General features: G+C 40.7%; 153 protein-coding genes, 11 tRNA genes, 1 rRNA gene and 2 riboswitches. Of the genes, 27 read left to right on the top strand and 138 right to left on the bottom strand.

The window, feature by feature from the left end:
- Positions 1-159 precede the first annotated feature (159 nt).
- Positions 160-282 carry a hypothetical protein gene (locus tag BLP50_RS14555; RefSeq protein WP_278335200.1) on the top strand — a complete coding sequence of 41 codons (123 nt, stop codon included), beginning with the start codon at positions 160-162 and terminating at the stop codon, positions 280-282.
- A 204-nt stretch (positions 283-486) separates the two neighbouring features.
- On the opposite strand, the gene BLP50_RS08530 is transcribed toward BLP50_RS14555, so the two are convergent.
- The 5 genes from BLP50_RS08530 to BLP50_RS08510 all read right to left on the bottom strand — a co-directional run bounded on the left by BLP50_RS08530 (position 487) and on the right by BLP50_RS08510 (position 6,967).
- Entirely contained in the window at positions 487-1,410 is a 924-nt protein-coding gene (locus BLP50_RS08530; RefSeq protein ID WP_090153703.1) for an alpha/beta hydrolase, read from the bottom strand.
- 231 nt (positions 1,411-1,641) lie between these two features.
- Positions 1,642-3,654, bottom strand: coding sequence for a right-handed parallel beta-helix repeat-containing protein (locus BLP50_RS08525; RefSeq protein ID WP_090153701.1), 2,013 nt, complete (start codon positions 3,652-3,654; stop codon positions 1,642-1,644).
- Between the two features lie 17 nt (positions 3,655-3,671).
- Positions 3,672-4,541, bottom strand: coding sequence for a carbohydrate ABC transporter permease (locus BLP50_RS08520; RefSeq protein ID WP_090153699.1), 870 nt, complete (start codon positions 4,539-4,541; stop codon positions 3,672-3,674).
- Positions 4,542-4,543: 2 nt separating this feature from the next.
- On the bottom strand, positions 4,544-5,455 hold the full coding sequence (locus BLP50_RS08515) for a carbohydrate ABC transporter permease (protein ID WP_330386076.1): 912 nt from the start codon (positions 5,453-5,455) through the stop codon (positions 4,544-4,546).
- A gap of 114 nt (positions 5,456-5,569) precedes the next feature.
- Positions 5,570-6,967, bottom strand: a complete 1,398-nt coding sequence (locus tag BLP50_RS08510; protein ID WP_090153697.1) for an extracellular solute-binding protein — start codon at positions 6,965-6,967, stop codon at positions 5,570-5,572.
- Positions 6,968-7,280: 313 nt separating this feature from the next.
- Here BLP50_RS08510 and BLP50_RS08505 point away from each other — a divergent pair, with 313 nt between their 5' ends.
- Positions 7,281-8,264, top strand: coding sequence for a helix-turn-helix domain-containing protein (locus BLP50_RS08505; protein ID WP_090153695.1), 984 nt, complete (start codon positions 7,281-7,283; stop codon positions 8,262-8,264).
- 11 nt (positions 8,265-8,275) lie between these two features.
- Here BLP50_RS08505 and BLP50_RS08500 read toward each other — a convergent pair whose 3' ends face one another.
- The 4 genes from BLP50_RS08500 to BLP50_RS08485 are packed head-to-tail and all read right to left on the bottom strand — an operon-like array spanning position 8,276 to position 13,356.
- Positions 8,276-9,799: a glycoside hydrolase family 32 protein gene (locus BLP50_RS08500; RefSeq protein WP_090153692.1), complete on the bottom strand. Its 1,524-nt coding sequence runs from the start codon at positions 9,797-9,799 to the stop codon at positions 8,276-8,278.
- A gap of 30 nt (positions 9,800-9,829) precedes the next feature.
- On the bottom strand, positions 9,830-11,491 hold the full coding sequence (locus tag BLP50_RS08495; protein WP_090153689.1) for an ABC transporter substrate-binding protein: 1,662 nt from the start codon (positions 11,489-11,491) through the stop codon (positions 9,830-9,832).
- 31 nt (positions 11,492-11,522) lie between these two features.
- Positions 11,523-12,431, bottom strand: coding sequence for a carbohydrate ABC transporter permease (locus BLP50_RS08490; protein ID WP_242869246.1), 909 nt, complete (start codon positions 12,429-12,431; stop codon positions 11,523-11,525).
- Between the two features lie 13 nt (positions 12,432-12,444).
- Entirely contained in the window at positions 12,445-13,356 is a 912-nt protein-coding gene (locus BLP50_RS08485; RefSeq protein ID WP_090153685.1) for an ABC transporter permease, read from the bottom strand.
- A gap of 259 nt (positions 13,357-13,615) precedes the next feature.
- On the opposite strand from BLP50_RS08485, the gene BLP50_RS08480 reads away from it, so the two are divergent.
- The 3 genes from BLP50_RS08480 to BLP50_RS08470 are packed head-to-tail and all read left to right on the top strand — an operon-like array spanning position 13,616 to position 15,935.
- Positions 13,616-14,671, top strand: a complete 1,056-nt coding sequence (locus BLP50_RS08480; RefSeq protein ID WP_090153682.1) for a LacI family DNA-binding transcriptional regulator — start codon at positions 13,616-13,618, stop codon at positions 14,669-14,671.
- Between the two features lie 17 nt (positions 14,672-14,688).
- The gene (locus tag BLP50_RS08475; protein WP_090153680.1) at positions 14,689-15,306 is read left to right on the top strand and encodes a YesL family protein; all 618 of its coding nucleotides are present in this window, start codon (positions 14,689-14,691) and stop codon (positions 15,304-15,306) included.
- A 2-nt stretch (positions 15,307-15,308) separates the two neighbouring features.
- Complete coding sequence (locus BLP50_RS08470) at positions 15,309-15,935, top strand: hypothetical protein (RefSeq protein ID WP_090153678.1); 627 nt, start codon at positions 15,309-15,311, stop codon at positions 15,933-15,935.
- A 35-nt stretch (positions 15,936-15,970) separates the two neighbouring features.
- Here BLP50_RS08470 and BLP50_RS08465 read toward each other — a convergent pair whose 3' ends face one another.
- Entirely contained in the window at positions 15,971-16,849 is an 879-nt protein-coding gene (locus BLP50_RS08465) for an N-acetylmuramoyl-L-alanine amidase family protein (RefSeq protein ID WP_090153676.1), read from the bottom strand.
- A gap of 225 nt (positions 16,850-17,074) precedes the next feature.
- On the opposite strand from BLP50_RS08465, the gene BLP50_RS08460 reads away from it, so the two are divergent.
- On the top strand, positions 17,075-17,977 hold the full coding sequence (locus BLP50_RS08460; RefSeq protein ID WP_090153674.1) for a tRNA modification radical SAM protein MnmL/YtqA: 903 nt from the start codon (positions 17,075-17,077) through the stop codon (positions 17,975-17,977).
- A 47-nt stretch (positions 17,978-18,024) separates the two neighbouring features.
- On the opposite strand, the gene BLP50_RS08455 is transcribed toward BLP50_RS08460, so the two are convergent.
- From BLP50_RS08455 to BLP50_RS08420, 8 genes are all read right to left on the bottom strand, one after another.
- On the bottom strand, positions 18,025-18,882 hold the full coding sequence (locus BLP50_RS08455) for a LysR family transcriptional regulator (protein WP_090153672.1): 858 nt from the start codon (positions 18,880-18,882) through the stop codon (positions 18,025-18,027).
- A gap of 84 nt (positions 18,883-18,966) precedes the next feature.
- Complete coding sequence (locus BLP50_RS08450; RefSeq protein WP_090153671.1) at positions 18,967-20,958, bottom strand: oxidoreductase; 1,992 nt, start codon at positions 20,956-20,958, stop codon at positions 18,967-18,969.
- 158 nt (positions 20,959-21,116) lie between these two features.
- Entirely contained in the window at positions 21,117-21,830 is a 714-nt protein-coding gene (locus tag BLP50_RS08445) for a hypothetical protein (RefSeq protein WP_090153669.1), read from the bottom strand.
- The gene (locus BLP50_RS08440) at positions 21,805-23,304 is read right to left on the bottom strand and encodes an ATP-binding cassette domain-containing protein (RefSeq protein ID WP_090153667.1); all 1,500 of its coding nucleotides are present in this window, start codon (positions 23,302-23,304) and stop codon (positions 21,805-21,807) included. Before BLP50_RS08440 ends, BLP50_RS08445 begins: the two co-directional genes overlap by 26 nt.
- 85 nt (positions 23,305-23,389) lie before the next feature.
- Positions 23,390-24,688, bottom strand: coding sequence for an ABC transporter permease (locus tag BLP50_RS08435; protein WP_090153665.1), 1,299 nt, complete (start codon positions 24,686-24,688; stop codon positions 23,390-23,392).
- Positions 24,688-25,401: an ABC transporter ATP-binding protein gene (locus BLP50_RS08430; protein ID WP_090153721.1), complete on the bottom strand. Its 714-nt coding sequence runs from the start codon at positions 25,399-25,401 to the stop codon at positions 24,688-24,690. The genes BLP50_RS08435 and BLP50_RS08430 overlap by 1 nt, the downstream gene beginning before the upstream one ends.
- A 39-nt stretch (positions 25,402-25,440) precedes the next feature.
- The gene (locus BLP50_RS08425; protein WP_176753729.1) at positions 25,441-26,904 is read right to left on the bottom strand and encodes an efflux RND transporter periplasmic adaptor subunit; all 1,464 of its coding nucleotides are present in this window, start codon (positions 26,902-26,904) and stop codon (positions 25,441-25,443) included.
- The gene (locus tag BLP50_RS08420; protein ID WP_090153661.1) at positions 26,897-27,115 is read right to left on the bottom strand and encodes a helix-turn-helix domain-containing protein; all 219 of its coding nucleotides are present in this window, start codon (positions 27,113-27,115) and stop codon (positions 26,897-26,899) included. The genes BLP50_RS08425 and BLP50_RS08420 overlap by 8 nt, the downstream gene beginning before the upstream one ends.
- Positions 27,116-27,499: 384 nt before the next feature.
- Here BLP50_RS08420 and BLP50_RS08415 point away from each other — a divergent pair, with 384 nt between their 5' ends.
- A complete protein-coding gene (locus BLP50_RS08415; protein WP_090153659.1) occupies positions 27,500-28,462 on the top strand; it encodes a P1 family peptidase in 963 nt (320 codons plus the stop codon).
- A 65-nt stretch (positions 28,463-28,527) separates the two neighbouring features.
- Here the strand turns inward: BLP50_RS08415 and BLP50_RS08410 are convergent, their stop codons facing one another.
- The 13 genes from BLP50_RS08410 to BLP50_RS08350 all read right to left on the bottom strand — a co-directional run bounded on the left by BLP50_RS08410 (position 28,528) and on the right by BLP50_RS08350 (position 41,178).
- Positions 28,528-29,673 (bottom strand): hypothetical protein, encoded by a 1,146-nt coding sequence (locus tag BLP50_RS08410; RefSeq protein ID WP_090153657.1) that lies wholly within the window; start codon positions 29,671-29,673, stop codon positions 28,528-28,530.
- A gap of 163 nt (positions 29,674-29,836) precedes the next feature.
- A tRNA-Leu gene (locus BLP50_RS08405) sits at positions 29,837-29,916 on the bottom strand.
- Positions 29,917-30,118: 202 nt separating this feature from the next.
- A complete protein-coding gene (atpC, locus tag BLP50_RS08400) occupies positions 30,119-30,532 on the bottom strand; it encodes an ATP synthase F1 subunit epsilon (protein ID WP_090153655.1) in 414 nt (137 codons plus the stop codon).
- A gap of 3 nt (positions 30,533-30,535) precedes the next feature.
- Positions 30,536-31,933: a F0F1 ATP synthase subunit beta gene (atpD, locus tag BLP50_RS08395; protein ID WP_090153653.1), complete on the bottom strand. Its 1,398-nt coding sequence runs from the start codon at positions 31,931-31,933 to the stop codon at positions 30,536-30,538.
- An 18-nt stretch (positions 31,934-31,951) separates the two neighbouring features.
- Positions 31,952-32,959, bottom strand: coding sequence for an ATP synthase F1 subunit gamma (gene atpG / locus BLP50_RS08390; RefSeq protein ID WP_090153650.1), 1,008 nt, complete (start codon positions 32,957-32,959; stop codon positions 31,952-31,954).
- 3 nt (positions 32,960-32,962) lie between these two features.
- Positions 32,963-34,978, bottom strand: coding sequence for a F0F1 ATP synthase subunit alpha (gene atpA, locus BLP50_RS08385; RefSeq protein WP_090153648.1), 2,016 nt, complete (start codon positions 34,976-34,978; stop codon positions 32,963-32,965).
- 1 nt (position 34,979) lies between these two features.
- Positions 34,980-35,462 (bottom strand): ATP synthase F0 subunit B, encoded by a 483-nt coding sequence (locus BLP50_RS08380; protein ID WP_090153645.1) that lies wholly within the window; start codon positions 35,460-35,462, stop codon positions 34,980-34,982.
- Between the two features lie 119 nt (positions 35,463-35,581).
- Positions 35,582-35,806 carry an ATP synthase F0 subunit C gene (gene atpE / locus BLP50_RS08375; RefSeq protein WP_090153643.1) on the bottom strand — a complete coding sequence of 75 codons (225 nt, stop codon included), beginning with the start codon at positions 35,804-35,806 and terminating at the stop codon, positions 35,582-35,584.
- A gap of 242 nt (positions 35,807-36,048) precedes the next feature.
- Complete coding sequence (locus tag BLP50_RS08370) at positions 36,049-36,735, bottom strand: F0F1 ATP synthase subunit A (protein ID WP_090153641.1); 687 nt, start codon at positions 36,733-36,735, stop codon at positions 36,049-36,051.
- A gap of 154 nt (positions 36,736-36,889) precedes the next feature.
- Positions 36,890-38,179 carry an amidohydrolase family protein gene (locus BLP50_RS08365; RefSeq protein ID WP_090153639.1) on the bottom strand — a complete coding sequence of 430 codons (1,290 nt, stop codon included), beginning with the start codon at positions 38,177-38,179 and terminating at the stop codon, positions 36,890-36,892.
- Positions 38,180-38,200: 21 nt separating this feature from the next.
- Positions 38,201-38,467 carry a kinase to dihydroxyacetone kinase gene (locus tag BLP50_RS08360; RefSeq protein WP_090153637.1) on the bottom strand — a complete coding sequence of 89 codons (267 nt, stop codon included), beginning with the start codon at positions 38,465-38,467 and terminating at the stop codon, positions 38,201-38,203.
- A 362-nt stretch (positions 38,468-38,829) separates the two neighbouring features.
- Positions 38,830-40,245 carry a pyruvate kinase gene (gene pyk, locus BLP50_RS08355; RefSeq protein WP_090153635.1) on the bottom strand — a complete coding sequence of 472 codons (1,416 nt, stop codon included), beginning with the start codon at positions 40,243-40,245 and terminating at the stop codon, positions 38,830-38,832.
- A 213-nt stretch (positions 40,246-40,458) separates the two neighbouring features.
- Positions 40,459-41,178 carry a PilZ domain-containing protein gene (locus tag BLP50_RS08350; protein WP_090153633.1) on the bottom strand — a complete coding sequence of 240 codons (720 nt, stop codon included), beginning with the start codon at positions 41,176-41,178 and terminating at the stop codon, positions 40,459-40,461.
- A gap of 96 nt (positions 41,179-41,274) precedes the next feature.
- Here BLP50_RS08350 and BLP50_RS08345 point away from each other — a divergent pair, with 96 nt between their 5' ends.
- Positions 41,275-42,282: a hypothetical protein gene (locus tag BLP50_RS08345; RefSeq protein ID WP_090153630.1), complete on the top strand. Its 1,008-nt coding sequence runs from the start codon at positions 41,275-41,277 to the stop codon at positions 42,280-42,282.
- 50 nt (positions 42,283-42,332) lie between these two features.
- On the opposite strand, the gene eno is transcribed toward BLP50_RS08345, so the two are convergent.
- The 12 genes from eno to nagB form a co-directional block, all read right to left on the bottom strand.
- On the bottom strand, positions 42,333-43,631 hold the full coding sequence (gene eno / locus BLP50_RS08340) for a phosphopyruvate hydratase (RefSeq protein WP_090153627.1): 1,299 nt from the start codon (positions 43,629-43,631) through the stop codon (positions 42,333-42,335).
- A 286-nt stretch (positions 43,632-43,917) separates the two neighbouring features.
- Positions 43,918-44,538, bottom strand: a complete 621-nt coding sequence (locus tag BLP50_RS08335; protein WP_090153625.1) for an ECF transporter S component — start codon at positions 44,536-44,538, stop codon at positions 43,918-43,920.
- 102 nt (positions 44,539-44,640) lie between these two features.
- A riboswitch (FMN riboswitch) is annotated at positions 44,641-44,772 on the bottom strand.
- Positions 44,773-44,821: 49 nt separating this feature from the next.
- Positions 44,822-47,365 (bottom strand): heavy metal translocating P-type ATPase, encoded by a 2,544-nt coding sequence (locus BLP50_RS08330; RefSeq protein WP_090153622.1) that lies wholly within the window; start codon positions 47,363-47,365, stop codon positions 44,822-44,824.
- A 26-nt stretch (positions 47,366-47,391) separates the two neighbouring features.
- Positions 47,392-47,718 (bottom strand): metal-sensing transcriptional repressor, encoded by a 327-nt coding sequence (locus BLP50_RS08325; RefSeq protein ID WP_090153621.1) that lies wholly within the window; start codon positions 47,716-47,718, stop codon positions 47,392-47,394.
- 165 nt (positions 47,719-47,883) lie between these two features.
- Complete coding sequence (locus tag BLP50_RS08320) at positions 47,884-50,250, bottom strand: methyl-accepting chemotaxis protein (protein WP_090153619.1); 2,367 nt, start codon at positions 50,248-50,250, stop codon at positions 47,884-47,886.
- 142 nt (positions 50,251-50,392) lie between these two features.
- Entirely contained in the window at positions 50,393-51,088 is a 696-nt protein-coding gene (locus tag BLP50_RS08315) for an L-ribulose-5-phosphate 4-epimerase (protein ID WP_090153616.1), read from the bottom strand.
- 20 nt (positions 51,089-51,108) lie between these two features.
- Positions 51,109-52,704, bottom strand: a complete 1,596-nt coding sequence (locus tag BLP50_RS08310) for a xylulokinase (protein WP_090153614.1) — start codon at positions 52,702-52,704, stop codon at positions 51,109-51,111.
- A gap of 348 nt (positions 52,705-53,052) precedes the next feature.
- Positions 53,053-53,709 (bottom strand): fructose-6-phosphate aldolase, encoded by a 657-nt coding sequence (fsa, locus tag BLP50_RS08300; RefSeq protein ID WP_090153609.1) that lies wholly within the window; start codon positions 53,707-53,709, stop codon positions 53,053-53,055.
- Between the two features lie 182 nt (positions 53,710-53,891).
- Complete coding sequence (gene araA / locus BLP50_RS08295) at positions 53,892-55,391, bottom strand: L-arabinose isomerase (protein ID WP_090153719.1); 1,500 nt, start codon at positions 55,389-55,391, stop codon at positions 53,892-53,894.
- 250 nt (positions 55,392-55,641) lie between these two features.
- Positions 55,642-56,709 carry a GntR family transcriptional regulator gene (locus BLP50_RS08290; RefSeq protein ID WP_242869245.1) on the bottom strand — a complete coding sequence of 356 codons (1,068 nt, stop codon included), beginning with the start codon at positions 56,707-56,709 and terminating at the stop codon, positions 55,642-55,644.
- 131 nt (positions 56,710-56,840) lie between these two features.
- A complete protein-coding gene (locus tag BLP50_RS08285; RefSeq protein ID WP_090153605.1) occupies positions 56,841-57,644 on the bottom strand; it encodes an enoyl-CoA hydratase-related protein in 804 nt (267 codons plus the stop codon).
- 178 nt (positions 57,645-57,822) lie between these two features.
- Positions 57,823-58,548, bottom strand: coding sequence for a glucosamine-6-phosphate deaminase (gene nagB, locus BLP50_RS08280; RefSeq protein ID WP_090153603.1), 726 nt, complete (start codon positions 58,546-58,548; stop codon positions 57,823-57,825).
- Between the two features lie 268 nt (positions 58,549-58,816).
- On the opposite strand from nagB, the gene BLP50_RS08275 reads away from it, so the two are divergent.
- From BLP50_RS08275 to BLP50_RS08265, 3 genes are read left to right on the top strand one after another with little or no spacing between them, the layout of a single operon-like run.
- Complete coding sequence (locus BLP50_RS08275) at positions 58,817-59,509, top strand: N-acetylmannosamine-6-phosphate 2-epimerase (protein WP_090153601.1); 693 nt, start codon at positions 58,817-58,819, stop codon at positions 59,507-59,509.
- A 1-nt stretch (position 59,510) separates the two neighbouring features.
- Positions 59,511-60,680 (top strand): N-acetylglucosamine-6-phosphate deacetylase, encoded by a 1,170-nt coding sequence (nagA, locus tag BLP50_RS08270; protein WP_090153599.1) that lies wholly within the window; start codon positions 59,511-59,513, stop codon positions 60,678-60,680.
- Positions 60,667-61,500, top strand: coding sequence for a MurR/RpiR family transcriptional regulator (locus BLP50_RS08265; RefSeq protein WP_090153596.1), 834 nt, complete (start codon positions 60,667-60,669; stop codon positions 61,498-61,500). The genes nagA and BLP50_RS08265 overlap by 14 nt, the downstream gene beginning before the upstream one ends.
- Before the next feature lie 122 nt (positions 61,501-61,622).
- Here the strand turns inward: BLP50_RS08265 and BLP50_RS08260 are convergent, their stop codons facing one another.
- From BLP50_RS08260 to BLP50_RS08240, 5 genes are all read right to left on the bottom strand, one after another.
- Complete coding sequence (locus BLP50_RS08260) at positions 61,623-63,098, bottom strand: PTS transporter subunit EIIC (RefSeq protein ID WP_090153594.1); 1,476 nt, start codon at positions 63,096-63,098, stop codon at positions 61,623-61,625.
- 156 nt (positions 63,099-63,254) lie between these two features.
- Complete coding sequence (locus BLP50_RS08255) at positions 63,255-65,822, bottom strand: bifunctional diguanylate cyclase/phosphodiesterase (protein ID WP_090153592.1); 2,568 nt, start codon at positions 65,820-65,822, stop codon at positions 63,255-63,257.
- A 44-nt stretch (positions 65,823-65,866) separates the two neighbouring features.
- Entirely contained in the window at positions 65,867-66,547 is a 681-nt protein-coding gene (locus BLP50_RS08250) for a DUF6320 domain-containing protein (RefSeq protein ID WP_090153589.1), read from the bottom strand.
- Positions 66,547-67,794, bottom strand: coding sequence for a hypothetical protein (locus BLP50_RS08245; protein WP_090153587.1), 1,248 nt, complete (start codon positions 67,792-67,794; stop codon positions 66,547-66,549). Before BLP50_RS08245 ends, BLP50_RS08250 begins: the two co-directional genes overlap by 1 nt.
- Before the next feature lie 9 nt (positions 67,795-67,803).
- Complete coding sequence (locus tag BLP50_RS08240) at positions 67,804-68,688, bottom strand: alpha/beta hydrolase (RefSeq protein WP_242869244.1); 885 nt, start codon at positions 68,686-68,688, stop codon at positions 67,804-67,806.
- A gap of 237 nt (positions 68,689-68,925) precedes the next feature.
- On the opposite strand from BLP50_RS08240, the gene BLP50_RS14650 reads away from it, so the two are divergent.
- Positions 68,926-69,123: a YjfB family protein gene (locus tag BLP50_RS14650; protein WP_090153585.1), complete on the top strand. Its 198-nt coding sequence runs from the start codon at positions 68,926-68,928 to the stop codon at positions 69,121-69,123.
- 281 nt (positions 69,124-69,404) lie between these two features.
- On the opposite strand, the gene BLP50_RS08230 is transcribed toward BLP50_RS14650, so the two are convergent.
- The 12 genes from BLP50_RS08230 to BLP50_RS08175 all read right to left on the bottom strand — a co-directional run bounded on the left by BLP50_RS08230 (position 69,405) and on the right by BLP50_RS08175 (position 82,195).
- Positions 69,405-70,904 carry an ASKHA domain-containing protein gene (locus tag BLP50_RS08230; protein ID WP_090153583.1) on the bottom strand — a complete coding sequence of 500 codons (1,500 nt, stop codon included), beginning with the start codon at positions 70,902-70,904 and terminating at the stop codon, positions 69,405-69,407.
- A complete protein-coding gene (locus tag BLP50_RS08225) occupies positions 70,894-71,397 on the bottom strand; it encodes a metallophosphoesterase family protein (RefSeq protein WP_090153580.1) in 504 nt (167 codons plus the stop codon). Before BLP50_RS08225 ends, BLP50_RS08230 begins: the two co-directional genes overlap by 11 nt.
- A complete protein-coding gene (locus BLP50_RS08220) occupies positions 71,378-71,989 on the bottom strand; it encodes an XTP/dITP diphosphatase (protein ID WP_090153577.1) in 612 nt (203 codons plus the stop codon). Before BLP50_RS08220 ends, BLP50_RS08225 begins: the two co-directional genes overlap by 20 nt.
- Positions 71,990-72,030: 41 nt before the next feature.
- Positions 72,031-73,095, bottom strand: a complete 1,065-nt coding sequence (locus BLP50_RS08215) for an N-acetylmuramoyl-L-alanine amidase family protein (protein ID WP_090153575.1) — start codon at positions 73,093-73,095, stop codon at positions 72,031-72,033.
- Positions 73,096-73,099: 4 nt separating this feature from the next.
- Positions 73,100-74,824: a lectin like domain-containing protein gene (locus BLP50_RS08210; protein WP_090153573.1), complete on the bottom strand. Its 1,725-nt coding sequence runs from the start codon at positions 74,822-74,824 to the stop codon at positions 73,100-73,102.
- Between the two features lie 4 nt (positions 74,825-74,828).
- On the bottom strand, positions 74,829-75,977 hold the full coding sequence (locus BLP50_RS08205) for a THUMP domain-containing class I SAM-dependent RNA methyltransferase (protein ID WP_330386073.1): 1,149 nt from the start codon (positions 75,975-75,977) through the stop codon (positions 74,829-74,831).
- Positions 75,978-76,284: 307 nt separating this feature from the next.
- Complete coding sequence (locus tag BLP50_RS08200; protein WP_090153571.1) at positions 76,285-76,668, bottom strand: response regulator; 384 nt, start codon at positions 76,666-76,668, stop codon at positions 76,285-76,287.
- A 100-nt stretch (positions 76,669-76,768) separates the two neighbouring features.
- A complete protein-coding gene (locus BLP50_RS08195) occupies positions 76,769-77,767 on the bottom strand; it encodes a substrate-binding domain-containing protein (RefSeq protein ID WP_090153569.1) in 999 nt (332 codons plus the stop codon).
- Positions 77,768-77,781: 14 nt separating this feature from the next.
- Positions 77,782-79,773 (bottom strand): methyl-accepting chemotaxis protein, encoded by a 1,992-nt coding sequence (locus BLP50_RS08190; protein ID WP_090153567.1) that lies wholly within the window; start codon positions 79,771-79,773, stop codon positions 77,782-77,784.
- A gap of 126 nt (positions 79,774-79,899) precedes the next feature.
- The gene (gene hypE, locus BLP50_RS08185; protein WP_090153564.1) at positions 79,900-80,901 is read right to left on the bottom strand and encodes a hydrogenase expression/formation protein HypE; all 1,002 of its coding nucleotides are present in this window, start codon (positions 80,899-80,901) and stop codon (positions 79,900-79,902) included.
- 44 nt (positions 80,902-80,945) lie between these two features.
- Positions 80,946-81,986, bottom strand: a complete 1,041-nt coding sequence (hypD, locus tag BLP50_RS08180) for a hydrogenase formation protein HypD (protein ID WP_090153562.1) — start codon at positions 81,984-81,986, stop codon at positions 80,946-80,948.
- Entirely contained in the window at positions 81,986-82,195 is a 210-nt protein-coding gene (locus BLP50_RS08175; RefSeq protein WP_090153560.1) for a HypC/HybG/HupF family hydrogenase formation chaperone, read from the bottom strand. The genes hypD and BLP50_RS08175 overlap by 1 nt, the downstream gene beginning before the upstream one ends.
- Before the next feature lie 330 nt (positions 82,196-82,525).
- On the opposite strand from BLP50_RS08175, the gene BLP50_RS08170 reads away from it, so the two are divergent.
- From BLP50_RS08170 to BLP50_RS08160, 3 genes are all read left to right on the top strand, one after another.
- Positions 82,526-82,867 (top strand): hydrogenase maturation nickel metallochaperone HypA/HybF, encoded by a 342-nt coding sequence (locus BLP50_RS08170; protein WP_090153558.1) that lies wholly within the window; start codon positions 82,526-82,528, stop codon positions 82,865-82,867.
- A gap of 156 nt (positions 82,868-83,023) precedes the next feature.
- Positions 83,024-84,289, top strand: coding sequence for a hypothetical protein (locus BLP50_RS08165; RefSeq protein ID WP_090153556.1), 1,266 nt, complete (start codon positions 83,024-83,026; stop codon positions 84,287-84,289).
- An 84-nt stretch (positions 84,290-84,373) separates the two neighbouring features.
- Positions 84,374-85,591 carry an iron-containing alcohol dehydrogenase gene (locus tag BLP50_RS08160; RefSeq protein WP_090153553.1) on the top strand — a complete coding sequence of 406 codons (1,218 nt, stop codon included), beginning with the start codon at positions 84,374-84,376 and terminating at the stop codon, positions 85,589-85,591.
- Positions 85,592-85,638: 47 nt separating this feature from the next.
- Here BLP50_RS08160 and BLP50_RS08155 read toward each other — a convergent pair whose 3' ends face one another.
- The 11 genes from BLP50_RS08155 to BLP50_RS08105 all read right to left on the bottom strand — a co-directional run bounded on the left by BLP50_RS08155 (position 85,639) and on the right by BLP50_RS08105 (position 99,605).
- Positions 85,639-86,403, bottom strand: a complete 765-nt coding sequence (locus BLP50_RS08155) for a zinc ribbon domain-containing protein (protein WP_090153551.1) — start codon at positions 86,401-86,403, stop codon at positions 85,639-85,641.
- 74 nt (positions 86,404-86,477) lie between these two features.
- On the bottom strand, positions 86,478-86,840 hold the full coding sequence (locus tag BLP50_RS08150; protein WP_090153549.1) for a VOC family protein: 363 nt from the start codon (positions 86,838-86,840) through the stop codon (positions 86,478-86,480).
- A 62-nt stretch (positions 86,841-86,902) separates the two neighbouring features.
- A complete protein-coding gene (locus BLP50_RS08145) occupies positions 86,903-89,602 on the bottom strand; it encodes a carbamoyltransferase HypF (protein WP_090153545.1) in 2,700 nt (899 codons plus the stop codon).
- Positions 89,603-90,228: 626 nt separating this feature from the next.
- Complete coding sequence (locus BLP50_RS08140) at positions 90,229-90,669, bottom strand: 4Fe-4S dicluster domain-containing protein (protein WP_090153543.1); 441 nt, start codon at positions 90,667-90,669, stop codon at positions 90,229-90,231.
- Positions 90,670-90,854: 185 nt separating this feature from the next.
- Positions 90,855-91,934 (bottom strand): hydrogenase large subunit, encoded by a 1,080-nt coding sequence (locus BLP50_RS08135; protein ID WP_090153541.1) that lies wholly within the window; start codon positions 91,932-91,934, stop codon positions 90,855-90,857.
- A gap of 1 nt (position 91,935) precedes the next feature.
- A complete protein-coding gene (locus tag BLP50_RS08130) occupies positions 91,936-92,298 on the bottom strand; it encodes an NADH-quinone oxidoreductase subunit C (protein ID WP_090153539.1) in 363 nt (120 codons plus the stop codon).
- 13 nt (positions 92,299-92,311) lie between these two features.
- Positions 92,312-92,755 carry an NADH-quinone oxidoreductase subunit B family protein gene (locus tag BLP50_RS08125; protein ID WP_090153537.1) on the bottom strand — a complete coding sequence of 148 codons (444 nt, stop codon included), beginning with the start codon at positions 92,753-92,755 and terminating at the stop codon, positions 92,312-92,314.
- Positions 92,756-92,785: 30 nt separating this feature from the next.
- A complete protein-coding gene (locus tag BLP50_RS08120; protein ID WP_090153534.1) occupies positions 92,786-93,664 on the bottom strand; it encodes an NADH-quinone oxidoreductase subunit H in 879 nt (292 codons plus the stop codon).
- Positions 93,664-95,610 (bottom strand): NADH-quinone oxidoreductase subunit 5 family protein, encoded by a 1,947-nt coding sequence (locus BLP50_RS08115; RefSeq protein ID WP_090153532.1) that lies wholly within the window; start codon positions 95,608-95,610, stop codon positions 93,664-93,666. The genes BLP50_RS08120 and BLP50_RS08115 overlap by 1 nt, the downstream gene beginning before the upstream one ends.
- Positions 95,611-96,315: 705 nt before the next feature.
- Positions 96,316-98,736 carry a hypothetical protein gene (locus BLP50_RS08110; protein ID WP_090153529.1) on the bottom strand — a complete coding sequence of 807 codons (2,421 nt, stop codon included), beginning with the start codon at positions 98,734-98,736 and terminating at the stop codon, positions 96,316-96,318.
- 155 nt (positions 98,737-98,891) lie between these two features.
- Positions 98,892-99,605, bottom strand: a complete 714-nt coding sequence (locus tag BLP50_RS08105; protein WP_090153527.1) for a LytR/AlgR family response regulator transcription factor — start codon at positions 99,603-99,605, stop codon at positions 98,892-98,894.
- Positions 99,606-99,907: 302 nt separating this feature from the next.
- Here BLP50_RS08105 and BLP50_RS08100 point away from each other — a divergent pair, with 302 nt between their 5' ends.
- Together BLP50_RS08100 and BLP50_RS08095 are read left to right on the top strand one after the other, a co-directional pair.
- Positions 99,908-102,403, top strand: coding sequence for an ATP-binding protein (locus BLP50_RS08100; protein ID WP_176753728.1), 2,496 nt, complete (start codon positions 99,908-99,910; stop codon positions 102,401-102,403).
- Between the two features lie 22 nt (positions 102,404-102,425).
- Positions 102,426-102,509, top strand: a tRNA-Leu gene (locus BLP50_RS08095).
- 52 nt (positions 102,510-102,561) lie between these two features.
- Here the strand turns inward: BLP50_RS08095 and BLP50_RS08090 are convergent.
- The 6 genes from BLP50_RS08090 to BLP50_RS08065 form a co-directional block, all read right to left on the bottom strand.
- Positions 102,562-103,677 (bottom strand): CobW family GTP-binding protein, encoded by a 1,116-nt coding sequence (locus tag BLP50_RS08090; protein WP_090153523.1) that lies wholly within the window; start codon positions 103,675-103,677, stop codon positions 102,562-102,564.
- A 60-nt stretch (positions 103,678-103,737) separates the two neighbouring features.
- Positions 103,738-104,154, bottom strand: a complete 417-nt coding sequence (locus tag BLP50_RS08085; protein WP_090153520.1) for a Fur family transcriptional regulator — start codon at positions 104,152-104,154, stop codon at positions 103,738-103,740.
- 71 nt (positions 104,155-104,225) lie between these two features.
- Positions 104,226-104,738 (bottom strand): ECF transporter S component, encoded by a 513-nt coding sequence (locus BLP50_RS08080; protein WP_090153518.1) that lies wholly within the window; start codon positions 104,736-104,738, stop codon positions 104,226-104,228.
- A gap of 11 nt (positions 104,739-104,749) precedes the next feature.
- The gene (locus BLP50_RS08075; protein WP_090153516.1) at positions 104,750-105,505 is read right to left on the bottom strand and encodes an amidohydrolase family protein; all 756 of its coding nucleotides are present in this window, start codon (positions 105,503-105,505) and stop codon (positions 104,750-104,752) included.
- A 91-nt stretch (positions 105,506-105,596) separates the two neighbouring features.
- Entirely contained in the window at positions 105,597-106,865 is a 1,269-nt protein-coding gene (locus tag BLP50_RS08070) for a diaminopimelate decarboxylase (protein WP_090153514.1), read from the bottom strand.
- Positions 106,862-107,542 carry a lytic transglycosylase domain-containing protein gene (locus tag BLP50_RS08065; protein WP_090153512.1) on the bottom strand — a complete coding sequence of 227 codons (681 nt, stop codon included), beginning with the start codon at positions 107,540-107,542 and terminating at the stop codon, positions 106,862-106,864. The genes BLP50_RS08070 and BLP50_RS08065 overlap by 4 nt, the downstream gene beginning before the upstream one ends.
- 106 nt (positions 107,543-107,648) lie before the next feature.
- On the opposite strand from BLP50_RS08065, the gene BLP50_RS08060 reads away from it, so the two are divergent.
- Positions 107,649-107,720 (top strand) — tRNA-Thr (locus BLP50_RS08060).
- A gap of 85 nt (positions 107,721-107,805) precedes the next feature.
- Here BLP50_RS08060 and BLP50_RS08055 read toward each other — a convergent pair.
- Both BLP50_RS08055 and BLP50_RS08050 read right to left on the bottom strand, forming a co-directional pair.
- Positions 107,806-108,420 (bottom strand): ribonuclease H1 domain-containing protein, encoded by a 615-nt coding sequence (locus BLP50_RS08055; protein ID WP_090153510.1) that lies wholly within the window; start codon positions 108,418-108,420, stop codon positions 107,806-107,808.
- A 54-nt stretch (positions 108,421-108,474) separates the two neighbouring features.
- Positions 108,475-108,960, bottom strand: coding sequence for a QueT transporter family protein (locus tag BLP50_RS08050; protein ID WP_090153508.1), 486 nt, complete (start codon positions 108,958-108,960; stop codon positions 108,475-108,477).
- 158 nt (positions 108,961-109,118) lie between these two features.
- Here BLP50_RS08050 and BLP50_RS08045 point away from each other — a divergent pair, with 158 nt between their 5' ends.
- On the top strand, positions 109,119-110,156 hold the full coding sequence (locus tag BLP50_RS08045) for a M42 family metallopeptidase (RefSeq protein ID WP_090153506.1): 1,038 nt from the start codon (positions 109,119-109,121) through the stop codon (positions 110,154-110,156).
- Between the two features lie 39 nt (positions 110,157-110,195).
- On the opposite strand, the gene BLP50_RS08040 is transcribed toward BLP50_RS08045, so the two are convergent.
- From BLP50_RS08040 to BLP50_RS07960, 17 genes are all read right to left on the bottom strand, one after another.
- Positions 110,196-111,029 (bottom strand): YitT family protein, encoded by an 834-nt coding sequence (locus BLP50_RS08040; RefSeq protein WP_090153504.1) that lies wholly within the window; start codon positions 111,027-111,029, stop codon positions 110,196-110,198.
- 26 nt (positions 111,030-111,055) lie between these two features.
- Complete coding sequence (locus BLP50_RS08035; protein WP_090153502.1) at positions 111,056-111,325, bottom strand: hypothetical protein; 270 nt, start codon at positions 111,323-111,325, stop codon at positions 111,056-111,058.
- Between the two features lie 18 nt (positions 111,326-111,343).
- Complete coding sequence (locus BLP50_RS08030) at positions 111,344-111,841, bottom strand: hypothetical protein (RefSeq protein WP_090153499.1); 498 nt, start codon at positions 111,839-111,841, stop codon at positions 111,344-111,346.
- A 770-nt stretch (positions 111,842-112,611) separates the two neighbouring features.
- Positions 112,612-113,589, bottom strand: coding sequence for a diaminopimelate dehydrogenase (locus BLP50_RS08025; protein WP_090153497.1), 978 nt, complete (start codon positions 113,587-113,589; stop codon positions 112,612-112,614).
- A gap of 207 nt (positions 113,590-113,796) precedes the next feature.
- Positions 113,797-114,258 (bottom strand): MarR family winged helix-turn-helix transcriptional regulator, encoded by a 462-nt coding sequence (locus tag BLP50_RS08020; RefSeq protein ID WP_090153713.1) that lies wholly within the window; start codon positions 114,256-114,258, stop codon positions 113,797-113,799.
- 55 nt (positions 114,259-114,313) lie between these two features.
- On the bottom strand, positions 114,314-114,742 hold the full coding sequence (fabZ, locus tag BLP50_RS08015) for a 3-hydroxyacyl-ACP dehydratase FabZ (protein WP_090153495.1): 429 nt from the start codon (positions 114,740-114,742) through the stop codon (positions 114,314-114,316).
- A 211-nt stretch (positions 114,743-114,953) separates the two neighbouring features.
- A complete protein-coding gene (fabF, locus tag BLP50_RS08010; RefSeq protein WP_090153493.1) occupies positions 114,954-116,186 on the bottom strand; it encodes a beta-ketoacyl-ACP synthase II in 1,233 nt (410 codons plus the stop codon).
- On the bottom strand, positions 116,186-116,911 hold the full coding sequence (gene fabG / locus BLP50_RS08005; RefSeq protein WP_090153491.1) for a 3-oxoacyl-[acyl-carrier-protein] reductase: 726 nt from the start codon (positions 116,909-116,911) through the stop codon (positions 116,186-116,188). Before fabG ends, fabF begins: the two co-directional genes overlap by 1 nt.
- Complete coding sequence (fabD, locus tag BLP50_RS08000; protein WP_090153489.1) at positions 116,908-117,864, bottom strand: ACP S-malonyltransferase; 957 nt, start codon at positions 117,862-117,864, stop codon at positions 116,908-116,910. The genes fabG and fabD overlap by 4 nt, the downstream gene beginning before the upstream one ends.
- Before the next feature lie 24 nt (positions 117,865-117,888).
- Positions 117,889-118,824, bottom strand: coding sequence for a nitronate monooxygenase (locus BLP50_RS07995; protein WP_090153487.1), 936 nt, complete (start codon positions 118,822-118,824; stop codon positions 117,889-117,891).
- 166 nt (positions 118,825-118,990) lie between these two features.
- Complete coding sequence (locus tag BLP50_RS07990; RefSeq protein ID WP_090153485.1) at positions 118,991-119,920, bottom strand: beta-ketoacyl-ACP synthase III; 930 nt, start codon at positions 119,918-119,920, stop codon at positions 118,991-118,993.
- Positions 119,921-120,772: an acetyl-CoA carboxylase carboxyl transferase subunit alpha gene (gene accA, locus BLP50_RS07985; RefSeq protein ID WP_090153482.1), complete on the bottom strand. Its 852-nt coding sequence runs from the start codon at positions 120,770-120,772 to the stop codon at positions 119,921-119,923.
- A 9-nt stretch (positions 120,773-120,781) separates the two neighbouring features.
- A complete protein-coding gene (locus BLP50_RS07980) occupies positions 120,782-121,555 on the bottom strand; it encodes an acetyl-CoA carboxylase carboxyltransferase subunit beta (protein ID WP_090153480.1) in 774 nt (257 codons plus the stop codon).
- Complete coding sequence (accC, locus tag BLP50_RS07975; RefSeq protein WP_090153478.1) at positions 121,548-122,930, bottom strand: acetyl-CoA carboxylase biotin carboxylase subunit; 1,383 nt, start codon at positions 122,928-122,930, stop codon at positions 121,548-121,550. Before accC ends, BLP50_RS07980 begins: the two co-directional genes overlap by 8 nt.
- Before the next feature lie 2 nt (positions 122,931-122,932).
- Positions 122,933-123,376 (bottom strand): acetyl-CoA carboxylase biotin carboxyl carrier protein, encoded by a 444-nt coding sequence (gene accB / locus BLP50_RS07970; protein ID WP_090153476.1) that lies wholly within the window; start codon positions 123,374-123,376, stop codon positions 122,933-122,935.
- A 2-nt stretch (positions 123,377-123,378) separates the two neighbouring features.
- Positions 123,379-123,603, bottom strand: a complete 225-nt coding sequence (acpP, locus tag BLP50_RS07965) for an acyl carrier protein (RefSeq protein WP_205467945.1) — start codon at positions 123,601-123,603, stop codon at positions 123,379-123,381.
- A gap of 196 nt (positions 123,604-123,799) precedes the next feature.
- Complete coding sequence (locus BLP50_RS07960) at positions 123,800-125,482, bottom strand: methyl-accepting chemotaxis protein (RefSeq protein ID WP_163927079.1); 1,683 nt, start codon at positions 125,480-125,482, stop codon at positions 123,800-123,802.
- Between the two features lie 218 nt (positions 125,483-125,700).
- Between BLP50_RS07960 and BLP50_RS07955 the strand changes: the two genes are divergently transcribed.
- Both BLP50_RS07955 and BLP50_RS07950 read left to right on the top strand, forming a co-directional pair.
- Positions 125,701-126,855, top strand: coding sequence for an FprA family A-type flavoprotein (locus BLP50_RS07955; RefSeq protein WP_090153469.1), 1,155 nt, complete (start codon positions 125,701-125,703; stop codon positions 126,853-126,855).
- 250 nt (positions 126,856-127,105) lie between these two features.
- Complete coding sequence (locus tag BLP50_RS07950) at positions 127,106-128,062, top strand: L-lactate dehydrogenase (RefSeq protein WP_090153466.1); 957 nt, start codon at positions 127,106-127,108, stop codon at positions 128,060-128,062.
- Between the two features lie 47 nt (positions 128,063-128,109).
- Here the strand turns inward: BLP50_RS07950 and BLP50_RS07945 are convergent, their stop codons facing one another.
- Together BLP50_RS07945 and efp are read right to left on the bottom strand one after the other, a co-directional pair.
- Complete coding sequence (locus BLP50_RS07945; RefSeq protein ID WP_143001132.1) at positions 128,110-128,313, bottom strand: hypothetical protein; 204 nt, start codon at positions 128,311-128,313, stop codon at positions 128,110-128,112.
- Complete coding sequence (gene efp / locus BLP50_RS07940; RefSeq protein ID WP_090153462.1) at positions 128,313-128,870, bottom strand: elongation factor P; 558 nt, start codon at positions 128,868-128,870, stop codon at positions 128,313-128,315. The genes BLP50_RS07945 and efp overlap by 1 nt, the downstream gene beginning before the upstream one ends.
- 358 nt (positions 128,871-129,228) lie before the next feature.
- Here efp and BLP50_RS07935 point away from each other — a divergent pair, with 358 nt between their 5' ends.
- Complete coding sequence (locus tag BLP50_RS07935; protein ID WP_090153710.1) at positions 129,229-129,678, top strand: CYTH domain-containing protein; 450 nt, start codon at positions 129,229-129,231, stop codon at positions 129,676-129,678.
- Positions 129,679-129,780: 102 nt separating this feature from the next.
- Here BLP50_RS07935 and BLP50_RS07930 read toward each other — a convergent pair whose 3' ends face one another.
- The 4 genes from BLP50_RS07930 to BLP50_RS07915 form a co-directional block, all read right to left on the bottom strand.
- The gene (locus BLP50_RS07930) at positions 129,781-130,782 is read right to left on the bottom strand and encodes a sugar ABC transporter substrate-binding protein (RefSeq protein WP_176753727.1); all 1,002 of its coding nucleotides are present in this window, start codon (positions 130,780-130,782) and stop codon (positions 129,781-129,783) included.
- Positions 130,772-132,802 carry a methyl-accepting chemotaxis protein gene (locus BLP50_RS07925; protein WP_090153457.1) on the bottom strand — a complete coding sequence of 677 codons (2,031 nt, stop codon included), beginning with the start codon at positions 132,800-132,802 and terminating at the stop codon, positions 130,772-130,774. Before BLP50_RS07925 ends, BLP50_RS07930 begins: the two co-directional genes overlap by 11 nt.
- Before the next feature lie 115 nt (positions 132,803-132,917).
- Positions 132,918-133,166, bottom strand: a complete 249-nt coding sequence (locus BLP50_RS07920) for a hypothetical protein (RefSeq protein ID WP_090153454.1) — start codon at positions 133,164-133,166, stop codon at positions 132,918-132,920.
- Between the two features lie 27 nt (positions 133,167-133,193).
- Positions 133,194-134,216, bottom strand: a complete 1,023-nt coding sequence (locus BLP50_RS07915; protein WP_090153451.1) for a phosphatidylinositol-specific phospholipase C domain-containing protein — start codon at positions 134,214-134,216, stop codon at positions 133,194-133,196.
- A 217-nt stretch (positions 134,217-134,433) separates the two neighbouring features.
- Between BLP50_RS07915 and BLP50_RS07910 the strand changes: the two genes are divergently transcribed.
- Entirely contained in the window at positions 134,434-134,694 is a 261-nt protein-coding gene (locus BLP50_RS07910; RefSeq protein ID WP_090153448.1) for a hypothetical protein, read from the top strand.
- Positions 134,695-134,698: 4 nt separating this feature from the next.
- Here the strand turns inward: BLP50_RS07910 and BLP50_RS07905 are convergent, their stop codons facing one another.
- The 10 genes from BLP50_RS07905 to BLP50_RS07860 all read right to left on the bottom strand — a co-directional run bounded on the left by BLP50_RS07905 (position 134,699) and on the right by BLP50_RS07860 (position 147,560).
- Positions 134,699-136,306 (bottom strand): GGDEF domain-containing protein, encoded by a 1,608-nt coding sequence (locus BLP50_RS07905; protein ID WP_090153446.1) that lies wholly within the window; start codon positions 136,304-136,306, stop codon positions 134,699-134,701.
- Between the two features lie 143 nt (positions 136,307-136,449).
- Positions 136,450-137,109: an alpha/beta fold hydrolase gene (locus BLP50_RS07900; RefSeq protein WP_090153443.1), complete on the bottom strand. Its 660-nt coding sequence runs from the start codon at positions 137,107-137,109 to the stop codon at positions 136,450-136,452.
- Positions 137,110-137,132: 23 nt separating this feature from the next.
- The gene (gene dapB / locus BLP50_RS07895) at positions 137,133-137,894 is read right to left on the bottom strand and encodes a 4-hydroxy-tetrahydrodipicolinate reductase (protein WP_090153441.1); all 762 of its coding nucleotides are present in this window, start codon (positions 137,892-137,894) and stop codon (positions 137,133-137,135) included.
- 8 nt (positions 137,895-137,902) lie between these two features.
- The gene (locus tag BLP50_RS07890) at positions 137,903-139,051 is read right to left on the bottom strand and encodes a GGDEF domain-containing protein (RefSeq protein WP_090153439.1); all 1,149 of its coding nucleotides are present in this window, start codon (positions 139,049-139,051) and stop codon (positions 137,903-137,905) included.
- Between the two features lie 18 nt (positions 139,052-139,069).
- Complete coding sequence (typA, locus tag BLP50_RS07885) at positions 139,070-140,902, bottom strand: translational GTPase TypA (protein ID WP_090153437.1); 1,833 nt, start codon at positions 140,900-140,902, stop codon at positions 139,070-139,072.
- A 60-nt stretch (positions 140,903-140,962) separates the two neighbouring features.
- A complete protein-coding gene (gene serS, locus BLP50_RS07880) occupies positions 140,963-142,252 on the bottom strand; it encodes a serine--tRNA ligase (protein ID WP_090153435.1) in 1,290 nt (429 codons plus the stop codon).
- A 24-nt stretch (positions 142,253-142,276) separates the two neighbouring features.
- Positions 142,277-144,625, bottom strand: coding sequence for a protein translocase subunit SecD (gene secD / locus BLP50_RS07875; protein WP_090153433.1), 2,349 nt, complete (start codon positions 144,623-144,625; stop codon positions 142,277-142,279).
- A gap of 48 nt (positions 144,626-144,673) precedes the next feature.
- Positions 144,674-146,050 carry a thioether cross-link-forming SCIFF peptide maturase gene (gene scfB, locus BLP50_RS07870; RefSeq protein ID WP_090153431.1) on the bottom strand — a complete coding sequence of 459 codons (1,377 nt, stop codon included), beginning with the start codon at positions 146,048-146,050 and terminating at the stop codon, positions 144,674-144,676.
- Between the two features lie 102 nt (positions 146,051-146,152).
- Positions 146,153-146,296: a six-cysteine ranthipeptide SCIFF gene (gene scfA, locus BLP50_RS07865; protein WP_033151787.1), complete on the bottom strand. Its 144-nt coding sequence runs from the start codon at positions 146,294-146,296 to the stop codon at positions 146,153-146,155.
- A gap of 88 nt (positions 146,297-146,384) precedes the next feature.
- Complete coding sequence (locus BLP50_RS07860; RefSeq protein ID WP_090153428.1) at positions 146,385-147,560, bottom strand: FKBP-type peptidyl-prolyl cis-trans isomerase; 1,176 nt, start codon at positions 147,558-147,560, stop codon at positions 146,385-146,387.
- 184 nt (positions 147,561-147,744) lie between these two features.
- Here BLP50_RS07860 and BLP50_RS07855 point away from each other — a divergent pair, with 184 nt between their 5' ends.
- From BLP50_RS07855 to BLP50_RS07845, 3 genes are all read left to right on the top strand, one after another.
- Positions 147,745-148,749 carry a LacI family DNA-binding transcriptional regulator gene (locus tag BLP50_RS07855; protein WP_090153425.1) on the top strand — a complete coding sequence of 335 codons (1,005 nt, stop codon included), beginning with the start codon at positions 147,745-147,747 and terminating at the stop codon, positions 148,747-148,749.
- A 24-nt stretch (positions 148,750-148,773) separates the two neighbouring features.
- Positions 148,774-150,249 carry a 4-alpha-glucanotransferase gene (gene malQ / locus BLP50_RS07850; protein ID WP_090153708.1) on the top strand — a complete coding sequence of 492 codons (1,476 nt, stop codon included), beginning with the start codon at positions 148,774-148,776 and terminating at the stop codon, positions 150,247-150,249.
- Between the two features lie 120 nt (positions 150,250-150,369).
- Positions 150,370-151,935, top strand: a complete 1,566-nt coding sequence (locus BLP50_RS07845) for a DUF5722 domain-containing protein (RefSeq protein ID WP_090153423.1) — start codon at positions 150,370-150,372, stop codon at positions 151,933-151,935.
- Between the two features lie 38 nt (positions 151,936-151,973).
- On the opposite strand, the gene ade is transcribed toward BLP50_RS07845, so the two are convergent.
- The 16 genes from ade to BLP50_RS07765 all read right to left on the bottom strand — a co-directional run bounded on the left by ade (position 151,974) and on the right by BLP50_RS07765 (position 167,566).
- Positions 151,974-153,689 carry an adenine deaminase gene (gene ade / locus BLP50_RS07840; RefSeq protein WP_242869242.1) on the bottom strand — a complete coding sequence of 572 codons (1,716 nt, stop codon included), beginning with the start codon at positions 153,687-153,689 and terminating at the stop codon, positions 151,974-151,976.
- Positions 153,690-153,775: 86 nt separating this feature from the next.
- A complete protein-coding gene (locus BLP50_RS07835; protein WP_090153421.1) occupies positions 153,776-154,033 on the bottom strand; it encodes a hypothetical protein in 258 nt (85 codons plus the stop codon).
- 16 nt (positions 154,034-154,049) lie between these two features.
- Positions 154,050-154,724 (bottom strand): hydrogenase nickel incorporation protein HypB, encoded by a 675-nt coding sequence (gene hypB, locus BLP50_RS07830; RefSeq protein ID WP_090153419.1) that lies wholly within the window; start codon positions 154,722-154,724, stop codon positions 154,050-154,052.
- A gap of 73 nt (positions 154,725-154,797) precedes the next feature.
- On the bottom strand, positions 154,798-155,193 hold the full coding sequence (locus tag BLP50_RS07825; RefSeq protein WP_176753726.1) for an ATP-binding protein: 396 nt from the start codon (positions 155,191-155,193) through the stop codon (positions 154,798-154,800).
- Between the two features lie 447 nt (positions 155,194-155,640).
- Positions 155,641-156,402 (bottom strand): class I SAM-dependent methyltransferase, encoded by a 762-nt coding sequence (locus BLP50_RS07820; RefSeq protein ID WP_090153415.1) that lies wholly within the window; start codon positions 156,400-156,402, stop codon positions 155,641-155,643.
- Positions 156,403-156,434: 32 nt separating this feature from the next.
- Positions 156,435-157,145 carry a class I SAM-dependent methyltransferase gene (locus tag BLP50_RS07815; protein WP_176753725.1) on the bottom strand — a complete coding sequence of 237 codons (711 nt, stop codon included), beginning with the start codon at positions 157,143-157,145 and terminating at the stop codon, positions 156,435-156,437.
- A 146-nt stretch (positions 157,146-157,291) separates the two neighbouring features.
- Positions 157,292-158,050 (bottom strand): ABC transporter ATP-binding protein, encoded by a 759-nt coding sequence (locus tag BLP50_RS07810; RefSeq protein WP_090153411.1) that lies wholly within the window; start codon positions 158,048-158,050, stop codon positions 157,292-157,294.
- A gap of 5 nt (positions 158,051-158,055) precedes the next feature.
- Positions 158,056-158,841 (bottom strand): ABC transporter ATP-binding protein, encoded by a 786-nt coding sequence (locus BLP50_RS07805; RefSeq protein ID WP_090153409.1) that lies wholly within the window; start codon positions 158,839-158,841, stop codon positions 158,056-158,058.
- Between the two features lie 27 nt (positions 158,842-158,868).
- Positions 158,869-160,434 carry an ABC transporter substrate-binding protein gene (locus tag BLP50_RS07800; RefSeq protein ID WP_090153407.1) on the bottom strand — a complete coding sequence of 522 codons (1,566 nt, stop codon included), beginning with the start codon at positions 160,432-160,434 and terminating at the stop codon, positions 158,869-158,871.
- A 29-nt stretch (positions 160,435-160,463) separates the two neighbouring features.
- A complete protein-coding gene (gene nikC, locus BLP50_RS07795) occupies positions 160,464-161,315 on the bottom strand; it encodes a nickel transporter permease (protein WP_090153405.1) in 852 nt (283 codons plus the stop codon).
- The gene (gene nikB, locus BLP50_RS07790) at positions 161,308-162,273 is read right to left on the bottom strand and encodes a nickel ABC transporter permease (RefSeq protein WP_090153403.1); all 966 of its coding nucleotides are present in this window, start codon (positions 162,271-162,273) and stop codon (positions 161,308-161,310) included. Before nikB ends, nikC begins: the two co-directional genes overlap by 8 nt.
- Before the next feature lie 142 nt (positions 162,274-162,415).
- Positions 162,416-163,780 carry a right-handed parallel beta-helix repeat-containing protein gene (locus BLP50_RS07785; RefSeq protein WP_090153402.1) on the bottom strand — a complete coding sequence of 455 codons (1,365 nt, stop codon included), beginning with the start codon at positions 163,778-163,780 and terminating at the stop codon, positions 162,416-162,418.
- A 172-nt stretch (positions 163,781-163,952) separates the two neighbouring features.
- Entirely contained in the window at positions 163,953-164,456 is a 504-nt protein-coding gene (locus BLP50_RS07780; protein WP_090153400.1) for a hypothetical protein, read from the bottom strand.
- A gap of 16 nt (positions 164,457-164,472) precedes the next feature.
- Positions 164,473-164,892 (bottom strand): 2-thiouracil desulfurase family protein, encoded by a 420-nt coding sequence (locus BLP50_RS07775; protein WP_090153398.1) that lies wholly within the window; start codon positions 164,890-164,892, stop codon positions 164,473-164,475.
- A gap of 31 nt (positions 164,893-164,923) precedes the next feature.
- The gene (locus BLP50_RS07770; protein WP_090153394.1) at positions 164,924-165,331 is read right to left on the bottom strand and encodes an acyl-CoA thioesterase; all 408 of its coding nucleotides are present in this window, start codon (positions 165,329-165,331) and stop codon (positions 164,924-164,926) included.
- A 177-nt stretch (positions 165,332-165,508) separates the two neighbouring features.
- Positions 165,509-167,566, bottom strand: a complete 2,058-nt coding sequence (locus BLP50_RS07765) for a methyl-accepting chemotaxis protein (protein WP_090153392.1) — start codon at positions 167,564-167,566, stop codon at positions 165,509-165,511.
- 234 nt (positions 167,567-167,800) lie between these two features.
- Positions 167,801-167,896, top strand: a riboswitch (THF riboswitch).
- Positions 167,897-167,962: 66 nt separating this feature from the next.
- Here BLP50_RS07765 and BLP50_RS07760 point away from each other — a divergent pair.
- Positions 167,963-168,484, top strand: coding sequence for a folate family ECF transporter S component (locus BLP50_RS07760; RefSeq protein ID WP_090153390.1), 522 nt, complete (start codon positions 167,963-167,965; stop codon positions 168,482-168,484).
- Positions 168,485-168,528: 44 nt separating this feature from the next.
- Here BLP50_RS07760 and BLP50_RS07755 read toward each other — a convergent pair whose 3' ends face one another.
- The 10 genes from BLP50_RS07755 to BLP50_RS07710 all read right to left on the bottom strand — a co-directional run.
- Positions 168,529-170,535: a GGDEF domain-containing protein gene (locus tag BLP50_RS07755; protein ID WP_090153387.1), complete on the bottom strand. Its 2,007-nt coding sequence runs from the start codon at positions 170,533-170,535 to the stop codon at positions 168,529-168,531.
- A gap of 486 nt (positions 170,536-171,021) precedes the next feature.
- Positions 171,022-171,095 (bottom strand) — tRNA-Arg (locus BLP50_RS07750).
- Between the two features lie 29 nt (positions 171,096-171,124).
- Positions 171,125-171,208 (bottom strand) — tRNA-Leu (locus tag BLP50_RS07745).
- Positions 171,209-171,231: 23 nt separating this feature from the next.
- Positions 171,232-171,304: transfer RNA gene (locus tag BLP50_RS07740), tRNA-Val, on the bottom strand.
- 18 nt (positions 171,305-171,322) lie between these two features.
- A tRNA-Asp gene (locus tag BLP50_RS07735) sits at positions 171,323-171,396 on the bottom strand.
- A 19-nt stretch (positions 171,397-171,415) separates the two neighbouring features.
- A tRNA-Ile gene (locus BLP50_RS07730) sits at positions 171,416-171,489 on the bottom strand.
- A 65-nt stretch (positions 171,490-171,554) separates the two neighbouring features.
- Positions 171,555-171,627, bottom strand: a tRNA-Thr gene (locus BLP50_RS07725).
- Between the two features lie 26 nt (positions 171,628-171,653).
- Positions 171,654-171,725, bottom strand: a tRNA-Glu gene (locus tag BLP50_RS07720).
- A gap of 83 nt (positions 171,726-171,808) precedes the next feature.
- Positions 171,809-171,880: transfer RNA gene (locus tag BLP50_RS07715), tRNA-Asn, on the bottom strand.
- 69 nt (positions 171,881-171,949) lie between these two features.
- Positions 171,950-172,267 (bottom strand): 23S ribosomal RNA (locus BLP50_RS07710); the annotation flags it as partial.

Genomic DNA, 172,267 nt, shown 5'->3' with positions numbered 1-172,267 from the left:
AAAATTGTTACTGTTCGATTGTAATTTTCGAACATATGTGCTAAATTATTTATGCGGTTCTTCCGCACTGAAAGTACCCATGACGAGGTGGAAATCTCCCGAACCATTCTATAAGGTGCTCCACAAAGTGGATGTCACTATGGAAGGGAGGTGACGCATATGTCGGACTATGAAATGTTGATGATTATGCTAACAATATTAGCATTACTCCTTACAGCTTGTGGTTTCTTACTTGCGTTGCTTGACTTTCTCGAAAAGAGAAACAACAAGCGAAAAAAATAATGCCTCTCTCGTCTGCAAACGAAAGAGGCGGCTCTCACTGAGAGCTAATTTACTCTATCGGGAGCATCCACTTTGGAGTGGGTGCTTTCTTTATCTATAATATAACATCATCTATAATCCATTTCAATCATTTTGAATCCATTTCCATGAATTTACCCCACAGAAAGCACTTCCGTCCTCTCAAGAGGTAATCCCTACAAATTCTTACATCGCATCAAGGAACCCTCTGATTTCCTCCACTACTCGCTCTGGCTCCTCTACATACACATAGTGTCCACAGTCTAGCTCTACCAACTTTCCATTTGAGGATGCATCTACTATTGCCTGATGACTAGCCAGCCATCCGTCACCAGCTTCAGTAGAAACTAACTGCAATGTAGGTACCTTTGGCAATGGATTGTTATCAATCATATCGCAGGCAGCATCCAGGCTCTTTGCCTCATTGAGAAGTGTTTTATTTAAAAAATTTCTATTTCCGATGGCAATAATCATCTTCTCCTCTTCACTACCTGCTTCATCTGCCATCAATCTTAAAAATCCCATTGCTCTAAGTACCCTAATACCTGTACCTTCAACACCAAAAATTCCATCATGAAATTCTTCATCTCCTTTTATAGATGAATCAGACATATCCATTCCAATAATTGCCTCTACTTCCTCTGGATAATTCTTAGCCCAGATAAGTGACTCAATTCCAGAAATAGAATGTGGGCAGAGCACGTATGGCCCCTTGATGCCCAGCTTATCAAGCGCCTTTCTGTCCTGATCCACAATTGTCTCAAAACTTCTCTCTCCATCAACCACATCACTAAGTCCATAACCGAATCTCTCAATGATTACCACTTTATAATCCTTTGCCAGCTCCTGACACATTGGTAAAAAGTCTACGTACGGGCTAGCTGTTCCAAATCCCGGAAGCAGAATTATGGTATGGTTCCCAGAGCCCTCAGTGTAAACATGCATGTTGTGTCCATCCACCTCTACCATTGTTCCTGGCGGATTTTTCCAGTAGACCTCTTCCTTTTTAAGCATCACCTGATTGTATATGAATACGCCCACTACAAAAAGCAACATCAGTCCGATGATCCCCATGAAAATGTTTCTAGTAATTATTAAGAATTTTCTCATCCAAAATTCCTCCTATCTTTTATTCACACTAATACAAAAGATAAAAACGTAAGCTCTGCCATTGTACTAATCCAATTCTTAAAAAATCCTTAAAATACGCATTTCCATATTATTTTGGTCCTATAACCCCGTCCCCCTGGACCAAAAAAACCAGCACACCTACAAAGAGTGTGCTGGCCTAGAAATCAATTATTTTGGCCCTATAACCCCGTCCCCTAGGGCCAAAATTATCTACTCGATAGCAAGCTTTCCGTAGAGCTTTGACTTAGCAAGCTCTACTGTGGCAAATGGTCCTGGAATCACATCAGTTCCACGGTGATTGCCAAGTACATCACAGTCAAATGTGATAGGTGTGCCATCAGGATTCTCGAATTTCTGCTGTGGCTCAAATGCCTTGCCCAGAGTGTCTGTAGAAATCATGTCTACCTTGAAATCCTTGACGAGCTCAAAGAGATTTGTATCAAGGAAGTACTCGCCATTTTTCTCTACCACATCAACGCGGGCCTTCTTAGACTTGTCCACAAGTTTATTTTTCTCATTCTTCCATGGCTTTGCACCAAGGAAATATGCGTTGCCATCAATCCATACTGGAAGATGAGCGAAATGAGCATCCTCATGCTTTCGCATATCCGGATATACGGTATCCATATCAAACATCTTAATCCACTTGTCGTATGTAGGATACTCGTCAAAACAGTATGTACCTACCTTGCGGTTTTCAACATATTTCTCTGTTGGGTCCGAGTCATTAAGAAGCTCAAGATCCTTTGATGACCACTTCTGGATGAAAATGTTGTTGTAGATTCTGTCGTCACCGTGAAGGAATGTCATGAATCCCATTACCTCTGTTCTATGAGGCATGTGATATGGTGTATATCTCCAACTTGTTCCATCTCCTACGTAGGTAAACGAACCGGCACACAGGTTGTGGACCATTGCCACACCCTGCGTCGCGATTCTCAAAGATACATCGGAGAGAAGAATGTTATTGTCAATAAGTGTTGGGCCGTGACTTACCTCTACGAAAATATCCTGGCATGTCATGCCGCCCTTTAGCTGCTCTGCAAACTCTGGGCGCTGATTGTCGTGAAGCAGGTTCTGGGTAATTCTTGTACCCTGAGCCTCCCAGTCGCACCAGATACCCATTGTGCAGTGGTGGATGTGATTGCGTCTCATAATTACATCGATTGCTGCATGCATTTTGATACCTGCAATCTCAGCTCCGCCAAGCTCCATCATGTTGTTGATATGATGAATATGATTGTCCTCTATAATACTAAATACTCCACCCATTCGGCCGATGATTCCACCCTGCTCGCAGTGGTGGATGTTGTTGCGGCGGATAATGTGTCCACCAATTTTCTCCTTAACCCAGCCATAATACTGGCCTCGGCATACTGAGTCTCTCTCCATCTGAGTAGGACTCTTAACATGCTCTGTTGTATAGAAGTTGCTATTCTCTGGGTCATAGTATCGGCCAACGCAGATACCTGCGCACTTGCTGCCCCAGATTTCATTGTCCTCGATTATCCAGCCCTTGCTCCAGTGAGGAGAAATCATTCCATCCTGGTAAGCTGCTGGTGGCGCCCATGTTGTAGCCGCCTTGTTGATGTTAAATCCGCTGACTGTAATGTAGCTCACGCCCTCTTTGCTTGGCATAAAGCACTCGCGTCTTACAGTGATTTCAACATTTTCCTTGTTTGGGTTTGCCCCGCCAAAGTTACAGTAGAAAACTGTCTCATCATTTTTCTTGTCCTGTTCAGCGTACCATTTTCTAGTTGATTTTTCTGGTACCCATGAGCACTCATATACTTTTGCCTCAATACACTCTTCGATGCTAAGTGCCTCGTAAAGTGCCTCATCATTTAACCAAACGCATCCTGTGTGCTTGTTTGGAGTTGCAAAATACCAGTCGCCGTATACAAGTGTTGTGTATGGATTATATCCACCAAAGACGCTGTTTTTCACCCTGGTTGTCCACACATTTTTCTTGTATTTCTCCCAGCCAGTCAGCTTCTCTGCTCCTGTGATAATTGCCCCAAGTGGCTTGGTGCTCTTGTAAACTATAGGAGCATCTTCAGTACCTGCATTTACAGGGTCAACATACTCTCTGTATGTTCCTGGAGCCACAAGGATTTCATCTCCAGGAAGTGCCACTTTTGCGGCTTCATTTATTCTTCTGTATGGCAACTTTTCTGTTCCGTTGCCATCGTGCTTAGCATTTACATCTACGTATATTGTCATAAAAAATCTCCCTTATGTTATCCCTTAACTGCACCTGCCATCATGCCCTTTACAAGCTTATCCTGGAAAATGATAAACAAAATTATCATAGGAAGAACAGAGAGAGTAAGTACTGCAAGGATAATAGGAATATCAAGTGAGTGCTCACCCTTGAACTGTCCAAGTGCAAGTGGAAGTGTCTTTTTCGCTGGTGTAATAAGAAGAGTATTCGCAAATGCGAATTCATTCCACATAGCAACACCGTTGTAAATAGCAAGTGTAGAAAGTCCTGATTTTGAAAGAGGAAGTATTATCTTGAAGAAATTCTGATAGCGATTGCAGCCATCAATTTCTGCCGACTCCTCAATCTCCTTTGGAATAGTTTTCATAAATGCTGTCAAAATAAACACAGACATTGGCAGCGCAAATGCAACATAAGGACCTATCAGTGCCTTAAGGGAATCATAGAATCCTATAGCTGTGGTCAATTTGAAAATAGGAATAAGTGTAACGTGCATTGGAACTGACATCATGGCAACAATTGTTGCGTAAATCAGTGGGTTCAGCTTAAAGTTCATTCGAGAAAGTGGATAAGCTGCAAATGCTGAGATGATAAGCATCAACACCAGCGAAATGCCAACTACAATTACACTTCGAAGGAAATATCCAAAGAATCCATTTTTCACCACGTTTATATAGTTATCAAAATACCATGGGTGTGGAAGGTGGAATACACCCTGCTGCAACATGTCAAACTGCTTACGGAAGGAGTTCATTATCATAAAGAAAAATGGTGTCAGTGTAAGCACCAACATGATGCATGCAAAGAAAATGGCTATGGCCCATGCTATCTTTGATTTTATTTTCGAGCTACGGTAATCCGCGCTTGTTGTATTATTTCTTGCCATAACTAGTAAACCTCCTTAACCTTGAATACCTTGTTAAAGATAAGGGCAATAGCAGTGATTAGGATAAACATTCCCGCTGCTACCGTAGAACCATAACCCATGCTAAACTGCTGGAATGACAGCTTATACATGTATGTAGCCATCAGCTCGGTTGTGCCTGCAGGTCCACCCTGAGTCATGTTCCAAATCATATCAAAGTACTTAAGCGAACCTATCAAAGACATGATGCATGCAGTCTTGAAAATAGGTCCAAGGAGTGGGATAGCAATATTTTTAATGTACTGCCATCTTGTGGCGCCATCGATGATAGCTGCCTCGTAAATTGTAGTATCGATGTTTCCGTAGCCGGCGATGAAATACACCATGTAAAATGGAGTAAACTGCCAAGCCATAACTCCAATTACTGTATAAAGGGCGTTTGGCGCTGTTCCAAGCAAATCGATAGTCACCTTTTTTCCCTGAATAATCGAAGCAAATGAAGAAACCATACCACCGTTTGTTGCTAACGCATATACGAATAAGAAAGCGATTGCAACTGAACTCATAAGATATGGCAAGAACCATATAATCTTAAAGAAGTTAAATTTCTTACCGCCTGCATCAAGGAATGTAGCAAGAAGCATTCCAAGCGGAATCTGCAGAACGATAGAAAATACCATTACTATTAAATTATGCTTGAATGATTTCCAAAACATTTCGTCATGGAGAAGAGTTTTCCAGTTCTCAAGCCCCACAAATACTTTGTCCGCAGAAATACCATTCCATTTGTATCCGCTTATGACAAATGTATCAATAACTGGATAAACTATAAAAATACCTATAAGTAAAAGGGCCGGAAATAAAAATACTGTCGCCGCTATGGCAGTACTTTTCGCCTTTGCCTGAGCAAGCCCCATGTTATTATTCTTTTTCACACTACTCTCCTTCCTACTGCTTTAATTAAAAACTGCCCCCAGAGCCGAAACCCTGTGGGGCAGCTTGTTTTTTCTACTACTAGCAGCAGCGTATACAATTACTTATGTAGCTTGTCATTGTTCCGCAAGAGCTTTTTGCATTGCCGCGTCGTGTTCCTCACCTATCTCCTTAGGCGTCTTTTCAAGACCGAACAATTCTGTCATACAATTCTTGTGTACTTCTGTTACAGATGCTGGAAGATACTGATCATACCAGAGCTGTACGTTTGAAGCGTTGAAGAATACATCAGCGATAATCTTCATGTTAGGATCGTCGATATTCTCTTCCATACCCTTGATTGAAGGCTGTGTACCTGTTGATAACTGGTCATTGTTGTATGTATCATCGTTGTAGTACTGAGTTGCAAGAACATAGCAAGCATCAAGCATATCCTGATTTACTGTACCGTCATCGTTGTAGCAGTTAAAGCTCATGCCCATACCGATTGCTGTACCGATTTCTACGTCCTGAGGAACGCCCTTAGCCTTAGCTTCTGAATCCTCTGGGAATCTGAATACGCCAATGTTCTCGTTGTACCACTCTTCACTATCATTCTTGATACCAGATACCTGCCATGCACCGTGAAGCATCATAGCAGCAGAGCCATCATAGAGAAGTGCTCTATCCTGATTGTCATCAGCTGAAAGTGAGTTAACACCATCTGGGAAGTATCCCTTCTTTACCCAATCCTGAATCTTCTCGCCAGCATAGATAAATGCTTCGCTTGTAAATGTTCCGCCATTTTCCTGTGTATATGCAGCATCGAATTCAGCATTGCCTGAGTGACGAGCAACTAAGTACATGTAGTACATAGAACCTGTCCACTTAGAAGCGTTTGCAAGTGAGAATGGTGTGATTCCGTTTGCCTTAAGTGTATCGCATACATCTTCAAGCTCGTCGATTGTCTGAGGAACCTCAAGACCTAAATCCTTGAAGATTGTCTTGTTGTAGAAAATGTCACATCCTGAAAGTCCACCAAATGGAATAGCAAGCATCTTGCCATCATATGTTGACTGTGCAACAGCTGCATCGATGAACTCTGGATGATCATATTTTGCATACATATCTGTAATGTCATTAGCATATCCTGAGTTGTAGTATTCAGCCATTGGACCGCCGCCCCAATGTACATAGATGTTAGGTGCCTGACCAGAACTCATAGCAACTACAAGCTGCTGCTTATAGTTATCATTCTGCTGGTGTACCTGAGTAATTTTGATGTTAGGATAGTCTGCCATAAATCTCTGTACGGCACCTTCCTGAGTACTCTTTGCTGGCTCATCTGTAGCGATGTCCCAAAGAATGATTTCCATTGGCTCTGTTGTAAGCTCTGGAAGATTCTTTCCATCTGTCTGCTTTGCGCCTGTGTTTACCGCTGTTTGTCCCCCTGATGATGAATCACCACAACCAACCAACGATGTCACAGCAAGAGCTGCAGCAAGTAAAGTACCAATAACCCGTTTTTTGTTCATACCTTATCCTCCTTCTGTTTAGTAGTCGCTTTTTGAAGCAGTCACTTGCTTCCTTCTTAAGACCGATTTTATATTACGAGAAAATATTTCGCCTGTGCATAATTGCTATGTACCATACTATAATTGCTATTTTATATGTGCATATTTAATAATTTACCTAAAAAGGTCAATTATTTACCATTGCAATATGTCGCTTTTGTCACTCATTTACGGGATTAGGTATGTTATAATGTGACAATAATAATCGTAAATGCGGATACGATAAAAATTGCTATTTCTGTTTTTTCTATTCATCTTTTGGGGGATTGATGGTATGAAAAGATATTATGAAGATGCTAAAGAACACGTTCAGCACAAAGTTAACACCAGTCTGAGGATGTTTATCAACCGTCTCCACGCTGATTTTCCAGCTCACTGGCATACGGACATTGAGATTATCTGGCCAAGAGAGGCTCCTTACAAGGTAATCTGCGGCAATCAGACTTATTATGTAGAGGTAGATGACATTCTTTTGATTTGTCCTACCGTTCTTCACGAGATTTTTTCTCTATCTCCTGGCACTAGAGTCTACATCCAGGCAGATTTTTCCGGCATCGGCGCCATAAAGGAAATTGACAAGGCCTTTCACCTCATGGCTCCTGCCCTTCACATCAAGAAAAAATCTTGCCCACCTGACGTCTACAATTATCTTTGTAGCCAAATGAATAAGATTATGGAACTGTATTTCGGCTCTACGCCGCCTATTTACACCCACGAAAAAGAGGTGGACGAGTCAGTTATTTCCTATACAAAACTTGCGGACTATGACGAGCTTGAAATCTATTCTATTCTCATGCAATTAATCGCTTTTTGTGGAAAGAATATCCATCTATTCAAAGAGTCAAACTCACAGGCTTCTGCAGGGGCATTAAAAAATAGTCTTCCTCTCAACAATGTGTGCAACTATATTGCAGAGCATTTTTCAGAGGACCTGTCACTAGAGTCAGTGGCTTCCTTCGCCGGCTTTAGCAAGTATCATTTTGAGCGCATATTCAGCGACTACACTGGCGTCACATTCTACCAGTATTTACAGCAGATTCGCATAAATTACGCCACCACACTTTTATCCAATCCGGAGCTTTCCGTCACGGACATTTCCTACCAGTCCGGATTTGCCAGCTGCACCGCTTTCACCCGTGCCTTCAAAAAAAGCACCGGCTATCCGCCATCAAAGTTCAGAGTTTTAAACGAGGAGCAGCACCCACTCAGCGCCAATCCTCATTTTGCAGACAGAAAATTGCGTCACACAGTAGTGTGACGCATTACTTTCTATAAATCAAATTTTGTTATATTAAGTGTGACATCTTCGTTGGTGCTAAAGTAGATGCCATCACAGGCTACATCTGTTGGAAGTGATGCCGTCATTACGTATTTACCGCCTTCAAAAAAGACTTCCATGCTGTATCTATCCATTACAATGCGCACCTTGATAGATGAGCTATCCCATGGAATATGGGCACGTCTTTGATGGACAATAGCACGTCTGGAGCCGGAGAATTTCCTGTCGATTTTTGCAATATTTTCCTTTGGACGAAGCACTATATCTGTGTGGTACTTTTCGTCTGCTGCAACGGAAATCACAAATCTATCGAATACTACCTCTGGATTTTTAGAGCTCACTTCAAGCTCTATATCTAGACAACGTCCCCTGATTCCATCCAGGCATACTCCATCTGCTATCGATTCGCTGTCTCTATCTTTTAAATCCTTGTTGGCAGCAATTAACATGTCCTTGTACTCTACCTTGCCTGAGCGCATATCCTCTAGCTCTCTGATAGGCCACTGGCAAAGTCTTCCATCTTTAATAGAGATTTCCCTAGGCAGAGTCATCTGTCCGAACCATGGTTCATTCTTATCGTGGGCACCTGTGGTATCCCAGTTTTGCATCCAGCCAATCATTACTCGTCGACCATCCTTTGTGAGGATTGTCTGCATAGCATAGAAATCAATTCCGTAATCTACCGCCTGAAATTTTTCCTCGGTAAATGTATCTGTTGACGAGTCATAATCTCCGATAATGCATAGATTGCCGTTTCCATTATGGAATTCAAATCCTTCTGGAAGCATGTCCTGTGGACTTGCAAACAGTACGCCCTTTCCATCTAGTTCAAAGAAATCCGGGCATTCCCACATCAAGCCATAGCGGCCTTTGTTCTCTGCGAATACTTTTTCAAACTCCCAGTTTAAGCAGTTATCGCTTTTGTATAGAAGTAACTGGCCGCTTCCATCTGCTGGTCTACTAGCCACCAGGCATCTATATGTGCCGTCGGATTTCTCCCAAATCTTTGGATCTCTGAAATCCGTTTTGCTGGCTCCCTCAGGGATATCATCAGTTTTAATTACTGGGTTATTCTCGTATTTTTCATAATCAAGTCCATCACCGATAGCAACGCACTGTGTCTGAAATTCTTTCATCTGTCCATTTTCCACAGTGCGTTTCATAACTCCTGTGTATATGAGCAAATGTCTTCCATCCTTAAGTGTTATTGCACTGCCTGAAAATACTCCGTCTTTGTCGTAGAATTCATCTGGAGCAAGTGCCACAGGAAGGAACTCCCAGTGGAGCAGGTCAGAGCTTACCGCATGTCCCCAGTGCATTGGTCCCCAGTGTGCATCATATGGATGATACTGGTAAAACAAGTGGTACATGTCATTGTAGATGCAAAATCCATTAGGGTCGTTCATCCAACCAACTCGTGGAGATAAATGGAATTTGGGCCTGTTCTCCATTGGAATTAACTTTTCAAAAGCCTCTTCGTACTTTCTGGCCTCTCTCAAAGTTTGACTGTTCATATATAAAATCTTCCTTACTTCTATTTCTAATTATTTAGCATAAAAATCATCTAAATATTTCTGATAGATTGCTAAGTATTCCTCTAAGCCGTAGCTATTTACCTGGTCTACATAGGCTTTCCATGAAGCATCAGTAATACCATCTCTGATAAACTCGGCCCTTGTTGAATTAATGTATGATACTAAATCTGTCTGGATTGTAGAGAGCTTTTCATTGTCCTCTGCTGACATAAATACTCGTGGATATACGTATTTTCCATGCATATCATCTGTGTAGTAATCCTTAATCCAATCAAGACGATACTGTGCATCATCGGGACATGTTACATATACATCGTAGTACTCATCTAAGATTGCAAGAGGGCCACCTACGCACTCTGCCTCTCTTACCTCTACAGGTGAAGCATCCCCAAGCGCTGCATGCTTAAGCATCTCATCTCCATTTGCATTTGTTCCAAGCTCGAAGATATCAAAATCATCATCCTCTCCATATGTACCCCAGTTGTTCTGTGGTGACTGGAATGGATCATACATCTTATCTAACCATGCGCATACAAATGCTGGATTTGTACAAACGCTAGTTACAACACATCTACCTCTATCAAATCCTGATGTAAATGAACCATTCTGTGGTGTGACATTTACTGTATCTGCCTGAAGTGCTGCAAGTGGTACATAGTCGTTGATGTTGTCGATATTAGCCACATCCCATGTGAAGCATACACCGTATCTGTGTGACTTACCCTTGGCAACATATGTTGACCAATCCTGTGTAAAGCACTCCGGGTCAATAAGTCCCTCATCGTAGAGTTTGTGAAGCCACTGGATACCCTCTTTGAATCCATCAGTTGTTGCTGTACATACAACCTGTTTATCATCTGTAACTGCAATATGCTGTCCCATATCTACGTCGCCGATACCATCACCGAATCCATTAATAAGAAGGTTTGGATCCTGATCATTTACGATACAAGACATTGGAATAATATCTCCCTCGATACCGAATTCCTTCTGAAGCTCTGAAGAATGCTCCTTAAATGCAAGTAATACCTGCTCAAACTCATCTACTGTTGTAGGTGTCTCAAGCCCTAGGAAATCAAGCCATTTCTGGTTGATAAATGGCATGTTGTTGCCTACAGTCTGAATGGCTGTCTTCTCAGAGCCAAGCTGCTCAATCCAAGGCAAAGCCCAGATATGGCCATCCTCATCCTCGCACATTGTACGGTACTCAGGATGGGCATCAAAAACTGCCTTTAGATTTGGCATATATTCATCAATATACTCCTCGACCGGTACAATTACCCCCTGGTCTGCGTATCTGATTAAATCGTTGTCGCTAAATCCTGCTGAAAACACAAAATCTGTAAGTGTGCTGGCGTTTGACATGTTGAGAGTAATCTTGTCTGCCCACTGGTCTGATGAAATGGCAGTCCACTCCACATGTACATTGGTATCCTCCTCAAGTCTCTTGAAAATTGTACGGTTGTTAGGGTCCTCCTCTGTGCCTACAGGATAGCTTGTTGTTCCTGTGATAGTCACTGTCTCAGCAAGTGGAAATGCAAGATTTTCCATATCAACCTTGTCCGCATTACTTGCGCTGTTACCCTTTTTTCCGCAGCCAACACCCATAGACGCCACTATGGTCACCGCAAGAGCTGCTGAAATCACTCTTTTCATACTGTTCTTTCTCATTTTCTTTTCTCTCCTCCTAATATAAAAACCTTTAACCTTTTACAGAACCTACCATAATGCCAGCATCAAAATACTTCTGGAAAAATGGATACATCACAAGCAGTGGCAAGCTGGAAATGATGATTGTGGAATACTTAAGGAGCTCAGCAAGTCTGGCTCTCTCTGCAGTAGACTGCATATCTGCAATCATTCCTGCATCCGGCTGGTTCTGAATCAAAATAGCTCGAAGTACCAGCTGAAGTGGCTGCTTAGATGCTGAATTTAGATAAATCATGGCATCAAAGTAGCTGTTCCACATTCCCACAAACTGCCAGAGACAAAGCACCGCTATAACCGGTGTACAAACCGGCAAAAGGATCTTAAAAAACAGCGTCAATTCATTTGCTCCGTCTACCTCAGCAGCCTCTCTTAATTCTCCAGGAATTCCTTTGTAATAAGTTCGAGCAATAATCATGTTCCATACTGAAAATGCCCCTGGTAAAATCACTGCCCACATGCTATCCAACAATCCCATGTTGCTGATAAGCAAATATGTAGGTATTAAACCACCGCCAAAAAACATAGTGATTATGAAAATGACGTTAAAGATTTTCTTTCCTTTAAAATCCTCTAAAGACATCGGGTAGGCACAAAGCATTGTGATAGCAACTGAGAGGAACGTAAAAACAAGGGAATAAATCACTGCATTTTTAAAGCCCACCCATATCTGTGCATTAGAGATGACTCTTTCATAAGCCGTTAAAGTCCATTTATCTAAGTCAAAAGTAATGCCCTTATTTTGTAATGTTATAGGATCCATAAATGATGCTATAACGATATAAACCATAGGTACGATGATTGCCAGTACAAAAAGCCCTAGAATCACATAACCTGTTATCAAAAATGTCTTATCACCTGCGGAATATTTCGCGAAGGCGCTTTTCTTCTTTTTTGCTTCCATTTCTTCCTCCCGACTATAGTCCCTGACCATCATTCATTTTCTCAACAATCTTGTTTACAGCCACTAAAAGAATCAGATTGATAACTGTGTTAAAAAGGCCAACCGCTGTTGAATAACTATAGTTTCCATCAAGCAAACCTTTTTTATATACATAGGTCGCAATGATTTCAGATGAACCCAGGTTCAAATCTGTCTGGAGGGCGTAGGCCTTTTCAAAGCCTATACTCATAATATTTCCTGCCTGCAAAATAAACTGGATAATAACCATATCCTTAATTGCAGGCCATTCTACCGCCTTAATCTGCTGGAAAATATTTGCTCCGTCTATCTGAGCTGCTTCTTTAAGTTCCTGGCTGGCATTTGCAAGCGATGCAGTGTACATAATGGATGCCCAACCTGCCCCCTGCCAGATACCACTTATGATGTAAATAGGTCTAAATGCCTCAGGCAATGTCAAAAAGTTGATAGTAGTTCCAAAAAGCATATTTACAGGTCCTGTAACTGATAAAAGAATACGAACCATACCACAGAGAACTATTACAGAAATAAAATTTGGCATGTACAAAACCAACTGAATCTTCTGCTTGATTTTGCTACTTCCAATTCTATTAAGAAGAAGTGCCAAAATAATTGGAATTGGGAATCCCCACAACAATCCATAAATACTCAGCTTTAATGTATTTACCAAAAATGTCATAAAATCTGGGGATGATAAGAATTGTTTGAAATACTCAAATCCAACCCATTCACTTCCGAAGAAGCCCTTAAATGGACTATATTTTTCGAATGCAATCAATATACCGCCCATTGGCAGGTACTTAAAAATGATCGTAAGCAAAAGTGCCGGTCCTAAAAAGAACACATACAATCTCCAGTGATGTATCACGTACGTAGCAGTACTGTGAACCCTATCTTTCTTTTCCATTATTCCTCCTAACCCACTTTCAACCGCAGCATAGGTTTGTGCGTTTGCACAAATCGATTATGCCTTTACTATATCAGTTTTTACATTTGTGTCAATGTATATTTGTGTATTTGTAAAAATATAACAAGTTTTTTTGTGTGCTTTTGTAATAATTTTTACAAGAATTTTTACATTTGACAAATAGATTTTTACATTTTATAATCTCTCTAGCGGGGTAAAATAGGGTTTTCATTTTTTTACAATTAATTAGGAGAATATAATGGCTAACAAAGTAACAATTCAAGATATCGCTGATGCACTTGGAGTTTCCAGAAACACAGTATCTAAGGCCATCAACAACACTGGCATCCTAGCCGATTCCACTAGGGAAAAGGTCCTTGCCAAGGCTGTAGAGATGGGCTACAAGCAGTTCTCATATGCTAATTCTGTTTCAGATATAATAGGTACTGCCACTGTTAAGAAGCCACTTGTATCTGGCGATTTTGCTCTTTTTATCGGAGGTTTCTTAGATAACTCTCACTTTGCATCTACCATGCTAGACAAGTTCCAGCACGAGATTACCACTCTCGGTTACAGCATGAGCATGCATCGAGTTACATCTGAAAATATAGAATCCCTTTCTTTACCGGTCAGTTTCAATAAGGATCGTACAGCAGGCATCATCTGTGTGGAGATGTTCAATCAAGAATACTGCGAGATGCTTGGTACTTTAGGCATCCCTCTTCTTTTTGTAGATGGTCCAGTAGCCAGCTACAGCAGGCAGCTTGAGGGAGACTTCCTTATGATGGACAATTCAGCTGGCATCTTTAAGCTGATTACAGATATGAAAAACAGAGGAGTTAAAAAAATAGGATTCGTTGGCGAGTCCCACCACTGTCGCTCCTTCTTTGAGCGCTATATGGCCTTTAGAAATGCCATGTACTTAAATGAACTTCCTATCGATGAGAAATTCTGTCTTACTCATATCCAGCCACATGGCACAGATTATTTTGCCAAGCTTTTCAAGACACTATCATCTCTCAAGGAATTACCTGAATTACTTATCTGCGCCAATGATTTTGTTGCAATCGACATCATCAATTGTCTCAAGCTCATGGAGAAGTCATATCCTGATGACATTATGCTTTGTGGCTTTGACGACTCAGCTGAATCCAAGGTCATGACCCCTTCACTTACCACTTGCCACATACATTCTCAGGCAATGGGATATACAGCTGCCAATCTACTACTCTCTAGAATCGAGCAGCCAGATTTGAATTACAGAACCGTATATACGGAGACAAATCTTATCTACAGAGAGTCCACTAGGGACTAGGCATATAGGAGTTTTTTATGGGAAATTTATTAAACTATGATGGACCAGTCCTTCGTTTTCTCACCAAGATAGTTTACAGTGTGTGGCTCAACATACTTTGGTTCATTTGCTGTATTCCTATCGTCACCATAGGAGCTTCCACTACTGCACTTTGTCATTGCTGTGAAAAGATGGCTCGGGATGAGGAAAGCTACATCACCAGGACATTTTTTACCAGCTTCAAACAGGACTTTTTTAAGAGCACCATAATAGGATTGATTATGATTGGACTTGGAGCAGCTCTTGCAGTTGATGGATATTTAATGTATCACCTTTGTTTTACATCAGTCTTTTGGACACTAGTAAGTGCTGTCTTAATCATTGCTGCTGTGGCATATATTATTGTTTTACTATGGATTTTCCAGCTACAGGCTCACTTCGTAAATACGATAATTAACATGTTCAAGAATTCCATAATGATTGGAATGAGATTTATCTTTTGTACTATCACAATGGCTTTTGTATTCGTAGCTATGGGACTTCTCATATACTATGTATGCACGCCAGCTATTATATTCGGCGTGGGCACATGCACTTATTTTTGTTCCATGCTGGCCAAAAATATACTGATTCAATGCGAATCACAAGAGTTTTAGTTATGAACAAATCAAAAAGCACCTTTAGACAATTAAATACCAAACAAAAACTGCAGTACATATGGGACTACTACAAAATCCACATAATAGCTACTGCAGTTATTATTTGTATCACTTTTTCAATTATAAGCACCGTCAGAAAAAATAATACTGCGGACCTATATATGGGCTACATCAATGTTGCCACCACAGACTCCCTCACAGGCTCCATTGCCTCGGACTGTCATATGGATATATACAACTACAATGACCTGCTCATTACAGCAGATCCCGACAGTGACAACATCCAATATGCCTATGGCTCTTCTATCAAGCTCATGTCAGCCATCAGTGATGACAAGTTAGACATTATAATCGCCGATTCTTACGGCATCGGCCACGCTGATGATTTAGATTATCTTACAAATCCAGCAGATTTCCTATCTGAGATGGCACCTGAGCTATTGAAAAAATATGAGCCTTACTTTGTCTACAACATTGACGGTCGTCCTTACGCAATAGACGTCTCAAGTATCAGCCCCTTCAAGGAAGCAAATTACACTGCCCCCGTATATCTAGGCATCATTGCATCTGATAATAATAGAAATAATGCTATAGTTAAACTGCTTTATACTTTGATAAAAAAATAGAGCCGCCTTGGCTCTATTTTTAATGCGTTGCTTTTCTACTGGGCCTCTGTTTCTGCCCTTTCTGCTATATATGCATCTACTCCATTTGCAATTCCCACAGCAACCTTTTGCTGATAGTCATCTGTTACAAGCTTTGCTTCCTCATCTGGGTTGGATAAGTATCCCACCTCAACTATGGTAACTGGTACCATACTCCAGTTGATTCCACTCATGGAATCATCCTCGAAAATGTTTTGTTTCTTACATCCTGTTTCATCCACAAGATAATCAAGTACACATTCTGACAGCAGACGGCTCTCCTCATAGCGATTGCCATTATATGGATTATTAGGAGTCTGGCACATGGTCATGGCTCCATTGACACTAGAGCTGTCATAGCCATTGCAATGGATTCTGATAAAGGCATCTGCATTTACCTCATTGGCAATGGCTGCTCTCTCGCTATTACTCATATTTACATCATTATCAGTTCTGCACATGATGACAGTGTAGCCTCTGGCCTCAAGCTCTGTCTGCAGCTTAAGTGCTATCTCAAGATTCAGCTGATACTCTGGCGTGCCAGTTTTTACACCAACATTTCCATAGGTTACCTTGGCCTTTTGTTCACTTGCACCTGGCCCTATAGGCTCCTTTGACAAGTCACCCTTTTTCTGATGACCTGCATCAATGACAATTACCTTATCCTGGTTGGTGGCGCCTAGTTCCTCTGTGGCAGTCTCATCGGCGGCTGGCTCTTCTGATTGCACATCCTCTGTTGTAGCTGGCTCCTCTACCACTGCAGCGGGAGTTTCCACCTCAGCTAGATACTGGCTATCTGTCTCTTTTAGACCCGCAGTTTTATAGGATGGATACAGAAAAAATCCAACCAAAATCAACAATATACTAATGATAAAAATTAATACTTTCTTCTTCATAAACATTCCCCATTCTCTAGTTGCTAAATCTCTATTATAAGGGCCTTTTTTGACCTCATATCCGCATAGAAATATTAAAGCATTTTTGTGTATTCAATTATATGATTATACTGTTAAAAAATCAAAGAATTGTATGCTATTTAGGGAATCGTATACTTAATTGAAAGAAGAAATGCAAAATCGATTTTCCGTGAAATAATTCTTTCTATGCTATAAAATAGAAACATGAATTACACAAGCTTATCTGATTATCTAAAAGAAAAATATAATACGAAAGTTTACAAACTTTCCCTCACAAGTGGATGCACCTGCCCCAACAGAGACGGTACCATCAGCTACGGCGGATGCATTTTTTGTTCCGAAGGCGGTTCCGGCGATTTTGCTGCAAAAGGCGACGATATTGATTCACAAATCAACCAAGCCAGAGCCCTTGTAGATAGCAAAATCTCCAGCAAAATTCCACCAGCTGAGCGCAAGTATATCGCCTACTTCCAGTCCTTCACCAACACCTATGGTGATGAGGATTACTTGCAGGATTTATTTGCAAAAGTCCTAAACCGACCAGAAATCGTAGGCCTATCAATCGGAACTCGTCCTGACTGTCTATCTGACTCCATGATCCAGTTCCTCTCTGAACTGAACCAGACTAAGGAAGTGTGGGTGGAGCTTGGTCTTCAGACCATCCATGAGTCCACCGCCACTTTAATCAATAGAGGCTACCCACTATCTGTATTCGACGACGCCTACAAGCGCCTCACTGACGCAGGCCTCAAGGTAGTGGTCCACCTTATCCTCGGTCTCCCTGGGGAGACTGAATCTCAGATGCTTGAATCCGTAAAATACCTTGCTGACCTTTCGCCTACCCTATTTGGAATCAAGCTTCAACTACTCCACATCCTACGTGGCACAAGGCTTGCGGACATGTATGAATCCCAGCCATTCCACGTATTTACCCTAGACGAATACTGCAGTCTCGTAGGCCAGTGCCTCAAGGCTCTGCCACCTGAGACTGTCATCCACCGCCTCACCGGGGACGGCCCAAAGCGCCTCCTCATAGCACCTACCTGGAGCGCCAACAAAAAGCTGGTCCTCAACACCATGACCCGCTTCCTCGCCTCCCAACCGTAGGTGGTGCCCAGAGGGGCCTATGCATATACCTGGTGCCTGGGGCTGGGTCAGCCCTTAATCTCCTGGAGGAAGCGCTTGGCGATTTGGGCGTCGGCTGAGCGCTCCAGGTAGACTCCGTAGACGTCCCAGGTGTAGGCGTCTTTGATGGACACGGCCCTAAGCTCGTCGCTGTCGTCAAAGAAGCGAGGCGCGATTCCAATGCCTACTTTGTTTTTGACAAGGCTGCGGATGGTAACGCCATCGCCAACGTGTGCAATGATTTCAGGGTTGAATCCATTCATGTGGCAGGCATTGATTACATCGTGGTAGATGCGGTAGTTTTTGTTCATGGAGATAAGAGGCTCGTCCTTTATGTCCATTATGCTGACGCTATTTTCGTTCCAAAGGCGGTGTCCATTGTAAACGTATAGTACGATGTCTACAGACTTGATGAGCTGAGCCACTAGGCCTGGCGCCTCTACCTTGCCAACTACTAGGCCGCAGTTGATTTCCTCCGAGAGGACCTTTTTTAGGACTTTTTCATTTTCCTGCTCGTCCCATATACCCACGATTTCCGGGTTGGATTTCATGAAATGATTTACAACAGGGATGTCGATGGCTCGGATGGTACCTGCTGCAAAACCTACTTTAAAACGCTTTTCCTTTGAGCTAGCTGCTTCAATGGCTGAAAACATCTCGTTGATTTCCTTGGAGATGTGCTTGGATTTTTCGTAGAAGACGATGCCGCTCTCTGTAGGCACAAATCCATCCTTGGTACGGGCAAAAAGTGGCGTACCGCACTCTTCCTCCATAGACTTTATCATCTTGCTCAAGCCCTGTGGAGAAAGAAATAACTTGCTGGCTGCCACCTGAAGATTTCTCTCCTCATATACAGTTTGAAAGCATTTAAAATTTCGTGTATTCATAATAAAAATTATAGTTAAAAAAACCCCGCCAGGCAACGGGCCTGACGGGAAATATTAAAAAAGAGAAATGGTTTGAAAAAGTAATTAAATGTTGTTTGCTACCTCGAATGCATCCCAGATACCGTACATGATGTTTGATACCTGTCTTGCATCACCAAGGAGGTAGATTTCATCTACGTCGTTCTTGTACTGGTTGTAGAGAGTGTTCTCGCTAGCGTAACCAACGCAAAGAACTACGCTGTCTGCCTTGATTTCCTTTGTGCCATCAGCAACAGCTGCCTTAAGGACGCCGTCCTTGTACTCTGTAACCTTAGCGCTTGTAACAACGTCGATTCCGTTGAATGGGATAAGCTTCTCAAGCATTTCCTTGTTTGCTGAGCAAATAGGACCGTTAACTGCCATAAGCTTGTCCAGGGCTTCAACGATTGTGCAGTTCTTACCCTTCTGAGCAAGATCAAGTGCAAGCTCGCAACCTACGAGACCGCCACCAACAACTACTACATTGTTGCCTGGGTCCTTCTCGCCGAGAAGTACCTGCTCTGCTGAGTAAACCTTGTCATCATCGCCAAGAGAGAACATCTTTGGACGTGAACCTGTTGCAAGAATAACTGCATCATACTGCTTGTCGAGAATCTCCTTCTCTGTAGCCTTTGTATTAAGGTGAACCTCAACACCAAGACGTGTCATCTCATCCTCATACCACTTAGCAAGTGCGATGTCGTCTTCCTTGAATGCTGGAGCGCCACCTGGGATAAGGTTACCACCAAGTCTGCCTGTAGCCTCAAATAAAACTGGCTCGTGGCCTCTCTCTGCAAGTACACGTGCTGCCTCACAGCCTGCAACACCGCCACCTACAACGAGAACTTTCTTCTTCTTGCAAATTGGGTTAAATGCATTGAGCTTTTCCTTACCACACTGTGGGTTAACTGCACAGTTGATAAGTGAGTATGTCTGGATACGTCCCATACAGCCTTCCTGGCAGCTGATACATGGACGAATCTGGCTAAGCTCGTTGCGACGAATCTTGTTAACGATATCTGGATCTGCAAGTGTAGGACGACCAAGTGAAATCATGTCGCAGATGTCGTTGTTGAGGCAGTCGATAGCTGTATCCGGATTGTCTACACGACCAGCCATGATTACAGGGATGTTTACGTGCTCCTTTGTAATCTTAGCGAATTCCTTGTATGGAGCTTTCTCCATATACATTGGTGGGTGATTCCACCACCAAGCATCGTATGTACCAGCATCAACGTCAAGGGCGTCGTAGCCGTACTTCTCAAGAAGCTTAGCAGCCTCGATACCTTCTTCGATATCACGGCCCTTCTCTTCGAATTCTTCTCCTGGAAGTGCTCCCTCACGGAAGTCCTTAACCATTGACTTAAGTGAGAATCTCATTGCAACTGGGAAGTCCCATCCGCAAGTCTTAGCGATTTCCTCACGAATTTCCTTAGCAAATCTAAGTCTGTTCTCAAGTGATCCACCGTACTCATCTGTACGCTGGTTAAAGAATGAAATAGCGAACTGATCAATAAGGTAACCCTCGTGAACAGCATGAATTTCAACACCATCAAAACCTGCACGCTTAGCGTTGTAAGCACCCTTACCAAAGCTCTCTACGATTCCGCGAATCTCTTCCTTTGTAAGTGGACGGCAAGTCTTGTCAAGCCATCTGTGTGGAATTGGAGATGCTGAAACTGGTGGGAACTCACCAAGGTTTGTAGGGATAGTAACACGACCGAAACCACCTGACATCTGTAAGAAAATCTTTGAACCGTATGCATGTACACGCTCTGTCATCTCACGGCTAGTTCTTACAAACTGTACTGGGTTATAAGTAGAGTTTGGTGTGTTAGGGAATGAAGGCTTCTCAACCTCTGTATCAGAGAAAGTTACACCTGTGATGATAAGGCCGATACCACCCTTTGCACGTCTTGTGTAGTACTCGATACCTCTTTCATTCCATCCGCCTTCGCAATCGCCGAGACCGAGAGGTCCCATAGGTGCCATGGCGTAGCGGTTTTTGATTTCCAGTTTACCAATAGTAATTGGCTCAAAAAGTCCCTGGTATTTCATTAAATATCCTCCTTTTTTTCTTTTTAACAACATCATTTTGCCAGCTTATTGTTAAAAAATTATCATTAAGTAACTTAATTTTACCTTAATCAAAAAAGGAGAGCCATCAACAAAAGGTTATGCATCCGCAACTATTAATTTATAATCCTCATTATCTTTTAATCGAGGTTACATTCTCTGAAAGAAAAAACCGCTCCGGCGCAGACAATGATTAAATCTTCCATGCTCATTTTGCCGCGGCTATATAAGAAAAGTAGAAGAAAAAGAATAATTACCGTAAATACGGATCTAGCTAATGCTAAAAGCTGCTGCTTACTTTTTTCATGGTCAAGCAATTTTTGCTTGGCATCAGCTGCATCCATGGAACGTTTGCCTATATCAACAATAGTATCCTGGCCTCTTCCATACTGAAGGACCTCATCTATTCCGTATGCCACATCTGCAATAAAATCATTGCCCTCTTCTCGCACCTCTTGGTATGATTCCTTTAATTTCTCGATGTTCATAGCATTGGAAACTGGAATCATACCACCGATTGTTACGTATGCGATGGCGCAGATAATCCCTACAACAGGATGCTCTATAGCAAGCAAAGCTGTCATTATGATGGAAAATGCGATACAGATTGCTGCATTGTTTCTTTTTTCTATGTAGCGGCTACAAATAGCCTGAAAAAGGCCGCAGACAACCCTCAACACAACCACAAGCGCAAATAGGCTAAGTCCCAGTGGGAGCTGGCGCAAATTGCCTGGTTCCCTAACTCCATTTACCGCAATATAGATATCCTCCGCCCCTATAAAAGCAGCGAATACCACCGAGAGATGTACAATCACTCCAAGTATTATATCAATTATGTTTAATGTCTTTTCCATATTCGTCTATCATCCCCTCTGAGAGAGTGTACACAGTATCTGCTCCTCTCACATCGTCGTACTCATCTGAAACATAAAATACTGTACGCTTCATATCATTTGCCAGCTTGAAAATAATGCCTCGGATTATTTCCTTTGAAGTGCCATCAATAAAGCTTGTTATGTTGTCAAAAACATATACTCGCGAGTTCTTAAGTAGGGCTCTCGCCAAAAGCAGTCGCCGCTTTTGTCCTAGGGTCAAAACATAGTCATCCTCAATTGACAAATCAAGGCCTCCCATTTCCTTTATCTCTGACCACAGATTAACAACGCTTAGGGCTCCTATCATTTTCTTTTCTGATACTTTTTTGTTGCCTAGCTGCAAATTAGCCCGCACTGTGCTCTTAAAAATATGGGATTCATCTGTGATGTAGGTCAAATCCTTAAGCAAGGCCTCCTCTTTTATCCCACTGAGCTCGCGGCCATTTATTTTTACAGAGCCCTTGTATGCTCTGTTTTCCTTGGTCAATATTTTCACTAGAGTAGACTTGCCTGTGGCTTTTGGCCCTGTCAGTCCTACGATGCTTCCAGCAGGAATCAAAAGTGATGCGGACTTGAGCACTTCCTTGCCATCGTAGCTGTATTTTACGCAGTCCATGACAATTCGTACCGGCTCCTCCGACACCTCTTCCTTGCCTTCCTTAGGCTCTCTCTTTTTAAGAAAATCCAATACATTTTCCACCTTTTTGGAATCCATTATTCCATTTTCCAAAACCTCTCCCAAACTTCTGAGAGGCTTGAAAATCTCCAGTGTCAAAAAGAATGTAATAAGAGCCCACTCCAGTCTAATATTTCCAACAAGAAGCTCGTTGATTGTTGATCTATATCCAAAATATGCTCCGATAAAAGTAAATGCATCAAGGGCAACAATGATATATTTAACAGAAATGATAAGCTCAAATTTCTTTGCCAAAGCAAAAAACAGTATGATTATTAAAATGGCAAATATCAGCACAAACATTACCTTTGCATTTATCATCCCAAGCATAATTGCCATGGTGATAGTTCCTAAAATGGCATAGCCAATTCGTGGCAGAAAATCGCTATAGTATTCCTCCACTGAGACCATGTCATCAGTAAGCATGGTGGCAATATTTTCCCGTGTAATTATTCCAGAATATGAATTTCCAAGTCTAGTGATTTTGCCGTAGATTTCACGGCGAATTTTTTCAGAAACAGCTCTGCTAGCATTTGCTTTTGCATCATAGAATAGTTTTATGAAAATCAATCTAGAAGCAATGCTAAGTGCTGCTATTGTCAGGTATCTGATTATGCGATTTGAATCAGTGATACCGTTGAATGCGTCAGATATTGTGATAGCAATACAGCCCACTAGCACTAACTGTGCTAGCAGGCCAATCCATTGCCATATTATTTCTTGGAGGACCTCAAGTGAGTCCTTACCCATTAACTTCAGAAGTCGCGTCTTTACCATTTATTCATCCTTCTCCGTAGGTTTAGGTGGATGTGATTTCATGACCGCAATCGCCCATGAATATCTTAGGTATTTCGCATATATTTTACTCGTAGCGCAATGCATCAATAGGATTGAGCTTGGCTGCCTTATTTGCTGGGTAGTATCCGAAGAATACACCGATTGCCATTGAGAATCCAACAGCGATTACAATACTTTCTACTGAAACTGCTGCCTCGTATCCCATCATCTTAACTGCAAATGTTCCCAAGCCAACACCAGCTAACATTCCTATAGCTCCACCTATTAAACATATTACCACAGATTCGGTAATAAATTGTAGACGAATGGAACCATTTGTTGCACCAAGTGCTTTTCGAGTACCGATTTCCTTTGTACGCTCTGTGATAGATACAAGCATGATGTTCATAACACCGATACCACCTACTACAAGGGAGATGGCGGCAATAACTGAAAGTGCAAGCTGAATCATGCTAATCATGCTGTTCATGGAATCCATCATTGATGTCATACTAATGCAAGCCACTTCGTATGCATCATTTTTAGCATAATATTTCATATTAAAGAAATCTCTAACTTGTGTTGCGAACTCATCATTATTTGTATCAATTGTAGTAACAAGGTCGCAATACGCGATTCCCTTATTCTGCTTGTGTGTGGCAACTCTAGCTGTCTCATAAGGGATGTAAAGATCTGTTGTAGGATTGTCCGAGGAACCTAAAGAGAAACTCTCCTGAACAAATTCATATACACCTACAACATAATATTTGTAATATGCACCATTTGCTATTACTTCGATTTCTTTTCCGATAACTCCATCGTAGTCACCATTGTACAACCTATCCACAAGCTTATCGGAAACAATGCAGACTCTTTTTGCCGCGCTGTAATCGTGACTAATAAACTGACGGCCTGCTAGCATATCCAAATTCTTGAATTTAATAGCATCTGCATTTTTTCCTATGAGATTTACCTTGGCATCAGTATTGCCCTTGGAAACCTTTCCAGGCTCATAGAATCCTGTCATCTCCTCAGTATACATTACATATTTGATGTTATCTTTGTACTCAGTTAAAAGGTCATCCATCATCTCTTGAGTAATCAAATCAGAATCAGCCATCTCTCTAACATAGCCTTCACCATAGTTCATGCCTGTATCCGTGGATTCTTTTTCCTGAGACTTTTGCATTACACCCATCTGCAAGTTATTTGCACCTAAATCCTGCATTGTCTGGTTGACCATGATAGTGATAGAGTTACCAACTGTCATGATTGCAATAACCGATGCAATACCGATAATAATACCAAGCATAGTAAGCAGGGAACGCATTATGTTTGATTTAAGTCCTGCCAACGCCACGAGGATGTTTTCTGTAAATAACATTATGCATCCTCCTTTGCTTTTAATCCTTGCCAATTGCCTGCTGACTCACCGATGATTGAGCCATCCTTTAAAGTGATGATTCGCTGTGTTTCCTGTGATAGCTCTGGTGAGTGTGTGATTAGAACGATTGTCTTACCCTGCTCCTCGTGAAGCTTATGAAAAATATCCATAATCAATCGACCAGTTGCAGAATCCAGCGCACCTGTAGGCTCATCCGCAAGTATAATTGCAGGATCATTGGCCATAGCTCTGGCAATTGCCACACGCTGCTTTTGTCCACCAGAAAGCTCATCTGGCTTGTGCATCATTCTATCCTTCATCCCTACTTCTTCAAGGAGGAATCTAGCTTTGTCAGCTCTCTCCCCCTTGCTCATGCCTGCATACATCATAGGCAGCTCAACATTTTTAAGCGCTGAGGTACGAGCAATCAAATTGTAGGTCTGAAATACGAAACCAATTTTTTTATTTCTAAGGATTGATAATTCATGATCCTTAGCCTTCTGAATATCCACTCCGTCAAGAGTATATTCGCCATCTGTAGGTCTATCTAGGGCTCCGATAATATTCATCAAAGTAGATTTACCAGAACCTGACTGTCCAACTATTGATACAAATTCTCCCTCTTTAACATTAAAGTTAACCCCATGGAGAACTTCAAATTCATTAGGTGTACCTATAAAAAAGCTTTTATGAATATTCCGAAGGTCAAGCATTGTCTTTTGCTCCAATTTCTTTTTCCTCCGATTTTATTCCTAGTCAAAAGTCACATAATCCATCATATCAGTACTTGGTCCATCACTAACAACAGCCTCTACTGTTGTACCATCCTCGATGCCTTCGCCTGAGATTTCAACATAATAATCACTCTCAAGTCCTCTTGTTACAGGAACATCCTTCTTTGAACCATCCTTGCCAATAACTGTAACGAAGTAGCTACCATCCTCTGCCTCTTGAACGCAATCATAAGGAACCGATAAAACATTTGCAGCCTTATCAAGAATTACACTTGCCTTAGCTGTCATACCAACGCGAAGTCTGTCATCTGTGCCATCAAGTGTAATCTTAACTTTGTACTCTGCCACGCCTGTGCCAGTACTTCCACCTGCTGCAGCCTGTGCTGCCTGGCTAGCACCACCTGATACTGTAGTAGTAGATGCTACAGATACGAAACTAACTGTACCTGAGAACTCCTCATCGCCTGTTGCCTCGAACTTAACTGCAACTGGAAGTCCCTCTTTAATATTTGCAATATCGTACTCATTAACTGTTGCTTCTACGATAAATCCGCTTGTATCCGCAATTGTAAATACGCTGTTACCCTGTGTATAGTTGTTACCTTCCTCTACATCCATAGAAATGATGTATCCTGAAATAGGTGTAGAAACCTGAGTCTTATCCATGCTCTTGTAAACATCAGTAAGCTCATCTACCTGAGAATATGTCTCTGCGTAATTCTGCTGCATGTTTGCAAGCTCAATCTGATTCTGTAATGCAGTAATCTGGAACTGTAAATCAGAAATGCTATCGCGCTTATCCTCGTAGTCCTGAATAAACATAGCAAGTGACATTCCATATTTTTTCATAATGGCAGCATCTTCTGAACTGTATCTGTCACCATATGCCTCTGCTCCGTACTTGTCATAATCATCCTTCAATGCCTTAACATTGTCATAGATATCCTTGTTATCATCCAAGTACTTCTGAGTCTCATCGATTTTCTTCTGAGTGTCGTTAATCTTTTTATTTAAATCATCAAGATTAACTACTGCCTCAGCATCGCTGATAGCATGCTGTGCATTAAGCTCTGCAAGCTTTCTATTGTAGTCATCGCTATCAAACTCAACTACTACTGTGCCTGCCTCTACGTAGTCACCTACCTCATAATTAACCTGAGCTACCTTAACACCAGTAACACCTGAGCTACCAATTGTAGAAGTAATTGTCTTAGTATTGTTAGCTGTAAGAGTACCTGTAACACTAACTGACTGTGTTAAATCCTTAGTCTCTACTGTAGCTGTAACAGGCTGATTAGCCTGCTCTGCAAGCATCTCTGCTGCTTTCTTGGCATTGTATCTAAAATACCCATATACACAAAGTACAATCACCAAGATAATGAAAAGCTTTTTATGTCTCTTTAAAAAGCCTCCGACCCTTTTGAAGAATCCCTTAATCTTTGAATCCTTCTTAGGGGTACTGTTGTCACCAATTTTACTCATCTTTATCCTCCTCATATTTCAATATGTCACCTGGCTCACAATTAAGTGCCTGACATATGCCTGTCAAAGTTGAAAAACGTATTGCGTTTACCTTATTATTCTTTATTTTTGACAGATTCACATTTGTGATCCCGACCGCATCGGCCAGCTCATTTAAAGACATATGACGACGTGCCATCATTACGTCCAGTTCTAGAATAATTCTACCCATGAAATAATCTCCACTCCCTATAAACAACAGCAATTTATCCTTTGCCGATATTACAGTTATACTGTTCTAACCATCGAATGTCAACTATTTTTTAATGTTTTTCGATAATTTTTATTCTATAACAATTAAATTGTCATTAGTGTACCCCTAGCCAACCTAAAATACAATAAAATTGAGCTTACGTATTTCTTACATTTTTGTCACATTTTGGACCTAGGGGACGGGGTTAGTGGACCATTTTCTCACAACTTGAAAATGGTCCACTAACCCCATCCTCTAGGTCCACTTCTCGCCGGCTAGTTTTTTGGTCCACTAACCCCGTCCCCTAGGTCCATTTTTGGTGTATAATGGTTTTACCTTAGTTGCTTTAGATTGGAGGGGATTATGAATTTTACAGAGATTAGTTTTAATCAATTTGATAATGTAAAGATAGGTCAGACCGAGAATGCAGATGCGGGCACTGGAGTTACTGTTATTGTGGCACCTGAGGGACGCCCTTGTGGATTAGATATCAGAGGTGGCGGTCCTGCCAGCAGAGAGTCTGGTCTTATGGACCCTCTTGCAGCTGCAGAGATTATTCACGCAGTTGTCCTAGGTGGAGGCTCAGCCTTTGGACTGGATGCTGCCGGCGGTGTTATGAAGTATTTGTCAGAACATGGAATTGGATTTCCTGTAGGAGATGTGGTAGTTCCACTTGTATGCCAGTCAGATATTTTCGACCTAGGCTACAAGGCATCTGACATTTACCCTGACAAAGCCATGGGCTATGCAGCCTGCGAGGCAGCCTTTACTGGAAAAGGCAATCTGAAAAACGGCTCATTTGGCGCAGGTTGCGGTGCCACCGTAGGCAAGCTCATTGGCATGGACCGCTGCACCAAATCAGGCATCGGTACTTATGCTGTGCAGCTTGGGGAACTAAAGGTAGGTGCCATCGTAGCTACCAACGCTATAGGCGACGTATATGATTTTGAAACAGGCAAGCGCATCGCCGGTGTCACCACCGCCGACGGCTCAGCCCTCAACGATTTATCCTGCGAGGAGCTTATGTATGATATGGCCCTCAACCCTGCCAAATACGCCGCTCCCGCTGAGTCCACTGCGCCTACCAACACAACAATCGGTATCATTCTCACCAACGCAGCCTTCAACAAGACTCAGCTTTGCAAGCTTGCCGGTATGACCCACGACGGCTACGCGCGATGCATTCGCCCAATCCACACATCAATGGACGGCGACAGCATCTACGCCATGTCTCTGGGCGACGTTCCAGCCACCCTCGACCTGGTGGGCACCCTCGCCAACCACGTCATGTGCGAAGCCATTAGACGCAGCGTTGCTTCGGTTTAATTCCAAACTAAAAACTGCTACTGGCCATCAGTCCAGTAGCAGTTTTCTATTTTTCATACTACATTTTATTTTTGCAGTAATTTTATGACGGTATCCTGGTCTATAACATTAACCTTATAAGGATTTCTCTTAATTAATTCTTTTAGATCATCGAATTGTTCAAATAGGATTCTAGAAAATAACATGGTTTCAGCGTCATATTGAGCTTTAACATTTTGAATCTCTCGGTTAGAAGCATAATATAGAGAAGTGCTAGCAAATTTTTCTAATGCATTCGCTTTATCTTTTAAACCATACTCATCACTTTCCAGCATTTGCATTGTAAGGTAATATTCCTTTTCCAGTTTTTTATTATACTCTACACTTGTTGCAGCTTCCTCGTCCTGTTGCTCACTAACATCATTAATGGCATCTCTAGTCTTTTCAATAAATGCTGCAGCTTTCTTTTCGTCTTTCAAAGGATCCTCTTTGACTTTCTCATTAAGGTCTTCACTTTCCTCGGTAAACTCTTCATCTAAAGTATCTTTTTCATCTACTTTTTCTTCAGTGTCCTCCTCATCTTCATCCTTTAAGGATTCTTGCATTACCTTTAACTCATCTTCCATCTCTTTTTGCTGAACATAAGCTTCAACTGCACTTAAATCAATTCCAAATTTTGATTCAGTAGGATTCACGTCTTGCATCATATCATTAAAGATTTTTTGGCGTTTCTCAATATTATCCCTTAATGCATATAGCACCTCTGCGTCTTCTCTAGATAGTTTGAGATTTTTTGCAAAGTTAAACCTTCTTGAAGCAAGGGCTGTAAGTTCTCCGTTTAACCAGTCCTCTTCCCTTGCTGAAAGAGTCTCTCCACTTCTGATTTTTGCAAAAGCACTCTTCATACGATTTTCCAAATCTGTCAATGCATCAGAACCATTTAGTTCAATATTTTCTTTTTCCTGGGATGATGTATTATCACCAGCAGATTCTTTTTCTATTACTTTATTCCATTCATCAAAGCTCATGCCTTCAGACTTAGCTTTTCCCTCTTTTGATAAATCTACTTTATAGGCATCATTTCCTTTGTGGCGAGTTCGTTTGCTCTTCTTTTCCGAGGCATCTACACTGGATTTAATCTCAGTTTTCTTTTCTTCCTGGACAGAATTCCCCAAGATACTTTCTCTATGTTTATGATGGTTTATATTTAGGTCAGCGGATTTAATATTCATTCAATACCCCTCCTTATACTAAACACAGTCCATTATATACCATATATCGGAAAATTTGATGATTAATTCACCTATTCACTTTCATTTTGAATATTATTTGTATAAAAAAAACTAGTAAGCCTTGTGCTTACTAGTTTCATTGATTACGATATTTACTTAAAAATGCGGGTGACAGGACTTGAACCTGCACGGTCTCCCACTAGAACCTAAATCTAGCGCGTCTGCCAATTCCGCCACACCCGCGTATAAAAGGAAAACTGCAATGAATTTCCCACAAAAACATGTAAGAAATTCATTACGTTGTCGGCTCATCGACTGTACTAATATATCACACAGCTACCGCCCTTTGCAACCACTATTTACATAATAATAGCTATAAAAACCTACACTAAATAAAAAGGGCGCCGCAGCAAAGTGGCACCCGAAAATCAGACATATTAAATTCTTATCTCTGTGTTTTTGCACCCTTGAGGCGGGCCATAGCACGAGCAAGATTTGCATTTGAAATCTCATATTCAATACGGCTCTGCTTTTGCTGCAGCTGCTCCTGGGCACGCTCAAGTGCTTCTTGTGCGCGGAAGGTATCGATGTCCTCTGGTCGCTCGCAAGAATAAGAAAGAATCTTTACTGAGCCATCTGGATACACTGTAAACAGTCCATCAGATATGACAGCTTTTCGCCACTCGCCCTCTTCATTCTTAAAGCGAATCTCGCCTACCTCCACTACACCAGTCATCTTTTCATGATGGTTCATGATGGCAAATTCACCATCTGGACTAGGGAGAATGATTATCTCACATGGTCCATCATAAAAGACACCGTCGCAGGCTGTAATTGTCAAATTAAATAATGATGCCATAAGCTACTCCTTTGCTAACTCAGCAGCCTTCTTCTTAACATCTTCGATTGTTCCCACATTGAAGAATGCAGCCTCTGGATACTCATCCATCTCGCCGTCGAGAATGGACTTGAATCCGCGAACTGTCTCTTCAACTGGAACAAACTGTCCCTTTACACCAGTGAAATTCTCAGCAACTGAGAATGGCTGTGAAAGGAAACGCTGTACCTTACGAGCACGGTAAACAGTTACCTTGTCCTCGTCAGAAAGCTCTTCCATACCAAGGATTGCGATGATATCCTGAAGCTCCTTGTACTTCTGAAGAATCTCCTGAACGCCACGAGCCACCGCATAGTGCTCCTCACCAACAACATCTGGCTCAAGAATTCTTGAGGTAGACTCAAGTGGATCTACTGCTGGGTAAATACCCATCTCAACAATCTTTCTTGAAAGAACTGTTGTGGCATCCAAATGTGAGAATGTTGTAGCTGGTGCTGGGTCAGTCAAATCATCTGCAGGTACGTAAACAGCCTGAACAGATGTGATTGAACCATTTTTAGTAGAAGCGATTCTCTCCTGAAGCTCACCTAAATCGTTGGCAAGTGTAGGCTGGTAACCTACGGCTGATGGCATACGACCAAGGAGGGCCGAAACCTCTGAACCTGCCTGAACAAAACGGAAAATGTTATCGATGAAAAGAAGCACATCCTGATTCTTAACATCACGGAAATACTCTGCCATTGTAAGTCCTGTCTCAGCTACTCGCATACGAGCTCCTGGTGGCTCATTCATCTGACCAAAGACTAGGGCTGTCTTATCAAGTACTCCTGACTCGCCCATCTCTGTCCAAAGGTCATTACCCTCACGAGAACGTTCTCCAACACCAGTGAAAATTGAATAGCCGCCACTTTCAGTTGCGATATTGTGAATAAGCTCCTGAATAAGAACTGTCTTACCAACACCGGCACCACCAAAAAGTCCGACCTTACCACCCTTAGCATAAGGAGCAAGCAAATCGATTACCTTGATACCTGTCTCAAGCATCTCAACTACAGGGCTCTGGTCTTCAAATGTAGGAGGCTCTCGGTGGATACACCAATGCTCTCCATCATCAAGCTTTTCTCCATTATCCAATGTGTCGCCAAGTACGTTGAAAAGTCTTCCAAGAGTCTGCTCACCAACAGGAACTGTGATACCGTTTCCTGTGGCAACAACCTCCATATCTCTACACAATCCCTCAGATGGAGCAAGCATAATACATCTGACTACGCCAAGTCCAATATGCTGAGAGACTTCCATTACTCTCTTCTCGTCACCTACCATAACATATAGAGCATCTCTAATGGCAGGTAGGTCACTATCTTTAAATTCTACATCGACAACAGGTCCTGAGACCTGGACGATTTTTCCTTTTAACTCCATTGATTGTCTCCTCTGAAACTATCGCCTTTTTTTCTTCTTAAGCGCCTTTGCTCCGCCGATTACCTCAGTGATTTCCTGGGTAATCTGAGCCTGACGCACTCTGTTGTATTCAATAGATAATTCTCGAAGAATTGCCTCTGCATTGTCTGTCGCAGCCTGCATAGCCATCATTCTGGCATTTTCCTCACTGGCCGAACACTCTACAAGGGCTCCATACATGAAGGCTGTAAAATGATTGTGAACCAACTTCTCCAAAACTGTTTTAAGTGATGGATAAAATGGGAACCATGAATCTCCACCTTTTTGGATGGCTTCAAGCTCATAGCTGTTGATGGAATGAACGTGCTTGACGCCCTCTTTCATCTCCACGGCTGCCTTGCTTTTGCCCTCTGTATCAGCCTCGATTTCCTTAGCCTGCTCTAGGATAAACTTGTGAGTCTTCAATGGAAGAAGTCGCTCTACACAAGTCTCCTCTGTGACAGAATTAAGCATCTTTGTATAAATGATATCGATTCTATCAAGCTCTTCCCTATTGTATAAATCAATAAGGTACTCTGACATAATACGGGCTCTATGCATTGTTGGATTGTTGGATGAAAACTTGAAATTCTCGTCCACGTTGTATCCATTATTTGTAAAAAATACGCGGCCCGTTTCACCTACCACAAAAAGCTTGTACTCGTCTTTTGTCATTCCAGAGATTCGCTCCAAGGCCATTTTAATGGCGTTGTGATTGTAGGCACCTGCCATACCCTTGTCGCCTGTAAATACTACAAATCCACGTCTTTTGATAGTCTCATGATCGTCTTCAATTCGATTATCAAAATAGATGTGTCTGAAATCTGGAAAATGAGCAAGATTTTCAGCTAATCCTTTTTGTGTTCCAATGAAAAATGGCTCTGTCTCTGCAAGCTTTTCTTTTGCCTTTCGAAGCTTCATAGAGGACATCATATACATGGCTCTTGTAATCTTCATTGTATCCTGAATACTGTTTATTCTATTAAGGATTTCCTTTGTACTTGCCATGGCTTACTCCTGATTCTTCTTGAACTCCTCTGCCGCATCAACAATTGCTGCCTTCAGCTCATCAGTCAAATCCTTTGATGACTCAAGCTGGCTGATAATATCGCTGTGGTCTGCTGCAAAATATGTAAGCATGTCAGCCCTAAATTTCTTGATTGCAGAAACCTCAACATCGCTGAAAATGTGAGCGTTTGCAGCCACGAGAATGATAACCTGCTCTGCCATTGAAAATGGTCTGCTAAGAGGCTGCTTTAAAAGTTCCATAAGTGCTCGACCGTGAGCCAACTGCTTTTTAGTTGCATCATCAAGGTCTGATGAGAACTGTGTAAAGACTTCCATCTCACGATACTGAGCCAAATCGATACGGATTGAACCGGCTGCCTTTTTCATCGCCTTTGTCTGGGCAGCACCACCAACACGGGATACAGAAAGACCTACATTTACAGCTGGTCTCTGGCCTGCGTTGAAAAGTTCTGACTCAAGGAAAATCTGACCATCAGTAATAGAAATAACATTTGTTGGAATGTAAGCTGAAAGGTCACCTGCCTGAGTCTCAATAATAGGAAGGGCTGTTATTGAGCCGCCACCTGCCTCTGGTGTGATTCTAGCTGAGCGCTCTAAGAGTCTAGAGTGGAGATAGAATACATCACCTGGGTATGCCTCACGTCCTGGAGAACGCTCAAGCAAAAGGGAAATAGCTCTGTATGCAACGGCATGCTTTGACAAATCATCATAAACGATGAGAACGTCCTTGCCTGAATACATGAAGTACTCAGCAAGAGCTGTACCTGCATAAGGAGCAATATACTGAAGTGGTGCTGGGTCTGCAGCTGTTGCGCTGACAATAATTGTGTAATCCATTGCACCATTTTCTTTTAATGTGTTAACAAGCTTTGCAATAGTAGAAGCCTTCTGACCAATAGCAACATAAACACAGATTACATCCTTGCCCTTTTGGTTGATGATTGTATCTGTTGCAATTGAAGTCTTACCAGTCTGTCTATCACCAATGATAAGCTCACGCTGACCTCTACCAATTGGAAACATTGAATCTATTGAAAGAAGACCTGTCTCCATAGGCTGGCTAACTGATTTTCTATCTACAATACTTGGAGCTGGGCACTCTACTGGTCTAAAACCATCTGCAGAAATCTCGCCCTGTCCATCAAGAGGTGCACCAAGGGCATCCACGATACGACCGAGGAAGCCATCACCTACAGGAAGACCTGCCATCTTGCCAGTACGAACTACCTTTGTACCCTCTTTGATTTCTGTGTCACGGCCGAAAAGAATAACACCGATTTCATCCCGGCGCACATCCTGAACCATGCCCTTAACTCCACAGTCAAAGATAACGATTTCTCCGTAAAATGCGTGGTCGATGCCATCTACATTTGCAATGCCATCACCAACCCAATTTACAACGCCCACTTCCTTTTCCTGGGCCTCAAGTGTAAAGTCCTCCACACTTGTTCTTAAAATTGAAAGGATGCTCTCATCTACAGCAGATACTCCCACTGCGGAATTGATTTTGGTAGCAAGCTGATCAATACGTCCCTGCTCACTCCAGTCATATTCCTTGGTTCCTACTGAGAGAATAAAGCCGCTCTTTAATGAGCTATCCTGAACCAATTCAATTTCGATATCCTTATTGCCAACTTCCTTGGCAATATATCTCTTGATGCCTGCAAGCTGCTCGTCAGTAGGTGCAGTAACATAGCGAAGCTTCGCCTTGTTAATCTTGTCATCTGACACCTGAAGTGACTGAGCGTATGCAGCTCTTATATCATCAAATAATTCAAAATCCCCGTTGTCGCATAACAGCTTTAAGAAATTGCGAATCTCGTGAGGGAAAATCCTATCGATAACCACATGCTTTTTTGCAATGGCTACTGTTGGATCTGCAAGCTCCTCACCAATTGCAGGTACAGCTTCAATGATTGAAGCAGCAGTCTGCAAATGTCCACCTGCATTTTCCAAGCTATGTAGGTCACGGGCGTAATTTATAGATTTCTCTGTCACTCTACTCACCTGCTTTACCTAAAAATTCATCAAACAAACTGCTATCTATATCTGCACCTGTCTTGCTACCAACCACCTTTGTAGTGGCATCAACAACGATGTCTGCAATCTCCTTTTTGGCACCAGCGATAATTTTAGTCTTCTCCTGGTTGGCCTCAGCAACTGCTGCATCTTTAATATTTCTAGCGTCTTCTTTTGCATCTGCAAGAATCTTCTGATACTGGCTATCAGCGCTCTTTCTCGCATCTGAAATAATCTGCTTCTTCTCTTCTTCCACACTGACAAGCTTCTGCTCGTACTCTTTTTTCAACTCATCAGCCTGGTTCTCCTTCTCTGCTGCATTATCGTAAATCTCGTTAGCTTCCTGCTGTCTTTTTGCAATAATATTTGCAATAGGCTTGAAGAAAAAGATTCTAAATGCAATGAAAAGAATAAGAAGATTTATTACCGTAAATACGATATTCCAAAATGAAACGTTAATCATATTTTTATCCTCTAGTATCTATTCTTAACTACTGAAGAACTGCCATTAAAAATTGCTTTCAGCAATGGGCAGTTCTGTATATCAAGGAATCTTCCCTAAAGGGCCCCTCCTTGATACATTTACTGCAACATTACAATAATCATAAGTGCAATTACGAAACCGTAAATAGCTGTTGCCTCTGCAAGTGCACAACCTAAGATAAGGTTCTTCTGAATCTTGCCCTCTGCCTCTGGCTGACGTGCGATACCCTCGCAAGCCTTACCTGTAGCGATACCAATACCGATACCTGCGCCAATACCTGTTACAACTGCAATACCTGCACCAATAGCAATAAGTGTGTTCATTTTTTAATCCTCCTTTAAGTCCGCCAAGTTACGCTATTTTTCTCTCGTTGGTTACGCTCTCAAGCCTAAGATATTTCCTACGTCGACTAACACGTCTCCTTCGGAAACACTTAGAGCTTGATAGCTACCAACTATCTCCAATATCAATCACTTGACTCATCTAATTAATACAATGTCCAAAAAAAATTCTCTACTTTTACGCATTTAGGAAAATGGCCCTATGACCCCGTCCCCCTGGTCCATTACTCTACTGCTTCTTTTATGTAGAGGGATGTCAAGAAGACGAAAACGTAGGCCTGAAGTAATCCATCAAATATATCAAAATATAGGCTGAATACTGCTGGGATTACTGGTGGGCATACTATTTTAAGTAATTCCATGATTACGAATGCACCAAGTACATTTCCGAAAAGTCGCATGCACAATGACAGTGGTCTTGTGAATACGTCTAGAATGTTGAATGGTGTAACGATAGCAACTGGCTCTGTAAAATTATGCAGCCATTTTCTCACGCCATTCTGATAGATACCAGCTGCCTCTACAAGCACGATACTCATAAGAGCAAGAGCAGCTGTTACATTTAAATCTTTTGTTGGTGACTTGAAGCCAAACAGACCGATTACATTGGAAAGTCCAATATAAAGTAGAACCGTTGTGAGATAGCCTGTGTACTGCTTTCCCTCTTCGCCCAACATGCTGCCTACAATACCTGTCAGCTTCTCATAAATAAGCTCCGCAAACGCTTGTCTCTTACTGATGTTTTGCGTTTTTAATCCTCTAGTTAAGAAAAATGCTATGAGGATGAGAACTGCCATTACAATCCAAGTGACAACCACAGATTCCATAACCGGAATCTCAAGGCCTCCAAGGTGGATGGTGAACACCGTCTCGCAATTCAGCTCTTCTATAAGCTCTTCTGCTAAACTCAAGAAAACACCTCCTATCTTTCTTTAATTATGAAATTCATTTTAGACCTTTTAGACAAAAATATAAGATACACTTTATGTAATGTGTATAAAGATAAAGAACTTGCTTAAAGACATGTCTGTCCCTATGAAACAAAAAAAGAGCAGAGTATTACAACTACTCCACTCTTGAATAAACCTTTTTACCCTTAACAAATTTGTCCTTAATTAATGCGTCAGCATCATTGTAGCACATTCTTTCAATGCGCTCTCTAATAGACATATCCCTCATGGAATACATCTTGCTATCATCTACTACTATTGCATCAAACTCGTAGCCCTCTTTGAATGTACCAACATTGCCAAAATACTTGCCGCCACCTAATGTAGCCATGAAGAATACTTCCTCAAATGTAAGTGGCTTAACATTAGTGTCAACCAAGCGGTAATACATCTTTGACGCCTGAAGTGTGATAAGCATAGTCTTAACCAAATTCATAGACGAGCCGGCGGCTACGTCTGTGCCAAGTCCCACATCAATACCTGCATCCAAGAACTTGCGAACAGGCGCAATTCCAGAAGTAAGATTCATATTAGAATCTGCACAGTGGGCAATAAATGCACCATGGTTCTTAAGAATCTCAAGCTCTCTGTCGTCAGAATGAACGCAGTGCGCCATGATTGTAGGACGCTCAGGTGTGCCCATAGTATCAAACATCTCATAAGCGTTGGCATAGCAAGTAGACTCAGGAACAAGCTCCTTAACCCACTCAATCTCAGAATGGTTCTCTGACAAATGAGACTGAATTCTAAGGTCTCTTTCCTTGGCAAGCTTGCCTAAGCCCTTCATCAACTCATCAGAACATGATGGGATGAATCTTGGTGTTAAAATAGGCTTCGTATTTACGTATTTGCCCTCGATGGCATCAAGCCATTCTCTTGTGGCCTGAAGAGATTCCTCTGCGCAATCCTCCTGCAAATTGTCTCCACCATTTCTATCCATATTGACCTTGCCAACATAGGTAACGATGCCAGTATCCTCAAGCTGATTCATAAGCTCGATTGTAGCCTCATTGTGAAGAGTGGCAAATACAACAGCTCTAGTAGAAAAGCATCTGCGCATATCTTCTGTAAAATACTGATATGCCTTTTTAGCATATTCCATATTGCCGTATTTGGCTTCCTCTGGGAATGTGTATGTGCTGAGCCAGTCTAAAAGCTCTGCGTCCATACCGATTCCTCTAAAGGTGTACTGAGGAGCGTGGACATGCAAATCAGTCATGCCAGGAATAATAATTCTCTCGCCATAGTCATAGAGCTGCAAGCCCTTGTACTGGTCTGGCAGATCGTGGAAAGCGCCCTTGCAAATTCCATCTATACATACTACGTAACCTCTATAATATGTAGTTATTCTATTTGCTGATTCAGAGAAGGCAATGCCCCCTCGTAAAACGAAACTATTATCCATAACTGCTCCAAAAAAAATCTCCTATCCCTGAAGTCCTCTTGCCTGTCTATCCATATCCTCTACTACGATATCGTAAATCTCTCCAAGAGTTCTGCAGTACTCCAATACCTTCCAAGGCTCGTTTGTGTGATAGTGAATCTTAATAAGTTCCTCATCACCTACTGCAAGAAGACTATCTCCTACAAAGTTCTCAGTGATGTAATCGTTGATCTCATCCTCGTCGAGATCCTCGCCCTCAATGAGAAGCTGTGTGTCATATCTGAATTCGATTGTCTGCTCTGGTAACATATTAATTCCTCCGTAAAAAATTAAAGTTAGGCAAATAAAACTCGCCTACATCACATACTTTATCACAAGCGCATAAAAAATGCGAGAGGATAAACAATACGAAAGAGACGCCAGCGGAGCGTCTCTTTCAAAAGGGAGAATAATGTTATGAAAAAATTGTATCTCTCTCGAGATGAGTATATATTAACTGATATTTTTGTACAAGTGGTGTAAAAAGTGTGAATTGTCTGTGAATTATCCAATCCGTCTGACAACATTATTTCCCATTCGGTTACAAATTTATATAACGCTTGACTAAATCACGATTTAATCAGAGTCCCACAGCGGCCTACCAACCGCCTGACTCAAACTAAAACCTCAGTCTAGTCAATTGCCTCAACCTTGATTGTGTTAGTGTTTCCACTGTGTCCATCGATTGGGCCACCTGTAAGAACTACGCTATCGCCCTTCTTAAGGTCAAGCATCTGCTTAGCACGACCTAATGCATAGTAGAACATAACATCAAGTGATGTGAACTTGTCAACGAGAACTGGTGTAACACCCCAGCTAAGTGCAAGCTTTCTCCATACCTTTTTGTCAGTTGTCATAGCGATAGTATCAACTGGGCAACGGAAACGGCTTACGCGACGAGCTGTGTAACCAGACATTGTGCAAGCTACGATAGCCTTAGCATTAACGTCGATTGCCATTGAACATGTAGAGTGGCAAACAGCATCTGGAGTAGACTTAATCTCGATCTCCTCCTTGTGGAAACGTCCCTCGTAATTAATATCATTCTCTGTAGTCTCAGCAATCTCAGCCATTGTAGCAACAGCCTGTACTGGGTACTTACCCTGTGCGCTCTCGCCTGAAAGCATGATAGCTGAAGTACCATCATAAACAGCGTTAGCAACGTCGGAAATCTCAGCACGTGTTGGACGTGGGTTAGAAATCATAGACTCAAGCATCTCTGTAGCTGTAACAACTCTCTTACCAAGAGCTCTTGCCTTAGAGATAAGCTCCTTCTGAACAGCTGGAAGCTTAACAAATGGAATCTCAACACCCAAGTCACCACGAGCAACCATGATACCGTTGGCAATCTCAAGAATCTCTTCTACATTGTCAACACCTGGCTGATTCTCAATCTTAGCGATAACCTCTACATCCTCTCCGCCGTTCTCGTCAAGGAATGTTCTAAGCTCAACCATATCCTGCTTTGTTGAAACAAATGAAGCAGCGATGAAATCAATGTCATTCTCGATACCAAAAAGGATATCCTTCTTGTCCTGCTCTGAAAGATAAGGACCTGACATTACCTTGTTAGGGAAGCTCATAGACTTCTTGTTGCTCATAGTTCCGCCAGTAGTACACTTTGTAATAACATCGTGTCCCTTGATATCAGTAACCTCAAAGAATACGATACCGTTACATACTGAAAGTGTGTCGCCTACTGAAAGGTCCTTGTGAAGGTTCTTGTGAGAAACTGAAACACGTGTCTCATCACCTTCAACGTCATCTGTTGTAAATATAAATGTATCTCCCTCTTTAACAGTTACAGAGCCGTCCTTGAATGTGCGGATACGATACTCTGGTCCCTTTGTATCAAGAAGAATAGCGATTGGAAGATTAAGCTTCTTGCGAACCTTTTTAACTAAATCCATCTTCATTCCCTGCTCTTCATGATCACCATGAGAGAAATTCATTCTTGCTACATTCATACCAGCCTTAGCCATTGCTGTGAGGGTCTCCTCATTCATGCTTGCTGGTCCGATTGTACAAATAATCTTTGTCTTTCTCATAAAATACTCCTCTATAAAAACTCAAAAATAGTTTACGCAAAAAAACGAAATCCGTTCTATAATAGCATCATTTTAGGTCAGAGTAAACAAAATATTTAATTAAAAATTGTTACTATTCACAGTTATAAATATTTATAGATTAATTCTTGCCAAGCTTGCTTGTAAAATAATAATATTTATTTTTTATTGGAATCAGTAACTCAGAATAAATATCTAGTGCCACCTCTTTATAGAAGTCTGGCTCCAGCCTGCATCCTCTTTTTCCTTTGGATTCCTCTTCACTCCGATTTCTATAGCCTCCTCAGCTCGAAGTATTTTTGCCATCTCAGGTCTATAAGTAGAAGAAATAGAACATCCAAACAGCTCGCTTCCATCTCCCCTAAATGTACTTCTCACAAGTCTAACAGGCACTGATATTCCATCGCCAAAATCAACTCTTATAGGCTGGGATGGAATTAGATTAATCTGCTTTTTCACAGTGATCCCTACCCCGCCGTAGGAAATATCTACTGTGGTGGCAGGAAATTTATTGTCCCCCTGCAAAATGATAACGTTTCTTGCTATAGGATATCTCTTATGGCGACGTCGCTCTGTCTCGTCACCAAATGCTTTTCGAGAAATGACAAGATGCTCCTTCTTGCCATTGGCACCGGACACAGTAATTACCTTTATATTGTTCCAGCTATATGCCTGATGTCCGCTGGTGCAATACAGTGTCATTCTATTATGATTAAAAGCCCAATTAAGCTTTACAATTTTCCCTTTAAAATTGAATCTAATGCTTTCGCAGCCCACAAAGGCATACTTTCTAAGATTCATCCTTGAAGGAGGCAACAAAACAAGCTTAGGTATAATAGGAATGTCTATTTTTTTCTTTCCTTTTGATACCCTAATGTATGGTTTGTTAAGTGTTGTTACTTCTGATATTTTCATAGGCTCTACGTCCCCCTTCTTATTATAAGGATACTATAAGTGGCATTTAAACATCAAGAGTGGTAAACTGTTGACTTTGCAAGGAGGATTTTGTTTATGAAAAAAACTTTGTACTTAGTTCTTGCAGGAGCTCTTATGCTTTCAACAGTATCATGCGGTCAGCAGGGAACTACAAACAGCAACGAGGGAAATGTTGTTGACACAGAACAGAAAACAGAAGACACAAACACTAATGTAGAAGCGGATAAGTATGACAGCCTTTATGATGCATTCTTAAATGGCGAGGCTACACTTAGCACTGACTATTATCTCAACAACGCTTCTGAAACTGGTTCAGGCTACGAGAATGATTTCTTTTCAATCATCGCTGGCGATGAACTTACACTTCCAGAAATTGTAGAAACTCTTAACGAGGCATTTATGGATGATGAAGGATTTTTTGCACATCAGGAAATCTCTTCAATCAGCTATTCATATTTAGACTGCGGTAATGATGGCGAAAAAGAGTTAGCTGTTAAATTTGTTTGCCCAGTTGTGGAACCTGACTCAAACATTGTCCTTGTAATTAAGGAAATGGACTCAAAGCTTCAGGTTGTATATTCAGTATGCTCATGGTCAAGAAGTGAGACAACAATCAATGAATACGGCTTTATCCAAGGCGGCGGAAGCGGCGGAGCAGTTAATCACTCAAGCGATGCAGCTTTAATTGACGCTGATGGCAAGTATCAGTTCGGATATATTCTCACAGAGAGTGCTGATATAGAGGATTTCGGATATGCTTACGAGCATGAAGATTTCGATGCATCATCACTTGAGGGAACTCTTTGTATATACGAATTACGCTTAACATTTGAGCCAGGAGCTGACAAGCCTTCTGATTACTTCTCATATGCGGTATACGACAGCGATACATACGAGGAAATTGATGTACCTAACCTCTATACAGATAGCCCATACAAGGAAGTGCTTGATAGCTTTACAACAATTAAGTTTGTTCCTTATGATGAGCTTGAAAAGGCAATCTCTGATAAGCTTGATTCAATCGGAGCTACAGAAGATGTTAGAAATGCCAACGAACTTGAATTTACAGAAATTGCATTATAATACTGAAATCAAAAAAGGCTGCCCGCGGGCAGCCTTAATTTTTTATCTAATTATTTAACGTTGAAAGCATCCATTCCTGGATAATCTGCTGCAGCACCAAGCTGCTCTTCGATACGAAGAAGCTGGTTGTACTTTGCAACACGCTCTGTTCTAGATGGAGCACCAGTCTTAATCTGGCATGTGTTAAGTGCTACTGCAAGATCAGCGATTGTTGTATCCTCTGTCTCGCCTGAACGGTGAGAAGAAATAGCTGTGTAACCAGCCTTGTGAGCCATCTTGATAGCCTCAAGAGTCTCTGAAACTGAACCGATCTGGTTGAGCTTGATAAGGATTGAGTTACCGCAACCATTTGCAATACCCTTTGAAAGACGCTCTGTGTTTGTAACGAATAAATCGTCACCAACAAGCTGTACCTTATCACCAATCTTAGCTGTCATCTTCTTCCAGCCTTCCCAATCCTCTTCATCAAGACCATCCTCGATAGAAATGATTGGATACTTGTCAACAAGTGCTGCCCAGTGATCGATAAGCTCATCTGTTGTGAAGTCCTTACCAGACTTTGGCTGATGATAGAAGCCCTTACCCTTTTCTGACTTCCACTCGCTTGATGCAGCATCCATAGCAATCATAAAGTCCTTACCTGGCTCGAAACCTGCAGCCTTGATAGCCTTTAAGATTGTCTCAATAGCTTCATCATCATTCTTAAGTGAGTTAGGTGCGAAACCACCCTCATCACCTACTGCTGTAACGTCTCCCATCTCCTTGAGAATAGCCTTAAGAGCATGGAAAACTTCTGCACACCAACGTAAGCACTCGCTAAATGAAGGAGCGCCAACTGGCATAATCATAAATTCCTGTGTATCAACAGCGCTATCTGCATGAGCACCACCATTTAAAATGTTCATCATTGGTACTGGAAGCTTTGTTCCCTGAATACCACCTAAAAATTTATAAAGAGGAATCTCAAGTGATGTTGCTGCTGCACGACAACATGCGATTGAAGTTGCAAGGATAGCATTTGCGCCAAAGTTTGACTTATCCTTTGTGCCGTCAGCCTTAATCATAGCTGCATCGATAGCATAAATATCTGATGCATCCATTCCGCAAATTACATCAGCAATTGGTCCATTAATATTTGCAACTGCCTTTTTTACACCCTTACCTAAATATCTGCCTTTATCTCCATCGCGAAGCTCCAAAGCCTCAAACTCACCAGTAGAAGCACCTGAAGGAGCCATACCCCGGCCTACAGTACCATCAACAAGTGTAACCTCACATTCAACAGTTGGATTTCCTCTTGAATCAAGAATCTCTCTACCAATTACCTTTTCAATCTCTAAGTAATCCATAAAATCCTTCCTTTCACTATAAAATTATTTTTAGTTATCTATTCAATCTCTTTAAAGAGCGAATAAATCTAGAGAAGAAGAGCTCCTACACATTGCAGGAAGTAGCAATTCCTGCAAGTGCAATCATGTGAGTAGCAATCACACAAATAATTATTATTTGAAAATAATAAAAAGGAGCTCTGCAATGATTTACACATAGTTAGCATATTCTAACTATAAGTAGACTAGCAGAACTCCTTTGAATTCGCAATAACTATAAACCTTCAGTAAATGAGAATTTTTCTCGTTAATTTTTGCCCTTAAGAAGAGGTCTAAGTGGCTGATAAATAAGTACTGTAATAATTGCTGAGATGAGACCCTTTACAAATGTAAATGGTACGTTGAAGAATAATAAGCACTGCTCGATTGATTTAATCTCAGCAAATGGAGCAACTGCCTGATATGCTCCTATAATAACATCTTTTGGCATGAAATTATAGTATACAGGATATACGATAAAGAGATTTGATGGGAAGCTGATTGCAGCCATTAAAAAAGCGCCAACAAATGCACCTAAAATCGCATTCTTCTTTGTCTTCTTTCTGTAATAAATAAGACCAGCTGGCAAAACAAAGGCTACGCCTAAGATAAAGTTTGAAAGCTCGCCTACACCACCTGTTGTTGTCATAAATAAATGAAGAAGATTCTTGATCAAGCAAACTACTACGCCATAAACTGGGCCAAGTGCAAATGATGCCATAAGAGCTGGAAGCTCTGACACATCAAGCTTGATGAAATTTGGAACAAATGGAACTGCTGTATCCAAAAACATCAATACAAAGGCAATAGCCGAAAGCATAGCTGTTACTGTCATACTCCTAACATTTACTTTATTGTTGTTGATCTTAACTGTTTCTGTTGTGTCCATAGCACACCTCCTAAATATATCTCTAGGAATCTCCATTGGATTAACAAATAAAAAAGCCCTGATAAAATCAGGGCCTATACTCAAAAATAAATGTATTACTTTATTTATCCTCTCCCATCCAGACTATACTGTCGGTACTGGAATCACACCAGTTCAGTCCCTAAGGACTCGCGGACTATACCGCCGGTCAGGAATTGAAAGCCTAAGCCTTCGCACCTTGCCCTGAAGATTTCCTATTTAATTCTACAATACTATACTACATTGTGCGCAATTAATCAATCATTTATTTAACTCCGCAGAATTCGTATCCGGCGCCCTCTACGGCTGCCTTAAGGTCTGCCTCTGATACCTCAGCAGATGTCTTAAGTGTTACGAGATTTGCCTCGTGATTAGCAACTGCCTCCTCTACTCCAGAGATTTTCTCAAGTGCTTCCTTTACGTGTGCCTCGCAGTGCTGGCACATCATTCCCTTTACTGTGATTTCCATTTTGTTATTGTCCTCCTTAATTAATAATGGTTCATGACCAAGTGAATTTTTAAGTGGTCTGTCATTTCCTTTATTGAATGGATCAAAAAGATTCAGTCTCAGTGCATTTGTAACTACGCAAAAGCTTGATAAGCTCATGGCAGCTGCTCCAAACATAGGATTCAGCGTCCATCCAAATGCATGGATATAGGCTCCTGCTGCAAGTGGAATTCCTATTATGTTGTAGAAAAATGCCCAGAATAGATTCTCATGAATGTTCCTTAGTGTGGCACGGCTAAGCCTGATGGCTGCCACCACATCTGAAATTCTGCTTTTCATAAGTACCACATCCGCTGCATCTATTGCCACATCAGTACCTGCGCCTATTGCTATTCCCATGTCAGCTCTGGTAAGGGCTGGAGCGTCATTTATTCCATCACCTACCATAGCCACCTTGCCAAACTTCTGAAGCTTCTTGATAACAGCTTCCTTGCCATCTGGCTTCACACCGGCGATGACCTCATCTACGCCCACATCCTCAGCAATTGTCCTTGCTGTCCGCTCATTGTCTCCAGTGAGCATTACCACGTGGATGCCAAGATTTTTAAGCTCCTTGATGGCAACATCCGAATCTTCCTTTATAACATCTGCAACAGAGATGATTCCAAGGAATCCATTTTCCTGTGCAAAGAAAAGTGGTGTCTCACCCTTTTCAGAAAGCTCCTCAGCAAGGCTCTTAGCATAGTCTGGTATCTGAACATTTTCAGAAACAAACTGGTAATTGCCTCCGTATACCATCTGTCCATCAAGCTTTGCCATAAGGCCATTTCCTGAAACAGTCTTAAAATCTGTAACCTCCGCCGGCTCCTCTGAAAGCTCAAGACCGTACTCTACTATTGCCTTTGCAAGTGGGTGCTCTGATTTGTTTTCAATGGCAAAAGCCGCTCTAAGCAAATCGATATCTTCCACACCCTCTGCCTCGAAAAATCCGATAACCTTTGGCTCGCCCTTTGTAATTGTGCCTGTCTTATCCAGGGCAACTATCTGAATCTTGCCAGTCTCCTCAAGGGATACTGCCGTCTTAAACATGATTCCATGGCGGGCTCCCATTCCATTTCCTACCATGATTGCAACGGGAGTTGCCAGTCCTAAGGCACATGGACAACTGATTACAAGTACAGAAATTGCTCTCGCAAGTGCATAGCCAAATGTCTGGCCAACAAGCATCCATATAATAAATGTAACAATCGCAATAGCAATCACTACTGGGACAAAAACTCCTGATACCTTATCTGCTATCTTGGCAATAGGAGCCTTTGTGGCTGCTGCATCGCTGACCATCTGAATAATCTGAGACAATGTAGTGTCTCGTCCTACTCTAGTGGCCTCACATACCATATAGCCGCTTTCATTTGTGGTGGCAGCTGAAATAGTATCTCCTACATTTTTATCAACTGGGATACTCTCGCCTGTGAGAGCTGATTCATTAACAGCACCATTTCCCTCTACCACTATTCCATCAACTGGAATATTCTCTCCAGCTCGTACTGCAAATCTATCTCCAATTTTAACCTGCTCTATAGGAACAAGCTGCTCCTTGCCATCTCGTATTACAGTTGCAGTCTTTGGAGCAAGCTTCATCAAGTCCTTCAGGGCATCTGTGGTGCGCCCCTTGGAAATGGACTCCAAAAGCTTTCCAACTGTGATAAGGGTAAGAATCATAGCTGCTGACTCAAAATAAAAGTCATTCATAAGAGCCATTACCCTATCCCCATCACCAGCCAGCTGGGCAAGTGTCATGGCATACACCGCATAAACACTGTAGATAAATGATGCGGCTGAACCTAGGGCTACAAGGGTATCCATATTAGGAGCTCTGTGAATAAGTCCCCTAAATCCACTGATGAAAAACTTTTGATTGACCACCATGATGGCTGCTGACAAAAGCATCTCGTAAATGCCCATACCAATATGATTGCCATCCATAAATCCTGGCAGTGGCCAATCCCACAACATATGACCCATGCTCACATATAAAAGAGGAATCAGTAAAATCACTGATACTATAAGCCTCTTTTTGATAACTGGAGTCTCCTTGTCTTTTAACTCCTCTTCATAATTAGGAATGGAAGAACTGCCCTGACCATCCCTTGTACCAGCCTCATTCTTTAAGCTGGCGCCGTATCCTGCATCCTCTATCGCCTTAATAATAGCAGCTGAATCTGCACTTCCCTCAACTCCCATTGAGTTAGTAAGCAGGCTGACAGAGCAACTTTCAACACCTGGCACAGCTGAAACTGCCTTTTCCACCCTAGCCTGGCAGGCAGCGCAACTCATACCTGTTACATTATATTTTTCCATATTAATAACCTCTATACACCGGACTATTATTTCATAAGCTTCTGAAGAGTCACTACAAGCTCATCAATAATCTCATCATTGCCCTCACGGATATTATCCGCTACGCATGACTTCATATGATTAGCCAGCAAAACCTTGTTAAAGCTATTTAATGCGGAAGTAATAGCAGAGACCTGAACTAGAATATCTGTACAATACACATCATTCTCCAGCATGTTCTCCACGCCGCGAACCTGTCCCTCAATCCTCTTGAGACGATTCATCAAGTCCTTTTTCTCTTTTGCATCTCTGTCCTTGTGCTTGCCACTGCAGCATTCACAAGTTACTTCCTCTATCTCATTCTTATTTCCCATATTTACTCCTTTGCTATACCCCTACAGGGTATCCTTACATCTGCATAATATACCCTCTAGGGGTATATGTCAAGTTTTCCTTTTCAAAACCCCAGCAATAGGTATTTCCTAGATTGAACAAAAAAATAAGGCAGCCTTAGCCGCCTTATTTTAATAAAGGTAGAATTATTCGTATTTAAACTTGTTAACTTCGCTAGCAAGCTCGTCTGAAATGTTAAGGTTCTCTCCTGCCTCGTCGCTGATCGTTGCAAGGTTTGTTGCAACCTCTGCTGTTGCATTAGATACATTAGAGATACCCTTTACAGTTTCCTCAAGAGCTCTGTTTATGTTGTCAATTGTACTCTTGATTTCAGCCATGCCCTTGTTGATTTCATTACTGTCAACTGCGAACTCTTCCATTGCAGATGCTACAGTCTGGATGTCGTCTTGGTAAGTGCCTGTCATGTGCTCTACACCCTCACGACCTGAAGCATTGGCTTCCATAAATGCATTTGCAAGTGAGTTTGCTTTTTCAGAAAGGTCATCTACGCTGGCAATAACTCCGTTGGAGATTTCCTGGATGCCGCTGGCTGTCTCTTTTGAGTTGTCGGCAAGCTGTCTGATTTCGTCAGCAACAACTGCGAATCCCTTTCCTGCCTCACCGGCACGTGCTGCCTCGATGGAAGCATTAAGTGCAAGCAAGTTGGTCTGAGCTGCAATATTTAAAATCTCATCAGTCAAATCAGCTATCTTTTCAACTTCTTTTGCTGTCTTCATACTTTCTTGAAGCTGTTCGATTACAACATTTGCCTCTGTGTCTGCCTCATCTCTCTGCTTCATAGATTCCTGTCTCAAGCCCTCAACCTTGTGGAGAATCTGCTCTGTAGAATCAGCCTGATCATTTGCCTTTACATGCACATCATTAACCTTGCTTGTGATGTCGTTAATTCTGTCTACTACCTGCTGCAATGATGCTGCAATCTCCTCGGCAGAAGCGGACATTTCTTGCATAGTAGATGAAACATCATTGATTTCATCATTAGTATGATTAATGCTGTTTCCAACATTTTTCGAAATAGAGCTAAGTCGTCCTGAATTGTTGCCAAGCATTCCCATTACATTCTGAAGCACTCCAACAAACTCGTTAATAGAATTTCCAATCTGGGCCGTCTCATCATTACCACGAACTTTTACTCTATTTGTCAAATCTCCGTTGCCGGAATTGATACTGTCAATAATGTCATTGATTGCCTTGTTTGTATCTTTAAGCGGTTTGATAATAGTAAATGTAACGATAAATACTACAATAACGCTTATTACTAGCGCTATAAGCATTATGACAAGTCCAATATTTCCGATGGCAGCCCTTGCTGCATTAAATGCCTCGTCATGCAGTGATACTTCTATAACAAAATTATCTGTAACCACATAACCTGAGTAACTCAAAAGTCCTGTGACAGGGTCAATAAATTCAATAACGCCCTGTTTACTTGCTATCATTCCCTGCCAAGCCTCAGGTCCTGTTTCTGCCACATTAAAGTTGAGAATAATCTCTTGATTGTTTGAAATAACAGTAACACCATCAAGATTGAATCCGATAACCTCATAATTGAAATCATCAAGAATAATCTGAGACATTACTCCAAGATCAATTGAGGCATTGATAACACCTATAGGCTTGCCTGTGTCTGGGTCATTAATAGCATAAGCTATGACATAGCAAGGACGTCCCGATACTGGAGAAACATTTATTCCAAAGTATGAGCCATCTGCGATACATGCCTTGAAGAAATCTTCATCTGCGCATGAATGAAGTGTTGTATTATCAAGACAATCAGCAAATCCCATGGAACCTATGCAAATAAATAAGTTCTCATAAAGGTTGCCTGAATCAGCCTGGTTCTGTGCCAATATGCCAGCCCATCTTTTTGCTGCAGCTGCATATTCGTCATCTACTACAGCTTCTACTGGCTCTTCTGCAGGTTCTTCTACAACTTCCTCTGCAGGCTGTTCCTCTGCAGTTTCCTCTTCTGCTGGTTCTTCATTAGCCAAATCTCTTGTAGGTGCTTCCTGCTCATCAGCTTCTGGTTCTGTTGCCTCAGAATTTTCTTCCTCTACTGCCTCCTCAGCTTCCGGCTCTGTAGCTTCTTCTACTGCAGGCTCTTCCTCAGCAGTTTCTACTTCTGCAGCTTCTTCCTCCTCCGCTACAGCTTCTGGCTCCTGCTCTTCTTCTGCTGGTGCTTCCGCAACTGCTGCACCCCCTATAGGAAATTGTTCGTTATACTTTTGCGCCAATTCTATTAAATCTTGGCTAGCAGCCATTGTATGAATAACTTGCTTTTGGTCTGCTACATAAGTGTCAAGAATTTCTCCCTTAAGCACAGCCAATTCCTCAAGCTTTTCCTTACTAGACTCCACCAAATTGTTTGATGCAGTCTTAGTAATCAGCAAAGTTGTGGTGAGCATAGAAGCTACTAAAATCGCAACTGTCATCACAAGTATCTTGGCTGTAATAGTAATTTTAGGACCCTTACGAACCTTATTTTTTGCCATGATTACACCCCTCCGTAATACATAATCTACATTAACTCTAGTATAAACCCCTATATTTCAGAGTTTGTGAAATAAATAAGAAAATTTTCGCAAGAAAAAAAGACTCTGCTGTGAAGCAGAGCCTAAAAATAAAAAGAAATTATTAATTTTGTCCGTAGTATGCGTTAGCACCATGCTTTCTATTGAAATGCTTATCCCTGATGCAATCAGGAGCTGGTGCAACCTGTGGGTTAACCTGCTCTGTAAAGAGTGCCATCTTAGCAACCTCCTCAAGAACAACTGCATTGTAAACCGCCTGGTCTGCATCCTTGCCCCAAGTAAATGGGCCATGGTTTTTGCAAATTACACCTGGCACGTATTTTGTATTAATGCCTCTCTCCTCAAATGTCTCGATGATAACCTTACCAGTATTTACCTCGTATGCTGCATCGATTTCCTCTGGAGTGAGATTTCTTGTGCAAGGAATTGTTCCGCAGAAATAATCTGCATGTGTTGTGCCATAAAGAGGAATATCTCTTCCTGCCTGAGCCCATGCTACTGCATAAGTAGAATGAGTATGTACAACACCACCAATTTCTGGATACTGCTTGTAGAGCTCTACATGAGTAGCTGTATCTGAGCTAGGTCTGTACTTGCCCTCAACAACCTCTCCATCAAGATTTACAAGTACCATATCCTCTGGCTTTAAATCCTCATACTCAACGCCTGATGGCTTGATAGCAAAAATACCTGACTCTCTATCAATACCTGAAACATTGCCCCAAGTATAGGTAACCAATCCGCGCTTAGGCAATTCCATGTTTGCCTCATACACCTGTTTCTTTAATTCTTCTAACATTTCCTTCTCCTCTTTCGATTCTATCTCCAGTTGTCTACGGCAGCCGCCTCAGCCTTAAGAGCCTTTTTGTATTCAGCTGTCCACTCGTCGTAGCCCTTGACCATAACTGGATCTGGCTCCATTGTTGTAGACTCCTGTCCAGCAAATACTTTTTCATCCAAGTAGCTCTGGAACTTCTGTGACTTGTCATCGCGGATGCAGTAGTTGGCAAGAACTGCCATACCCCAAGCGCCGCCTTCACCAGCTGTAGCCATTACAGTAATAGGTGCATTTAAAGCAGCTGCAAGAACTGACTGTCCAACGCCCTTTGTCTTAAAGAATCCGCCGTGACCTGTGATAGATTTAATCTTTACCTTTTCTTCCTTGAGAAGAATGTCATTACCAATCTTAAGTACTCCAAGAGCTCCGTAAAGATTTGAGCGCATGAAGTTTGCAAGTGTAAATTTAGCGTCTGGCTTTCTCACAATCATAGGACGTCCTTCATTGACTCCTACAACTGGCTCGCCGCCAAAATAGTTATATGAAAGTACACCGCCGCAATTAGCATCTTCTGTAAGAGCCTTGCGATAAAGTGTGCCATAAATGTCATTCATAGAAATATCAATGTCGAATGCATCTGCAAATTCCTTGAATATTCCAATCCATGAATTCAAATCTGATGTACAGTTGTTGCAGTGAACCATGGCAACCGCCTCACCTGTTGGTGTTGTAACCATATCGATTTCCTCGTATGGCTTAGAAAGAGGCTTATCAAGAACTACCATTGAGAACACTGATGTGCCAGCAGAAACATTACCTGTTCCAACAGAAACAGCGTTTGTAGCAACCATACCTGTACCTGCGTCACCTTCTGGTGGAGCAAGTGGGCATCCTGGCTCAAGCTCTCCTGTAGGATCAAGAAGCTTTGCACCCTCTGCTGTAAGTGTACCTGCATCATCACCTGCAACTAATACCTCTGGCATCAAATCTTCTACTTTTGTAGTAATGCCATGTGCTGCTGCAAGTTTATTAAATTTCTCAAGCATAGCCTTGTCATACTGACAAGTTGCTGAATCAATAGGAAACATTCCAGATGCTTCGCCAACACCTGCTACCTTTTTTCCTGTCATCTTATAGTGAACATAGCAAGCAAGTGTCATGAAGTATGCCACGTTTTGAACATGTGGCTCTTTGTTTAAAATACACTGATAATAGTGTGAAATGCTCCAGCGCTGTGGCATGTTAAAATTGAGCTCCTTTGAAAGCTCTGCTGCAGCCTGGCCTGTAATTGTATTTCTCCATGTTCTAAATGGAACAAGCAAATTGTCATCCTTGTCAAATGCAAGATAACCATGCATCATTGCAGAAAAACCAATTGCACCAATCTTCTTAAGCTTTACATCATACTTGCTGAAAACATCCTGCTTAAGCTTTGCGTAGCAATCCTGTACACCTGCCCATACCTCCTCTAAAGGATATGTCCAGATGCCATTATCCAAATGGTTCTCCCACTCATGGTCACCCTGAGCAAGGACCTTATTATCGCCATCAACAAGGACAGCCTTGATTCTTGTAGAACCAAACTCAATACCTAAAGCTGTGCCAGTACCTTCGGCAATTATCTCGTTAATATTCATAAATTATTACCCCCAATACATTACTTCTCTACACGTTTACCTCTCGCTGGTCACGGTCTCAATCCTAAGATATTGCTCCGCTCGACTAACACGTCTCGCTGCGCAACACTTAGAGATTGATACCTACCAGCTATTTGTAGTGTATATAATTTCATTGGCGGCCACTCAACCTTGGCAAGCGCGAGCAGGGTGCTGAATGTCCAGTGGACATTCGCCCAGCACCGACCGTAGTGGAACGGAGACGGCCCCATGCCAAGACTTTGTGCCGCGTTTATTAATGGCGGCCACACAACTTGGAAATAGCTTGTAAGTAACAAGCGAGCCTCAACCTGCGATGCCGCCACTTTTTTATTCACCGAAAACTGCTATGTAGTCCTTCTGGAACTTTTCGATACCTGCAGTTGTGAGAGGATGATTAATCATTGTTTCGATTACAGAGTATGGAACTGTTGCAATGTGAGCACCAGCAAGTGCGCAATCTGTTACGTGAATTGGATTACGAACTGATGCAGCAATGATTTCTGTATCGTATCCATAGATGTCAAAGATCTCAGCGATGTCACGGATAAGATCGATACCTGCCATGTTGATGTCATCAAGTCTTCCAAGGAATGGTGAAACATATGTAGCACCAGCATTTGCAGCAAGAATAGCCTGGTTAGCTGAGAAGATAAGTGTAACATTTGTCTTGATGCCTTCTGCAGAAAGTACCTTTACAGCCTTAAGACCTTCTGCTGTCATAGGAATCTTTACTACCATGTTTGGATGCATAGCTGCAATCTCACGGCCTTCCTTAATCATGCCTTCTGCGTCAACTGTTGTAGCCTTAACCTCACCTGAGATAGGTCCATCAACGATAGAAGCAATTTCCTTAAGGATCTCTTCCTGGCTACGTCCACCCTCTTTTGCAATAAGTGAAGGGTTTGTAGTAACACCGCAGATTACTCCAAGATCATTTGCCTTCTTAATGTCCTCAATTTTTCCAGTATCAACGAATAACTTCATTTTCTTTTTCTCCTTCTAAATATCTTGCTGGTAAATACCAGTTTTAATAGTTATTCATGGTCGACCAAACCGCCCCATGTTAACTACAATTGTAAATCTTTTTGTTATGCCATTCTATAAAAATAATGTCCATCTTATGGCACAATTTTTACATTAACTCAGCAACTTCAGGCGTATTTTCCCTATTTCTTGTATACAAGATTTCCAAGAGCTAAATCACGTTTGAAGTCACGAATCTTTGTGTCCTTATCAATATAAACTGCCTCGATACCCATAGCAGCTGCCCAGTCACCCATCTGCTCAGCAGTAAGGTCATAAGTAAATGCTGTATGGTGAGCGCCACCTGCAAGAAGCCAAGCCTCTGTACCTGTGTAGAAATCAGGCTGTGGTGTCCAGAAGTTGATAGCTGTAGGAAGCTTTGGAAGTGGCTTCTCAACCTTCTTGCAATCAACATCCTGAATGATGAGACGGAATCTGTCGCCTAAATCGATGAGGGATGTAGCAATACCCTTGCCAGTCTTTGACTGGAATACAAGACGAGCTGGATCCTCACGGTCACCCATTGAAAGTGGCTGGCACTTAATCTGGATAGGACCTTCTGAAATAGTTGGGCAAATCTCAAGCATGTGAGCCTGGATAATACCTTCCTTACCCTTTACAAGGTTGTATGTGTAATCCTCAAGCATTGAAGTACCCTTTGCGTCCTTCATGCCTGTAGTCATAATCTTCATAAGGCGAACCATTGCAGCAACCTTCCAGTCACCCTCTGCGCCAAAGCCGTAACCCTTTTCCATAAGTCTCTGGATAGCAAGACCAGGAAGCTGCTTAAGTGCACCAAGGTCACCAAAGTGAGTTACGATTGCCTGATAGTTTTTCTCCTCAAGGAATCTCTCGAATCCGATTTCAATCTGAGCCTGAACAGCTACATGCTTCTTGAATTCCTCTGGGTCTCTGCCCTCAAGGCAGATATCGTACTTGCTGTAATACTCATCAACAAGTGCATTTACATCTGACTGAGAAACTGCATCAACTGCCTCAGCGATTTCATTTACAGGATAAGCATCAACTTCCCAACCGAACTTAAGCTGAGCCTCTACCTTGTCGCCTTCTGTAACAGCAACATTTCTCATGTTGTCTGCAACTCTCATTACACGGATGTGGCTTGACTCTACAATACCGATTGCTGTGCGCATCCATGAACCAAGCTTCTCCTGAACCTCAGCATCCTGCCAGTAACCTACGATTGTCTTTCTCTCGATACCCATTCTTGAAAGAATATGAGCATACTCTCTATCGCCGTGAGCTGCCTGATTCTCATTCATGAAATCCATATCCATTGTCTCGTATGGAATCTCACGATTGTACTGAGTATGTAAATGGCAAAGTGGCTTTCTAAGCTCCTGATGTCCTAAAATCCATGACTTTGCAGGTGAGAATGTGTGCATCCATGTGATAACACCTGCGCAAGTTGGATCATTGTTAGCCTCGTTAAATGTGCGTCTGATTACCTCGTTTGTAATCATTGTTGGTTTCCATACTACCTCAAATGGAAGCTTGCCTGACTTGTTTAAGCACTCAACAATTTCCTTTGAATGTGCTGCAACATGTGAAAGGCACTCATCTCCGTAAAGGTCTTGAGAACCAGTACAGAACCAAAACTTGTAGTTAAGCTGTGTCTTCATAAAATTACCCTCCGTTAAATCCTTCTCTGTTCCCAGCATGGCTTAGACCGCCAATCCCGATACATTTATCACCGAGAACAACAACTTGTATATAAAAAATAATACAACTTGTACACATATAGATACAAGTTGTATTTATCTTTTAAAAATATACTGTTTTTATAGGATTTATGCTCGTGTACAAGTCTAAAAACACATATACAAGTTTGATTCAAATGAGCAATTCTTGCTTTTTATCCAATGGGAGCACCTACAATGTGCTGGTCCTCTCCACCAGCTCTGGCATAAGAAGCACCTGGGCATCCTTTCTGCTTAATGTCCCATCAATAAGTCCAAGCAGGGTCTCAGCCGCCTTTTTACCAAGCTCCTCCTGAGGATGGGCAACTGTGGTAATCCCCCTGCTCTGGGCAAGCAGTGAATTGTCAAATCCAGTTACTGAAATATCATGAGGAACACTTCTTCCTGCAACAGAAAGTCCCTTTATTACATCAGCGGCAATCTCGTCATTGTAACAAACTACCGCATGGCAGCTCCTGCCATTTTCAAATATTCTAAGGAGTCCCTCCAGTGGCTTTTGCCCCTTGTCCTTGGTGTGATACCAAATCACCATATCAGGGTCATATGCAATGCCTGCTTCCTGCAGAGCCTTCACATAACCCTTGTGTCTAAGTATCCCCTGGGTGTCATCTGCCTTGAAAATGCCTGCCACTTTCCTGTGACCAAGCTGTATAAGATGCTCTGTTATCAGTCGGCCGCCCTCTACATCGTCAAGCATTACATGGGGTCTATCCATCATAGCCTCATAGCACCCCTGGATAAACACATAGGGAATTCCCATGGCATCCATCTGGTCATAAAGCACTTGATGCTGACAGCTGATAGCACTCTGACTAGGCTCGATTATCATGCCATCAATATTTTTAGAAAGGAGCTCCTCCATGCACCAGGCCTCGCCCTTTCTGGAATTGTTGGTTGTCTTAAGCAGGATACTGTAGCCATTATCATTTAACACCTGATTGATTCCCTGGATAACCCTTGGAAAAATATAATCAGACATGTAGGTGGTTACCACCGCAATATTTTTGGTACCGCTCCTCTTATGAATACGCTCAGCCACAAAAGTGCCGCTGCCATGTCTTGCATAAAGCAAGCCCTCCTCAGTAAGCTTACTGATAGCCTTTCTAACAGTCTGCCTGCTGGCACCGAACTTTTCAGCTAATTCATTTTCCGAAGGAATCTTCTGCCCTGGCGCATATTTGCCAGAGTTAATCCCCTTTTTTATATCCTTAATTATCAGTTCATTTTTTGATGAAACCACAATTATTCCCCCGCGTATATAGTCTGAAACCATTCTAACATAATAAATCCAATTTTCCTAAGCACCATTAATCCTACCAGCATAAAAAAAGGACCCTGCCGAAGCAAGGTCCTAAATAAGTCTCTATAAAATTAGAAATCTGTAAGTGTAGCAGCACGTCTCTCAAGGAATGCGCCCATGCCCTCTGCCTTATCGTGTGTAGAACATGTGATACCGAAGAGATTAGCCTCCATCTCAACTGCGTTCTTGATGTCCATGTCATAACCGTTGTTGATAGCCGCCTTAGCGATAGATACTGCATAGCTACCCTTAGAAGCGATCTTCTTAGCCATAGCCTTAGCTGTGTCCATAAGCTCCTCACAAGGAACAACCTTGTTAACAAGACCGATTCTGTATGCCTCGTTAGCATCGATAGAATCACATGTGAAGATAAGCTCCTTAGCGCGTCCCATACCTACGAGACGAGCAAGTCTCTGTGTACCGCCGAATCCTGGAATGATACCAAGACCACACTCTGGCTGACCAAATGTAGCATTCTCAGATGCAATACGGATGTCGCAAGCCATAGAAATCTCGCAACCACCGCCAAGAGCAAATCCGTTAACTGCACAGATTGTAACCTGTCTCATGTTCATGAGCTTGAAGAAAGGAACTGATGCTCTCATACCAAAAGCACGTGCCTCTGCTGCTGTAAAGTTAACCATCTCTGAAATATCAGCACCTGCAACAAATGACTTAAATGCATTATCTTTCTTGTCTGGGCCGCCTGTAAGGATAAGTACCTTTACATCGTCTCTAGCCTCGATTTCTGTTAATGCAACGTTTAACTCATCAAGAGTCTCGCTGTTAAGTGCGTTAAGTGCTGCTGGACGTGAAATTGTAAGAACAGCAATCTCATCAGCAACCTCAAGCTTTAAATTGTTGAATTCGCTCATAGTAATCCTCCTCTTTTTGGGGTCATACCCAACTTTTTTCTCATGTTATCTATAATAGTCTATTGTTAAAACTTTGTCAATCCTAATTATGGCGCTCCCCTCACCTAGATTTCCCATGAGATTTACCAATTCAACATATTACCTAACAACAAAATTTCCTGTAAAACCCCTGCCAGCTTTACAGCTTTGCAGCTGCCTCCTCGTCACAAATGATTGTTACATCAGGATGTGTCTGGAGAACTGAACCTGGAACCTCAGTGGAAACCGGACCATTTATTACTTTGGCCAAAGCGTCAGCCTTCTTAGCTCCATTTACCACAAGAAGGATTTTCTTTGCACCCATTATTGTATTAACCCCCATAGAATATGCCTGTCTTGGCACATCCTCTATTCTCTCAAAAAGACGTGAATTTGCGTGAATTGTGCTCTCTGTCAAATCGACTACGTGTGTTCTCACCTTAAATGGAGTGCCTGGCTCGTTAAAACCGATATGTCCATTTTCTCCAAGGCCAAGCAACTGTAAATCAATTCCTCCTAGAGATTTGATAACCTCCTCATATCTTGCGCACTCAGCGTTATCATTCACCGCCATTCCATTTGGAATATTGATATTTGCAGGATTTATATCAACCTTTGAAAAGAGATTGTCATTCATATAATAGTGGTAGCTATTTTCGTTTAATTCATTGAGCCCCTTATACTCATCTAAATTCACAGTGCGAATCTCTTTAAATGAAATAGCCCCTGCCTTGTATTTTTCAACCAGTAATTTATAGATTCCAATAGGAGAGGAACCTGTAGCAAGGCCTAGAACGCTATTTTGCTTTTCTTTTATCTGATCTGAGATTATCTCAGCAGCCTGTTTGCTCACTGCATCATAATCTTTTACTACATATATTTTCATTTCCAAAACTCCTCACTATTTTTTCAATAAGCTTATTCTTAGCACATTATATTGGGGTCAAAAGTTTGGCGTCAATTAAACCAAAGACTTCTGAAACGCCTTTCAAAAAAATAGTCAATAAATCATTTTTGATGTTAGTACTTTCATAAACTTGGTAAAACATTGAGAAATTTCACAGCTTTTACCTATAATATAAAATATAGATGTCACGGAATTATGGTAAAACTGGCAACCATTCTGAGACACTCTTACTACAAAGGAGTCAAACATGGATAATTACCAAATTATAAATAAAATAAAGGGCGGTCTTATCGTCTCTTGTCAGGCCTTAGAAGATGAGCCTCTTTACAGCAGTTTCATCATGTCAAAAATGGCTCTTGCCGCTGAGGAAGGCGGTGCTGTAGGCATCAGAGCCAACAGTGTAGTTGATATAGCAGAAATCCAAAAAAGTACTACTCTTCCTATTATTGGCCTCATTAAAAAGGACTATGCCGACAGCGAAGTCTATATCACACCAACTGAGGCTGAGGTGGATGCTCTAGTTTTAGTAGGCGCCGATATTATTGCAATGGATGCCACTAATAGACCTCGACCAAATGGCGAGAGCTTAGATGCTTTTTTCAAAAAAATAAAGAAAAAATATCCAAACAAATTATTCATGGCAGATTGCTCTACCTTTGATGAGGGCATCCATGCCAGTGAGCTTGGATTTGATATAGTAAGCACTACTCTCTCCGGTTACACAAAGGAGACAAAGGGACGCTTGCTACCAGATTTTGACATGCTTAAAAAGCTTGTAGATTCTCTAGATATTCCTGTCATTGCTGAAGGAGGAATCTGGGAGCCAGCTCAGTTAAAACAGGCATTTGATTTAGGCTGCCACAGCGCAGTTGTTGGTAGTGCTATAACAAGACCTAGGGATATAACAAGACATTTTATAGCCGCTATTAAGGAGAACTAAAATGAAAATTATAAATGGTAGTGTTTTTTTAGAAGATGGAAAATTTCAACAGGTAACAGTGGCCTGTATGGATGGGAAAATCACTGAGATAACAACAGGTGATGCCCTATCTGCCAATAGTTCTGAGGCAGGTGAAGAGATAATAGACGCCACTGATTGTTATGTAATTCCAGGTCTTTGCGATATACATTTGCATGGCTGTATGAGTTACGATGCTTGCGATGGCACTAGAGAGGCTCTTAAGGAAATGGCCAAATATGAGGCTGCTCACGGAGTCACTTCTATCCTTCCTACTACAATGACCTATCCGGAAGACACTCTTACTACTATTGCAAATGCCGTAAGGGATTACCGTATATACGATAATGATACTCCAGGTCACGCTACAATCCATGGCATTAATATGGAAGGTCCTTTTATCTCACCTGAGAAAAAGGGTGCCCAGAATCCTAAATATATTCAGCGCTGCGATATCAATATGTTCCATAGAATCAACTTAGCCAGCGGAGGTGCAGTTCGTCTATGCGATATTGCCCCTGAGATGGATGGCGCTATGGAATTTATCGATGAGGCAAGAAAAGAGACTAGAATCTCAATCGCCCATACCACTGCAGACTATGATACCTGCAAGCAGGCATTTGACCGTGGAGCAAGACATCTTACCCATTTATTTAACGCAATGCCACCATTTACACATCGAGCTCCTGGCCCAATTGGTGCTGCAGCTGAAAATGAAAATGTCACTCCAGAAATTATCTGCGATGGAATCCATGTATATCCAGCTGCCGTAAATCTTATGTACAAAGTATTTGGTCCAGAGCGTCTCATCATGATAAGCGACTCTATGCGTGCAACCGGACTACCAGATGGAGAATATGAATTAGGCGGACAGCCTGTGACAGTAAAAGGTCGACTTGCCACCCTACACGATGGCACAATCGCCGGCTCAGCCACCAATCTATACGATTGCATGATTACCGCAGTAAAGGAAATGCATATCCCCCTTGAAGACACCATTTTATGTGCTTCTAGAAATCCAGCAAAAGCTGTTGGGATATACCACACAGTAGGCTCTATTGCCCTTGGCAAACAGGCTGATTTTGTTATAATTAATAAATCAGATTTAATGATTAAAGCTGTCATTGTGAGGGGACAATATGGCAAAGGGTGATTCAACAAAACATAAAATTGAGGAGGCTTATACCAGCCTCACCAAATCAGAGCAGGGCGTAGCAGATTACTTCCTGGAGAATACCGCTATTAGCGATTTCTCCTCAAAGCATATCTCCACCCTGCTATACGTTTCTGAGGCCACACTATCTAGATTTGCTAAAAAATGTGGATTCAAGGGCTACAGAGAATTCGTCTACATGTACGAGCTTGATTTCAAGGATTACTTCACCGAAAAGGAGGAGAAGGAAATTTCTGACATCACACGCTCTGTCCGGAAAAACTATAAGGACATTATGGTCAAGGCATTTGATTTAATAGACGAGGATCAAATGCGCCGCATCGCAAGCCGCCTTAGCAACACAGAGTACACTGTTCCTGTGTATGGCATGGGCTCTAGTGGATATGTTGCCAGAGAATTCCAGCTTCGATTTATGAGACTGGGGCTTGATGTTATCGCAATTACGGATTCCCAGATGATTGCTATGAATGCATCACTGGTGAAGCGAGGCTCTCTGGTCCTTGCCTTTTCCATCAGCGGCACTACCAAGGTAGTCATGGACAGTATCAAAAAGGCCAAACAAAATGGAGCGAGAGTGGTTCTTTTCACCTCCTCTAAGGACAAAAAGCTTATAGAGATTTGCGATGAAGTTGTAGAGGTAGCCTACCTTAGCGAACTAGAGACTGGCACCAAGATATCCCCACAGATATCTCTACTCATCTTACTAGATGTTCTCTACACCTATTATTTTGCAAACGATTCATACTTCAAGGCTGAAAAATACAAGCGCACTCTCTCAGCTCTTGAGATCAAAATCTAAAATATTCTTAGGACCCAGCTAGGGTCCTTTTTTTATGCATAATAAAACAGAAAAAAAGACCCCAAGCTATGCTTGGGGCCACTTTGTACATTCTACGTTATAAGGTCAGTTACCAATTTTAATTACAATAATTTTTTGAGCTCGTCATAAACAAACTGAACCTGAGTGCCTATGACAACCTGTACTGATGTCTTGCCTGGGCGAATCATGCCAGCAGCACCAGCGGCCTTAACAGCCTTTTCGTTGATTACCTCCTGATCCTTTACCTCAAGACGAAGTCTTGTAGCACAGTAATCAGCAGATGTAATATTATCCTTGCCGCCGAGAGCCTCTAATACTTTTTCAGCTACTACAGCGTAATTGCTGTTTGAAAGCTTAGCATCCTTATCGATCTCAGCGTAATCTTCCTCGTCATCCTCACGACCAGGTGTCTTAAGATCAAATGCGCCAATCACATAGTAGAATACTAAATAGAATACTACGAAAGCTGCGATTCCAAGTGGAATAAGCATCCATGTGTTTTGAGCAGCTGGAAGTGATGCAGAGAATACAGCATCAGTAGCTCCACCTGAGAATGAGAATCCTGCTCTAAATCCAACCAATCCTGTGATGATTGTGAAAATGCCATATAAAAGTGCATATACAAGATAAAGACCAGGAGCCAAGAACATGAATGAGAATTCAAATGGCTCAGTTACACCGCAGACAAATGCACAGATAGCTGCTGATGAAAGAATACCAATTGCAAGCTTTCTCTTGCCTGTCTTAGCGCGTCTAATCATAGCAAGAGCAGCACCTGGAACACCAAACATCATACATGGGAAGAATCCAGACATGTAGATACCTAAATCCCAAGAAACATCAGCAGAAGTCTTGCCTGCCCAGAAGTTTGTCAAATCACCAAGTCCGATTGTATCGAACCAGAAAACATTGTTAAGTGCGTGGTGAAGACCTGTTGGAATGAGAAGTCTGTTAAGGAACGCATAGATACCAGCTCCTACGATACCCATCTTTGCAATACCCTGACCAAGTGCTACAAGTCCTGAGAAAAGAATTGGCCATACAAAAAGAAGTACAACAGAAACTAAAATTGATACGAAACCTGCAATAATAGCAACGCTTCTCTTTCCACTAAAGAAAGCTAGCCAATCTGGAAGCTTTGTGTTCTTAAACTTGTTGTAACACATAGAACCAATAATACCAGCAATGATACCGATAAATGGATTGACAATCTTGTCAAAGGCCATTGTTTTAACAGCACTCTCTGCGATAGATGGCATGATAGTTGTGACAAAACCTGTGCCAAGAAGTGTTGTCATAATAAGCCATGATACAAGGGCTGCCAGTCCGCCTGTACCGTCATGGTCATCAGCCATACCAACACCAACGCCGATTACGAAAAGTAGCGCAATGTGGTCAATCAATGCTGCACCAGCTTTTACTAAGAACAAGCCAAAGAGCATCTTTGCACCGGTGATATCTCCTCCCTGCATTGTGGCTGGACACAGCATGTATCCAATACCCATTAAAAGGCCACATAACGGAAGAACCGCTACAGGCAGCATGAGAGCTTTACCTAGTTTTTGTAAAAACTTCATACATTATCCTCCTTCTATACCCCTACTTTGTAAGGTTGATTTAATATAATTAAATTATATTCAACCCCTAAAAATACTGTCAACGAATTCACTTTCTTCTGAAACCTCTTTCAGATTTTGCCCCCTGAGTTACGCTTTTATGACAGTACTTTCAATTCAAATCTCACCTTGTTTCATTCTTTTCTTTTTTATGTACATATTGGCATCTGCCTGCTCAAAAACATCACCTACTGTAAGCCCCTCTTTGCCATAGGCTGCACCTACCGCCATGGTCACACGCCCCTTGGCTTTATTTTCTGCATTTGCCTTATCTATCTTTTCAATCAGATAATCCAGCTTGCTTAAATCCTTGCCCTGAGCAATTACAACAAACTCGTCTCCACCCACTCTATATACCGGACTGTGGGCAAATGCGTTACAGATAAGCATACATCCGTCCTTTATAAACTGGTCACCTGCCAGATGTCCTAGTGTGTCATTTACATCCTTTAGGCCATTCATATCACAAACTACTATTGCGTAATCCTTTACTTTGCCTGTTTTTATTTGCTCGTTCAAAAGGTTCTCTGCCTCTGCGTAGGCATTTTTATTTTTAACACCTGTAAGCTCATCAATATTGGCCTTTTTCTCAGCCACTGTCAGATTATTGAGATACTCCAGTTCCTTTCTCTTTTGGGCATCAACATCAATAAGACCCACTATAAGCTGAGTTCCATCAAGTTCTTCTACAAGAGCAGCCTTAAGTGTTACATAAATCGGATTGTCGCTTTCAAAACAAAGCCTGTAGGTGTGAACAAAAATGCCCTCTTTATCTATCGTTGACAAGACATTTTTCTTGGTAAATACTCGCTTAAATGACTCCAAATCCTCATAATAAACAACGTCTGTTGCATCTCTTATAGCATCTTTAAAGAAATCATCACCTGAGCTATTTAACTGAAGAGTCTGGAACATATAGCTTGTTTTGTACATGCTGTAGCTATTAGTCTCAGGGTTTACAGTGTAAATAGAAATAATGTCACCGGAAAGAGCTGTGATTCTTGCATAGGTAATTCGCTCTTCTTTTATGCGCTCTATAGTCTCCTGGCGCCTCATCTGCACATCCACATTGTTGACACCTATGATTACACGGTCCTCCCCTGAGCGAACCTTTACAGCTTTTAAATTGACATAGGTAGGTTTCATGTCGATGAACATACGATATGTAAGAGAAAATGTACCGTGCTCCTTTAGATTGGATGCCACATTCTCCATTGTCATGGCCTCGGTAAACGTATCCAAATCTGCACTGTAAACTGTCTTTTTGGCATCAGAAACAATCCGTTTAAAGAAATCTTTTCCACTCTTTTCAACGGACAAATCTCGATTTTGACCATCAGGATTGTACTCTACGTATTCACCTGTTTTCATATCAACAAAATACAGGTAAATATAATCCTCTGCCAAGGCTCTGGCCACATAGTTGTATGTCAAATCATTTTCTTTTTTAGGTTTATCTGTAACCGAAAGAATAACTATGGCAAGGGCTGCCATTCCCGAAACTTTATTGACAGCAATTCTTTGAATCAGAAGCTGAACTGTTTTGCCATCACGGGTTCTGTCGTCGATTATTCGTCGCTTTCCATCCTGACCACATTGTCTGATAGCATTGAAGGTATAGTAACCTGTACCCCTCTTGCCCTTCTTAAACTCATATACGTATGGCTCCTTTGCATCTGGGAAATTGTTTTCAATAAATCGCTTGAAATTCCTATTTCCTCTGGCAAAATGTATTATCTCATCATTTGCCTCTGTGATTACCATTGGAATGGTGTCAAAATAGCTGGCGTACTGATCATCATCCTGACTTAGGAATGACAAATCATATAGGCTGACCTTACCTACCTCTGAATAGTACTCAGCCTCATCTGGATTTTCGAATCCGATTTGAGTGCCGCTTTTATATCTGGCAAATATTTTCTCCACTGGAATAGGCCTACAGTAATAGAATCCCTGCATTTTCGAGCAGCCTACCTCCAAAAGGAAATCCACCTGTTCCTGATCTTCTACACCCTCAGCAGCAGTCTCTATTCCTAGAGCAATAGCCATCCTTACAAGCTCTGTAATAATTATCTTTGTATTATCAGAAGAGCTTATTCTACTAATAACCCCTACATTTATCTTCAATAAATCAAAATGGACTCTCTGCAACATAACTGGCGAAGCACTGCCGCTGCCATAATCATCCATCCATACCTTAAATCCAAGCTCCTGAAATCTCTCGAGCTGAGAAAGAACCTGCTCATTGTTTCTGCAGACAGCACTTTCAGTAACCTCTATTGCTATCTTTCCAAAGTCGATACCTGCCGCCTGTACACGGCTAACAAATTCCTCTACGATATCACAGCAATAGAAATCTATCTGGGACACATTGATGGAAGTTGTAACCAGATAAAGCCCCATCTCAACCTGGGCTTTCATCTTCTCAAGCACATGTTCGAGCACATACAAATCCAAGGTTGCAATAGCATTTACAGCCTCTAAAATCGGAACAAACTCGCCTGGATTAAGGACTCCCATTATTGGGTCATCCCATCTGACCAGTGCTTCTTCCTCACAGACTCTTCCATTAACAGAGCGAACAATAGGCTGATAGTATACCTCCAACCATTCCTCCTCTATTGCCTTTGGAAAATTCTCCAGCAAATATTTACTTTTGTCGAAAGAGCTATCCTTAGTAATCATCTTTCATTCCCCGTGTACTTCCCCGTAAACCAATACAATTCTAGCTAAACACTCAAGCGTCTTTGAATCTCACTTACCACTTCACGACCTTTGAAAATAATAGCTCCAACCAAAAGCGCAAAACCAACAAGCAAGCAAATTATCCATTCGATAGGACAATTCTTCTGGAAAATATAAAATGCAATGTATGGCAAAATACCTATCAATACATTAGTAAGAAGATAGGCCATTGAATTGCCACTTTTATCCAGCATGGCAAACACGAAGTTTGCAACCATTGTAGCCATAACTACATTTGGCAAAATCCAGTATATAAAAAGTCTAATAAATCCCATGTAATATGCTGTAACAGCAAGCATTATCATTACAAATACAACAAATATAGATAGGATTCTCGATGGACTCATACCCTTTTTGAAAAGTCTTATGATTCCAAACTCAAAGGCAAGCACCCACATTAACACAAGTAAGCTCCAATGGATTTTCTCAAATGGACCATCGAATGCTGCTGGATGAAGTCCAAATAGGAAGTCGATTCCAAGTGATGCAATAATAATAATCCATACAATAAAAAGCTGAAGCTTATAGAAAAATGACTGTATCTTTAAAATAGTCTGAGTAGGAAAATATCTTTCCTCTGGCTCTCCCACCATCTTACTCTGACAGAATGGGCATTTCTTAAGGTCGCCACCAACCTGTATCTTACAATAAGGACAATTTTTCATTATCGAATCACCTCCGTAGCATATGCTTTAACTTTCATGCCATCTTCGCTAAGTCCGCGGACAAAATTCTTGATTACGCGAGTGTTTGAATATGGCGAGGTGACTCCAAGTGTAAGAACACCGTTGTAACTTGTCATTACCATAAATAAGTTTGAAGAACTGCAGAATCCAGAGTAGTTCTGAATCATAGATGTCAGCTCCTCAGGTGGACGCTGCACTCCTAAATTAGAAAGTACAACAGACACCTTTTTATCTGTAACTTTTGAGCCATAGCGGACAACCAGCTGCTTGATAAAAAGTGGCACCGCTCTAACTGGAATAACATATTCCATGGTCTCAAAATTATCCATCTGCTTTTTAATATTTTCTTCTGTCAAATTAGCCTTGAGCTTCTCGTCAAACTCCTTAGCCAAATCCTCAAGAGAAATATCCTCTGTAAAAATATGGGACACATTTATATTGTTAAAAAAGTTTCTAGATGTCTTGCTAGGATAATAGTTTCTAAGGTTAACCGGCATAGAAACATTGATTGGCTTTTTCACCTTGCGAGGTGGCATGTCTGCCTTGATGGCAAGCATAAGTCTCGCGCCTATATAACTTGTAAGACCCACTCCCATTTCCTTGGCCTTAGGGAGAATGTCTGCTGTAGGAACCTGAAGCTCAAAAAACTGAAGCTGGTCATATGGAAGCTTAAGTCCTCCTGGATGATATGCGTACTTAAGAGTCGATGCCTTAAGTCCCATGCTTCCAAAGAACTGCTTGTAGCTATCCTGATTCAAGTCATCCTCTGATGCTCCCGAATGAATAACTATGTCCTCAAATCTATCTGGATATTTTAGCTCTAAATAACTTGATACAATAATATTTAAAAATTCCAGGGCGCCTGTTCCATCTGAAATAGCGTGGAACAAATCAAGGTTAATTCTGTTGTGATAATATGTCACCCTGTAGTGAAGCATTGCCCTGCCTGGCTTGTACAGGATAGGACAAACTCTGCCGTGCTCCTCTGTAACCACTGGCTGGATGTCTGTATCCTCCATGTAGTGCCAGAAAATACCTCGTCTAATTCTTACCTGAAACTGTGGTCTCTCCTGAATTGCAAGAAGAACTGCCTCCTGTAAAAGCTCTGGGTCTATTTCATCCCAAAGAGTACAACTAACTCTAAGTGTTCTTGTGTCTCTTTTAGCTGCTGTAGCAAGAAAAACTTTTGCTACATTATCAACTTTGTACCAATTATCTCGTGCCATTATTACTCCTTATGCATTGTATATTTCCTCAGCAATGAATTTTGCTATACGCCTCATTGCACGCCCCGCCACTGGAAGTGGCAATTGCTGGTATACATGCCAACCATCTTTTTCTATATCAATAGTGGATTTCACTCCAGCTTTAGTCATTTTCTTGTTGAGCTGGACACTATCCTCAAGCAGGATTTCGTTTTTGCCTACCATAATAAATGTAGGTGGAAATCCTGAAAAATCTCCAAATAAAGGACTGTATTTAGGCTCCGCTGGATCAGCCTTATCTCCTATAAATGCCTCACGGACTCCCACCACATACTTGTATGTGAGAATCGGGTCCTTTGTCTTGTATGTCTCATAGCTAGCAGAGGATGCAGTCATATCTGTCCACGGACTCATTACTATAAGCGCTCTAGGTGCCATTCTATCCTGCCCAAGTAATCGCTGGGTCAGTGAAATCACAAGATGTCCACCAGCAGAATCCCCTGCCATCAAAATATTTTTTGCACTAAAGCCCTTTTCTAATAGATAGTTCCAAATTATCTCACCATCATCTATAGGTGCCGGAAATTTGTGTTCAGGTGCAAGCCTATATTCAAAAGTCACTACAGAAAATCCTGTAGCAAGGGCCAGCTTGGCACCAAGAATTCTAGCATATCTAAGTCCGCCACACACGTAGCCTCCACCGTGGGCATTCAAAATAACATAGGATGGATTGTGTGCAAGAACCGGACGTATCCACTCACATGAAATGTCTCCTACCTTAAATGGTTCTATCTCCACATCACCAGTAGGGGCCGCAAGCTTCCCTGCCAATTCCATAGCAGATCTCTGCTTTTTCAAATCCTCTTCTGTAAGGGAATTTCCCGTTATTGAGTTGAAGGCCTTGATTGCTTTCATCAAGGGGTCATTCCAGTTTATCCTTCGCAAAGCCATATAATTCCCCTTTTTAACATCTTATGGATTAATTATAATTATTCTTTCGTAAAATTTCATTAAGAAATGGTAACCATTCTGTTAAATCGAAAAACACAGAATTTTCACAATTTAGTCACAACTTGACACCATTTGTGAATTAACAAGTGCTAGAATTGGTTTTGTAGGAAAGACTAATGTCTTTTTAGGGGAGGCGCAGACATGGATGTAGCCGAGATTTCAATGAACCTAAGTCAAAATAAGCTTATGTCGGCGGTGGGAACGTCGATGCTTAGTAAGTCTTTGGACCTGATAGAGGGACAGGTTACGATGCTTACAGAGGGGATGGATATGAATTCACCTTCTCTTGAGAGTTTGGTTTACCCTACCTCGGGCACTGCCATTGATCTACGCATATGAACGATTGGGTGTTATAATAATTAAGGGCTCGCTACGGTGGCGAGCCTTCGTTCTGTCCACTTTTAATCAATTTCATTACATAATTCTTATTCAAAAATTCCTGTACAGTAATTCACAAATAAACTTTTATTCTGCAAGGTTTATTCACATATTTAACATTGTTCCTTCAGAAATGGATTGTATTATTACTATATCGCAAGACAGAAGCGATGAACCATTTTTTTCATAACATTATTCTCCCTTTTAGAAAAGGACGTCCCGCCGACGTCCTTTTCACTTTGTTATAAAGTTAAATTTTCTAAAAACAGTTTTTCAAAATCCGGATTGGTTGCCATGTAAATCACTCTGGATTTTTCTTTTATTTCCTTTAGTGCATCCTCATCCTGATTTGTGATAAATGCTATATTTCCTAGGAGGGATGTGTTGCCTACTGCTTCAAACTTATTAATAAGCTCCTTTGGGAAAATATTGATTCCAGCTGCGGACCATACGCCAATGGAAGCTCCCAGACCACCTGACACATATAGGTGTTCTATGTCCTCCATCTCAATGCTAGACTCCCTGACTAAAAGTGTGATAGCAGAATAAATGGCAGACTTGGCAAGAAGCACCTGCTGAATATCCTCTCCTGTAATGACAATACCCTCTGCCACAGGGAATCCCTCTTCTGCATATTCTTCTGCCAGAAGGCCGCCTGAATCTATGATTCCATTTCTAAATAGCTCAGAAATCAAATCGATAACGCCGCTTCCACATATACCGATAGGAGCCTCGCCTCCGATGGTTGTGTACTTAACTCTTCCATGGGAAATGGAAATGTGATTGATAGCACCTCTGATAGATGCCACTCCACATCGCAAGTTCGCTCCCTCTAGGGCTGGGCCAGCTGATGCAGATGTGCAAAGGTATTCATTGCCATCATACAAAACTATCTCCGCATTTGTTCCCAAATCCACAAACAGATAGTTCTTAGGCTCTTTCTTTTTCTTTATGTAATAAAGACCTGCTACAATATCTCCTCCGATAAAGGCGGATATTGATGGCATAAAGAATATATCCTTGTAATCATGGGCAAATCTCACACTATCAAGTGTGTATGGAACAAATGGGAATTTGGCCATACCATCTACAGGGTAATGTAAAAACAGATGGGTCATAACTGTGTTTCCAGCGATAACCACTCTATGCATAAGATAATCTTCGCCGAGTATTTGCCTGCCTATATTCATCAGGTCATTTCTCACTGCATTCATCAAATCCTCATCATGACCTTCCATAGCAGCCTTTACTCTCGACATTACATCTGCGCCGTAGCCTGTCTGACTGTTGGTACAGTTTTTCTGTCTAAGAATTTTGCCTGTATGCAAGTCCACCACTGCCGCAGCAATAGTGGTAGTACCAATATCTACCGCAATGGCGATATTGGTCTTGTCTAGAGGTAAATTTTCATCTGCAATTAGTGTGTCTGGGGATTGAATCTCTGAAACTAGAGAAAGAGGCACCTGAATCTTGCAGTCTTTGGTGATGATACACTTACAGCCTAGTCTCCATCCATTTCTTAGATCATTGAACTCTATACCTCGCTCATCTGCAGAAGTAATCTCGGGAGCTCCGTAGGCAAATCTCACAGCACAACTCATGCACTTGCCTGCCCCACCACAAGGTCTGTAGAAATTGATTCCAAGTTGCTTCATCACCTCAACAAAAGAAATGTCCTCGAAGCTAACCAGGACATATTCTTTTTCAGGTTCGATGCCGTCAATTACAATTTTAATTTCCATGTTTTCTATCGTATTCCTCTAATGAATGTAAATTGAATTTCAACTCACCTTCATTATCCACCATAATTGTCATATAAGTGTGTTCACGACTATTCTGTCTTGGGAATGCTATGCTTCCTGGATTGGCTATAATCAAATCCTCATAATAATCGATAGTTGGAACATGGGTGTGTCCGTACAAGACTACGTCGCAGCCCTTTGCTCTGGCAGCCTCGGCTATTCTCTCGTAGCCAAATCCTACACCGTAGTAGTGACCATGAGTGAGCATAATCACATGCTTGCCCACCTCAAGCACTACCTCGTTTGGAAGATTAGTGCCCCAATCACAGTTGCCGCATACGCACTCAACTGGAGCATCAGTCATCATCCATATTCTCTCTTCTACACCCTGGCCATCTCCAAGATGATAAATTCTATCTGGCTTTTCTATCTCAATAACATCACTGAGATTCTCTGACATGCCATGGGTATCACTAACAACTAATATTTTCATGCTTAACAATTTCTTCCTTTATCATTCTAAGAGCCTGGCCTCTGTGGCTGATTGCATTTTTCTCCTCTGGGGAAATGCTAGCTGTGCTAACATCCTTGTCCCATAGATAGAAAATTGGGTCGTAACCAAAGCCATTTTCGCCCATTGGCTCCCATCCAATATAGCCCTCGATAGTGCCTCTTACAACTGCCTCGTTTCCGTCTGGAAAAACAGCTGAAACCGCACATACGAATCTAGCACTTCTGTCTTCTTTTTCTACTCCATCAAGTCGCTCAATCAAATTGGCATTTTTAATGTCGTATGATGTATCCTCGCCCATATATCTAGCAGAATAAATACCTGGCTCCTTGTTAAGTGCATCGATTTCAAGTCCACTGTCATCTGCAAGAACGATAGCATCTGTTGCCTCTTTTGCAATTGCTCGTGCCTTTATAAGAGAATTCTCCTCAAAGGTGGTTCCATCTTCCACAATATCCACATCAATGCCTGCTTCCTTCATGGACTGGATATCGTATTTCTCCTCCCCGAGAATCTCACGAATCTCTCTCATTTTGTTTGCATTTCCTGTAGCAAAAATAATTCTAGTCTTCATCATTCTCCAATCTGCCAGTGGCTCCTATAGCTTACCGACTATTATAAATTTAAATATTGTAATACAGAATTGTATATAGCCAATGCTGCTTTGTTTTGATACTCCTGTTCCTGCAGGTTATCCAGTTCCTTTTGGTTAGTCATAAATCCAACTTCCACGAGGGCTACTGGAGGCTTTGACATTCTGATAATGTATACCTCATCCCCCACTACTATCCCCTTTGATTTTGTGCCAAGCTCTCCCAAGAGATTACTAAGGCACATCTGGGCAAACTTCTTAGACTCACCTGTAGAATCTCCAGCTTCGTACATGACCTCTGTTCCATTTATGGATGACATACGGCCTGAGGCTGTAGAATTGTTATGAACTGATATAAAAAGATCAGCATCCGTGTCATTAGCCAGTCCTACTCGATTGGCAAATGATGGATTGGTGTCATCTGTTCTGGTGTAGTAGACACCTATATTTTTATCACATGCGTCAAAATACTTTTTCAACTCAAGAACTATATCTAGATTAATGTCCTTTTCACAGACCCCCTGCTTGGTGGCGCCAGGAACATTGCCGCCGTGGCCTGCATCAATAACCACAACATAGTCATATATCTCATGAGGGTCAACAAAATCAAAATAAATATTTTCCCCCTCAGATGTCATGGACACTTCAAACACATCATCTGTTGTAATCTGGATGAGACCTACCAGATTCTCACTGTTGTAGGTAACATCTACGATATTGTCCGAGTTACCTCTGATTGGGAATTTCTGGAAATAATCCTTGCCGATTCCCTTGATTTTGATGTTGATAGTTCTGTTGACGTAATTATTGTTAATCTCTACTGCAGAGCTGGTGACATTTTGTGGAAGGGTCAACCTAATCTGGTGCCCCTTTAAAATGCTCTGTCTTGTGTCAGGGTCATCCGCCTCTAAATCAGCGTTACTCTCCCTAAGCATATCCATAATCGAAACTCGACCACCCATCATCTGAGAGTCTTCGATTTTAAGAGCAATAATATGCATGTTTGGCACATACACAAGCAAACAACTCATTGCAATCACCACCACTAGAATTATAGCGGTGAAAGCCCCCATAACCTTTTCTTCCATTTAATCACTCATAAACTTCGACTACATTATTTGCATACGCTTTTATGCATAGATTAGCACTTGCTACATCCTCAACGCTCTCCCAATCCAGACCGTTGTTACTGATATATCCCCTACCATCCTCTATTGTCACCTTCTCTGTCATGGAGTCGGCAACGTACTCAACTGCAAGAGGACGCAATGTATCAGGTGTGTTGACGTAGAGTACTATTGCGAAGTTTTCTCCCTCCGAAACCATTTTCGCCTGGTCAAATTTTACTGTGTAATAACCAGCCTGGTCAACCTGACCATATGCCACAAGCTCCTTATTAACAAGGCTGCTAGTGTTTTCATAATTTGGAACAAAATAAATTTTATAATTAGTGTCTTTACCAAGAGCGTAAAAACCAGCTGCCTCTATCTGCTGATTGCCATCGGCTACGAATGTATTGGCGCCATAAGCCCACTCCTTGCTGTAGCCTACCTGGCCTACCCAGCCACACAAGTCGCTCTGATAAATATAATTGTATGTGTTGTTAGTATCCACATCTACGTAAGAAACTGCCTGATTACCTACATTGGTGTCATAGTAGGAAATGTAGAATACACCGTCCTCACCAAATCCGCTTCCCCAGCTATTCTGGCAGATAAATGCCCCATTGCCAGGAGCAGTATCCATGAAATTAGTAGCTGGATAATTGTCATCCCAGCCTATGATAACTACGTCATGATTAGGCTTTGAACTACCTCTATAATAGTAGGAATTAGTCAGGCTATTGTAGCTGTTAGAACCATTTAAGTTGGCTGTTGAAACGCTGGCGTATACTGATGTAGAAACTCCACCATATCTATATACAGCCCACTTGATTCCATCGAGATTTTCCGAATCATAAAACTGTACTGACTGAAGATGAACATTTTCCTGTTCACCATTTCCTGTCCACTCATCAATCAGTGTAGTATGTCTGTCCTGAAGAGCTGGCCCTTGCCAAGAAAGCAGGTAGGCTAATGCCATGGTATAATCGCCGCCATCTGCCTCAGAAAGACCGAATGAATTGTCATTAATCATGGAATCCACTGAAAAATTGTAAGGCAAGGCTGGAAGCATAGATGACTCCATGGCCTCCAAGGATGCACAAGCCCAACAGGTAGATGTGGAACCTTGATTTCTAATATTGCTAACTCTGTTTACACTCCTGAGATCATATCTCTTAGGCAGTGTAGCTGTCTTTTTGTAAGAGATATTGACTGTGTATTTATTGGCGTCGTAATCGTATTTGTACCCGAATATCTGGCATAGGTCCTGAAGTCCTACGTACATTTCCCCTCTATATATAGAAGGTGCAACCGCAAGCTCAAGCTCCTCCTGACCTTTGTAGGCTATTTTCTCACCTCTTGTAAAAGAAAAAATATCATTTGTAATTTGAATAAGAGCCTGGCTGTCATCCACCATAAAGGCAGAGCCCATAAGCTCTTTGCGAATAAATTCTAAGGATCCAACTGGATTGAGACTGTCATCAAGAATTGTATAACCAGCTGTATTTAAGTATGGCTGGCCATTAATATAGACCTTAAGTTGACCTGAATCATTAAGATTTTTAGACATGAGAGGGTACAGCACGTCCTTGTTCAGTGCTGCCCCGCGGAATGACTCTACAGCTGCGTATTTGTCATTCCAATTATTTAATTTCCAAAACAAAGTGAATGCCAAAAGAAGAGCAAACACTAAAAATCTCTTGGAAAATCTCATTTAACTAATCCTTTTTTTGCGGCTTAGGTCCTAAAAATTGATAGAATCTAGTCTTTATCATTCCGTTATAAATTTTACGATTTTTATCGGCCTTTTTGCCGATAGCCTTTGGCGCATCCTCATAGCTTGTGATTACAAACATGGACCATGTTTCAAGCTTTTTGAATGCTGCTCCTAACTTGCCGTAGATTGCTGGCAAATCTCTCTTATCCTCAAGACGCTCACCGTAAGGTGGGTTTGTCAAAATAAATCCGTATTTCTTAGGGTGGCTAAGGTCTGCCACATCTCTCTGCTGGAAATGAATCATGTGGTCCACTCCCGCCTGCTTGGCATTAAGGCGGGCGATTTTAACCATCTCAGGGTCAATATCATATCCCTGAAGGTCGCACTCTACCGATGTATCTACCTCGGCTCTGGCCTCGTCAAAACACTCTCTCCATAGCTTCTGTGGAATCAGATTATTCCAATCCATAGATGTAAACTCTCTGTTAAGTCCAGGAGCAATGTGGGCAGCCATAAGTGCAGCCTCAATCAAAAATGTACCCGAACCACAGAATGGGTCCACAAGAATCCTGTCTGGATGCCATGGAGTAAGCTGAATAAGTGCCGCCGCCATAGTCTCAGAAAGTGGAGCCTTGCTAGTGTATGTACGGTATCCTCTCTTGTGAAGTGGAGTACCTGTAGAATCCAATGTGACAATAACATTGTCATTCATAAGGAATATTCTAACAGGGTAATCTGAGCCATCCTCGTCAAACCACTGAATATCATAGTGGGACTTCATGCGCTCAACCATAGCCTTTTTAGCGATGGACTGAATATCTGTAAGTGAAAAAAGCTTACTCTTAACAGAGGTAGCCTTAGTTACCCAAAATTTTCCATCTACAGGAATGTAATTTTCCCAGTCTAATGACTTGATACCCTGAAATAACTCTTCGAAAGTAGTAGCTCTAAATCGACCTACCTCTATAAGAACTCGCTCAGCAGTGCGCAAATTGATATTTGCTCGACAGATTGCTTCTGCATCGCCAGTAAAGGTCACTCTACCGTCTGTAACCTCAGTAACCTCATAACCTAAATCATATATTTCTCTTTTTAATGGAGCTTCCAAACCGAAGTGGCATGGACAGCTAATAGTAAATAATTTCAACATAAAAATATCTTAACCTTTGAGCAGAATAGAGTCAAATACCATGTGTGTATTATTACTCATTGATGCACAATAAATTATTTTTATTGCATTATTATAAAATCTATATTATAATCGGAATCGTGACAGGCAGTTTCCTGTCATACCCTTATTAATTATTTATACTCCCCTCAAAAAGACCGAGTTTTTCGGTCTTTTTTCTTGCATAATTATTCACTTTTTGTTATATCACAATTTAAAAAAATCAAGAGAGTTTCCATTTTAGGCATATAAAAAGGGCTGTTCGTACAGCCCTTTAGTGTTTTTTTGATTACTTAAAGTGACCTAATGCCTCTGCAAATCTAGTCTCATCAAATGGCTTAATAACAAAGTCCTTAGCGCCTGCCTCAATAGCCTCGATTACATAGCACTTCTGACCCATGGCGCTAACCACCAGAATCTTAGCATCTGGGTCAAACTCCTTGATCTTCTTGATAGCATCAATGCCATTAGAGCTACGACCAATGGTGTGACCATCTACTGTCATGGTGATGTCCATAGTAACTATATCAGGCTTGAGCTGCTTGTACTTTTCAACAGCCGCATCGCTACAATCTGCCTCAGCAATAACAGTCCAGCCATTTCTTTCAATTTCGCCTCTGACGACGGCTCGCATAAATTTCGAATCGTCAACAACTAAAACTGTCTTTCCCAAAGAGCGTCCTCCTCCTATCAAAAAATCAATTTGGAAGTTTACAGTTATTATACCACACAAGCCACCATCCAACTATGAAAATATTGTTAAGTCATCATCACTATTTATACTGATCAATATTTTCTGGTGTTATAGGAACAAACGGTACCCACACATATTTTAGATCCTCTGTAGCACCTTCCATTGAGCCTACTGAGCCACCTTTTGCCAAGGTTATTGCACAGTCCACTGCATTCTCTGCCTGACCAACAGTATCTTGAAGAACTGTCATGTACATATCGCCACTTCTTATTGCTGCGCAACCATCATCAGTTGCATCTATTCCTGCTACTAGTTTGTCATGTGTATCATATCCGTTATCCTTAAGCCACTTAATAGCACCAATAGCCATAGGGTCATTGTTACATATAATGCAATCAAAATCCTGATGGGTCTTCTTAAATATTTCAAGCTGATCGTATGCAACTGTATCTGACCAATCTCCGTGATCAACAAATACATAATTTGCATCTACACCATTATCAAGGAAAAAGTATTTTACAGCGTTTGTACGCTGAGGAACTGCAGCATGGCCCTTCATTCCTTCCATGATAATTACATTTAATGACTGAGGCTTACCAAGTCCATTCCAAATGTACTCTGCCTGGAATCTTCCAGCATCCTGTTCAAATGAACCAACATAAACAAATTTATCTGCCTTTAGATAGTCTACATCTGGCTCATTGTTTATGAATACTATAGGAAGATTACCTGCCGCCTTTTCCATCTGAAGAATTGTGGTAGCATCTGCTAGTCTACAAATAATAGCATCGTATCCCTGCCCTGCAGCATCAGCAATCTGCTGCATCTGAATTTCCGGATCACTCTGACAGTAAACGGTATCAATTGTAGCGCCTGTTTCCTGAGCTCTCTTATCAATTGTTTCACAAAGAGTGATGAGGAATGTATCTGTATCGTCATGAAGTGTCATGAGAATTTTTACTCCACTTCCATTTACTGAGCCGCCACCACCTGATTTAGCTCCACAGCCTACAAGGGATGCAACCGTCATCACTATACAAATTAGAAAAGCCATTGATTTTTTGATTTGATTTTTCATAATTCGTCTCCTTATTAAATCTTGAACTGCTGAACATAAGATGTAAGTGTCTCAGATGTATTTGCCAGTTTGTGTGAGTTGTCTGCAACATCCTGGCTGTTCTGGGTGATGCTGTTTGCCTGCTCAACCATCTTGTGGCTAGTCTCGAGGATTTCATCTGTACTAGCTGCCTGCTCCTGAGAGATAGCTGCTACGTTGCTGGCAACATCATCAACCTTCTGTACATCCTGTATCATAAGGTCAATAAGTTCATTAGACTTTTCAATGTTCTGATAAATCTGATCAAATGTATCTACGGCAGTATTGATGAGTTCGCTGTTTGCTTCAATCTTGTCTGCATTGGTCTGTGCCTGTCCAACAACGCTATCAATAGCCTTTCTTACATCATCAATAAGCTTTGCTATATTTTCCGCACTCTGTGCAGAGTTCTTAGCAAGGTTACCGATTTCAGTAGCAACAACTGCGAATCCCTTACCTGTCTCTCCTGCTCTAGCTGCCTCGATAGAAGCGTTGAGAGAAAGAAGGTTGGTCTGCTCAGCGATTTCTGCTATAAGACCTACAATATTGGTAATCTCCTCTGAAGCTTTACCAACTACATTGATTGATTCTACAAGTTCATCATTGCTGCTCTTAATATCTTGCATTGCACCTGCAAGCTGTTCCATATCATCACGGCCTTTTTTACTAATCTCAACAGTTTCTTTCATACTGTCATTGGCCTGAAGCGAATTATCTCTTGTATCTGAAACAACCATAGCAAGAGTGGTTGCATTTTCAGCAATCTCATTTACAGCAACTGCAAGCTGGTCAACAGTATTGTTAAGGTTCTGCATAGCCTCTGACTGTGACTGAGATGCCTCGTACATATTCTTAGATACAACATCCGAATTATCCGACTGCTCTTTAAGCACCTTAGATTCTTCATTTATATCACTAAGCATCTTTCTCATGGACTGAACGAACTCGTTTACCTTGCTGCCCATAAGACCAATCTCGTCGTTGCTCTCCTCCTTCACGTCAATTGTGAAATCACCAGCCGACATATCAGAAATGTTCTTTGTAATTCCACCAAGAGGAGCTACAACTTTTGATACCATCAAGTTGATAAGTATCATGATAAGTAAGATTGCAACTATTCCTATGATTGCAAGGGTGGTAACAAGCTTTGTCACATCCTGCATAATAGTGTCATTATGAACATAAGAAACAAGCACCCAGTCTGTTCCAGCTATCTGCTTAAATGCCACTACATTGTTTTGTATAGTTACTGTGTTATAGTTTCTGGTTTTAACCTTTTCAGCTATTGCCGCCATAAGCTTGTCGCTGTCATCGGTGGTAAGCTTTGTAGAAACTCTAGACTTATCATTGTGGGCAAGTATTGTACTATCTGTAAGGTCTACAAGGAATGATGAAGCCTGATCCATTTTCACCCTTGAATTAACGATGATACTAATCTGATCAAGGGACAAATCAGCTGCAATAACCTTCAAGTCATCAGAGTCATCCTTGATGATACCTGTAGCACTTATAACATTTGTGCCGTCAGCATCCTCATAGGTACTTCCGTATACCATATTTACATGGCTAAGTCCCTGCTTGAACCACACCTTATCTGTAGGATTTGATGTGTCTTTGGTGGACTCTGATGCTTTGTAGACTCTTCCACTCTGGGTAGCAATATAAGGCCCATTCTTACAATAAGTATTAAATCCGTATAATGAATCCATCATAGAATTTAATTCCTCATCAGGTAAATGAGCCTGCTCTACCATATATTTTATTGTGGCAAAGGTTTGAAGATTGTCATCAAGCCAGGCTTCTATATTATCAGCCTGGTTTGAAATAGAAGAATTTAGCTGCGATGTGGCCATGGTAGACAAACTTCTACTTGAAAGATACCCGGAAATGAGTACCAAAATAAGAATTGTAACTACTACAGCTGGTAATAAGAATAATAATAGCTTGTTTTTAATTTTAGCGCGTCGTTTCTCTTTTACTTTTCCCATTTTGAAAGTCTCCTTAGTTTAAAATAATAGCTTTAATGACTTACTTTATTGAAAAAAACATTTTAGAGCTTTAACGCAATTATAGAATTCAGATGTTAAAATATTGTTAAAAAAGAGTGACTTTTACTAGCAAATACGTGGTAATCCCTCTCCCTGTAATATGTCAAGAAAACGTCTTCCACCGATTTCAGTTCTCATAATAAGAGCTCCCTCTTCTGTCTCATCCTCAGGGATATTAACGGCGCCTACCATACAAGCATTCTCGCCGTACTTGCAGCTTCTAATCACCTCTAAAGCCTGTACTGCATAGTCCTTTGGAACTATTGCTACAAGCTTGCCTTCATTTCCCATATAAAGTGGGTCAAGGCCTAAAAGTCCGCAGAATGACTGAACCTGAGGGTCAACAGGAAGCTTTTCCTCAAATAAATCAAATCTAAGACCTGATGCAAGTGCAAGCTCCTTGAGAACTGTGGCAAGTCCTCCTCGAGTCACATCCCTAAGTACATGAACTGGAATCTTGCTCTCGATAAGCTTGCCTACCATCTCCTGAAGTGGAGCGTTGTCGCTTACGATTGTATTTTTAATGCCCATGCGCTGGCTAAGTACTGTGGCGTGATGATCTCCCACATTGCCAGATACGATAATAACATCATCATCTTCAGCATTCTTTGCCTTGATATCTACGCCCTTTGGCACAAATCCAACACCGGCTGTGTTGATATAGATTCCACCATTCCCTTCGATAACTTTTGTATCTCCGGCAACGATTTTAACCCCTGCCTCATCAGCAGTCTCCGCCATTGATTTTACAATTCTTCTGAGGGTATCAATATCTGCACCCTCCTCCAGAATAAATCCGCATGTAATGTACTTTGGAACAGCACCTCTCATGCACAAATCATTGACAGTACCACAGATGCAAAGTCGACCAATATCTCCCCCTGGAAACTCAAGTGGTGTAACAACAAAGCTGTCTGTTGTCATGGCAATAGTGCCATCTCCAGGAACAACTGCTGCATCCTCCATCTCTGAAAGTACATCACTGTGAAACTGTGATTCAAAAATCTCTCTAATTAACTCTCCTGTTGCACGTCCGCCTGAACCGTGCTCCATAATTATTTTTCCCATAATAATTCTCCATTTATCAACTTGCTACATTAACAAAACTATTTCTATTTAACCAAGTAGGCATTGAAGCATGAGCCCTCTTCGCTGACCATGCAGGCTCCCTCTGGAGTCATCGGTGTACATACCTTACCAAAGAGAGGACAGTCATGTGGCTTAGCCTTGCCCATAAGAATCTCGCCGCATCGGCATGCCTTGTTACGCTTGTTGTCCTCATCAAGCCCATCACTTCCCGCGTCAAATCCAGCGAACTCTTCTTTTAATAAAAGTCCCGAACCTGGAATGATGCCCATTCCTCGCCACACCACATCGGCCGGTCTAAAGTACTTAGCCAGCTGCTTTTCTATGATGTCATTCTGGCCGCTATCTACAACTGAAGTATAGTAGTTCTTAACAGTGTTATCATTATTAATGACCATCTGCACAAGACCATAGATGGCAATCACCAGCTCCTTGCTGCCAAAGCCTGACACTGCAAATGGAATCTGGTATTTGGCTGCCAAATCATTGAAATAATCCGCTCCAGTGACAGCACTCACATGCCCCGGTGCAATAAATCCATCTATCTGGGCTCCATTGTCACACAGGAAAGAAATAGCTCCTGGCATGGTCTTAAGGGCTGTAAGAATTCGAATGTTATCAAGCCCTCTAGCTATTGCATTATCCAGAAGAAGTGTATAAACCGGTGCAGTGGTTTCAAAACCAACTGCTGCAAATACATATTTTCTATCTGGATGGTCCTGTGCCAGCGCCAAAACATCCATCGGAGAATAAACCATCTCCACGCTACCGCCTCGGCCCTTAGCCTCGTTAAGACTCTCCTTAGAACCTGGCACTCTCAGCAAATCTCCAAAAGTAGCCACCGTAGTGTTAGGCTCAAGGCTCAGCTCAATAAGCTTATCAATATAAGCTGTAGGTGTAACACAAACAGGGCACCCTGGTCCTGACAAAAGCTCTATCTGTGGCGAAAGCAAATCTCTGATGCCATGCTTTGCAATAGCATGTGTATGACTACCGCAAACCTCCATCAGACGGATTTTCCTGCCATCATAATTTTTTAAAAAATCAACAAGCTCAACGATTTCCATTAGCCCTCAAGGCCTCCCATAAGCTCGAGGATCTCTTCAGCCTCATCTTTTTTCAAAGTCTGGATGACACATCCAGCATGAACGAGAGCATAGTCACCCTCTTTTACATTAACAAGTCCTGCATATGCCTCAACCTCGTTACCATTGAAGTCAACAGTGACCTTTCCATCTTTCATCTTTTTAACTAAACCGGGTATTGCAACACACATAAATAATTCCTTCCAAGTATATGCCTAGGTTGTCCTTGGCATATACCATAAAACTTTAATTTGTTTTCAATATAATGTTACTATTCACAGTTATAAATTTTTAAAGATTAATTCTTGCCAAGCTTGCTTGTAAGAGAATAATTTTTAAAGATTTATAACTGTAAATAGTAACATTAGTTTATCACAATTAAGGGCACTTGGAACCTCTGTTTTAATATAAAGGCATTTTATGAAAAATCCTTTGCCGTTAAGCCATATTTTATGATTTGAGTGGATGTTTTCTTTAGTGTATAATTGGTCGAGTATGAGTGAAAATTTTTGGAGGTAACTATGCACGAATTAGCAGTTACAGAGTATGTTTTTAATTTAGTAAAAAAACAGGCTGACGCAAACAAGGTCAACCATGTAGATAAAATTCATTTATTAATCGGGGACCAGTGCGACTATGTTCCCGAAATCATCGAGGAATATCTCCAGGTAATGAGCGAAGGCACATCACTTGCCGGTGTAAAGGTAGATGCCAAAGTCAAGGAATCCACTGTTCTCTGCAAGGACTGCGGCGCTCAGTTCACCCGCCACGAATTCAAGGACGCCTGTCCAAAGTGCGGCAGCGCCAATCTCAAGCTCAACCGCTGCACCGATTTTATTGTAGAAAATATTGAGGTGAGCTAATATAATTCTTACCGCATAGTAATCATCGGAGTTCAAAACATTTTGTTTTGGACTCTTTTTTATTTAGGCAAAATGGAAAAAACATTACCTATTTATTGAATGATTATTAGGTACCAGAAGCCATAAAAAATATAACCATTTAGGGAGGAAAAAAGAATGGGAAACGCTATGGGAAAAATGTTGAACGAGAGTGATTCAAAAAAAGCCTTAAACAATTTAAAAAAACAGAGAAAGGAACTAGAAGATTACGTAAATAGTAGTATTGAACCTAGCAGTGTTGAATTTTTTAATGCCACCAATAGGTTACAGCTTTTTGATGCAGAAATTGCATTATTGCAGAATGCCATTCAGCAAGGTGATTTTTCTGCAATTAAAAACCAAGCCGATGTGACATATGATAATAATCTTGCTAAAAATTATATTAACGCTATACGAACATCAAGAATTAATGAGCGTATAGACGCATATGAGAAAGGGAAAAAATCTATCTCAGATTATGCCAGAAGAAATCATCTTGAAAATACAGAGTTTAATTTTCAGAACCCTTATTCATATTATGATCATAATATCAAGTTCTTACAAGACGCTTTAGAGAATGGTGATTTATCACTTGCCGATGGACTCCCATCAACCACCGATGACATAAAAGAAACTACATCAAACTTTTTGAATGAATTGGAAAATATAGTAATAGAAAATCGTATTATTGATCGTATAAATACTTACGATGAACAGCTAAATAAACTTCAATCCTATGTGCAAGAAAACGAGCTTGAAGAACCTCAGTTAGCTAAAATATTCCGTAGTGAAAGAGAAAGTCTCCGTAGAGACATAGAATCGGGTAATTATTCAGCAGCCTCTTTACCAGAAAACAACAACGACATCATTAATAGCACCACATCATATATAAATAATATGCAGCAAATCAAAGAAATGAAGGATGCTATTAATAATATGTACAATGCCCCATATTCTAAAAAGCAAAATAACACTACTGAAAAAAAGCCTATAGGCTCTGATAGCGTTACCCAAAAACAAAATGCTAAACCCGATTATCCGACTCGCGCGTCGAGTTTAGATCCTACCCCTGCATTGAAACGTTTGGAAAAAATGTCTAAAAACCAGATATTGCCACCTCGTACGGAAGCTCGCCCTTCTAATGATTTTTTTTGTAGTGACTATTCCAACACTTCTCTTTCTTCTAAGTCATCATTTGTTTCATTAAATGATATTAGTTTCGAAAGTACAAACAGTAATCAAAGTAATGATAAGGGAAAAGCCCCTGCAAGCGATAGTAGTTATAATTCATCATTTACATCATACAAATCAACAGATTCAAGCAGGTCAAATAGACCCTTAACTCCAAATAATGAAAACAAAGCAACTTATTCAGGGGCAGTAGGTGGAAGAAGCCCCAAGTAGGTAATCTAGCAAACTAGCTGGTTTTTCGTTATAATACTTTTATCATGTTATTTATGTAACAACTATAAAAGGAGGATTTTTACTATGGGAAGATTTACTTTACCTCGAGACATCTATCACGGTAAAGGGGCACTTGAGGCTCTTAAGACATTTGAGGGCAAGCGTGCCATCATTTGTACTGGCGGCGGTTCTATGAAAAGGGGCGGTTTTTTACAGAAGGTCGAGCAGTATTTACATGAAGCAGGCATGGAGACTACTCTCTTCGAGGGTATCGAGCCTGATCCATCTGTTGAGACTGTTATGAAGGGTGCTGAGGCAATGCAGGCGTTCCAGCCAGACTGGATTGTTGCTATCGGCGGTGGCTCACCTATAGATGCTGCAAAGGCTATGTGGATTAAGTACGAGTATCCTGACACAACATTTGAGGATATGTGCAAGGTATTCGGCCTTCCAAAGCTTCGTACTAAGGCAAAGTTCTGCGCTATTTCTTCTACATCAGGAACAGCTACAGAGGTTACAGCTTTCTCAATCATCACCAATTATCAGAAGGGTATCAAGTATCCAATCGCTGATTTCGAGATTACACCTGATGTTGCTATTGTAGATCCTGAGCTTGCTCACACAATGCCAAAGAAGCTTGTGGCTCACACTGGTATGGATGCAATGACACACGCTATCGAGGCTTATGTTTCAACAGCTAACTGTGCTTACACAGATCCACTTGCAATCCACGCAATTGAGATGATTATGAATACTCTTGTTAAGTCATACAATGAAGATATGGAAGCAAGAGATGCTATGCACGACGCTCAGTGTCTTGCTGGTATGGCATTCTCAAATGCTCTTCTTGGTATCGTTCATTCAATGGCTCACAAGACCGGTGCAGCCTTCGCTGATTTAGGCGCTCACATCATTCACGGTGCTGCTAACGCAATGTACCTTCCAAAGGTAATCGCATTCAACGCAAAGGACCCTGTTGCTAAAAAGCGCTACGGCGTTATTGCTGACTACATGCACCTTGGCGGAGCAAACGACGACGAAAAGGTTAAGCTCCTCATTGATTATCTCCGCAAGATGAATGACGACCTTAATATCCCTCACAGCATTAATCACTATGGTCCAGACGGACTTCCTGCTGACCAGGGATTCGTTCCAGAAGATGTATTCCTTGAGAGATTACATGACATTGCTGCTAATGCTATCTTAGATGCTTGTACAGGCTCTAACCCAAGACAGCCTAGCCAGGAAGAAATGGAAAAACTTCTTAAGTGTTGCTACTATGACACAGAAGTAGATTTCTAAATATAATATTAATGAGCGGTACCTTTTGTACCGCTCATTTTTATAAATTACCTCTTTTTAAATAGTATTAATTCTGGATTTTCAACATCTTTTTCATATGTACATATCATGATGAAATCCATATTTGCAATCACACCAAAGAACAGGCCATCCACAATTTCAGACTCCAATTGGTTTCCCAGATATGTAGTATTGTCATTTAAAAATTTAGCTTTGACTCCACTTGGCAATGGGTATTCTATGTTAACGTATTTACCCACTAGAGCATTAAGCTTGTCAAGCTTTGGCATCCCTTCTATTTGAAGCTCATTTATCTCTTTTACCAACTGCTCTTTAAATGCTTCAAACTCTCCATTGTCACTTAATTGCTCGTACTTTTTCCAATAGTTTAATGTAGGAAGTGTCTGCTGTAAGTACTCTCTAGCTTGCTCCTCTGAGATATTGTCATTTACCATGTTCTTAACACACACCTCAATCAGGTCATCCATGTTGCTATAGGTAAATGTTCCATCAGCATAGCACCATTTGCAATACTCTTCATTCAAAAATCCGTCCTTATCCTTGCCAATAATCTCATCCTCCAGCGGCATGCCGCAGCATTGACAGATGAGTTTATTAGGTGCACCTAGCAAAGTGTTAATGGATACATTGAATTCTTTCGAAAGCAATTTTAGTGTTTCTGTATTTGGGACGGTGTCGCCATTTTCCCATCTGGAAACTGCCTGCCTTGTAACAAAGATTTTATCTGCAAGCTCATCCTGGGACAATCCATTTTTTGTTCTAAGTTCTAACAATACATCCTTTGTCTGCATACTAATACCTCCTCTTGTTTATCTATATTGTAATATGCAGATTCTATTTGCACACGCAACTAGCTGTTGCGGGATTACATAGGCGTTCCAACTTCAATGAGATTTCCATCCAAATCGTAAAAGCGTACCACCCTCTGGCCCCAGCTATGGGTCATTAGCTTATTTACATATACCGTTTCAGGGTAGAGTTTTTCTAATTTTTCCACAAATCCTTCTATGTCTTTTTCCTCAAAATAAAGCTCACAAGAATTGTGCTTGTATGTGATATCCTGCCCTATAAAATCCTGCCAGATTTTCTTGTCCTGAAGTACTAACCCCTCCGTCAGAATCATGTTGCCATCGTTGTCTAGAAGCATATCAAGTCCAAATAAATCATGGTAATATATCTTTGACTTTTCAATGTCATTTACCACAATAAGAACATTTCTAAGTTTCATAGATTACTCCTTAAAATCTTTTTGCTATATAACTCTCTAAGCATTACAACAGTCCCTAGTAACTAGTCCTCTGATATATGGTCATGTAAATATGCCTGCCCCAAGCATATTCCGCCGTCACCTGGTGGAAGCTGTTCTGAGATATACACTTTAAATCCTTCGTCCTCTAATTTATCAATTGTTTTTTCTAGTAGAATTCTATTTAAGAATGTTCCTCCAGATAAAACAATTTGATTAATCTTTTCTCTCTTGCATATCGTATATACGTAGTCAGCAACAGCGTTGATGAAGGCATGTGCCAATTTAGCTCTTAATATATCAAAGCTATTTTTCTCTATCTCACTAGTATCATTAGACTCTTCTCTAATATCACTGTTATTTATATTATCTATTAAATGGTTTTGATTATACTTTGTTATCGCATTTACGATATTTATAAAGAGTTGTGTGGTATCGCCCTCTTCTGAAATCTTTAGCTCAATACTTTCATTTTCTTTGTCACAACCGCAAACTCCTGCTTTATCAAACGATGTATTATCACCTACAGTGGAAGCCAAATTTTCAAGCTCAATTGGCGCCTGTCCCTCATAGGAATTGTAACGGCACACATCCAACAAGGTAGATATAGCATCAAATAATCTCCCCATTGATGTGGATGTAACTGTATTTATATTGTTATCCAAAGCTGCCTCAATGAGCGTCGAATTAGTTCTTTCTTTTATCCAGTCAGGAATTTCAATGTCATTGTTATGAAGCATGCCAACTAATATAGTGTCGCAGTTTTTAGCCCCCTCATCTCCACCGATGAGCTTCATTGGTTTCAGATGAGCCACACGCTCCATTCTGCCATTTCCATCCCATCTAAAGACTTCGCTTCCCCAAATGGTTCCATCGTCTCCATACCCAGTTCCATCAAAGGCAAATCCCAATACTGGACCATCTAATTTATGCTCAGCAATGACTGATGCTACATGGGCCTTGTGATGCTGAACATAGGAAATAGGAAGTGAATTCTCACTTGCCTTATTTGCCGCTGCTGTCCTACTAAAGTATCCTGGATGCATGTCTGCCACTACAGAATTAGGGTTGAATCCAAATATAGTCCTCATTGCCTGCATCTCATTTTTGTAGAACTTCTGGCAGCTGACAGATTCCAAATCACCAAGATACTGGCTGACATATGCTAGTCCATTTTTCACATAACAAAAGCTAGACTTTAGATCTCCCCCTGCCGCAAATATCTCTCCAGCGGCATCTATAGAAATAGGATTAGGAACATGGCCTCTTCCTCGTCTGATAAACTGAGTTCTGCCCCTTACTATTTTCATAACAGAATCATCCATTGGTCTAAGAATTCTTCTGTTGTGAGACAGCATAGCAAGCTTAACTCCAGCCATCTCCTGTGATGCAGCTCTTTTTTCAAGCCACATTTTCATATTCAAATCTTCTGTTTCAAGTACATCTCCGCTTGCATTTCCACTTGTCATAATAAGCGGTCCGCATTCCTTTATAAGCATTATCTGCACTGGATTACATGGAAGCATAGCACCTATATCTGGACTTGTAAGACACACATTGTCAGCTATGTTTTTTGTTTCTTCTGTATTGCTTGAATCTGTTTTAGGGATTGTTTTCTTTTTATCTCTTACAGTCGCGCTTTCTTCCCATGAACTAATGCTTTTTCTTCTCACAAGTACAATAGGTCTCGCAGGGGACAAAAGCTCTGCCTCCTCTTTGTCATTAACATTACAGTACTTTCTAAGCTGTTCTATATTTTCAAACATAACAGCAAAAGCTTTTTCTTCTCTATGTTTTAGTCGTCTAAGTGCTGCCACTGCCTCTTCATCAAAGGGATTACAAGCCAGATGGTATCCTCCAATGTCCTTAATCGCCAAAATTCCGCCATTTTTCAAGGTTTCTACGGCTTTTTCAAGAGCATCTTCGTTACTGTTTTGTGGGCTATTTTCAGTTATTTCACCCGCTATAACTTTGTCTGAATTATTACTTGTGAACTTTCTGTGAACAGACTCGTTTGCAAGATTTCCTGCAAAATCATTTTCTTCTTTATTATGCTGATAGGCCGCAATCCCAGTAAATACAAGGGATGGACCACATTCTGGACATGCAATAGTCTGAGCGTGTCTACGCCTATCATCTTTTGCAGTGTACTCTGTCTTGCATTTTTCGCACATGCCAAAATCAGACATAGTGATTGTATCTCTGTCGTAAGGCAGCTTTTCAATAATAGAATACCTAGGCCCGCAAATAGTACAGCTAATAAATGGATGCCTGAACCTGCGATTTTTTCGATCAAGCAATTCCTTTTCGCACTCTGGGCATGTAGTTATATCAGCAGGAATCAGTGGCAGATTAGTCTTCTCATCCTGATTCGATTCTAGAATCCTAAAGCCAGTTTCTATTTCATTTTTTCCACGATTATCTGATACCTTACTGAAAACGCCCTGACCTTGCTCACTAGCTTCTTTAACTGAGTCTTGTCCTAGCCAATCTTCTCCTTCTAAAGATTCTTCCTCAACTTTTTCCACCTCAATGGAGCTGACAAATCCACCTGTTGGCACATCACAAGAAAGCCTGCGATAAAGCTCATCCAGACTAGCTTCACTTCCAACTGCAAGCACTGTAACTATCCCGCCAGTATTTCTCACCCAGCCTGCTATATTAAGTTCCTCCGCTATTCTTGCAACAAATGGACGATATCCTATCCCTTGCACCAGCCCTAAAATAGTATATTTTCTTATCATTAAATCAAGTCAATCCTACTTATTCTCTATCAATATTTAATCCACTTGAACTGAATCATATATCTCTTGTTATTTTATCACTTTCCCCCTCCATTCACTATCTCATCCCACCAAACTACTGCCTATTTACGATTTCTAATTTCAGGCAGTAGTGTTTTTTCATTTCACTACTGCCTATTTCCCAAAAATCCATCTAGGCAGTAACACTTTTCCATTTCTCTACTGCCTACTTCAAAAAAGCCAATCCAAACAGTAACTTTTCCAAAATCCTCTACTGCCTATTTCTCAAATTCCGTTCTAGGCAGTACCTTTCCCAAAATTTCCTACTGCCTATTTCCCAAAATCCATTCTAGGCAGTACCATTTCCCATTTTCTCTACTGCCTATTTCCCAAAAATCTATCCAGGCAGTAGTGTTTCCCACTTTCGCTACTGCCTATTTCCTATAATCCAATTCAGGCAGTAGTGTTTCCCACTTTCACTACTGCTTTTTTCCTATAATCCAATTCAGGCAGTAACACTTTTCAAATTCACTACTGCCTACTTTCAAAATTCCCATCCAAGCAGTAGACAGGAGAAAACAAGCACAAAAAAAGGACCAGATGAAATCATCTGGTCCTGAAATACTCTATGCCTGTGGTGCAGGTGCCTCTGCTGGCTTAGCAGCCTGAGCAGGTGCTGCGGCGCCGGCTGGTGCAGCTGGCTTAGCTGCTGGCTTTGGTGGCTCATAAGGTACATCTACGCTGTAGTTAACCTTTTCTGGGCCTGGCTCCTGGTAGCCTGGTGTGATAGAGAGACACTTCTTAGGGCACTTCTCTACACAGTAACCACACTGAACACAGTCGAAGCGATTGATTGTCCATGTCTTACCAGCTCTATCTACATTGATAGCACCTGGAGGACAGCTTCTCATACACATTCCACAAAGAATGCAATTATCTTTATCGATATCTACATGACCTCTTGTACGCTCTGGATACTCTCTAGCAACGAAAGGATACTGAGTAGTAGCTGGTGCAGAGAAGAGGTTCTTTAAAACTTGTTTAGTAAATGGTAAAAATTGTCCCATTTTTGACTCCTTCCAATTTATAATCTCGCTGATGTCAACAAACCCAATCCCGCCTGTCACGCACACAAGCCTGATAAGTTATTACCTCGACTGCATGTCTCGTTCATAACTATCAGAGCTTGTTTACTACAGGCTCATTCAAATAATTAAGTCAAAGATTGTTGCCTATCAGCTACTTAAAATTACTATCTCTCAGTACAGCTAATACATGGGTCGATTGTGAGCACTAAGAGTGGCACGTCACCATACTGGCATCCCTGCAATGTCTGAGTAAGAGCTGGGATGTTAGCAAATGTAGGTGTGCGGACTCTGAATCTATCCAAGAACTTTGTGCCGTTAGCACGTACATGATAGAATGCCTCACCTCTTGGCTGCTCAACACGGATGATTGACTCACCGTTTGGCATACCTGTAACCTTTGTATTAATCTCTGTATCAGGAATCTTAGCTACAGCCTGTCTGATAATATCGATAGACTGGAAGATTTCACCAATACGAACCTCGCAACGAGCATATGAATCGCACTTGTTTGAAGTGATAACTTCAAAATCGATCTCGTTGTATGCTGCGTAGCCATTCTTTCTCATATCTACGTTGATACCAGATGCTCTCATCATAGGGCCAACAGCACCACGACGGATTGCATCCTCGCCAGTAAGAATACCAACATCTACAAGACGGCTCTTAACTGTGTAATCATTAAGGAAGATGCTTGTTGTGTCGCGGATTTCCTTTTCCATCTCATCAAGCTGACGAACGAAATCCTTGAGCATATCGTTAGGCATATCCTTAAGAACACCACCGATTGTATTAACTGAGAAAATCACACGACCACCTGTTGATGCCTCGAACATATCAAGGATACGCTCACGAAGTCTCCATGAATGCATGAAGAGTGACTCGAATCCAAAACCATCAGCAAGTAATCCAAGCCATAATAAGTGGCTGTGAAGACGGCTCATCTCACACCAGATTGTACGAAGGAACTCTGCACGGCGAGGAACCTCAACATTCATGATGTCCTCAAGTGCCATACAGTATCCCATACCATGCATGTATGAGCAGATACCGCAAATACGTTCTGCAACGTATACCATTTCGTTAAAGTCTTTCTTGCTAGTAAGACTCTCAAGACCTCTGTGAATAAATCCAATAGAAGGAATAGCAGCTAAAACCTTCTCGTCCTCCAAAACTAAGTCAAGATGGATAGGCTCTGGAAGAACAGGATGCTGTGGGCCATAAGGTACTATACTTCTCTTTCCCATGCTACTCACCCTCCTTTTCGATAAATGGTGTCTCTACATCGATGCGGTAAAGCTTGTCGTGTAAATCTACCTTGATATTTTCTACATTAAGTCCCCAAAGCTCGTGCATCTCATTCTCATAATAGATAGCTGACTTGTATACACGAGAGATTGATGGAACATCCTCGTCCTTCTCTACGATAAGACGATAGTTAGCAAACTCATATCCATTTGCAAATGAATATGTAACTTCATAGTGATTTTCTGCCTTTGGGAAAGAGCAGCAAATCTGGCAAAGTCTCCAAAGAGCATTCTTTTTCTCCATGATGACCTGGAGGAGCTCTGCCTTATCAATTAAATACATATCTTTTTTAATTTCCTGCATAATATCCTCCTAATTAATTTGCCTTTTCTGAAGCCTTAAGAGCTGCAGCCTTTTCCTTGAAAAGAGCAACACCCTTAACAACACCATCAATGATTGACTCTGGACGAGCAGCGCATCCTGGAACATAGATATCAACAGGAATAACTGTGTCAGCGCCACCCTTGATGTTGTAGCACTCTTTGAAAATACCGCCTGTACATGCACATGTACCTACAGCGATAACTACCTTTGGCTGTGGCATCTGCTCATAAATCTGCTTAACAACATCAGCGTTCTGAGAGTTGATACCACCAGTAATGAGGAAAATATCAGCATGCATTGGGTTACCTGTATTAATAACGCCAAAACGCTCAACATCATAAACAGGTGTAGTACATGCCAAAACCTCTATATCACATCCATTACAGCTACTTCCATCATAATGGAGTAGCCATGGCGATTTATGTATTGTACTCATTTAACGTTCCTCCTAATAATGAAACAGGCATTAGCCTTTAATAATCTCTAACAAGAATAAATTCATTCCAGCCGCAACAATTGTCACGCCCCAAGCAAGCTTGAGCATAAGCTGCCATTTTACTCTTGCAGATGTGTTGTCGATGAGAATCTCAAGGAACCATACAACAAGGATTGCGGCAACTGCACCGATTACTGACAAAATGTTGTTTGTAAGGAAGAACAATCCAACTATACCAAGAAGAATACCGTTTTCATACCACTCAGCCAGGGTAACCATTGCATATTCTTTACCAACCATCTCAGATGTAACACCCTTGATAACCTCTTGGTGTGCATGGTGAGAAGTTGCAATATCAAATGGTGACTTTCTGAACTTGATTGTAAGGATAAATACAAATCCTACAAAGAATCCAGGAAGATACATAATGTATGGCGAAGCTGTTCCTGCAATAATCTCTGAAATATTGAATGTCTCAGCTGCAAGATAGAAACCTACTGCAACTAAAAGCTCCATTGGCTCACATGACATAATCTGAACAAGCTCTCTATGAGTACCCTGTGCAGAGTATGGTGAGTGAGTAGATGTAGATGCAAGAATCAAAAACATCGCTGCTGTTGAAAGTGAAAATACAACAAGCAAAAGGTCAAAACCTGCGAAGAAGAGAATTCCTGAAAGTACGATGAAGCATAAATATGAACGAATCATAAATAGCTGTGACTTGTTAGCTGTAAGGAACTCCTTTTCAAAAAGCTTCTTTAAATCAAAGAATGGCTGAAGGACTGATGGGCCTCTTCTGCCCTGCATACGTGCAGAAATTTTACGATCAAAGCCATCTAATAAACCGATAATAAATGGGCAAAGAATCAAGTAGCAGATGGCAAAAATAACACGTGTTTGAATTGTCATTAGAATGCACCTCCTACTACGATAATCATGTAAACAATAATGATGAATGTTGAAATCATGATAGCTGGTGTAAATAACTTCTTCTCACCCATGATGTCTTCCATATAGAAGTTTGCAATGTGCATCTCCTTTGGATCACCAGTAGCTGATACGAAATTGAAGTTGTCACCAACATTGGCACCACCCATGTATGTGATAACCTGCTTTGCCTTTGTACCCTTTGTCATCAAGTAATTGATGCATGGGATAACAAATACACCAACAAGAAGCACAATCATGATAATGATGTTCTGGTATGAAATAACCTGCTTTACTGTTCCAAACATATCCTCTGAAAGTGGCTTAAGAACATTCTCAGATAACCATGGGAAACCAAGGATAAGTGCAACCATCATAAATGCATGGAAGAACATTGAGATGTACTCATTCTTCTTAGTAAGGTCTCTTGACTTCTCCTTTGGTGAAGCACCAAGAATCTTTGATAACCACTTTGTCCAGTAGAACATTGTAGTTGCTGAACCAAAGCAGATGAAAAGTACCATAAGTGATGATACATAAACTGAGCTTGTATCGATGAATGCCTTGAGTGCTGCCCACTTAGAAATAAGCATACCAAATGGTGCAAGGAACATGCCTGCAATACCAATCATAAGGATAACAGCAAGCTTAGGGAAGATTGCCATAAGACCTTGCATATCCTCAACATCACGGCTACCTGTTGTGTTCTCGATAGCACCAACGCACTGGAAGAGCATTGACTTTGAAACAGCGTGGAAAATTACAAGGAATACTGCTGCCCAAATTGTCTCTTCGTAACCGCAACCTGTACAAGCAACAATCAAACCGAGGTTTGAAATTGTAGAGTAAGCAAGTACCTTTTTGCCATCTGAAACTGAGATAGCAAGGCAAGATGCAGCAAGGAAAGTAAAGCCACCGATAAGGGCAACCATGTTTCCTACGTAGTTGTCAGCCATAGCAGCTGAGATACGGATAAGAAGATATACACCAGCCTTTACCATTGTGGCACTGTGAAGAAGTGCTGATGAAGGTGTAGGTGCAACCATGGCGCCAAGCAACCATCCTGAGAATGGGAACTGTGCTGACTTTGTAAGTGCTGCAAATGCAAGACATGCAATTGGTAACAAGAAAATAAGTGTATGAGCACCTGCGCCGTGTTCAATTGCAAGATTAATAATGTCGTAAAGATTAACTGTGTTAAATGCAAGGATGCCAACTGCAATAGCTGCTGCAATGCCGCAACCACCGAGAAGGTTCATCCATAAAGCCTTGAATGAATTGTTGATTGCCTCGTCTGAACGAGTGTAACCAATAAGAAGGAATGATGTAACTGATGTAATCTCCCAGAAGAAATACATCCAAATAAGGCTCTGTGAGAACACGAGACCAAACATCGCTCCAAAGAAAACAAAAATCATAGCAAGGAAAAAGCTACGTCTGTCTGTAAGCTCCTTGTGATGATGAATGTGATAGCCATGCATGTAACCTACAGCATAGATACCGATTAATGAACCAACAACACCGATGATAAGAATCATAACAAGTGTAAGCCAGTCAAAACGAAGGGCTGGGAGTTCCTCAAGCTCCGGTCCAAAAAATTCTAAGCCTGCCACAAGCAATGTCTGCACGATTGCAAGCAAAGAAATGACTCCCTTCTTGTACTTAAATGAAAGATATGTGATAAGACACATCAAGAAAAGATCACCAAAAAGAATGACACCATCAAATGCCTCTCTATAAGGTAAATCAAAGTCCAGAGTCTGGCCTCCAGCCAAATACCACTGAACAGCTGTAAAAACTGAAAGAACTATAACAATTCCACAGCCGAGATAGACGAAAAATGCTCTGCACTTAGAGTTGTGAATAACTGCAGGCAAAATCGCCCAGAGAAATGGTAAACAGATTAACGCTGTTACTAACATTTCCATAAGTGTTTCCTCCTTTTACTTTAAGTCCCTTTATATGAATTCCCTAAAAAATCAGGGAAATCGGGTCTATGTATGCCCATTTTTTCACAAATAATACTATACCACATTTGAAACCCCTTGTGTTTTTTTTAACAAAAAATACAGGCAATCTCTGTTCTAAATTTGATACAAATTTTAATGTAGATTTAAGTCATTTTTACCATAGATATTTCAAGGAATTTTGTTCCATCCCTCCCACCTATTTGTCCACAAAAAATAGAGTTTTGCATTGCAAAACTCTATTAATACCAGCCGATATTTTCCCTTTAAGTAAAAAAGCAGAGCCAAATGCTCTGCTTAGTGCTTGGTTTAGTGAATTAGTTTTTCTGTGGTTGCATTTTTTTTAGCTGACGTCTCAGTCTAAAGTTATCAACTCTAACCATCAGCATTTTCACTCGCAAGATTAACACCTTCATCATCAATCCCTACCTCGCCATTTTTCCATTACCCAGCGACTCTAATCGCCAGCCTAAAAGGGTCCCCACTCCTTTAGGCCACATCAAAAATTGCAAAACAAAAAATGTTCACAATCTCTACTAAGAAAATATCACTACATAGACTCGCATACAACCGATTGGCAAGAATGGACTTTATTTGGCAAAATAGTTACATCTCATAATTTTTAGCAAAAAAATAACCAGCTACCATAAGGTAACTGGTTAAGAATTATTGATTTAATTTGTCTAAGAGTTTGATTGCTGCACGGCGCTTAGCTTCAAATGCTGCGACACCTGCACCTGCACTAGATACACCTGCTAGGCCCACAAACCATTTACCTCTTTCGAGAATACCTTTAACTGTTATTTTCTCTGGCTTTTCTTCCTGAGGCTTTGGAACAACTGGAGCTGGAGTAGGTTGCTCAAGTGAAGGATTTTCCATCTCCTGAATGATTTCATCTGCCATCTCTGCGATGCCATAATCTGCTCCAGAAGAATGTGATGTACTTCCAACGAATGATGTTGGAACTGCCTCATCCTCTATTTCTTCAAGTTCCTCTTCTATCTCTTCAACAACCTCTGGCTCTTCTGGCTGTGCTTGGATTGGGACTTCTCCAACCTCTTCTGGCTCTTCCTCTTCTGCAGGTTCAAGAATACTCAATTCCTCTTCTGTAATACCAAAACGCTCTTCAAAAGCTGTCTTAGCCTCTTCAAGCTTTTCCTCAGCTGTTACTAGATTATCAGATGCCTCAGTATAGCTAGCCTCCGCCTTTTCTAGGCTGATTTCAAATGAAGTAACAACTGCAGATGTATTTACAATCTCGGTATAGTTGTCCTCTATCGTAGACATCTGTGCGCGAAGAGTTGTAAGTCTATTGTTAGCTGTAAGCATTCGAGTCTTAGCAACATTAACTGTACCCAACAGTCTGTAGTATGAGTTAATCATCTCCGTTAGAGAATCGCTAAAAGCCCTGTTTTCATATTCAGAAACAACCTCTGAATATACATGCTGTTGCTCTATTTTAAGAATATCTCTGCTAGCTAGATAATCAACTATTGCTCCGTCTCCTCTAACAGCAACATATTCGTCTAAAGTAGCAGCCGCCTCAGCTTCCGAGTTATAGCGTCTATCTGTATATCTCTCAGGGATGAAAAAATGTTCTCCCGCTACGTTATAAAATACATCGTATTTGGATTCTACTGATATTGTATTGCCGTTATAACTCTTTGTCCCACTAACAAAATCAACAAATACATTTGAAAATACTTCACCATTCTCATATGAAGTATAAACATTTTTCCAATAATCTTTGCCATCCTGAATAGTAATAGGATCGATTGTCCGATAATCTTCCTCGTTGCCCTGGTAGTCTCTATTAAACATAAGATGACTCACATATCTAAGAGCAAAACTGCCTGACAGAGAATAATAATTGTCAATTTCTATAAGATTATCTGGAGAAAGTCTCTCAGCATCGTCCTTAGAAATATAGACCTCTTCGCCGTCCTTATTAGTGTAATGGAAGACCTTTTCGCGAGTAGATATTTTTATCTCTCCAGTCTCATCATCTATCTCATATTTGTACTCTGCAGCGCCTGTACGAAGAGTCTCTCCATCCTCGTCTACAACATCGTACTCAACGGTAACATATCCATCTTCCTCTGAGTCATACATGCAGAAATTAGAAACCGACTGGCCATCGGATATTTTCTCTGTCTCTGGAATGTAGTAATACTCAACGACAGTGGAAATATACTTGTCTATAGCAAGAGCGTTTGTACCGCCTCTGCCACCATTGGCACCATTTCTAATAGAAAGAAGGCCTGTGGCACCTGCCTCTACCAGCTCTGCCTTGCGAGCCTTGAGCTCCGCTTCTAAATCATCAACAGCATCCATAGCCTCAGTGAGGGCTGCCTCAGCCTCCTGAATCTCAGCCGCTGTCATATCCTTTTGTGTATTGTACTCATCAAGTATTGCATTATAAGCTGAAACCGCCTGATTGTACGCATCCAAAGCGTCGTTGTAATTGATCTCGGCCTGGTCAAATGTAGCCCTAGCCTCATCAACTGTGGCCTGAGCATTCTCTATCACAAGAGACGCTTCATCAGAAGTGGTCTCCTCATTATTAATAACCACAACAGCATTATCGGTCTGCTCAGATGCTGAGGCTGCTGCGTCCTTAGCATCTCCGGTAGCTGAAACTGCATTATCAATAGTTGCCGCTGCATCATCGAAATTAAAATCCTGTGGATTAACCTGCTCCCTGGCAGATGTAGAAAGTCTAGTCTCTGTTGAGGCCTCAGAAGGTGTATTTTCGCCCTCCTCTGCAGAAGCCGCTACCGCCTGTTGCCCATCAGCTGAAGGTTCTGCTTCTGGCTCAGCCGAAGGCTCTGCAGCCTGCTCAACACCTGGCTCCTCAGCAACCTCTGCCTGCTCCTGCACTACTGCAGGTGTGTCTTCTGATTCTTCTGTTTCTTCAGATTCAGGGATATCAGCTTTAGGCTCCTCGGAACTGTTATTTTTAGACGCGAAAACAGAGCTCCCAGAATCCTCTGGAACCTCAGATGCATGTACTGGAAATGACACAGTACCGGCTATGAAAAATGCCGACAAGCCTAATGCTGCCAGTCTTGTAGTGCGTCTCTTCATAACTTAACCCTAAGTCCTACTCTCCCTAAATTTTATTATCGTTGCTATTAGCGTAACAAAAAACGAGTTAGAATCAATAGTTTTGGCAAAATAAAACATTATTTGGCAACTATTCGCAAAAACTATAAATTCTAACTCTTAGTTGTCCAATAACCTTATCGGTTACTGAACTGATAATCTTTAATTTGTTGACTAATTTCTGCAATTTTCCTAGCTGAAATTGGGAATATAGTCTTGTCATCCATGTATATATCACCACCATCAACATAGTCGATATAGTCCATATTGATAATGATTCCTCGATTGACCATGATAAAGCGCTTGTCATCTCCAGCCATCTTTAAAAACTCACCAGAAGTAAGGCGAACTCTGTTAGTAACTCCATCTGCCCTGTTAATCTCAAGATAGTGACCATCTGTGGTAACTGAAATAATGTCCTTGAGATGAATCTTCTCTTCTAAGGCCCCAACTGTGATTTTAATAAATGCCTCATCCATAGGTGTATGCTCAATTATCTCATCAAGCACCTGCTTAATGCGCTGAAGTGTAAATGGCTTTGTAACATAGTCAAATGCATGTAATGAAAATGCATCTGGATAATGCCCCTCAGACGCTGTCATGAAAATAAGGAATGTGCGCTCTGTCAAATCTCTCAGCCTCTTGGCAGTTGCGATACCATCCATATCTGGCATAAAAATGTCCATAAACACTATATCGTAACGCCTATTTGACAGTCCCTCTATAAACTCCTGACCGCTAGCGAACCCCTCTACTTCCATGTGTATTTCTTTTTCAGCCGCGATCTTCTCCACCATCATTTGAAGCTGCATTCTAAAGATGCTCTCATCGTCTATAACTGCAATTCTCATGTAGGCCTCCCCAAGAAAAATCTATCACTTAAAATAATACCACAAAAGCGCTATATTGATAATGAAAAAAATAAAAATATTAGATATAATAAACATTATATTTAATAACAAATTAACTTTTGCACAATTTCTTATTTACAGTAAAAAGGATTTTCCAAATGGAAGCTTTATATCGCAATGTTACATATATAAATATTATTCTAGCTCTAGCCGGCGCCACCTCAATCCACCTAGGTGCCAGCTTTTTAAAGCGCGAGAGACACTCCCAGGGCTTTTTCAAATATTCCGTTTTCCTTCTCGCTTTGGGAAATGGTCTATGTTGTCTGGGATATTCAATCATGTCCCTCAGTCCAAATATTATTTATTCATATTACTTCCGTGTAATAGGTCTCTTTGGAATTGAAATTTATCTTATTGCGGAGATACTTCTTGTCACAAGCTGTCTCCATTTCAGCCACACAGCCGAATTCTTCATTATATTCTTCACTTCGGTTGCAGCTTTTTTTGACTTAATTATTTACGGCCATCCAGCTTCTAATAAATTTATTCGCTATGCAACTTACAACTTCACAAGCTACGTTAAAAACGACCCTTATCGTGTACTTTTTCATTATTCATACATATGCCTTTTGGGTCTGTTTATGTTTATCATGGCTTGCGTTTGGGCAAAGACATCTTCATATCGAAGAGACAAGCGACTGATTGTTTTTGCTTTTATTTCAAATATTATTCTGGCTCTTTCAACAATACCTGACTATCTGAAGCTAACCTACGATGTGCATTTGCCTCATATTTACTACTGCACAGGAATATTCCTTGCATTCGTAGTATTTTTTATGGCATCAAATAGCTACATGACTTTTTACATTACCGTAAACAGTATCAGTAGGGATATTTTCTCCACATTAGGTACAGGACTTTTAGTTTTTGACACCAACTACCATCTTAATATGGCAAATGAATATGCTAAGAGACTTTTAGGCCTAAACAAGGAGCCTCACCGTATACGTTTAAAGGAAATTTTCCAGCTTAATCCAGGTGAGCCTCTGCAGATGTTTGAAAAAGCTACTGATGGCCTTTCAATCGACTATCGTCTCACTGCAGAAGTCACAGGCAAGGTTGTCCTTGTAAATTTCTCCTGCAAAATGGATAGAAACCAAGAGCCTATGTGCTACATTTTGGTTGCCACTGATCTTACAGAAGAAAATCATCTTATTAAGGAAGCTCAGGCAGCTAATGAAGCTAAATCAGAATTCATCAGCAACATTTCTCACGAAATACGTACACCTATCAATATTATTTCCGGTATGGATGAGCTGATTTTGCGAGAATGTACAGACGAGCAGATTATTAAGTACGCTGACAATATCAGTGTTGCTTCTAAGAATCTTACCTCCCTTATTAATGATGTACTTGATATTTCAAAAATCGAATCTGGCAAGCTTGAGATTTGCTCTTTCGATTACTCAATCAAAACTGTCCTCAGGGACTGCTACAACATGTTCATAAGCCTTGCAGATAAGAAGCATCAGGCACTTGATTTCATCTGCAACCCAGATTTACCAAAGACACTAAAAGGCGATGAAATCCGAATCAAACAGATTCTTTCTAACCTGATTTCAAATGCCTTGAAATATACTCCTGAAAACGGAAAAATTTCTGCAACTATCGACTTTAAGGAGACAGCTAACCCAGACTCTCTGCTACTTATTATCAAAATCAAAGATAATGGTATTGGTATCAGAGACGAGGATCTTCCTTATGTATTTGATAACTTCCAGAGATTTGAGCTACAGCGCAACCGTACTATCCAGGGAACAGGTCTTGGTCTTTCAATCACCAAAAATCTTATTACTTTGCTTCACGGTGATATCTCTGTTGAAAGTACCTATGGCTGCGGAAGTACATTTACTGTAAAAGTACCTCAGACTATATCAGACCACTCTCCTATTGGTCCGATTTCTGATTACAAATACACTGGCAAAATCCGTAAATACGAATCTTCATTTGTGGCACCTAATGCTAAGATTCTCACAGTGGATGATGTACAGATGAACCTTGATGTATTCTGTGGATTGCTTAAGAAAACTCAGGTACAAATTGACTGTGCTCTTACTGGCGCAGAGGCTCTTTCACTGATGGGCTCTACCAAGTATGACTTGATTTTCTTAGATCACATGATGCCAGAAATGGACGGCGTAGAGGTGCTTAAGAGACTTCGTGAAGACACCACAAGCCTCAGCCATGATGTGCCTGTTATTATGCTGACAGCTAATGCCACAATGGGTGCAGACCAGAAGTATCTAGAGGATGGCTTCACCGACTACCTTTCAAAGCCTATTCAGCCTACACAGCTTGACGAGATGGTGCTAAAGCATCTGCCTGAGGAATTGATTTCCTATGTGAATACAAGCAACGATACACCAACTAGCGATTCACCTAGTGATTTAATGCATGCCCTTGATTTTATAGATGCAAATGCAGGCCTTGAATTTGCCGCTGGCGACGAAGATTTCTATCGTCAAATTCTAAATACATACGTCACCGAGGACAAGCGACCACAGCTCAATGAACTCTTAGAAAAAGAGGACTGGCCTAATTATCAAATAGTGGCTCACGCATTAAAGGGCACCTCACTTACCATCGGTGCATCGGAACTTTCGGCTGCTGCAAAAGCATTAGAACTTGCTGTAAAAGAGGACAATTTAGACTACATAAAACAGCACCATAATTCAGTAATGGAGCAGTACGGAATACTCCTGGAAAAAATAAAAAATGCGTTGCAAATAACAAGTTAATTTAGTATACTAGTCTGCGGACGCCGGCTTGTCGGAATTGGCAGACGAGGCAGACTCAAAATCTGTTGATGGCAACATCGTGCGGGTTCAAGTCCCGCAGCCGGCATAAAATTAAAGTGGTCTAGCTTAGCTAGGCCACTTTTTCATTTCAAATCATTCTATGCCAAATATTCCTTTTCAATGCAATTATTTACAAGCTCTACTATCTGGCTCTTTTCATAGCCCTTACCAATGAAAACCACCTGATTGATTCTATCACCATATTTCTCATCCCAGTCGTCTTTTATATCTGGGAAGTCATTTAAAATAGACTTTAGCTCCTCCTCTGGCCATGCTGCTACCCATGGAGTTAGCTCAGTAATCGATGCATTTCTTCCTGCCTGCTCGAAAAGCTGTACATGCTCTGCATCATCTGAAAACCAGATGTAGCCCTTGCTTCTGATAAGGGTTGTTGGATAGTCATCCAGCAGACGATTAAATGCCTCGCGATTAAATGGAGCTCTCTCCTCAAATACAAATGAAGAAATGCCATATTCATCCACGCAAGCTTTCTCATCCTCTGGCTCGCACTCATTAAGTGCCATCTGCACACTGCTTGATGCCAACACTTCATCAAAGTCAAAATCCTCTCCGTCAAGAAGAGTTTCCAACTCCACTTTTCCCTGAACACAAGGAATAATTTCTGCTGTCTTTTGAATCTCTCTAAGGGACTTTGTCACCTTTGAAATCTGCTTTTCATCGAGCAAATCTGTTTTGTTTAAAAGCATAATATTACAGAACTCCAGCTGATCCATAATGAGATTGATGATATCGCCATCCTCTGTATCTTCAGCGCTGTCCAGCTCATTTAAAAACTCGCGATAAATTCTGTCAGCATCAACCACTGAAACTACCGTCTTCAAATATACTCTAGTGTCAGTGGATTCTTCGTAACCAACAAAAGCGCCAGCAATAGATGATGGCTCACTTATACCTGAGGCCTCAACAAAAATAGCCTCAATGGAATCATCACCTGCCAAGCGCTCAATCTGCTCCATAAATTCATCCCTCAGGGTACAGCAAATGCAGCCATTCTGCATTTCAACCATCTCCACCTGAGCTACCTGATTTCCTGTCTTGCTTAAAAGGGAAGCATCAATATTAATGCTTCCCATATCATTTACAATCAACGCCACCTTGCGCTTTTCCTGACTCAAAAGATTCTGCATCAAAGTGGTCTTACCTGAACCTAAATATCCTGTTATTAAAACTACTGGAACTTCTCTTCTAGACATATGCAACCTCCATTCCGAATACAATTCGCAACACTGTTGCATATTTTAGATGTATAATTTCTACTTGTCAATAGGAATTGCAATTCTGTTGCATTTTTTACACTGAACCACAAGCATTGTCTTTGCAGTATTTAAATCCAGCTTATACTCTGTCTGAAGCTTATCTATAAAGTCCACCACAAAGTCATCATCCAAATGGAAAACCCTGCCGCATCTGCTGCACCTAGCATGAATGTGCTTGTCACAGTGCATATCCTTGGCGGAAAACTGATAGTACCATGCATCCTGATTAGGATCCTTAAATCTAACCAACTCTCCCTGGTCGCACAGCTTGTCAAGATTTCGATATACTGTAGTCCTGTTGACGCCCTCTATACTATCTTTAATGCCATCAAAAACTTCCCTGGCGGTAAGTCTCTTTTCTGTATTAGCTTCCAAATATTTGATTATTGCATCTCTTGCTTTTGTTTTATACAATTCTTTTTCCTCGTTGGCTCTGCCATTTACTTACAAAATAGAAAATTATATAAAACATTTTATCAGTTCTCTTAATATTCAGCTATAAGGGAAGAAACTTTATTTTTTACCATTCCAAAAATAATATTGCCAAGCACAATTCCACTCAGGGTCTGAAGGCTTAAAGTAAAAAGTGTTGCAAAGGCATAAGATACGCCAAACATTGGGATTTTTATCAATGTATATAAGGCTATGTGTATCAGGCCTCCTGCGATTGCTCCCAACCACAAGTTGTATCTAAATTTCCTAAGTAGCTTAAATGCTACAAGCCCCATAACAAGTACCCATGCAGCTTTAAACATCATAGTAGGAAATACCCAAGCTGTATATCCTCCAACCAAATCTGCTAACCCAGCTCCAAAAGCTCCAGCCACTGCCCCTTTTTTCGTGCCAAGAAGGCATGTAGCAAGAATAATCATGCAATCCCCTAAATGTGTATATCCAAATGCCGTTGGTATTTTAAAATAAAATGTTCCAAGAAAAACTAAAGCAATCATCATGCCTGTTATGGCAATATCCTTTTGTAAAATCTTCGATGTCCTCATTTTTTGTCCTCCTAATCTAAAAGCGATTCCATAAAGTTCTTTGCATTGTTATAAAAAATGTTTTCGTAATCTTTTTCCTTTAAAGGGCACGATAATATCTTTTGTATCTCCACCTCTGGCGCATGAAATGGTGTATCAAGTCCAAACATTACTTTATCGTTACCGACATTTTTATATGCATTATAAATTTGCGCTGTCATGGATGTTCCCGATGTCTCAAGCCAGATATTTTTGTATCTCTTAGCTATAGTCTGTGCTGCCTCAACATATATTCCATGACCATGTCCCATATGAAGCATTGCAAATTTACATTTTGGATGTCTTTCCGCCAAAAGCCCAATTTGCCATGGCAATGAAAATGGTTCATGTCCTGAGTGAACAAAAAATGGTACATTGTACTTTTCACAAATCTCTGCCACCGGATCCACAATTGGTGAATCAGCTGCATAGCCATCAAAAAGGGATTGGATTTTTGCCCCCTTGCAGCCCTCATCCCTAATTAGCCTTTCAAGTTCGTCATAAGCCTCCTGCCCTTTAGTACAGTCTACCCACGGAACTGGAACAATTTTGTCCTTAGCATTCTTATATGCCTCAACAATATCCTTATTCTTACTTGAATCTGATGGACACAAAATTGTCTTTTCTATATTGAACTTCTCCATCAATTCAAGAATCAGATTAATATCCCCACTAAAGTTAAATGGATTTCCCCATGTACCTATGTGTGAATGCATATCAATCTTTTTAAAATACCTAAAATCAAACATAGCACCATATCCTCCTTTGCTGTTGGATATGATGCTATCTTAAATCTGACATCTTTAAAAGTCGTAATTCTATGAAATTTTTAGGGGACAGTTATTTTAACAAACCATCCACAATACCGAACTCATCAAGTGTAGAAAGGTAATCCTTGATAGTCTCAGGTCTACGGATCATCTTGAATCCGCCGTCCTGCTGAAGAAGTACCTCAGCGCTCTTAAGCTTGCCGTTGTAGTTGTAACCCATTGAATATCCATGAGCACCTGTGTCATGAATGAAAAGTACATCTCCCATGTCAATCTTTGGAAGCTGACGGTCTACTGCAAACTTATCACAGTTCTCGCAGAGAGAGCCTGTTACATCGTATACGTGATCTGCTGGAGCATTCTCCTTGCCTAGTACAGTCACGTGGTGATATGAGCCATATACAGCTGGTCTCATCAAATCAACAGCGCATGCATCTACTCCGATGTACTCCTTGTAGATGTGCTTCTCATGAATGGCTGTAGTAACAAGTCCGCCATAAGGTCCCATCATAAATCTACCCATCTCAGTGAAAATAGATACGTTATCCATTCCTGCTGGTACAAGGACCTCTTCGTATGCCTTCTTAACGCCCTCACCAATCTTTGCAATATCGTTTGGTGTCTGGTCAGGTCTATATGCAATGCCAACACCGCCTGAAAGATTTACAAATGAAAGAGCAATACCTGTCTTCTCCTTAAGCTCAACAATAAGCTTAAATAAATCTCTAGCAAGAGTTGGATAGTAATCATTAGTAACTGTGTTTGAAACAAGGAATGAGTGGATACCAAACTCCTCTACACCCTTATCTCTAAGTACCTGGTATGCCTCAAAAATCTGCTCTTTAGTCATACCATATTTGCTGTCACCAGGATTGTCCATGATACCATTAGAAAGCTCATAAACTCCGCCTGGATTGTAACGGCAGCTCATCTTCTTTGGAAAATGTCCTACTGACTTTTCAAAGAAATCAATATGTGTAAAATCATCAAGGTTAACGATTACGCCTAATTCATCAGCGTATTTAAACTCCTCTGCTGGAGTATCGTTAGATGAAAACATGATATCGTCGCCCTTGAAGCCAAGCTCGTTAGAAAGTGCAAGCTCAACATAAGAAGCGCAGTCCACTCCGCAGCCCTCTTCCTGAAGGATTTTAAGGATAAATGGATTTGGATTAGCCTTTACTGCAAAATACTCTTTGAAGCCTTTGTTCCAGCTAAATGCTGCATGAACGGCTTTCGCGTTTTCTCTGATTCCTTTCTCATCATAGATGTTAAATGGTGTTGGAATAGTTTTTGTGATTTCCTGAATCTTTTCTTTTGTTACAAATGGGGTTTTCATAAATAATTCATCTCCGCTAATGTGTTTCTAAGTACACGATATTCTTCTGTGTCTGGCATTTGAGAAAGAAGCATTTTCAAATCTGCCTCAACCTCTTCTTTTGATGCATCTCGCGAAATGTAATTAGCATAAGGCACGTCAGCTCCTCGCTTCATAATAGCCTTTATGTTTCTTACATAGCTCTGTGTCTCCCCATAAGGTGGTACTCCACCGTAATTTTTCACCACACTGCTGCCAGCATTGTAAGCAGCCAGCGCCTTCTCCACATTACCTCCGAACTCTTTTAACTTCTGAGAAATGTATTTGGCACCTGCCATGATATTTTCATAAGCATCAAATGGATGCTCAAGCCCTAGTCCCTTGGCAGTCTCAGGCATAATTTGCATAATGCCCATAGCGCCTGTGCGGCTGACAGCCTCTGGATTAAATCCTGATTCCTGCTGAGCCATAGCTGTTAGCAAGTCGTAGCTGACACCGTATTTCCTACTGGCCTCAATAAAAATATCCTTATATGATTTGGCTGTGGATGTACCCTCAGCCACTGTGGTGGTATTTAAAGCCCTTGCAAAAGCACCGCTATTGGTATTAGCATCGCTCTTGCTGGTCTTTTGTGTGATGGACGCAATAACATCTTCGTATGTTATATTGCCTCCAGGAGACACTACCGAAATTTTCATACTTCCCTACACCTCTGATTTTTAAAAATTATACCCTTATATATCATCTCAATGGTTGACATCACCCTGCAGCTTTGATATGCTTTTTCTTGCTGAAAAGCAATCTGCTGGTGTGGCTCAGAGGTAGAGCACTTCCTTGGTAAGGAAGGGGTCACGGGTTCAATTCCCGTCACCAGCTTTTTTTAATGCCATTTTTTCATTTGCTCTTCACTTTACCACACTAATGTGATGGTGTAAACCATTATTATATTAATCTATAATTCTCATTTGCTGAGGCCCACTTCTTCTTTGGCCATGGCGTCAGCAGCTTCATTTCCAGGAATTCCCGTATGTGCATTAACATGAACAAACTTCACATCGATTTTATCTTTTAGCGCACTATACTTTTCCACGTAAAACTGAGAAATTTTCTTATTAGCCTTCCAAAGTCCCGTAGGCCATTTGGCAACTCCCTCGTAGTCATAATATATAGTAAGCTCACTGAGGCCTAGCTCCACAGCTTTTTCAATGGCAGCAACTGCTCCATGAACCTCTCCCGCCACATTTCGAGATGTGGCCTCATCTGGGTCGCAGCCATTTCCCCTAATTTCAATATCAGGCTCCACCTGACTGTAATGAAGGAATCCACCGAATCCATACACTCCTGTTGTGGCATTAAATGAGCCATCAGTAAATGCATAAACATCAGGAAGATCTAAAGCTCCATCCCATTTACCTGAGTCCTCAAACTCCATATATGCTTTTGCTTCTTCTAATGTAGGAAAACCTTTGAAAACGGCTCCTGAAAAGCCAGATGTGTTCTTTTGGCACTCATCCCAGGTCTTGTAAATCCCTGGATTTCTACCATTTTTCACCGCATAGAAATTATTTTTCGCCATTAATCTCTCCTAATAAACATGAGCTCTTGCTCACACAAAATTATTATATCATTTTTAAAAAATAACTTTTCTATATTTCCACAATCCAACTTTAAGGATCATACCAAGTATGCACACGCTGATGATTTCTCCTGCTGCAACTGTTGCTACAAGATACCAGTGAGCATCTCCCACCCCATAAGCGTATCTAAGAACAAATGGCACGATAACAGCATTGGCTATTACTGGTGGTAACGTAAATACGAATTTGGTCTTTCTAAGGAAGTATGTTCCAAAGGCTCCAATCAATGTAGCCAGACTTCCAAAGATAATATCCCAGATTACACATCCATTTAAAATATTAGCTAGTAAACAACCCACAAAAAGTCCTGGAATAGCTGCAGGTGTAAATACAGGTAAAATGCAAAGGGCCTCTGAAAATCTCACCTGAATAGCACCATTTGCAAGTCCAAGTACATTGGCCACCCATGTGAGTACCACGTATAAGGCTGCTATCATAGCCCCCTGTGTTATCTTTAAAATAGTATCGTGTTTTTTCATTTCAAAACTCCTATATCATGTTTAATTCTCTTAGAACAGTATACCAAAAGCACAGTCGACATAATGCCATATTTACAAAGATTTCACAAAACTTTACTAATGAAACTGCATCAGAAAAATAGTACAATACCACTAGAATCTATTATTTGGAGGATACCATGAAGACTAAAGAATATGTTGAATATATGGTAAAGCAGGCTGTTGATGTGCTTGATATCGATAGTCCTACTGGCTTTACTAAAAATGCTGCCGACCACATCATTGCAGAATACAAAAAGCTTGGTTTCGAGCCAAAGCTCACCACAAAGGGCGGCGTTATTGTGGACTTGGGCGGTAAGAATTCTGAGGATGCCATCCTGGTAGAGGCCCACATGGACACCCTAGGTGGCATGGTTTGCAAAATCAAGGATAATGGCAATCTGGAGCTTACTCCACTTGGCGGATTTAGCCCAAACAATGGAGAGGCTGAAAACTGCCGCATCTATACTAGAGATGGCAAGATATACGAGGGCACCTTCCAGCTTAATGATGCATCCGTTCATGTAAACGACGATTACAAGACAACTGCCAGAGAATTCAAATCAATGGAAGTTGTTGTAGACGAAGAGGTTTCTAGCGCCGATGACACCAAAAAGCTGGGTATCATGATTGGTGATATCGTTGCATTTGAGCCACGTACTAGAGTTACAAAATCAGGCTACATCAAGAGCCGCTTCCTTGATGACAAGCTTTCCGTTGGCATACTTTTAGGCCAGGCCAAATATCTTGCCGACAATAAAATCACTCCAGAGCGCCGACTCTTCCATCACATCACAGTTTACGAGGAAGTAGGCCATGGTGCTTGCGGCACTGTACCTGATGGAGTTACCGAAATTCTCTCTGTAGACATGGGCTGCATTGGCGACGGACTTGATTGCAAGGAGACACAGGTCAGCATCTGCGCCAAGGATTCTGCTGGTCCTTACAACTATGATGTAGTATCAAATCTCATCAAAACTGCCAAGGACAATAATATCGATTTTGCTGTGGATGTATACCCTCATTACGGTTCCGATGCAGACGCTGCATTAAATGCCGGATACGACGTTAGACATGGTCTCATAGGAGCTGGTGTATACGCCAGTCACGGCTACGAGCGCTCCCACAAAAAGGGTGTGGAAAACACATTCAAATTACTTATTAACTATATTAAATAAAAACAAGGGACAGCGATTATTTCGCCGTCCCTTTTATATTTATCTTAATATCTCATCAATTGTAGATACTGTACTAAAACTTCCTGAATGGATTGAAATGATTTCTTTCATTATAGGAAGTTCAAAATAACTGACATAACAAATCAAGGTATTGTTCTCCCCTGCTATAGCGCCTCTTGAATCCATTATTGTACATGTCTTGTTCAGCTTTTCTTTAATGTCCTTGATAATTCCATCTGGATCTTGTGTGATAATAGTAACCTGCTTGATAGACTCAAAGTGATCAGTAAAGTGATCAATTACTGCTGTAGCCACCACATATACTAGAAGACTAAGAAGGGCTGCCGTCACATCAATCAGTGCAAAAATAGTCATATATACAAGTGCATTAAATGCCAGCAAAACTGGTGTCATACTGTAGTTGCGACCAGTTTTGTCTGACAGTCTTTTGACCACAATATTAGCCAGTATCTCAGAGCCATCAATACAGCCACCGCTTCGTAAAATCAGAGACAGTCCCGCTCCTAAAATGGCGCCACCAAATGCCACCGCAAGGAAATGCTCTGTATCTAATTCGAATGGAATATTCTCAAAGAAATCAAGTCCTGCTGTATAAACTATGGACCCTAGAGCTGCCTTAACAGTAAATTGCTTTCCTAGAAAAATATACCCTGCAATAATAAATGGTATAAAAACAGCCAACACACAAGTAGACAACTGAACTCCAGACAATTTACTTATTATGATTGCCACACCTGCTGTTCCATAATCAATAGCATCATTTGGAAGCAAAATAAGAGCGACAGAAAAGCTAGCCATTATAGCTCCCAATATGATAAACAAATACGATAAAACATCCTTCTTTTTTCTCATAAACCCCTACCCTATTTTTACCTGAACTACATCCAGCTATAATCACCACCTGTCACTGCAAGTGATAGCAGTGCATCCATCTTCTCAACCTCATCAGCACCCTGAACTACAGAAAGTAATTTGGCAGTCTCTGTTGCAACAGGCATCTCCTCATCAGGTCCTATTTCCATATTAGGCTGTTCCCCACAAAATGGACAAACCAATGTAGGCCCCACCTGAACTGATAAAAATCTATTTGCACACTCACTGCATTCATAAAATCCTGCAAGAGCAGTGCCATCTGGTACATAATACATCTGCTTTCTCTCTTTCTATTATTCTTCTATGTAATCTCTTATATTGAAATTCTCACCTGTTTTTTCTTCTTCATCCATAATATCTGGAACAAATTCTGTAGCATAGGTATCACCAGTATGTACATCAACATAGTATCGTACTATTGCTGCTGTATAAGACCTGTAAGCCACTACGATTTGCTCTGCATCAGAGGACTCTACATTCCAGTACAAAGTGTAATCATCAGACTCTGCCATCTCTTCCAAATCAGGATTCTGCTGAATGCAGTATTTTCTAATAGCAGAAAGTGCCTGATCATCTGTAATTACCTCATCAGATTCTTCTGCATTTGGTTCTTCTGATTCTGGTACAGCTTCATCCGATTGCTGTTGTTCATCTTCATTAGACGTAGATTCTAGTTCAATAACTGTAGGTGCATCTGCACCACCAATTATGTCCTCATCATTTTCTTGCTTTCCGCAAGCTACTGCCATAACTGCAATAGTAAGTGTTAATAATAATATTCTTTTTTTCATGCTACTATCTCTTTCTTATTTTTATCTATTGTAGCTTGTCATCTGCCATACCTCAGTATGGGCTACCTTTAGGCTATGACCACAGCCCTCTCATCTCTCTCAACAGGCCCCAATCATTTTCATAAATTTCTTCTTAATAGTAATATAATAGATATTCTCCAATTTGGATACCGTCAATATAACTTATTCTGTTACTATTCACATTTATACATTTTTATAGATTAATAATTGTCCCCTTTGCGTTTTGTTCATTTTTGCAGCTGATTTACGGGTATTATTGAATAATTCTATTTTGCACCGTAGTCCATCTTTGTAAAAATTTTTCAGATTTCAAAACCTACGGGGATTTTTTCATTTTTTCGATTTGTACCGTAGGGATTTTGGGAGGACTACGGTATATTTTTAAAATTCCCATTATTCCCCGTAGAATGATACCCTTTGAAACAAGCCGACTACGGGGATTTTTAAGAAATTCAAAATATCCCCGTAACCAGAAATTTTCAAGCAGAAAATCCTACGGTACAAAATTGATTTTCACAATAAAACCCGTAGTTTTTTGAATCCAACTTTTTTTCGCAAGTCGTTAGGCAACAAGACTACTAGTCCGTCGTCCAAATTGCCATAATAAAACAAGCTTCGGCTTTCAGAGGCAAAGACTCACGCACAAAAGCATATCATCGCCCCAAAAAACTATCACTATCTCCTGAGAATCCGTAAACAAAAAAGGATGGCCAGGTCACTGGCCATCCCAAAATCGTTTTGATTACAAATTATAAGAAGTGTGCACGAAGCTCTTCTGGTGCAATTGGTGAAAGATAAGCTGGTGCAATATCAAATACTGTCTTAGCACCTGTAACGCCCTCCTTGTTAAGGCGTGACACTGCTCTAGCATAAGCTGTTAAAACAGCTCCTGTGAACTCTGGGTTAGAATCTAAGTTCAAACTATATTCAATGACGTGCTTGTTACCATCGAAGCCTGTCTCACCTGTGTAGATAACGCTTCCGCCATGAGGTAAACCGCTGTGATTCTTCTTAAGCTCTTCCTCAGAGATGAAGTTAACAGTGGTGTCATAATCTGCGAAGTAGTTTGGCATCTCCTTGATTTCTTTTTCGATGCGAGCCTTGTCTGCTCCATCTTCAACTACAACATAGCACTCTCTTGTGTGCTTCTCTCGAGTAGAAAGCTCAGGATTCTCTCCACTTCTAACACGCTCTAATGCCTCTGGAACTGGTACTGTGTACTGTCTTGCATCTACAACACCCTCGATACGACGAATAGCATCTGAGTGTCCCTGGCTAACGCCCTTGCCCCAGAATGTGTATGCCTCACCCTTTGGCAAAATAGATGTAGCATAAAGTCTATTTAAAGAGAACATACCTGGATCCCAACCACATGAGATAAGGCCAATCTTGCCTGCTGCCTTAGAAGCCTTCTCAACATTTGCAAACTGCTCTGGGATTCTTGCATGTGTATCAAATGAATCAATAACATTGTAAAGTGCTGCGTACTTAGGAGTCATCTCTGGTAAATCTGTAGCACTACCACCACAAATAATAAGAACATCAATGTCTTCCTTACCTGTATCCAAATCTGCTGTAGACTTAACTGCAGCATTTGACTTTACTGTAAGTGTGCTTGGGTCTCTTCTTGTGTAGATAGCCACAAGCTCCATGTCATCGCTAAGTGTGACTGCAGCCTCAACGCCGCGTCCCAAATTGCCGTAACCTAAAATTCCAACTTTAATCATAGTTCCTCCTTATTACTCCAAGGGAGATAATCTTTTAATTCTTAGGGTCTATTGTATCATTTAGTGTAAATTTGTTAACCCCTTTTTTCCCTATATAAAAAAATCTTATAAGTAAATATCACAATAAAACGCCACTAGACTTTATGCTAGTGGCGTTTTAACTTCGTATTTAGTTTTGCACATACATATCCAAATAATTCCAAATCATTAATTAGGGTTAATGGATACTGGAGGGATGGCTACATCTTTCATAAGCTCCAGAGACATATCTCTAAGGATATCATCCAAGAACGCTATCTGCTCCGGTGTGAAATAATCCTGCGCACGCTCCACTACCGTATTCACGTATTTCTGTGATAAATTGAAGTAATTAATGTACTTGTCTGTAACAACAAGATGGTACTCTCGTCTGTCAGTCTCAGACTGAATCTTTTCAATGTAGCCCTTTTTGATAAGGCTGTTAACCTTGTAGGCTGCATTAGGAGATGATACATTAATGAAATTTGCGAACTCAGCCACGGTAGGATTCTTGAGAGCGTAGATGACCTCTACACAGAACATCTCAACAGTAGTAAGGGATGTCTCTCTGGAATGAAGATGGTTAAACATCTCCTGATAGAAGTGTATTTTGAATTTTGTATACACCTCAGATAATGTTTGTTCTAACATTTCTAGTACCTTTTCCTTTGTTAATTTTTTACTCCCTAGAAACATCATACCTAATCTATTCTCCTATGGCAAAGGAAATTTCTGCCTTTGCTGCAATCTGACCATCTACATACGCTACAGCTTCGCCAAAACCGACTGGACCTTTTCTAGATGTGAGTTTGCACTCAAGCTCTAAAACGTCACCAGGCTCAACCTGCTTCTTAAATCTAGCGTTTTTAATTCCGCCAAAAAATGCTAGCTTTCCTTTGTTTTCTTCCTCGGTAAGAAGCGCCACTGCACCTACCTGAGCAAGAGCCTCTATTATAAGCACTCCTGGCATAACTGGATGTCCAGGAAAATGTCCAAGAAAATGCATCTCATTAGCTGAAACACACTTGATTCCCTTGGCGTAATTGCCTGGCTCACACTCCACAATCTTGTCCACTAGTAAAAAAGGATAGCGATGTGGAAGAATCTCTTGTATCTCTTTGTTGCTTAACTGCATATATACTCCATTCCGGCCAGCTTATTAATAATCTAAGTATTATTCACCTCTATCATCCGGCAGTTACGCTCTCAAGCCTAAGATATTACTTCCGGTGACTACATGTCACCTGCAGTAACACTTAGAGCTTGATATCTACTGCCTCATCTAAAACATATCTGATCATTAATAGAACTTAACTTATTAATACCGGCCTCATAAAAACGACCTACTAGATATACTTCTTGAATACAATGGATGCGTTGTGGCCACCGAAACCAAGTGCGTTAGAAAGAGCCACATTTATATCAGCCTTACGACCTTCATTTGGAACGATATCCAAATCGCAGTCCTCGTCCTTCTCACGATAATTGATTGTAGCTGGCACAAATCCATCTCTAAGGGCAAGTGTTGTGATGATGCCCTCAACTGCACCTGCTGCACCAAGCAAATGTCCAGTCATAGACTTTGTTGAGCTGACCATAAGCTTGTATGCATGGTCGCCAAATGCCTTTTTAATAGCAAGTGTCTCACCTGCATCATTGAGGCTTGTGCTAGTACCATGAGCATTGATGTAATCCACATCTGTCATCTCAAGGCCTGCATCCTTTACTGCAAGAGCCATACACTTTGCACCGCCCTCTCCCTCTGGGTTTGGAGCAGTGATGTGGTAAGCATCACAGTTAGTACCATATCCAACAATTTCAGCGTAAATCTTTGCGCCACGAGCCTTAGCATGCTCAAGTTCCTCGATTACAAGAATACCTGCGCCTTCGCCCATAACGAAACCATGTCTTTCCTTATCAAATGGAATAGATGCACGATTTGGATCCTCACCTGTGCAAAGAGCCTTCATAGACTGGAAGCCTCCGATAGCAAGAGGGATAACAACACCCTCAGCTCCACCGCAAACCATCACGTCTTCATAACCATCTCTAATTCTGTGGAATGAATCACCGATAGCATTATTTGAGCTTGCGCAAGCTGTTACAACAGATGTGCACATACCCTTAAGGCCGTACATGATTGCAATCTGACCTGCTGCCATGTTGCTGATTGTCATTGGAATAAAGTATGGAGAAATTTTGCTATAGCCCTTCTCCTCACCTTTACTGTGTTCAATACAAATAGTCTCAAGTCCACCGATACCTGATGAAACAATACAGCCACATCTGTCTGCATTTTCTTTTTCCATATCGAGTCCCGAATCTGCAAGAGCTTCCTTAGCTGCAGCGCAAGCGTACTGTGTGTACACATCCATACGTCTTGCTTCCTTAGGACCGAGAACTTCTGCGGCGTCAAAATTCTTTACCTCGCCTGCTAATTTAACCTTTAAATCAGTTGTATCAAAATGTGTAATAGGACCAATTCCGCACTTTCCTTGCTTTACAGCATCCCATGTTTCCTCCACGCTGTTTGCCAAAGGATTGACGGTGCCCATGCCAGTAATTACTACTCTTCTCATTACATACCTCCAGTTACTTCGATGACTTGACCAGTTACGTAAGCTGCTTTTTCTGATGCTAAAAATTCAACTACAGACGCTACGTCCTCTGGTGTTCCGAATCTGCCTAGAGGAATCTGCTTAAGGTAAGCACTCTTTACTTCCTCTGGAAGACTGTCTGTCATTGCGGTTTGAATAAATCCAGGTGCTACCGCATTTACGGTAATTCCCTTTGAGCCATACTCCTTAGCAACTGATTTTGTAAATCCAATTAAGCCTGCTTTGCTGGCTGAATAGTTTGCCTGGCCCGCATTTCCTGTTACTCCCACAATAGAAGTAATGTTGATGATACTTCCTTTTTTGGCTTTTAACATATCCTTTATTGCCGCCTTTGTGCAAAGGAATGCTCCCTTAAGATTAATATCAACAACCTTTTCAAAATCCTCTTCAGTCATTCGAAGAAGAAGTCCATCTTTTGTTATTCCTGCATTGTTTACAAGCACATTAACAGGACCAAGTAGACTTTTTACTTCAGAAAACATATTTGCAACATCATCAGCGTTGCTTACATCAGCCTTCACATACATTGCCTGAACACCATATTTCTTACATATAGAAATAGTCTCCTGAGCAGCTGATTCATTTCCCGAATAGCAAATAGCTATATCGTATCCTGCTTTTGCCATATTCTCTGCAATTACTCTGCCGATTCCACGGCTTGCGCCAGTTATAAGTGCTACACTCATGCTCCAAGCTCCTTTACTGTTGCCTCAAAGTCCTCAACTGTATCAATTGAATAGACCTTTACATCATCTACTGTCTTTGCAATAAATTTGCTTATTGCCTTGCCTGGTCCAATCTCAATGATTGTATCCACGCCTTCATCTACCATATATCTAATAGAATCCTCCAGATAAACTGAAGTCTGTACCTGCTTTTCGAGAAGTGCTGGAATTGTCTCCTCCTGCTTTCTTTCACGACCAAGGCAATTGAAAATTACCTTTGAACGTTCCTGCTTAAAATCTACAGTCTTGAACTCTTCCTTAAGCTTGTCGCCTGCTGGCTTCATAAGCTTTGTATGGAAAGGACCGCTTACTTTAAGAGGGAGAATTCTCTTTGCTCCTGCTTCTTTTAAATAAGCGCTTGCCTTGTCAACCGCCTGAGCATCACCAGATATTACAATCTGTCCTGGGCAGTTAAAGTTTGCAGCCTGAACAGTAAGCTTGCCATCAAGTTCGCTATTTACTCTGTCGCATGCATCCAAAACTATCTGTCGCTCAGCGCCAAGTACAGCTGCCATCTTTACCTCAAGTCCCTCAGAAGCCTCTGTCATGAAAAGTCCACGCTTTGCAATAAGGTCCAAAACCTGCTTTTCATCAATTGCCTCTGACTCATAGAGAGCTGAATACTCTCCAAGGCTAAGTCCAAGTGTGTAGTCAGCCTTGATTCCTCTCTCATGTAAAAGCTTTGTTACGCCAATGGCAAATGCAACCATAGCTGGCTGAGTGTATTTTGTCTGGGACAACTTTTCCTCTGGGCCATTAAACGAAAGCTCTGCTACATCCATATCTGTTACAGCCTTGACTGTATCTGTAGCATTATCAATTGTCTCCTTAAAAAGATCATACTTCTCATAAAAGTCCTGACCCATTCCCACTTTTTGAGAACCTTGGCCAGCGTACACAATTCCTAATTTCATTCCAATTACATCCTTATCTAAATCCTAAATTGCAATTGCATTGGCGTTTGCCAAACAATCTTTTGCGCCAACGTACATATCATCTAAGATATCTGCCACTGGGCGGATTTCTGAAAGCTGACCACATACCTGTCCTGCCATAACAGAGCCTCTAATCATGTCACCCTCAAGAACTGCACGTCTAAGACCACCAAGTGTAATCTGCTCAAGCTTCTCGCGGTCTGCACCCTCGGCCTCAAGCTTTAGATATTCGCGAGCCATTTCATTTTTTATGATACGAACTGGAGCACCCTGGCTTCTTCCTGTAACAGTTGTGGAATTGTCCTTTGACTTGATAAGTGTCTGCTTATAATTGTCATGGATTGGACATTCCTCTGAAACCAAAAGACATGTTCCTATCTGAACTCCACACGCACCAAGCATCATAGCTGCTGCCATCTGCTTGCCACTTGCAATACCACCTGCTGCAATGACAGGTACATCAACTGCAGCTGCTACCTGTGGAAGTAAAGTCATTGTTGTCATATCGCCTACATGGCCGCCTGACTCGCCGCCCTCAGCGATTACTGCATCAGCACCAGAACGAACCATCACCTTTGCCAATGCAACCGATGCAACTACTGGGAATACCTTTGCTCCCATTTCCTTCCAGCCCTTCATATACTTACCTGGGTTACCAGCACCAGTTGTAATGAACTGGACCTTTTCCTCAATAAGCATGTTTGCAATATTATCCACATCAGGATTCATAAGCATAAGATTTACACCAAATGGCTTATCTGTCTTGCTCTTGCAAATTCTAATCTGCTCTCTCAGCTGTTCTGCATTCATGCCGCCACTTGCAACGAGACCAAGGCCACCTGCATTTGAAACTGCTGCTGCAAACTCTCCTGTTGCAATGTTGGCCATACCACCCTGAATAATTGGATACTTTGTACCTGTTAAATCAACTAAATTCATACGCTACCTCTATTCCGACTGTTACGCTCTCAAGCCTCAGATGTTGCACCGCTCGACTAACACGTCTCGCTAAGCAACACTAAGAGCTTGATAGCTACAGTCTCATCTAATAATCGTTTTTAACTATTACTTCAATTTAATAATTTAACTTCTATTATTAGCGTTTTTACATCTCCATAACCACGGCACCCCAAGTTCTTCCGGCACCAAAAGCACACAAAAGAACCTTTTCGCCAGGCTTAATTTCACCCTTTTGCATAGCCTCGTCAAATGCTAGTCCCACACTGGCTGCTGAAGTATTTCCGTATTTATCAATATTAACAACAAATTTGTCCATTGGCTGCTTTACCTTTTTCGCAATGGATTCGATGATTCGAAGGTTTGCCTGATGAAGAATAAAATGATCGATTTCATCATAGGTAAGACCAGCTTTCTCAACAGCCTCTGCTATAACCTTTGGCACTGTAGCAACGGCAAATTTATATGTGCCCTGTCCATCCATATGAATAAGACCATTTGGGGACTTGATATGAATCATTTCCTCATCACCGTCTACGCCAATCACTGATGAATACAAACCATCTGTTGGAACAACCACCGCAGCTGCCGCTCCATCACCAAATAGTACGCAGGTGCTTCTGTCTGTCATATCCATTTTCTTAGACAACACTTCTGCACCAATCAAAAGACCCGCCTTGCAGCCTCTTGACATTAAAACCCCACGCATTGTTTCCAAACCAAATATAAAACCTGAACAACCTGCACTTAAGTCAAATGCAATTATGTCCTTAGGCAATCCAAGTCTTCCTTGAATAAGGCAAGCTGTAGAAGGTGAAAAATAATCAGAAGAAACTGTGCAGACAATAACTGCTCCAATGTCTGAAGGCTTAAGGCCTGAACGCTCAAGAGCGATTCGCGCTGCTTTTTCTGCAAGTCCTGTATGATTCTCCTCTTCAGTAACATAATGTCTAAGGGACATTCCTGTTCTTTGCTTTATCCATTCATCGCTAGTTTCCACAATCTGTGCCAAATCATCATTTGACACTACCTTGCTTGGAGCTGTAGCTCCTGTGGATATAATCTTTATTCCTGTCATTTACACATTTCCCATTCTTGCCTTAGATTTTGTTTCAATAAATCTGGCATCTATATTTCTGAACTTGTCAAAACGCTCTGCTGCGATTTCCTCTTTTGAGAAGCCCTCAAGCTCTTTTAAGGCCGCAGTAATCTGCTTATCAATACGAGTGTAAAGTCTGCTGTGAGCATCTGTTATTTCCTGACCCTCAACTACAGAAAGTGTGCTACCTCGTTCAGAAATAATTCCATCAATAACTCCAAACTCCAAAAGGTCTGCGGCAGTAAGCTTCATAACCTCAGCTGCCTCGTCTCTTTTTTCGCTATCATGCCATAAAATTGATGCAAATCCCTCTGGCGAAAGCACAGAGTAAATTGCATTTTCAAGCATATAAACTCTATTTGCTACTGCTATACCAAGAGCACCACCACTGCTGCCCTCTCCAGTAACAATAGAAATCACTGGCACCTTCAAAGTGCTCATCTCCGCCAAGTTAGCGGCGATTGCCTGAGACTGACCATACATCTCAGCCTCAAGTCCAGGATATGCTCCCGGAGTATCTACAAAAGTAATAATTGGGCGGTTGAATTTCTCAGCCTGTCTCATGATTCGCATTGCTTTGCGATATCCCTCTGGCCCTGGCATACCGAAATTGCATGCCACATTTTCTTCAACTGTCTTTCCCTTACGGTGTCCAAGAACTGTTACTGGCTTTCCATGGAAAAGTGCAATACCGCCGTAGATGCTGCCATCTTCCTTTCCAAGGAAATCTCCCTTTTGCTCAAAGAAATCCGTAAATACGTTTTCAATATAATCTGTAATCTTAGGTCTATCCTTATCTCTAGCATTAAGAACTCTATCTATCGCTTTCATAAAGACCTCCTATTTGCTATGAAGCATTAAAATCTGTGTCAAAGCTTCTTTCATATCTTCTCTGTGGACAATCTTGTCTACAAATCCATGCTCCTCCAAAAATTCTGCTCTTTGGAATCCCTCTGGAAGCTTTTGACCAATTGTCTGCTCTATTACTCTAGGGCCTGCGAATCCAATTAAGGCTCCCGGCTCAGCTAGTGTAATGTCCCCTAACGTTGCAAAACTAGCAGATACACCACCAGTTGTTGGATGTGTTAAAACTGTAATATAAAGTCCGCCTTCATCCTTGAACTTCTGGATAACTGCACTTGTTTTTGCCATCTGCATCAGACTTAAAATTCCCTCTTGCATTCTGGCTCCGCCACTTGCTGTAAATATTACAAGAGGAATATTTTTCTTGCCGGCATACTCAGCTGTCTGGCATACAATCTCGCCAAGCTCAACTCCCATGGATGCCATCATGAATTTTTTATTCATAACAGCAAGAGCTACTTCGTAACCGCCAATCTTACAAGTACCTGCCACAATGGCATCGTGGCAATCAGTTTCCTTTCTAAGCTCCTCTTTCTTCTGAACATAACCCTCGAATTCAAGTGGATTAGTCTCTTCAAAATCAAAGCCAAATTCCTTGAAACTGTCCTTGTCTGTCACATCATTTATTCTGTCCCAGACACCATACTCTGCCACCGGCTTAATAGCAGGTTCTAGCAGTTCAGCAGGATTCTGACGCAAATCCTTGTACCTATTAAATTTGTCTTTTCTCTGATCAACTACACTATTCATCTATATCACTCACCGCTTTATCCCAAGATAATATTTCATCTGCATGATTTTCTATAAAGCTGACGTTGTAATTACCCTTAACAAAATCGGGATGATGCAAAAGCAAATAATCAAAATCTCCGTTTGTAGTAATGCCCTCTGTAACAAGCTCGAGCAATGCTCTTCTCATTCTTCTGATTGCCTCCAAACGTGTTGGTGCATGAACAATGATTTTCGCCATCATAGAATCATAAAATGGGCTTGTTTCATATCCATTGTAGAGGAGAGTATCCACTCTCACCCCAGGACCACCTGGCACATTTAAGAATGTAATCTTTCCTGTGTTTGCCATAAATCCCTTTGCTGGGTCCTCTGCATTAATTCTGCATTCCATGGCATGTCCATTTAGCTTTACATCCTTTTGCTTTATCTTAAGAGGCTCGTGGAAGGCTATTCTAATCTGTTGCTTAATTAGGTCGATTCCTGTAACAGCCTCTGTAACACCGTGCTCTACCTGAATACGAGTATTCATTTCGATGAAATAATAATGATCCTTTTCATCAAGTACAAATTCAACTGTACCTGCGTTTGTGTAGCCTGCAGCCTTGGCTGCTGTAACAGCTGCCTTACCCATAGACTTTCTAAGATCATCATTAATATACATACATGGGCTTTCCTCAATCAGCTTTTGATTCTTACGCTGTATTGAGCAGTCGCGCTCTCCAAGATGAATCACGTTGCCATGCTCGTCAGCCAAAATCTGAAACTCAATATGTCTTGGATTCAGAATCAGCTTTTCCACATACATCTCATCATCGTTAAAGCATGCTCTAGTCTCCGCCTTAGCTTCTTCGTATAGCTTCTTTAAATCCTCTGGATGATAAACTCTACGCATTCCTCGGCCGCCGCCACCTGCGCTTGCCTTAATAAGAACTGGATAGCCAATCTTTTTTGCTATTTTTTCTAGCTTCTTGAAATCCTCAACCGGTCCATCTGAACCTGGCACAACAGGAACTCCTGCCTTCATCATCATCTTTCTAGCAGTAGCTTTGTTACCCAAAGCATCCATTGCATCAGCAGTTGGTCCGATAAAAGTGATTCCTGCTTCCTGACATTTTCTAACAAAATCAGAGTTCTCAGAAAGGAATCCAAACCCTGGATGAAGAGCATCACAGCCAGTAACTTGTGCTGCTGTGATAATTGCATCCATATTTAAATAGCTATCTGCCGCCCTGGCTGGTCCTATACAAATGCTTTTTGTGGCTAACTTCACATGAAGTGATTCCTTATCCGCTGTGGAATAAATAGCCACACACTCAATATTCATTTCCATGCAGGCTCTGATTATTCGTACTGCAATCTCTCCACGATTAGCAATTAAAATTCTCTTAAACATAACTAATCTCCTATGAGAAATAACTGTTCTTCAAAGCCAACAACATCCTGATTCTTTACATATATTTCTTTTATGACGCCATCTCTTGGTGCTGTGATTTCACTCATCATCTTCATGGCCTCAATCAAGCAAAGGACCTGTCCTGCTTTTACTTTGTCCCCAACCTGCACATAAGGCTTTTCCTCTGGGGAAGGAGCAGAATAGAAAACTCCAACTAAAGGAGCTTTCACTACATCGCCCTCAACCTTTTCTTCTGTTGAAATCTGTGGTGTCTCTACCGCCACCTGAGCTGACGGCTGTGGAGCTACTGTAACTGGCGCCGCCTGAACTTTTATATCAGAAGGCTTTTTAAGCTTAAGCTTGAATCCCTGGTCCTCAATTTCAAAATAGGAACTTCCGCTTGCATCAAAAGCCTTCATTAGCTCCTTGATTTCTTTTAATTCCATAATTACTTATGTGCCTCAAGATAGTTTACGATGTCTGCTACAGTCTTAATCTCTGCCATAGCATCCTCATCGATTGTGATACCTGTCTTTTCTTCAACGGCAAGAGAAAGCTCTACAGCATCAAGTGAATCTGCGCCAAGGTCCTCAAAAAGATTTGCCTCCATTGTTACCTTGTCAGCTGCACAGCTAAGAGTGTCAATGATTACTTCCTTTACTACTTCAAACATAATTTTCTCCTTTTCTAATTGGAATACTTAATATTTTTTAGTTAAAATATATTTAGTTAAATTTCTTTAACTAATGTTATGATACCCAACTTCAAAAACATGTCAAGGTTTTTAGTTAAAATTTTTTAGATATTAATCTTTAAAAAATCGCTAGTGCCTTTAAACACTAGCGATTCCAAATATAAAAAATTTTTATTTATTTTTTAAGTTCAAATTTCTCAACCAGACCTTTGAGAGAATTTGCATGTTCATTCATCTCGTAGCTAAGAGCAAGTGACTCCTGAGATGTGGCTGCATTGTTCTGTCCAACGGACGAAATCTCGCTGATATTAGAAGACATTTCCTTAACTGAAGTAGCCTGTGAACTTGATTCATCAGCGATGGTCTTAACCTTTTCAGCAATTCCCTGAACCTGCGCTACCATTCCATTAAGCTTTTCAGCAGTTTCATTTGCAATTGTGATACCCTCTTCCACGCTCTTAAGAGATGCATTAATAAGACCCGCTGTATTTTGAGCAGCCTCCACTGTCTGTCCTGCCAGCTGTGATACCTCTGTGGCAACAACTGCAAATCCCTTACCTGCCTCACCAGCTCGAGCAGCCTCGATAGATGCATTAAGTGAAAGCAAATTAGTCTGATCTGCAATAGCGTTGATTGTATCGATAATCTTTGAGATTTCCTGAGAAGAAGCAGAGATTGCATCCATAGCATTTACAACGTCCTGCATCTTCTGATTGCCTTCTACAATATTCTGCGCAACCACTTCCACTTCCTGTGATATAGCTGTGGCGTCAGATGAATTATTAGAAATCTGTTCTGTAATATCCTTAACTGTAACTGACAAATCATCTACGATATTTGCCTGTGATGTAACTGTATCAGCAAGATTCTGACCTGCACCTGCAATCTGGTTAGCACCATCAGAAACCATATCCGAAACTTCCATAATCTCTGTCATTGATTCAGAAATTTCCTTCGAGAATGTTTCAACAGCAGTCTGGATTTCTTTAAAATCTCCATCGAAATCACGCTCAAAGTTAATATTGAAATTGCCCCCTGCCATAGTAGACATAACAGCTGCAATCTCATCAATATAATAAACAAGGGATTCTACCGCAATCTTTAGCTGTTTTGCAACGCGGCCAATTTCATTGTCTGCTTCATAATCAATCTCTACGTGAACATTACCTTGGGCAATCTCCTCTGATGCCTTCGCAAGAATATCAAGATCACGCTCAATGCCCTTAATCATATCTGCACTTCTCTTCCTATTGATTAGGATAATGATAACTAAAGCTATCACAAGAACAATAGCTGCAACAACTACTACAACCATAATAGTCATATATTTTCCTGCAGCTGCAGACTCTGCCAGTTCACCTGTCTCATCCAAAGCATCTGCAAGAGTTTCAGCAGCCTCATTTAATGTAGAATTAAAATACTCTACAGCTTTATCTGTTTCACCGGCTTCAACTAGGGCAAGCATTTCAAATGATGCATCCTCAAATCCCTTCCAATAGGTATCTAGGTTTGCTCCCAGTTCGGCATTATTCAAGTTAGCAGAAATGGTTCCAAAATATCCCTCAATTTTCGGGAATCTCTTCTCCAAATCAGCTTTCTGGTCAGCTGTTACTTCAGGATCATTTGATGCCACAGCAAATAAAAGTCGCTTGTTGATGGTCTGTACGTCTTTACGAATTTCCATCTGATACTTCTCTGTTACAAACTGTACATTATAAAAGTTGTACACGTTTATAAAAATAATAACAAAGAATACAATCATTATGATTGCATTGGCAAGGAACATTCGGATAGTAAAACCGGAAAACTCTCTCAAAGCTCCTGCAATTGTGCCTTTTGCGTTTCTATTGTTCTTCATAAATAAAATACCTCCAGTACGGTGACTCCCTTGTGTAATAATACACGTTGTTATAAGGCTCATTATAAAGGTAATATTCTAACAAACTGTGAACTTTCACAGATTGTTCAGACTATTCTATATATTTTTCATTATTGATTATAATTAATCACTAAGAGACTAGTGAAGAACAGGGGAATTTGATAATATATAGCTATAGCAAAAGGAGGAAATACATCATGTCAGTAACAATTTCAGATTCTATAAAGTATATTGGCTGCGACGACAAAACCATCGACTTATTTGAGAGCCAATATCCTGTTTCAAATGGAGTTTCATACAATTCCTACTTAATATTAGATGAATCAGTAGCTGTAATGGATACTGTTGATCCTAGATTTACAGAACAGTGGCTTTCAAATCTTGAGAAAGAATTAAACGGTAAAAAGGTTGATTACCTTGTTGTCTCTCATATGGAGCCAGACCACTCAGGTTCTATCAAGGCATTTTTAGAAAAATACCCTGATACAAAAGTTGTAGGTAATTCAAAGACATTTACAATGATGACTCAGTTTATGGATGAGGCATTATTTGCCGATAGAAAGCATGTTGTTGCCGAGGGCGATACACTTTCTCTTGGTGAGCATGAGCTTACATTTGTAATGGCTCCTATGGTTCACTGGCCAGAGGTAATGGTTGAGTACGAGTCAAAAGAAAAGATTCTTTTCTCAGCTGACGGCTTTGGAAAATTTGGAGCATTAGATGTTGAGGAACCATGGATTGATGAGGCCCGCAGATATTATCTTAATATTGTTGGAAAGTACGGCGCATCTGTACAGGCTCTCCTTAAGAAGGCAGCCGGTCTTGATATCCAAAAGATTTGCCCTCTTCACGGTCCAATTCTCACAGAGAATCTTGGCTACTATATCAACTTATATGATATTTGGAGCAGCTATAAGCCAGAAGAGGAAGGAGTTCTCATTGCTTGCGCTTCCATCCACGGCAATACAAAGCGCGCCGCTCTTAAGCTTCAGGAAAAGCTTGAGGCCAAGGGTGTAAAGACTATGTTTATTGATTTATGCCGCGAGCCTCTATCAGAGGCTGTAGCCAGAGCATTTTACTATGACAAAATGATTTGTTGTGCAAGCACATACGATGGTGGCCTCTTCCCACCTATGGAAGACTTCCTTCACCATCTCCGTGCAAAGGCTTACCAGAACAGAAAAGTTGGCTTTGTTGAAAATGGAACTTGGGCTCCACAGGCTGCAAAATGCATGCAGGCAATCCTTGAGCCACTAAAAAATATCGAATTCGTAGAACCAGTGGTATCTATCAAGTCTACGCTCAACGCGGCGTCTGAAGCGGCGATGGATGACCTGGTGGCTAAACTGTAAATAGGAACATTGTAGATTGTAAATAGCCCGTAGTTCACAAGCTGTTAACTTTAGTAATTATCTGTAGCTCGTAACTATCAAGCTCTTGGTGTTGCGCAACGAGACGTGTTAGTCGAGTGGAGTAATATCCAAGGCTTGAGAGTGTAACGAGCTAGTATAACACTAAGGCTTGAGAGCGTAACAGCCTTCAGAAACTGTAATATCCAAGGCTTGAGAGCGTAACGGGCGAGAGAAAATATAGGAGGTGTATATGGCAGTAGAAGTAAATCACAGAAAAGTTGCTATAATTGGTGCGGGCTTTGTAGGCTCCGCAACAGCTTTTGCATTGTCTCAAAGTGGTCTTTTTTCAGAGATGGTGTTAATTGACGCAGACCATGACAAGGCAGAGGGAGAAGCAATGGATATTTCCCATGGCGCTCCATTTAATAAGCCTATGAAAATTTATGCAGGTGACTATGATGATGTTGCAGATGCAGCAATCGTTGTAGTAACAGCTGGCGCTGGCCAGAAGCCAGGCGAGACCAGACTTGATTTGGTTCATAAAAATGTTGGCATTTTCAAATCTATTATTCCTGAGATTGCAAAGAGAGATTTCGGTGGAATTCTCCTTATCGTAGCAAATCCAGTTGATGTACTTACACTTGCAGCTCTTAAGCTTTCTGGACTTCCAGAGGAGCGAGTTATCGGTTCAGGTACTGTGCTTGATTCGGCTAGACTTAAGACAGAGCTTGGCTTGCATCTTGGTATTGATAGCCGTTCTGTACATGCATTTATCATCGGTGAACACGGCGATAGCGAGATTGCTGCATTCTCTAGTGCAAATGTCTCTGGTATTCCACTTAATGATTTCTGCGAGATGCGTGGTCATTTCGAGCATGAGAAATCAGAGAAGGCAATTGCTGAGCGAGTTAAGAATGCCGCTTATGAAATTATCAAGAGAAAGCACGCCACATACTATGGTGTTGCTGTAGCTGTAAAACGTATTTGTGAAGTAATCGTCCGCGATGAGAAATCTATTCTTCCTGTATCTCACATGATGCATGGCGAATATGGCATCGATGGTGTATGCCTTTCAATGCCATCAGTTGTAGGTGCTGACGGACTTGAGACAAAGGTACCTATTTCTCTTGACGAAGATGAAATTAAAGCTCTGCAGGAATCTGCCAGAACTCTTAAAGAGGTTGTAGATTCAATCGATTTCAACTAAATGACATAAACTAAGGCCTTGGCAATCGCCAAGGCCTTTATTATTGATTATCTAGAAAGTCTCTCCACTATCTTATCTAATGTCTCGCGAGGCACTGTACCGTCACGATACAATTGATTAATAGTACACTCGCTTCCAATGAGAGCTGTGGCATCCAACCAGGTGCCCTTTTGAAACTCTTCATCAAAAACAGCATATATTTTTCGATTTTGTAACAACTCCGAAAGTGGATATTCTCTGTAATCCATCATTATACCCTTGATAAATACTCACCTGTTCTAGTATCAATTTTGATTGTCTCACCATTCTCTACGAAAAGTGGAACGTATACTGTAGCGCCTGTCTCAACAGTAGCTGGCTTTGTAGCACCTGTAGCTGTATCACCCTTGAAACCTGGCTCTGTATCTGTAATCTGAAGCTCAACAAACATAGGTGGCTCAACTGAGAAGATTGAACCATTGTGTGAAAGCATCTTAACGATTTCATTTTCCTTAACGAACTTGAGAGCGTCACCAATCTGGTCAGCTGTAAGAGCTACCTGATCATATGTCTCAACATCCATGAAGTTGTAAAGCTCACCATCATTGTAAAGATACTGCATATCCTTACGATCGATACGTGCTGCTGGGAACTTCTCAGTAGGTCTGAAAGATGTCTCTGTAACACCGCCGCCCTTGATATCCTTAAGCTTTGTACGAACGAATGCTGCACCCTTACCTGGCTTAACGTGCTGGAACTCGATAACCTGATAAACTTTGTTGTCCATCTCGATTGTCATACCGTTTCTAAAATCACCGGCTGTAATCATTATAAAATCCTCCTTAACAGGTATAAGACTACGCAGTCTCATACGTTTAATACTAAATTCAATTGGCTTATAGCCACACTCGTATACAATATATTACTTCAAAAATCAGATAATTTCAAGACAATTTTATGCAATGGACCTAGGGGACGGGGTTAGTGGTCCATTTAATCTAATCCTCATAAATCAGCTCTTTTATAGAATCTCCCTAGACTATCTACATTTAGGCTTAATTGTAGCATTTTGAACCCAGGTTATCTATAGCTACTCTGTAGAGGTTGCATTGGGTCTTTTGTTTAGTCGTGCATCTATTCTTTGGATATGCTACTATCTTATTATCAATATATGTAGGGAGCAAAAGATGGAAATCGAAAGAAAATTTTTAATCAAAGACCTTCCAGATTTATCAAAATATGAATATGTAGATATTGAGCAGGGATACCTTTCCACCGAGCCTGTTGTGCGTATCAGAAAGAAAAATGACAAGTACATTCTCACCTATAAGGGAAGCGGCAAGCTTGCTAGAGAAGAAATTGAGGCTGCTCTTACAGCTGAGGCTTATGAGCATTTATTGGAGAAAATTGATGGCCATCCTATAACCAAGCGCCGCTATATGATTCCATATAAGCCTTACACCATCGAGCTTGATATTTTCGAGGGCCATATGAAGGGACTTATTATGGCTGAGGTGGAATTTCCATCAATAGATGCGGCCAATTCATTTACACCACCTTCATGGTTTGGGAATGATGTCACAGAAGACACCCGCTATCATAACTCAAATATGATATGGGCTAACCCATTTTCATAGAACTACACACCTAAAATAGAAAGTGCCAAGGACCAGTCTTTAAGATTAGCCCTCGGCACTTATATTTTATTTAAAGCAAGAAGCAATAAATAAATTTTCTAATTACATATAATCCTTAACATTGGATGCATCTACTGGCTCATATGGAACCCATACATAATAGCCATCTTCTGTGAGGCCTTCAATTCCCTTAGCTGTTCCCTTAGTAGCCAGCGCAATAGCTGTCTGAATAGCTGCTGCACCCTGACCAGTAGCTGACTGGTATACAGTAAATTGCATTCCGCCATCGATAATCGACTGGCATCCCTCTGTTGTAGCATCTACACCAACTACAGGGATTTTGCCTGGGTCAAGTCCTACCTCTCTCATGGCCTGAACCACACCAACAGCCATAGAATCGTTGTTGCAGATTACTGCGTCAAATGGTTGCTTTGTCTTTAGGAAAAGCTTGAACTCTTCTGCTGCTTTTGCAGTATCCCAATAAGCTGTATCATTAAAAACAAATGTTACATCGATTCCATTTTTCTTGTAGTATTCCTTGACTGCTGTAGTTCTGAGTCCTGCAGCTGGATGTCCTGGCTCGCCCTGGAATAATACGATATTCATGCTAGATGGCTGTCCAAGTTTGTTCCATACATATTCTGCCTGGAAGTTGCCGGCATCCTTGTCGTAGCTTCCTACGTACATGTATTTATCTGGCTCAAGATACTGCTCATCTGGCTGAGAATTTACAAATAAAATAGGTGTGTCACCAGCTGTAACCTCAAGCTGAAGAGCTGTTGTAGCATCTACTGGATTACAAATGATTGCATCATATCCCGCATCAACTGCCTGCTTAATCTGAGCAACCTGCTCATCTACAGAGCCACATTCCTCGCCTACATCAACTGTTACCCCTGCTTCCTTACCGCCTTCTACTACGCCGTTCTGAAGCATCTCCTTAAAGGTATCAAGAGTAAGTGTTGAGAAAAATATCTTCATTCCCTTGGCTGATCCACCGCCCGAACCTGAACTGCTATTTCCGCAGCCTGTAAGGGTCATTCCGATAACCATAACCCCTGCAACAAGAAGGGCCGCTATCTTTTTAAGTCTATTATTCATCATAATCGGTATCCTCCTTAACAATCTTAAACTGCTGAACATAACCTGTAAGTGTCTGGCTTGTATTTGCGAGCTGATGTGAATTATCAGCTACATCCTGGCTACTCTGAGTGATTGCCTGTGCCTGCTCAACCATGTTCTTAGATGTCTCAAGGATTTCATCTGCCGAAGCTGCCTGTTCTTCAGAAATAGCAGCAACGTTAGTAGATACCTCGTCAACCTTATTGATGTCTGCAATCATTTCTTTGATTACATCACTTGTACTCTCAATATTTTCAAAAATCTTGTCAAAAGTTGTAACTGCTGCATCAATCAACTCGCCGTTGGCCTCGATACTCTTGGCGCTGGCGTCTGCCTGAGAAACAACCTTTTCAATCTGATCACGGACCTGATTAATCAAATCAGAAATGCTCTGAGCACTCTCTGCTGAATGCTTAGCAAGTCCACCGATTTCAGAAGCAACAACTGCAAATCCCTTACCAGCTTCACCGGCACGGGCTGCCTCAATAGAGGCGTTAAGTGAAAGAAGGTTGGTCTCTTCAGCGATTTCAGAAATCATACCAACGATATTGGTGATTTCCTCAGACGCCTGACCTACCTTTTCAACTGAAGCAACAAGCTCTTGGTTGGCGGCTTGAATCTCTCCCATAGCAACTGAGAGTTTCTCCATGTCTGCTCTACCGCTCTTAGAAATCTCAACTGTCTCTGCCATTCTCTCTGATGCTGTATCTGAATTAGCCTTTGTATCAGAAACAACCATTGCAAGAGTTGTAGCATTTTCTGCGATTTCATTAACCGCTATAGCAAGCTGATCAACTGTCTGATTCAAGTTAACCATTGCGCTCTCCTGAGACTGAGATGCATCAAACATCACGCGGCTAACCTGATCTGAATTATCTGATTCTTCTTTAAGCTTTTCAGACTCATCATTGATACTTGAAAGCATATCTCGCATCAGTCCAACAAACTTTCCAACCTGCTGTCCCATCACACCGATCTCATCATTAGATGTATTCTTGACCTCGATTGTAAAGTCACCAGATGACATTGCATGAATGTTTTCTGTGATGTATGAAAGTGGCTTAATAACACGACCAATAATTGCGCTAACAAGAATAACAATAAGTATAGTTGCAACCACACCTATAATAAGAAGAATTGTAATAAGCTGTGTTACATTGGCAAGAATTACACTGTTTTCAATATATGAAACAAGGAGCCAGTCTGTACCCTTGATTTCCTTAAAGGCTACAGTGTATTGCCCTAAATTTGTTGTGCTGTAATCACTTGATAAGATTGCATTGTATGTTCCATCCATTACAGGTCGACCTAAGCTTCCTGTCAAAGTTGTAGAAACTAGGCTACTGTCACGATGTGCAAGAACCATCATATCATTTCTATCTACAAGGAAGGAATTGGCATTCTTCATTTTTACACCAGAATTTACAATGATAGAAATCTTGCCGAGAGTAACGTCTGCTGCTACGACTTTAATCTCGTCGCTTCCATCATTCAAAATACCTGATGCCGAAATAACATATTCCCCTTCATCATTTTTATATGGCTCACCGTATGCCATATTAATACGTGAGAGGCCCTCTTTGTACCACTGCTGGTCAGTTGGATTGGTAATAGATAAATCTGTGCCTCTACCTGTATAGACCTTACCCGACTGAGTGGCAATATACACACCATTTGGCGCATTGCTATTAGAACCTACAAAGGTAGTAAGCACCTCCTCATAGTAGGTCTCATCAAGATCCATGCCCTCAAGTGAAGCCTTGATTGTACTGAAATTCTCCAAGTTCTGTTCAAGCCATGCATAAATATTATCTGCCTGGTTGGTAATAGAACTTTCAAGCTCGTTACGAGCCATTTCTTCCAATCTGCTTTTAGAAAGAAATGAAGATATTGCTACCAATATGATAATTGTAACAACAACTGCTGGCACGATAAACAAAAGCAGTTTATCCTTAATCTTTTTAGTCTTAGTGCCTTTAGGACTTTTCTCTGTTTTCGCCATTTCCCCTCCTAATGTCTGTAATATAACCCAAGTCTAAACTTATGGGAAAATTTTACCATCTAAATATGTAGCAATTGTTATCAAAAGGCATATTTTCGCATTATTGAGAAAATATTTATCTTCTTAAGCGCAATGTTTCGTATTTTGCTCTAGTTTTAACGCAAACCTTTAATTCCTGCACTCTGCTCTCTATATCCCCATCCTCAATAACACAGTCAATAGATGAGGCCATATTGTCAATTAACAAATTGTCAAAATCCATAATCGGTGTAGCAACCAATATCTTGTATTTTTCCTCAAAATCATCTGTATCCAAGAATTCTAACAGAATTGGATTAACCTGCTCTTCTTCAAAATTACTCATACTATGTCCTCCTTTAATCCTCTTTTATTAGAATGAATTTGTTAAATATATTTTTTTAGCTAAATCGGCATTGCCGAAATCAACTATAATAATACCGTAGCTTGTATTTTCTTTGAAAGAATAATCCATAAGCAGACCGTTAAGGCTGTTAGCATATCCTTTAGGATGTCCTATTTTTCCATCACCACTTGTGCTGACAAAATTTAAAAACCAAGTATCCTCGTCTGCTTCGCAGTTTTCTAAGCCATCAACTACCGCCTCGTATTTGTCCTCAACTGAGTATTTATATCTATCCTGAACCCAATATCTGAATTCATCATTTACATATAATTCGTATGGGATATCCACTGGGGTCTTGTTGTCCTGCTCGGCCCAAATCATATTAAGTCCTGTCACTCCAGTGCCTGCGATATCATCAAATCTAGTTGCAAGCACCGCTCTACCTCTAGCCTCACCTAAAGTAGGTATATATTCTTCTGTAAACCAATAATCCTTGTTGGATGTAATCTCCTGATTTAGAAGCTTTTGAATCTCTTTTACATTAACCTCATCATCTTCTATTTTAAAATTTACAATTACTGTCTCATCATTATATTTCTGTAAAAATGTGTAGATATCTTTTGTCACATCCTCTAGATGAAGATAATCGGAAAATAGCCCTCCATCCACATGACAATTAGCAAAATTATGAACTAGCTTAATTCTGTGTTCCTTTTGGCTCTTATCAAGGGCAATTCTAAGATCCAAGTATCTATATCCATTGTCCAGCTGCTCATAAATACTTGTATCCTGACATCTCATTACGTAGCCAAGCATAACATACCTAGCTGCACTGTCGTGGGTGCCTGGTATGGTAATCTCAGACAAATAGGTGTCATCAGATAAGGACTCCATCCATCTGCTAGGATCATAATAGCCCGGCTGCATCCCCTGGTCACCCAGTTCATCTCCACCATTATTGTCATCACTAACAAATACCTGCACTAAAATCACAGATATTATAAGTATCATAATGCCACAAATTATTCTAAAAAATCGCCCCTTGCTCATATTGCCCCCTTTACATTTTATAAAAATATTTTAACATTCTTCCCTATCATTGTCTTTTAGTTTATCCACTAATTCAAAACTAAAATCATTGAATATTTCTATTCTCCCTTTCTTTTTATTTATGTTAAAATCATATTTGTGGTTCTTATTTTATGAGAATTTGAATTTCATAAGATGTTACTAAGACCTAATTTTACATATCAAATAGAGGTTTATAATGATAGAACGCAAAAGACTATTATCACTTGGATACTATAAAAAAGCTCCCTCTTTTACAGGGAGCGACAAAAATAAATGTTATAAAATAGAAAAAATCCATCCAGAAGAGACTGATGAAGATCTCTTTCAGGCCACCATCTGGCCTGGTCCCTACAGCTCCGAGAACACTCCCGATGAGGTGAAACAGAAAAACACTGCTCCATTCACCGAGGAGGGTCTTCAGGAATTGGTGGACTGGATGAATCAAATTGATATCTAAATTCTTAAGAGCTGGCCATCTTGCTAGCTCTTTTATTTGCGTACATAGCGCTATCAGCTCGCTTAACAACTGAGCGTAAATTACTATCTATAGAAGGAGCGTAGCTTGCAAATCCAATCGCTACTCCTATGTTAAATTTATAATCTCCTTCAACATTTTCAGTGTAAACCTTTGCAAGGAAAAGCTTCTTAAGTCTTTCTATATTAATATCCTTGCCTGATGGGATGATACAGCAGAACTCATCGCCACCTGTACGATAACAATCACCATATTTTCCAAATGTACTGCTGAATATATCGGCAACAACTGTAATATACTCATCACCAACATCATGACCATGCGTATCGTTGCATTCCTTCAATCCATTAGCATCTGCAACAATAGCTACCAAATCTTCCAACTCACCATTAGAATTAGCATAAGTTTCAAATGCATTTCTATTTAAAAGACCTGTCATGCTGTCTGTAAGTGCAAATAGCTCAAGCTGCTTTGCTCGGCGACCCTTTTCAATGAACTCGTATGTACCCTTTAACAAATCCCAAGCCAAGAGTACAAGGAACACAAGGAATAAATATCTGCCAAGCTGATCTGAATCACCAATTCGCTTGTAATAAGAAACAATATCAAATATAACGCCAAAAGCAAATAGTGTCAGACCAACCACACATACCTCCACGCGTCTTGTGTAGTTTTTATTAATCATCTTAATTACAACACCCACAACCACGTAAATGGTAGCAATAAATATCATTAGGTGAACATATGGTAAAGTCTCTCTATATTCTGCTATCTTTGTAAAATGCAAGAACGAAAGCACTATTAATTCCAGGCTAGACATAGTAATTATTATGTTCTTAATCCATTCATTTTTAAACTTCAGATAGCAATGGAAAAACAGCACAAAAGGCGGGATAACAAACATAAGACATAAGTAAGGAACCACCACTTCAACAATCTTATTTTTGAAAATCAAAGTAATTACGTCTGTCTCCATGAATGTCCATAGCCCAATGAACAAAGCAAAATATCCCAGATATATAAGCTCCTCGCCGATTTCCAGCTTCTTTTTCATAAAATGATAATAAACAATCAACGAAATACTTATTACAAGAATCAACATACTTGCAACAAATCGAGGCATGGACTTAACCATGATGTCATTGTACATATTGTATGAAGACCCTACTTGAAATAGGATTTCATCATCTGCCACCACGTCATAAATAGGTGTGACAATAACAGCGATATTAGTCATACGCTCATTTATATCAACAAAATGATAAGCAGAGCCTGTAGATGAAGACCAAATACCACCTGTCTGGGTAAATGAATAAATCATATTACCGCCATTATAAACTTCTACCTTTTTGTGGGATGTATAGAACATAAAGCCAGAATATTTATAATCTAGCTTTCTGAGATCAAATAGATACTCCGTAGAACCATCATCTAATTTAACAACAGCATATGGCTCAATATCTTTTGTAAAAGCATCTGTTTTATATCGTGAAATAGTAAAAAGATAGCAAACTATAACAGCTGCTAAGCAAATACCTATTAATGCTTTATTCAATTTGTCACAATAACAGGTCTTCTTAGCGCCCTTTGCCATACCGATACTCCAAATCGCCCATAAATCGTTACATCTAAAATGTTATATTTAATACGTTCACAGTTTTATAACATTTATATAGATATTAACATGGTTCTTGGAATATAGCAATAGAATCAGCCACTTTTGTTAACTTTTTAACGCTAATTGCAAACAAACCCTTTTATATAACTATATAATTTGTCAGTTCCTACAATATAGCTAAAGTGATTCTCATCTGGCAAAATCTGAAGTTGTGCATCTGGTATATATTTTGCGATTTTTACTGTCTCTTTTTCCTTGATGCAATCCTTCTCTCCTGCAAATATCATAGCAGGAACTGATATCCTACTCAGTTCTGCTGTGGAAATATCAGGCTCAGTAATCATCATAAGAGTCCTTAAGTCGCCTGTCTTTTTATACTCTTTTTTCATTTCCCTGAAATCCCTATGGTGGATTCCATCTGGTGTAAGATTAGCTCCGCAGCAAACTATTCCTGAAAGTAAAGAGCTTGCCTTTATAGCTACTAATAAAGCAATAATTCCTCCATCAGAAAATCCAATAAGATATGGCTTTTCAATATCGAGAGCATTGATAAGATTGATTACATCCTCCGCCATATCCTTATAGTGGTATTCCTTTGGAGTAGCGCTTTCTCCATAACCTCTTGAATCCATTGCATATACTGTATGATAATTGCTCATAGTCTCTGCCAATGCATCAAAAGTATGATGGTTGCCCTTATTTCCATGTATAAGAATAACCGGCGAACCCTCGCCGGTCTTTTCATAGCATATTACTTGTGAGTTAAGCTGAATATACATATTGTCCCCTTATTTATCAGTTATTATTTGTTGCTGATAACCTTCTTCATATCATAAAGTCCTGCTGGCTGTCCTACAATATACTTAGCAGCTTCAACAGCGCCCTTAGCAAATACGCTCTTTGAATAAGCTGTGTGCTTGATTGTGATAACCTCATCAAGACCTGCAAAAATAACTTCGTGCTCGCCTACAATATTACCGCCACGAACTGCTGAGATACCAATTTCCTTAACTGGTCTCTTCTCACGTCTATCAGCTCTGCCATAGCAATACTCATATTCATTGCCGAGAGCCTCATTACATGCATCTGCAAGCGCAAGAGCTGTACCGCTTGGCGCATCAAGCTTTTGATTATGATGCTTCTCAACTATTTCGATATCAAATCCTGCATCAGCAAATACCTGAGTTGCCTTTTTGCATAAATCAAATAATGTATTAATACCAAGAGACATGTTAGCGGAACGAAGTACTGGAACTGATTTACAAGCCTCATCAACGTGCTTGAGCATATCGTCAGTCAATCCAGTTGTGCAAAGAATAACAGGCTTGTTATTAGCTACACAGTAATCAAGTAATCCATCGATTGCTGCTACATTTGAAAAATCAATAATAGCATCAAAGTCTTCCTTAACCTCAGCAATAGAGTCATAAACAGGATAACTGTTATCGATTCCCTTGAACTTATCTACACCTGCAACTATCTCAACATCTGCATCAGCAGCACAAATGTCAGTAATAACTCGTCCCATATGGCCATTACAGCCGTGCATAACTACTCTTGTCATTGTTCACCTCAACCTAAAAAGCTAATATTGTTAGTAAATGTCTCAAGCCTGCTCTCAAACTCATCATTTCTAGAATGACTTCGCTTGCTCTTGCTAGCTTTATAAGCACTTTTATCCTCGTACATCGCCTTGTCTGCTCTCACAACTGCTGCGTCAAAATCATCTCCCGGCTTATAAGGATAGATTCCAAATGAACAAGTATAAGGTGTCTCAGTAAGCTTTTCTTTTACAAGCTCAACAAGCTCCTTCGCCTCATCCTCCGTAGCCTTAATGCCAAGAATCATAAACTCATCTCCTCCCGTACGGTAAAGGATGAATTTGTTAGTCTTTACACTTCGAACTACTTCTGCAAAAGTAAGTAGCGCAATATCTCCCGCCTTGTGACCATAATTATCATTAATAAGCTTCAGATCATTAAGATCCATAGAGATAATCATCATGTCCAGCTTGGAATATCTATTGGCATCAGAATAAAAGCATCTTCTCTTGTAGCATCTAGATACAGAATCTACATTGTATCTCTCTGCATATATGTAAATATATAGGAATACAACACCAACAATGCTTGATTCCATTGTGCAGTTTGGGAATATTTTTTCCTCTTCTAGGATGACTCCCACACATACTGCAAAAAGCATAAATAGAATCACAGTGGCATCATTTTGATATCCATCAAACCATTTATGTATGCACGCTAAAAGTGTGACCACAATATAAGAAGCAGCCTGTATGAAAATAATATTTCCAATTGGTCCTCTTATAAATTGATTGTCAGCAGTAAAGGAATAAATCCTACTGCTAAACGGAGCTAAGCATACCACTACACTAGCGATAACAAATGGTATTAACAGCAATTTTTTATTAAGATTTGTGTGATCTCTAATGATTATTAGAAGCACAAAATACTCTGACAGCCCCTGAGTAATGTACTTTACATTTTTAACCAAATAGCGTATAGCTAGTGGCTCAGCCAATGTATCAAGATACATATCTACAGCAGCGGCTGCAAGAGAAATCATTACCGCTACGACCAACTTAATAAATTGTGTCCTTAACTTTGGGTCAAATGATCGCATAGCGATAATAAACAGTAGCATGCCCACACATGTGAGAAATCCAATGTATGTGCCGCCATCAATCCCCAATACATTTTCCATGCAATTCCCCCTGAATTACTACTTGCGAATACCAGCTCTCTTTCTCATAAGAGGATCAAGGATTCTCTTTCTGATTCTGAGTGACTCCGGTGTTACCTCCAAAAGCTCATCTACATCGATGAAGTCAAGAGCCTGCTCCAAGCTAAGAATTCTAGGTGGAACAAGTGTAAGTGCCTCATCTGCTGAAGATGAACGTGTATTTGTAAGGTGCTTCTTCTTGCATACATTAAGCTCGATATCTTCTGCACGTGAGCTCTGACCAATAACCATTCCTGAGTAAACCTTCTCGCCTGGTCCAATGAAAAGTGTACCACGTTCCTGAGCTGAGAAAAGTCCGTAAGTTACTGATTCACCAGTCTCAAATGCAATAAGAGATCCCTGCTTACGATAAGCAATGTCGCCCTTATAAATCTCATATCCGTCGAAAATTGTATTGATTATACCATTTCCTTTTGTATCTGTCATGAATTCTCCACGATATCCAATAAGACCACGTGAAGGAATCTTGAACTCAATTCGTGTAAATCCACCAGTAATTGGTGTCATATTCTGAAGCTCGCCCTTTCTCTGAGAAAGCTTTTCGATAACTGCTCCTGTAAATTCATCTGGAACATCTACATAAGCACGCTCCATTGGCTCAAGCTTGTGGCCCTTCTCATCTGTCTTGTAAAGAACCTCAGCCTTTGATACAGCAAACTCAAATCCTTCACGACGCATGTTCTCAATAAGAACTGAAAGGTGAAGCTCACCACGTCCTGAAACCTTGAGAGAATCAGGAGAATCTGTATCCTCTACTCTAAGTGAAACGTCTGTATTTAACTCTTTCATAAGACGCTCTCTAATGTGACGTGAAGTAACGTACTTACCTTCCTGACCAGCAAGCGGGCTATCATTTACAATGAAATTCATTGAAATAGTAGGCTCAGAAATCTTCTGGAATGGGATAGGATTTGGAGCATCTACTGCGCAAATTGTATCACCAATATGAATATCAGCAATACCTGAAATAGCAACGATTGAACCAATATTAGCCTCGTTAACATCTACTTTTTCAAGTCCATCATATTCAAAAAGCTTTGAAATGCGGACCTTATTATTCTTCTCTGGGTCATGAGCATTGACAACTACCGCATCCTGGTTCACCTTGATAGAACCGTTCTCTACCTTACCGATACCAATACGACCTACGTACTCGTTGTAGTCGATTGTAGAGATAAGCACCTGTGTAGGAGCCTCTGGATCACCAGTTGGAGCTGGAATATAATCGATGATAGTCTCAAATAAAGCTGTCATATCCTTGTGCTCATCGCTTAAGTTCTTAATGGCAAAGCCTTCCTTAGCGCTGGCATAAATAAATGGGCAATCAAGCTGCTCATCAGAAGCATCAAGATCCATGAAAAGCTCTAATACTTCATCGATAACCTCATCAGGTCTAGCCTCTGGTCTATCAATTTTGTTAATACATACAATAACTGGTAAATCAAGGTCAAGAGCCTTCATAAGAACGAACTTTGTCTGTGGCATTGCACCTTCGAATGCATCTACTACAAGAACAACACCGTTAACCATCTTAAGAACACGCTCTACCTCGCCACCGAAATCAGCATGACCTGGTGTATCAATAATATTAATCTTAGTATCCTTATAATATACAGCTGTATTCTTTGAAAGAATTGTAATACCACGCTCACGCTCAATATCATTTGAGTCCATGACACGCTCTGCAACTTCCTGATTCTCTCTGAATACACCTGACTGCTTTAAAAGCTCATCAACAAGTGTGGTTTTACCATGATCTACATGGGCGATAATCGCAATATTTCTAATATCTTCTCTACTCTGAACTGCCATAATAATCTCTTTCTACTGCAAAACTTTAGTTACAGTAAAAACCCCAAAACGCTTTAAAATTTATTTGATAGGCACGAGTACCTCTTTGCCACCCATGTATGGGCGAAGTGCCTCAGGGATAGCTACGGAGCCATCCTCACGTAAGTTGTTCTCAAGGAATGCGATAAGCATACGTGGTGGAGCAACAACTGTGTTGTTAAGTGTGTGTGCGAAGTACTTGCTTCCGTCTGCACCCTTAACACGAATCTTAAGACGACGAGCCTGTGCATCTCCAAGATTTGAGCAGCTACCAACCTCGAAGTACTTCTTCTGACGTGGTGACCATGCCTCTACGTCACATGACTTAACCTTGAGATCTGCAAGGTCTCCTGAACAGCACTCAAGAGTACGAACAGGAATATCAAGACTTCTAAATAAATCAACTGTGTTCTTCCAGAGAACATCATAGTATTTCTTAGACTCTTCTGGCTTACATACTACGATCATCTCCTGCTTCTCGAACTGGTGGATACGATAAACACCACGCTCTTCGATACCGTGAGCGCCCTTTTCCTTACGGAAGCATGGGCTGTAGCTTGTAAGTGTATAAGGTAAGTTAGCCTCATCGTTAAGTGTATCGATAAACTTACCAATCATAGAGTGCTCTGATGTACCGATAAGGTAAAGGTCCTCGCCCTCGATTTTGTACATCATAGCATCCATCTCTTCAAATGACATAACACCAGTTACTACGTTTGAACGAATCATGAAAGGTGGAATACAGTATGTAAATCCTCTATCAATCATGAAATCACGTGCATAAGAGATAACTGCTGAGTGAAGACGAGCAATATCTCCCATGAGGTAATAGAAACCATTACCTGCTACCTTTCCAGCTGCATCCATATCGATACCATTGAATCTCTCCATGATATCTGTATGGTAAGGAATCTCAAAATCAGGAACTACTGGCTCACCAAACTTTTCGATTTCAACATTGCAAGAATCGTCTGGACCGATTGGAACTGAAGGATCGATAATGTTAGGAATCTTCATCATAATTTCCTCAACCTTATCTGCAAGCTCCTTCTCAACTGGCTCTAAGTCCTTAATCTTCTGCTTGAGGTCAGCCACCTCAGCCTTAACAGCCTCAGCCTCGTCCTTCTTGCCCTGTCCCATAAGAGCACCAATCTGCTTTGCAGCCTGATTCATCTTAGCTCTCATGTCATCAGCTTCCTGCTGAGCAGCACGTCTCTTATCATCAAGCTCGATGACCTCATCTACGAGGCCAAGCTTGTGTTCCTGAAATTTCTTTTTGATGTTTTCCTTTACTGCGTCTGGATTCTCACGCAAAAACTTAATGTCTATCATCTTATTTCTCCTAGTTCTATAACCTTAGTTCTTTTTTCCAATCTTACATTTAAAGATGTACCAAAGCTGTGTAGCAATGAAGATTGAAGAATATGTACCTGCAATTACACCAGCAAGAAGTGGTAATGCGAACTCTCTGATTGATGAAACACCAAGGATGAGAAGCATAAGTACCATGATTGCTGTTGTAATAGATGTAGAAATTGAACGTGAAAGTGTCTGTGACAATGACTCATTACATAACTCCTTAAGTGTCTCTGGAGTCTCTGTTCTGATTGCCTTGTGGTTTTCACGAATTCTATCAAATACAACGATTGTATCGTTGACAGAGTAACCAATTACTGTAAGCATACATGCGATAAATGCAGCACCTACTGAAATACGAGCAAATGCATAAAGTGAAAGTACAATAAGTACGTCGTGTACAAGTGCAATGATTGCAGATGATGCAAATCTAAGATCCTTAAATCTGAACCAGATATAAAGAAGCATAAAGAATACAGCAACAATTACTGCGATCATTGACTGAGAACGCATCTCGCCTGAAATTGTAGAACCAATATTCTGAGAAGTGATTGATTCTTCTGTAACGCCGTAGTTAGTCTCAAGCATTGTATTAAGTGCTGTTCTCTCATCAAGTGAAAGTGTACGAGTCTTGAAGATTACCTGATTTGTACCATCAACTGTACTCTTCTGAACTGTGCCGTTACCGATTACCTTCTGAATATCAGGAATAATCTGATTGTTGATTACATCATCAGTCTGTGGAGTTGCAAAATCTACTGTTGTAGAAGCACCACCCATGAACTCAAGGGAGTAGTTAAGTCCGCTGCCGTTCTTAGCCTTGAATACACCCATTGAGATAAAGCCTGCTGCAATTATAAATACTGAGATACCAATGAAAATTGCCTTTTTGCCGACGAAGTCGAACTTTGTAGGCTCCTTAGCCTTGCCGTATGCCTTAGCATTTCTGATGCCGATAGCATAGAAAGCATTAATAAGGATTCTTGTAATAACAAGTGCTGTAAACATTGATAAGATAACACCAAGTGCAAGAGTGATAGCAAATCCCTTTACAGAACCTGATCCAAGGAAGCCAAGCACTGCTGCTGCAATAAGTGTTGTGATATTTCCATCAAGGATAGCTGAAAGAGCCTTAGAGAAACCTGTCTCAATAGCTGAGATTACAGGACGGCCTGCTTTGATTTCCTCGCGAACACGAGCGAAACAAATAACATTGGCATCAACAGCCATACCAATTGAAAGAATCATACCAGCGATACCTGGAAGTGTAAGTGTAATATCAAATGCCTTTAAGATGCTAACAAGCATTACTGTATAAAGTGCAAGTGCAAGTGAAGCAACTACACCTGGTACTAAATACATAACGATTAAGAAAAGCATTACAACAAGAAGACCAATACCACCTGCAATAAGCGATGTCTTAAGCGCATCTGAACCAAGCTGAGCACCAACAACCTGTGACTCTAACTCCTGAAGCTCAATATCAAGTCCACCGATACGAATATATGAAGCAAGCTTCTCAGCCTCAGCATAATCACTCATTCCGTTGATTACACAGTTACCATCTGTGATAGCTGCCTGAACTGTAGGAACTGATACGAATTTACCATCATAGTAAATTGCAATTGACCAGCCATTAGCAAATGCCTTTGAAGTTGCATCAGCAAATGCCTTTGTGCCTGCATCATCAAACTTAAGCTCAACAACATACTCAGTAGCACCTGTTGTCTTGTCCTGTTCTGTACCAGCCTGAGAGCTTCTGACATTCTTACCTGTAGCAATTACTGAGCCATTATCAATAAGTGTCTGGATATCATAGTTTAATGTACCCTGAATGTCACCATTCTCGTCTCTACCTGTTGTAGTGTAATTGGCATTACCCTGGTCATCATACTGCATAATGAAGTAAAGAGTACCTGGTGTACCAAGCTCCTTAAGAAGAGCATTAGCATCTGTAACACCTGGAATCTCAACAGTGATTCTCTTGTCTCCTACACGGTAAACATTAGCCTCTGTAGTAGAGCTCTCCTCACCAAGGTCATTCTCAATACGCTGCTGGAGCTTAAGAATTGTATCATTCATCTGCTCATCAGTAGGTTTGTCACCAATTGCCTCATATGTAATACTAACGCCACCATCTAAATCAAGCCCCAACTTTAAGCTGTCAGCATTATACTTAGCCATCTTAGCCTTCTGTGCATCTGTGGCATCTGCTCCCAACTTAAGACTTGTGTCGTTAGCCTTAATAGTTCCCTGAACTACAGTCATTGCATAATATCCCAGTAATCCGAGACATAAAACAAATGCTATAAGCCAGGCAATCCCCTGTCCTTTTTTTAATCGTTTCATGTTTATTCTCCTATTTCCTTTTATTTGTCAGCAAAGCTGACCAAAGGGTTATTCTCCCTTTATTTCTGCTTCCTTAACTTTCAGTGCGATAGCACATTCAACACGCTTCTTCTGAAGCTCGCAACCTACATGGTAATTGCCAAGAATGCTGCCTGTGAAGTTGAATGCATTAGCTGCACATCCACCGCTACAATAGAATCTTGCAAAGCACTCTCTACACTCTGGCTTAGCATATACGTTGCAGTGCTTGAACTCATTGACAACGTCCTTCTTCTGAACGCCGTGCCATACATCACCTAAACAGAAGTCTGTGTTACCAACAAACTGGTGACATGGATAAAGCTCTCCTGTAGGTGTAACTGCCATGTACTCTGTACCTGAGCCGCAACCAGAAAGTCTCTTGTATACACAAGGACCGCCCTCCAAATCAATCATGAAGTGGAAGAAATTGAAATCCTCATCTGTGCCCTTGCGACGCATCATCTCTGCAGCAAGCTTGTCATATTCTTCAAAAAGCTTTGGCAAATCCTCTTCGCGGATAGCGTAGTCATCAGTCTCCTGAGCAACTACTGGCTCCACTGAAATCTGCTTAAAGCCTTCGTTAGCTAGATGAATTACATCCTCTGAAAAGTCTAGGTTGTTTCTAGTGAATGTACCTCGGATGTAGTATTTGTCCTGATTTCTAGACTCTGCCAACTTTTTAAACTTAGGCATTATGAGCTCATAGCTTGGTGCGCCCTTCTTGAATGGACGCATGAGATTGTGAATCTCTGGACGGCCATCGCAGCTGAGAACTACATTGGCCATCTCCTTGTTAGCAAATTCCTGAATCTCGTCATTTAAAAGAACTCCGTTAGTAGTAAGTGTGAAACGGAAGTTTTTGTCATGCTCCTTCTCAATGGAACGACCATAAGCCACAAGGTCCTTGACTACCTGCCAGTTCATAAGTGGCTCACCACCAAAGAAATCTACCTCAAGATTTCTTCTGCTGCCTGAATTAGCAACAAGGAAATCAAGTGCCTGCTTACCAACTTCAAATGTCATAAGCTCACGCTTGCCTGTGTGGTACTCGCCTTCCTCTGCGAAGCAATATTTACATGCCAAATTACAATCATGTGTGATATGTAAGCAAAGAGCCTTAACTACTGTAGGTCTTGCAGTAAAATCTGCAATACGTGGCTCGTAATTATCCTCTGTGAATAGGGACTTGTCCTCAATCAGGCTCTCAATCTCTGATTTGATCTGTAGAAGCTCCGCCTCAGAAACCTCACTGTGGGATTCCTTCATAGAAGCTAAAGCTGCATCCCCGCCTTGCTTTTGCCAGAAAGCAAGAAAATCGTATGTTACTTCGTCAACAACGTGAATAGCTCCGCTGTTAACATCTATGACAACGTTGTAACCGTTGTTTTTAAACTGGTGTATCACTAAAAAAATGTCCTTTCATAAACGCACAATAGACCGTTCCCTAATAATAGAATTAATAAGGACCGGTCTGAGCGTTAAATATAACTAAATTTAAGTCTGTGATTAGTTCTTGTGCTCACAGCTCTGATTTCCAACTGTGCAAGATGTCTTGCAAGCTGACTGGCATGATGTCTGGCACTCGCCGCATCCGCCTTCCTTTACTGTATTCTGTAATCTCTTAGTGTTGAGAGTCTTAATGTGTTCCATATTCATATCTCCTTTATTTTTAAAATCGGGCATAGGCCCAAAAACTAGCATAAATTATACTACAGCTTAGGTAAAATATAAAGCCTTTCTATTCAGCAGATTCTTCTGTTGCATCTTCTTGAACTGCCTCATCATCTGTGACTTCCACATCCTCTACAAGTGGTGGCTCCTCAAATGATACTACACAGTTTTCAACAAGATAATCCAAAGCCTTTTCTGTTCTGTAGGCTAACTCAAAATATCTGCTTCCCTCATATCCTTCTACTGAAAAATCTTCATAGAATGAATCTGCATCTGTATATCTCATCTTAGTGTAGACATTCTTAATGAATTTATCATACTCATCATCTATTTGGATATCTTCTGCATCAGCTATAGCCTCTAAAATAAGCTCTGTCTTAGTAGATTCTCTAACGTTATCTTTTAAGTTAGCAATGACTTCTTCGTAGTCATATCCAGCTGAAGTGGCATATTCTTCCATGGTAGTGCCCATTGCTTCATACTGCTTTTCCTGCATATTGATAATCATATCTACTCTAGCCTGAAGCAAGTCCTCTGGTACTTCCTTAACCGTACCAATATTGCCATTTTCAATGGCATTCAATATAGCTGTCTCTTTGTCGTTGGCCAATGAAGTCTCAAGATTGTCCCTGTACGCCTTTTCAAGGGCTGCTACATATTCATCTACTGTACTATAGCCCTGAATCTTCTCAGCAACTATATCATCTGTAAGCTTATCCTTTGAATCAATGGAATTGGCAATGTAATTAATCTGGAATGTAAAGACAACTGTCTGTCCAGCCAAATCAGGGCTGTTGTATTCCTCTGGGAAAGTAACCTCGTAAGCTACCTCCTCACCGACCTCATGGCCTACAAGTCCTGCTGTAAAACCAGCAATATATCCAGTCTTTTCGGTTGCTGATGAATTGTTAGCTATATCAATCATCTGATCCTCGGCAGAACCACGATCAAAAGCAACTCCATCCTTAGATCCAACGTAGTCTACATTTACTATAGAATCTTCCTCGACAGTTGTAAGGGAATCATCTGGAATAAAGATGGCCTGCTGCTGAATTGAATTATCTACAAATGAAGCAAATCCTTCTTCCGTAAATTCATAATTATTGTAAAGAGTAATCTCCATACCCTTGTACTGGCCGAGCTCAACTAGGTCGCTAGCCTTATATTTTATTTCCTTTTTGCAGGCTACTGCTGAAACTGCAAGTGCCCCACAAAGTAATACTGTAAAAAGCTTTTTTTTCATAGCTTATCCTCCTAAAGCGCTTTTTGTAGTTTACCATAAGAAAAAAAGCCCTGCAAGTTTAGTAGTAATTTACTTAGCACAAAAATAATGGCTATTGACCAGACTCATTTATGGTTGTATTATTTATATATGTCTGGAAACGTTTCCAGTAACGTTTCCAGAACTACAACAGAAAGGAATAGTTATGACAATAAAAGATATTGCCAGGCTTGCAGGCGTTAGTGTTAGCACCGTTTCAAGAGTGCTTAACAATCATCCTGATGTCAGTCAGGATGCTGTCAAAAAAGTCATGGCTATTGTGAACAAATACAATTATATCCCCAATACCAGCGCAAGAAATCTGGGCATGTCCTCTTCCGACAACATCGGTGTTATAATGCGAGGAATTTCCAACCCCTTCTATACTAAGATCATCACCGCCATTGGGGATAAAATAGAGAAATCAGGTTACACCATGGTAATGCAGCAAATATCCACCGATGAGGATGAACTGAGAGTGGCCGCCATGATGGAAAAAGATAAGCGTCTTCAGGGGCTCATCTTATTAGGTGGACATCTCAATTACACCAAAGAACAGGTAGCCTCCATCGGAGTTCCATTTGTCTGCTGCACCTTTAGCAATGAATATGGAAATCTAAACAGTGACCAGTACTCCAGCGTCTGTATCGATGATGAGGCCACCGCCTTTTCCGCTGTTGAACAGTTATATAAGAGGGGACACAAAAAAATAGCTGTTCTTCTATCAGCTGTGGACGACGGCTCTGTCAGCCAAGTTAGATACGCCGGATACAAGCGAGCGCTTAAGGAATTTAATATCCCCGAGGATGATAATCTCATCATCCAGATTCACAGTTTTAACATTGCTGACGCGTATCATGAAATGAGTAAATGGTTAGATAAAGGCATTGATTTTTCTGCCCTGTTTTGCATTTCTGACAATATGGCCATGGGCGCCATGAAAGCGCTCCGAGATGCTAAAAAGATTGTTCCTGATGATGTAGCTGTTATTGCTATAGATGGTATCGAGGCATCCGAATATACCAATCCAGTTCTTAGCACCCTATGTCAGCCAATGGAACATATTGGCATCAAGGCCGTAGATGTACTTGTTGACATTATTGATAATGAAGGGCCACATCAGCATTTAACATTACCTACTACCCTTCGAGAAGGAGAAACTCTTAGATAATTTTTAAGAATGGAGATTATTAATATGAAAAGAAGTAGCGGAATTCTATTTCCAATTTCATCTTTGCCATCCCCTTATGGAATAGGTACATTTGGCAAAGCAGCATACGAATTTGCAGACTTTTTAAAAGCTGCCGGACAGAAATATTGGCAGGTGCTTCCTCTAGGCCCTACCAGCTACGGCGATAGCCCATACCAGAGCTTTTCTACCAATGCTGGTAATCCTTATTTTATTGATTTGGATATGCTCATTGAGGATGGTCTCCTTACAAAGGAAGATGTCAAAAAGGAAAAATGGGGAACAAACCCTAGATATGTGGACTATGGTCAGATTTATATAAGCCGTTTTAAGGTTCTTGAAAAAGCAAAGGAACGGGGCTACAAAAACCTAATAAATGAAATCGGTGGCTTCGTAGATGACAACCCTTGGGTAGAAAACTATGCACTATTCATGGCACTTAAAAAGCATTTCAACATGATTAGCTGGCAGGAATGGCCAGAGGAAGACATTCGTCTCCATGACAAAGATGCAGTTTTAAAATACAAAATGGAATTGTCTGATGATATGGAATTCTACATATTTATTCAATATCTTTTCTTCAAACAGTGGGACAAGCTCAAAAAATATATTAATGATTTGGGCATAGAAATAATTGGAGACCTTCCAATATATGTAGCCCTAGACTCATGTGATGTATGGGCAGAGCCTCAGTTCTTCAGCCTAGACGATAAGAATTATCCTGTTGAGGTAGCTGGAGTTCCACCAGATTATTTTAGTGCCGATGGACAGCTTTGGGGCAATCCATGCTACAACTGGGATGCTATGAAAAAAGATGGCTACCGCTGGTGGCTTCGCCGTATTGAGGGCGCCGTAAAGCTATATGATGTACTTAGAATCGATCACTTCCGTGGCTTTGATGAGTACTGGGCAGTTCCAGCTGGAGAGTCTACCGCTAGAAATGGTCAGTGGAAGCCAGGTCCTGGCATGGATTTAGTAGGTCTATTATCTTCTACCTTCCCAAAGACCGAGTTTATTGCTGAGGATTTAGGCCAGCCATCGCCTACTGTTGTAAAGCTTCTAAATGACAGCAAATGGCCTGGTATGAAGGTACTTGAATTTGCATTTGACTCTGGTGAAGCTAACAACTACCAGCCTCATACCTATGACAAGAATTGCATCTGCTACACCGGCACCCACGACAATGCCACAGTTATGGAATGGTATCAGACAGCCAAAAAAGCTGACAGAAAATATGCAAAAGAATACCTCGGCATTTCTCGCTTTGAAAAATTTAACTGGGGAATGATTAGAGGCGGAATGAGCTCTGTAGCTGTACTTTTTGTAGCTCAAATGCAGGATTATCTGGGACTTGGCAAGTTCAATCGTATTAATGTACCTGGAACCAAAAGCGGCAACTGGCAGTGGCGCCTTTTGAAAAATGAGCTTTCAGATGAGCTTGCAGAGAAAATTTTACAGTTAGTACACATGTATGAGCGATAATCACATTTTGTTACAAATAATTTCACAATTATTTTGCAGTGTTTTTTATAACCTTATGATATAATGTCCCTGTTGCTTAACTCAAAGGACATAAATGTAATTCAGAAAGGACAAATCATTATGAAGGTTTTAAAATCACTTGCAAGCTTAGCACTTTCACTAGCGCTTGTAATCACAGCTTTTGCTATCGTACCACCAATCGATGCTAAGGCCGCTGGTTCGGTTGCAATCGGTAGTGTTCTTATCCAGGGCTCTGATGTTGTTATTGCTACAACAGGTGCTACCGGTTCAGATGATGGACTTTTCCATCTAGTTGCTTCCGATGTTAACGAAAGCGCTCCTGTAGGAATAGATGTTGCTCAGGCACCTGCTGCTTCAGGCACTACATTTTCAGTACCTCTCAACAAGGGAGCTGCTGAATCAGTTCTCTTCAAGAAATTCACTGTATGTGTAATGTCTGGTGGAGCTTTAAAGCCTGTTTCAAACAGTATGTTTATTTTAAATCCAGAGGCTGCTGCACAGGCTGGTGCGCGCCGTATGGATAGATCAAAAAAGGGTATTCTTCCAGCACTTGAAGGATATCAGCTTGGCAAATGTCAGCCAAAGGATTTAGGTTGTACACAGGTCAATCTTACTCTTCCACTTTCTTGGATTACTGGTGGTTCTGGTATTCCTTGGAACTACAATGGCAAGACATATAATTTCGAGACAGCTAGACTTTCAGCTTATGATATTTCACTTAAGAAGTTTAATGAGCAGGGATGTCAGGTTTCAGTTATTATCGTGGTAGATGCAGCTGCTGATGGCAGATTCATCAGCCCATATTCAATGGATCAGCTTGGTCTCCACAACTATTACGGATTAAATGCATCAACAAAAGATGGCGTAGAGCTTCTTGCTGCTGCATCATCATATCTTGCTAATCGTTGGTGCGGAAGAGGCTACGGTCAGGTAGACAACTTCATCATCGGTAATGAGGTTAATGCTTACACTATGTGGAACTACATGAACTGCGGTTCTCACGAAGCATTTGTTAGAGAATATGCTAATGCATTCCGTGTAATCTATAACGGTATTAAGTCTGAGAATTCAACAGCAAATGTTTACACTTGTATCGATCATCAGTGGGCTAGACCAGAAGCTGGTTATTACATGAGTGGTAAGGGCTTCCTTTCATCATTCAACTCATATATCAAGAGTCAGGGTAACATTGACTGGAGATTGGCTCACCACCCATACAACTCACAGCTTTCAGATCCTTGCGCTTGGTTAGGCGCAGGTGCACCACATAACCAGAATGCTTCTTATGTAACTGTTTACAACTTCGATGTACTTACAGATTACTTATCAACACCTGATTTACTTTCTCCATCTGGAGCAGTCAGAAGTGTTAAGATTTCTGAGGTAGGTTACACAAGTGCATATGGTCAGGAACAGCAGGCAGCTTCTATTGTCTATGCTTACCTTGTAGCTATGAATAATAGATTTGTAGACGGTATCGTTCTCTCAAGAGAGACAGACCATGCTGACGAAATTGCTCAGGGTCTTGCTTACGGTATCTGTAATGTAGATGCATCTAGAAAGATGGCATACTCATGGTACCAGAGTGCAGATAATCCAAATACAATTGCCCAGGCTAGTGCAATTGCTGGCGTAGATTTAATGTCACGCATAACACCTAGATAACATAGATAAAACCAGTGCTTTTTAGCACTGGTTTTCTTTTACTTAAATATCTTACCTGATGCAACATCAACCACTCCTTTTGTGGTAATGCGTAATTCCGGAATCACCGGAAGGGCTGTAAAGCTTAATGTCATAAATGGATCAATACCCTTATTAGCTCCTAGTTCATAGGCTGCTAAGTGAATTTCTTCTAAATGCTTTTTTGCCATATCAGAGCTTTCTTCACTCATCAAACCTGCTACCGGAAGGGGATATGACGCCTTTACCTTTCCATCAGCCCACACAACCATTCCTCCACCTATATCTTTAAGTGCATTTATAGCATGTGCCATATCCTTTTCACTTACACCTATAGCTATAATATTGTGAGCATCATGGGCTACTGATGTAGCAATAGCACCCTTTTTCATGCCATATCCATTAACAAATCCTATGCCAATGTGGCCGGTGTTTTTGTGTCTTTCTACCACTGCAACTTTCAGTATATCCTGATCTATATTAATCCCCTCAGATAGCCCCTCTCTCGTGGTATAAAGCTGTCCAGGAACCAGACCTATTATAGGAAGCTTGCCCTTATTCTCAAGCATTTCTTCTGTAATAAGGGGCATATGAAAGGTATCATGTGATTTTTTAATCAAATCATCTGGAATATGACTCTTGCATTTTAGCTTAAGAGCCTCATCTGTAATTTCTATTCCATTTTTGTAAACAGCACCTACTCTGGCATCATTTATATCCTCAAGCACAATAAAATCTGCAAGGAATCCTGGAGAAATAGCCCCTCGGTCTCTCAATCCAAAATATGCTGCTACATTGTAGGATGCCATCTTATAAGCTATAGCAGGGTCCGCGCCCAGCTTAATTGCCTTTCTAATAATAGCGTCTATATGCCCCTCCTCCATAATGTGATTTATATGCCTATCATCTGTGCAAAACATGCTTCTGGATGCATAAGGCTCCTGACACAATCCAATCAGGTCCGCTAGGTTTTCAGCAGCTGTACCCTCACGAATCATTATCCATACACCAAGCCCCATTTTTTCCAGCGCCTCTTCTAATGAGGCACATTCATGATCAGATAAAACACCTGCGGCTATATAGCTTACCAATTTCTGGCCTGTTACCATAGGGGCATGTCCATCTATTAGCATGTCTTTTTTTATAGCTGAATAGGATTTATCTAAAACTGATGGATTCCTGCCTACCACACCATCTACATCCATAAGCTCTGCCATGCCCTTGACTCTATCTCTGCCATAGAACTGTTCCATATCCGATGCCATAATAACAGCACCTGCCTCATCGTATTTACAAGATGGGACACATGATGGAATCATAAAGAAAACATCCATAGGCAGCCCCTCTGTGGCCTCAAGCATGTAGTTAATTCCATCTATCCCCATTACATTTGCTATCTCATGAGGATCTGTTATAACTGCAGTAGTCCCGTGCTTAATAGACTCTTTTACAAATATCTCAGGAACAACGGTTGTGCTCTCGATGTGAATGTGGGCATCAATAAATCCAGGCACAATAGTCTTGCCTGTCATGTCTATCTCCTGTGCACCTGAGTACTTTCCAATCCCCGCAAAGGTACCACTTGAAATAGCAATATCTCCCGATTTAAATCGATTAGTAAATACATCAAGAAAGTTAGCATTCTTTAATACAAGCTCCGCCTTTACTTCCCCTGAGGTCACCTGCAAAAAATGCTCATACTCATCTCTTGTCATGCTCTTCTGTTGATATCTCATTAACCTCTCCTATTAATTATTTCCCCTAAAAAACATCCCTTTTATATTCTAAAAAAGCTCAAGGGCAAACTGCTCTTGAGCTTAAATTATTTCGTGAAGGCAGAAAAAATATCTATCCCTGCTGCCATCTTTTTTAAATCAGAAAGATGCTCACGCATGTATTTTTCCAATTCATTTACTTCGATTGCTGCAAATCCATTATTGTTGAGAATCTTACATTCTGGAATACGTCCTTCAGCATCTCTAACCCCATCAGAAAAGGTCACAAAGGCATACTTTTGCCCCTTGTCGTTCTGGCAAACTGCTGAAACTGACATATTAAGTTCACCATGATTTTCCTTCATAACCCCTCCAATCAAACTAAGCTTGCTTTACTGCTGCGATCTCACTTTCAAGCCATTCAACCACGGCATCTAGGCCCTCGCCAGTCTTACCACTGACGAAGAAAATCTTTGCATTTGGATTTAGCTTTAAAATTCTCTCAGTAACTTTTTCCTTACTAAAATCAAAATAATCCAAAGTATCGATTTTGTTAATCAAAACCACATCGCTAACCTCAAACATAAGTGGGTACTTAAGTGGCTTGTCATCTCCCTCTGGAACAGAAAGAAGCATGAGATTTTTATTGGCTCCCACATCAAACTCTGCTGGGCACACTAAATTACCAATATTTTCAAGTATAAGTAAATCCAAACCAGTAGTATCGTACTCAGAAAGCGCACGGCTAGTCATATCTGCATCAATATGGCAAAGTCCCATGTTGTGAATCTGAATAGACTCAACGCCTGTGGCATCTGCTACACGCTGGGCATCAATACTAGTCTCTATATCCACGTCCATCTCGCCAATTTTATATTTATCCTTCATGCGATTAATAATTGCAGAAAGAGTAGTTGTCTTTCCTGAACCAGGTCCTGACATTACATTTACAAAAAAAGTCCCCTGCTTCTTCATCTGCTCTCTAATAGATGCAGCTGCAGCTTCGTTTTCTGCGAATACGCTCTCTCCTATTTCAATCACTTTTACTTCAGACATTATTAATACTCCTAAAAAAATAAAGTTAGAATCCCTCTTAAGATTCTAACTTATATTATAGACTATATTGCAGTTAAAAGACCACCTTAAATTCTGAGCCCCCACCGATGCCATTATCGGTAATCAGCTTAGCCTGATGAAGCTCCACTATATCCCTAACGCTAGTGATAATAGGATCGGCGTAAGGAGTGCCCTTGCCATCGTCCTTAATGGAAATAGTAGGGCCATCGCTGGTGTATACCTTTACCCAAATATGTCCACCCTCCTCATTATATTTAATAGAGTTTTCCACAAGATTAAATACTACCTCTTCCAGGTTCTCCTTGCTGCCAAAAACACTACACCGTTCTCCTGAAAAAGACAATGAAATATTAGCCTCCTTGGCCTCGCCATCTAATTTTGAAATACAATCCCCAACAAGATTAGACAACTCCAGAGCCTCGAAAACTGGTTCTTCCGCTTTATTCATAACATAGTTCTCCGTGTCCAAAAAGTTATATTGCGTAACATTATAGTAACATTTTCGTAACATTTAGGATTATAACACAGTTAAACTATTCTGGCAAATATAGGTCTAAAGGCTGAAAAACTGGGAGAAATACCCTTAAGAAAAAATTACAAAAATATAAAAAGCCGACACCAATGTGTCGGCATAATATTCGGGGAGTGCGACCAAAGTTGCCCCTGGTCGCTGAGTTATGAAAAATTTGGTATTAGCTTTTCGCTAGTACGATGTATAATATACCACGACCTAAACGTTTTCGCAAGAAAAAATTACAAAAAAAATTGTATTTTTTTGTATTCACCTGATAGGATTTTTTGTTGATTATTTAGGGCTTTCCACCACTTTTTTACTCACTTGTGGTGAGCCAATCACTTTTAATCAATAGTTATCATAAATAATCACTATTCATGATCATTTAATAGCTTTTATGCAAAACATTTTATCTGGGATATAGAATTCATCATGCTCAATAAAAATCCTATCTCCAAACTCTCTATCAATAACTATCTCATTAAAGCCTAAATGTGAAAGAACCTCCTGATCCCACTGAGGTCTATCTAGCATACTGATGGTAAGCATATGATAAATATGGTGACACTCATCCTTTAAAGCATCGTCTATTTTGCTGTGGGCAATGTTTTCTGGGCTCTTTAAATTATGGGCTCCCTTTGCATACTCAGCGTCAAAGTTAATAAGAACGCCACCTTTTTTAAGCACACGCATCCACTGACTGTATGCATCAATAGGATGTGGCAGTGTCCAGGTAAGATTTCGGCTAATTACCACATCGAAAGTCTCATCTTCAAAACTAAGGTTTTCAGCATCACCTGTGATTGCCTTAACTGCACTTTTGTCCAAACCATATAGTCCAATCATCTCATTGGCCCTATCTATCATCTCTTGAGTCAAATCTATGCCAGTAACCTTATGACCGCATCTGCCTAAAATGACCTCGAAATATCCTGTTCCACATCCCACATCAAGGATATTAAGTTTTTCTTTATTTGGAAGCAGCTTTTCTATCTCTCCTAGCCATCTAGCAGCCTTAGGGCTTTCTATTTCATCGTGCCTAAGTTCAAAAAAGCTCTCTGCTCTTTTTGTCCAGTAGCTCTCTACTTTTTCTTTTATATTGTCAGCCTCATCTTCAAAGGCTATATAGTGTAATTTTCCCATTATTAATTATTCCTATTCTATCTGTGGCCCAATTAATCCTTTATCAGCTTCACCATAAATAGTGGTGTTGACTTATAATTTATCTTTTCCTTTGTTGAATATAGAACTTGGCCTATATCTTCTTTTATACTCACCTGTCCAGCAGCTATAGACTGCAGGTATTCTTCATCCCATGCCGGCCTAATCCTGTCGGTAAGAGGCATCTGTATAGCAATTGCCTCCATCTGATCAAAATTAGCTCCTATATTGTAATCGCCAAGGCCCTGCTCAGCAACATTCATTCTGTCCTGATTGTACTCGCCCCTCTTTTTATCATCCACAAGATATGTATACCAATTGGCGTCAAATACAAGCATAAGCCCATTTTTCTTCAACACTCTAACCCACTGATTATAAGCAGTCTTGGGCTCAGGCAAATTCCATGTGAGATTTCTGGAAAATACCACATCAAATGACTCGGCCTCAAATGGCAATTCCATAGCGTTTCCCTGGATAAAAGCAATATTATCTGCCAAATCGCCTGAATTAATCCTAGCCTCTTCTAACATAGATTCTGAAAAATCAAATGCTGTCACATTAAATCCTGCCTCAGCCAAAATGATGGATATAAATCCAGGGCCTGCTCCCACATCAAGAATCTTTATATCGCTTCTTTTCCTACCTGGAAACTGAAGTGTAATTTCAGAAGTCAAAAAAGACGTCCAATTTTCTCTTTGGACGCCTGCCAATTCTTCTTTATTCACCTCAGAATAACCTAAGGCCCTATTTTGCCAATAGACATGATTTTGCTTAATTAATTCTTTATTCATAACTTAACAAAGTATATCACAAAAATATAAATATAAGCTTCAAGCTCATGATTTAGAACAAAACATTCTATGCGATTAGCCTACAATATTGAATCCACAAGCAACTTTGTATAGTCTGCTTGTGGGTTGTTTATTATCTCATCAGGTGTGCCCTGATCTACGATTTTACCGTCATAGAGCACTATTACTCTGTCACAAAACTGCTGCACCAAAGCTAAGTTGTGACAGATAAAAATAATTGATAAATCCTTTGATTTTCTCAATTTATCCAGCAGCTCAATTATCTGCTTTTGAACAGTTACATCAAGGGAGCTTGTAGCCTCATCACAAATAAGAATCTTTGGCTCCACTGCAAGAGCTCTTGCGATAGCCGCTCTCTGACATTGCCCACCACTGACCTGGTGAGGATATTTTAAAGCTATCTCCGCTGGTAGACCACACATTTCAAGAAGTTCTGCCACTTTATTGGCTGTAGCTCCACTATTATATCCTCTATTTTTAAGGGACTCACCAATTCCATAACCCAAAGTCTTTCTTGGATTAAATGACTCTGCAGGATTCTGAAAGACCATCTGAATCTGACTGTAAAGCTCTAGGGCTTTGTTCTTTTTCATTTTGCATATATCCTTATCGTATATGCGAATGTTTCCATCTGTAGCCTTTATGAGCCCAGTAAGAAGGCGGGCGATTGTACTCTTTCCACTTCCCGACTCGCCAACCAGGGCAAGTGTTTCTCCATCATGCAGGGAAAATGAAACATTGTCAACTGCTGCTGTGTCAGCCTTACCATGTGCTTTGAAATATTTAGTTAGATTATTTACTGTTATTATTTCTTTCACCTAAACTAAGCCCTCTTAAGTCGTGGAACTGCCTCCATCAAATGCTTGGTATAATCATTCTCCGGACTATCAATAACTTTCTTAGCCTCACCGTATTCCATCATATTGCCATCCTTTAATACAAGAACCGTATCTGCCATAGCTGCTGCAACGCTGATATCATGGGTAACAATAATAATAGCCGTTCCAAATAATTCTCTAAGATTTAGCATCTCATCTACAACCTGCTTCTGCACAGCTACATCCAGCGCACTTGTAGGTTCATCCGCCAGCAATATAGATGGATTCATAAGCATTGAAATAGCAATACCTACTCTTTGATTCATGCCACCTGACAATTCAAATGGATAACTCTTCCAAAGCTTTTCGGCCTCTCTAAATCCAATTTTTTCAAATAAATCTAGAGCCTTCTCCTTGGCTATGGCCTTTGGAATTTTCTTATGAGAATTCATGCTCTCCACAATCTGGCTGCCGATTGTTCTAATAGGGCAAAGTGAGCTTTTGGCATCCTGGAAAATCATGCCAATTTCAGCACCACGAATCTTTCTCATTTCCTTTTCAGATAGCTGTAGTAGATTGGTGCCTTTGTAATAAATATCTCCCTTAGTCACAAGTCCATTGTCATTTAAAAGACCCATAGCAGATTTTATAAGTGTACTTTTCCCGCTGCCCGACTCGCCAACCAAGGCAAGTATTTCTCCAGAATGCAAAGAGAAGCTTACGTCATGAACAACGGGGCCTTCTTCAAATGATATTTCTACTGAATCAAATTTTAAGATTTCCTCGCTCATAACCTAAGCCTCTCTTGAAAAAACTATTTACTGAATATCCAAGTCTGCTGTAAATTCATAGTAATCACTTGGGTGTGCCTTAAGTCCTGTTACATTAGCCTTTGTAATCATGCTCATACGAAGGAATGAACAGAAAATAAATGAGTTGTCATCAAGAAGCTGCTGCTGCATCTGAATAGCAAGCTCGCCCCTCTTTTCTGGATCAAATGTGGCATTCATTTCCTCTGCAAGTTTCTGAAGCTCATCACTGTGATATCCACCGCGATTCTTAGGTGAATCATCTAAGCAATTTGTTGTAAAGAAATACATTGGGTCACCAATACCACATGTAACAAACGCTGCTGCATATACATCCCAGCCATCCTTCTCAGATACGATTGTACCATGGTCAGCTGTAATGTTAAGCTGAATATCAAATCCTATATCCTTAAGTGTTGCCTGTGCTGATTCACAGAGAAGTGGAAGCTCCTGTCTACTTGGGTAACTAACCCAATTAAGCGTAAGAGTCTTTCCACCCTTTTCTCTAATTCCATCTCCATCAGTATCCTTCCAGCCAGCTTCCTCAAGTACAGTCTTAGCTCCTTCTGGATCGTATCCAACAGTAGATACTGCATCTCCGCCGAATGAGAAATTGTCAGGGAAGGCACCAACACCTACTGCGCCGTATCCCTTTAGTAATGTATTTACAAAGCCTTCCTTATCGATACCCATTGCAAGTGCTTTTCTGACAGCATCATCCTGAATAATTTTAGAGTTGTAATTCATCTGGCAATAGAAAGCACGGCTTGTTGGTGTGCCAGTAAATACATAGTCATCATTTTCAAAAATTGGATAGTTGGCATAAGCCATACCATAAGCTGCATCTATATCACCATTTTGAAGAGCAAGGGCAAGTGTATCACCATCTGTGATTGTAAGCACTGTAATCTCATCAATCTTTGGCTGTCCATTCCAGTAATTGTCATTCTTAACCAGATTTAGATGATCTGATGTAACAAGCTCTGTAGCCACATAAGGACCTGTACCTACTACGATGCCATCTGCATTACCAGCCTCTACATCAATTATGCATCCATAAGGATCACAAAGATAATTCATAAGTGTTGGCTTTGGTTCCTGTGTCTTGATAGTAAGAGTCTGACCATCAGCTTCAATAGAATCAATTGCAAGGTCAGCTGCAGCTCTCTCATGAACCGCTACCAAATCCTCGATGCAAGCTTTTACTGCTGCTGCATCACATGCCTTACCATTTGAGAATGTAACTCCATCCTTAATTGTAACCTTCCATGTAAGGTCGTCTATATTTTCATAGCTTTCTGCCACCCATGGCTCAAGCTCCATGTTTTCATTGAATTTAAATAATGTCTCACCAACACCGTAACGAATGCAGGCCCATCCACAATATGCTTCGTGTGGATCAATAGTTGCCTCTTCATTTTCTGCGTTAAATGTTGTGTCTCCAAATGTAAATGTCTTCTTTCCGTCGGCGCTTGCATTTGTAGGCTCTTTTTTTGAACCACTACAACCTGTAAATGCTCCTAATGTAAGCGCCATAGCCATAGCAAAGGCAACGGCTTTCTTTATTCCCTTCATATATGCTCCTTTCTATTTATGGCAAAGTGCTATTTTGGATCAAGATAATCCCGCACTGTGTCACCAAGTAAATTAAAAATAACTACAGAAATAAATATGGCAATTCCTGGGGATAGTACTACCCACGGATATGTCTGTAACATACTTCTGCCACTTGACATCATACTGCCCCATTCTGCAATTGGAGGCTGTGCCCCCAGTCCTAAGAATGAAAGTCCTGCCAGCTCCATTGTCATAGTGCCAATATCAAGCATGGCTGTCACAAGTATAGGACCAAATATATTAGGCAAAATATGGCGAAAGATAATCTGAGGGGGATTGTCTCCCGCCAAAACTGCCGCCTGAACGAAGGAGGAAACCTTCACCGATAACGTCTGACTTCTGGCAACTCTGGCATATTTAGGCCAGCTTATTACTGCAAGAGCAATAATTGCATTTAAAACACCACCGCCTAAATGAGCTGCAACTGCAAGGGCAAATACAAGCCCTGGGAAGGCAAGGAAAAAGTCTGATACGCGCATTACGATAGCATCAACTTTCCCACCAATAAATCCTGATATAGTGCCTACTGCGGTACCAACAAGTGTGATAATACCCACAAGGGCAAGCGTAGATAAAATGCTGGCTCTAGCACCAACAATAACTCTAGAAAACATATCTCTACCATAGGCATCAGTTCCCATCAAATGGACAGCTGAAGGCGCCTGATAGCTTAAAGATAAGTCCTGAGCGTAAGGGTCATATGGACACAATCTATCTGCAAAAACTGCCACTGCAACCAAACAAATTGCCAGCATGGCAAATACAATAAGTCGACACTTAGTATTACATTTTTTTACTTTTAGCTGTCGGACGGACACCTGTCTATTCTCACTACTCATTGCCAGTGCCCTCCAATCTAATTCTTGGATCTAATAATCTATACGATAAATCTGTAATCAGATTAACTGTCACATAAATAATAGCCATCCACATAACATATGCCTGGATAATAGGATAGTCGCGCATATTGATAGCATCCACTGCCATCTTTCCTACACCATCCCACATAAATATGGACTCGACTATGGCTGTACCACCTAAAAGACTTCCGATAGAAAGAGCAAGTAAAGTAATAATAGTGACAAGGGATTCTCTCATTACGCTCTTCCAGAGGGTGGTAGAAAATTTAACACCTCTAGCCTTAGCGCCCATAATATAGTCCTTACCAAGCTCATCTAAGACTGTAGTCCTAACCTGACGCAGGTATTTAGCACTCATTGCAATAGCCAGAGTGATGGTAGGCATAGCCACACTTTCAAAGCTCATCTCTCTTGATATAATAGGGAAAAATCTAAGCTTGATTCCTAAGATATACATAAGTACAAGGGAAACAAAAAAGTTTGGCATACTATTTCCAATAAAACTGAAAAACCTGATGAAATAGTCCCAGAATTTATTTTTATATACTGCTGAAATAATCCCTAGAGGAATAGAAATAATTACTGTAAGTACTATGGATGTTACAGTAAGGAACAATGTAGCTGGAAGCTTTGAAATGAATGTATCAAAAACATCCATGCCAGATACAAAACTAACCCCCATATCACCGTGGAGTAAGTCATTAAGCCATGTGATGTATTGAACTAAAAAAGGCTTATCTAATCCCAGCTCCGCCTTTGCTGCCTCAAGCTGGGCATCAGTGACCACCTGACCGGTGTTCAGCATCTTTTGCTCAACAACATCTGAGCCAGCCAGTCGCATCATAGCAAATGACAAGAAGGTAATTGCAAACAATATTGGAATTAATTGTAGAATTCGTTTGATTGTATATTTCAAAAGAGAATACCCCTTAAACATTCTTCAACTAATATAGTTTACTATTAAACCGCTAGTCTATCAAATGTTTAAGGGGTATTAGTTATTCATAATTATTAAATTTGTTATTCCATTTTAGAATATTTAACATATAGCAAATGCATTTTATCTGTAATTGTTATTCTTATTTATTCCTTACAACCACATTTCCAGAGCTCAATTTTCCAAAAACTTCTTGGTATTTCACTGCAGTGCCCTGCGCATCAAATGTATTTTGATAAATAGCATTTGTACCTGAGCATGCGAACTGAACCATAAAACATGTTCCTGAAGTATTATAAATATAGTTATCTTCAAAGGCACAGCCTGTTGCCCAGCCAGTTATTTTTGGATCGTATCCGCCAAATGCTATTCCAGCAAATGCATTGTTTTCTCTTAAAATATTGTCATGTACATAGATTGCTGTAACTGCCACACCTGGATGCTCTGTAGCAACTTCTATACCAATATCACAATAGGATACTGTATTTCCAAAAACAATTACATGGTCTCCTCCATCAACATAAATACCTGCAGCGCACTTACTCTCGTATGTAATATTGATGCTTGGGTCGCAAGAAATATACTCCACTGTATTATTGGAAATGACACCATCTCTAGCTCTATCTAATTCTCGATCTTTACTACCTTCTTTTGTTTGCTCATAGCCTATAGCATCTATACCGATATTGTCACAATTATGAATGTAATTGTTATTAACAGTGAAATTGGAAACATTACCATTTAATGCGAGGGATTCACTCTGTCCAAGATGTAAATCATAAAGCTCGCATCCACTTATATTAATATCAGTTGTTGGTTCTTTCACACCACCTGAAACGTAGATTCCATGTCCGTTGTACTCCTCAGACACAGTTGTGTAAATACATCCGATATCATGAATTATGCAATCCTTTATAGTAACATTTGAGGAACCATCTGCCACTTCAATACCTGTAGTTGTAATACTCTCTGATGGTCCTTCATATTTAAAATTTTCAATTTCCAAATTGCTAACAGACACATCCGATGCCTGAATATATATCATAGCGTTTGCGTCATCAGTAGGTGTTAAATCTGCCCCATCAAGAACGGCACCTACTTCAGCTTCTATTTTAATGCCATCTGTTTCAATAAATAATTGCTCACTATAATGTCCAGCAGGAACAATGATTGTTCCACCACCTGCTTCTGAAGCCATATCTATAGCATCATTAATACTATCAGCGTCAGTACCTACAACAATAGGTCCCTCTATAGCATTTGACTCCTCAGTCTCATCATCTAAATCTACTGTAGTATCATCTTCCTCAGCTTCCACCTCAACCTCATCATCTGAGTCTTCGTCTGAAACTTCTTCTACATCTTCTGTCTCTTCTTCGATGCTCTCTTCCTCTACATCTTCAGCAATTACTTCAGCCGCCTTTACCTTAGTAACATTTGTTTCAAAGCCTAACACCAAAGCTAATGCCACCATACCTAAGGCAATAATCTTTTTACTATTAATCATCAACACTATCCTTTCTGTCTCAATAGTCTAGTTAATTTGTGTTCTGATCAGTTAACACGGCTGTTATCATAGCACAACTCATTTTAGCTGTGAAGATAATATCACAATAATACTCATATGTGTAATATCCCTTTAAAACAGGCTTATTACATAGGGTAAAAAATGTGATGAATTACTGCATAAATCGCTCCATAACCTCAGTTGTATGCATAGAGAGAATTCCTGCTCCAAATGCCTCCATTATCTCTGTATAGCTGTCATCAATAAACATAATTTCATTCATATCATATCCATCTCGTTCAGCTATCATCTTCATAATAAGCACCTTTTTATGTCTTGATTCTGTAGAAATCAAATCACCATGATGCTCGAAAATACCAGGATAGCATTCCTTTAATCTATTGAACTTAGAGTTATATTCAAAAGAATTGCTACACTCAGTCAACCCGTAAATTTTCACACCATGATTAAAATGCAAATCATCAATGAGATTTTTCACGCCACGTGGTGCCTGGCATTTGATGTATGCATTATGATTAATATTGTATTTAAGCCAGTCATTGGCATCCTCAAAACCTACAATTCGCTTGCCCTCTTCATTGTACATTTTCAGGCAAAGTAATGTGTTGTCCACATCTCCAAATAAAACTTTGATTCTTCCTAATTTTTCTTTCATATCCCCAACCCCTTTACTATTTAATGTCTGCTGCATCAATTACTTTTATTCCACTTTCTATTAACATCTTGGCGAATACGCCCTGCCCATCTATTAGTCCACCAGTGAAGGTTCCATCATATATTTGATTAACTCCACAGGATGGACTTCTAGACTGAAGTATCGCCAAGTCTACATTTTCTTCAATGGCTTTTTTAAGGCCAAGCCTTGCCCCAGTTCTAAATTCTATGACTTTGCTCTGTCCCTGCCTATCGGTGACAATCCCATTTACAATTTCACAGGGAATCCTAGGTGTCGAAAGTCCACCGTCTACCTCAGGACAAACAGGTATCACCTGATGCCCCTCCACGTACTTAAGAACATTCTCGTTATAATTGTTACCGCCACTGTATTTGCAATTTTCTCCTAAGAGACATGCGCTAACCATTATTTTCATGGATAAAACTCTTCTTTCTTTGAAATAAAACTTATTGTTCGTCTGTTGAAAGCAACTGGTATAGCTCAGGATAATCCTGTTTCATTCTGATTGGTCTTCCCTTAGCATTTAAAAATGCATGACCAGTTGTACCAACACATACCACTTTGCCGTCCTTATTTTTCATTTCATATTCAAGATATAATTTTACGCCCTTAAATTCTTTTACTCTAACATTTATAAATATTTGTTCAGGAAATGTTGTAGTCAGCTTGTAATCACAATTTACGCTTAACACTGGAGAAACTATTCCTAGCCCTTCTAGCTTGTCAAATGGCCAGCCCATCTGAGCCAAAAAATCTATTCTCGCCTCTTCCATCCATCTAATGTAGTTTGAGTGATGGGTTATTTGCATTTTGTCCGTTTCATAATACTGAACTGTGTGTATATATTCTTTCACTAGATTGTCCTTCCTAAAAACATATGTAAAAGCCTACTTTTTCGTACTTTTTTATTTTAATCAAAAAAACTATATAAGTAAATCTTTGTAAAATAGCAGACTATAAAAAAGCCACTCCCTTACCAACTATAAATCTAGCGGTAAGGGAATGGCATGTATATTTTTTAATAATAGGTTTTAAAGTTTAAATCTGCTGAGTGATTCATTCAACTCATCTGAAATACTTGTTAAGTTAAATGCCATATCCTTGATGCCCTTTACAGTATTGTTAACCTGCTCCATAGAAGCTGATGTTTCCTGAGATGATGCAGCATTTTCTTCAGATATTGCAGAAAGTCCTGACATTGTATCCTCGATAACTGCTGACTTGTTCTTCATATCTAAGCAGGCATCTTTTGCCTTTGTAAAGCTTTCTCTTACTTCATCAATCATTGAGATAACTTCTGTTACAGCATTTCTTGTATCAGTACTAATCTGCTGTTGCTTTTCTACTACACTTCCCAAATCATCAACTGTCTGTACAGCTTCTTTTGAACGGTTAGATAGCTGTTGCATTATCTCGCCAATTGAATGAGCCGCCTGTCCTGACTGTTCAGAAAGATTACCAATTTCTTCTGCAACAACTGCAAATCCACGACCTGCCTCACCTGCTCTAGCTGCCTCAATAGATGCATTAAGTGAAAGCAAGTTTGTCTGGCTGGCAATAGAATCAATTGCATCTGCAGCTTCCTGAACCTGGCTAACGAAATCATCCACTGCTGCCATTGATTCAGAAACCTGTGTAAGGCTGGCCTGTGTCTCTTCCATAGCCTTGCCAAGGTTCTCGAAATTATAAAGCATATCCTTAGATGATTTTGACATTTCTTCAGCTTGCTGATCTGCGCCACTAAGGTTATCGTTAAGATTTTGAACAGAATCCACAATATCTGCTACAGCCTGAACGCCCTCCTGAATTGTTTCAGCCTGTGATGAAGCGCCATCTGCAATCTCAGCTACAGACTCTGAAATATTAAGTGCTGTCTGCTCAGTTGAGCTTGCGGAGTTATCAAGCTCATTTGCCGATGTCCTAAGTCCATTAGCATTAGTTTTAAGGGCACTGGCTATGTCTGTAATAGCCCTAATCAATCCAAGGGTTGAATTAGAAACCATTCCAACTTCATCATGACGATGTGCATATTTTTCTAGACCAGAAGTCTGTGTCAAATCAAGTGAAGATGAAACATCATTAATATTATTGCTCAGTCTTGTTAAATCCTTAAGTAATATGTTGATTACTATAAATGTGATTGCAGTAATAAGTATAATTACCACTATAGCAAGAATTATTACCATTTGAGTCATGCTTCTCATAGAGGCATATACTTCATCAGCTGTATCTTGAACTAAAACTGTAATTCCATAGTTTGGAATATTTGAATAGGCAAGAAGGATTCCCTCACTTCCTAAATTATCGCTATTAACTCCACTCTCACCGTTGGCATAAGACATAATTGGGAAAACATAGCTTGATTCCTCAACAGTTGTTCCAATTAAGCTTTGGTCATCAGAATATGTGTAATTAAGATTATTTACATCTACAAGTGATACAGTTGCCTTGTCCCATCCGTCAAATGATAATGTGCTCAGCTGATTGATAAGACCTGTGGCATTAACCGAAATACCTGCAACTGCAACCATCTTATTTCCGCTCATTACAGGATATGAGAATATGATACCCAAATCACCTGTTGGAGACGCCATAACACCAGAAAACATAGGTGTTCCAGCCTGTCCCATAGCCTCATACATTGGTGTTAACATATCTAGTAATGCCTGATCTGTCACAGACTGCTTACCTATCGTCTCATTTACATGTCCACAAAGTACATATGTATTTGTGCGGCTCATATAGATATTTTCAAGATTTGGAATTCTTTCAGCATATTCATCGGTAAATTTTTTAGCTTCCGCATAGGCCTCTGGATCATCCTGGTTTTCTGCCAATCTTACCATAGAAGGACTTACTGCGTATGCTGCTAGAAATGTCTCTATATCGCTAAAATAATTATTTATCAAAGCTGCTCTTGCTTCTGCCGCTTCTTTCATTCTAGCTTCTGCGGATTGCTCCATAGCATTTCTTGCAGTAAATGTAACAAGCACAACAAGAATTGTCATACTAATAATTAACACTGCAATAACAACAGCAGCAATTCTTGTAGCTAGCTTCCCCTGCTTTACTACCTTAGTCTTTGCCATATAATACCCCTCCTCGAATTAAATTCGAATTACGTTACATTTATACCAATACTATTTGTAATACCCCAATCTTGTATTCTTTTAAGCTAACAAAAAATAATGTCCTTAATGTGAATAATGTATCAATAAAGTAAGGAATAACTGTAAAAACTAGCATGTTTTTACAAATTCTTCAATTTTATCTACATCTTATTGATTTGTGTTGCTTATATGGGTATAATACGAAAAAAGAAATGCAGAGTAGACTGTAAAGCGTTAAGTGCCAGGTGAACAGGGAGTTGTCACTTGGACGAAGGCAATGCCGCGGTTTTATGGTCGCATCCCGCTGCTACATAGTGAAGTGTATTTTTACGCCTCCATTGTAGATTAAGTGGACTGCAAAGGAGGTGTATTTTTATGACTAAATTACGTAACACGAAAACACTGGCTCTTGCAGCAATGCTTACCGCTATCGGTATCATCCTTAGCTTTTTCAAGATACCAGTGAATCAACTCATCACTATAGGCTTTGGCTCATTGCCTCTTAGCGTATCTGGAATGCTTCTAGGCCCAGCAGTATCTGGAGTTGTAGGAGCGCTGATGGATATAGGTGGCTATCTTGTAAAACCTACCGGTCCATTTTTCCCTGGCTTTACCATCAGTGGAATAGTCAGTGGTATCATCTATGGACTTATGTTTTATAAGAAAAAAATAACCTTCACACGGGTGCTTGTTACTCAGGTTATTTTAACAATAGTTGTTAATATTCTAATGAATAGCTACTGGCTTAAGCTTCTTTATCTCAAGGACGCCTATTTTGCTGTAATAATTTCACGACTCCCTAAGGAAGTTATTATGCTGCCAATCATGACTGTTATGAAATTCATTGTTCTTAAGACAATTCAAGAGGTTAAGGTTTTTCACTTACAGGTCGAGTAAAAAAATGGCTTGATTAACGCATTCAGCGCTAATCAAGCCTATTTCTATGCTTTCAGTCTTTGTTTGTCCTCGTACATTTCTTTGTCTGCTCGCTCAAATACATCTGATACAAAGCAATCTGTCTCCGGTTTGTACTCTGACATTCCTGCTGCCAGGATAACTCCTGCACCAATCCTTTTGTTTTCAAGAACTTGTGAGTGCAATTGGTTCATAAGCTCGTGCCTTTGAGTATAATCATTACCGCGGAGGAATACCACAAACTCATCACCGCCCACTCTAAACACCGGACTATGTACGAAAATATCACATAATAGACGTGCCGATGCTCTAATGTACTCATCTCCTGCAGCATGTCCTAAAGTATCATTTATCTGCTTCAGATTATTAGTATCACATACAACTAAACCAAAATTCAGATAATCCATGCCATGATCAATATTTCCTTGAGCTGATTCCTCTAGTTCTTTGTACGCAGTCTTGTTCTTGACTCCTGTCAACTCGTCTCGACGTGCTAGCTCTTTTTCTGTCTTTAGCGCTCTTAGTTGTTGCATCTGCTTTTTCACTTCAGCATCAACATCTTCTACACCAACGATAAAATGCGTGCTATCACTGGTCTTTCTAACAACCATTCTTGTAAAACGAGGCTTACCATTAACTATGATTCGGTAATCTATGGATGTATCTTTTTGATTATCTAGCAAACTGATCAAATTATCTTTATTAAGAAAGTCACAAACTGCATCTCTATCTTGGTGATGAATAATCTTTGGAATATTTTCAATTGATTCCTTAAAGAAATCATCTCCAGATTTAGTGATCTCCAACTCTCCAAATATGTTACTTACCATATAATTAACATATGAAGAATTAGCTATATCTACGTAATAGATTGCATCATAGTTGCTAGCAAGACTCTCTGCAATCTGTCCGAATGTTATGGTCTTTTTCTGATTTTCCTTATTTATTTTTTCTGCATTTAACTCATCATCAATATCTTTTTCATAGAAGATAAGATGCTTACTACTAGTGTCATGCATAACCGTAAATAAGAAAAATCTAGGTTTTTCATATACCATGACTCTGTATTTAAAAGAGAATGAGCGCTTGCCCTCAAGATTTCTCAGCATAGTTTCCTTGTTATAAAAGGCCTTCGCATATTCCTTATCCTCAGGGAAAACACACTCATCAATGCTATCATATGCCTCTTGAAAGAAATCTTTTTCCAAGGCAGTTGCATTTATACTCATGTATTTTTCACTTTTAGCAAATGTTAAATATTCTCCCGATTCTATGTCAATGTAAAATATGGCTTCATAGTCTTTTGCCATAGTACTAGCGATATGATCATGTATTTCTTTTTCTTTCTTCTCACTAGATTGTACGAAAGAATGCACTAGACATATACCAAATATAAGTCCTAATGCATACGAAGGATGCAATGCAAATAATATCTGAAGTGTAAGAGAAATTCCTAAAACAACGCTTGTAACTGCCACTGTTTTGTATCTAATTTTTTGTCGTCCAGTACTTTTATGGGCAACATATAACATATAAATATATACTACAGTGTAAAATGCAATCTGCAGGAAAAATGTTATATTTTTTCCTTTTTCTCCAACATATTCATTTGCTTCATTATAGAAAAACATCAAATGATGGAATGGATTAAGCAATAGAAATACCAGCCCTATAGTAAACATAGACCATACGCCATATAGGAGTATGTCGTTTCTAAGTCCTTTTCTATCAAGATATGCCACTATATATCTCGTCCACGTTAACATAGTTAGCAGCATAAACAAGAAATACAAAACTGTTAAAAAATATATAATTGGGAAAAATGCTTGTACCTCTTTGTGCTCATACAAAATTCCCCATGTCATATCTACTAAAAAGTATCCACATGCAGCAAGAACAAAATAGTTATATCGCACATGAACCCACTTTTTTTCATCATTGCCCTTTATACTGAATCCATATTTTTTAAATAATTCCCAGTTAATTATTAAATTTATCACCAACGCCGATCCCGGCACCATTGCGTAAATCATATAAATTTAAGCCCCCACGCTCCCCTTTGAGTAAATACATAGTTTTTTGTTTCTGATAATTATAAATCACAATTGTTAACATTCTTTTAACGTCAAAAAACTTTCACAATTTTTATAACTTTATAGCTTGCGCATCCTCTGTCCATTTCTTTAATCCACTTACGATTGATTATGCACACTCCTTTGATTTTATCTCGTGCGTGAGAGGGTGCTGACGTCCGGTGGACGTCGTTTAGCACCGACCGATTTATTCAAACCCGTTTGAATTCGATCTGCCTGTGAGTTAAAAGAAAAAAAGAGATAGGATATTTCCTATCTCTTTTCTTTTGATTTAGTGTGCGTGAGAGGGCGCTGACGTCCGGTGGACGTCGCTTAGCGCCGACCGAGCCGGCAGGCGAGAATTCGAACCCGTTCGAATTCGACCTGCCGGTGAGTTAAAAGAAAAAAGAGATAGGATACTTCCTATCTCTTTTTCTTTTAATCAAGCGTGCGTGAGAGGATTCGAACCCCCGACACCTTGGTCCGTAGCCAAGTGCTCTATCCAGCTGAGCTACACACACATAATATTAAAATGTACTCCTAAGAGTAATGCCGTAGACCGGAATCGAACCGGTACGATGTCGCCACCACGGGATTTTAAGTCCCGCGCGTCTGCCAGTTCCGCCACTACGGCATGTTATCCGTAAAGATAACAAATGGGACCTACAGGGCTCGAACCTGTGACCCTCTGCTTGTAAGGCAGATGCTCTCCCAGCTGAGCTAAGATCCCATGACAAAAAACTGGAAACGACCCCAGAGGGACTTGAACCCTCGACCTCCGCCGTGACAGGGCGGCGCTCTAACCAACTGAGCCATGAGGCCATATTATAAAAATAGAAAGTGGACCCTCAGGGACTCGAACCCTGGACCGACCGGTTATGAGCCGGTTGCTCTAACCAACTGAGCTAAAGGTCCATATTGTGTGAATACAAGCAAGACCTTTATAAAAAAAATTGGCCTCTTTCTACTCAATAGAAAAAAGCCGATGATCGGACTCGAACCGATAACCTGCTGATTACAAATCAGCTGCTCTGCCAATTGAGCCACATCGGCTTATTGATAAGATGCCACTTGGCAAGTGACTCCGACGGGAATCGAACCCGTGTTACCGCCGTGAAAGGGCGATGTCTTAACCGCTTGACCACGGAGCCAAACCGACTGAATTCACAACGCCTGTGTTCAGCGACTGCATTATCATAACATATAGATTTTCAAAAATCAACATCTATATGAGCTCCCCGAGTAGGGCTCGAACCTACAACAACTCGGTTAACAGCCGAGTGCTCTACCATTGAGCTATCGAGGATTAATACCTATAAGGTTACTAACAACCTCAAAACTTCATACAGTGTCACGAGAACACGCTAACATCTTTTAGAATAAACCTTCGATCTATTAGTATTCATCAGCTGAATGTGTTACCACACTTACACCTTGAACCTATCTACCTTATCGTCTTTAAGGGATCTTATCTCCTTGAAGGAGGGGATATCTCATCTTGAGGGGGGCTTCACGCTTAGATGCCTTCAGCGTTTATCCCGTCCAGACTTGGCTACTCAGCTATGCCGTTGGTCGACAGCTGATACACCAGTGGTCCGTCCACCCCGGTCCTCTCGTACTAGGGGCAGCTCCTCTCAAATATCCTCCGCCCGCGCCGGATAGGGACCGAACTGTCTCACGACGTTCTGAACCC

This window comes from Pseudobutyrivibrio sp. AR14, from assembly GCF_900101325.1.
Taxonomy (GTDB): Bacteria; Bacillota; Clostridia; order Lachnospirales; family Lachnospiraceae; genus Pseudobutyrivibrio.
Note: the sequence above shows the minus strand (reverse complement) of the source record. Positions and strands in the feature narration are given on the sequence as shown.

Bases quoted from the DNA above. Each gene is read 5' to 3' on its own strand.
- BLP50_RS14555 (WP_278335200.1), top strand. From the start codon at position 160: ATGTCGGACTATGAAATGTTGATGATTATGCTAACAATATTAGCATTA.
- BLP50_RS08530 (WP_090153703.1), bottom strand. From the start codon at position 1,410: ATGAGAAAATTCTTAATAATTACTAGAAACATTTTCATGGGGATCATC.
- BLP50_RS08525 (WP_090153701.1), bottom strand. From the start codon at position 3,654: ATGACAATATACGTAGATGTAAATGCTAAGCACGATGGCAACGGAACA.
- BLP50_RS08520 (WP_090153699.1), bottom strand. From the start codon at position 4,541: ATGGCAAGAAATAATACAACAAGCGCGGATTACCGTAGCTCGAAAATA.
- BLP50_RS08510 (WP_090153697.1), bottom strand. From the start codon at position 6,967: ATGAACAAAAAACGGGTTATTGGTACTTTACTTGCTGCAGCTCTTGCT.
- BLP50_RS08505 (WP_090153695.1), top strand. From the start codon at position 7,281: ATGAAAAGATATTATGAAGATGCTAAAGAACACGTTCAGCACAAAGTT.
- BLP50_RS08500 (WP_090153692.1), bottom strand. From the start codon at position 9,799: ATGAACAGTCAAACTTTGAGAGAGGCCAGAAAGTACGAAGAGGCTTTT.
- BLP50_RS08495 (WP_090153689.1), bottom strand. From the start codon at position 11,491: ATGAGAAAGAACAGTATGAAAAGAGTGATTTCAGCAGCTCTTGCGGTG.
- BLP50_RS08490 (WP_242869246.1), bottom strand. From the start codon at position 12,431: ATGGAAGCAAAAAAGAAGAAAAGCGCCTTCGCGAAATATTCCGCAGGT.
- BLP50_RS08485 (WP_090153685.1), bottom strand. From the start codon at position 13,356: ATGGAAAAGAAAGATAGGGTTCACAGTACTGCTACGTACGTGATACAT.
- BLP50_RS08480 (WP_090153682.1), top strand. From the start codon at position 13,616: ATGGCTAACAAAGTAACAATTCAAGATATCGCTGATGCACTTGGAGTT.
- BLP50_RS08475 (WP_090153680.1), top strand. From the start codon at position 14,689: ATGGGAAATTTATTAAACTATGATGGACCAGTCCTTCGTTTTCTCACC.
- BLP50_RS08470 (WP_090153678.1), top strand. From the start codon at position 15,309: ATGAACAAATCAAAAAGCACCTTTAGACAATTAAATACCAAACAAAAA.
- BLP50_RS08465 (WP_090153676.1), bottom strand. From the start codon at position 16,849: ATGAAGAAGAAAGTATTAATTTTTATCATTAGTATATTGTTGATTTTG.
- BLP50_RS08460 (WP_090153674.1), top strand. From the start codon at position 17,075: ATGAATTACACAAGCTTATCTGATTATCTAAAAGAAAAATATAATACG.
- BLP50_RS08455 (WP_090153672.1), bottom strand. From the start codon at position 18,882: ATGAATACACGAAATTTTAAATGCTTTCAAACTGTATATGAGGAGAGA.
- BLP50_RS08450 (WP_090153671.1), bottom strand. From the start codon at position 20,958: ATGAAATACCAGGGACTTTTTGAGCCAATTACTATTGGTAAACTGGAA.
- BLP50_RS08445 (WP_090153669.1), bottom strand. From the start codon at position 21,830: ATGGAAAAGACATTAAACATAATTGATATAATACTTGGAGTGATTGTA.
- BLP50_RS08440 (WP_090153667.1), bottom strand. From the start codon at position 23,304: ATGGTAAAGACGCGACTTCTGAAGTTAATGGGTAAGGACTCACTTGAG.
- BLP50_RS08435 (WP_090153665.1), bottom strand. From the start codon at position 24,688: ATGTTATTTACAGAAAACATCCTCGTGGCGTTGGCAGGACTTAAATCA.
- BLP50_RS08430 (WP_090153721.1), bottom strand. From the start codon at position 25,401: ATGCTTGACCTTCGGAATATTCATAAAAGCTTTTTTATAGGTACACCT.
- BLP50_RS08425 (WP_176753729.1), bottom strand. From the start codon at position 26,904: ATGAGTAAAATTGGTGACAACAGTACCCCTAAGAAGGATTCAAAGATT.
- BLP50_RS08420 (WP_090153661.1), bottom strand. From the start codon at position 27,115: ATGGGTAGAATTATTCTAGAACTGGACGTAATGATGGCACGTCGTCAT.
- BLP50_RS08415 (WP_090153659.1), top strand. From the start codon at position 27,500: ATGAATTTTACAGAGATTAGTTTTAATCAATTTGATAATGTAAAGATA.
- BLP50_RS08410 (WP_090153657.1), bottom strand. From the start codon at position 29,673: ATGAATATTAAATCCGCTGACCTAAATATAAACCATCATAAACATAGA.
- atpC (WP_090153655.1), bottom strand. From the start codon at position 30,532: ATGGCATCATTATTTAATTTGACAATTACAGCCTGCGACGGTGTCTTT.
- atpD (WP_090153653.1), bottom strand. From the start codon at position 31,933: ATGGAGTTAAAAGGAAAAATCGTCCAGGTCTCAGGACCTGTTGTCGAT.
- atpG (WP_090153650.1), bottom strand. From the start codon at position 32,959: ATGGCAAGTACAAAGGAAATCCTTAATAGAATAAACAGTATTCAGGAT.
- BLP50_RS08380 (WP_090153645.1), bottom strand. From the start codon at position 35,462: ATGATTAACGTTTCATTTTGGAATATCGTATTTACGGTAATAAATCTT.
- atpE (WP_090153643.1), bottom strand. From the start codon at position 35,806: ATGAACACACTTATTGCTATTGGTGCAGGTATTGCAGTTGTAACAGGT.
- BLP50_RS08365 (WP_090153639.1), bottom strand. From the start codon at position 38,179: ATGGATAATAGTTTCGTTTTACGAGGGGGCATTGCCTTCTCTGAATCA.
- BLP50_RS08360 (WP_090153637.1), bottom strand. From the start codon at position 38,467: ATGTTACCAGAGCAGACAATCGAATTCAGATATGACACACAGCTTCTC.
- pyk (WP_090153635.1), bottom strand. From the start codon at position 40,245: ATGAGAAAGACAAAGATTATTTGTACAATCGGACCAGCAAGCATGAAT.
- BLP50_RS08350 (WP_090153633.1), bottom strand. From the start codon at position 41,178: ATGAAAATATCAGAAGTAACAACACTTAACAAACCATACATTAGGGTA.
- BLP50_RS08345 (WP_090153630.1), top strand. From the start codon at position 41,275: ATGAAAAAAACTTTGTACTTAGTTCTTGCAGGAGCTCTTATGCTTTCA.
- eno (WP_090153627.1), bottom strand. From the start codon at position 43,631: ATGGATTACTTAGAGATTGAAAAGGTAATTGGTAGAGAGATTCTTGAT.
- BLP50_RS08335 (WP_090153625.1), bottom strand. From the start codon at position 44,538: ATGGACACAACAGAAACAGTTAAGATCAACAACAATAAAGTAAATGTT.
- BLP50_RS08330 (WP_090153622.1), bottom strand. From the start codon at position 47,365: ATGGAAAAATATAATGTAACAGGTATGAGTTGCGCTGCCTGCCAGGCT.
- BLP50_RS08325 (WP_090153621.1), bottom strand. From the start codon at position 47,718: ATGGGAAATAAGAATGAGATAGAGGAAGTAACTTGTGAATGCTGCAGT.
- BLP50_RS08320 (WP_090153619.1), bottom strand. From the start codon at position 50,250: ATGGCAAAAAATAAGGTTCGTAAGGGTCCTAAAATTACTATTACAGCC.
- BLP50_RS08315 (WP_090153616.1), bottom strand. From the start codon at position 51,088: ATGTTAGAAGAATTAAAGAAACAGGTGTATGAGGCAAACATGGAATTG.
- BLP50_RS08310 (WP_090153614.1), bottom strand. From the start codon at position 52,704: ATGAATATTAACGAGATAATTGCCGAAGGTACTGGCACAGCTTTAGGT.
- fsa (WP_090153609.1), bottom strand. From the start codon at position 53,709: ATGAAGTTATTCGTTGATACTGGAAAAATTGAGGACATTAAGAAGGCA.
- araA (WP_090153719.1), bottom strand. From the start codon at position 55,391: ATGAAGACACAGCTTAACTACAAGTTTTGGTTCTGTACTGGTTCTCAA.
- BLP50_RS08285 (WP_090153605.1), bottom strand. From the start codon at position 57,644: ATGAGCGAATTCAACAATTTAAAGCTTGAGGTTGCTGATGAGATTGCT.
- nagB (WP_090153603.1), bottom strand. From the start codon at position 58,548: ATGAAAATATATGTAGTAAAAGATTATGATGCAGTGAGCAAACAGGCT.
- BLP50_RS08275 (WP_090153601.1), top strand. From the start codon at position 58,817: ATGGATAATTACCAAATTATAAATAAAATAAAGGGCGGTCTTATCGTC.
- nagA (WP_090153599.1), top strand. From the start codon at position 59,511: ATGAAAATTATAAATGGTAGTGTTTTTTTAGAAGATGGAAAATTTCAA.
- BLP50_RS08265 (WP_090153596.1), top strand. From the start codon at position 60,667: ATGGCAAAGGGTGATTCAACAAAACATAAAATTGAGGAGGCTTATACC.
- BLP50_RS08260 (WP_090153594.1), bottom strand. From the start codon at position 63,098: ATGAAGTTTTTACAAAAACTAGGTAAAGCTCTCATGCTGCCTGTAGCG.
- BLP50_RS08255 (WP_090153592.1), bottom strand. From the start codon at position 65,822: ATGATTACTAAGGATAGCTCTTTCGACAAAAGTAAATATTTGCTGGAG.
- BLP50_RS08250 (WP_090153589.1), bottom strand. From the start codon at position 66,547: ATGAAAAATTGTCCTTATTGTAAGATACAGGTTGGTGGCGACCTTAAG.
- BLP50_RS08245 (WP_090153587.1), bottom strand. From the start codon at position 67,794: ATGGCACGAGATAATTGGTACAAAGTTGATAATGTAGCAAAAGTTTTT.
- BLP50_RS08240 (WP_242869244.1), bottom strand. From the start codon at position 68,688: ATGAAAGCAATCAAGGCCTTCAACTCAATAACGGGAAATTCCCTTACA.
- BLP50_RS14650 (WP_090153585.1), top strand. From the start codon at position 68,926: ATGGATGTAGCCGAGATTTCAATGAACCTAAGTCAAAATAAGCTTATG.
- BLP50_RS08230 (WP_090153583.1), bottom strand. From the start codon at position 70,904: ATGGAAATTAAAATTGTAATTGACGGCATCGAACCTGAAAAAGAATAT.
- BLP50_RS08225 (WP_090153580.1), bottom strand. From the start codon at position 71,397: ATGAAAATATTAGTTGTTAGTGATACCCATGGCATGTCAGAGAATCTC.
- BLP50_RS08220 (WP_090153577.1), bottom strand. From the start codon at position 71,989: ATGAAGACTAGAATTATTTTTGCTACAGGAAATGCAAACAAAATGAGA.
- BLP50_RS08215 (WP_090153575.1), bottom strand. From the start codon at position 73,095: ATGGAAGAAAAGGTTATGGGGGCTTTCACCGCTATAATTCTAGTGGTG.
- BLP50_RS08210 (WP_090153573.1), bottom strand. From the start codon at position 74,824: ATGAGATTTTCCAAGAGATTTTTAGTGTTTGCTCTTCTTTTGGCATTC.
- BLP50_RS08205 (WP_330386073.1), bottom strand. From the start codon at position 75,977: ATGTTGAAATTATTTACTATTAGCTGTCCATGCCACTTCGGTTTGGAA.
- BLP50_RS08195 (WP_090153569.1), bottom strand. From the start codon at position 77,767: ATGAAAAATCAAATCAAAAAATCAATGGCTTTTCTAATTTGTATAGTG.
- BLP50_RS08190 (WP_090153567.1), bottom strand. From the start codon at position 79,773: ATGGGAAAAGTAAAAGAGAAACGACGCGCTAAAATTAAAAACAAGCTA.
- hypE (WP_090153564.1), bottom strand. From the start codon at position 80,901: ATGGGAAAAATAATTATGGAGCACGGTTCAGGCGGACGTGCAACAGGA.
- hypD (WP_090153562.1), bottom strand. From the start codon at position 81,986: ATGGAAATCGTTGAGCTTGTTGATTTTTTAAAAAATTATGATGGCAGG.
- BLP50_RS08175 (WP_090153560.1), bottom strand. From the start codon at position 82,195: ATGTGTGTTGCAATACCCGGTTTAGTTAAAAAGATGAAAGATGGAAAG.
- BLP50_RS08170 (WP_090153558.1), top strand. From the start codon at position 82,526: ATGCACGAATTAGCAGTTACAGAGTATGTTTTTAATTTAGTAAAAAAA.
- BLP50_RS08165 (WP_090153556.1), top strand. From the start codon at position 83,024: ATGGGAAACGCTATGGGAAAAATGTTGAACGAGAGTGATTCAAAAAAA.
- BLP50_RS08160 (WP_090153553.1), top strand. From the start codon at position 84,374: ATGGGAAGATTTACTTTACCTCGAGACATCTATCACGGTAAAGGGGCA.
- BLP50_RS08155 (WP_090153551.1), bottom strand. From the start codon at position 86,403: ATGCAGACAAAGGATGTATTGTTAGAACTTAGAACAAAAAATGGATTG.
- BLP50_RS08150 (WP_090153549.1), bottom strand. From the start codon at position 86,840: ATGAAACTTAGAAATGTTCTTATTGTGGTAAATGACATTGAAAAGTCA.
- BLP50_RS08145 (WP_090153545.1), bottom strand. From the start codon at position 89,602: ATGATAAGAAAATATACTATTTTAGGGCTGGTGCAAGGGATAGGATAT.
- BLP50_RS08140 (WP_090153543.1), bottom strand. From the start codon at position 90,669: ATGGGACAATTTTTACCATTTACTAAACAAGTTTTAAAGAACCTCTTC.
- BLP50_RS08135 (WP_090153541.1), bottom strand. From the start codon at position 91,934: ATGGGAAAGAGAAGTATAGTACCTTATGGCCCACAGCATCCTGTTCTT.
- BLP50_RS08130 (WP_090153539.1), bottom strand. From the start codon at position 92,298: ATGCAGGAAATTAAAAAAGATATGTATTTAATTGATAAGGCAGAGCTC.
- BLP50_RS08125 (WP_090153537.1), bottom strand. From the start codon at position 92,755: ATGAGTACAATACATAAATCGCCATGGCTACTCCATTATGATGGAAGT.
- BLP50_RS08120 (WP_090153534.1), bottom strand. From the start codon at position 93,664: ATGACAATTCAAACACGTGTTATTTTTGCCATCTGCTACTTGATTCTT.
- BLP50_RS08115 (WP_090153532.1), bottom strand. From the start codon at position 95,610: ATGGAAATGTTAGTAACAGCGTTAATCTGTTTACCATTTCTCTGGGCG.
- BLP50_RS08110 (WP_090153529.1), bottom strand. From the start codon at position 98,736: ATGAAGAGACGCACTACAAGACTGGCAGCATTAGGCTTGTCGGCATTT.
- BLP50_RS08105 (WP_090153527.1), bottom strand. From the start codon at position 99,605: ATGAGAATTGCAGTTATAGACGATGAGAGCATCTTTAGAATGCAGCTT.
- BLP50_RS08090 (WP_090153523.1), bottom strand. From the start codon at position 103,677: ATGTCTAGAAGAGAAGTTCCAGTAGTTTTAATAACAGGATATTTAGGT.
- BLP50_RS08080 (WP_090153518.1), bottom strand. From the start codon at position 104,738: ATGAGGACATCGAAGATTTTACAAAAGGATATTGCCATAACAGGCATG.
- BLP50_RS08075 (WP_090153516.1), bottom strand. From the start codon at position 105,505: ATGTTTGATTTTAGGTATTTTAAAAAGATTGATATGCATTCACACATA.
- BLP50_RS08070 (WP_090153514.1), bottom strand. From the start codon at position 106,865: ATGAAAACCCCATTTGTAACAAAAGAAAAGATTCAGGAAATCACAAAA.
- BLP50_RS08065 (WP_090153512.1), bottom strand. From the start codon at position 107,542: ATGAAAATTTCGGTAGTGTCTCCTGGAGGCAATATAACATACGAAGAT.
- BLP50_RS08055 (WP_090153510.1), bottom strand. From the start codon at position 108,420: ATGGCGAAAAATAATTTCTATGCGGTGAAAAATGGTAGAAATCCAGGG.
- BLP50_RS08050 (WP_090153508.1), bottom strand. From the start codon at position 108,960: ATGAAAAAACACGATACTATTTTAAAGATAACACAGGGGGCTATGATA.
- BLP50_RS08045 (WP_090153506.1), top strand. From the start codon at position 109,119: ATGAAGACTAAAGAATATGTTGAATATATGGTAAAGCAGGCTGTTGAT.
- BLP50_RS08040 (WP_090153504.1), bottom strand. From the start codon at position 111,029: ATGAGAAAAAAGAAGGATGTTTTATCGTATTTGTTTATCATATTGGGA.
- BLP50_RS08035 (WP_090153502.1), bottom strand. From the start codon at position 111,325: ATGTATTATGTACCAGATGGCACTGCTCTTGCAGGATTTTATGAATGC.
- BLP50_RS08030 (WP_090153499.1), bottom strand. From the start codon at position 111,841: ATGAAAAAAAGAATATTATTATTAACACTTACTATTGCAGTTATGGCA.
- BLP50_RS08025 (WP_090153497.1), bottom strand. From the start codon at position 113,589: ATGATTAAAGTTGGAATTTTAGGTTACGGCAATTTGGGACGCGGCGTT.
- BLP50_RS08020 (WP_090153713.1), bottom strand. From the start codon at position 114,258: ATGTTAGAACAAACATTATCTGAGGTGTATACAAAATTCAAAATACAC.
- fabZ (WP_090153495.1), bottom strand. From the start codon at position 114,742: ATGCAGTTAAGCAACAAAGAGATACAAGAGATTCTTCCACATCGCTAT.
- fabF (WP_090153493.1), bottom strand. From the start codon at position 116,186: ATGAGAAGAGTAGTAATTACTGGCATGGGCACCGTCAATCCTTTGGCA.
- fabG (WP_090153491.1), bottom strand. From the start codon at position 116,911: ATGAGTGTAGCACTTATAACTGGCGCAAGCCGTGGAATCGGCAGAGTA.
- fabD (WP_090153489.1), bottom strand. From the start codon at position 117,864: ATGAAATTAGGAATTGTGTACGCTGGCCAAGGTTCTCAAAAAGTGGGA.
- BLP50_RS07995 (WP_090153487.1), bottom strand. From the start codon at position 118,824: ATGAATTTAGTTGATTTAACAGGTACAAAGTATCCAATTATTCAGGGT.
- BLP50_RS07990 (WP_090153485.1), bottom strand. From the start codon at position 119,920: ATGACAGGAATAAAGATTATATCCACAGGAGCTACAGCTCCAAGCAAG.
- accA (WP_090153482.1), bottom strand. From the start codon at position 120,772: ATGAAAGCGATAGATAGAGTTCTTAATGCTAGAGATAAGGATAGACCT.
- BLP50_RS07980 (WP_090153480.1), bottom strand. From the start codon at position 121,555: ATGAATAGTGTAGTTGATCAGAGAAAAGACAAATTTAATAGGTACAAG.
- accC (WP_090153478.1), bottom strand. From the start codon at position 122,930: ATGTTTAAGAGAATTTTAATTGCTAATCGTGGAGAGATTGCAGTACGA.
- accB (WP_090153476.1), bottom strand. From the start codon at position 123,376: ATGGAATTAAAAGAAATCAAGGAGCTAATGAAGGCTTTTGATGCAAGC.
- acpP (WP_205467945.1), bottom strand. From the start codon at position 123,603: ATGTTTGAAGTAGTAAAGGAAGTAATCATTGACACTCTTAGCTGTGCA.
- BLP50_RS07960 (WP_163927079.1), bottom strand. From the start codon at position 125,482: ATGAAGAACAATAGAAACGCAAAAGGCACAATTGCAGGAGCTTTGAGA.
- BLP50_RS07955 (WP_090153469.1), top strand. From the start codon at position 125,701: ATGTCAGTAACAATTTCAGATTCTATAAAGTATATTGGCTGCGACGAC.
- BLP50_RS07950 (WP_090153466.1), top strand. From the start codon at position 127,106: ATGGCAGTAGAAGTAAATCACAGAAAAGTTGCTATAATTGGTGCGGGC.
- BLP50_RS07945 (WP_143001132.1), bottom strand. From the start codon at position 128,313: ATGATGGATTACAGAGAATATCCACTTTCGGAGTTGTTACAAAATCGA.
- efp (WP_090153462.1), bottom strand. From the start codon at position 128,870: ATGATTACAGCCGGTGATTTTAGAAACGGTATGACAATCGAGATGGAC.
- BLP50_RS07935 (WP_090153710.1), top strand. From the start codon at position 129,229: ATGGAAATCGAAAGAAAATTTTTAATCAAAGACCTTCCAGATTTATCA.
- BLP50_RS07930 (WP_176753727.1), bottom strand. From the start codon at position 130,782: ATGATGAATAATAGACTTAAAAAGATAGCGGCCCTTCTTGTTGCAGGG.
- BLP50_RS07925 (WP_090153457.1), bottom strand. From the start codon at position 132,802: ATGGCGAAAACAGAGAAAAGTCCTAAAGGCACTAAGACTAAAAAGATT.
- BLP50_RS07920 (WP_090153454.1), bottom strand. From the start codon at position 133,166: ATGAGTAATTTTGAAGAAGAGCAGGTTAATCCAATTCTGTTAGAATTC.
- BLP50_RS07915 (WP_090153451.1), bottom strand. From the start codon at position 134,216: ATGAGCAAGGGGCGATTTTTTAGAATAATTTGTGGCATTATGATACTT.
- BLP50_RS07910 (WP_090153448.1), top strand. From the start codon at position 134,434: ATGATAGAACGCAAAAGACTATTATCACTTGGATACTATAAAAAAGCT.
- BLP50_RS07905 (WP_090153446.1), bottom strand. From the start codon at position 136,306: ATGGCAAAGGGCGCTAAGAAGACCTGTTATTGTGACAAATTGAATAAA.
- BLP50_RS07900 (WP_090153443.1), bottom strand. From the start codon at position 137,109: ATGTATATTCAGCTTAACTCACAAGTAATATGCTATGAAAAGACCGGC.
- dapB (WP_090153441.1), bottom strand. From the start codon at position 137,894: ATGACAAGAGTAGTTATGCACGGCTGTAATGGCCATATGGGACGAGTT.
- BLP50_RS07890 (WP_090153439.1), bottom strand. From the start codon at position 139,051: ATGGAAAATGTATTGGGGATTGATGGCGGCACATACATTGGATTTCTC.
- typA (WP_090153437.1), bottom strand. From the start codon at position 140,902: ATGGCAGTTCAGAGTAGAGAAGATATTAGAAATATTGCGATTATCGCC.
- serS (WP_090153435.1), bottom strand. From the start codon at position 142,252: ATGATAGACATTAAGTTTTTGCGTGAGAATCCAGACGCAGTAAAGGAA.
- secD (WP_090153433.1), bottom strand. From the start codon at position 144,625: ATGAAACGATTAAAAAAAGGACAGGGGATTGCCTGGCTTATAGCATTT.
- scfA (WP_033151787.1), bottom strand. From the start codon at position 146,296: ATGGAACACATTAAGACTCTCAACACTAAGAGATTACAGAATACAGTA.
- BLP50_RS07860 (WP_090153428.1), bottom strand. From the start codon at position 147,560: ATGAAAAAAAAGCTTTTTACAGTATTACTTTGTGGGGCACTTGCAGTT.
- BLP50_RS07855 (WP_090153425.1), top strand. From the start codon at position 147,745: ATGACAATAAAAGATATTGCCAGGCTTGCAGGCGTTAGTGTTAGCACC.
- malQ (WP_090153708.1), top strand. From the start codon at position 148,774: ATGAAAAGAAGTAGCGGAATTCTATTTCCAATTTCATCTTTGCCATCC.
- BLP50_RS07845 (WP_090153423.1), top strand. From the start codon at position 150,370: ATGAAGGTTTTAAAATCACTTGCAAGCTTAGCACTTTCACTAGCGCTT.
- ade (WP_242869242.1), bottom strand. From the start codon at position 153,689: ATGAGATATCAACAGAAGAGCATGACAAGAGATGAGTATGAGCATTTT.
- BLP50_RS07835 (WP_090153421.1), bottom strand. From the start codon at position 154,033: ATGAAGGAAAATCATGGTGAACTTAATATGTCAGTTTCAGCAGTTTGC.
- hypB (WP_090153419.1), bottom strand. From the start codon at position 154,724: ATGTCTGAAGTAAAAGTGATTGAAATAGGAGAGAGCGTATTCGCAGAA.
- BLP50_RS07825 (WP_176753726.1), bottom strand. From the start codon at position 155,193: ATGAATAAAGCGGAAGAACCAGTTTTCGAGGCTCTGGAGTTGTCTAAT.
- BLP50_RS07820 (WP_090153415.1), bottom strand. From the start codon at position 156,402: ATGGGAAAATTACACTATATAGCCTTTGAAGATGAGGCTGACAATATA.
- BLP50_RS07805 (WP_090153409.1), bottom strand. From the start codon at position 158,841: ATGAGCGAGGAAATCTTAAAATTTGATTCAGTAGAAATATCATTTGAA.
- BLP50_RS07800 (WP_090153407.1), bottom strand. From the start codon at position 160,434: ATGAAGGGAATAAAGAAAGCCGTTGCCTTTGCTATGGCTATGGCGCTT.
- nikC (WP_090153405.1), bottom strand. From the start codon at position 161,315: ATGAGTAGTGAGAATAGACAGGTGTCCGTCCGACAGCTAAAAGTAAAA.
- nikB (WP_090153403.1), bottom strand. From the start codon at position 162,273: ATGTTTAAGGGGTATTCTCTTTTGAAATATACAATCAAACGAATTCTA.
- BLP50_RS07785 (WP_090153402.1), bottom strand. From the start codon at position 163,780: ATGATTAATAGTAAAAAGATTATTGCCTTAGGTATGGTGGCATTAGCT.
- BLP50_RS07780 (WP_090153400.1), bottom strand. From the start codon at position 164,456: ATGAAAGAAAAATTAGGAAGAATCAAAGTTTTATTTGGAGATGTGGAC.
- BLP50_RS07775 (WP_090153398.1), bottom strand. From the start codon at position 164,892: ATGAAAATAATGGTTAGCGCATGTCTCTTAGGAGAAAATTGCAAATAC.
- BLP50_RS07765 (WP_090153392.1), bottom strand. From the start codon at position 167,566: ATGGCAAAGACTAAGGTAGTAAAGCAGGGGAAGCTAGCTACAAGAATT.
- BLP50_RS07760 (WP_090153390.1), top strand. From the start codon at position 167,963: ATGACTAAATTACGTAACACGAAAACACTGGCTCTTGCAGCAATGCTT.
- BLP50_RS07755 (WP_090153387.1), bottom strand. From the start codon at position 170,535: ATGATTTACGCAATGGTGCCGGGATCGGCGTTGGTGATAAATTTAATA.